Origin of the sequence: Caulobacter sp. FWC26 (genome assembly GCF_002742645.2) — a bacterium.
Lineage (GTDB): Bacteria > Pseudomonadota > Alphaproteobacteria > Caulobacterales > Caulobacteraceae > Caulobacter.
In genome coordinates, this window is the sequence record NZ_CP033875.1 from 227,414 (window position 1) to 451,717 (window position 224,304).

At 66.9% G+C, this 224,304-nt stretch carries 212 protein-coding genes, 1 tRNA gene, 13 pseudogenes and 2 riboswitches (2 of these 228 only partly in view); of the genes and pseudogenes, 130 read left to right on the plus strand and 96 right to left on the minus strand.

The window, feature by feature from the left end; genetic code table 11:
- The 3 genes from CSW63_RS02700 to CSW63_RS02710 form a co-directional block, all read left to right on the plus strand.
- Positions 1-528, plus strand: partial view of a sensor histidine kinase gene (locus tag CSW63_RS02700; protein ID WP_062096099.1) — the final stretch only. The gene continues 1,179 nt to the left of window position 1, outside the view; the window shows 528 of its 1,707 coding nt (coding positions 1,180-1,707); its start codon lies beyond the left edge, outside the window; it ends in the stop codon at positions 526-528.
- Between the two features lie 90 nt (positions 529-618).
- Complete coding sequence (locus tag CSW63_RS02705; protein WP_062096098.1) at positions 619-759, plus strand: entericidin A/B family lipoprotein; 141 nt, start codon at positions 619-621, stop codon at positions 757-759.
- A gap of 164 nt (positions 760-923) precedes the next feature.
- Positions 924-2,048: a hypothetical protein gene (locus tag CSW63_RS02710; protein ID WP_062096096.1), complete on the plus strand. Its 1,125-nt coding sequence runs from the start codon at positions 924-926 to the stop codon at positions 2,046-2,048.
- Here the strand turns inward: CSW63_RS02710 and CSW63_RS02715 are convergent.
- The 3 genes from CSW63_RS02715 to chpT all read right to left on the minus strand — a co-directional run bounded on the left by CSW63_RS02715 (position 2,006) and on the right by chpT (position 3,968).
- On the minus strand, positions 2,006-2,839 hold the full coding sequence (locus tag CSW63_RS02715; protein WP_062096093.1) for a protein-glutamate O-methyltransferase CheR: 834 nt from the start codon (positions 2,837-2,839) through the stop codon (positions 2,006-2,008). The two genes, CSW63_RS02710 and CSW63_RS02715, sit on opposite strands and share 43 nt — an antisense overlap.
- The gene (locus CSW63_RS02720; RefSeq protein ID WP_168193586.1) at positions 2,836-3,213 is read right to left on the minus strand and encodes a response regulator; all 378 of its coding nucleotides are present in this window, start codon (positions 3,211-3,213) and stop codon (positions 2,836-2,838) included. Before CSW63_RS02720 ends, CSW63_RS02715 begins: the two co-directional genes overlap by 4 nt.
- Positions 3,214-3,290: 77 nt before the next feature.
- Entirely contained in the window at positions 3,291-3,968 is a 678-nt protein-coding gene (gene chpT, locus CSW63_RS02725) for a histidine phosphotransferase ChpT (RefSeq protein WP_062096088.1), read from the minus strand.
- A 141-nt stretch (positions 3,969-4,109) separates the two neighbouring features.
- On the opposite strand from chpT, the gene CSW63_RS02730 reads away from it, so the two are divergent.
- Together CSW63_RS02730 and cysQ are read left to right on the plus strand one after the other, a co-directional pair.
- Positions 4,110-4,301, plus strand: a complete 192-nt coding sequence (locus tag CSW63_RS02730; protein ID WP_024265963.1) for a DUF3553 domain-containing protein — start codon at positions 4,110-4,112, stop codon at positions 4,299-4,301.
- Positions 4,298-5,095: a 3'(2'),5'-bisphosphate nucleotidase CysQ gene (gene cysQ / locus CSW63_RS02735; RefSeq protein WP_099502886.1), complete on the plus strand. Its 798-nt coding sequence runs from the start codon at positions 4,298-4,300 to the stop codon at positions 5,093-5,095. The genes CSW63_RS02730 and cysQ overlap by 4 nt, the downstream gene beginning before the upstream one ends.
- A 3-nt stretch (positions 5,096-5,098) precedes the next feature.
- Here the strand turns inward: cysQ and CSW63_RS02740 are convergent, their stop codons facing one another.
- The gene (locus CSW63_RS02740) at positions 5,099-5,971 is read right to left on the minus strand and encodes a DMT family transporter (protein ID WP_062096084.1); all 873 of its coding nucleotides are present in this window, start codon (positions 5,969-5,971) and stop codon (positions 5,099-5,101) included.
- A 111-nt stretch (positions 5,972-6,082) separates the two neighbouring features.
- On the opposite strand from CSW63_RS02740, the gene mmcB reads away from it, so the two are divergent.
- Positions 6,083-6,541, plus strand: coding sequence for a DNA repair putative endonuclease MmcB (gene mmcB, locus CSW63_RS02745; RefSeq protein WP_062096082.1), 459 nt, complete (start codon positions 6,083-6,085; stop codon positions 6,539-6,541).
- A 33-nt stretch (positions 6,542-6,574) separates the two neighbouring features.
- Here mmcB and CSW63_RS02750 read toward each other — a convergent pair whose 3' ends face one another.
- Both CSW63_RS02750 and recQ read right to left on the minus strand, forming a co-directional pair.
- Positions 6,575-6,892, minus strand: coding sequence for a hypothetical protein (locus CSW63_RS02750; protein WP_062096080.1), 318 nt, complete (start codon positions 6,890-6,892; stop codon positions 6,575-6,577).
- A 46-nt stretch (positions 6,893-6,938) separates the two neighbouring features.
- On the minus strand, positions 6,939-8,786 hold the full coding sequence (gene recQ / locus CSW63_RS02755; protein WP_062096078.1) for a DNA helicase RecQ: 1,848 nt from the start codon (positions 8,784-8,786) through the stop codon (positions 6,939-6,941).
- 101 nt (positions 8,787-8,887) lie between these two features.
- On the opposite strand from recQ, the gene CSW63_RS02760 reads away from it, so the two are divergent.
- From CSW63_RS02760 to CSW63_RS02775, 4 genes are all read left to right on the plus strand, one after another.
- Entirely contained in the window at positions 8,888-9,187 is a 300-nt protein-coding gene (locus CSW63_RS02760) for a metalloregulator ArsR/SmtB family transcription factor (protein ID WP_062096076.1), read from the plus strand.
- On the plus strand, positions 9,184-9,894 hold the full coding sequence (locus CSW63_RS02765) for an SdpI family protein (RefSeq protein ID WP_062096074.1): 711 nt from the start codon (positions 9,184-9,186) through the stop codon (positions 9,892-9,894). Before CSW63_RS02760 ends, CSW63_RS02765 begins: the two co-directional genes overlap by 4 nt.
- A 111-nt stretch (positions 9,895-10,005) precedes the next feature.
- Positions 10,006-12,897: a DNA polymerase I gene (gene polA / locus CSW63_RS02770; protein ID WP_168193587.1), complete on the plus strand. Its 2,892-nt coding sequence runs from the start codon at positions 10,006-10,008 to the stop codon at positions 12,895-12,897.
- A gap of 170 nt (positions 12,898-13,067) precedes the next feature.
- Entirely contained in the window at positions 13,068-15,008 is a 1,941-nt protein-coding gene (locus tag CSW63_RS02775; protein ID WP_062096072.1) for a methyl-accepting chemotaxis protein, read from the plus strand.
- Between the two features lie 62 nt (positions 15,009-15,070).
- Here the strand turns inward: CSW63_RS02775 and CSW63_RS23290 are convergent, their stop codons facing one another.
- Together CSW63_RS23290 and CSW63_RS02780 are read right to left on the minus strand one after the other, a co-directional pair.
- Positions 15,071-15,208: a hypothetical protein gene (locus tag CSW63_RS23290; protein WP_168193588.1), complete on the minus strand. Its 138-nt coding sequence runs from the start codon at positions 15,206-15,208 to the stop codon at positions 15,071-15,073.
- A 206-nt stretch (positions 15,209-15,414) separates the two neighbouring features.
- Positions 15,415-16,602 carry an acetyl-CoA C-acyltransferase gene (locus CSW63_RS02780; protein ID WP_062096071.1) on the minus strand — a complete coding sequence of 396 codons (1,188 nt, stop codon included), beginning with the start codon at positions 16,600-16,602 and terminating at the stop codon, positions 15,415-15,417.
- Positions 16,603-16,869: 267 nt separating this feature from the next.
- Here CSW63_RS02780 and CSW63_RS02785 point away from each other — a divergent pair, with 267 nt between their 5' ends.
- Together CSW63_RS02785 and CSW63_RS02790 are read left to right on the plus strand one after the other, a co-directional pair.
- Positions 16,870-19,272 carry a TonB-dependent receptor gene (locus CSW63_RS02785; RefSeq protein ID WP_062096070.1) on the plus strand — a complete coding sequence of 801 codons (2,403 nt, stop codon included), beginning with the start codon at positions 16,870-16,872 and terminating at the stop codon, positions 19,270-19,272.
- A gap of 122 nt (positions 19,273-19,394) precedes the next feature.
- The gene (locus CSW63_RS02790) at positions 19,395-21,152 is read left to right on the plus strand and encodes an amidohydrolase family protein (protein WP_062096069.1); all 1,758 of its coding nucleotides are present in this window, start codon (positions 19,395-19,397) and stop codon (positions 21,150-21,152) included.
- A gap of 3 nt (positions 21,153-21,155) precedes the next feature.
- On the opposite strand, the gene CSW63_RS02795 is transcribed toward CSW63_RS02790, so the two are convergent.
- From CSW63_RS02795 to CSW63_RS02820, 6 genes are all read right to left on the minus strand, one after another.
- Positions 21,156-21,587, minus strand: a complete 432-nt coding sequence (locus CSW63_RS02795) for a DUF1330 domain-containing protein (protein WP_062096068.1) — start codon at positions 21,585-21,587, stop codon at positions 21,156-21,158.
- A gap of 25 nt (positions 21,588-21,612) precedes the next feature.
- Positions 21,613-22,407 (minus strand): type II CAAX endopeptidase family protein, encoded by a 795-nt coding sequence (locus CSW63_RS02800; RefSeq protein ID WP_062096065.1) that lies wholly within the window; start codon positions 22,405-22,407, stop codon positions 21,613-21,615.
- Between the two features lies 1 nt (position 22,408).
- Positions 22,409-23,110 carry a TPM domain-containing protein gene (locus CSW63_RS02805; RefSeq protein ID WP_137803507.1) on the minus strand — a complete coding sequence of 234 codons (702 nt, stop codon included), beginning with the start codon at positions 23,108-23,110 and terminating at the stop codon, positions 22,409-22,411.
- A 1-nt stretch (position 23,111) separates the two neighbouring features.
- Entirely contained in the window at positions 23,112-23,993 is an 882-nt protein-coding gene (locus CSW63_RS02810; RefSeq protein ID WP_099502880.1) for a YgcG family protein, read from the minus strand.
- A 10-nt stretch (positions 23,994-24,003) separates the two neighbouring features.
- Entirely contained in the window at positions 24,004-24,654 is a 651-nt protein-coding gene (locus tag CSW63_RS02815; RefSeq protein WP_062094886.1) for a LemA family protein, read from the minus strand.
- A 127-nt stretch (positions 24,655-24,781) separates the two neighbouring features.
- Positions 24,782-26,089 (minus strand): acyl-CoA dehydrogenase family protein, encoded by a 1,308-nt coding sequence (locus CSW63_RS02820; protein WP_082749402.1) that lies wholly within the window; start codon positions 26,087-26,089, stop codon positions 24,782-24,784.
- Between the two features lie 134 nt (positions 26,090-26,223).
- Between CSW63_RS02820 and CSW63_RS02825 the strand changes: the two genes are divergently transcribed.
- The 11 genes from CSW63_RS02825 (at position 26,224) to sugE (ending at position 34,380) form a co-directional block, all read left to right on the plus strand.
- Positions 26,224-26,640 carry a hypothetical protein gene (locus CSW63_RS02825; RefSeq protein WP_082749407.1) on the plus strand — a complete coding sequence of 139 codons (417 nt, stop codon included), beginning with the start codon at positions 26,224-26,226 and terminating at the stop codon, positions 26,638-26,640.
- 246 nt (positions 26,641-26,886) lie between these two features.
- The gene (locus CSW63_RS02830; RefSeq protein WP_062094889.1) at positions 26,887-27,210 is read left to right on the plus strand and encodes a hypothetical protein; all 324 of its coding nucleotides are present in this window, start codon (positions 26,887-26,889) and stop codon (positions 27,208-27,210) included.
- Between the two features lie 153 nt (positions 27,211-27,363).
- On the plus strand, positions 27,364-27,603 hold the full coding sequence (locus CSW63_RS02835; RefSeq protein ID WP_062094893.1) for a hypothetical protein: 240 nt from the start codon (positions 27,364-27,366) through the stop codon (positions 27,601-27,603).
- Between the two features lie 192 nt (positions 27,604-27,795).
- Positions 27,796-28,350 carry a F0F1 ATP synthase subunit delta gene (locus CSW63_RS02840; RefSeq protein ID WP_082749403.1) on the plus strand — a complete coding sequence of 185 codons (555 nt, stop codon included), beginning with the start codon at positions 27,796-27,798 and terminating at the stop codon, positions 28,348-28,350.
- Between the two features lie 49 nt (positions 28,351-28,399).
- The gene (atpA, locus tag CSW63_RS02845) at positions 28,400-29,932 is read left to right on the plus strand and encodes a F0F1 ATP synthase subunit alpha (RefSeq protein WP_062094896.1); all 1,533 of its coding nucleotides are present in this window, start codon (positions 28,400-28,402) and stop codon (positions 29,930-29,932) included.
- Between the two features lie 34 nt (positions 29,933-29,966).
- Entirely contained in the window at positions 29,967-30,842 is an 876-nt protein-coding gene (locus CSW63_RS02850) for a F0F1 ATP synthase subunit gamma (RefSeq protein WP_062094897.1), read from the plus strand.
- Positions 30,843-30,889: 47 nt separating this feature from the next.
- The gene (atpD, locus tag CSW63_RS02855) at positions 30,890-32,509 is read left to right on the plus strand and encodes a F0F1 ATP synthase subunit beta (RefSeq protein WP_062094898.1); all 1,620 of its coding nucleotides are present in this window, start codon (positions 30,890-30,892) and stop codon (positions 32,507-32,509) included.
- Entirely contained in the window at positions 32,509-32,760 is a 252-nt protein-coding gene (locus CSW63_RS02860) for a hypothetical protein (protein WP_010921275.1), read from the plus strand. The genes atpD and CSW63_RS02860 overlap by 1 nt, the downstream gene beginning before the upstream one ends.
- On the plus strand, positions 32,760-33,020 hold the full coding sequence (locus CSW63_RS02865) for an ATP synthase F1 subunit epsilon (protein WP_062094900.1): 261 nt from the start codon (positions 32,760-32,762) through the stop codon (positions 33,018-33,020). Before CSW63_RS02860 ends, CSW63_RS02865 begins: the two co-directional genes overlap by 1 nt.
- A gap of 211 nt (positions 33,021-33,231) precedes the next feature.
- Complete coding sequence (locus CSW63_RS02870; RefSeq protein WP_082749404.1) at positions 33,232-33,945, plus strand: hypothetical protein; 714 nt, start codon at positions 33,232-33,234, stop codon at positions 33,943-33,945.
- 114 nt (positions 33,946-34,059) lie between these two features.
- On the plus strand, positions 34,060-34,380 hold the full coding sequence (sugE, locus tag CSW63_RS02875; RefSeq protein WP_062094904.1) for a quaternary ammonium compound efflux SMR transporter SugE: 321 nt from the start codon (positions 34,060-34,062) through the stop codon (positions 34,378-34,380).
- Between the two features lie 9 nt (positions 34,381-34,389).
- Here the strand turns inward: sugE and CSW63_RS02880 are convergent, their stop codons facing one another.
- From CSW63_RS02880 to CSW63_RS02895, 4 genes are read right to left on the minus strand one after another with little or no spacing between them, the layout of a single operon-like run.
- Entirely contained in the window at positions 34,390-35,139 is a 750-nt protein-coding gene (locus tag CSW63_RS02880) for an alpha/beta fold hydrolase (RefSeq protein WP_062094905.1), read from the minus strand.
- A gap of 51 nt (positions 35,140-35,190) precedes the next feature.
- Positions 35,191-36,543 (minus strand): alpha/beta hydrolase, encoded by a 1,353-nt coding sequence (locus tag CSW63_RS02885; protein ID WP_099502878.1) that lies wholly within the window; start codon positions 36,541-36,543, stop codon positions 35,191-35,193.
- A gap of 30 nt (positions 36,544-36,573) precedes the next feature.
- Entirely contained in the window at positions 36,574-37,062 is a 489-nt protein-coding gene (locus CSW63_RS02890) for an RNA pyrophosphohydrolase (protein ID WP_062094909.1), read from the minus strand.
- Positions 37,063-37,084: 22 nt separating this feature from the next.
- The gene (locus CSW63_RS02895) at positions 37,085-38,269 is read right to left on the minus strand and encodes a divergent polysaccharide deacetylase family protein (protein WP_062094910.1); all 1,185 of its coding nucleotides are present in this window, start codon (positions 38,267-38,269) and stop codon (positions 37,085-37,087) included.
- Between the two features lie 195 nt (positions 38,270-38,464).
- Positions 38,465-38,554: riboswitch (glycine riboswitch) on the plus strand.
- Positions 38,555-38,926: 372 nt separating this feature from the next.
- On the opposite strand from CSW63_RS02895, the gene CSW63_RS02900 reads away from it, so the two are divergent.
- Complete coding sequence (locus CSW63_RS02900; RefSeq protein WP_062094912.1) at positions 38,927-41,329, plus strand: TonB-dependent receptor; 2,403 nt, start codon at positions 38,927-38,929, stop codon at positions 41,327-41,329.
- Positions 41,330-41,411: 82 nt separating this feature from the next.
- Here the strand turns inward: CSW63_RS02900 and CSW63_RS02905 are convergent, their stop codons facing one another.
- The 6 genes from CSW63_RS02905 to CSW63_RS02930 all read right to left on the minus strand — a co-directional run bounded on the left by CSW63_RS02905 (position 41,412) and on the right by CSW63_RS02930 (position 47,015).
- Complete coding sequence (locus CSW63_RS02905) at positions 41,412-42,806, minus strand: S41 family peptidase (protein WP_062094914.1); 1,395 nt, start codon at positions 42,804-42,806, stop codon at positions 41,412-41,414.
- Between the two features lie 113 nt (positions 42,807-42,919).
- The gene (locus tag CSW63_RS02910; RefSeq protein ID WP_062094916.1) at positions 42,920-43,975 is read right to left on the minus strand and encodes a murein hydrolase activator EnvC; all 1,056 of its coding nucleotides are present in this window, start codon (positions 43,973-43,975) and stop codon (positions 42,920-42,922) included.
- Positions 43,976-43,991: 16 nt separating this feature from the next.
- The gene (rlmH, locus tag CSW63_RS02915; protein WP_062094918.1) at positions 43,992-44,456 is read right to left on the minus strand and encodes a 23S rRNA (pseudouridine(1915)-N(3))-methyltransferase RlmH; all 465 of its coding nucleotides are present in this window, start codon (positions 44,454-44,456) and stop codon (positions 43,992-43,994) included.
- A 116-nt stretch (positions 44,457-44,572) separates the two neighbouring features.
- Positions 44,573-45,004 carry a ribosome silencing factor gene (gene rsfS, locus CSW63_RS02920; protein ID WP_168193729.1) on the minus strand — a complete coding sequence of 144 codons (432 nt, stop codon included), beginning with the start codon at positions 45,002-45,004 and terminating at the stop codon, positions 44,573-44,575.
- 120 nt (positions 45,005-45,124) lie between these two features.
- Positions 45,125-45,775, minus strand: coding sequence for a nicotinate-nucleotide adenylyltransferase (locus CSW63_RS02925; RefSeq protein ID WP_062094920.1), 651 nt, complete (start codon positions 45,773-45,775; stop codon positions 45,125-45,127).
- Positions 45,741-47,015: a glutamate-5-semialdehyde dehydrogenase gene (locus tag CSW63_RS02930; RefSeq protein WP_062094921.1), complete on the minus strand. Its 1,275-nt coding sequence runs from the start codon at positions 47,013-47,015 to the stop codon at positions 45,741-45,743. The genes CSW63_RS02925 and CSW63_RS02930 overlap by 35 nt, the downstream gene beginning before the upstream one ends.
- Positions 47,016-47,192: 177 nt before the next feature.
- Here CSW63_RS02930 and CSW63_RS02935 point away from each other — a divergent pair, with 177 nt between their 5' ends.
- Positions 47,193-47,408 carry a DUF4287 domain-containing protein gene (locus CSW63_RS02935; protein ID WP_062094923.1) on the plus strand — a complete coding sequence of 72 codons (216 nt, stop codon included), beginning with the start codon at positions 47,193-47,195 and terminating at the stop codon, positions 47,406-47,408.
- A 4-nt stretch (positions 47,409-47,412) separates the two neighbouring features.
- Here the strand turns inward: CSW63_RS02935 and CSW63_RS02940 are convergent, their stop codons facing one another.
- From CSW63_RS02940 to CSW63_RS02960, 5 genes are all read right to left on the minus strand, one after another.
- Positions 47,413-47,676 carry a hypothetical protein gene (locus CSW63_RS02940; RefSeq protein WP_062094925.1) on the minus strand — a complete coding sequence of 88 codons (264 nt, stop codon included), beginning with the start codon at positions 47,674-47,676 and terminating at the stop codon, positions 47,413-47,415.
- Positions 47,677-47,786: 110 nt separating this feature from the next.
- Positions 47,787-48,731, minus strand: a complete 945-nt coding sequence (locus CSW63_RS02945; protein ID WP_127846927.1) for a DUF6624 domain-containing protein — start codon at positions 48,729-48,731, stop codon at positions 47,787-47,789.
- A gap of 74 nt (positions 48,732-48,805) precedes the next feature.
- Positions 48,806-49,645, minus strand: a complete 840-nt coding sequence (locus tag CSW63_RS02950) for an aldo/keto reductase (protein ID WP_062094928.1) — start codon at positions 49,643-49,645, stop codon at positions 48,806-48,808.
- Positions 49,646-49,665: 20 nt separating this feature from the next.
- A complete protein-coding gene (locus CSW63_RS02955; protein ID WP_062094930.1) occupies positions 49,666-50,322 on the minus strand; it encodes a Pr6Pr family membrane protein in 657 nt (218 codons plus the stop codon).
- Positions 50,319-50,681 (minus strand): MmcQ/YjbR family DNA-binding protein, encoded by a 363-nt coding sequence (locus CSW63_RS02960; RefSeq protein ID WP_062094932.1) that lies wholly within the window; start codon positions 50,679-50,681, stop codon positions 50,319-50,321. Before CSW63_RS02960 ends, CSW63_RS02955 begins: the two co-directional genes overlap by 4 nt.
- Before the next feature lie 29 nt (positions 50,682-50,710).
- Here CSW63_RS02960 and CSW63_RS02965 point away from each other — a divergent pair, with 29 nt between their 5' ends.
- Positions 50,711-51,571: an NAD(P)-dependent oxidoreductase gene (locus CSW63_RS02965; RefSeq protein ID WP_062094934.1), complete on the plus strand. Its 861-nt coding sequence runs from the start codon at positions 50,711-50,713 to the stop codon at positions 51,569-51,571.
- Positions 51,572-51,592: 21 nt separating this feature from the next.
- Here the strand turns inward: CSW63_RS02965 and CSW63_RS02970 are convergent, their stop codons facing one another.
- The 4 genes from CSW63_RS02970 to ubiA form a co-directional block, all read right to left on the minus strand.
- Complete coding sequence (locus CSW63_RS02970) at positions 51,593-51,946, minus strand: VOC family protein (RefSeq protein WP_062095006.1); 354 nt, start codon at positions 51,944-51,946, stop codon at positions 51,593-51,595.
- Positions 51,947-51,989: 43 nt separating this feature from the next.
- Positions 51,990-52,649 (minus strand): methyltransferase, encoded by a 660-nt coding sequence (locus tag CSW63_RS02975; protein ID WP_062094936.1) that lies wholly within the window; start codon positions 52,647-52,649, stop codon positions 51,990-51,992.
- A gap of 25 nt (positions 52,650-52,674) precedes the next feature.
- The gene (locus CSW63_RS02980; RefSeq protein WP_062094938.1) at positions 52,675-53,622 is read right to left on the minus strand and encodes a fatty acid desaturase family protein; all 948 of its coding nucleotides are present in this window, start codon (positions 53,620-53,622) and stop codon (positions 52,675-52,677) included.
- 202 nt (positions 53,623-53,824) lie between these two features.
- Positions 53,825-54,754, minus strand: a complete 930-nt coding sequence (gene ubiA, locus CSW63_RS02985) for a 4-hydroxybenzoate octaprenyltransferase (RefSeq protein ID WP_062094940.1) — start codon at positions 54,752-54,754, stop codon at positions 53,825-53,827.
- Positions 54,755-54,885: 131 nt separating this feature from the next.
- Between ubiA and CSW63_RS02990 the strand changes: the two genes are divergently transcribed.
- Genes CSW63_RS02990 through CSW63_RS03000 form a run of 3 tightly spaced genes read left to right on the plus strand, consistent with a single transcriptional unit; the run spans position 54,886 to position 57,277 of the window.
- Positions 54,886-55,131 (plus strand): hypothetical protein, encoded by a 246-nt coding sequence (locus tag CSW63_RS02990; protein WP_062094942.1) that lies wholly within the window; start codon positions 54,886-54,888, stop codon positions 55,129-55,131.
- Between the two features lie 38 nt (positions 55,132-55,169).
- Entirely contained in the window at positions 55,170-55,451 is a 282-nt protein-coding gene (locus CSW63_RS02995; protein WP_062094944.1) for a DUF454 family protein, read from the plus strand.
- 32 nt (positions 55,452-55,483) lie between these two features.
- Positions 55,484-57,277, plus strand: coding sequence for an ABC transporter ATP-binding protein (locus CSW63_RS03000; protein ID WP_062094946.1), 1,794 nt, complete (start codon positions 55,484-55,486; stop codon positions 57,275-57,277).
- Here CSW63_RS03000 and CSW63_RS03005 read toward each other — a convergent pair.
- Positions 57,258-59,006 (minus strand): DUF4153 domain-containing protein, encoded by a 1,749-nt coding sequence (locus CSW63_RS03005; protein ID WP_062094952.1) that lies wholly within the window; start codon positions 59,004-59,006, stop codon positions 57,258-57,260. The genes CSW63_RS03000 and CSW63_RS03005 overlap by 20 nt on opposite strands.
- 100 nt (positions 59,007-59,106) lie before the next feature.
- Here CSW63_RS03005 and CSW63_RS03010 point away from each other — a divergent pair.
- The 3 genes and pseudogenes from CSW63_RS03010 to CSW63_RS24070 form a co-directional block, all read left to right on the plus strand.
- Positions 59,107-60,605: pseudogene (locus CSW63_RS03010) on the plus strand (S10 family peptidase).
- 66 nt (positions 60,606-60,671) lie between these two features.
- Positions 60,672-61,058, plus strand: a complete 387-nt coding sequence (locus CSW63_RS03015) for an iron chaperone (RefSeq protein ID WP_062094955.1) — start codon at positions 60,672-60,674, stop codon at positions 61,056-61,058.
- Positions 61,058-61,170 (plus strand): annotated as a pseudogene (locus CSW63_RS24070) (hypothetical protein); the annotation flags it as partial. The gene CSW63_RS03015 and the pseudogene CSW63_RS24070, both read left to right, overlap by 1 nt.
- A 20-nt stretch (positions 61,171-61,190) precedes the next feature.
- On the opposite strand, the gene ppk2 reads toward CSW63_RS24070, so the two are convergent.
- Positions 61,191-61,952: a polyphosphate kinase 2 gene (ppk2, locus tag CSW63_RS03020; RefSeq protein WP_062094958.1), complete on the minus strand. Its 762-nt coding sequence runs from the start codon at positions 61,950-61,952 to the stop codon at positions 61,191-61,193.
- A 46-nt stretch (positions 61,953-61,998) separates the two neighbouring features.
- Here ppk2 and CSW63_RS03025 point away from each other — a divergent pair, with 46 nt between their 5' ends.
- Entirely contained in the window at positions 61,999-62,715 is a 717-nt protein-coding gene (locus CSW63_RS03025) for a 16S rRNA (uracil(1498)-N(3))-methyltransferase (protein ID WP_062094960.1), read from the plus strand.
- Between the two features lie 141 nt (positions 62,716-62,856).
- Positions 62,857-64,218, plus strand: coding sequence for a glutamate--cysteine ligase (locus CSW63_RS03030; RefSeq protein WP_062094962.1), 1,362 nt, complete (start codon positions 62,857-62,859; stop codon positions 64,216-64,218).
- Positions 64,219-64,455: 237 nt separating this feature from the next.
- On the opposite strand, the gene CSW63_RS23635 is transcribed toward CSW63_RS03030, so the two are convergent.
- Entirely contained in the window at positions 64,456-64,752 is a 297-nt protein-coding gene (locus CSW63_RS23635; RefSeq protein ID WP_246842042.1) for a DUF427 domain-containing protein, read from the minus strand.
- An 85-nt stretch (positions 64,753-64,837) separates the two neighbouring features.
- Here CSW63_RS23635 and CSW63_RS24075 point away from each other — a divergent pair.
- From CSW63_RS24075 to CSW63_RS03045, 3 genes and pseudogenes are all read left to right on the plus strand, one after another.
- Positions 64,838-64,964: pseudogene (locus CSW63_RS24075) on the plus strand (hypothetical protein); the annotation flags it as partial.
- Between the two features lie 3 nt (positions 64,965-64,967).
- Positions 64,968-66,848, plus strand: a complete 1,881-nt coding sequence (locus tag CSW63_RS03040; protein WP_062094966.1) for a peptide MFS transporter — start codon at positions 64,968-64,970, stop codon at positions 66,846-66,848.
- Positions 66,849-67,121: 273 nt separating this feature from the next.
- Positions 67,122-67,619 (plus strand): GNAT family N-acetyltransferase, encoded by a 498-nt coding sequence (locus CSW63_RS03045; RefSeq protein WP_062094968.1) that lies wholly within the window; start codon positions 67,122-67,124, stop codon positions 67,617-67,619.
- Between the two features lie 14 nt (positions 67,620-67,633).
- On the opposite strand, the gene tldD is transcribed toward CSW63_RS03045, so the two are convergent.
- The 4 genes from tldD to CSW63_RS03065 are packed head-to-tail and all read right to left on the minus strand — an operon-like array spanning position 67,634 to position 70,819.
- Complete coding sequence (tldD, locus tag CSW63_RS03050) at positions 67,634-69,070, minus strand: metalloprotease TldD (protein WP_062094970.1); 1,437 nt, start codon at positions 69,068-69,070, stop codon at positions 67,634-67,636.
- 57 nt (positions 69,071-69,127) lie between these two features.
- Positions 69,128-69,919: a GIN domain-containing protein gene (locus tag CSW63_RS03055; protein WP_082749406.1), complete on the minus strand. Its 792-nt coding sequence runs from the start codon at positions 69,917-69,919 to the stop codon at positions 69,128-69,130.
- Between the two features lie 10 nt (positions 69,920-69,929).
- On the minus strand, positions 69,930-70,496 hold the full coding sequence (locus tag CSW63_RS03060; RefSeq protein ID WP_062094974.1) for a DUF1700 domain-containing protein: 567 nt from the start codon (positions 70,494-70,496) through the stop codon (positions 69,930-69,932).
- Entirely contained in the window at positions 70,493-70,819 is a 327-nt protein-coding gene (locus CSW63_RS03065; RefSeq protein ID WP_062094976.1) for a PadR family transcriptional regulator, read from the minus strand. Before CSW63_RS03065 ends, CSW63_RS03060 begins: the two co-directional genes overlap by 4 nt.
- 374 nt (positions 70,820-71,193) lie before the next feature.
- Between CSW63_RS03065 and coxB the strand changes: the two genes are divergently transcribed.
- The 12 genes from coxB (at position 71,194) to CSW63_RS03125 (ending at position 82,797) form a co-directional block, all read left to right on the plus strand.
- Entirely contained in the window at positions 71,194-72,111 is a 918-nt protein-coding gene (gene coxB, locus CSW63_RS03070; RefSeq protein ID WP_062094978.1) for a cytochrome c oxidase subunit II, read from the plus strand.
- A 26-nt stretch (positions 72,112-72,137) separates the two neighbouring features.
- Positions 72,138-73,796 (plus strand): cytochrome c oxidase subunit I, encoded by a 1,659-nt coding sequence (gene ctaD, locus CSW63_RS03075; RefSeq protein WP_062094980.1) that lies wholly within the window; start codon positions 72,138-72,140, stop codon positions 73,794-73,796.
- A gap of 106 nt (positions 73,797-73,902) precedes the next feature.
- Positions 73,903-74,922, plus strand: coding sequence for a heme o synthase (locus tag CSW63_RS03080; protein ID WP_062094982.1), 1,020 nt, complete (start codon positions 73,903-73,905; stop codon positions 74,920-74,922).
- On the plus strand, positions 74,919-75,080 hold the full coding sequence (locus CSW63_RS03085; RefSeq protein WP_062094983.1) for a hypothetical protein: 162 nt from the start codon (positions 74,919-74,921) through the stop codon (positions 75,078-75,080). The genes CSW63_RS03080 and CSW63_RS03085 overlap by 4 nt, the downstream gene beginning before the upstream one ends.
- Positions 75,058-75,708: a cytochrome c oxidase assembly protein gene (locus CSW63_RS03090; RefSeq protein WP_062094985.1), complete on the plus strand. Its 651-nt coding sequence runs from the start codon at positions 75,058-75,060 to the stop codon at positions 75,706-75,708. The genes CSW63_RS03085 and CSW63_RS03090 overlap by 23 nt, the downstream gene beginning before the upstream one ends.
- A gap of 70 nt (positions 75,709-75,778) precedes the next feature.
- On the plus strand, positions 75,779-76,651 hold the full coding sequence (locus CSW63_RS03095) for a cytochrome c oxidase subunit 3 (protein WP_062094986.1): 873 nt from the start codon (positions 75,779-75,781) through the stop codon (positions 76,649-76,651).
- A gap of 69 nt (positions 76,652-76,720) precedes the next feature.
- Entirely contained in the window at positions 76,721-77,083 is a 363-nt protein-coding gene (locus CSW63_RS03100; RefSeq protein WP_062094988.1) for a DUF983 domain-containing protein, read from the plus strand.
- A complete protein-coding gene (locus CSW63_RS03105) occupies positions 77,076-77,762 on the plus strand; it encodes an SURF1 family protein (protein ID WP_062094989.1) in 687 nt (228 codons plus the stop codon). Before CSW63_RS03100 ends, CSW63_RS03105 begins: the two co-directional genes overlap by 8 nt.
- Positions 77,762-79,159 carry a threonine synthase gene (thrC, locus tag CSW63_RS03110; protein WP_062094991.1) on the plus strand — a complete coding sequence of 466 codons (1,398 nt, stop codon included), beginning with the start codon at positions 77,762-77,764 and terminating at the stop codon, positions 79,157-79,159. Before CSW63_RS03105 ends, thrC begins: the two co-directional genes overlap by 1 nt.
- A gap of 46 nt (positions 79,160-79,205) precedes the next feature.
- Entirely contained in the window at positions 79,206-80,477 is a 1,272-nt protein-coding gene (locus CSW63_RS03115; RefSeq protein WP_062094993.1) for a pitrilysin family protein, read from the plus strand.
- Positions 80,478-80,517: 40 nt separating this feature from the next.
- Entirely contained in the window at positions 80,518-81,096 is a 579-nt protein-coding gene (locus CSW63_RS03120) for a GNAT family N-acetyltransferase (protein ID WP_062094995.1), read from the plus strand.
- Between the two features lie 33 nt (positions 81,097-81,129).
- Entirely contained in the window at positions 81,130-82,797 is a 1,668-nt protein-coding gene (locus CSW63_RS03125; protein ID WP_062094997.1) for a bifunctional diguanylate cyclase/phosphodiesterase, read from the plus strand.
- Here CSW63_RS03125 and CSW63_RS03130 read toward each other — a convergent pair.
- Positions 82,794-83,381, minus strand: coding sequence for a YqgE/AlgH family protein (locus CSW63_RS03130; RefSeq protein ID WP_062094999.1), 588 nt, complete (start codon positions 83,379-83,381; stop codon positions 82,794-82,796). The genes CSW63_RS03125 and CSW63_RS03130 overlap by 4 nt on opposite strands.
- A gap of 126 nt (positions 83,382-83,507) precedes the next feature.
- Here CSW63_RS03130 and CSW63_RS03135 point away from each other — a divergent pair, with 126 nt between their 5' ends.
- Positions 83,508-83,990, plus strand: coding sequence for a peroxiredoxin (locus CSW63_RS03135; protein WP_062095001.1), 483 nt, complete (start codon positions 83,508-83,510; stop codon positions 83,988-83,990).
- Positions 83,991-84,023: 33 nt separating this feature from the next.
- Here CSW63_RS03135 and CSW63_RS03140 read toward each other — a convergent pair whose 3' ends face one another.
- Positions 84,024-84,467: a MarR family winged helix-turn-helix transcriptional regulator gene (locus tag CSW63_RS03140; RefSeq protein WP_062095003.1), complete on the minus strand. Its 444-nt coding sequence runs from the start codon at positions 84,465-84,467 to the stop codon at positions 84,024-84,026.
- A 125-nt stretch (positions 84,468-84,592) separates the two neighbouring features.
- Here CSW63_RS03140 and CSW63_RS03145 point away from each other — a divergent pair, with 125 nt between their 5' ends.
- The gene (locus CSW63_RS03145) at positions 84,593-85,573 is read left to right on the plus strand and encodes an alpha/beta fold hydrolase (RefSeq protein ID WP_099503930.1); all 981 of its coding nucleotides are present in this window, start codon (positions 84,593-84,595) and stop codon (positions 85,571-85,573) included.
- Here the strand turns inward: CSW63_RS03145 and CSW63_RS24080 are convergent.
- Both CSW63_RS24080 and CSW63_RS03150 read right to left on the minus strand, forming a co-directional pair.
- Positions 85,563-85,689: pseudogene (locus CSW63_RS24080) on the minus strand (hypothetical protein); the annotation flags it as partial. The gene CSW63_RS03145 and the pseudogene CSW63_RS24080 sit on opposite strands and share 11 nt — an antisense overlap.
- A 21-nt stretch (positions 85,690-85,710) precedes the next feature.
- A pseudogene (locus tag CSW63_RS03150) lies at positions 85,711-87,523 on the minus strand (acyl-CoA dehydrogenase).
- 142 nt (positions 87,524-87,665) lie between these two features.
- Between CSW63_RS03150 and CSW63_RS03155 the strand changes: the two are divergent.
- The 4 genes from CSW63_RS03155 to CSW63_RS03170 are packed head-to-tail and all read left to right on the plus strand — an operon-like array spanning position 87,666 to position 91,981.
- Positions 87,666-88,313 (plus strand): YceI family protein, encoded by a 648-nt coding sequence (locus CSW63_RS03155; protein ID WP_062099203.1) that lies wholly within the window; start codon positions 87,666-87,668, stop codon positions 88,311-88,313.
- A gap of 31 nt (positions 88,314-88,344) precedes the next feature.
- Positions 88,345-89,640 carry a YceI family protein gene (locus CSW63_RS03160; protein WP_062099201.1) on the plus strand — a complete coding sequence of 432 codons (1,296 nt, stop codon included), beginning with the start codon at positions 88,345-88,347 and terminating at the stop codon, positions 89,638-89,640.
- Entirely contained in the window at positions 89,571-90,548 is a 978-nt protein-coding gene (locus CSW63_RS03165; RefSeq protein ID WP_062099199.1) for an L-threonylcarbamoyladenylate synthase, read from the plus strand. Before CSW63_RS03160 ends, CSW63_RS03165 begins: the two co-directional genes overlap by 70 nt.
- A 23-nt stretch (positions 90,549-90,571) precedes the next feature.
- Positions 90,572-91,981, plus strand: a complete 1,410-nt coding sequence (locus tag CSW63_RS03170; RefSeq protein WP_062099197.1) for an FAD-binding oxidoreductase — start codon at positions 90,572-90,574, stop codon at positions 91,979-91,981.
- Here CSW63_RS03170 and CSW63_RS03175 read toward each other — a convergent pair.
- From CSW63_RS03175 to CSW63_RS03185, 3 genes are read right to left on the minus strand one after another with little or no spacing between them, the layout of a single operon-like run.
- The gene (locus CSW63_RS03175) at positions 91,978-92,286 is read right to left on the minus strand and encodes a hypothetical protein (RefSeq protein ID WP_099502876.1); all 309 of its coding nucleotides are present in this window, start codon (positions 92,284-92,286) and stop codon (positions 91,978-91,980) included. The two genes, CSW63_RS03170 and CSW63_RS03175, sit on opposite strands and share 4 nt — an antisense overlap.
- Before the next feature lie 43 nt (positions 92,287-92,329).
- The gene (locus CSW63_RS03180; protein WP_062093281.1) at positions 92,330-92,626 is read right to left on the minus strand and encodes a transcriptional regulator; all 297 of its coding nucleotides are present in this window, start codon (positions 92,624-92,626) and stop codon (positions 92,330-92,332) included.
- Positions 92,623-93,075 (minus strand): hypothetical protein, encoded by a 453-nt coding sequence (locus tag CSW63_RS03185; RefSeq protein WP_062093283.1) that lies wholly within the window; start codon positions 93,073-93,075, stop codon positions 92,623-92,625. Before CSW63_RS03185 ends, CSW63_RS03180 begins: the two co-directional genes overlap by 4 nt.
- A 135-nt stretch (positions 93,076-93,210) precedes the next feature.
- Between CSW63_RS03185 and yaaA the strand changes: the two genes are divergently transcribed.
- The 6 genes from yaaA to rnhA all read left to right on the plus strand — a co-directional run bounded on the left by yaaA (position 93,211) and on the right by rnhA (position 97,945).
- Positions 93,211-93,978: a peroxide stress protein YaaA gene (gene yaaA, locus CSW63_RS03190; RefSeq protein ID WP_062093280.1), complete on the plus strand. Its 768-nt coding sequence runs from the start codon at positions 93,211-93,213 to the stop codon at positions 93,976-93,978.
- A 100-nt stretch (positions 93,979-94,078) separates the two neighbouring features.
- Entirely contained in the window at positions 94,079-94,876 is a 798-nt protein-coding gene (locus tag CSW63_RS03195; RefSeq protein ID WP_062093279.1) for a 3-hydroxybutyrate dehydrogenase, read from the plus strand.
- 77 nt (positions 94,877-94,953) lie between these two features.
- Positions 94,954-96,015 (plus strand): patatin-like phospholipase family protein, encoded by a 1,062-nt coding sequence (locus CSW63_RS03200; RefSeq protein WP_062093278.1) that lies wholly within the window; start codon positions 94,954-94,956, stop codon positions 96,013-96,015.
- Positions 96,016-96,023: 8 nt separating this feature from the next.
- The gene (locus tag CSW63_RS03205) at positions 96,024-96,458 is read left to right on the plus strand and encodes an NUDIX hydrolase (RefSeq protein ID WP_062093277.1); all 435 of its coding nucleotides are present in this window, start codon (positions 96,024-96,026) and stop codon (positions 96,456-96,458) included.
- 87 nt (positions 96,459-96,545) lie between these two features.
- Complete coding sequence (gene thrB / locus CSW63_RS03210) at positions 96,546-97,499, plus strand: homoserine kinase (RefSeq protein ID WP_062093276.1); 954 nt, start codon at positions 96,546-96,548, stop codon at positions 97,497-97,499.
- Positions 97,496-97,945 carry a ribonuclease HI gene (rnhA, locus tag CSW63_RS03215; RefSeq protein ID WP_062093275.1) on the plus strand — a complete coding sequence of 150 codons (450 nt, stop codon included), beginning with the start codon at positions 97,496-97,498 and terminating at the stop codon, positions 97,943-97,945. Before thrB ends, rnhA begins: the two co-directional genes overlap by 4 nt.
- Here rnhA and CSW63_RS03220 read toward each other — a convergent pair.
- Positions 97,942-98,355 (minus strand): rhodanese-like domain-containing protein, encoded by a 414-nt coding sequence (locus tag CSW63_RS03220; RefSeq protein WP_168193589.1) that lies wholly within the window; start codon positions 98,353-98,355, stop codon positions 97,942-97,944. The genes rnhA and CSW63_RS03220 overlap by 4 nt on opposite strands.
- An 87-nt stretch (positions 98,356-98,442) precedes the next feature.
- Here CSW63_RS03220 and ftrA point away from each other — a divergent pair, with 87 nt between their 5' ends.
- Complete coding sequence (gene ftrA / locus CSW63_RS03225) at positions 98,443-99,402, plus strand: transcriptional regulator FtrA (RefSeq protein ID WP_082749408.1); 960 nt, start codon at positions 98,443-98,445, stop codon at positions 99,400-99,402.
- Here ftrA and CSW63_RS03230 read toward each other — a convergent pair.
- Positions 99,399-99,845: a helix-turn-helix domain-containing protein gene (locus CSW63_RS03230; protein ID WP_062095008.1), complete on the minus strand. Its 447-nt coding sequence runs from the start codon at positions 99,843-99,845 to the stop codon at positions 99,399-99,401. The two genes, ftrA and CSW63_RS03230, sit on opposite strands and share 4 nt — an antisense overlap.
- A gap of 78 nt (positions 99,846-99,923) precedes the next feature.
- Between CSW63_RS03230 and CSW63_RS03240 the strand changes: the two genes are divergently transcribed.
- Together CSW63_RS03240 and CSW63_RS03245 are read left to right on the plus strand one after the other, a co-directional pair.
- The gene (locus CSW63_RS03240) at positions 99,924-100,778 is read left to right on the plus strand and encodes an SDR family oxidoreductase (protein WP_099502872.1); all 855 of its coding nucleotides are present in this window, start codon (positions 99,924-99,926) and stop codon (positions 100,776-100,778) included.
- Positions 100,779-100,864: 86 nt separating this feature from the next.
- Positions 100,865-101,317: a recombinase family protein gene (locus tag CSW63_RS03245; RefSeq protein WP_082749565.1), complete on the plus strand. Its 453-nt coding sequence runs from the start codon at positions 100,865-100,867 to the stop codon at positions 101,315-101,317.
- A 150-nt stretch (positions 101,318-101,467) separates the two neighbouring features.
- Here the strand turns inward: CSW63_RS03245 and CSW63_RS03250 are convergent, their stop codons facing one another.
- The 5 genes from CSW63_RS03250 to CSW63_RS03270 all read right to left on the minus strand — a co-directional run bounded on the left by CSW63_RS03250 (position 101,468) and on the right by CSW63_RS03270 (position 105,179).
- A complete protein-coding gene (locus tag CSW63_RS03250) occupies positions 101,468-102,229 on the minus strand; it encodes an ABC transporter permease (RefSeq protein ID WP_062097159.1) in 762 nt (253 codons plus the stop codon).
- Complete coding sequence (locus tag CSW63_RS03255; protein WP_062097161.1) at positions 102,226-103,152, minus strand: ABC transporter ATP-binding protein; 927 nt, start codon at positions 103,150-103,152, stop codon at positions 102,226-102,228. Before CSW63_RS03255 ends, CSW63_RS03250 begins: the two co-directional genes overlap by 4 nt.
- A 122-nt stretch (positions 103,153-103,274) precedes the next feature.
- Complete coding sequence (locus CSW63_RS03260; RefSeq protein WP_062097163.1) at positions 103,275-103,736, minus strand: NfeD family protein; 462 nt, start codon at positions 103,734-103,736, stop codon at positions 103,275-103,277.
- Positions 103,737-103,740: 4 nt separating this feature from the next.
- Positions 103,741-104,715 carry an SPFH domain-containing protein gene (locus CSW63_RS03265; RefSeq protein ID WP_062097165.1) on the minus strand — a complete coding sequence of 325 codons (975 nt, stop codon included), beginning with the start codon at positions 104,713-104,715 and terminating at the stop codon, positions 103,741-103,743.
- A 35-nt stretch (positions 104,716-104,750) separates the two neighbouring features.
- Positions 104,751-105,179, minus strand: coding sequence for a TIGR02301 family protein (locus CSW63_RS03270; protein ID WP_062097167.1), 429 nt, complete (start codon positions 105,177-105,179; stop codon positions 104,751-104,753).
- 161 nt (positions 105,180-105,340) lie between these two features.
- On the opposite strand from CSW63_RS03270, the gene CSW63_RS03275 reads away from it, so the two are divergent.
- On the plus strand, positions 105,341-105,568 hold the full coding sequence (locus CSW63_RS03275) for a hypothetical protein (protein ID WP_082749573.1): 228 nt from the start codon (positions 105,341-105,343) through the stop codon (positions 105,566-105,568).
- Here the strand turns inward: CSW63_RS03275 and CSW63_RS03280 are convergent.
- Positions 105,565-106,104 (minus strand): hypothetical protein, encoded by a 540-nt coding sequence (locus CSW63_RS03280; protein ID WP_062097171.1) that lies wholly within the window; start codon positions 106,102-106,104, stop codon positions 105,565-105,567. The genes CSW63_RS03275 and CSW63_RS03280 overlap by 4 nt on opposite strands.
- A gap of 112 nt (positions 106,105-106,216) precedes the next feature.
- On the opposite strand from CSW63_RS03280, the gene CSW63_RS03285 reads away from it, so the two are divergent.
- Complete coding sequence (locus tag CSW63_RS03285) at positions 106,217-106,969, plus strand: Crp/Fnr family transcriptional regulator (protein ID WP_062097173.1); 753 nt, start codon at positions 106,217-106,219, stop codon at positions 106,967-106,969.
- Here the strand turns inward: CSW63_RS03285 and CSW63_RS03290 are convergent.
- Together CSW63_RS03290 and CSW63_RS03295 are read right to left on the minus strand one after the other, a co-directional pair.
- The gene (locus CSW63_RS03290) at positions 106,966-107,931 is read right to left on the minus strand and encodes a nitronate monooxygenase family protein (protein WP_062097175.1); all 966 of its coding nucleotides are present in this window, start codon (positions 107,929-107,931) and stop codon (positions 106,966-106,968) included. The genes CSW63_RS03285 and CSW63_RS03290 overlap by 4 nt on opposite strands.
- A gap of 68 nt (positions 107,932-107,999) precedes the next feature.
- Positions 108,000-108,653 (minus strand): glutathione S-transferase family protein, encoded by a 654-nt coding sequence (locus tag CSW63_RS03295; protein WP_099502870.1) that lies wholly within the window; start codon positions 108,651-108,653, stop codon positions 108,000-108,002.
- A gap of 85 nt (positions 108,654-108,738) precedes the next feature.
- Between CSW63_RS03295 and CSW63_RS03300 the strand changes: the two genes are divergently transcribed.
- Complete coding sequence (locus CSW63_RS03300; protein WP_062097216.1) at positions 108,739-109,245, plus strand: helix-turn-helix domain-containing protein; 507 nt, start codon at positions 108,739-108,741, stop codon at positions 109,243-109,245.
- A 7-nt stretch (positions 109,246-109,252) separates the two neighbouring features.
- On the opposite strand, the pseudogene CSW63_RS23645 reads toward CSW63_RS03300, so the two are convergent.
- From CSW63_RS23645 to ispH, 4 genes and pseudogenes are all read right to left on the minus strand, one after another.
- Positions 109,253-109,475: pseudogene (locus tag CSW63_RS23645) on the minus strand (hypothetical protein).
- A gap of 238 nt (positions 109,476-109,713) precedes the next feature.
- Positions 109,714-110,496, minus strand: coding sequence for an SDR family NAD(P)-dependent oxidoreductase (locus tag CSW63_RS03310; protein WP_062097179.1), 783 nt, complete (start codon positions 110,494-110,496; stop codon positions 109,714-109,716).
- A gap of 64 nt (positions 110,497-110,560) precedes the next feature.
- Positions 110,561-111,328 (minus strand): site-2 protease family protein, encoded by a 768-nt coding sequence (locus CSW63_RS03315; RefSeq protein WP_062097181.1) that lies wholly within the window; start codon positions 111,326-111,328, stop codon positions 110,561-110,563.
- An 89-nt stretch (positions 111,329-111,417) separates the two neighbouring features.
- Positions 111,418-112,377 (minus strand): 4-hydroxy-3-methylbut-2-enyl diphosphate reductase, encoded by a 960-nt coding sequence (gene ispH / locus CSW63_RS03320; protein WP_062097183.1) that lies wholly within the window; start codon positions 112,375-112,377, stop codon positions 111,418-111,420.
- A 141-nt stretch (positions 112,378-112,518) separates the two neighbouring features.
- Here ispH and CSW63_RS03325 point away from each other — a divergent pair, with 141 nt between their 5' ends.
- Positions 112,519-113,226 (plus strand): Tat pathway signal sequence domain protein, encoded by a 708-nt coding sequence (locus CSW63_RS03325; protein WP_082749569.1) that lies wholly within the window; start codon positions 112,519-112,521, stop codon positions 113,224-113,226.
- On the plus strand, positions 113,223-115,025 hold the full coding sequence (gene argS / locus CSW63_RS03330) for an arginine--tRNA ligase (RefSeq protein WP_062097185.1): 1,803 nt from the start codon (positions 113,223-113,225) through the stop codon (positions 115,023-115,025). The genes CSW63_RS03325 and argS overlap by 4 nt, the downstream gene beginning before the upstream one ends.
- Before the next feature lie 3 nt (positions 115,026-115,028).
- Here the strand turns inward: argS and CSW63_RS03335 are convergent, their stop codons facing one another.
- On the minus strand, positions 115,029-116,822 hold the full coding sequence (locus CSW63_RS03335) for a methyl-accepting chemotaxis protein (protein ID WP_062097186.1): 1,794 nt from the start codon (positions 116,820-116,822) through the stop codon (positions 115,029-115,031).
- Between the two features lie 201 nt (positions 116,823-117,023).
- On the opposite strand from CSW63_RS03335, the pseudogene CSW63_RS03340 reads away from it, so the two are divergent.
- The 7 genes and pseudogenes from CSW63_RS03340 to CSW63_RS03370 all read left to right on the plus strand — a co-directional run bounded on the left by CSW63_RS03340 (position 117,024) and on the right by CSW63_RS03370 (position 125,289).
- Positions 117,024-119,524: pseudogene (locus tag CSW63_RS03340) on the plus strand (zinc-dependent metalloprotease).
- A gap of 48 nt (positions 119,525-119,572) precedes the next feature.
- A riboswitch (glycine riboswitch) is annotated at positions 119,573-119,663 on the plus strand.
- A gap of 151 nt (positions 119,664-119,814) precedes the next feature.
- Positions 119,815-120,942 (plus strand): glycine cleavage system aminomethyltransferase GcvT, encoded by a 1,128-nt coding sequence (gene gcvT / locus CSW63_RS03345; RefSeq protein WP_082749571.1) that lies wholly within the window; start codon positions 119,815-119,817, stop codon positions 120,940-120,942.
- Positions 120,943-120,961: 19 nt separating this feature from the next.
- Complete coding sequence (gene gcvH / locus CSW63_RS03350) at positions 120,962-121,327, plus strand: glycine cleavage system protein GcvH (protein WP_062097190.1); 366 nt, start codon at positions 120,962-120,964, stop codon at positions 121,325-121,327.
- Positions 121,328-121,370: 43 nt separating this feature from the next.
- Positions 121,371-122,717: an aminomethyl-transferring glycine dehydrogenase subunit GcvPA gene (gene gcvPA, locus CSW63_RS03355; protein WP_062097192.1), complete on the plus strand. Its 1,347-nt coding sequence runs from the start codon at positions 121,371-121,373 to the stop codon at positions 122,715-122,717.
- Positions 122,714-124,294, plus strand: coding sequence for an aminomethyl-transferring glycine dehydrogenase subunit GcvPB (gene gcvPB, locus CSW63_RS03360; protein WP_062097194.1), 1,581 nt, complete (start codon positions 122,714-122,716; stop codon positions 124,292-124,294). Before gcvPA ends, gcvPB begins: the two co-directional genes overlap by 4 nt.
- 132 nt (positions 124,295-124,426) lie before the next feature.
- Complete coding sequence (locus CSW63_RS03365) at positions 124,427-124,846, plus strand: hypothetical protein (RefSeq protein ID WP_062097196.1); 420 nt, start codon at positions 124,427-124,429, stop codon at positions 124,844-124,846.
- Positions 124,843-125,289 (plus strand): hypothetical protein, encoded by a 447-nt coding sequence (locus CSW63_RS03370; protein ID WP_062097198.1) that lies wholly within the window; start codon positions 124,843-124,845, stop codon positions 125,287-125,289. The genes CSW63_RS03365 and CSW63_RS03370 overlap by 4 nt, the downstream gene beginning before the upstream one ends.
- Positions 125,290-125,328: 39 nt before the next feature.
- On the opposite strand, the pseudogene CSW63_RS03375 reads toward CSW63_RS03370, so the two are convergent.
- Positions 125,329-127,010 (minus strand): annotated as a pseudogene (locus CSW63_RS03375) (methyl-accepting chemotaxis protein).
- Between the two features lie 383 nt (positions 127,011-127,393).
- Here CSW63_RS03375 and CSW63_RS03380 point away from each other — a divergent pair.
- Entirely contained in the window at positions 127,394-127,858 is a 465-nt protein-coding gene (locus tag CSW63_RS03380) for a hypothetical protein (RefSeq protein WP_062097200.1), read from the plus strand.
- On the plus strand, positions 127,756-128,535 hold the full coding sequence (locus tag CSW63_RS03385) for an HTTM domain-containing protein (RefSeq protein WP_168193591.1): 780 nt from the start codon (positions 127,756-127,758) through the stop codon (positions 128,533-128,535). Before CSW63_RS03380 ends, CSW63_RS03385 begins: the two co-directional genes overlap by 103 nt.
- Here the strand turns inward: CSW63_RS03385 and CSW63_RS03390 are convergent.
- Both CSW63_RS03390 and CSW63_RS03395 read right to left on the minus strand, forming a co-directional pair.
- On the minus strand, positions 128,532-129,623 hold the full coding sequence (locus CSW63_RS03390) for a glycosyltransferase family 1 protein (protein WP_062097204.1): 1,092 nt from the start codon (positions 129,621-129,623) through the stop codon (positions 128,532-128,534). The two genes, CSW63_RS03385 and CSW63_RS03390, sit on opposite strands and share 4 nt — an antisense overlap.
- Complete coding sequence (locus tag CSW63_RS03395; protein ID WP_062097206.1) at positions 129,623-130,447, minus strand: UDP-2,3-diacylglucosamine diphosphatase; 825 nt, start codon at positions 130,445-130,447, stop codon at positions 129,623-129,625. The genes CSW63_RS03390 and CSW63_RS03395 overlap by 1 nt, the downstream gene beginning before the upstream one ends.
- A gap of 263 nt (positions 130,448-130,710) precedes the next feature.
- On the opposite strand from CSW63_RS03395, the gene CSW63_RS03400 reads away from it, so the two are divergent.
- Positions 130,711-131,340, plus strand: a complete 630-nt coding sequence (locus CSW63_RS03400; protein ID WP_062097208.1) for a TetR/AcrR family transcriptional regulator — start codon at positions 130,711-130,713, stop codon at positions 131,338-131,340.
- 296 nt (positions 131,341-131,636) lie between these two features.
- On the opposite strand, the gene CSW63_RS03405 is transcribed toward CSW63_RS03400, so the two are convergent.
- On the minus strand, positions 131,637-131,861 hold the full coding sequence (locus CSW63_RS03405; RefSeq protein ID WP_062097214.1) for a hypothetical protein: 225 nt from the start codon (positions 131,859-131,861) through the stop codon (positions 131,637-131,639).
- 224 nt (positions 131,862-132,085) lie between these two features.
- Between CSW63_RS03405 and CSW63_RS03410 the strand changes: the two are divergent.
- Positions 132,086-132,303 (plus strand): annotated as a pseudogene (locus CSW63_RS03410) (hypothetical protein).
- Here CSW63_RS03410 and CSW63_RS24085 read toward each other — a convergent pair.
- Positions 132,282-132,387: pseudogene (locus CSW63_RS24085) on the minus strand (hypothetical protein); the annotation flags it as partial. The pseudogenes CSW63_RS03410 and CSW63_RS24085 overlap by 22 nt on opposite strands.
- A gap of 122 nt (positions 132,388-132,509) precedes the next feature.
- Positions 132,510-132,977, minus strand: a complete 468-nt coding sequence (locus CSW63_RS03415) for an Lrp/AsnC family transcriptional regulator (protein ID WP_062095157.1) — start codon at positions 132,975-132,977, stop codon at positions 132,510-132,512.
- 124 nt (positions 132,978-133,101) lie between these two features.
- On the opposite strand from CSW63_RS03415, the gene CSW63_RS23300 reads away from it, so the two are divergent.
- The 5 genes from CSW63_RS23300 (at position 133,102) to CSW63_RS03435 (ending at position 139,040) form a co-directional block, all read left to right on the plus strand.
- A complete protein-coding gene (locus tag CSW63_RS23300) occupies positions 133,102-133,362 on the plus strand; it encodes a DUF6356 family protein (protein ID WP_062095113.1) in 261 nt (86 codons plus the stop codon).
- Positions 133,359-134,360 (plus strand): putative sulfate exporter family transporter, encoded by a 1,002-nt coding sequence (locus tag CSW63_RS03420; RefSeq protein WP_062095115.1) that lies wholly within the window; start codon positions 133,359-133,361, stop codon positions 134,358-134,360. Before CSW63_RS23300 ends, CSW63_RS03420 begins: the two co-directional genes overlap by 4 nt.
- Before the next feature lie 152 nt (positions 134,361-134,512).
- The gene (locus CSW63_RS03425; RefSeq protein ID WP_168193730.1) at positions 134,513-135,964 is read left to right on the plus strand and encodes an amino acid permease; all 1,452 of its coding nucleotides are present in this window, start codon (positions 134,513-134,515) and stop codon (positions 135,962-135,964) included.
- Positions 135,965-136,076: 112 nt separating this feature from the next.
- Positions 136,077-137,225 carry an acyl-CoA dehydrogenase family protein gene (locus CSW63_RS03430; protein ID WP_062095119.1) on the plus strand — a complete coding sequence of 383 codons (1,149 nt, stop codon included), beginning with the start codon at positions 136,077-136,079 and terminating at the stop codon, positions 137,223-137,225.
- Between the two features lie 210 nt (positions 137,226-137,435).
- Entirely contained in the window at positions 137,436-139,040 is a 1,605-nt protein-coding gene (locus CSW63_RS03435) for a globin-coupled sensor protein (RefSeq protein WP_062095121.1), read from the plus strand.
- A 158-nt stretch (positions 139,041-139,198) separates the two neighbouring features.
- On the opposite strand, the gene CSW63_RS03440 is transcribed toward CSW63_RS03435, so the two are convergent.
- Positions 139,199-139,510: a hypothetical protein gene (locus tag CSW63_RS03440; RefSeq protein WP_062095123.1), complete on the minus strand. Its 312-nt coding sequence runs from the start codon at positions 139,508-139,510 to the stop codon at positions 139,199-139,201.
- 343 nt (positions 139,511-139,853) lie between these two features.
- On the opposite strand from CSW63_RS03440, the gene CSW63_RS03445 reads away from it, so the two are divergent.
- The 13 genes from CSW63_RS03445 to CSW63_RS03505 all read left to right on the plus strand — a co-directional run bounded on the left by CSW63_RS03445 (position 139,854) and on the right by CSW63_RS03505 (position 152,881).
- Positions 139,854-141,827 (plus strand): methyl-accepting chemotaxis protein, encoded by a 1,974-nt coding sequence (locus CSW63_RS03445; protein ID WP_062095125.1) that lies wholly within the window; start codon positions 139,854-139,856, stop codon positions 141,825-141,827.
- Positions 141,828-142,115, plus strand: a complete 288-nt coding sequence (locus CSW63_RS03450) for an STAS domain-containing protein (RefSeq protein WP_062095127.1) — start codon at positions 141,828-141,830, stop codon at positions 142,113-142,115.
- Positions 142,112-142,477 carry a response regulator gene (locus tag CSW63_RS03455; RefSeq protein WP_062095129.1) on the plus strand — a complete coding sequence of 122 codons (366 nt, stop codon included), beginning with the start codon at positions 142,112-142,114 and terminating at the stop codon, positions 142,475-142,477. Before CSW63_RS03450 ends, CSW63_RS03455 begins: the two co-directional genes overlap by 4 nt.
- A gap of 67 nt (positions 142,478-142,544) precedes the next feature.
- Positions 142,545-144,797 carry a chemotaxis protein CheA gene (locus tag CSW63_RS03460; protein WP_062095131.1) on the plus strand — a complete coding sequence of 751 codons (2,253 nt, stop codon included), beginning with the start codon at positions 142,545-142,547 and terminating at the stop codon, positions 144,795-144,797.
- 3 nt (positions 144,798-144,800) lie between these two features.
- On the plus strand, positions 144,801-145,268 hold the full coding sequence (locus tag CSW63_RS03465; RefSeq protein ID WP_062095133.1) for a chemotaxis protein CheW: 468 nt from the start codon (positions 144,801-144,803) through the stop codon (positions 145,266-145,268).
- On the plus strand, positions 145,268-146,149 hold the full coding sequence (locus CSW63_RS03470) for a protein-glutamate O-methyltransferase CheR (RefSeq protein WP_062095135.1): 882 nt from the start codon (positions 145,268-145,270) through the stop codon (positions 146,147-146,149). Before CSW63_RS03465 ends, CSW63_RS03470 begins: the two co-directional genes overlap by 1 nt.
- The gene (locus tag CSW63_RS03475; RefSeq protein ID WP_062095137.1) at positions 146,149-147,183 is read left to right on the plus strand and encodes a chemotaxis response regulator protein-glutamate methylesterase; all 1,035 of its coding nucleotides are present in this window, start codon (positions 146,149-146,151) and stop codon (positions 147,181-147,183) included. The genes CSW63_RS03470 and CSW63_RS03475 overlap by 1 nt, the downstream gene beginning before the upstream one ends.
- A 3-nt stretch (positions 147,184-147,186) precedes the next feature.
- Positions 147,187-147,576 carry a response regulator gene (locus tag CSW63_RS03480; protein ID WP_010918325.1) on the plus strand — a complete coding sequence of 130 codons (390 nt, stop codon included), beginning with the start codon at positions 147,187-147,189 and terminating at the stop codon, positions 147,574-147,576.
- Complete coding sequence (locus CSW63_RS03485; protein ID WP_062095139.1) at positions 147,573-148,136, plus strand: chemotaxis protein CheD; 564 nt, start codon at positions 147,573-147,575, stop codon at positions 148,134-148,136. Before CSW63_RS03480 ends, CSW63_RS03485 begins: the two co-directional genes overlap by 4 nt.
- A 3-nt stretch (positions 148,137-148,139) precedes the next feature.
- On the plus strand, positions 148,140-148,523 hold the full coding sequence (locus CSW63_RS03490; RefSeq protein WP_062095141.1) for a hypothetical protein: 384 nt from the start codon (positions 148,140-148,142) through the stop codon (positions 148,521-148,523).
- Between the two features lie 6 nt (positions 148,524-148,529).
- The gene (locus tag CSW63_RS03495) at positions 148,530-149,132 is read left to right on the plus strand and encodes a response regulator (RefSeq protein ID WP_062095143.1); all 603 of its coding nucleotides are present in this window, start codon (positions 148,530-148,532) and stop codon (positions 149,130-149,132) included.
- Positions 149,129-149,599 carry a hypothetical protein gene (locus tag CSW63_RS03500; protein WP_062095145.1) on the plus strand — a complete coding sequence of 157 codons (471 nt, stop codon included), beginning with the start codon at positions 149,129-149,131 and terminating at the stop codon, positions 149,597-149,599. The genes CSW63_RS03495 and CSW63_RS03500 overlap by 4 nt, the downstream gene beginning before the upstream one ends.
- A gap of 267 nt (positions 149,600-149,866) precedes the next feature.
- A complete protein-coding gene (locus tag CSW63_RS03505; RefSeq protein ID WP_062095147.1) occupies positions 149,867-152,881 on the plus strand; it encodes a TonB-dependent receptor in 3,015 nt (1,004 codons plus the stop codon).
- Between the two features lie 81 nt (positions 152,882-152,962).
- On the opposite strand, the gene nagA is transcribed toward CSW63_RS03505, so the two are convergent.
- From nagA to CSW63_RS03525, 4 genes are read right to left on the minus strand one after another with little or no spacing between them, the layout of a single operon-like run.
- Positions 152,963-154,099 (minus strand): N-acetylglucosamine-6-phosphate deacetylase, encoded by a 1,137-nt coding sequence (gene nagA / locus CSW63_RS03510; RefSeq protein WP_062095149.1) that lies wholly within the window; start codon positions 154,097-154,099, stop codon positions 152,963-152,965.
- Positions 154,099-155,175, minus strand: a complete 1,077-nt coding sequence (locus tag CSW63_RS03515) for an SIS domain-containing protein (RefSeq protein WP_082749415.1) — start codon at positions 155,173-155,175, stop codon at positions 154,099-154,101. The genes nagA and CSW63_RS03515 overlap by 1 nt, the downstream gene beginning before the upstream one ends.
- A 28-nt stretch (positions 155,176-155,203) precedes the next feature.
- Positions 155,204-155,947, minus strand: a complete 744-nt coding sequence (locus CSW63_RS03520) for a GntR family transcriptional regulator (protein WP_062095151.1) — start codon at positions 155,945-155,947, stop codon at positions 155,204-155,206.
- Between the two features lie 55 nt (positions 155,948-156,002).
- Positions 156,003-156,071 carry a hypothetical protein gene (locus CSW63_RS03525; protein WP_127847007.1) on the minus strand — a complete coding sequence of 23 codons (69 nt, stop codon included), beginning with the start codon at positions 156,069-156,071 and terminating at the stop codon, positions 156,003-156,005.
- Between the two features lie 123 nt (positions 156,072-156,194).
- On the opposite strand from CSW63_RS03525, the gene CSW63_RS03530 reads away from it, so the two are divergent.
- The 4 genes from CSW63_RS03530 (at position 156,195) to nagE (ending at position 165,673) form a co-directional block, all read left to right on the plus strand.
- Positions 156,195-158,864, plus strand: coding sequence for a TonB-dependent receptor (locus tag CSW63_RS03530; protein WP_062095153.1), 2,670 nt, complete (start codon positions 156,195-156,197; stop codon positions 158,862-158,864).
- Positions 158,865-159,020: 156 nt separating this feature from the next.
- Positions 159,021-161,291 carry a beta-N-acetylhexosaminidase gene (locus CSW63_RS03535; protein ID WP_062095155.1) on the plus strand — a complete coding sequence of 757 codons (2,271 nt, stop codon included), beginning with the start codon at positions 159,021-159,023 and terminating at the stop codon, positions 161,289-161,291.
- A 16-nt stretch (positions 161,292-161,307) separates the two neighbouring features.
- On the plus strand, positions 161,308-163,863 hold the full coding sequence (gene ptsP / locus CSW63_RS03540) for a phosphoenolpyruvate--protein phosphotransferase (protein ID WP_099502868.1): 2,556 nt from the start codon (positions 161,308-161,310) through the stop codon (positions 163,861-163,863).
- 4 nt (positions 163,864-163,867) lie between these two features.
- A complete protein-coding gene (gene nagE, locus CSW63_RS03545) occupies positions 163,868-165,673 on the plus strand; it encodes an N-acetylglucosamine-specific PTS transporter subunit IIBC (protein ID WP_099502865.1) in 1,806 nt (601 codons plus the stop codon).
- Between the two features lie 5 nt (positions 165,674-165,678).
- Here the strand turns inward: nagE and virB11 are convergent, their stop codons facing one another.
- The 8 genes and pseudogenes from virB11 to CSW63_RS03585 form a co-directional block, all read right to left on the minus strand.
- Complete coding sequence (gene virB11 / locus CSW63_RS03550) at positions 165,679-166,650, minus strand: P-type DNA transfer ATPase VirB11 (protein ID WP_062099864.1); 972 nt, start codon at positions 166,648-166,650, stop codon at positions 165,679-165,681.
- A pseudogene (gene virB10 / locus CSW63_RS03555) lies at positions 166,647-167,800 on the minus strand (type IV secretion system protein VirB10). Before virB10 ends, virB11 begins: the two are co-directional and overlap by 4 nt.
- A 12-nt stretch (positions 167,801-167,812) precedes the next feature.
- A complete protein-coding gene (locus CSW63_RS03560) occupies positions 167,813-168,568 on the minus strand; it encodes a TrbG/VirB9 family P-type conjugative transfer protein (protein ID WP_099502863.1) in 756 nt (251 codons plus the stop codon).
- Positions 168,565-169,725, minus strand: coding sequence for a type IV secretion system protein (locus tag CSW63_RS03565; protein ID WP_062094438.1), 1,161 nt, complete (start codon positions 169,723-169,725; stop codon positions 168,565-168,567). Before CSW63_RS03565 ends, CSW63_RS03560 begins: the two co-directional genes overlap by 4 nt.
- Positions 169,725-172,109, minus strand: coding sequence for a VirB4 family type IV secretion/conjugal transfer ATPase (locus CSW63_RS03570; protein WP_062094441.1), 2,385 nt, complete (start codon positions 172,107-172,109; stop codon positions 169,725-169,727). The genes CSW63_RS03565 and CSW63_RS03570 overlap by 1 nt, the downstream gene beginning before the upstream one ends.
- Positions 172,106-172,390, minus strand: coding sequence for a type IV secretion system protein VirB3 (locus tag CSW63_RS03575; protein WP_062094442.1), 285 nt, complete (start codon positions 172,388-172,390; stop codon positions 172,106-172,108). Before CSW63_RS03575 ends, CSW63_RS03570 begins: the two co-directional genes overlap by 4 nt.
- Entirely contained in the window at positions 172,387-172,701 is a 315-nt protein-coding gene (locus CSW63_RS03580) for a TrbC/VirB2 family protein (protein ID WP_062094444.1), read from the minus strand. The genes CSW63_RS03575 and CSW63_RS03580 overlap by 4 nt, the downstream gene beginning before the upstream one ends.
- 13 nt (positions 172,702-172,714) lie before the next feature.
- Complete coding sequence (locus CSW63_RS03585) at positions 172,715-173,278, minus strand: lytic transglycosylase domain-containing protein (protein ID WP_082749384.1); 564 nt, start codon at positions 173,276-173,278, stop codon at positions 172,715-172,717.
- A gap of 359 nt (positions 173,279-173,637) precedes the next feature.
- Here CSW63_RS03585 and CSW63_RS03590 point away from each other — a divergent pair, with 359 nt between their 5' ends.
- Together CSW63_RS03590 and CSW63_RS03595 are read left to right on the plus strand one after the other, a co-directional pair.
- Positions 173,638-175,413, plus strand: coding sequence for a DUF1800 family protein (locus tag CSW63_RS03590; RefSeq protein WP_062094446.1), 1,776 nt, complete (start codon positions 173,638-173,640; stop codon positions 175,411-175,413).
- A gap of 10 nt (positions 175,414-175,423) precedes the next feature.
- Positions 175,424-176,995, plus strand: coding sequence for a DUF1501 domain-containing protein (locus CSW63_RS03595; protein WP_062094447.1), 1,572 nt, complete (start codon positions 175,424-175,426; stop codon positions 176,993-176,995).
- A gap of 68 nt (positions 176,996-177,063) precedes the next feature.
- Here CSW63_RS03595 and CSW63_RS03600 read toward each other — a convergent pair.
- Positions 177,064-177,137, minus strand: a tRNA-Cys gene (locus CSW63_RS03600).
- 252 nt (positions 177,138-177,389) lie between these two features.
- Here CSW63_RS03600 and CSW63_RS03605 point away from each other — a divergent pair.
- The 6 genes from CSW63_RS03605 (at position 177,390) to CSW63_RS03630 (ending at position 182,665) form a co-directional block, all read left to right on the plus strand.
- Positions 177,390-178,697: a UDP-glucose/GDP-mannose dehydrogenase family protein gene (locus CSW63_RS03605; protein ID WP_062094448.1), complete on the plus strand. Its 1,308-nt coding sequence runs from the start codon at positions 177,390-177,392 to the stop codon at positions 178,695-178,697.
- Positions 178,698-178,699: 2 nt separating this feature from the next.
- A complete protein-coding gene (locus CSW63_RS03610; protein ID WP_062094449.1) occupies positions 178,700-179,683 on the plus strand; it encodes an NAD-dependent epimerase/dehydratase family protein in 984 nt (327 codons plus the stop codon).
- A gap of 227 nt (positions 179,684-179,910) precedes the next feature.
- Entirely contained in the window at positions 179,911-180,594 is a 684-nt protein-coding gene (locus CSW63_RS03615; RefSeq protein WP_062094450.1) for an OmpW family outer membrane protein, read from the plus strand.
- Positions 180,558-181,274, plus strand: a complete 717-nt coding sequence (locus tag CSW63_RS03620; protein WP_062094452.1) for a DUF2490 domain-containing protein — start codon at positions 180,558-180,560, stop codon at positions 181,272-181,274. The genes CSW63_RS03615 and CSW63_RS03620 overlap by 37 nt, the downstream gene beginning before the upstream one ends.
- Before the next feature lie 16 nt (positions 181,275-181,290).
- Positions 181,291-181,911, plus strand: a complete 621-nt coding sequence (locus tag CSW63_RS03625; protein ID WP_127846929.1) for a hypothetical protein — start codon at positions 181,291-181,293, stop codon at positions 181,909-181,911.
- A 190-nt stretch (positions 181,912-182,101) separates the two neighbouring features.
- A complete protein-coding gene (locus CSW63_RS03630; RefSeq protein ID WP_062094456.1) occupies positions 182,102-182,665 on the plus strand; it encodes a hypothetical protein in 564 nt (187 codons plus the stop codon).
- A gap of 79 nt (positions 182,666-182,744) precedes the next feature.
- Here CSW63_RS03630 and CSW63_RS03635 read toward each other — a convergent pair.
- The 8 genes and pseudogenes from CSW63_RS03635 to CSW63_RS03675 all read right to left on the minus strand — a co-directional run bounded on the left by CSW63_RS03635 (position 182,745) and on the right by CSW63_RS03675 (position 195,055).
- A pseudogene (locus tag CSW63_RS03635) lies at positions 182,745-183,473 on the minus strand (response regulator transcription factor).
- Positions 183,474-185,105, minus strand: a complete 1,632-nt coding sequence (locus tag CSW63_RS03640) for a cell wall metabolism sensor histidine kinase WalK (protein WP_168193731.1) — start codon at positions 185,103-185,105, stop codon at positions 183,474-183,476. It lies immediately after the preceding pseudogene.
- Positions 185,106-185,189: 84 nt separating this feature from the next.
- Positions 185,190-185,888 (minus strand): response regulator, encoded by a 699-nt coding sequence (locus tag CSW63_RS03645; RefSeq protein WP_062094460.1) that lies wholly within the window; start codon positions 185,886-185,888, stop codon positions 185,190-185,192.
- 7 nt (positions 185,889-185,895) lie between these two features.
- Positions 185,896-188,592, minus strand: coding sequence for a sensor histidine kinase KdpD (locus tag CSW63_RS03650; protein ID WP_062094462.1), 2,697 nt, complete (start codon positions 188,590-188,592; stop codon positions 185,896-185,898).
- Complete coding sequence (gene kdpC, locus CSW63_RS03655) at positions 188,592-189,170, minus strand: potassium-transporting ATPase subunit KdpC (RefSeq protein ID WP_062094463.1); 579 nt, start codon at positions 189,168-189,170, stop codon at positions 188,592-188,594. The genes CSW63_RS03650 and kdpC overlap by 1 nt, the downstream gene beginning before the upstream one ends.
- Positions 189,171-189,197: 27 nt before the next feature.
- Positions 189,198-191,258 (minus strand): potassium-transporting ATPase subunit KdpB, encoded by a 2,061-nt coding sequence (kdpB, locus tag CSW63_RS03660; RefSeq protein ID WP_062094464.1) that lies wholly within the window; start codon positions 191,256-191,258, stop codon positions 189,198-189,200.
- An 11-nt stretch (positions 191,259-191,269) separates the two neighbouring features.
- A complete protein-coding gene (kdpA, locus tag CSW63_RS03665; RefSeq protein WP_062094465.1) occupies positions 191,270-192,982 on the minus strand; it encodes a potassium-transporting ATPase subunit KdpA in 1,713 nt (570 codons plus the stop codon).
- 1,425 nt (positions 192,983-194,407) lie between these two features.
- Positions 194,408-195,055 (minus strand): TetR/AcrR family transcriptional regulator, encoded by a 648-nt coding sequence (locus CSW63_RS03675; RefSeq protein ID WP_062094467.1) that lies wholly within the window; start codon positions 195,053-195,055, stop codon positions 194,408-194,410.
- 75 nt (positions 195,056-195,130) lie between these two features.
- On the opposite strand from CSW63_RS03675, the gene CSW63_RS03680 reads away from it, so the two are divergent.
- Both CSW63_RS03680 and CSW63_RS03685 read left to right on the plus strand, forming a co-directional pair.
- On the plus strand, positions 195,131-196,792 hold the full coding sequence (locus CSW63_RS03680; RefSeq protein ID WP_062094468.1) for an acetolactate synthase large subunit: 1,662 nt from the start codon (positions 195,131-195,133) through the stop codon (positions 196,790-196,792).
- Between the two features lie 23 nt (positions 196,793-196,815).
- The gene (locus CSW63_RS03685; RefSeq protein WP_062094470.1) at positions 196,816-198,417 is read left to right on the plus strand and encodes an FAD-dependent oxidoreductase; all 1,602 of its coding nucleotides are present in this window, start codon (positions 196,816-196,818) and stop codon (positions 198,415-198,417) included.
- 166 nt (positions 198,418-198,583) lie between these two features.
- Here the strand turns inward: CSW63_RS03685 and CSW63_RS03690 are convergent, their stop codons facing one another.
- Entirely contained in the window at positions 198,584-199,690 is a 1,107-nt protein-coding gene (locus tag CSW63_RS03690) for a ferritin-like domain-containing protein (RefSeq protein ID WP_062094471.1), read from the minus strand.
- A 476-nt stretch (positions 199,691-200,166) separates the two neighbouring features.
- On the opposite strand from CSW63_RS03690, the gene CSW63_RS03695 reads away from it, so the two are divergent.
- The 7 genes and pseudogenes from CSW63_RS03695 (at position 200,167) to CSW63_RS03725 (ending at position 204,652) form a co-directional block, all read left to right on the plus strand.
- On the plus strand, positions 200,167-200,580 hold the full coding sequence (locus CSW63_RS03695) for a hypothetical protein (RefSeq protein ID WP_127846930.1): 414 nt from the start codon (positions 200,167-200,169) through the stop codon (positions 200,578-200,580).
- Positions 200,581-200,583: 3 nt separating this feature from the next.
- A complete protein-coding gene (gene moaA, locus CSW63_RS03700; protein ID WP_062094475.1) occupies positions 200,584-201,615 on the plus strand; it encodes a GTP 3',8-cyclase MoaA in 1,032 nt (343 codons plus the stop codon).
- Positions 201,616-201,630: 15 nt separating this feature from the next.
- On the plus strand, positions 201,631-201,870 hold the full coding sequence (locus CSW63_RS03705; RefSeq protein WP_062094477.1) for a MoaD/ThiS family protein: 240 nt from the start codon (positions 201,631-201,633) through the stop codon (positions 201,868-201,870).
- Positions 201,867-202,313: pseudogene (locus tag CSW63_RS03710) on the plus strand (molybdenum cofactor biosynthesis protein MoaE); the annotation flags it as partial. The gene CSW63_RS03705 and the pseudogene CSW63_RS03710, both read left to right, overlap by 4 nt.
- A 27-nt stretch (positions 202,314-202,340) precedes the next feature.
- Positions 202,341-202,844 carry a cyclic pyranopterin monophosphate synthase MoaC gene (gene moaC / locus CSW63_RS03715; RefSeq protein ID WP_255357744.1) on the plus strand — a complete coding sequence of 168 codons (504 nt, stop codon included), beginning with the start codon at positions 202,341-202,343 and terminating at the stop codon, positions 202,842-202,844.
- 87 nt (positions 202,845-202,931) lie between these two features.
- A complete protein-coding gene (gene moaB, locus CSW63_RS03720; protein WP_062094479.1) occupies positions 202,932-203,468 on the plus strand; it encodes a molybdenum cofactor biosynthesis protein B in 537 nt (178 codons plus the stop codon).
- On the plus strand, positions 203,465-204,652 hold the full coding sequence (locus CSW63_RS03725; protein WP_082749386.1) for a molybdopterin molybdotransferase MoeA: 1,188 nt from the start codon (positions 203,465-203,467) through the stop codon (positions 204,650-204,652). Before moaB ends, CSW63_RS03725 begins: the two co-directional genes overlap by 4 nt.
- 321 nt (positions 204,653-204,973) lie before the next feature.
- On the opposite strand, the gene CSW63_RS03730 is transcribed toward CSW63_RS03725, so the two are convergent.
- Positions 204,974-205,720, minus strand: a complete 747-nt coding sequence (locus CSW63_RS03730) for a cyclic nucleotide-binding domain-containing protein (protein ID WP_062094481.1) — start codon at positions 205,718-205,720, stop codon at positions 204,974-204,976.
- 278 nt (positions 205,721-205,998) lie between these two features.
- Here CSW63_RS03730 and CSW63_RS23305 point away from each other — a divergent pair, with 278 nt between their 5' ends.
- Genes CSW63_RS23305 through CSW63_RS03765 form a run of 8 tightly spaced genes read left to right on the plus strand, consistent with a single transcriptional unit; the run spans position 205,999 to position 217,229 of the window.
- The gene (locus CSW63_RS23305; protein WP_062094483.1) at positions 205,999-207,351 is read left to right on the plus strand and encodes a nitrate/nitrite transporter; all 1,353 of its coding nucleotides are present in this window, start codon (positions 205,999-206,001) and stop codon (positions 207,349-207,351) included.
- 17 nt (positions 207,352-207,368) lie between these two features.
- Positions 207,369-208,805 carry a NarK family nitrate/nitrite MFS transporter gene (locus tag CSW63_RS23310; RefSeq protein ID WP_168193592.1) on the plus strand — a complete coding sequence of 479 codons (1,437 nt, stop codon included), beginning with the start codon at positions 207,369-207,371 and terminating at the stop codon, positions 208,803-208,805.
- The gene (locus tag CSW63_RS03740) at positions 208,802-212,530 is read left to right on the plus strand and encodes a nitrate reductase subunit alpha (protein WP_099502859.1); all 3,729 of its coding nucleotides are present in this window, start codon (positions 208,802-208,804) and stop codon (positions 212,528-212,530) included. The genes CSW63_RS23310 and CSW63_RS03740 overlap by 4 nt, the downstream gene beginning before the upstream one ends.
- Positions 212,527-214,050 (plus strand): nitrate reductase subunit beta, encoded by a 1,524-nt coding sequence (gene narH, locus CSW63_RS03745; protein WP_062094490.1) that lies wholly within the window; start codon positions 212,527-212,529, stop codon positions 214,048-214,050. The genes CSW63_RS03740 and narH overlap by 4 nt, the downstream gene beginning before the upstream one ends.
- A 2-nt stretch (positions 214,051-214,052) precedes the next feature.
- Complete coding sequence (gene narJ / locus CSW63_RS03750) at positions 214,053-214,736, plus strand: nitrate reductase molybdenum cofactor assembly chaperone (RefSeq protein WP_062094492.1); 684 nt, start codon at positions 214,053-214,055, stop codon at positions 214,734-214,736.
- A gap of 15 nt (positions 214,737-214,751) precedes the next feature.
- Positions 214,752-215,522: a respiratory nitrate reductase subunit gamma gene (gene narI, locus CSW63_RS03755; protein WP_062094494.1), complete on the plus strand. Its 771-nt coding sequence runs from the start codon at positions 214,752-214,754 to the stop codon at positions 215,520-215,522.
- A 1-nt stretch (position 215,523) separates the two neighbouring features.
- Positions 215,524-216,630, plus strand: a complete 1,107-nt coding sequence (locus CSW63_RS03760) for a peptidylprolyl isomerase (RefSeq protein WP_062094496.1) — start codon at positions 215,524-215,526, stop codon at positions 216,628-216,630.
- A gap of 8 nt (positions 216,631-216,638) precedes the next feature.
- Positions 216,639-217,229: a molybdenum cofactor guanylyltransferase gene (locus CSW63_RS03765; protein WP_062094498.1), complete on the plus strand. Its 591-nt coding sequence runs from the start codon at positions 216,639-216,641 to the stop codon at positions 217,227-217,229.
- Positions 217,230-217,285: 56 nt separating this feature from the next.
- Here CSW63_RS03765 and CSW63_RS03770 read toward each other — a convergent pair whose 3' ends face one another.
- A complete protein-coding gene (locus CSW63_RS03770; RefSeq protein WP_082749387.1) occupies positions 217,286-217,984 on the minus strand; it encodes a superoxide dismutase in 699 nt (232 codons plus the stop codon).
- A 337-nt stretch (positions 217,985-218,321) separates the two neighbouring features.
- Here CSW63_RS03770 and CSW63_RS03775 point away from each other — a divergent pair, with 337 nt between their 5' ends.
- The 3 genes from CSW63_RS03775 to CSW63_RS03785 are packed head-to-tail and all read left to right on the plus strand — an operon-like array spanning position 218,322 to position 220,961.
- Entirely contained in the window at positions 218,322-220,076 is a 1,755-nt protein-coding gene (locus tag CSW63_RS03775) for a ribonucleoside triphosphate reductase (protein WP_062094499.1), read from the plus strand.
- 32 nt (positions 220,077-220,108) lie between these two features.
- Positions 220,109-220,285, plus strand: coding sequence for an anaerobic ribonucleoside-triphosphate reductase (gene nrdD, locus CSW63_RS03780; protein ID WP_062094500.1), 177 nt, complete (start codon positions 220,109-220,111; stop codon positions 220,283-220,285).
- Positions 220,272-220,961 carry an anaerobic ribonucleoside-triphosphate reductase activating protein gene (locus CSW63_RS03785; RefSeq protein ID WP_062094502.1) on the plus strand — a complete coding sequence of 230 codons (690 nt, stop codon included), beginning with the start codon at positions 220,272-220,274 and terminating at the stop codon, positions 220,959-220,961. Before nrdD ends, CSW63_RS03785 begins: the two co-directional genes overlap by 14 nt.
- Positions 220,962-221,032: 71 nt before the next feature.
- Here the strand turns inward: CSW63_RS03785 and CSW63_RS03790 are convergent, their stop codons facing one another.
- The 3 genes from CSW63_RS03790 to CSW63_RS03800 form a co-directional block, all read right to left on the minus strand.
- On the minus strand, positions 221,033-222,199 hold the full coding sequence (locus CSW63_RS03790; RefSeq protein ID WP_062094503.1) for an NnrS family protein: 1,167 nt from the start codon (positions 222,197-222,199) through the stop codon (positions 221,033-221,035).
- Between the two features lie 108 nt (positions 222,200-222,307).
- Positions 222,308-223,477 carry an acyl-CoA dehydrogenase family protein gene (locus CSW63_RS03795; RefSeq protein ID WP_062094505.1) on the minus strand — a complete coding sequence of 390 codons (1,170 nt, stop codon included), beginning with the start codon at positions 223,475-223,477 and terminating at the stop codon, positions 222,308-222,310.
- A 223-nt stretch (positions 223,478-223,700) separates the two neighbouring features.
- On the minus strand, positions 223,701-224,304 hold the 3' portion of the coding sequence (locus tag CSW63_RS03800; RefSeq protein WP_062094507.1) for a Crp/Fnr family transcriptional regulator. The gene runs 92 nt beyond the window's last position; only the last 604 of its 696 coding nucleotides appear in the window; its start codon lies beyond the right edge, outside the window; its stop codon occupies positions 223,701-223,703.

Here is a 224,304-nt window from a genome sequence, read left to right on the forward strand (position 1 = left end):
CCTGCGGCCAAGGCGGCGATGAACGACACGCGCCAGCGGATCACCGCGCTCGCGCAGATCTACCGCGCGCTCTACCAGGGGCCGGACCTCAAGCGGGTGGACCTGCGGCCGTTCCTCGAGGAACTCACCGCCCAACTTCTCGCCAACGACATGGGCGGGTTCGGCGGCGCGGGCGCACTGGTGCGGACCGAGGTTCACGCCGATCCGCTGGTCATCGATCCCGACCGTCTGGCGCCGATCGCGCTGTTCGCCGTCGAGGCCATCACCAACGCCCAGAAGCACGCCTTCGGGCCTGGGGGCGGGACGCTGGTCGTGGGCTTCCACGTTCGCGGCGACGAGGCCGAGCTGTCGATCAGCGACGACGGCCCGGGCGCGGCCGACAGCCTCGGCGGCGGGGTGGGACGCACGCTCATGACCGCCTTCGCCCGCCAGCTGCGCGGCGCGGTGGCGTTCGAAACCCGTGAGCCGCGCGGCCTCACCGTCCGCCTGACCTTTCCGACCCCACAGGCGGTGAACGCGGTGGTCTGAGGCGGAACCGAGCTTCGCCGCTGGCGTTCTACATGGGCAACGGTTCATACGTCCCGCGGCCTGCGGCCCGGACGAACAGCGGAGAATAGCATGCGTAAACTGGTGATCCTCGCCGCCCTGGCCGCTTCGCTTTCGGTGGCGGCCTGCAACACCGTCGAAGGCGCCGGAAAGGACGTCTCGTCGGCCGGCAAGGCCGTGACGGACACGGCGCGCGACGTGAAGAGCAACTAGGCTTAGCGCTGCGCCTTCCAAGAAGGGCTCGCCGGACATCGGCGAGCCCTTTTTTGTGTCCAGATGTGACCTTACGTGTCGTCGATGCAATCTTGGGTGGCGATCACGATATAGGGTTGAAAAGATGTAAGGCGAAGCTTCCCCATTCTGGGGATTTCAACGGCTTGCCCACGTCCGACGACATTACCGTCTTCATCCACAGCGGCTGGCGCTGCTCCAGCACTTATGTCTGGCATCGCTTCCGCGCGCTGGCCGGGGTGCGGGCGTATTACGAGCCCTGGCACGAGCAGTTGGCGCGCGTCACCGCCGCCACGATCCGCGCGGAAACCCCAAGCAATAGCGGCCTGCGCCATCCGGGCGGGGACACGCCCTACTTGCGAGAGTTCGAGGTTGTTCTTGATCCCTCCGGCGGCGTGCGAGGCTTCGATCCGGGTTTCGCCCTGGACCGCTTCTGGATCGAGCCCGGCGCCAGCGATCTTGAACAGCAGGTCTATGTCGCGGGCCTGGTGGCCGCCGCGCGGGAACGGAACGAGATTCCGGTGCTGGCCTGCTGTCGAACCCTGGGCCGTGCAGGGTGGCTGAAGCGGCGCTTTGGCGGGTTCCACATCGTGCTGATCCGCGACCCGGTTCAGCAGTGGCTGTCGTTCTATTCGTTGCGTCGCCGCCCGCGCCCGACCTATTTCGAGCTCTGTCACTATGTCCTGCTGTCGGAAATGTCCGGCTGCGCGGACGTCTCCCGCGTGCTTCTGGGCGCCGGGTTTGAAGGCGGCGCGCCCTTGGCCGATCGGATCGCGACAGTCCGCGCCCGGCTCAAACGCGCGCCCGCCAGCATTTCCTTTCAGGCGTTCCTGGCGGTGTGGCTGCGGTCCTACCTGAAGGCGCTGCCGCACGCCGATCTGGTCGTCGATGTCGACCGCCTGGCCCGCGACCAGACCTACGCCCGCGAGGTCGAGGCGACGATCGAGGCGGGCTGCGGATTGCGCCCGGACTTCTCCGACTGCCGCGCCCCGCCGCCCCACGGCAGCCATCCGCCGGTGGCGTGGCGCAAGGCTGTGCGGACCGTGGTCGATCTGATGGACCTGCGGCAGGCGATCATCGGCCCGGAGGCCCCGCCCATCCTGTTTCGCAAACTGGCGCCGGCGCTCGCGGCGCTGACGCCCGGGGCCGCTGGCCGACCGGCGAAACTGCGTGAAGCCTTGGGCGGCCTCGTGGGCGGCGCCTGGCTGGCGCGCGCCCCGGGAAGAGCCTATGCGGCGGCCGCCGCCCGAATGGACGGGTCACGCAGATAGATGCCGCGACCGCCAGGCGCCGGGGTCAGCAGTTCGTCGATCTCCGAGGCGTCGTCCTCGGGGTCCAGCACCAGGACGCCGTCCTCGGGCAGCAGCGCCGCCAACGCACGGGCCACCTTGCCGCGCAGCGAGGCCTCCATGCCGCCCAGAACGTTGCGCAGCAGGATCACATCGAACCGCCCCATGGCTGACAGATCAGCCAGCAGGTTGATCCGCTTCCAGCGCACCATCTGGCGGATCCGGGGTGAGATCACCCAGGTGTCGTCCTGGTTCTCGAAATACTTGAGCAGCAGTCGGATCGGCAGGCCGCGCTGGACCTCGAACTGGGTGTAGATGCCGGCCTGCGCCTTCTCGAGGCTGCGTTCGGAGAGGTCCGAGCCGAAGAATTCGAAGCGCGCGCCCGGAACCAGGCCTTGGGCCTCGGCGGCGGCGATGGCCATCGAATAGACTTCCTGCCCGGTCGCGCAGGCCGCGCTCCAGATCCTGATCGGCGTCTCGCGACGGCGTTGCGATAGCGCGGGCAGGACCTGGTCGCGAAGCTGGGCGAAGGTCTCGCGCCCGCGGAAGAACCGGGTTTCGCTGCGGCAAAGCGCTTCGACGACCGCCCAGATCAAGCGCTCCTCACGCTTGCTCCGCAACGCCGCGATCAGCGCGTCGATCGAGTCATAGCTCTCCCGTCGCGCCAGGGGCGCCAGGCGGCTCTCGATCAGATAGGGCTTCTCGGTCTCGATGCGCGCGCCGGCGCGGGCGCGGCCGAGGGCCGCCAGCAGGTCCATGTCCTCGGGCGTCACAGCAGGCCCGCCTCGGCGAACTTCGCCTCGATGATGTCGCCGTCGAAAGGCTTCATGATGTACTCGTCCGCGCCCGCCTCCAGGGCCGCGCGGATGTGGTCGGGGCTGTTCTCGACCGTGCAGAATATGACCTTGGGCGCCGCGCCGCCCGGCTCGGCTCGCAGCTGGCGCAGAAAGTCGATGCCGTTCATGACCGGCATGTTCCAGTCGAGCAGCACCGCGTCGGGCATGGCCGCGCGGCACCACGCCAGGGCCTCCATGCCATCGGCGGCCTCGGCGATCTCGAAGCCGATGTCCTCAAGGACTCGGCGGGCGACCTTACGGATCACCCGGCTGTCGTCGACCACCAGACAGGTCTTCACGGCGCGCTCCAATCCAGGCGGGCACCATGCGCAGCCGCTGGTTAAGGAGCGGTTTGCTAAAACCCGGATCGGGCGCGCGATCTTGTGAGCTAGGCGGGAACCCAGGCGGCGATCGAGGCGCGCTCCTCGGCGATCTCGACGGCGATCTGACCGCCGGCCGCCCGCACCAGCGCGTTCAGATAGGCGGCCTGCACCCACGGACCGCCCAGACCCTCGGCCAGGGGCTCGCCCTTGAGACCGGCCAGAACTTCGGGGCGCAGCCGCGCGCGCGGCCCCTTGGCGTCGGCGATGATCGAGAAGCGACCGTCGGCGGCCACGCCCTTGACGGTGGCGACGCCGCCGGCCGGCAGGGCGCTGGCGGCGATCTGGGCGATGTTCAGCACTGCGCGCGACGAGGGCTTGTTCATCGCCTGCGGCTCGATCTGCCACTCCAGGGTGGGGCGGACATGGGCGAAGACGCCTTGCGCCAGCTTCTCGAGCTCGCGTGAGTCGAAGTTTTCCGCCGAAGCCGAGGCGCCGAACGCCACCCGCGTGAACTGCAGCAGGTCCGCCAGCTTGCGGGCCGACGAGGCGATCAGGTTCATGGCGTCGTCGCGCATGTCCTGGGCTGAAGGGTCGTCCAGCAGGTCGAGGCCCGAGACGATGGCGCTGGCCGGACTGATGAAGTCGTGACACAGGCGCGCGGCCAGCATGGCGGCGAAGTCGGGGCCCTGGACATCCAGTTCGGGCGACGCGGGGGCGGTGGTCTCGGTGACAGTCTCGGTCATAGCGGCGGACTTTGCCGTGATTTGAGCCTTTCGCAAACCACGCGCCGGCGCCGCGCGACTATCACCGTTTCGAGAAAATAACGCGCCCGTTTGGCCGGTCGCGCATTTCATCGCGCGCGGACAGGCCCTATGGAAGCGGCCGTGATCGATCCGTTCCTAGAGCCCGGCGTGCTCGTGCGCCATCCTGGCCAGCCCGACTGGGGCCTAGGGCAGGTGCAGTCCGTGATCGGACATCGCGTCACGGTGAATTTCGAAGAGGCCGGCAAGCAGACCATCGACGCCACGCGGGTGCGTCTGGTCTTTGTCGGCGACGACCCTCGGGGGCAGGCATGAGCGACGACAAGCCGACGGTTCAGGATCTGGCGGACTGGGGCCGCGTGCTGGCCAAGATCACCGAGGAGGCGGCGGTGGTGATCCTGCCGTTCTGGCGGACGGAGCTGGCCGTCGCCCAGAAAGCCGACGAGAGCCCGGTGACCGAGGCCGACCGCGCCGGTGAGCGCCTGATTCTGGAACGCCTAGCGACGCTCTATCCCGATATCCCGGTGATCTCGGAGGAAGACGCCAGCGAGTTCGGCACGCCCGAGGCGATCGGTCCGCGCTTCTTTCTGGTCGACCCCGTGGACGGCACCAAGGCCTTCGTCCGCGGCGATCCGAACTTCACGGTCAATATCGGCCTGATCGAGCATGGCGTTCCGGTCGCGGGCGCGGTCTGTGCGCCGGCCACCGGAGAAGTGTGGTTCACCACGGCCGAAGGCGCGGCCAAGCGCGCCGGTCCGGACGCGGCCGTGACGCCGATCCATGTCAGGCCCTGGCCGACCGGCCAGGCGCTCGGCCTGATCAGCCACACGATGCGTGAGGAGAAGGCGACGGAGCTGGCGGCCGAGTACGGCTTTGACCTGCGCACGCCGATGGACAGCTCGATCAAGATGTGCCGGATCGCCGAGGGCTCGGCCGACATCTATCCGCGTCACGGCCCGACCTCGGAGTGGGATACGGCCGCCGGCCATGCGGTGCTGGTCGCTGCGGGCGGCGCGTTCACCCAGCCCGACGGTTCTCCCTTCCTCTATGGCAAGGCGGACCAGAGCTTCCGCAATGGCTGGTTCGTCGCGCGCGGCGGACAGCGCTGAGCTTTAGGGAACGTCTTCGCTGACCGCCTCGGCGGGCGTGGTGAGGATCGTTCCGGCCGAGGCTGCGACGATGGCGGCGATCGCCAGCCACTGGGTCAGGACCAGCCGCTCGTGCAGGATCGCCAGACCCGCCAGGGCCCCGGCCGCGGGCTCCAGGCTGAGCAGGACGCCGAAACTGCGCTTGGGGATGCCGCGCAGGGCGATCATCTCCAGTGAATAGGGGATGGCGCTCGACAGCACCGCCACCACGAGCCCAAGGGCGGCGATCTTCGGGTCAAACAGCGTCGCCCCGGCTGAGGCCAGGCCAACGGGCGCAACGATCAGGGCGGCGGTGGTCATGCCGAGCGCCACCGAGCGTCCGGCGTGCAGATGTCCCGTCCGCTTGCCGAGGATGATGTAAAGCGCCCACATCACCGCTGCGGCGCAGGCATAAGCGACGCCCACGGGATCGAGCGGCTTGGCGCCGGGATTGATCGGCAGCAGCAGGCCGAGCCCCAGGATCGCGAGGGCGATCCAGACAAGGTGAATCAGGCGACGCGAATACGCGATCGCCAGGACCAGAGGTCCGATGAACTCGATGGCGATGGCCAAGCCCAGCGGAATGGTGCGAATGGCCATGTAGAAGCACAGGTTCATCGCGCCCATCACCGCGCCGTACATCGCCACCTTGCCCAGATCGGCGCCGGAAATCGGGTGGCGCCAGGGCCGCCAGACGACCAGCAGGATCAGGGCCGAAAAGCCGACGCGATAGGCGGTGACGCCCTGGGCGCCGACCAGCGGGAACAGGGTCTTGGCGAACGAGGTCCCCACACAAAGCGTGATGATGGCGGCCAGGAGCGCCGCATAGGGCAGGATGGGAGCGCGGGGGCCGGACATAGCCCGTCTTTAGGGGGAGGGCGCTTGAAACGCCAGATGGCGGACGCTTAGGCGCCGCTTGGCCGAGCGGCGACTTGATCCGCGAACAAAGCTGGAACATGATCGCGCGCGATGGACGTGATCATCGAACTGGCGACTTCCCGCCCCGAAACCACGCTGGCCGTGACGCGCGGCGCGGCGCGGCTGCTTGTCGACCTGGGCTATGCGCCCCTCGCCGAGGTGACCTTGCCCAACGGGCGACGCGCTGACCTCATGGCTCTTGGACCCAAGGGCGACGTGTTGATCGTCGAGGTGAAGTCGGGGCTGGATGACTTCCGTGTCGATCGGAAGTGGGGCGAGTACGCACCTTTCTGCGACGCGTTCTATTTCGCGGTCGCGCCCAGCTTCCCGGAAGGAATCCTGCCCGAAGAGCCCGGCCTCGTGGTGGCCGACGGCTTTGGCGGGGCGGTGGTGCGCGAGGCGCCCTTGGCCCCGCTGGCGCCCGCGCGGCGCAAGGCCTTGACGCTGGCGTTCGGGCGCTTGGCCGCCTGGCGGGCGGCCGGCGTGAACGCCGAGCGTCTCAGTCTTTAAGCCCGGGCGAAGACCGCCGCCACGCGCTGGCTCTTAGTGTCGGTTGCGCGAGATCAGGAAGCCCAGGCCCAGGCCGATCGCGAAGGCGCCCAGCGCCACGCCCATCGGATGGTCTTCGGCGACATGGTGGGCGACCTTGGCCTTCTCGCTCGTCCAGGCCGCGCCGGCGCGGGCCTTTTCGGTGGCGAAGGTGCGGGTCTGCTGGGCGACTTCGGTCGCGGTTTCGCGAGCGGCCTTCACGGCGTCCAGCGCGGCCTCCTTGGCCCGCTTGGTCTTTTCGGCGGCGGTCTTGGCGGCGCCGTCGGCGACGTTGCTGAGGTCGGACGGGGTGAAGCTGCTGATGTCGGTCATGGGGGAGGTTCCTCGGCTAGAGCCATGGAAACTCGCCGCGCGCCGATTAGTTCTCTCGAACCACCTTCAAAACCGCCTCGCCATAGCGATCGAGCTTGCCCTGGCCCACGCCGCCCGCTTTTCCCAGCGTCGCCAGGGTGGTCGGGCGCGCCGCCGCAATCTCGGCCAGCGTGGCGTCATGGAAGATCACATAGGGGGGCACGTGCTGCAGTTGGGCCTGCTCCTTGCGCCAGGACCGCAGGGCCTCGAACAGCAATTGGTTCTCGGGCGGAATGGTCAGGGCGCGACCCTCGCGACGCTTGCGCACGCCCCCGCCCGCGCGACCGCCGCTGTCGGGCGCGTCGGTCATCTGGCGCAGCGCGACCTTGCGCTCGTTGCGATAGACCTGCCGCACGCCCTCAACATCGCCCAGGCCCACCAGCGGCCGACCGTCATTGGGATCCTCGCGGAGCAGCCCCTCGAAGATCAGGGTGTCGAAGAGATCGCGCCAGGTCGGCTGGCTAAACTCGCGCCCGATGCCGAAGGTCGGCAACTGCGCTTCCTGAGGGGTGACGTCCTTGGTCTTGCCCATCAGGTGCTCGATCACCCGGCCACGTCCCAGCCGCCCGCCCAGGCGATGCACGGCCGACAGCGCCTTCTGGGCGGCCTGCGTGGCGTCGATCCCGGTCGGCGGCGAGACGCAGATGTCGCAGACCCCGCAGCGACCCACGCCCTCTTCGCCGAAATAGCGACGCACGGCGGCGGCGCGGCAGGTGACGCCCTCCAGCATGGCGTAGAACTGGCGCAGCTTGCGCGACTGCACCTGCTTGACCTCGTCGGGCGCCTCGCGGGTCTCGATCCGGCGACCGGCCCAGGCCATGTCGGCCGAGCCGTAGAGGGTGATGCCCTCGGCGGGCTGACCGTCGCGTCCGGCGCGGCCGACCTCCTGCCAGTAGGCCTCGATGGCGGCCGGCGGATCGGCGTGGATCACATAGCGCACGTCGGGCTTGTCGACGCCCATGCCGAACGCGATCGTGGCGACCATCACTGCGGCGTCGGCCTCAAGGAAGTCCTCCAGTCGGCGGGCGCGGACGGCCTTGTCGAGACCCGCGTGATAGGCGAGAGCCGGGACGCCTTCCGCATTGAGCCGCTCGGCCAGCTTTTCCGTCCCGTCGCGCGAGCCGGCGTAGATGACGCCCGATCGGCCGGGGCGCTCCAGGACGAGTTCGACGACCCGATCGTGGCCCTTGCCGCGCTTCCGCTCGGCGCTGAGCGCCAGTTCCGGACGGGCGAAGCTGTCGACGAACTCGGCCGCGCCCTGAAGGCGTAGCTCCGCGCGGATGTCGTCACGGGTGCGGGCGTCGGCGGTGGCGGTGACAGCCAGACGCGGCACGTCGGGAAACAGCTCCGCCAGCCGGCCAAGCATCCGGTATTCGGGCCGGAAATCGTGACCCCACTGGCTAACGCAGTGGGCTTCGTCGACGGCGATCAGGGCCAGCGGCGTGCGCGCCAGGCGATCCAGCATCCAGGGCTGCATCAGGCCTTCGGGCGACAGATAGAGCAGGTCAACCTCGCCGGCGTCGATGCGCCGCCAGATGTCGGACCGCTCGTCCAGCGAGATGTTGCTGTCCAACCGCTCGGCCGCCACGCCCGCCTGGCGCAGACCTTGGACCTGGTCGGCCATCAGAGCGATCAACGGCGAGATGACCAGACCCAGGCCCGGCCGGATCAGCGACGGAATCTGGTAGCACAGGCTCTTGCCGCCGCCTGTCGGCAGCACCGCCATGGCGCTGTGGCCGGTCAGCAGCTCGTGGATGACCCCGGCCTGCAAGCCCCGGAAGTCGGCGTGACCAAACGTACGGCGCAGGACGTCGCGCGCGCGCTCGAGCTCGGGGGATTCGGGAGGGACGTACACGGGCGCTCTTATGGCGCTCGCCCGGCGCCCCGCCAAGTCGGCATCTGAGGAACCTCGATTTCGATTGACTTAGTCAATTAGCTAATTCACTAACTCCTGCTATGAACGAGGTCTTCAAGGCGCTGTCACACCCTGCCCGCCGCCGAATGGTCGCCATGTTGCGTGACGGTCCGTTGGCGTCCGGCGACATCGCGTCACGCTTCGACATGGCTTGGCCCACCGTCACCGCGCATCTTGCTGCGCTGAAGGCGGCGGGCTTGGTCGAGACCGAGAAGGAGGGGGCCTCCGTTCGCTATCGCCTGGTGATCTCGGCGGTGGAGGAGGCCCTGGCCTTCATGATGGACCTGATGGGAACCGGCGAAGGTTCGACCGCGCCGGAGACTGAGGAGAACAAGGCATGACGAGCAACAGCGACAGGCGCGAAACCGGGACAGGCTTTGGTCTGATGGACCTGGCCACGATTGTCACCGTGGCGGGAATCCTTGCTGCGGCCGCCATGGTCTGGCGCGCTGGGCCAGAGGGGCCTTTGCCAATGCACTTCAATGCTGCAGGCCAAGTCGACCGATGGGGCGACCGCTTGGACATGGCTATCGTTATCGCGACCATGGGCGTCGTGGCGAGCGCCATCTCCATCTTCTGTGCGGTGATGGAGCGGCAAGTCCGCGATCCGGCCGCAGAGCGGTTCACCTACCGGCTCGGCCGCATTGTCGGCCTGGCGGCGCCGGCGCTTGTCGCCCTGCTGATGACGGCGATGACGTTCGGCAAACTCGGCGGGGGCAGCGCGGGTGATGGCCCGTTCCTGCGCATGATGATGGGCGGCATAGCCCTGCTGCTGCTGGGCATGGGCGCGTTTCTGGGTCGGGCCAAGCCTAATCCGGTCGTGGGCGTGCGCACCTATTGGTCGCTTCGCAGCCGCCTGGCCTGGGACAAGTCCAACCGTCTGGCTGGGCGCTTGTTTTCCCTGATCGGCGTTGTCGGCCTACTTGCCACGCCGTTCGCGCCGCTGCCTTGGGGCTTCCACAGCATGATGATCGCCGTGATCGTCGCGGGCTTGGCCTCGGCCGTCGAAAGCTGGCGCGTCTGGCGCACCGATCCCGAGCGCGCCTGACCCTGGGGACGAGCGTTCACCGCGATCAAATCGTCCGATCTCCCCAGGCGTTACGGGCGCGGGCTCGCCGGAGGGTTCCCGACGCACGCCGCGCCCCCTATGTTGCCGGCCATGACCGACGCCGCCGCGCCCCCGCTTCCGAACGCTTCCGAACTGACCCAGGACGGCCCGGCCGTCCGGCTCTTCCTGGTCGACGGCTCGGCCTATCTGTTCCGCGCCTATCACGCCCTGCCGCCCCTGACGCGCAAGAGCGACGGCCTGCCGGTGGGCGCGGTGCAGGGCTTCTGCAACATGCTGTGGAAGTTGCTACGCGACATGCAGGGTGACACGCCCACCCACTTGGCGGTGATCTGGGACCATTCGGAAAAGACGTTCCGCAACACCCTCTACGACCAGTACAAGGCTCACCGTCCGCCCCCGCCTGAGGACCTGATCCCGCAGTTTCCGCTGGTGCGCGAAGCGACGCTGGCCTTCGGCGTCCCGGCCATCGAGCTGCCGGGCTACGAGGCCGACGACCTGATCGCCGCCTACGCCTGCAAGGCCCGCGAGGTCGGGGGCGAGGCGATCATCGTCTCGTCCGACAAGGACCTGATGCAGCTCGTCGGCGATGGGGTGTCGATGTACGACCCGATGAAGGGCGTGCGCATCGAGCGCGAGCAGGTGTTCGAGAAATTCGGCGTCTATCCTGAGAAGGTCGTCGACGTTCAGGCTCTGTGCGGCGACAGCGTCGACAACGTGCCGGGCGCGCCGGGCATCGGGATCAAGACCGCCGCCCAGCTGATCACCGAATATGGCGACCTCGACACGCTCTTGGCCCGCGCGGGCGAGATCAAGCAGCCCAAGCGCCGCGAGACCCTGATCAACTTCGCCGACCAGATCCGCCTGTCACGGGCCCTGGTCAAGCTGGACTGCGACACGCCGCTGCCCCAGCCCCTCGATGAGCTGAAAGTGCGCGAGCCCGACAAGGAGGCCCTGGCGGCTTTCCTCGAGCAGATGGAGTTCCGCTCTCTGGCCCGCCGGGTCGGCGACGGCTCGGCCGCCGCGACGCCCGGCACGCTCGATCGCCCCGCAGCGCCGCCCAAGGCCCCGGTGGTCAGCGTCTCTTACATGGGCGCGGCCGCCCGCGCGGCGGCGCACCCGGTCGAGCCGGTCAAGATCGACCACGCCGCTTACGCCTGTGTTCGCGACCTTGAGACCCTCAAGGCCTGGGTCGACAAGGCCACGGCCAAGGGTATCGTCGCCTTCGACACCGAGACCGACGCGCTGTCGTCGGCGACGGCGGGGCTCTGCGGCGTGTCGCTGGCGATTGCGCCGGGCGAGGCCTGTTACATCCCGATCAGCCACTGCGAAAAGGCCGACGGCCTGGCCTTCGAGGCCCCTGCCGACATTGAGCAGATCCCGCTGGCCGACGTCATCGCCACCCTTAAGCCGCTGCTGGAGGACCCGGCGGTGCTGAAGGTGGCGCAGAACGCCAAGTACGACATCGCGGTGTTGGCGCGACACGGGATCCAGGTCGCGCCGATCGAGGACACCATGCTGATCAGCTATGTGCTGGAGGCGGGTCTGCACGGTCACGGCATGGACGAGCTGTCCGAGCTGCATCTCGGGCACAAGCCGATCCCGTTCAAGCAGGTGGCCGGCAGCGGCAAGGGCCAGATCAGCTTCAAGCACGTGGCCCTGCCCGAGGCGACCGCCTATGCGGCCGAGGACGCCGACGTCACCCTGCGGCTCTACAACCATCTGAAACCGCAGCTGGCGCGGGCGAGCCTGTCGACCGTCTACGAGACGCTGGAGCGTCCGATGCCGGCGGTGTTGGCGATGATGGAGAACAACGGCGTCCGCGTGGACCCCGAAGCGCTGCGCCTTCTATCCAACGAGTTTTCGCTGCGGATGGCGCAGTTCGAGGCGCGCGCCCAGGAGCTGGTCGGTCGCCCCTTTAACCTCGGTAGCCCCAAGCAGATCGGCGACGTGCTGTTCGGCGAGATGCAGATGAAGGGCGGCAAGAAGACCGCCACCGGCCAGTGGTCGACCGACAGCGACGTGCTCGAAAGCCTGGCCCTGGAACATGAACTGCCCCGCGTCCTGCTGGACTGGCGGCAGCTCTCCAAGCTCAAGGGCACCTATACCGAGAACCTGATCGCGGCGATCGCGCCGTCGACGGGCCGGGTCCACACCTCCTACGCCCTGGCCGCGACGACGACGGGGCGTCTGTCCTCGTCCGACCCCAACCTGCAGAACATCCCGGTCCGCACCGAGGAGGGCCGCAAGATCCGCAAGGCGTTCGTGGCGTCACCGGGCAACGTGCTGATCAGCGCCGACTACAGCCAGATCGAACTGCGCCTTCTGGCCCACATCGGCGACATCCCGCAGCTGAAGAAGGCTTTCCAGGAAGGCCTCGACATCCACGCCATGACGGCCTCGGAGATGTTCGATACGCCGATCGAGGGCATGGATCCGATGATCCGTCGCCGGGCCAAGGCGATTAATTTCGGCATCGTCTACGGCATCAGCGCGTTCGGCCTGGCCAACCAGCTCGGCATCGGCCAGAGCGAGGCCGGGGCCTATATCAAGACCTATTTCGAACGCTTCCCGGGCATCCAGGCCTATATGGACGCCACCAAGGCGTTCGTGCGCGAACACGGCTATGTCACAACGATCTTCGGCCGGAAGATCAACATTCCCGACATCGAGGCCAAGTCGGCCGCGCACCGCCAGTTCGCCGAGCGCGCGGCGATCAACGCGCCGATCCAGGGCGCGGCCGCCGACGTGATGCGCCGGGCGATGATCCGCATGCCCGCCGCTTTGGAACGCGAAGGCCTGGCGACGCGGATGCTGCTGCAGGTGCACGACGAACTGGTGTTCGAAGCGCCCGAGGCCGAGGCCGAGCGCGCCTGCGCCGTCATCCGGGCCGTCATGGAGAGGGCCGCCGAGCCGGCCGTGGCCCTGTCGGTCCCCCTTACGGTTGAGGCGCGGGCCGCTGGCAACTGGGAGGAGGCGCACTGACCAAAAAAGTGGCGAAAACGTCGGATATGCGACATCTCGCCACGCCACGGTTAAGGGGTCGGAAACAGGTTCGGGCGGACTCGTCTGGGTGAGGTTCGCCGATCCGGCCATGCTGAAAATATCAGCGATATCCGAGATTTGGCGGCCGCGCACTAGACCTGGAGCTGGCCGTGTCCTTTGGCGACCTGAAGATCTCGCACAAACTGATGGCGGTGTTCGCCGTTATGCTCGCCACGATCATGCTCATGGGTGTGGCGCTCTATGCCAATAATGTGAGCTTCACCAACTCGGTGCATCGCACCGAGCGCGCCTATGAAATGGTCCGCGCCGCTGACCAGGCCGCCTTCCGTCTGACCCGCCAGGAGAATTCGCTGCGCGGCTTCCTGCTGTCCGGCGATCCCTATTACGTCAAGCGTCTGGAAGAGGCCCACAAGCCCAAGTTCATGAAGGCGTTGGACGACATGCGAGCCCTGGCGGCGGGCGACCCGCAGGACCTGGCGCGCATCGCCGCTGTCGAGGCCGCCTACGCCAACTATCGCAAGATGGCCATTGAGCCGGGCGAGGCCCTGGGCGCCGATCCCGCCACGCGTCCCCAGGCGGTCGAACTGGTGCGCAATGACGGCGTCGCCGACAAGGCGGTCGAGCCGGTCGAGAACGCCATCGAGGCGATCACCAAGAACGCCGAAGAAAAGCTCGCGGCTGAAGCGACCGCTCAGAAGAAGGCCTATGCGCAGGCCAGCCTGACCCTGGCGATTGGCATCCTGATCACCGCCGCCATCGCCGTCGCTGGTGGGCTGCTGCTGACCGGCGCCATCGCCAAGCCGGTGACGGCCATGACCAGCGCCATGCGCCGTCTGGCCTCTGGCGACCACAGCGTCGAGGTGCCGGCGCGAGGCCGCAAGGACGAGATCGGCGAAATGGCCGCCGCCGTGGCCTACTTCAAGGATTCAGAGGCTGAGAAGGTGCGTATCGAGGCCGCCGCCGTCGAGCAACGGCGCGCCGCCGACCAAGAGCGCGCCGCCAACGAGGCCGAAAAGGCCGAGGTCGCCCGTCACGACGCCATCGCCATCTCGGCGTTGAACGAAGGTCTGGATCGTCTGGCGTCGGGTGACCTGACGCACCGTATCACCACGCCCTTCGCGCCCAAGACCGAGAGTCTGAAGACCAATTTCAACGCCGCCGCCGACCGGATGCAGCAGGCGATCCAGGCGATTGGGGTGGCGACGAACGGGGTGAACAGCGGCTCGGACGAGATCGCTCAAGCCTCCGACAACCTGTCGCGTCGCACAGAGCAGCAGGCCGCCAGCCTCGAAGAGACCGCCGCGGCGCTAGACGAGATCACCGCGACGGTGCGCAAGACCGCCTCGGGGGCTAAGGAAGCTTCTCAGGTGGTGGCCGTTGCGCGCGCCGACGCCGAGAAGTCGGGTCAGATCGTCAGCCAGGCCGTGTCGGCGATGACCGAGATCGAGACGTCGTCGAACCAGGTCAGCCAGATCATCGGGGTGATCGACGAGATCGCGTTCCAGACCAATCTGTTGGCCCTGAACGCCGGCGTCGAGGCCGCGCGGGCGGGCGAGGCCGGACGTGGCTTCGCGGTGGTCGCTCAGGAAGTGCGGGCTCTGGCCCAACGCTCGGCCGACGCGGCCAAGGAGATCAAGACCCTGATCTCGACCTCGACTCAGCAGGTCGAGACGGGGGTCAATCTGGTCGGCCAGACGGGCGAGGCGCTGAATCGCATCGTCGCCCAGGTCGCCTCGATCGACGCCCTGGTGAAGGAGATCTCAGCCTCCGCCAGCGAGCAGGCCACCGGCTTGAACGAGGTCAACACGGCCGTGAACCAGATGGACCAGGTGGTTCAGCAGAACGCCGCCATGGTCGAGGAGGCCACGGCCGCGACGCACTCGTTGAAGAACGAGGCCAAGTCGTTGGCCGAAATGGTGGCGCGCTTCCGCGTGGCGGAAGGCGTGGCTATCGCCGCGCAAAGCGCGCCGCGCGTCAGCTACCGCCCGCCGGTCGAAGCGCCGGCGCCGGTCGCCCGCCCATCGCCCGTGGCGCGGCCAAGCCGAGGCTCGGCGGCGGTGGCCGTCCGTGAGGACTGGGAAGAATTCTGATCGCGTCTGCGATCGCACCGTCAGAGGCTCCCGGCCCGCCGGGAGCCTCTGACGGTGCGATTCTAGCCCTTGTTGAGGGCGATCGTCTGGAACGACGACTGGGTCGGCTGCGGCTTGGGGCTCGCGCCCGGCGTCGGCAGGGCGAAGCCGATCGCGGCGGCGATCAAGAGGGCTATGGCGAGGAAGGCCTTGCTGGCCATGGTCGTGTCTCTGGTCTGCGTCGTGAAGCGACAATCGCTGACGCCCACGGCGCACAGATGGCCCCGCCCGCGCTGGTTTCAAGCCGTTCGCCGCGCGGCGCTCTTGACCTGATCCAACAAGAAAGGCCGGAAACCGCCTCGACGGTTCCCGGCCTTCTTCATTCAAGGACCTTCAGCGCGGACGGGAAACCATCCGCGCTTTGAAATCAGAAGATTTCGAACAGGCCCGCCGCTCCCATGCCGCCGCCGATGCACATGGTCACCACGCCCAGCTTGGCCTTGCGGCGCTTGCCTTCCAGCAGGAGGTGGCCGGCGCAGCGGGCGCCGGTCATGCCGAAGGGGTGGCCGATGGCGATCGAGCCGCCGTTGACGTTGTACTTCTCCGGATCGATGCCCAGGCGGTCGCGGCTGTAGAGGCACTGGCTGGCGAAGGCTTCGTTCAGCTCCCACAGGTCGATGTCGTCGACCTTCAGGCCGTGGCGCTCCAGGAGACGCGGCACGGCGAAGACCGGACCGATGCCCATCTCGTCGGGCTCACAACCGGCCACGGCGAAGCCGCGGAACGCGCCCAGCGGCTCGAGGCCGCGACGGGCGGCTTCCTTGGCTTCCATGACCACCACGGCGGCGGCGCCGTCCGACAGTTGGCTGGCGTTGCCGGCGGTGACGAAGTTGCCCGGGCCCTTGACCGGCTCCAGCTTGGCCAGGCCTTCCAGCGTGGTGTCGGCGCGATTGCACTCGTCCTTGCTGACCACGTAGTCGACCAGGCTCTCTTCCTTGGTCTCCTTGTTGACCACCTTCATCTTGGTGGCCATCGGCACGATCTCGTCGTCGAACAGGCCGGCGGCCTGGGCGGCGGCGATGCGTTGCTGGCTGCGCAGGGCGTATTCGTCCTGATACTCGCGGCTGACATTGTAGCGCTTGGCCACGATGTCGGCGGTGTCGATCATCGCCATCCATAGCGCCGGATGGGTCTTCAGCAGCTTTTCTTCGGTGATGTGGTAGCGGTTCATGTGGCCGCTGGCGTTGACCAGGGAGATCGACTCCACGCCGCCGCCGATGGCGACTTCCGCGCCGTCGTTGCGGACGTAGTTGGCCGCCGTGGCGATCGCTTGCAGGCCCGACGAGCAGAAGCGGTTGACCGTCTGGCCCGAGGTGGTGATCGGCAGGCCGGCCCACATGGCCGCGTTGCGCGCGACGTTCATGCCGGTGGCGCCTTCGGGGCCGCCGCAGCCCAGGACCACGTCCTCGACTTCCGCGCCGTCCAGCTTGGCGCGAGCGACCGCGTGCTGGATCGCGTGGCCGGCCATCGCCGCGCCATGGGTGTTGTTGAAGCCGCCGCGGACCGACTTGGCCAGACCGGTGCGGGCGTAGGAAACAATGACCGCTTCGCGCATAGAGGCGCACTCCCCGTTAAACGTTAGTTTGAATTGGCGGCCACCCTAGACCGTCTCGTTGCGGTGCGAAAGATCACGTGCGCGTAAAGGGAAAGCCGCCCCGCCCCGGGGTCATGGCGTGGCTTTGTGATCACAGTTTTGATCGCCTCTAACGCCCTGATTCTAAAAGCCTTCGTTTCAGATTGACTTTCGTCAGGGCGGAGATGAACGCTGCCGTTGCGTCGGGAGCCCGTCTCCAAGAACGCGAAAAACATTAGGGAGGTAATCATGACCATCGTGTCGTCGCGCCGTCGTGCGCGCGCGCTGCTGGGCGCCAGCGCGCTTTCTACGCTTCTGGGCGCGGGCCTTATGGCGCTGCCGTCGATCGCCGCCGCGCAGCAGGCCGATCAGAACGCCATCGAGGAAGTGATCGTCACCGCGACCAAGCGCGATGCGACGATCCAGGACATCCCCTTCTCGATCAACGCCCAGACCGAGAAGGACATCCAGCGTTCGGGCGCGGTGACGCTGGAAGACCTGTCGCGCAACGTGGCCGGCCTGACGATCCAGAACCTTGGCCCGGGGCAGAGCCAGGTTTCGGTGCGCGGCGTGTCGGCCGGCCAGGTCGTCCGCGACCAGCCGGGCGTCAAGGAGCAGGTCGGCGTCTATCTCGACGAGTCGGTGATTTCGCTGTCGCTGTTCACGCCCGATATCGACCTGTTCGACCTGAACCGCGTCGAAACCCTGCGCGGCCCGCAGGGCACGCTGTTCGGCTCGGGCTCGGTGGGCGGCACGATCCGCTACATCACCAACCAGCCCAAGCTGGATGTCTCGGAGGGTACCTTCGAGGCTAACGCCAACCTGGTTGGCGGCAACGCGTTCGGCGGCCATGTGAAGGGCGCGGTGAACATCCCGATCTCCGACAAGATCGCCATGCGCGCCGTCGGTTACCTGACCCAGTACGGCGGCTTCATCGACGCCCTCAAGGAGGGCGGCAAGGTCGACAAGAACGTCAATGACGGCACCCGTCGCGGCGGCCGCCTGTCGTTCTACATCGAGCCGAACGAGCAGGTGAACTTCACGCCGCGTATCGTCTATCAGGAGATCCGCGCCGGCGGCTTCAACCGCCAGGAAACCTTCAACCTATTCGCCAACAACAACACCACCACCCGGCCGAAGATCCAGCTGGGCGAGCGCGAGCAGTACCTGCTGCTGGACGAGAGCTTCGCCGACAACACGCTGCTGGCGGACATGACCGCCAACTTCAAGTTCAACGCCGCCACCCTGACCAGCGTCACCAGCTTCATCAGCCGGGACATCACCGTCAGCCGCGACGCCAGCGCCCTGACGGGCAGCGTCTCGGTGGATCTGGGCTTCCCCGCCGCCGCCGTGCTGCTGCCCTCCAACCTGCGCGACACCACCGATCTGGAGCAGTTCACCCAGGAGCTTCGCCTGGCCTCGACCGGCGACGGCCCCCTGCAGTGGGTGATCGGCGGCTTCTATTCGAAGGTCGACCGCGTCTACAACCAGCGTCTGCCGACGCCGGGCTATGACGTCGCGACCGACGCCAAGCTGGGCGCGGGCACCTCGGCCGCCGTCGCCAACGGCTTTGGCAAGGACTCGCCCTACAACGCCTACCTGCCCTACGACATCAAGCAGAAGGCCGTGTTCGGCGAGTTGACCTACACGACCGGCAAGCTGACCGCGACGGCGGGCGGCCGCTATTACGACTTCAGTGAAACGCGGCAGTTCAAGTCCGGCGGCCTGTTCGCCAACGGCGACAACCGCACCGACAAGACCTCGTCCGATGGCTTCACGCCGCGCTTCCTGCTCAGCTACGAGGCCAGCGACACGGTTACCTTCAACGCTCAGGCCTCGAAGGGTTTCCGCCTGGGTGGGGTGAACGACCCGCTGAACCTGCCGCTGTGCTCGGCGCAGGACAAAGCGATCTTCGGCGGCTACCAGAGCTATGACGACGAGACGCTGTGGAACTACGAAGGCGGCGTGAAGTCGCGGTTCGGGCGCGTCACCCTGAACGCGGCGGCCTTCTACACCGACATCAAGAACCTGCAGACCACCCTGGACGCCGGCTCGTGCTCGTCGCGCGTGGTGTTCAACGTGCCCAAGGCCCACACCAAGGGCGTCGAGGCCGAGCTGACCGCGCGTTTGGCCAACGGTCTCGACATCGGCCTGTCGGGCAGCCTGCTGGAAGCTGAGTTCGACTCCACCGTGAAGGATGGCACGGGCGCGGTGATCGGCGGCATCCGCGACGGCAACCGTCTGCCGTCGGTGCCGAAGTTCCAGGTGTCGTTCGATGTCACCTACAGCAAGGAAGTCCGGCCGGGCGTCAACGGCTACCTGAAGGCTTCGCTGCAGCACGTCGGCAACCGCTTCACCCAGGCCAGTGACCAAGAGAACAACCCGCGCTCGTTCGTCTCGGGTCTCGCCTTCGGCGGCGCCACAGGCACGGTCCCGACGGTCGTCAATCTCCAGCTGCCCAGCTACGAGATCGTCAATCTTAGCGCCGGCCTGGAGATGCCGGACGGCGTCGACATGACGTTCTACGTCAACAACCTGTTCGACGAGAACGCGCTGCTGTCGTTCGACCGCGAACGCGGCGGGCGCGCCCGCCTCGGCTACGCCGTGGGGCAACCGCGCACCATGGGCGTGACGGTCCGCAAGTCGTTCTAGGGGTAGACACCTTTTACGGAACGGGGATGGGGCGGTTGCTACGGCGACCGCCCTTTTTCTTGACGCCTCCGCCCTGCGGGGTTCACGCTGGTGAACAACGATAAGATAAGCGGAGGGCGACCATGGCCAAGCACGCCTACGATCTGGTCCTGCGGGGCGGGATGGTCTTCGACGGCGCGGGCGGACCGGGCTTCCAAGCCGATGTCGGCGTACGGGACGGCGTCATCGTCGCGGTCGGCAAGGGTCTCGCGGCCGGGGTCGAGGAGATCGACGCCCGAGGGCGGATTGTCACCCCGGGCTTCGTCGACATCCACACCCACTACGATGGCCAGGCGACCTGCAGCGGCCAGCTGGGTCCTAGCTCCGGTCACGGCGTGACCACGGTGGTGATGGGCAATTGCGGGGTCGGCTTCGCCCCGTGCCGGCCGGAGGATCACGACCGCCTGATCCGCCTGATGGAAGGCGTCGAGGACATCCCCTTTCCCGTGCTGACCGAGGGCCTGCCCTGGGCCTGGGAGAGCTTTCCCGACTATCTCGACTTCCTGGCCGGCCGCGCCTTCGACGTGGATGTCGGCGCCCAGCTGCCGCACGCGGCCTTGCGGGTCTATGTGATGGGCGAGCGGGGCGCGAACCGCGAACCGGCGACCGACGCCGACATCGCCGCCATGGCCGCGATCGCCAGGTGCGCGGTCGAGGCCGGGGCCCTGGGTTTCTCGACCTCGCGCACCCTCAATCACCGCACCAGCGACGGCCAACCGACCCCGACCCTGACCGCAGGCGAGGACGAGCTGACGGGGATTGCGCTCGGCTTGGCGGCCGCCGGCAAGGGCGTGTTGCAGGTGGTCTCAGACTTCATCGACGGCCCCGCCGAGCTGGCCATGCTGCGCCGGATCGTCGAGCGATCCAGACGGCCGCTGTCGTTCTCCCTGGTCCAGAGCCCCAAGGCCCCGGAAGGCTGGCGCGGCCTCCTCGCCGGCGTCGCCGCCGCCGTCGACGCGGGCCTGCCGATGAAGGCGCAGGTGTGCGGCCGTCCGGTCGGGGTGCTGTTCGGCCTGGAGCTCACGCTCAACCCGTTCAGCCAGAACCCGGTCTTCGCCGAACTGAAGGACCGCCCCTTGGCGGACAAGGTCGCGGCCCTGTCCGATCCGGCGTTCCGGGCGCGCCTACTGGCACACGACGGCGACGCCAAGGGCCCCTTCGCCGGCAGCGCGCTGCGGGCCTGGGACAATCTCTTTCCGATGGGCGGCGACGCTCCCGACTACGAGCCGACGGCGGACAAGACCGTGGCCGCGATCGCCGCGCGCGAGCGGCGCGATCCGGCCGCCGTCGCGCTGGACGCCATGCTGGCGCAGGGCGGGCAAGGCATGCTGTACCATCCGTTCCTGAACTACGCGGACGGCTCGCTGGAGCCCAGCTTCGCCATGCTGACCCATCGCGACACCGTGCCGGGCTTGTCCGACGGCGGGGCGCATGTCGGCATGATCTGCGACGGCAGCTTCCCGACCAGCAACCTGATCCACTGGACACGCGATCGGACCCGGGGGCCAAGGATCCCGCTGGAGACGATGATCGCCCGCCAGACCCGCGACACCGCCAAGGCCGTTGGGCTGCTTGACCGGGGCCTGATCGCGCCGGGCTATCGCGCCGATCTGAATGTCATCGACTACGACGGCTTGAGGCTGGAAGCGCCGCGCGTGGCCTACGACCTCCCGGCGGGCGGGCGTCGCCTGACCCAGCGCGCGGATGGCTATGTCGCCACGATCGTCGCTGGCGTCGTCACCCAGCGCGACGGCGAGCCGACCGGCGCCTTGCCGGGCCGCCTGGTGCGCGGCGGCCAGGCCGCGCCGCAGGGCGATGTCCAGCCGTTGGCGGCCGAGTAGGCGCTACTCGCCGAAACCCTTGCCGGGCGCGAAGGGCGAAAAGCGGATCAGCCGCGAGTCTTCCACCGCCGCCTGGCGGTGCTTGACGTGCTCGCGGTACTCGGGGTTCGTGACCATCGCCAGGAAGGCGCTGGCATTCGGGTACTCGGCGATGAAGGCCAGGTCCCACCGCTCGTCGCTGGGACCGGTCAGCACGACCTCGGGACTGCCCGCCCAGACCTGCCGCCCGCCCAACCCTTCGAAGATCGGGCCGGAGGTGCGGCCGTATTCACGATAGGCGTCCAGGCCAGTCATGTCCTTGCCGTGATTAGGATGATCGGCCGGATAGTCGGCCAGCGGCTTCAGCCGGATCAGGTTCAGCATGTGGATTGGCGTATCGCGCGGCAGGGCCTTGAAGGCGTCGAACTGCGCGCGGGTCGGGTCGATGTTGGACATGGCGGTCCTCCTCAAAGTGGGCGCGTCAGGCGCGCTCTTGGTCTTTCGGCATGGGAGGCCAGAAGTGGAACAAGGCCAAGCTGAATATCGCCAGCGCCACGGCTTCGGCGGGTCGTGTGGCCCAGGCTCCTGTCGCGCCCATGGCGTTGATTACCGCATGAGGGATGAGGCCCGCGACAAGAAGGCTGCCTCGGCCATGGACGTGCAGCCAGGTCATCAGCACCGAGAGCGCGATCGTTCCCAAGGCGTACCAGCCGATATCGGTCAGAGGCGTCAGCACGATGTCGGAGAATAGAAACGCCGGCACGTGCCAAAGCGTCCAGACAAGGCCCAAGATCGTCCCCGCCGCCAGCGGCGGCCAACGCTCCAAAAGGCGAGGCAAGGCATAGCCGCGCCAGCCGAACTCTTCACCCAGCGGACCGGCGTTCGTGATGACCTGGGCGGTAGTCAGCAGCAGCAGGGGCGTGGCGATCAGCACGGCGGCGGGCTTCACCGGCCAAGTCGTGGGCATGGCGAGACACAGCGCGAGGGCAAGGGTCGGTAGGACAAGAACGGCGACCGCCATCGTTAGGGCCGTTCCAGGCAGCAGCCTGCGGAGTAGGTCGAGCAGACCAGCGCGGCCCTGCTCGGCGAGCGTCAGGCCAAGACCCACGAGGCTGGGGGCGCAAGCGGCGACCAAATAGGCAGGGGATCCGTAGACGAAGGGCCCCAGCAAGGCGTTCAGCGGTTTGGGGAACAAGAGCCAGAGTCCACCGACGCCCCAGGTGATCGCGAAGGTGAGGACGAAGAACAGTCCAAGATGACGCCCCCCGCCCGTCACCTCACCGCCTCGGCAGGATCGTCAGGCCGTCGGAGAGTTCGTTGCGGTCGTCTCCGCGCGGGGGGACGTGGGCGGCGAGGATCGCGCCGGTGCGGGCGACGGCGGCTACGAAGCCGTCGGCGACCTTGCCGCGCTTGAGGCCCGCCACGAGATCGGCGACCACCTCGTCCCAGACCGCATTGGGCGCGGCCTTGTAGATGCCTTCGTCGGCGATCACCTCGACCCGGTGCTCGGCCAGGGCCGCGAAGATCAGCACGCCGGTGCGGTCGCGAGTGACGTGCAGGCCGTGGCTGAGGAACTGCTCCATCGCCGCGCGCTTGACGCGGGCGGTCTTCAGCGCGCCCGGGGTCAGCGCGCGCCGGACCGGCGGGATCGACACCAGCAGGGCGGCGACGACGAACACCACCAGCTGCAGCACGATATAGGTCGACAGCGCCGACAGGATCGCGCCGTCCTGGGCCGCGTGATGGCCGACGCTCCAGCCGCCGAACAGGCGGGTCAGCATCTCCGGACGAAAGCCCGCCAGCAGCGCTGCAGCCGGTAGGACGAGGGCGCTGGCGGCCGCCCAGACAAGCGGCGTCTCGCGATAGTCCGAAACCTCTGGCGCCAGGACGCAGAAGATCTCGCCCGCAGTGGTTTTCTCAGCCTCTGCTACGGCTTGGGCGATGCGGTCGAGATCGTTGGGGGTCATGTGCCTGGCCATCTCACCACCGTCCCGAACTGCCGCCGCCGCCGAACGAGCCGCCGCCGCCGGAGAAGCCGCCCCCGCCGCCGCCCCAGTCACCGCCGCCGCCGCCGCCGCCGCCGCGCCCGCTGCTGGTCAGCACGTTGAGGATGATCCAGGGCAGGGCTGAGCCCAGCCCGCCGCGTCGGCTGCGGAACAGGCTGGAAAACACGAAGATCACGAACAGGAAGATCAGCAGCCCGACGATGGCCGAGCCTCGCGCCTCGTGGCGTTCGGGACGCGCGGCGTCCGCCACCCGGGCCTGGGCCTCTTCAGGCGGCAGGCCCAGCTGCTCGACCAACGCATCGGTTCCAGCGACCACGCCGCCCGAGATGTCGCCGTTGCGGAACTTGGGCAGGATGGCCGACTGGATGATCACGCTGGACAGGGCGTCGGTCAGCACCGGCTCCAGGCCATAGCCGACCTCGATCCGCACCTGACGGTCATTGGGCGCGACCAGCAGGATCGCCCCGTCTTCTTTGTCCTTGTCGCCAATCCCCCAGGTCCGGCCGAGCTTGTAGCCGTAGTCCTCGATCGGATAGCCCTGCAGGCTGCCGACCGTGGCCACCACCAGCTGATGTCCGGTGCGGGCCTCCAGCGCCTCGAGCTTGTCCGAGAGGTCGCGCTCGACATCCGGCGACAGCACCTGCGCGTCGTCGACCACGCGGCCGGACAGCGGCGGGAACTTCGGGTCCGCCAGGGCGGGCAGGGCGAATAGCACGGCCGCGAGCATCAAGAGCAACATCCTCACCCGTGAAACGGGGGAGGTGGCGCGGCGCGTGTTCACGCCGCGCCGGAAGGGGCGCAAGCGGCGGTGTGACGCCCCCTCCCCCGTTTTACGGGGGAGGATGAAAGCGGTCATGGCCACAGGCCTACTGAATTTTCGGCGGCGTCGCCGTCGGCGGGCTGGAGAAGTCCACCGTCGGCGCGCTCTGGGCGGCGGCGGTGGCCTGGAACAGCTGGGCCGGCTTCTGGTCGCTGTAGAGCGTCTTAGCCCAGAACACGCTGGGGAAGGTCCGCAGGGTGGTGTTGTACTTCTGGGCGGTCTCGTTGTAGTCGCGCCGCGCGATCGCGATGCGGTTCTCGGTGCCTTCCAGCTGGCTCTGCAGGGCCATGAAGTTCTGGTTCGACTTCAGGTCGGGATACTGCTCCTGGATCACCATCAGGCGGCCCAGCACGCCCGACAGCTGGTCCTGGGCGGCGGCGAACTTCTGGAACTGGGCAGGGTCGGTGATGGTCGAGGCGTCGACCTTGACCTGGGTGGCGCTGGCGCGGGCCTCGGTGACGGCGGTCAGCACGTCCTTTTCCTGGGCCGCATAGCCCTTCACCGTCGCAACCAGGTTCGGGATCAGGTCGGCGCGGCGCTGGTACTGGTTCTGCACCTCGGCCCAGGCGGTCTTGGTCGCCTCGTCCTGGGTGGGGATCTTGTTGATCCCGCAGCCCGCCAGGGTGGCGGGGATGGCGACGACCAAGGCGACGCGCGCGGCGTTACGGACGAGACGGCTGTTCAAGGATCCCTCCACCAAACCCGGTGAGCCCGCCCGCCTCGAATGAGGCGGACCCGCAGGCTCGTCCGGCGATATGCGAACATGTACGCCGCATACCGCCGTTAGATAGCGCGTCCATTGATACACGTCAGGGCCGCGAAGGTTAAACCTTATCCATCTCCGCGAACGTCTGCTTGCGCGGACCCATGTAGCCGAACAGCCAGGCGGCGACCTTGCGCATCTGGATCTCCTCGCTGCCCTCGGTGATCCGGTAGCGGCGGTGGTGGCGGTAGATGTGCTCGAACGGCTTGTGGCGCGAATAGCCGATGCCGCCGTGGATCTGCATCGCACGGTCGGCGGCTTCGCAGCACAGGCGGTTGGCCCAATAGTTACACATCGAGACCTTGTCGGAGAGGCGCTTTTCGACCTCGGGCTTGGACATCTGGTCCATTTCCCACGCCGTCTTGCGGATCAGCAGTCGCAGCATTTCGGCCTGGGTGGAAAGCTCGACGATCGGGAACTGGATGGCCTGGTTCTCCGACAGCGCCTTGCCGAACGGCTTGCGGGCGCGCGCGTACTTGATGCTCTCTTCTATGCAGTAGACCGCCGCGCCCAGACTGGAGGCGGCCTGGCGGATGCGATTCTCGTGCACGAAGTGCTGGGCCAGGGCCAGGCCCCCGCCCTCCGGGCCGAACATCGCGCTGTCGGGAACCCAGACGTCGGTGAAGCTGACGCGCGGGTGGTCGGTCGGCATGTTGAAGGTCCAGAGGTATTCCTCGATCTTCACGCCCGGCGCATGGGCCGGAACCAGGAAGGCGGTGATGCCCCGAGCGTCGCCGTCCTGACCGCTGGTGCGGGCGAACAGGCAGCAGTGCGTGGCCGCGTGCATCCCGGTGGTCCACATTTTCTCGCCGTCGATCCGCCAGCCAGCCTGGCCATGACGCTCTTCGCGGACCGCCTGGGTCTCCATATGGGTCGCGTCCGAGCCATGGTCGGGCTCAGTCAGGCCGAAGGTCGGCCGGAAGGCGCCGCGATCCAGCATGTCTTCGATCAGGTGCTGCTGGTCAGGTCGGCCGAAGTCGCGGATCATCAGCACGAACGGATTGTTGCCGACGATCGAGTGCTCGTTCTGCAGGTCGTTGAAGAGGCCAAGGCCCTTGCTGGCCAGGTGCTCGCGGATCACCGCCATGCCCAGGTTCGTGCCATCCTTGCCGCCATAGGCTTTCGGCAGGGCGTAGCGATAGTGCCCCGCCTGGTCGGCCAGCTTGCGGGCCTGGCCCAGCAGCGCCTCCCATTCGTGGCGCGGCAGGCCGCCGGCGTCCCAGTCGGTGCGGGCCCATTCCCGGCGGTGGTCGAAGAAGCGCTCGTTGTCGTCGCGCGCCTGAAGCGGGGCGATCTCCTTCTCGATGAAGGCGTCGAGCTCTTCGAGATAGGCCGAAAGTTCCGGTGACAGTCGGAAGTCCATGGTCAAGCCTCCCTGCGCGCATTGTTCTCTTTATGCTGGAGACTAAAGCGCGGGCGGCCGCTCCGGCCAATCGTGCCCCTGCGGAACGGGCTTTAACGGCTCTTTGACCAGCGCCGCCTTATACCGGTCGCATGATCACCATGGCTGCCTTCGCGATCCTTGGCGCCGCGCTCGGACTGTTCGTCCGGCCGCGCGTTCTGGGCGTGATCCTGCCCGTGCTGTTGGCCGCCATCGTCGAGGGCGCCGTGCTTTGGATGATCGGGGTCATGGAGAAGCAGCCAAACCGCGAGCTGCTGATCGACCGCCTGCAAGCGATCTTCGGCGAAGGCTGGGTCGGGGCGATCGGACCCGTGGCCGCCGCCTTTATCGGCGCGATCATGGCCGCCCTGATGAGCGCCTTCACCGATCCCGCCGGCCCGGGGCCCGTCGTGACCGCCGACGGCATCCAGCGTCGCGCCGGAAAGAACGGTCGCTACGCCCGCGCCAAGGGCATGGTCGAGGACCGCGCCATCCACGCCCAGGCCGAGAGCCGGATCGACCAGATCCTGGGGCTTTAGCCCTCGTCTTTTTCGCGCTCGTTTCGCCGAGTCCGTCGAGAAATCCGTGTTTCTCGAAAATGCGACGCGCAAGCGAAATTGCTCTTGCGCAATTTCTTATCACTGATATCTAAGCGATGCTTAGTTCGGACCCGAAGCACCGGTGGGGATACCGGCGCCATCATCCCCGGGGTCGAGCGGCCAGTACCTGCGTTTTCACCGATCCTCGATCTGACCGCAACTTCCCCAAAGCCGGAGGGCTTTCCGATGAAGCTCCGTTCGCTGGCGGCTGTCGCCGCCCTGTCTGTTTCCATGTTCGCCGGTTCGGCCTTCGCCGATGGTCGCATCGCCGCCGCGTTGGACGCGCCGGTCGCGGCGAAGACCAAGGTCGTCGCCGGCGGCGCGGTCTTCGTCTGCGAGGGCGCCGAGTGCGTCTCGGCCCAAGCGCCTTCGCGGGCCCTCACTGCGGCCGCCTGCAAGGCGCTCGCCAAGGAAGTGGGCCGCGTCTCGGCCTTCGGCGGCGACACCAAGTCGCTGGACGCCGACGACCTGACCCGCTGCAACGCCTCGGCCAAGGTCGCGGCTAAGTAAGAACACCTATCGCTTTACCCTAGTACCCAGACGCGTTGCGGGCCGCCGTTTCTCCGGCCCGGTCTGGCTGTTTCCTCGAGCATTCGCCTTAACGGGGCGGCGGAACGTTCCGCCGCCTCTTTTCTTTTTCGGCTACAGGACTAGTTGAAGGCCATGGACATCAGCCTCGCCGCCCAACTGGAATCCGTTCTGCGCAAGGCCGCAGGCGAAGAAACGTCGCTGACCTCGATGACCGTCGACTATGGCGCAAGCGATGTCGGAGACGACCTGGAGAGCAAGAGTTGGGTCGAGCGCGCCACCAAGAGTCTGGTTTTCGTCCAGGCCGAACTGCGCCGCGCGGACGGCGGCTTGGCCGCCTCGGCCTCGGCGATATTCCGTCGCGCCGGGAACTGACGATCCGCTTGGTTGCGCCCCGTTGGTTGCGACTGCGAAAGGCCCGTGTTATCAGGCGCGCGGCTTCGGACGGGACGGCGCGGCAGCGCCGACCGTCCATGTGCTTTTTTCAAGCGCGTTCAAGCCTTTAAGTCGCGATGAGGGTTAAACTTCTTGTCGGCGGCGATTTGCAACGCACCGGGCGGATACCAAGTGGCGGACGAAACCAAGGCGACGGATGCGGGTCAGCGCTATGCGCAGTCCCTCTTCGAACTGACGATCGAGAACGGCAATCTGGCCAAGGTCGAGGCCGACCTGAAGAGCCTGAAGGCGATGATCGCTGACAGCGCCGACCTGCGCCGCCTGATCGCCAGCCCGGCTTTCTCGGCCGAGGACAAGGGTAAAGGTCTCGTCGCCGTGGCCGTGAAGGCCCGGTTTGACATGCTGACCACGAAGTTCCTGGGCCTGGTGGCCGCCAACGGCCGCACCGGCGACCTCCTGGGCGCCATCTCGGCCTTCGTCGAGCTGTCGGCCAAGCACCGCGGCGTGGTGACGGCGGAAGTCGTCTCGGCCGCCGCCCTGTCGCCGACCCAGCTGAAGGGCGTGCAAGCGGCCCTGGCCGAGGCCCTCGGCAAGACCCCCGAAGTTTCCACGCGCGTCGATCCGTCCCTGTTGGGCGGTCTGAAGGTGCGCGTTGGTTCGCGTCTCTTCGACGCTTCGCTCCGTTCGAAGCTCGATTCCCTGAAATTCGCCCTGAAGCGCGCCTGAGCGTATAAGCGCGCCGTAAAAAATTAGATCGCAGAGAGCCCAGAAGACCATGGACATCCGCGCCGCCGAAATCTCGGCCATCCTCAAGTCGCAGATCGCCAACTTCGGCGAAGAGGCCGCCGTCTCGGACGTCGGCCAGGTGCTGTCCGTCGGTGACGGCATCGCCCGCATCTACGGCCTGGACAACGTCCAAGCCGGTGAAATGCTGGAGTTCCCGAAAGCCGGCGTGAAGGGCATGGCCCTGAACCTCGAGCGCGACAACGTCGGCGCCGTGATCTTCGGTCAGGACCAGGAAATCAAGGAAGGCGACGAAGTCCGTCGCCTCGGCGAGATCGTGGACGTGCCGGTCGGCCGTGGCCTGCTGGGCCGCGTCGTCAACCCGCTGGGCGAGCCGATCGACGGCAAGGGTCCGATCCAGTACACCGAGCGTCGCCGCGTCGACGTGAAGGCTCCGGGCATCATTCCGCGCAAGTCGGTGCACGAGCCGGTGCAAACCGGCCTGAAGTCGATCGACACCCTGATCCCGGTCGGCCGTGGCCAGCGCGAGCTGATCATCGGTGACCGTCAGACCGGCAAGACCGCCGTCGCCATCGACACCATCCTGAACCAGAAGGCCGTGAACGCCGGCAAGGACGAGAGCGCCAAGCTCTACTGCGTCTATGTCGCCATCGGCCAGAAGCGCTCGACCGTCGCCCAGATCGTCAAGACCCTGGAAGAGCACGGCGCCCTGGAATACACGACCGTCGTCGTGGCCTCGGCCTCGGAGCCGGCCCCGCTGCAGTACCTGGCCCCGTTCGCCGGCTGCGCCATGGGCGAGTGGTTCCGCGACAACGGCCTGCACGGCCTGATCATCTATGACGATCTGTCCAAGCAGGCCGTCGCCTACCGTCAGATGTCGCTGCTGCTGCGCCGCCCGCCAGGCCGTGAAGCCTATCCGGGCGACGTGTTCTACCTGCACTCCCGTCTGCTGGAGCGCGCCGCGAAGCTGAACGAAGACAACGGTTCGGGCTCGCTGACGGCGCTGCCGATCATCGAAACCCAGGCCAACGACGTGTCGGCCTACATCCCGACCAACGTGATCTCGATCACCGACGGCCAGATCTTCCTGGAAACCGACCTGTTCTACCAAGGCATCCGCCCGGCCGTGAACGTCGGCATCTCGGTGTCGCGCGTCGGTTCGTCGGCCCAGATCAAGGCGATGAAGCAAGTCGCCGGCCCGATTAAGGGCGAGTTGGCCCAGTACCGTGAAATGGCCGCCTTCGCGAAGTTCGGCTCGGACCTCGACGCCTCGACCCAGAAGATGCTGGCCCGCGGCGAGCGCCTGACCGAGCTGCTGAAGCAGCCGCAATACGCGCCGCTGTCGGTCGAAGAGCAGGTCTGCGTGATCTACGCCGGCACCCGCGGTTACCTCGACGGCATCCCGACCTCGTCGGTGCGTCGCTTCGAGAGCGAGTTCCTGGCCCGTCTGCACAGCCAGCACGCCGACCTTCTGGAAGGCATCCGCACCAAGAAGGCGCTCGACAAGGATCTGGAGAACACGCTGAAGAGCGCGCTCGACAGCTTCTCGTCGACCTTCGCCTAAGCCCCTCGGAACCGCTCGGAGAGAGTAGCGCCGAATGGCCAGCTTGAAGGAAATGCGCAATCGGATCTCGAGCGTCAAAGCGACGCAAAAGATCACGAAAGCGATGCAGATGGTGGCGGCGGCCAAGCTGCGCCGGAGCCAGGACGCGGCTGAAGCCGCCCGTCCTTACGCCCGGCGTCTTGCCAGCGTCATCGCCAACCTCGCCGCCGGCGTCTCCGGCGACGGCGCCCCGAAGCTCCTGGCCGGCACAGGCCGTGACGATCGCCACCTGGTGGTTGTCGCTGCGGCCGATCGCGGCCTGGCGGGCGGCTTCACCTCGTCGATCGTTCGCGCCGCGCGCGCCCACATCGACGGGCTGATCGCCCAGGGCAAGGATGTCCGCGTGATCTGCGTCGGCAAGAAGGTCACGGCTCAACTGGCCAAGCCCTATGCCGGCTGTATCGTCGACACCTTCGACCTGTCGTCCTACCGCCAGCTGACGCTGGCCGTGGCGCAGCCGATCGCCGATCTGATCACCCGCGAATACGAGGCGGGGGAGACCGATGTGGTCACCCTGTTCTACAGCCGCTTCAAGTCGGTGGTGCAGCAGATCCCGACGGGCCTGCAGTTGATCCCGGCCATGGTCGAGGGCGCCGAAGCGGCCTCGGGCCCGGCTGCGGTCTATGAGTACGAGCCCTCGGAAGAGGCCATTCTCGAGACCCTGCTGCCGCGCAACCTGACGGTCCAGATCCTCTCGGCCCTGCTGGACAACATGGCCGGCTTCTACGCCAGCCAGATGACCGCCATGGACAACGCCACGCGCAACGCCGGCGACATGATCAAGCGCTACACCCTCGAGTACAACCGTTCCCGCCAGGCCCAGATCACCAAGGAGCTGATCGAGATCATCTCCGGCGCCGAAGCCGTCTGATCTAGCCTAACGACACAAGCACGCAGAGACCGAAAGACCGCAACGCCATGGCCAAGACCCCCGCTGAAAAGCCGGCGACCGCCGCCAAGAAGCCCGCCGCCGCCAAGGCCGCCGCTGCTCCGAAGGCCGCCGCCGCCAAGGCTCCCGCCGCCGCCGCCAAGGCTCCGGCCGCCAAGAAGCCGGCCGCGCCGAAGGCCGCCGCGCCCAAGGCTCCGGCCACCAACCTGGACGGCGCCACCGGCCGTCTCGTCCAGATCATCGGCGCCGTCGTCGACATCGAGTTCGACGGCGCTCTGCCGGCGATCCTGAACGCCGTCGAGACCGTCAACGAGGCCACTGGCCAGCGCCTGGTGTTCGAAGTCGCCCAGCATCTGGGCCAGAACACCGTCCGCGCCATCGCCATGGACGCCACCGAGGGTCTGGTCCGTGGTCAGGCCGTGCGCGACACCGGCGAGCCGATCCGCGTTCCGGTCGGTCCGGGCACGCTGGGCCGCATCATGAACGTGATCGGCGAGCCGATCGACGAGCAGGGCCCGATCCGTTCGGACATCAGCCGCACGATCCACCGTGACGCCCCGTCCTTCGCCGAGCAGACCAACACCGCTGAAGTGCTGGTCACGGGCATCAAGGTCATCGACCTGATGTGCCCCTACACCAAGGGCGGCAAGATCGGCCTGTTCGGCGGCGCCGGCGTCGGCAAGACCGTGACGATGCAGGAACTGATCAACAACATCGCCAAGGCTTACGGCGGTTACTCGGTTCTGGCCGGCGTGGGCGAACGCACCCGCGAAGGCAACGACCTCTATCACGAGATGATCGAGTCGAACGTGAACGTCGACCCGAAGGCCAACAACGGCTCGACCGAAGGCTCGCGCTGCGCCCTCGTTTACGGCCAGATGAACGAACCCCCGGGCGCCCGCGCCCGCGTGGCCCTGACCGGCCTGTCGATCGCGGAATACTTCCGTGACGAAGAAGGCAAGGACGTGCTGCTGTTCGTCGACAACATCTTCCGCTTCACCCAAGCCGGCGCCGAAGTGTCGGCTCTGCTGGGCCGCATCCCCTCGGCCGTGGGCTACCAGCCCACCCTGGCCACCGAGATGGGCAACCTGCAGGAGCGCATCACCTCGACGAACAAGGGCTCGATCACCTCGGTGCAGGCCATCTACGTCCCCGCCGACGACCTGACCGACCCGGCTCCGGCCACCTCGTTCGCCCACTTGGACGCCACCACCGTTCTGTCGCGTGACATCGCGGCCCAGGCCATCTTCCCGGCCGTGGACCCGCTGGACTCGACCTCGCGGATCATGGACCCTCTGGTCATCGGCGAAGAGCACTACACGGTGGCTCGTCGCGTCCAGGAAGTCCTGCAGCAGTACAAGGCCCTGAAGGACATCATCGCCATCCTGGGCATGGACGAGCTGTCGGAAGAGGACAAGCTGATCGTGGCCCGCGCCCGCAAGATCCAGCGCTTCCTGTCCCAGCCGTTCCACGTCGCCGAGCAGTTCACCAACACGCCGGGCGCCTTCGTCCAGCTGAAGGACACGATCCGCTCGTTCAAGGGCATCGTCGACGGCGAGTACGACCACCTGCCGGAAGGCGCCTTCTACATGGTCGGTCCGATCGAAGAAGCCGTGGCCAAGGCCGAAAAGATGGCGGCTGAAGCCTAATGACCGAAGACGCGGACCTGGCCAATTTCTGCTGCGATGAGCTGGCCGAAGCGGTGTCTCCGGACGCCAACGCCGGCTTGATCGAGCACGACAGCGGCCTGATCCTGCTGAATCTCGGCGAGCGGGAAGAAGAGGGCGAGACCGGCGTGGTGCTGGCGACGATCCGCTTCTGCCCGTTCTGCGGAACCGAGATCCAGACCGATGAAGACATCGAGGCCGCCCTGGGCGGCGTCGAGGAGACGTTCAACTGATGGCCAAGCTGCACTTCTCTCTGGTCGCCCCCGAGCGCGAACTGTTCTCGGGCGAGGTGGACATGGTCCAGGCTCCCGGCGCCGAAGGCGACTTCGGCGTGCTGGCCAACCACGCCCCGTTCATGACCACCCTGCGTGAAGGCAAGGTGACCGTGAAGGACGGCGCGACCACCAAGGTGTTCGATATCCAGGGCGGTTTCGCCGACGTTGGGCCGGAAGGTCTGACGATCCTGGCGGAACACGCGGTCGAGGCTCTCTGATCGCCCGACTCAGCGATCACGCTGTTATTGTTTCGATGCGCCCTCGGTCCCCCGGATCGAGGGCGTTTTCGCGCTAGAAGCGATACGGCGTCGCGCGGCGGGAGATAAAATTACACCTGTGGCCCAATCTTGGTCTTAATCCGTGCCCATAAGGGTTGCGAGGGACCGTCCGTCGGTTTTAATGCCGACCTCTCGTCTTGTTGGGGATACCTTGCCTATGCGCCTTGCGCTCGTCAGCCTGATCGCCCTCGGCGCGGTCGCTTCCACCGCCGCCGCTCAGGATCAAACCACCGCGCCGGCTCCGGCCGCTGCGCCCGCTCAGGCTCCTGCCGCCCAGGCGGCGCCCACCGATCAAGCCGCTCCGGCCGCTCCCGCTGACCAGGCCGCGCCGCCCGTCGCCGCGCCCGCCGCGCCCGCCGCCGACGCCTATGTCGCCCCCGTGCGCGGTCCGCGCACTACCGACCCCTTCACCGTCCGCCTGCTCGACGTGCTGGACCGCATCTGCAAGCCGCAGGTCTCCGGCGGCGATTTCGCGCAGCTGGTCAAGGACTACGGCTTCAAGAAGAAGAAGGAGCAGTGGGTCCTGGCGCTCGAGAAGCCCTTCAACATCACCCTGGATAACCCGGGTTCGAACAAGAACGTCTGCACCGTCACCATCGACTATTCGCAGGCCCCCGAGCAGGCTCAAGAGCTGGCCAATGGCCTGCACGATTGGGCGACGTGGGAAAACAGCCCGCAGCTGCGTCTGATCCGCAACGACCAGACCGTCGGCAGCGACTATCGCCGCTTCACCGTGTCGTGGGACGACGCCTGGGCCGGCGGCCGCGCGGGTCTGGTCTATATGCGCCTGAAGAAGCTGGACGAGACCTCGGTCGGCAAGAACTTCGAACGGGCTCAAATCCTGTACAGCACGACCAGCCGCTAAGGCCGGTTGCCGCTCCTGCCAGGCGGTCCTATCTAGAAAAGGCGCGGGGACGACCCCGCGCCTTTTTGCTTTGTCCGGGGACGACCCCGCCTTTTTGGACAGAAAGGGCTCGTCGTGGCCTGGATTATTCTCTTCATCGCCGGCCTTTTCGAAGTGGGCTGGGCCGTGGGCCTGAAGTTCACCGAGGGTTTCACGCGGCCGATCCCGATCGTGCTGACGGCGATCAGTCTGGTGCTGTCGATGGGGCTTCTGGGCTGGGCGGTGAAGAGCCTGCCGCTGGGCACCGCCTATGCGGTGTGGACCGGGATCGGGGCGGTCGGTACGGCTATCGTCGGGATCGTGGTGTTCAAGGAGCCGGCCACCGCCGCCCGGCTGGTCTGCTTTGGCCTGATTGTCGCCGGGATCCTCGGACTGAAACTGTTCAGTCCACAGTAGCCCGCAAGCTCAGGCGGCCACGCGCCCTTCGGCGGCGATGAAGTCGAGGCACCGCGACGCCACCGCCTCCCAACCCGGTTCGCCCGGTAGCCAGTGGCTCATTTCGGCGAAGACCTCGACCTGGCCGCCTAGGCGCGCGGCCGTCTGGCGAACCGTGGCCGGCGGATGGATCACATCCTTGCCCCCCGCGATGGCCAGCACCGGACAGGCCGGGGCGCGCACATTGGTGGTCATGAACGGGTCCAGCCACCAGTTCAGTGTCTCCCACAGGGCGCGGCCGCTTTCGGCTGTCATTCGCGCGAAGATCGCCTTGCGGTCGGCGCGTTCCAGGCGGTCGACGCTGTAGCGGCGCACCACGCCATAGTCCGGGGCGATGGCCTGCATCCAGTAGGGACCCAGGGCGTAGAGGCTGACCGCAGAAACAGCCTCTTCCAGGCTGGCGCCCGAAACACCCCAGGGCGCGGATGGCGCCAGCAGGATCAGCTTGGAGACGGGCGCGCGCGCCGCCGCCATCTGGACGACCAGGCCGCCCATCGAGTGACCGATCAGAATCGGCGGGGCTTCGCAGGTTTCTATGAGCCGGCTGATCTGGCGGGCATAGTCGGACATCGAGACACCGGCGGCGCTGCTGACGCCGTCGTGGCCGATCAGGTCGGGCGTCAACACGCGATGCCCCGCCGCCTCGAACGGCGCGCGGAACCCATCGAACGTCCACCCGCCGCAGAAGGCGCCGTGGACCATGATCACCGGTGCGCGCATGAACGCCCCTAATCCCCCGCCGACGACACTGCCGGCGGGGTCAGCCTACACTTACTTCTTGGCTTTGGGCGAGGATTTGGCCGGCGCCTTTGTCGCAGGCGCCTTGGCGGCCTTCGGCGCGGCAGGGGCCTTGGCGGCCGGAGCGGCCTTGGCCGCAGCCTTGACCGCCGGCTTCGGGGCCGCCGCCTTGGGAGCGGCGGCCTTCTTCGCCGCCGGCGCCTTTTCGGCCGCAGGCTTGGCCGCCGCCTTCGGCTTGGCTTCGGGCTTGGGCTTTGCGGCGGCAGCGGGCTTGGCCGGGGCCTTGGCGGGAGCCTTAGCCGGCGCTTTGGCCTTGGTCGGGGCCTTGGCGGCAGGCTCGGCGGCCGGCGCCGCCTTGGCTTTCGGCGCGGCCGTCTTGGCGGCGGGAGCCTTGGCCGGGGGCTTGGGCTTGGCTTCGGCCTTCGGCTTGGCCGCAGCCTTCGGCGCAGCGGCCTTCTTCGCGGCCGGGGCGGGGGCGGGCTCAGCGGCCTTTACGGGCTCGGGCGGCGGGGCGGCGGCCTCTACAGGCGCCGGCTCGGGCGTCTTGGCTGGTTCAGGGGCCGGTTCGGGCGCGGCCTTGGGAGCCGGTGCGGCCGGTGCGGCAGGCGTCTGGTTCTTGCCCCGCAGCCAGGCGATCACGTCATCGAGGATCTTCATCGTGTTCGGCTCGTCTATGAGATAGTGGGCGTTGTTGGGATAGATCTTGATATCGGCGCTGGCGTACTTGCGGCCGATCCGCTGGACGTCGTCCAGCGGCGTGGTGCGGTCCAGCGCTCCTGCCAGCACGAGGATCGGAACCGTCACCTTAGCGGCGTCAACGTGCGCGGCCTTGTTCGGATCCTTGTCCGGCCAGGCCAGATCGGCCAGCACCTGGCCGCTGTCATGCACCATGGTGGCGTAGAGGGCGTCGTGACGGCTGGCCGGCACCGCGTTCATCACGCCGAACTTGAAGCCCGGCTTCCACATCTTGCCCGCCTTGGTCTCGGGCTTGGGCTGCAGGGCCATGTTCAGGAAGGTGAAGACGGGGGAGAGCTTCGGCTTGCCGCGCGCGTCCGCCGGCGAGGCGGGGGCGAACAGAACCAGCGCCGAGGCGTGGCCGGCCTCCGCGATCTTCTGGGCGATCAGGCCGCCCATTGAGTGGCCAAAGACCAGCGGCTTCTTGCCCGTCTCCTTGGCCAGGGTCTGGGCCAGGGCGCTCATCTCGGCGACGTAGTCGGCCAGGGTCAGGCCCGCCAGGCCCGCGCGCGGGCCGTCGACCGTCCGCACGGCCGAGCGAATGGTCGGCGCTTCGACGCGATAGCCCTCGGCCTTCAGTCGCTCGGCGACCGGTCCCCAGACGTCGCCCGCGCAGCCGTAGCCGTGAATCAACAGAACCGTGTCCGCCATCCAACTCTCCCCTTCGCGGCGGCGGACAGCTCAGGCCCCGCCCGCGAACCCCTGGAACGCGGCGACCACCGCTTCGTAGACTCCGCGCTTGAAGGGTACGATCAGTTCGGGCGTTTCGTCGAGCCTGCCCCATCGCCAGGCGTCGAACTCGATGTGTTCGTCTGCTTCCAGATCGATTTCCGACTCCTCGCCGACAAAGCGATAGGCGAACCAGACCTGTTTCTGGCCCCGCCAGCCGCGCGTGTGCTTCGGATTGGCCAGAACCTCGGGCGGGAAGTCGTAGGTGATCCAGCCCTGAGTGCGGCCCAGAAGCTCCACTGAGGTAACGCCCGTTTCCTCGGCGAGTTCGCGGCGGGCTGCGGCTTCCAGGTCCTCGCCGTCGTCCACGCCGCCTTGCGGAAACTGCCAGTTATAGGGCGGGGCCTGCCGATGACGGCGACCCAGCCACACGCGACCGTCCGGATGGAACAGGACGACGCCGACGTTCGGGCGGTGTTGGGGATGGTCAAGCTCGGTCATGCCGAGGCTTATCTCAGGGCGCTCAACGCTGCGCCAGGGCCGATGCGGGAGCTAGCTGAATCCCTCGCGCCTGCAGGCCGGCCGCCCAGGCGCGAACCTGGCTGATGGTCACCGGATAGGCGAAGCCCGAGCCCAGCGACTGTCCCCGCGCCGCCGCGCCGTTCTCCAGGGCGCGCAACTGGGCGTCGATGGCGCTGGCTGAGAGCTCGTCGTCGATCACCCGGTCGGCCGAGGCGCGCGGGATCGGACCCGCGCGGCGCGCGGCCAGGCCATCGTCGATGAAGGCCAAGCCCCGCGCCTTCAAGACGCCATTGAAGGTGTTCATCGCCTGGTCGTTGTCGACGAAGCGCGCGCCCAGATAGTTGGAAAGGCCAAAATAGCCGGTGGCGCGCGACATCAGCCACTCCAGCTTGCGGACGGTGTCTTCGGGCCGGTTCGCGGCGATCAGGGTGTAGGGCCCCGGATCGTTGGCCGGATAGTCGGCCGGCTCCATCGGCGTCTCCAGCAGCACCTCGTGGCCGTGCGCGCGGGCCAGGTCGATCCAGCCTTGCAGGCCCTCGGCGTAGGGCGCGAAGGAAAGGGTGATCTCGCCCGGCAGGGTTTCGATCGCGGCGCGGGTGGTCTGGGCGTTCAGGCCCAGACCGCCGATGACGACCGACACCTTGGGCCGGCCGTTCGGCGTGAACGGGCGGGCATAGGCCTCGGCGGCCGTTCGGCCGTCTGCGGCGATGATCGGCAAGGGGGCTCCGCCCGGACCAGGCGCGGTCAGGCCGGCGATCGGCGCCTGCGGCAGGCCGGGGCCTTGCGGGATCGCAGGCGTGTTCTCCAGGCCCTCGGCGGCGGGGGGCTCGCCCTCGGCCTGCGCCATCAGGAGGCCAAAAGGCTTGGCCGAAAGACCCAGTTCGCCCGGGACCAGGCTGGCCTCGTGCGCGGGGTCGCCGCCTAGCGCTTCGCGCCAGCCTTCCGGAGCGTTCTTAGTGGCGCCGATCTTGGTCAGCTCCAGCCGAATCACCGGCGAGCCTGCGTGCGGATCGCTGGTGATCAGGACCAGCGTCGCCAGCGAGGAGAGAAACAGAAGCGCCGCGCCGCTGGCGCTGATGTAGGGGTTGCGGACCGCCGCCATGAACTTGGCGCGCAGGTCGTTGGGCGCGCCCGAAACGGGCGCGGCGGCGGCGTAGGCGGGCTTTCGTGAGAACGAGACGGCCATGACGCCCTGATCCTAGGGGCAAGCTTCGAAGATATGGTTAACGAGATGTGTCCGGCCGCGATCCGGGGCGCGACGCGGCGACGCGGGCGCCACTGAAATCAGCGTTTTCTGCAACGGACACAGGCGCACGATGGAATGTGTCGGAAAGTCGTCCCTGGGCGGATTGACGATGTACGCGCCGACTTTGTTCCCTGAAGGCCTCTCGCGGGAGAGACCGGGCCCCGGCCCGGCGCTGAAGGCGAAACCGCCCCGGAAACGCTCAAGCAAAAGGACCGCGCGAGGCGTTGAACGCTGGAAAGCAGGGCGCTTGCCGCTCTCGCCGAAGGAGCAAGGTGCGTCGACCGCAGCGTCGGCCGCCGAATCTCTCAGGCGCCAAGGACAGCGGGGGCAGAAGGCGTGTCGTTTCCGACCCGTCCAAGCCCCTGTGTGTGATCGCGGAAGACTAACCTCAAAAGCACACCAAATGACGCTTTCAAACGCGATCGCCCGATGGCTTTCGCGCTGCTTCTGTTCGATATACTTCAGTAAAACTGGCTATGACTGAAAATCAAACAGATGTTGTGCAAGGTTTTGACGCTGAGATTTAGTTGATACTATTTCCATGCTTGAGGGTTTACCTGGATTTTCCCCCTTGTGACGCTGAGCGGGTCAACATGATTGGGGATAGTCATGACCTCTCGCAAACCCACGCGCGACGCCGTCCGGCTCAAGGCGCTTCTTCTCGCGGCTTCCTTGTTGGGCGGTGCGACCAGCGCCTACGCCCAGCAGTCGGAGAAGCCCGCCGAACTGGAAACCGTCGTGGTGACCGGCAAGCGTCTGTCTGAGGCCAGCGTCGCCATCGGCACGGATCACGCGACGGCGACCGTTTCGATCACGCGCGAGGCCCTGCTGTCGGCCCCGGCCGGCATCACCGGCTTGAAGATGCTGGAGAGCCTGCCGGGCTTCAACGTCCAGGCCAACGATGCGCTGGGCATGTACGAGTTCGGCAACTCGGTGTCGGTGCGGGCCTTCAACTTCCAGCAGATCGGCTTCTTGCTCGACAACATCCCGATGGGGCGCAGCGATCAGTTCGGCGGCAGCCCGATCTATCGCTATGTCGACAACGAGAATCTGCTGCGGGTGACCGCTTCCGCCGGCGCGGGCGATGTCGCCCTGCCCAGCTATGCGTCGCTGGGTCCGATCGTCGACTACTTCACCCAGGCGCCGTCCGAAGAGGCCGGGGGCGCGATCAGCCAGACCTTCGGCAGCGACGACCTGCGCCGCACCTTCCTGCGGCTCGAGATGGGCAAGGTGGGGCCGCTCTCGGGCTATGTCAGCGGATCTTGGATCAAGGGCGACCTGTGGCGCGGCCCGGGCACGATCGACCGCAAGCATTACGAGGGCAAGCTGAAGTACGACCTCCCCAACGGCGGGGACATCACCTTCCAGACCGTCCACAACGACTATTTCGACTATGACAGCCCGTCGATCACCAAGGCGCAGTACGCCGGGACGGCCGGTGACGTCTTCGGGCGGAAGGGCCGTTATTTCGCCTATCTGGGCGTGGTGCCGACCTCGGTTCCGTTCGGAACGCCGCTGTCGATCCCGACGGGCAGCCTGCCCGAGGCTGCGGCCGGCGTGCCGTACTCCAACGCCAATTACGCCCAGTACTACAAGTTCGCGATCAATAAGCGGAAGGACCACCTGTATGGCCTGACGCTGAACACGCCGATCACCGACAATCTCGACCTGACCACGACGGCCTATTACGAAGACAAGGGCGGGTACGGGGTGTCGCCGGAGGCCTACGCCACCTCACTGGCCAGCCATAACGCCGAGCGCCTGATCGTGCCGGGCCTGTTCGCGCCCAAAGGCATCCAGTACGGCCTGTCGGGCATCGACGGGATCCGCCAGGGCGTAACCGCCAAGCTGGCCTGGCATGTCGGCTTCAATAAGATCGAGGCCGGCGTCTGGCTGGAGAACGACGACTATCATCGTACCCAGAACCGCTACAACGTCGAGAACGGCAACCCGGACGGCAAGCCGCTCTTCAACGAGCGCGTCCACGCCCAGCGTGACTATAAATCCCTACGGGAGACCACGCAGTTCTTCCTGAAGGACACCCTGACGCTGATGGATTCCAAGCTGAAGCTGGAACTTGGCTTCAAGGCGACTGACATCGATTACAAGATCTCGGGCTATCGCAATCCGAACGACTATATCAACAGCCGCCGCCCGCTGCTGAAGGACAACTGGAAGGACAGCTTCCTGCCCCAGGTGGGCGCGGTCTACAGCGTGACCGGCCGCGACCAGATCTTCGCCTCGTACTCGGAGAACATGGCCCTGCCGCGCGGCGCGGACGACATCTTCTCGGCCGCCAGCCCGACCGTCGCGGGGCCCGACCCCGAGACCTCGACCAACTGGGAGCTTGGCTATCGCGCCAACCACAAGACGTTCAACGCCTCGATCGTGGCCTATCAGACCGAGTTCAAGAACCGGCTCCAATCCTTCGCCTCGCCAGTGCCAGGCGGTGGCGGGATCACCGAGACCTTCTTCCAGAACGTCGGGGCGGTGAAGGCCAAGGGCGTCGAGTTCAGCGGCCAGTGGAAGCCCGAACTCCTTGCCGGCAAGGCGTACTTCAACGCCAACGTCTCCTACAACAGCGCCAAGTTCCAGGATGACGTCCTGAACTACCGCGCCAGCACCACGGCGGCGGCCACGACCCTGGCCATCGCCGGCAAGAAGGTGCCGGACTTCCCCGACTGGGTGATCCAGGGCGGTGTCACGGTCGAACCGTTCGACGGCCTGTTGATGAACGTCTCGGCCCGCCACCTGGAAAGCCGCTTCACAAACTTCATCAACAGCGAAAGCGTCGGCGGCTACACCATCGTCAACGCCTACATCGACATCGGCGACGGCTTCTCGGCCGGGCCGTTCAGCCAGATCAAGGCGCGGGTCAACATCGATAACCTGTTCGACAAGGACTATCTGGGCACCATCAACACGACGGTGAACACCGCCGCCAGCTTCCGTCCGGCGCCGCCCAGAACGGTGCAGTTCACGATCTCTGCTGACTTCTAGAATCCATCGCTGAGACAAAGAAAAACGCCGCCCCGGAAGCTCTGGGGCGGCGTTGATCGTTCAGGGCGCGGAGCCTGGCCGTTTACTTGGTCTCGGTCACCGGCGTCTTGCCGCCCGCCGCGGCGGCGGCCTTGGCCGTCACTTCGGCGACCTTGGCGGCGGGCTTGGGAAGCTTTGGCGTGTTGGCGACGCCCCCGGCCTGCAGCACGGCGATGGCGCGTTGCAGCTGGAAGTCGCCCTTCTTGTCGTCGAAGCCCGTTGGCGGCGCCTCGGCCGGCGTATGGGCGCCGACGCGCGCCTTGCCCTCGTCGGCGTTGAGCGCGTTCTTGAAGCTGGCTTCGCTGAACCAGACGCGATTGGCGATGTCCTGGGCCTGGTCGCGGGTCTGGGCGACTTCGAGATCTGGCGCGATGCCGGTCTTCTGGATCGAGCGGCCCGACGGGGTGAAGTACTTGGCCGTGGTCAGTTTCAGGGCGCCGTCGGCCCCGCCGCGCAGCGGGATCACGGTCTGCACCGAACCCTTGCCAAAGCTGGTCAGGCCGACCAGTTCGGCCCGCTTACGGTCCTGCAGCGCGCCCGCCACGATCTCCGCCGCCGAGGCCGAGCCCTGGTTGATCAGCACCACCATCGGCAGGCCGTTCAGCATGTCGCCGCCGCGCGCGTTGTAGCGCTGGATATTGCGGGCGTCGCGGCCGCGCTGGCTGACCACCTCGCCACCGTCCAGGAACACATCGGCCACGCCGACCGCCTGGTCGAGCAGGCCGCCCGGATTGTTGCGAAGATCCAGGATCAGGCCCTTCATCTTCGGGTTCTTGGTCTTCAGCTCGTTGATCGAGGCCACGAGCGCGTCGGTGGCCTTCTCGTTGAAGCCCGGCAAGCGGACATAGCCGTAGTCGCCTTCCATGCGGGCGATGGCGGCCTTGGGCTTGATGACTTCGCGGATCAGCTTGACGTCGAAGGGGTCGGTCTTGTCACGAGCGATCGTCAGGGTGACGGCCTCGCCGGCCGTGCCGCGCATCTGCTTGACGGCTTCATTCACCGTCAGGCCCAGCACGCTCTGGCCGTTGACGGCGGTGATGTAGTCGCCGGCCTGGATGCCCGCGCGCGACGCCGGGGTGCCGTCCATCGGCGAGATCACCTTGACCACGCCCTCTTCGCTGGTGACCTCCAGGCCCAGCCCGCCGTACTCGCCGCGGGTGGTGTCCTGCATGTCTTCATAGGCGTCGGGCGCCAGGTAGCCGGAGTGCGGGTCCAGGCTGGTCAGCATGCCGTCCAGGGCCGCCTCGATCAGCTTCTTGTCGTCGACCTCGGTGACATACTGGTCCTCGACGGTGCCCAGCACGTCGCCGAACAGCTCCAGCATCTTGTAGGTCTTAGCCTTGGGGGCGTTGTTCGCCTGGGCGATGGGGCTGATGTAGGCCATCGTTCCCGCGCCGAGGACGAAGGCCGAAACGCCGATGATCAGGTACTTGCGCATAAAGGCCCGGAAGGCTCCCTAGCGGCGCGCGGCGCCGCAACCCGTGTTTAGTCCCGACCAACCCTGTCAGTGACCGGAGGTATAATTACGGCCACAATTACTGAAAAAGTCGACTATCGCGACTCCTGTTTCAGCCAGCGCTCCGGATCGGCCGGCGCGCCGTTTTCCCGCACTTCCATATAGAGTTCCGGTTCGGAAGATGCATGGTCGGGCATCTTTCCGATGGGCGCGCCGGCCGCGACAGATTGTCCGGGTGCGGCGGTGACCTGGTCCAGGCCCGCCAGCACCACATGATAGGCGCCTTGGGCGCGCAGGATCAGCACTGCTCCCCAGCCGTTCAGCGCGCCGGCGTATTCGACGACCCCGGCGACCGGCGCGGCGATGGTCGCGCCCTTTTCGGGACGCAGCGTCAGGCCCGGCGACTTGCCGCCCACCGGCATTTCCTGTCCGAACCGGCGAACGATCGCCGCTTCGACGGGCGGCCGCAGCTTGAGCGGCCCGCTGGGCTCCACGCGGCCCAGCCCGTCGGTCAGCGCCCCGAGGGTCTTCAGTTCATTGGCCTGGGTCAGCGCCTCCTGGGCGTAGGCGCGTTCGAGCTCGGTCTTTTCGATGATGAGGCGCTCGATCTCGCCCTTGCGGTCGGCGACCACGCTTTCAGCGGTGAACAGTTCGGCCGACGCGGCCGCCGCCTCGCGACGCAAGGTTCCGATCGCCGTCGCCTGGCGGCCATAGGCGTCGGCGCGGGCCTTCAGATCCGGCGTCATGGCGCGGATCAGGATCGCCGCGCGCACCGCGTCGCGAGCGTCGCCGGGCGAGACGAGCAGGGCCGGCGGCGGATCGCGGCGGAACAGTTGCAGGGCGGAGAGGAGCAGCGACAGCCGCTGACGGTTGCGGCCCAGATCGGCCAGGATCGCCTTCTCCCGGGCGTTCAGCGCCTCCAGCCGGTCGCGCTTGGCGTCCACGTCGACGCCGGCGGCGATGCGGGCGTGGTCCAGGCGATCGAGCTCGGCGCGGAGGTCCTGGATCTCGCGGCGGATGTCGGCCGCATGCTGGCGGTCCTTGGCGCGTTGGGCCTCGAAGGCGGTGTCCGCGCGCTGCCAGCCGACCACGACCGTGGGAACGGTGAGGATCAGGGCGCAGACGGCGAGGGCGAGTCGCGAGCGGGACATCGCCGGAACTCTTGCCTCAATCGCGGTGATAGGGCGAGCCCGACAGGATGGTGGCGGCGCGATAGATCTGTTCGGCCAACATGGCGCGGGCCAGGGCGTGCGGCCAGGTCTGGACGCCAAAGGCCATGGTCTCGTTGGCGGCCGCCAGGATCGAAGGGTCAAGACCGTCGGCTCCACCGATCAGGAACACCACCCGGCGGTTTCCGTCATCGCGGAGTCGGGCCAGATGATCGGCGAAGGCGCGGCTTTTCCAGGCCTTGCCGTGCTCGTCGCACGCCACGACATAGGCGCCCTCCAGATGCGGGCGCAGCACCTCGGCCTCGGCGGCCTTGCCCGGCTTCTTGGCCTCGACCTCGAGAATGTCGACAGGGCCCAGGGCCAGGGCGCGGCCTGACGCGGTGGCGCGGGACGCATAGTCCAGAGCCAGTTGCGCCTCGACCATGCGGCCAAGCTTTCCAACGGTGAGGATGGTGATTTTCATCAAGGCAAGCGTGGCAGCCGAAGGTGGAAGCCGGTTTCGGCGCCCGCCACGCGCCAAGCAAAAGAGCAAGCTCAAGGCCGCCATCTCTTCTGGAGACAGCGGCCGAGCTCAAGAGATCAGTTCGCCGCCGTGCGGTGCGGGGCGTCGACCGCCCAGATCTTCTCGATGTTGTAGAAGCTGCGCACTTCGGGACGGAACAGGTGGACCACGACGTCACCGGCGTCGATCAGCACCCAGTCGCAATGCGGCAGGCCTTCAACCCGCGCCTTGCCGAAGCCGTTTTCCTTCAGGGCGCGCAGGATGTGGTCCGCCAGAGCGCCGACGTGACGGTGCGAACGGCCCGACGCCACGATCAGGCTGTCGGCGACCGAACTCTTGTCCGTCAGGTCGATGTGGACGATGTCCTGGGCCTTGTCGTCGTCAAGGCGGTCGAGGATGAGGCGCTCCAGCGCCTTCACGTCGAGAACCGGACTCAGGCCCGGGGATTCAGTCGAGGACTCGGCGCCGGCCGGGCCTTCGTGCGCACTTTGCGCGGGGTCGCTACGCAGCGGATTGCTCCTTATGGGGTCGCTGTGGATCGTCCTCATAGCATGGAATTGGGCGAAACGTGAGGGGGTGATGGCGGAACGGTGATTCGCAAGCCTTCAGCGGCGCACGCACAACGCGGCTCAACCCTTCTGCCGCGCCCGTAGCGCCGTCGAGGAGGCGAAGTTCAGCGGGCCCGTCAGATAGACCCAGGCCGGCGATTTGGCGTCCGGCAGCTTGGCGGCGGCGCTGGCGGGCCATCGGGCGAACGCGAAGCGGCGGGCGGCCGGCGAGGTTCGGGCCTTCAGCGCGATCCACGGGCGCGAGATCACCGCCACCGGCACTTCGCGCATGATCTGCGTCCAGCCCCGCCAGCGGTGGAAGGTGGCCAGGCTGTCGGCGCCCATGATCCAGACGAACTTCACGCCGGGGTAGCGGGCGCGCAGAACGCGCAGGGTGTCGATCGTGTACTGCGAGCCCAGTCGCGTCTCGGCGTCCGAGACGATCATCCCCGCCCCGCGCGCCCAGCGGCGGGCGTTGGCCATGCGCTCGGACAAGGGGCGGGTCTCGTGCGACGGCTTTAGCGGGTTCTGCGGCGACACCAGCCAGATCACGCGATCCAGCTCGAGACGACGCATGGCCGTCTCGGCCACGTGGGCGTGGCCCTCGTGCGCCGGATTGAAGCTGCCGCCGAACAGCCCGACACGCATCCCGGGCTCCAGGTGGAACCCCAGGCGCTGGGCGTTGGGCCGACCGGCCTCAGGGACGAGTCTGGCCGGTCCCGCGAACCACATATTTGAACGTCGTCAGTTGCTCGGCCCCAACCGGACCGCGGGCGTGAAGCTTGTCGGTGGCGATGCCGATCTCGGCCCCGAACCCGAATTCGCCGCCGTCGGCGAACTGGGTCGAGGCGTTGACCAGCACGATGGCGCTGTCGACCTCGGCGATGAAGGCCTCGGCCGCCGTCGGATCCTCGGTGATGATCGCGTCGGTGTGGCCTGAGCCGTAGGAGGCGATGTGCTGGGCCGCGCCGGCCACGCCGTCGACCACGGCGACGGCCAGGATCGGGGCCAGATACTCGGTGGTCCAGTCCTCGACGGTCGCCTTCTTCATGGTCGGCTCGATGGCGCGGGCGGCGGCGTCGCCGCGCAGCTCGCAACCGGCCTTGATCAGCGCGTCGGCGATCGGCGGCAGCAGCTTTTCGGCGGCGGCCTTGTCGATGAGCAGGGTCTCGGCCGAGCCGCAGACCGAAACGCGGCGCAACTTGGCGTTCACCACCACCTCGACGGCCTTCTTCAGGTCGGCGGCGGCGTGCACGAAGACGTGGTTCAGGCCTTCCAGGTGGCCCAACACCGGAGCGCGGGCCTCGGCCTGGACGCGGGCCACCAGGCTCTTGCCGCCGCGGGGGATGATGAGGTCGACGGTCTTGTCGAGCCCGGCCAGGATCATGCCGACGGCGGCCCGATCAGGCGTCTTCACCGCCTGGACGGCGGCGGCGGGGAGACCCGAGCTCTTCAGGCCGCGCTCGATGGCGGCGTGAATGGCCAGGTTGGAGTGGATGCACTCCGAGCCGCCGCGCAGGATCACCGCATTGCCCGAGCGCACGCACAGCGCCGCGGCGTCGGCGGTCACGTTGGGGCGGCTCTCGTAGATCATGGCGATGACGCCGATGGGGGTGCGCACGCGGGCGATGTCCAGGCCGTTGGGCCGGGTCCAGCGCGAGATGGCCACGCCGACCGGATCGGGAATGGCGGCCACGGCCTCGACTCCGGCGGCCACGCCCTCCAGGCGGGCGGCGTCCAGAGCCAGGCGGTCCAGCATCGGGCCCGAGACGCCATTGGCCTGCGCGCGCGCCAGATCCTTGGCGTTGGCGGCCAGGATCACGTCAGCGTCTTCGCGGATGGCGGCGGCCATGGCTTGGATGGCGGCGGTGCGCTGCTCTGGCGTGGCGAGACGAAGCGCGCGCGCGCCCTCGCGGGCCGTCCGGCCCATCCCCGCCATGATCGCCTGCAAGCTGGCGCCCGCGTCGTCCATCTCGTCCCCGTCCTGAAGGTTATGCTCAGGTTGAGCCTTACCTAAGCCCTTTCCGGAGCGGATGAAACCGGGTTCGTCTGAAAACGGAGGGAGTTTTGGTGACAGTCGGGGCCTGGCCATTGCCGACGGCGAGCGGCCGACGCATCAAGGGTTGGCTAGAACTGAGAGGCGCTTCTCATGTCCGACAACAAGGTGAAGGGCCCGGCGTCCTACTTACCGTCAATCGAGAAGACCTACGGCCAGCCGATCGCCCACTGGCAGAAGATCGTGCGCGACGCCTATCCGGCCAAGCACATGGATCTCGTCGCCGTGCTGAAGAGCGCATACGGTCTTGGCCACGGCCACGCCAATGCGATCGTAGCCTACACCTTGGCCGAGGACGGTCTGAAATAGCCGCCTATTTCGCGTAGACGACCCGGCACTCGCCCTCGACCGTGGTGTAGCGGCCGTTGGCGGCGTCGACGAACGAGATGCGGCCGCCTTCGTCATATTCGACCTTGCCGGTCGAGCGGCCGGCGAAGGTCTGGGTCCCGTACGACCAGCAGACGATGTCGGCCGGCTTGTCGCTCCACGTCGCCGCGCGCCGGGCTTGCTTGCTCTCGGTGCAGGCCGACAAAGCCGGAAGGGACAGGACGGCGAGAGCGACGACGAAGAGGCGCATGGGAATCCTTGGTGGTGGCTTGGTCGGCGATACCGCGAGGGTCTCCCGGTCGCGCGTTCTGAGAGCTTAGCATCGGCGCGGGCGAGGACCAGCGGTTCGCTGATCACGGCCTAGTCCTTCTGACAAGGCCCAAACCGGGCGTAGTAGGCTTCCAGCGTCTCCAGGCCCATGGCTGCGCGGCGAGCCTCCAGGCCTTGAGGATCCGCCACGGCAGGATGGGGTTCGCGTTGGCCGGCCCGACAGCGCGCTTGCGTCGCGTAAAGCTGGTTACGGCCCTCATTGGCCGCGAGGCGGTCATACAGGTAGGCGTAGTTGCGCTTGCTGGTCTCGTTCTGGTCCTTGAGGCGGGTCAGCAGGGCCAAGGCCTCGCGCTGGAAGACGGGATCATGGTCGGCGTGCTGGACCATCAGCCACGCGGCCCTGTCGGCGTCCGGGCCCTCTGCGGAGAGGGTGAACCAGCCGTTGGACCGGATCTCCGACTTCAGCCACTCGGCGTTGTCGCGCGCGATGACGCAGTAGCGATGCTTCGAGCGCAGAGCGATCCGTCGCTCCACCCCCGGCGCGCCATCTCCGGGCGCGGAGACGCTCAGGCCGGCCTGGTCGACCGCGACGCGCTCGATCACGGCGCGGGCGCGCGGCGTTCGCGCGGTTTGAGCCTGCTCCACGAAGGCCTGAACATTGCGGCTGACATAGCGGCCATCGATCTGCTCGCCGGCCAGGGCCTTGGCGCGCAGAGCCGCGCTGTCTTGCTCGAGCTGAGCGGCGGCCTCACGGTCGGCGCGCCAAGCGGCGGCGGAGTCGGCTTCCGCTGCGCTCTCGAGACCCAGAACGATCTCGAAGTCAGCCTCGGTGCGACAACCCTTGGCCTCGTCGTCTGCGATGATCGAAGCGGCCAGAGCCCGGACCTCCGCTGGGGTGCGGACCGCGCGAAGGCTCCAGTAGTCGAAAGTCCGTGCGGCCGCAGCGTCAGCGCGCAGCGCTGTGAGCGGCAACGGCGCCTGGAGGGCGCTGGCCAGCGCAAAGGCGACGACCACAGGTCCTGTTCCGAACGCCATCGCCAGCTCCGCCCCAAGGTCACTCAATTCGAGATTGTTCTCGAGGCGAGCGTCGCGTCAAGTTGAACGCGTGGTCACTCCGCGTCCCACTGGTACGCCTTGTCCAGCCAGTCGCCGAGCCGGCCGTCGGGACGGGCCAGGGCGTGAATGCGGGTCATCTCTTCTGCCGAAAGTTCAAAGTCGAGCACGTCGAAGTTCTCGGCGATCCGCGCCGGATTGCTGGTGCGCGGGATCGCGATGATGCCCTGCTGGATGATCCAGCGCAGGGTGACCTGGCCGGGCGTCTTGCCGTGGGCGCGGCCGATCTCGATCAGCACCGGGTCCTGGGCGACCTTGCCTTGGGCCAGCGGCGACCAGGCGGTGATCGAGACGCCCAGCTGGTCGGCCTTGGCCTTCAGGGTCTTTAGCGACAGATAGGGGTGGTACTCGACCTGGTCGGTGGCGATCGGCGCCTCCGACAGCCTGGCGGCTTCCTCCAGCTGGGCGGACGGGAAGTTCGACAGGCCGATCGCGCGGGTCCAGCCCTTGGCGCGGACCTCGTTCAGGGCTTTCAGGGTTTCGGCCAGCGGGACCTCGGGTTTCGGCCAATGCAGCAGCAGGAGGTCGACGTGGTCGACGCCCAGCTTCTCCAGGCTCTTTTCGGCCGAGCGCTGCAGATCGCCGTCGGCGAACTTGTCGATCCAGACCTTGGTGGTCAGGAAGATTTCGTCGCGCTTGACGCCGCTATTCTTGATCGCCGCGCCGACATCGCGCTCGTTGCCGTAGATCTGGGCGGTGTCGATGTGGCGGTACCCGATCTCCAGGGCCTTCTCGACCAGCGGGACAGCGGTCCCGTTCTCCAGCTGCCAGGTGCCAAAGCCCAGGGCGGGCATCAGGACATCGCCCGAGCGGACGGCGGGAACGAGCTTGGACATCGAAAACTCCGGAAAGAACGTCAGGCGGATATGGGCGCTGCGGCGCTGGGCGCCAACCGGGTTCGAACGCGCAGCAGGGCGATGAAGATCAAGGCGACCAACGCGAAGGCCACGCTCATCTCCACCATGGTCAGCAGCACCTTGGGGTAGCCGCGCTTGGCGACGTTCATGAACGGGTACGGATACCAGTTTGTCAGCGCGCCGTGGACCAGGGTCCAGACCCCGAAGAGGGCCGGGAAGGCCATGGCCTTGGCCGCCACGATCCAGCGCGTGGGGCCCTGGCCGCCGCGCATGGCCACGTCCAGCAGGAAGGCGATCGGGGTGATCGTGTGCAGGATCGTGTCGGAGACCTTGCGCAGCCCCTGCGGGTCCCACTGCCACGCCAGCATGGTGTGATAGACGACCGCGGTGATCGCCAGATAGGTCGCGATCGCCGCGCGCGGCCCGCTGCGCTCGGCCCAGGCGGCGAAGGCGCTGCGCGGCGCGGCCAGGGGTGCGGTCAGGGCGGCCGCAGCGAGCATGTTCGTCAGGATCGTGAAGTAGCTGAAGAACTCGACCGACTTCACCGCCGCCGACACCAGGGTCTCGTCATAGACCATCAGCCCGTACTGCAGGGTGGGGCCAAGGCAGGCGATCAGCGCGATCAGGATGCGCCAAAGGGCGAGCGGGCCTTTCATGGAGTCTCCGTCGGGTGGGTTTCGTCCCAGGCCTTGAGCACCGTCTTGGGCGCGGTGGCGCGCCACTGGCGCATCACCAGCCGCTCGACCGTGCCGGGATGGGCGCCCGCCAGGCGGACCAGGATGTAAGGATAATTCCGGAAGTGGTCGGTGAAGTGGAAGACGTCGGGCTCGGCCTCGACCAGCATGTCACGTTCGTCGAACGGCACGGCCGGACAGACCAGGCTCTCGCCGTCTTCGAAGAGGCGGGTCAGGAACTTGCCGTGCGCCTTCAGGCAGGGCCGGCCATAGGCCGTTCCATCCGCGACGCCTGGCAGCCGGAACGCAAAGGCGCGCACCTCGTCATAGGTCATGGGCAACCCCTCCCACGCGGGACTATAGGTGGCGAATGGACGCTGAGAACACCCTGAAGACGCCGGTGCTGGTGCTGGGCGCGACCAGCCTGATTGGGCGCCATCTGATGGCCCGTCTGAAAGAGGAAGGTCTCGACCCGATCGCCTTCAGCCGCCGCCCGCCGCCGGGCGACGCCTGCTGGGTCGGCGGCGACCTGAAGGACCCGGACCTCGCCGAGCGCCTGCCGGTAGCCACCACGGTGTTCTCCCTGTCGCCGATCTGGCTCCTGCCGTCCGCCTTGCGGGCGTTGGAGGCGCGCGGCATGGCGCGTCTGATCGCCTTCTCTTCGACCAGCCGGTTCACCAAGACCGACTCGCCGGTCGCGGCCGAACGCGCGGTGGCGGCGGCGCTGGCCGAGGCGGAACAGGCGATCGAGGCTTGGTGCGCGGCCAACGGGGTCGCCTGGACGATCCTGCGGCCCACCCTGATCTATGACGAGGGCCACGACGAGAACGTCAGTCGCATCGCCCGGCTGGTGCGGCGCTTTCATGTGATGCCGCTGTCGGGCGCAGGGGAGGGGCTGCGCCAGCCGGTCCATGCCGAAGACCTCGCCGCCGGGGCTCTGGCCGCTGCCCATGCGCCGGCCGCACAGAATCGAACCTACAACCTCGTCGGCGGCGAGACGGTCAGCTACCGCGTGATGGTCGACCGCGTGTTCGAGGGCTTGGGCAAGACGCCCCGCACCCTGCCGATGCCGACCTGGCTGTTTGGCCTGCTCATGCGCCTGGCCAAGCCGTTCTATCCCGGCGCCACGACGGCCATGGGGACCCGCATGGGCCAGGACCTGACCTTCGATTCGTCGGACGCGGCGCGGGACTTTGGCTGGAGCCCCCGCCGGTTCCATCCGCGCTTTTAGCCCCGCTGACCATGCGCGAGCCTACTCGACCCCCGTCGCGCTCCAGACGCCCAGCTCGTTGCCCGACGGGTCGGTGAAGTGAAAGCGACGCCCGCCCGGGAAGCTGAAGATCGGCGCGGTGATAACCCCGCCCGCAGCCGTGACCTTGTCGAGCATCGCCTCCAGGTCGTGGGCGTAGAGGATGACCAGCGGCCGGTCGCTGGACCCTTCCTGCGGCCTGGCGAAACCGCCATCGGTCCCCTGGCCCTCAAAGGCGACATAGTCGGGACCGTAGTCGGCGAAGCTCCAGCCGAAGGCGCCGGAATAGAACGCCTTGGTCGCCGGCAGATCGCCGCCGGGCCACTCGATGTAGTCGATCTTGCCGTCTTCGCGCATGGTGGCCTCCACCCGATTGTTCCTGAATTGTTCTAGTTCGCCGTCAGGGCAGAGTCCAGACGCTGGTGCGCTTGACGGCCATGTCCTCTAGCTCGCGGGTGGTCTCAACCTGGTACTCGGCTAGCTTCACCAGGTCGTCCTTGCGGAAGTAGGTGCGGCCCGGATCGCCGATCAGCACCGTCGAGCCCTGGGCGCGGCCGCGCCGCAACCAGTCCATCACCGCCTCGGCCATCGGCTTCTCGTAGCAGATGTCGCCGGCCAGCAGGACCTGCGCTTCCGGCGGCGGACCGCCAAGCAGATTGGCCTCGGTGAAGGCGACGGCGACGCCGTTGGCTTCGGCGTTCAGGGTGACGGCCGCCTCGCAGAAGACGTCGATGTCGTTGGCCAGCACGCTCGCGGCGCCGGCCTTCATCGCCGCGATGGCCACCAGGCCCGAGCCCGTGGCGAAGTCGAAGACGGTCTTGCCGGCCACGGTTTGGGGATGGTCGAGGATGTAGCGCGCCAGGGCCTGACCGCCGGCCCAGGCGAAGGCCCAGAAGGGCGGCGGCAGGCCGATCTCTTCGAGAGCCTCCTCGGTCAACTTCCACAGCGGGGTAACCTCGTCGGCCAGGTGCAGCGCCAGTTCGGGCGCATGTGGCGGCGACAGAAGCTGGGTGTTCTGGCGAATGAAGGCGCGGCGGCCCTCAAGGGTCTGGACGATCATGGGCGGGGTTAGAGCACGCCGCGCGTCAGGCGGCGACCGCCGGTTTGCTCGATGCGGCCTTCAATACGCTCAGATACCCTGGCGCGGTCAGCATGCCCTGGTTCAGGCCCTTCTTCTCCAGCACCCGGTGCGCCAACGGCAGGTTCCAGCAAGGGGTGTGCATGAACATGTGATGTTCGGCGTGGAAGTTGACGTAGTAGGGCGCAATCAGGGCGCGCTCGATCCAGTTGGCGTTCGTGGTGCGGGCGTGGCGGAACGGGTCGGGCTCGTCCTTGGCCACCAGGGCGTGCTCAGCGATGTTGCGCAGGCGCGTGACCAGCGGAAACCAGGTGGCCATGGGCACGATCCACAGCGCCAGCCACGCCCACCATAGGCCCATGGCCGAGAGCGCGACCAGGATGCCGAGATTCCACAGCAGGAACGGCGTTTGCCGCGCAATCTCGCCGGCGAAGATCGCGCCCTTGGGCGCATCGCCTTTCATCTTTCCGAGCAAAGGCCCGAAGCGCTGCTTGAAGAAGGTCTGGCCGGTCAGATCGCGGATCATCTTGCGGCGCAGCGAGCGCCGCGTGGTCGGGAAGGGCGCTGACAGGACCAGATCAGGATCCTCGGCCTGCTGGGCATATTTGTGATGGCTGAGGTGATAGGGGCGATAGCTGGCCAGCGAGGCGCCCACCGGCGCGGCGCACAGCCACTCGCCGATCCAGTCATTGACCTTGAGTTTGGGATGCAGCCCGCCGTGCGCGGCCTCGTGCATCAGGATCGCAAGGCCCAGCTGCCGCGCGCCGATCAACATGACGGCGAGGACGTAGGTGAGCGGGTTGGGGAACGCCACGAACAGCGCCCCGGCGGCGATGATCACGCCCCAGGCGTGGGCCACCATCCAGACGCCCCGCCAGGACGAGCGCGCGGAAATCCGCGTCCATTCCTCGGACGTGAACAGGTCCTGCGGTTTGACGCGTGGAGCGACGGCCATGGAACGATCATCGCACAGTCCGCCTGCGCTCGACAGCGTGACCTTGCGTCACCAGTTGGAGCCGCCCCAGACGCCATTTGGTGTGTCATCCCGGAAGCCTCGCAGAGGCTATCCGGGACCCAGGGGCGAGCGGCAATGCGGCGGCCCCTGGGTCCCGGCTCTGCGCGCTTCGCGCTTGGCCGGGATGACAAGGGGTTTGAGGCTAGAAGCTCACCCCGGGCTTCCACAGCCCGGCCGCCAGGCCTGCGAACACCAGCAACCCCGCCAGCGCGTTCGACTTGAAGAGCTTCAGCGCGCCGGGACCGTCTTCGATGCGCACGGCGGCGGCTTGGCGCGACAGGTGCAGGGCGAACAGCGCCGCCAGCGGCAGGAACAGCGGTCCTATGTCGCCGACCCAGCCGGCCAACACCAGCAGGATAAAGCTCACGAGATAGAAGCCGGCGACGCCCGCCTGGACGTGCTGGCCAAGCCGACGGGTCGAGGACTTGATCCCCGCCAGGGCGTCGTCCTCGATGTCCTGGATGGCGTAGATCGTGTCGTAGCCCAGGGTCCAGAAGATCCCCGAGGCGTAGAGCAGGGCGGCGGACCACGACAGGTGGCCGGTGGCGGCGGCGTAGCCCAAAAGGGCGCCCCAGTTGAAGGTCAGGCCCAGCCACGCCTGCGGCCACCAGGTGATCCGCTTCATGAAAGGATAGGCGGCCACGAGGGCGAGCGACAGCACGCCCAGCAGAATCGCGGTCCATCCCAGGCAAATCAGGATCAGGAAACTGACCAGGCAGCAGCCGACGACGAACAGCCAGGCCTGCTTGACGGTGATCAGCCCCGCCGGGATCGGGCGCATGGCGGTGCGGGCCACCTGGGCGTCGAAGTCGCGGTCGACGATGTCGTTGAAGGCGCAGCCGGCCGCCCGCATCAGGGCCGCGCCGACGAAGACCGCCAGCAGCAGCAGCGGATTGGGCCAGCGGCCCTGCTCGGCGGCGGCCAGGGCGATGCCCTGCCAGCCGGGGAGCATCAGGAGCCAGATCCCGACCGGCCGGTCGAAGCGGCCCAGCTTCAGCCAGGAGCGCAGGCGCTCGGGCGCGTGGCGGTCGACCCAGTTGGTGGCGGTGGCGTCGGGCAGGATGGTGCTCATGCGGCGAGGCTTAACCCGCAATCCGCGCGCTCGTCCTATAGAGAAGATCGATCCACACGAGAAAAATGATCAGTTGGATTTATTTTCCGGTGGCGACCATGTGTCTTTGACCAAAAGGACAGGAGACCGCCATGACCACCGCCGCAATCCGCCTCTCGGGCTGGAGCCTTCTGGTCGCCGGCGTTGGCGCGGGCGTTGTTCTGCCGCATCCGGTCACGACGGCGCTGTGGACGCTGTCCGCCAAACTGTTCGGCCGCGTGGGCGACCAGGGCATGGTCCGCCGTCTCACGGCGGCGACCAAGTTTGGTCCGCGCATTCGCGAAAGGCTCAGCCGATCCTCGCCGCGCCGCTTCAGCAGGGCGCTGGAAGCGTTCTGAGGCTTTCGGCCGCGTCGCAAACGCTCTAGCGTCTGCGAATGGATCGCAAACCCGTCCGCAAACCGCGCCGCAGCCTGACCCGGGCTGAGCGCTGGGTGCTGGATGGTCTGGGCGGCGCGCTGCTGGCCACCGGCGCGGTCGGCGCGGTGGTGCCGGGCATGCCGACCACGGTCTTCTGGATCGGCGCGGTGCTGTGCTTCCTGAAGACCCGTCCCCACGCCGTGCGCCCCATGCTGCGCGCGCCGGTGGTGGGGCCCGCGATCCGCTGGTTCCTGCGCTGGCGGCCGTTCGGCGGCGGGCGAAAGCGTGGGCGGGGCTGACGAGCGGCCGGGAAAGCCCTATCTCCCGCGCCATGACCGATATGCTCGAGGACGAAGACGAGACCGGCGCCCGGAAGCGCGCGCTGTCCAATCGCCAGGTGCTGGGCTTCGTCGCCCGGTTCTGGAAGCGGCGGCCGGTGCTGTTTGGCCTGGGCGTCGGCCTGACCCTGGTGGCCGTGGCCTTTGACCTGGCGCTGCCCTACGCCTCTGGCCACCTCGTGGACACGGTCGCCACCAAGCCGCGCGGCGATGCGCAAGCGTGGTCGGCGCTGGCGATCTTTGTCGGCGTCTATTTCGCCTTCGCGGTGGTGCGCAACATCGCTCACCGGTTCTGGATCCCGCTGGCGGCCCGGAACATGGAGGAGATGACCAACGAGAGCTTCGCCAAGGTGCAGGCGTTCTCGTCGGACTGGCACGCCGACAGCTTCGCCGGCGCGACCGTGCGCAAGCTGACCCGCGCCATGTGGGGCTATGACAGTGTCACCGACGCGGTGACCATCTGGCTGGGGCCGGGGGTCATCGTGCTGATCGGTCTCTCCATCGCCATGCTGGTGCGGCAGCCGCTGGCGGGCGTGATCTCGCTGGTCGTGGTGGCGGCCTACCTGACGGTGAACCTCGTCATTACCGAGCGCTATGTGCGGCCCAGCAACCTGAAGTCCAACGCGCTGGACTCCAAGATCGGTGGGGCCCTGGCCGATGCGGTGACCTCCAACCCGACGGTGAAGAGCTTCGGCGCCGAGACGCGCGAGGCCGAGCGTCTGGCCAAGGTCACGGCGCAGTGGCGCGACGCGGTGATGATCACCTGGAACCGCTTCACCGACGTGTGGCTGGGCCAGAACCTGCTGCTCGTGGTGCTGCAGGCCGGCCTGACCGGGGCCATGGTCTGGGGCTGGGCGCAGGGTACGGCCACGCCTGGCGACGTCGCCTTCGCCATCACCGCCTTCATGCTGATGAGCGGCTATCTGCGCAATCTCGGCGAGAACATCCGCATGCTGCAAAAGGGCCTGGACGATACCGAGGACGTCGCGGCCTGGACCCGCCTTGCGCCGCAGATCGCCGACGATCCGAACGCGCCCGACTTCCAGCCGGGACCTGGCGCGATCGAATTCAGGGACGTGACCTTCCGCTACAAGGCGGCCGGCGCGCCGCTGTACGACCGGTTCAGCCTGAAGATCGCCCCCGGCGAGCGGGTGGCGCTGGTCGGGCCGACGGGCTCAGGCAAATCGACCTTCGTCAAGCTGATCCAGCGTCTGCATGACCTGCAGGACGGGGCGGTGGTCATCGACGGCCAGGACGTCTCGAAGGTGAAGCAGGCCAGCCTGCGCCGCGCCATCGCGGTGGTGCCGCAGGACCCGGCGCTGTTCCACCGGACGCTGTTTGAGAACATCGCCTACGGCAAGCCGGACGCCACCCGCGAGGAGGTCGAGGACGCCGCCATCAAGGCCCGCGCCCACGAGTTCATTCTGCGCCTGCCCAAGGGCTACGATACCCTGGTCGGCGAGCGGGGCGTCAAGCTGTCGGGCGGCGAGCGCCAGCGGGTGGCCATCGCCCGCGCCTTCCTGGCCGACGCGCCGATCCTCGTCTTGGACGAGGCGACCTCGTCGCTGGACGTCGAGACCGAAGGCCACGTCCAGGCCGCCGCCGAGGCGCTGATGGAAGGCCGCACCACGATCGTCATCGCCCACCGCCTGTCGACGGTGCGCGGCGCCGACCGGATCCTGGTGTTCCAGGGCGGCCGCGTCGTCGAGGAAGGCCGCCACGCCGAACTGACGGCGAAGGGCGGGGTCTACGCCCGGCTGAACGCGATCAGCGCGGGGGTGGTTTGACGCTGACCTCGCAATCCTTGCTGGCCGGCTGGAGCGCTAGGCGTCGGCCGTCCAGGATCAGATCGCGACGCGCGACGGGCTCGCTCAGGCTCGGCGGCCCGGCCTTCATCCAGGCCTCCAGGTCGTAGCTCTCGCAGCCCACCGTCGCCACTGAGGTGAGCCGCCAGGTCTGATCCGCGCCTTCAGCGAAGACCTTCAAGCGATCGCCCTCGGCCAGCAGGACCTCGTCCTTGCCGTCGGCGTCGACGTCGGTGACCAGCGCCGGGCACTGCATGGCCGTGAAGGTGCAGTTCGAGCCCGAGGGCTTGGACCAGTCCTGCGTGACGAAGCTCTGGGGCAAAGCCTTGCCCGCCGGATAGACGGCCATAGCCTTGAAGTTCGGCCGAGCCTCTTCCGCCGCGACGCGCCTTTCCGTGCTGGCGGCGGCTTCCCGGGCCCGCTTGGCGATCTCACCGTTGGGATCCGTCTTGAGGCGGTCCAGAGCGTCACGACCATAGCGCCCCGCGTCAAACCGCAGGAACTGGAAGTCGAACTTGTCCGCAGCCACCTTGCCGGTCTCCAGGCGCTTGACCTGGCTCGCCACCGACAGTCGCGCCGGGTCGGCGATCGGGGTGAAGAGGGCGATCAACAGCAGGACGCAAACCGCCGCCATCAGCGGATTGGTCCGCTCCAGCGGTTTCATCCAGGGGCCAGGCTTCACGGCGGCGAGCGCGTAGCCGATCGTGAAGCCTATGGCGACCAGCAGGAAGACGCCAGCGAACACCCGCTCGGGCGTCAGGCCATACTGGTCGATCCGCAGCCATAGCGCATAGCCGGCCAGGATCACGATCGGGATCAGCAACAGGCCCGCGATCCGCGCCGCGAGGCGGGGGATCAGGTGAGGCGGCTCGTCGCCGTCCTGATAGGCGGCGTTGATCAGCAGGATCAGGGCGGCGGCGGCGGCCAGCAGCAGGGCGGTGGCGGCCTTGGTGCCCCACAGCGGCGCAAGACCCGTGAAGGGCAGGGTGGCCAGGAACCCGCCGCCGATCAGCACCATCAGCGGCAAGAGCCAGGTGAGCAGGGTCAGGCCCACGGTCAGGGCGCCACGCACTAGGCCCGCGCGCGCCTCGGTCAGCTGTACGGCCATGTGGACGGCGGCGGCGAACATCAGGCCGGTGGCCGGGAAGGCGAAGGCGGTTTCCCCGATCAGCTTACCGATGGCCGAGATCCCGATCAGCTTGAACAGCGCGGCGGCCAGGAACAGCAGCAGCCAGAAGGCGCCGGTGAAGGCCAGGGACAGCACCAGCCGCACGCCGTTGGTCCAGGTCAGGTCGAAATAGGCGGGATAGGGCGCGACGGCCTTGCCGGCCGCGTCGGCGGGCTGGACCAGATGGTGGGCGATGAACAGCATGGCGGCCGTCGCCAGGAACAGCGGCGGCGACAGCGGGCTGACGCCGATCCGGTCAGGCGCGGCCCCGACCCAGGCGGCGTGGACGGCCAGGATCGCCGTGACGGCGGTGGCCACGGCGCTCCAGATCAGCAGGTTCCGCCGACGCATGGCCGACAGCGCCGCCAGGGGCAGCAGCGGGACCATCAGCACGCAGACCAGCAGCGGCGCGTACAGCATCGGCTGCGTCGCGGGCCAGGCCTTCGACTCGTCGGCCTTTTGCAGCAGGAAGAGCGCCACGCCCTGGGCCAGACCGATGGCCAGGCGCAGAATAGCGGCGTCGCGCGATCGCGTGGCGTCCATGACAAGGTCCTCCCGTGCGCGGCCACACCACCACGTTGGCGCAAGGTTGTGAAGCCGCGCGCCTTGGCCTAGCAATTTCGCCCTCAGTGGAGGGGTATCGATGAAACAGTCTTTCCGAGCGGGCTTGCTGGCCCTGGTCGCCGTCGCCGCGCTGTCGGGTCCGGTCGCGTTCGCGCAGGACAAGGCGGGCGACAAGCCCGCCGCCGAGAAGTCGGGCTTGGACCTGCCGGCGTTTCCCGCCGAGAAGTCGGTCAAGCAGACCACGGTGCTGGCCGGCAAGACTCTGGCCTACACCGCCACGGTCGGCGCCCTTCCCGTGCGCGACGAGAAGGGCAAGAAGATCGCCGAGGTGGTCTATACCGCCTACACTCTGGACGGGCCACGCGACCCCAAGCGTCCGATCACCTTCGCTTTCAACGGCGGTCCTGGCGCGGCCAGCGTCTATCTGAACTTCGCCCTGGGCCCCAAGCGGGTGCAGTTCGGCGCCGAGGGCGACAGCCCTTCTGACTTCAGCAAGCTGGATGACAACCCGGCCTCGTGGCTGGATTTCACCGACCTGGTGTTCATCGATCCGGTCGGCACCGGCTTCTCGCGGTCGCTGGTCAATGAGGAAGAGACCAAGAAGCGCTTCTATGGGGTCAAGCAGGACATCGACTACCTGTCGCGGATCGTCTTCGACTACCTGGTCAAGACCGATCGCCTGACCTCGCCCAAGTACCTGGTCGGCGAAAGCTATGCGGCTTCCGCGGGCCGCGGTTGGCCTACACGCTGCAGACGGATCTTGGCGTGGCGGTGAAGGGCGTCGTGCTGGTGTCCCCGCTGCTGACCAGCGCCGGCCGCGTCTCGCAGGAAATCTCGCCGCTCCCGGCCATGTGGACCCTGCCGTCGATCGCGGCGGCCAAGCTGGAGCGCGACGGCAAGCTGACGCCCGAGAGCATCAAGGCCGTCGAGGACTACACGCGCGGCGAATACATGGTCGACCTGATGAAGGGCTCCGATCCCGCCGCGCTGGACCGCCTGACGACCAAGGTCTCGGCGATGACGGGGCTTGATCCGGCCTATGTCCGCCGCGCGGGCGGTCGTCTGGAGACCCAATCGTTCCTGCGCGAAGTGTTCCGCGACAAGGGGCGCCTCGGCAGCCGCTATGACAGCAACGTCACCTCGCTGGATCCTTTCCCCAACGCGCCCGAGCAGGAGGTCAACGATCCGATCCTCGACGCGATCATTGCGCCGACGACCAGCGCCGTCGTCGACTTCACCACCCGCGTGGTCGGCTGGAAGCCGGAAGGCCGCTACGATGCGCTATCCGACGTGGTGAACCGCAACTGGGATCGCGGTCGCGGCCCCGATACGGAGTCGGTCTCTGACCTTCGCAAGATCGTCTCGGTCGATCCCAAGCTGAAGGTGCTGATCGTCCACGGCTACAACGACCTGTCGTGCCCGTTCTTCGCCTCGCGCCTGATCGTCGACGCCATGCCGGCCACGGCCAATGGCCGCGTGACCCTGTCCAACTATGCCGGCGGCCACATGTTCTACAGCCGTCCGGACAGCGGCGCGGCGTTCCGCAAGGACGTCATGGCGCTGTACGGCGCGAAATAGTCGAGGCGTGGTGTCGGCGGGGGCGCTTCTGGAACGTCCTTTGCTCAATCGATCGAGGACCATCCGATGATGAAGCCGCCCGCCGCGTCCGTTGACGACTATCTGGCCAAGCTGCCCGCCGACCGGCGGGCGGCGTTGGAGACCCTCCGCAGCCAGATCCGGGCGGCGGCCCCAGAGGCGATCGAGGCGATCAGCTATGGCCTGCCGACCTTCAAGCTGAACGGCAATCTCGTCCACTTCGGCGCGGCGGCCAAGCACTGCGCCTTCTATCCCGGCGCGGTGATGGACGTGTTCGCCGAGCGTCTGGCCGGCTTCGAGACCGCCAAGGGCACGATCCGCTTCCAGCCGGAAGCGCCGCTGCCGCCGGCGTTGGTCGCGGACATTGTCCGCCATTGTGTGGTGCGGAACGCGCAGGTCGTGGCCGAGCGGAAGGCTAGGAAGAGGAAGGCTTAGACGCCCCCTCCGTCACGCGGCTGCGCCGCGCGCCACCTCCCCCGCAAGCGGGGCAGGAGGATGCCGCTTCTTCCTCACCCGCATCGCGGGGGAGGTGGCGCGGCGCCGATAGGCGACGTGACGGAGGGGGCGCTACCGCGCCAGTCTTCCGTCCTCCAGCGCCGCCGGCTCGAACGGGAAGATCACGTCCGGATCGGGCTTGGCCACGCCCTTCACGACCTTCTTGTCGCCCGCCGCATGCAGCAGCCAGCGGATGACGTTCAGCCGCGCGGCCTTCTTGTGGTCGGCGCGGACGCAGATCCAGGGCGCGACATCGCTGTGGGTTCGCATCAGCATGTCGTCGCGGGCGGCGGTGTAGTCGTCCCACTTCTCCTCGGCGACCTTGTCGAGATCGCTGGTCTTGAAGGCCTTCAACGGGTCTTCGCGACGGGCCTTCAGGCGCTTGGCCTGCTCGTCGCGGCTGATGTCCAGCCAGAACTTCACATAGCGCAGCCCGTTCTCGACCAGCATCCGCTCGAAGGCCGGCACGTCGCGCAGGAACTGCTCCTGCTGCTGCGGCGTCGAGAACCCCATCACCCGTTCAACGCCGGCGCGGTTGTACCAGGAGCGATTGAACAGCACCGTCTCGCCGCAGGCGGGCAGCCAGTCGACATAACGCTGGAAGTACCATTCGCTGCGTTCTCGGTCGGTGGGCTTGGGAAGGGCCACGACGGTGGTGGCCCGTCGCGAAAGGTGCTCGGTGATCCGGGCGATCACGCCGTCCTTGCCGGCGGCGTCGCGCCCTTCGAACACGACCAGGATCTTGTCGCCGGTCTCGATCGCCTTTTTCTGCAAGGCGATCAGCGCCAGCTGCAGCTGGACGAGTTCGGTTTCATAGTCTTCGGACTTGCTCATCTGGCGAGCCTACCCCCGAGCGTGCTGGTTAGGCTAGAAGGACGCCATGATCCGTCTCTTCGTTCCCAACGATCTGTCCGCTGGCGCGGGCGTCGTCCCGACCGTCGACCAGTCGCGCTATCTGACTTCGGTGATGCGCTTGTCCATCGGCGCGGAACTTCTGCTGTTCAACGGCCGCGACGGCGAGTGGCGCGCCACCATCGTCGAGGCCACCAAGCGCGGTTGCCTGCTGAAGGCCGAGGAACAGACGCGGCCGATGGCGCTGGGTCCCGACCTTGATCTGATCGTCGCCATGGTCAAGCGCGGCCGCGTCGAGACGATCGTCGAAAAGGCCGCCGAGCTGGGCGCGCGCCGGGTGCGCCTGACGATCACCCGGCGGACGAATGTCGATTTCGTCAAGCTGGGTCGCCTGGACGCCATCGCCATGGAGGCCGCCGAGCAGACTGGTCGCCTGGACGTGCCCGAGGTCGCCGACCCCGAGAAATTGGACAAGATTCTCGACAGCTGGGATCCGGCGCGTCGCCTGGTGTTCTGCGACGAGGGCGGCGACGCGCGGCCGATGATCGAGGCCTTGGCGGGAACCGGTGATCCGGCCGCCATTCTGATCGGACCCGAAGGCGGCTTTGCGCCAGAGGAGCGCGAGCGTCTGCGCGGGCTTTCCTTCGTCACGCCGGTGTCGCTTGGGCCACGCATCCTGCGCGCCGACACGGCGGCCATTTCGGCCATGACCCTGTGGCAGGCCGCCGCCGGGGATTGGCGCTAGGACGCAGATAAGCTCAAGGTCGCCCCTTGAGGTTCGCAAAGAAAACGCCCAACTGGGCGTGACCGAGTAGTATCGCCGTCGGCGGAGAGCATGGGCCCTCTCCTCCCGCAGCACCGCAAACCCTGGGGAGGGACGGCTCGCATGGCCGACACCGCTAGCGTCCAGGAGCGTCAACTGACGCTCGACGATCTGACCGCGTACTTCGCCAAGGGCTGCAAGCCCAAGGAGGCCTTCCGCGTAGGGGCCGAGCACGAGAAGTTCGGCTTCTATCTGGGCTCGCACGAGCCGGTTCCCTACGAGGGCGACAAGGGCGTCCACGCCCTGCTGACCGGCCTGCAGCGCTTCGGCTGGACGCCGGTCATGGAAGGCGAGGTCATCATTGGCCTGGAGCGAAACGGGGCCAATGTCAGCCTCGAGCCGGGCGGTCAGTTCGAGCTTTCGGGCGCGCCGCTCTCGACCATGCACGAGATCTGCGAGGAGACCGGCCAGCACCTGGACGAGGTCAAGACCGTCGCCGACGAACTGGGCCTGGGCTTCACCGGTCTGGGCTTCTCGCCGAAGTGGACCCGCGCCGAGGTCCCCGTGATGCCCAAGGGGCGTTACGTGATCATGCGCAACTACATGCCCAAGGTCGGTAATCTGGGTCTCGACATGATGCTGCGCACCTGCACGGTGCAGGCCAATCTCGACTTCTCCAGCGAAGCCGACATGGTCGCCAAGTTCCGGATGAGTCTGGCGCTGCAACCGATCGCCACGGCCCTGTTCGCCAACTCTCCGTTCACGGAAGGCAAGCCCAACGGCTTCCTCTCCGCCCGCGCCAATGTGTGGACCGACACCGATCCGAACCGCACGGGCCTGCTGGACTTCGTGTTCGAGGACGGCTTCGATTTCGAGCGCTACGCCCGCTACGCGCTGGACGTGCCGATGTATTTCGTCAAGCGCGGCGACAAGTACATCGACGTGGCCGGCCGGTCCTTCCGCGATTTCATCGAAGGCAAGCTGCCCGAGTTGCCGGGCGAGATCGCCACGATGAAGGACTTCGCCGACCATACCACGACGGCTTTCCCCGAAGTGCGGCTGAAGACCTATCTGGAGATGCGCGGCGCCGACGCCGGGCCGTGGAGCCGCCTCTGCGCCCTGCCCGCCTTGTGGACCGGCGTCTTCTACGATGACGCTGCGCTCGCGGCGGCCTGGGACCTTTGCAAGGACTGGACGATCGAGGACCGCGAAGGCCTGCGCCGCGATGTGCCCAAGCTCGGCCTCAAGGCCAAGGTCGCGGGTCGCACGGCCCAGGATGTCGCCAAGGACTTCGTGGCCATCGCGAGATCGGGTCTGAAGAACCGCGCCCTGCTGAACGGCGGCTTCCTCGACGAGACGATCTATCTGGGCGAACTGGAACAGATCGCCGAGAGCGGGATCACCCCGGCCGAGAAGTTGCTGTCGCTGTACAACGGCGCCTGGGGCGGCGACATCGACCGCGTGTTCACCGACTGCGCGTACTAGGCGGCCCCTAAGGCGCGCCGATATCCCGGTACGGTTGGTCGACCTCGCGTTCCTCGCGGTCGGGATCCGGCGAGGCGACATTCGGGGGCCAGTGTTCAGCCTGGCTGGTTCCGGACCCGCTGTCAGTGTGCCGGATCACCTCGCCAACATCCAAGGCCTGGGTCTGGGCCGGCGTAAGGTCGCCGAGCTGAAACTCGACGTGCTCAGGGTAGAAGGCCAGGCGTCCGGCGATCTGGATCAGGGCGGGGGCGGGGCCTCATAGGACCACACCGCATCCTCGATGATCTGGCGATCTCGATAGATCGTGAAATAGGTGGCCTGGCCCTTGTACGGACAGTGCGTGCTCTTGTCGGTCGGCCGCAGGAACGCCATTCGCACGTCGTCGCGCGGGAAATAATAGACCGGCGGGTAGTGAGCTTCCTGAAGGATCAGGGCGTCATCGCTGTCGGCGATCTCGTGGCCCTCGAAGAGCACCCGGACCACGCCGGGCGCGCGGGTGAGGGCGATGGGGTGACTTTCGTCCAGGGTCGTCATGATCGGGGGCTCGCGTTCGGTTTTCGGTATGCGCCCTTAACGCACGAGACAGCGGCCAAGCTTCCCGCTTCGAAAGGCCCTGACGGCCCCCACGCAAGCCGTTGCTTGTGAAACGGTCTCACGCGTGGTCTTCTCGCCGCCAAATTGGGGCCGGCGGGGATGATTTGACCATGGGGGGTCCGTTCCCGCCTCTCGTTACGATTCAAGGCTAGCGTATGAACATCGTTATCGCCGTGGGTATTCTGGTCACGCTCGTGACCGGCATCCCGGTCCTTGTCCAATTGCTGAAAGGCCATCCGCGCGGCCTGATCATCTGTTTCCTGGCCGAGATGTGGGAGCGCTTCTCCTACTACGGCATGCGCGCCATCCTGATCTTCTATCTGACCCAGCATTTCCTGTTCGATCCCAAGGCTGCGTCGGGCCACTACGGGTCCTACACCGCGCTGGTTTATCTGGTGCCGCTGATCGGCGGCTTCCTGGCCGACAAGTGGCTGGGCACCCGCAAGGCCGTCGCGTTCGGCGCCGTGCTGCTGGTCGCCGGCCACCTGGCCATGGCGATCGAGGGCAAGCCGGCTGTCCAGACCCTGACCTATCAGGGGGCGACCTACGAATTCCAGGCCGAGGGCCGGGGCCAGAATCGCGAGGCCAAGCTGGTGGTCGACGGCAAGGCCTATGAGGTCGCCGCCACCAAGGTCGGCGATTTCGAGATCAAGGGTCTGCCCGCCAATGCGCCGCTGCCGGCCGTGCTGCCCAAGGCGGACTACAAGCTGGACGTGACCGGTCGCGACCCGCTGTACCTGAACATCTTCTGGTTCTCGCTGTCGCTGATCATCCTGGGCGTCGGCTTCCTGAAGCCGAACATCTCGACCATCGTCGGCCAGCTCTATCCGCAGGGCGACCCGCGTCGCGATCCAGGCTTTACCCTCTACTACTACGGCATCAATCTGGGCTCGTTCTGGGCCTCGATCCTGTGTGGTCTGTTGGGCGTCAATGTCGGCTGGTGGGCGGGCTTTGGCCTGGCCGGCGTCGGCATGCTGGCCGGCTTCATCGTCTTCGTGCTGGGCAAGCCCTGGCTGGACGGCAAGGCCGAGCCGCCGGAGCCCAAGGTGCTGAAGGAAAAGGTCGCCGGCCCGATCAATCGCGAACTGGCCATCTACGCCCTTTCGCTGGTGGGCCTGGTCGGGATCTTCTTCCTGGTGCAGTTCAACGCCATCGTCGGCGTCGCCCTGAACATCGGCATCCTGGCTTCGCTGGCCTATATCGGCTGGTTCATGTTCACCAAGTGCGCCAAGGAAGAGCGCGAGCGCCTCGCGCTGGCGGTGTTCCTGATCTTCGGCGCGGTGGTGTTCTGGACCCTGTTCGAGCAGGCCGGTTCGTCGCTGAGCCTGTTCGCCGCCACCAATGTTCAGCTGGACCTCGTCCGCGAGCCCGTCCGCCTGTTCGGCGGCGCGGTGACGCTGGCGACGCCCGAGCAACTGGCCAAGGCGGGCATCGATGCGGCATCGACCTTCTGGGTGAACACCAGCTTCAACGCCCCGCAGACCCAGGCGCTGAACGCCGGCTGGATCCTGATCTTCGCGCCCGTGTTCGCGGCGATCTGGACCTTCCTCGGGGCGCGCGGCAAGGACCCGAACCCGGTCATCAAGTTCGGCCTGGCTCTGATCCAGGTCGGCGCCGGCTTCCTGCTGCTGCAGTGGGGCTCCACCTTCGCGGACGGCGCCTTCAAGCTGCCGCTGATTTTCCTGGTGCTGATGTACATGCTGCACACCACCGGCGAGCTGTGCATGTCGCCGGTCGGCCTGTCGCAGATGACCAAGCTGTCGCCCGCCTCGGTGGTGTCGTTCATGATGGCCGTCTGGTTCATGGCTGTGGCCATCGCCCAGTGGGTCGGCGGCAAGATCGCGGGCCTGGCGGCGACCGAGACGGTCGGCGGTCAGGTGCTCGATCCCGGCGCGGCCCTCGCTGCATCGTTGAAGGTCTTCAACGTCATCGGCCTGGTGTCGGTGGTGATCGGGATCGGCTTCCTGCTGCTTTCGCCGGTCCTCAAGAAGTGGTCGCATGGCGCCGACGACGTCGACCGCGCGAAGACAGCCTAAGGAAAGAAGGGCCCCGGCGAGGATCCGGGGCCCTTCGCGGAGGCGTGGAGGGGGCCACGCCTCACCTTCGGGTGGGACGGTCCTCGCGGTGGCTCAAACCGTGGGGACCGCTTCCGCTCCCAACCCGAACGATCTCGGCTCATTCGCCCTGACCTCGACCGTGCCTCTCGGGCCGGCGCGAGGAAAGTTACAAGCCCGACAGGTGGATTAAACCTTTGCAAGGTGGCGCGGAGCGGCGGCGGCTCGCTCTGAACCCGATGTGCAGGAGAGGCCGTGAGGCGAGTTTCGACACCCCTGGCGATCGCCGATCTCGCGGCGCCCGACGGCGCGGCCCTGCTGGCGCTGAACAACGCCCATGCCATCGAATTGTCGTGGCTCGAGCCTGAACGATTGGCGCATCTGGTCGGGCAGGCGTTCCTGGCGCGGCGTGTCGGCGCGGCCGACGCCCTGCTGCTGACTTTCGACCAGGACGCCGATTACGACAGCCCCAACTTCCTGTGGTTTCGCGCGCGCTATCCGAGGTTCGTCTATGTCGACCGCGTCGTCGTCGCCGACAGCGCACGGGGCCGGGGGCTGGCGAAGGCGCTGTACGACGACCTCTTCGCGGCGGCCAGGAGCGCCGGGCACGAGCGGATCGTCTGCGAGGTCAATTCCGACCCGCCCAATCCCGCGTCGGACGCCTTCCACGCCGCGCTTGGCTTCGTTCCGGTGGGGACGGCCGAGATCCAAGGCGGCAAGAAGACCGTGACCTATCTGGAGCGGCGGCTGTAGGGCGCAGAAGCGCCCTAAACCGCCGTCCCGCCGACGGTCAGGCCGGTGATCTTCAGCGACGGCTGGCCCACGCCCACGGGAACGCCTTGGCCGGACTTGCCGCAGACGCCGATGCCGGGGTCGAAGTCGAAGTCGTTGCCGATCATCGTCACGCGGGTGAGGGCGCTGGGGCCGTCGCCGATCAGCGTCGCGCCCTTGACCGGGGCGGTGATCTTGCCGTCCTCGACGAGGTAGGCCTCGGTGCATTGGAAGACAAACTTGCCGTTGGTGATGTCGACCTGGCCGCCGCCGAAATTGGCGCAGTAGAGACCGCGCTTCAGCGAGGCGATCATCTCTTGCGGATCATGGTCACCCGCCAGCATGCCGGTGTTGGTCATGCGCGGCATCGGCATGTGGGCGTAGGACTGACGGCGGCCGTTGCCGGTGGCCTTCATGCCCATCAGGCGCGCGCTCATCCGGTCGTGCATGTAGCCGACGAGAATGCCGTCCTCGATCAGGATGGTGCGCTCGGTGGGCGTGCCTTCGTCGTCGACGGTCAGCGAGCCGCGGCGGCCGGGGATAGAGCCGTCGTCGAAGACGGTGACGCCGGGGGCGGCCACGCGCTCGCCGATGCGACCGGAGAAGGCGCTGATGCCCTTGCGGTTGAAGTCGCCTTCCAGGCCGTGGCCGACGGCCTCGTGCAGCAGCACGCCGTTCCAGCCCGGACCCAGCACCACGTCCATCTCGCCGGCGGGGCAGGCGACGGCGTCGAGGTTGACCAGCGCCATGCGCAGGGCCTCGTCGACCTGGTCCTGCCACTTGTCGGGGCTGATCCAGGCGGCGAAACCGGCGCGGCCGCCGGCGCCGGACGAGCCGCTCTCGCGACGGCCGTCCTTCTCGACGGTGACCTGGACATTGACCCGCACCAGCGGGCGGACGTCGCGGATCAACCGGCCGTCGGCGCGCAGGATCTCGACGACCCGGCGCTCGCCGGCCATCGAGGCCATGACCTGCACGACGCGCGGATCGCGGGCGCGGGCGAAGGCGTCGATTTCCTGGAGGAGGGCGACCTTGTCGGAGAAGTCCGGCGCGCTGACCGGATTGTCCTCGCCATAGAGCTTTTCGTTGGTGGCGCGCGGACCTTCCGCCGACACCCCGGCGTGGCCGCGCTTGGCGAGGCTGGCGCTGTCGGCCGCGCGGCGGATGGCCGCCTCGCTGATCTCGGCGGCGTGGGCGTAGCCGGCCGTCTCGCCGGCCACCACGCGCAGGCCGAAACCCTCGCCCGAATCGTAGGAGGCGCTCTTGAGGCGTCCGTCGTCGAAGACGAAGGCCTCGCTCTCGGAGCGTTCGAGGAACAGTTCGCCGTCGTCGGCGCCGGTCAGGGCCTCGCCCAGGATCGAGCGGGCGCGGTCGGGATCGACACCGGCGGCGTCGAGGATCGAAAGGGAAGAGGCGGGGATCGGAGCGTTCATGGACCTACAGGTAGGCCTTCCGAGCGCGTCCGTCACCCCGCCCCTTTTGTCGCGGTCTTATTGGTAGTCGTGCTGCACTTTGCCCGAGCCGCTGGTGCTTGCGGTGAGACTGCTCGGCTGCGCTTGAAGGCTTACATCGCCACTGCCTGAAAGCGCGATCGTCACGACGTTTTTCGCTGTCACCACGGCGTTGCCGCTCCCCGCGATCATCAGGTCGGCGTTCATGACGGCCAGGTCTTCCAACTGGGCTTCGCCCGATCCGTTCGCGGCCAGGGACAGGGCCGCGACCTTGCCCTCTGCGGTGATATCTCCACTGCCATTGATCGCGAGATCTAGGGCCGGCTGGTCGAAGTCCCGAATCTCCAGATCACCGGACCCATCCAGCTTGAAATGACGAACGTTCGGTGCGGTGACGATGATCCGCGTCCGGTCGGCGTCGCTGTGAACGCGGATGCCATTGCGGTCGATGGTCAAGCTGTCGGCGTAAAGGTCGCTATCTCCGTCCGCCAGGCTGATCCGGCCTTTATCGACCCGCAGGCGATCTAGGATCGCTGCAGGGCCGCTGACCTCGATGCGGGCGACGGGGCCCTGGACGTAGGTGACGTCGATCGGCAGATCGACAATCAGAGAATCGCCGGTCCAGGGCAGTTGCCGCGAGACGGTCGGTGAAGGTCTATTGCCGGCTAAGCCCAGATGGCGGCTTTGGCTCCGGCCTTCTTTGTGGGTTTCGAACGGAATGGTCCAGCCGTCTTTCATGATTACGGGGCCGGCCAGGGCGGCGACGCCGGCGACGCTGCCGAGCATCAGTACGAAGCTGGCCCCGCCTATAATGAGCGCATTACGGATCATGACGGCCCCCTCAGCCTTGATTGTTGATGGCCGGCTTCAGCAGCCGGAAGTGCAGACGGCCGTACCAGACCACCGCGTTGAACAGGCCAACCGTGGCGATAGTCAGCAGCGAGCCCAGGAAGGTTGCGCCGGCCATCAGGGCCACGCCGGCCAGGAGGGCGGTCAGGGGGCCGCCCGGAGGCGCCGACAGCGGCCCCATGGCGAAGACAAAGCCGCCCGAGACGAACAACGTCACCACGGCCACGAGGAAGCCGAACAGCGTAGCCAGCACGCCCATCAGCAGGGGCAGGAGGAACATCACGTCGATGGCCCCCAGGCCGATCAGGGCGATGATTGCGGCCATGGCGTTGGACGGGCTCTTCTTTTCCTCCCACTGCTTCAGACCGGCCTCGGCGCGCAGCTCGCGGGCCAGGCGGTCGGGATCGCCTAGCGCGGCGGCGACCTCGGCCTCGGTGCGGCCGGCGGCTTGGGCGTCGGCGAAGTGGGCCTCGTGATCGGCGACGATGTCGGCGATCGTGGTGGCCGGCAGGCCCGACAGGCCGCGGCGCAGACGGGTGATGAACTCGGCGCGGGTCATGCGGCGGCCCCCACGATGTCGTTCACCGCATTGGCGAACGCGGTCCATTCGGCCTTCTGCTGCTCCAGGCTTTGACGCCCGGCGGCGGTGAGGCGGTAGTATTTGCGCGGCGGGCCGCTCTGGCTTTCCACCAGATAGGTCTCGACCAGGCCATCCGACTGCATGCGGCGCATCAGCGGATAGATCGTCCCTTCCCCCATATCGATGTCCTTCGTGAGCCTGCTGGCGATCTCGTAGGCGTAGCTGTCGGCGTGCGAGAGCAGGGCCAGCACACAGAGCGCCAGCACGCCTTTCTTCAGTTGGATTTCAATTGTTTCCGGCACGGCGTCCTTGCCTCCGTTGATGCTCTCTTCTACCGCCAGGTACTGAGTATCGCAAGGTACCTATCTATGAACGATACGTAATGATCCGGACGCCGGATTCGGGGGTTTCTGAGAGGGATTCGCGACTGGACCCCCTCGCGGCGGGGATAAGCGGCCAATCCCATGCTCAGCGCGTGGGCTCTGGCGCTTGGCAAGGGCTGGCGATGCGCGTATGCAGCCTCCGGACCGACAATCGGAGGGGCTGGGCGTCGACGCGCGACTCATTTTGAGCAAAGTCGATTGCGCGGCATCTTATCGAGAGTCGTAATGTGCATGTCGGCGCGGCGTGGGCCTTGATCAGGCTCAAATCGCCGCCGAAACGGGCCGTGAGGGATATGAAGGCGCAATTTTCGGGGATTCGGCGGATCATGACGGGCGCGTCCGCCCTCGCCGCTGCGATGATGTTCGCGGGCCATACGCTCGCTGAAGATCTGATGGGTCAGCCGACGCCGGGGGCCATCGACCTCCAGCCGGCCGCGTCGGAGCTGAAGCACCACGCGATCCAGTTCCACAACCTGGTGCTGATGCCGATCATCACGGCCATCACTCTGCTGGTGCTGGGCCTGCTGGTCTGGATCATCGTTCGCTACAACAAGAAGGCGAACCCGGTCCCGGCCAAGTTCAGCCACAACACCACGATCGAAGTGATCTGGACGGTTGTGCCGGTCCTGATCCTGATGGTCATCGCCATCTTCTCGTTCCGTCTGCTGTTCCACTACAACGACATGCCCAAGCCGGCCCTGACCGTGAAGGCCACGGGCTATCAGTGGTACTGGGGCTACGAGTACCCGGATCAGAAGATCAGCGAGATCATCTCGCTGCCGCTGACCAAGGAGCAGGCCGACGCCAAGAAGGTTCCGTACCTGCTGGCCGCCGACAATGCGATGGTCGTCCCGGTGAACCAGGTCGTCCGCGTGCAGGTCACCGGCGCCGACGTGATCCACGCCTTCGCCCTGCCGGCCTTCGGTCTGAAGACCGACGCCATCCCGGGCCGCCTGAACGAAACCTGGTTCAAGGCCGAGCGCACCGGCGTGTTCTACGGCCAATGCTCGGAGCTGTGCGGCGTCGACCACGCCAACATGCCGATCGAGATCAAGGTCGTGACCCAAGCCGAGTTCGACGCGTGGGTGAAGTCCAAGACCGCCCCGCCCGCGCCCGCGGCCGCCCCGGCTGACGCCGCCGCGACCCCCGCCTCGGCTCCGGCCGCTCCCGCTTCCGCTCCGGCCGCGGCTCCCGCCGCGCCGGCGGCCTAAGAATACGATCGTAGGATAGACGTCAGATGGCTTCCGCCGCAGACACTCACGACCACGCCCACGACGACGACCACAAGCCGCCGTTCATCGCGCGCTGGTTCTTCTCGACGAACCACAAGGACATCGGCACGCTGTACATCCTGTTCGCCATCATGGCGGGCATCGTTGGCGGCGCTCTCTCGGGCCTGATCCGCTGGGAGCTCATGGAGCCGGGCATTCAGGTGTTCTCCGACACCGGCATGCTGGCCCAGATGGGCATCTTCAAGGGCAAGCACGGCTATAACGCCGTCGTCACCGCCCACGCCCTGATCATGATCTTCTTCATGGTCATGCCGGCGATGATCGGCGGGTTCGGCAACTGGTTCGTTCCGATCATGATCGGCGCGCCGGACATGGCCTTCCCGCGGATGAACAACATCTCGTTCTGGCTGCTGGTCGCCGCCTGGGTCCTGCTGGTCCTGTCGATGTTCGTCGACGGCGGTCCGGGCCACGGCTTCGGTGGCGGTTGGACGATCTATCCGCCCCTGTCGACCATCGGTCACAAGGGTCCGGCCATGGACCTGGCGATCCTGTCGCTCCACCTGGCCGGCGCCTCGTCGATCCTGGGCGCGATCAACTTCATCACCACGATCTTCAACATGCGCGCGCCGGGCATGACCCTGCACCGCATGCCGCTGTTCGCCTGGTCGGTGCTGATCACCGCCTTCCTGCTGCTGCTGTCGCTGCCCGTCCTGGCCGGCGCCATCACCATGCTGCTGACCGACCGTAACTTCGGCACCCACTTCTTCGACCCGGCCGCTGGCGGCGACCCCGTCATGTTCCAGCACCTGTTCTGGTTCTTCGGTCACCCGGAAGTGTACATCCTGATCCTGCCCGGGTTCGGCATCATCAGCCACATCGTCTCGACCTTCTCCAAGAAGCCGGTCTTCGGCTACCTGGCGATGGCCTACGCGATGGTCGCCATCGGCTTCGTCGGCTTCGTCGTGTGGGCGCACCACATGTACACGGTCGGCATGAGCATCAACCTGCGCGCCTACTTCGTGGCCGCAACGATGATCATCGCCGTCCCGACCGGCGTGAAGATCTTCAGCTGGATCGCCACGATGTGGGGCGGCTCGATCAGTTTCAAGACGCCCATGCTGTGGGCGATCGGCTTCATCTTCCTGTTCACGGTCGGCGGCGTCACCGGCGTCGTCCTGTCGAACGCCGGCATCGACTACAGCCTGCACGACACCTACTACGTGGTGGCGCACTTCCACTACGTGCTGTCGCTGGGCGCCGTGTTCGCCATCTTCGCGGGCTTCTACTACTGGTTCGAGAAGATGTGGGGCGTGAAGTACAACGAGTTCCTCGGCGCGCTGCACTTCTGGATCATGTTCGTCGGCGTGAACCTGATCTTCTTCCCGCAGCACTTCCTGGGCCTGCAAGGCATGCCGCGTCGCTATGTCGACTATCCGGACGCCTTCACGCTGTGGAACTACGTGTCGTCGGTCGGCTACATGATCACCGTTGTCGCCGTGGGCGTGTTCATGCTGGTCCTGATCGAAGCGGCGATCCGTCGCCGCAAGGCCGAGGCCAACCCGTGGGGCGAAGGCGCCACCACGCTGGAATGGACCCTGTCCTCGCCGCCGCCGTTCCACCAGTTCAGCGAACCGCCGGTGATCAAGGCCGACGACCACCACTAAGGTGAGCGTCGTCCGGAACCGGACCTAAAAAAGGGGGGCGCGGGCGGGATCCTTAAGGGTCCGGGCCGCGCCCCTCTCCTGTTCAAGACCTGTATGTTTTGGATCGATGTCAAAGACAGCCGCCATGACGTCTGACAGCGCCGAGATGAACCCGATCCGGGATTCGTCCGAAACCGCCCGTTGGCAGGACTATTTCCAGCTGATGAAGCCGCGCGTCATGTCGCTGGTGGTCTTCACCGGCCTGACCGGGCTGCTGGCCGCGCGCGCGCCGATCCATCCCGTCCTCGCCGCCATCGCCGTGCTGTGCATCGCCGTGGGCGCGGGCGCCTCGGGCGCGCTGAACATGTGGTACGACGCCGATATCGATCAGAAGATGCGCCGCACGCGCGGCCGCCCGGTGCCAGCCGGCAAGGTCAAGGGCGAGGAGGCCGCCTCGCTGGGCGTGGTCCTGTCGCTGCTGTCGGTGATGTTCCTGGGCTTTGCAGTGAACTGGCTGGCCGCCGGCCTGCTGGCCTTCACCATCGTCTTCTACGCCGTCGTCTATACCATGTGGCTCAAGCGCTGGACGGCGCAGAACATCGTCATCGGCGGCCTCGCCGGCGCCCTGCCGCCTGCGATCGGCTGGGCGGCCGCCACCGGTTCTGCGCCGCTGAACGCCTGGCTGATGGTCGCCATCATCTTTTTCTGGACGCCGCCGCACTTCTGGGCGCTGTCGCTGTACGTGACCACCGACTACGCCAAGGCCGGCGTGCCGATGCTGCCGGTCGTGAAGGGCGCGCGTGAGACGCGCAAGCAGATCCTGCTCTACAGCCTGCTCCTGATCCCGATCTGCCTGTCGCCGGTGCTGACGGGCCTGGGCGGTCCGATCTATCTGGCCGTCGCCGGTCTGGGCGGAATCGTCTTTCTGCTGCTGGCCTGGCGGGTGTTCGCCAGCAAGGCCGGCGACGCCGCCGATCCCCGCGCGGCCGATCGCGCCCTCTATGACGTGACGGAGGACGAAAAGGCCGCCGGCGCCAAGGCGGCGCGCAATCTGTTCGCCTTCTCGATCCTCTATCTTTTCGCCCTGTTCGCGGCCCTGCTGGGCGAGGCCGTGACCGGCGTGCATCCCCTGGAGCTCCTGAAGTGAATCAACCGGTCGAAACCGACGCGGCGCGACAGGCCGCCAAGAAGGCCCGCGACGGGCGCAACCTAGCCCTTGCCCTGGGCCTCGTCGCTTTCGTCGTGCTCGTGTTCGTTGTCACCCTCGTGAGGCTAGGCGGAAATGTCGCACACCCCCACGTCTAAAGACGATCTCACCCCGCAGCAGCAGGTCGCCCGTCGCAACAAGAAGGTTGCGATGATCTGCGTGGCGACCTTCGTCGGCATGATTGGCGCGGCCTATGCCGCCGTGCCGCTCTACAAGCTGTTCTGCCAGGTCACCGGCTTCGACGGCACTGTCCGGAAAGCTGAAGCAGCCCCCTCGCGAATCCTGGATCGCAAGATCACGGTCCGTTTCGACGCCAACATCCGCGAGCTGCCCTGGAAGTTCCAGGCGCTGCAGCCCAAGCAGGACATCCGCATCGGCGACACGGGCCTGGCCTTCTTCAAGGTCACCAACCCGTCCGACAAGCCGATCACCGGCCGCGCGCTCTACAACGTGGTGCCCGAGCAGGCCGGCCCGTACTTCCAGAAGCTCGAATGCTTCTGCTTCACCAGCCAGACGATCCAGCCTGGGCAGACCGTGGAATTCCCGGTCGTCTACTTCGTGGATCCCCAATATGCGGACGACCCCGAGACGAAGGGAAAGCCTGAGATCACCCTCAGCTACACTTTCTTCCCGGCGGTCGACGAGGGTAAGAAAGGCCAAGTCGCTGCGGTGACGACGCCTCGTATCGTGGAACCCCTTGGCGGCGCACCGTCGAGAGGTCTATAGCGTTCACAACGATCACGGCGCGGGGGGAACCGCCGACCGTGCTCAGAGGGATATAAGGGTTAGCAGCAACATGGCCGGCGCCGTCAAACACGACTACCACATCCTTCCGCCCAGCCCCTGGCCCTTCGTGGGCTCCGCCGCCGCGACGGTCATGGCCATTGGCCTGATCGGTTGGGTCAAGGGCGGCGTGCTGGGCATCGACAAGGGCAACTGGGCCATTTTCGCCGCCGGCCTCGCGGGCGTGCTCTACACGATGTTCGGCTGGTGGGCCGATGTCGCCAAGGAAGCCAAGGCCGGCGACCACACCCCGGTGGTCTCGATCGGCCTGCGCTATGGCATGATCCTGTTCATCGCCTCGGAAGTGATGTTCTTCGTGGCGTGGTTCTGGATGTTCTTCGAGATGGCGCTGTTCCACGAGCACCGCACGCTCTCGACCATCGAGGAAGTCCGCACCGCCTGGGCCGCCTGGCCGCCGGCCGGCGTCGAGACCGTCTCGCCCTGGCACCTGCCGCTGATCAACACCCTGACGCTGCTGCTGTCGGGCACCACGGTCACCTGGGCGCACCACGCGCTGCAGGTCGGCGATCGCAAGGGCGCCAAGTGGGGCCTGATCCTGACCATCCTGCTGGGCTGCCTGTTCACCGCCATCCAGGTCTACGAATACGCTCACATCAACCACGAGCAGCTGTTCTACTCGGAAGCCGCCGCCAACTCGGGCCTCTATGGTTCGACCTTCTTCCTGGCCACGGGCTTCCACGGCTTCCACGTGTTCGTCGGCACGCTGTTCCTGATCGTCTGCCTGGTCCGTCTGCTGAACGGCGCCTTCACGCCCAAGCAGCACTTCGGCTTTGAAGCGGCCGCCTGGTACTGGCACTTCGTCGACGTGGTCTGGCTGTTCCTGTTCGCGTTCATCTACGTGATCTTCGGGGCCTCGGCCCACTAAGATCGAGAGATCCAAGGGGCCCGGAACGCCAACCAGCGTTCCGGGCCTTTTTCGTTTCGGGAGGTCCGCGTGACCAAGAACAACCCCTACGCCGCCGGTGCGCGCGGCCTCTGCCCCCACTGCGGCGAGGGCTATCTGTTCGACGGCTTTCTCAAGGTCGCGCCGCGCTGCGAGGCCTGCGGTTTCGATCTCGGCAAGTACGAGACCGGCGACGGCGCGGCGACGTTCGTGATCCTGATCGCCGGCGCCATCTGCGCCTTTGGCGCCTTGTTCTCGATGTTCGCCTGGAACTGGCCCGTTTGGGTGTCGCTGGTCATCTGGCTACCGGCCGTCGTGGTCATCAGCCTTGGCCTGATGCGTCCGGCCAAGGGCCTGATGGTCGCCGCTCAGATCGCCCAGAAGGCTTCGGAGGCCGGGCGCGACCATGTCTGAGGCCCCCGTCGCCCGATCGCGCTTTCCCGCCGGCCTGACGATCGCCACGGCGATCTCGTTCGCGATCCTGTGCGGCCTGGGAACCTGGCAGTTGCAGCGCCTCCATTGGAAGGAGGGCGTCCTGGCGCGGCTCGAGGCGCTGAAGACCGCCCCAGCCATGCCGCTGGTGCAGGTCTTGACCGCCAAGACGCGGCCCGAGGACCTGGCCTGGACCCGCGTCAGCATCGACTGCGGCGACGTCGCCGGCGAGCCCCTGCCGCTGGTCTATGGCGTTCGCGACGGCGATGTCGTCTGGCGCGCCCAGGCGCCGTGCGCCGTCCTCGCCGGACCCTACAACATGATCCTGGTGGATCGCGGCGTGGTCGGCAGCCTGACCGGCCAGGTCGCGCCGGCGCCCCGCGCCTTCGACGCCCCTCGCCGCGTGGTGGGCGTGCTAAGCCCGATCCAGCAGCTGGGCGGCGACCGCGCCAAGGTCCTGCAGCGTTTCGCCGATCGCAAGCCCGCCCCGCTGGTCCTGATGGTCGAACAGGAAACGCCGGCCCCTAGCGGAATCACGCCGGCGCCGCTGCCGGCAGAAATTTCCAATCGACACCTTGAATACGCTCTTACGTGGTTCGGTCTTGCCGTAACCCTGCTGTTTATCTATGCCGCCATGCTCTGGCGGAGACTGAGACCCTGATGCGCTACGTTTCGACCCGCGGCCAGTCCGCGCCCATCGGCTTCCTCGACGCTGTCCTGGCCGGTCTTGCCCCGGACGGCGGCCTGTATGTGCCCGCCGAGTGGCCCAGCTTCACGGCCAAGGAGATCGCGGCTTTCGCCGGCAAGCCTTACGCCGAGGTCGCCGCGGCCGTGGTCGGCAAGTTCGTCGGTGACGATATCCCGGCCGAGGACCTCCTTCAGATGTGCGAGGAGGCCTACGCCACCTTCGCCCACACCGCTGTGGTTCCGGTCAAGCAGCTGACGCCCAACCGCTACCTGCTGGAGCTGTTCCACGGCCCGACGCTGGCGTTCAAAGACGTTGCAATGCAGCTCCTGGGCCGCCTGTACGACTATGTGCTTGAGCGCCAGTCGCGGAAGATGACCATCATCTGCGCCACCTCGGGCGACACCGGCGGCGCGGCCGTCGAGGCTTTCCGGGGGCGCAAGAACGCCCGCATCGTTGCGCTCTTCCCCGAGGGCCGCATCAGCGAGGTGCAGCGCCGGTTCATGACCACGGCCGTCGACGCCAACGTCGCCTGCATCTCGGTGCTGGGCTCGTTCGACGACTGCCAGGCGATCGTCAAACAGGCCTTCCAGGACGACCAGTTCCGCCACGCGGTGGACCTCTCGGGCGTCAACTCGATCAACTGGGCGCGGATCGCCGCCCAGAGCGTCTATTACTTCACCGCCGCCGTCGCCCTGGGTGCGCCGGCGCGGGAGGTTGCGTTCGTGGTGCCGACCGGCAACTTCGGCGACGCCTACGCCGCCTTCGTAGCCAAGACGCTGGGTCTGCCGATCCATTCGGTGACCGCCGCCACCAACAGCAACGACATCCTGGCCCGCGCTTTCGAGGACGGCCGCTATTCGCGCGGCGCGGTGGCCGCGACCCAGAGCCCGGCCATGGACATTCAGGTCGCCTCGAACTTCGAGCGCCTCTATTTCGAAGCCGTCCGCCGCGACGGGGTCGAGACCGGTCGCGCCTTCCGCGCCTTCGCGGACACCGGCCTTCTGGACATTCCGCCCGCCGCCCACGCCTGGATGCGCGAGCTCTTCCGCGGCGCGGCCGTCAGCGAGGCTGACACCGCCAAGACCATGCTCTCGACCCTGAACGAGACGGGTGAGGTGGTCGATCCGCACACGGCCGTGGGCCTGGCTGCGGCCCAGGGCGTCCGGATCGATCCGTCGATTCCCGTCGTGGTGCTGTCGACCGCCCATCCGGCCAAGTTCCCCGAAGCGGTGCAGGCCGCCACGGGCCTGTTGCCCTCGACCCCGCGCGCCACGCCCGACCTTTCCAAAAAACCGGAAAAGTTCGAGCGTCTGCCGGCCGACGGGTCGTCGGTGAAGGCTTTCGTGCGGACCTTCGCAGCGAACAGTTGAGCCAAAGCTGGCGTTCAAGGGCGCGAAGACCTAGATAGCGCCCCTCATGACCGCTTCCTTGCGCACCCTGAAGAACGGCGTCCGCGTCGTCTGCGATCCGATGCCCGGCCTCGAAACCCTCGCCCTGTCCGTCGTGGCCGGGCGTGGCGCGGCCTATGAGGACCCGGCCCGATCGGGATGGTCGCACCTGCTGGAGCACATGGTCTTCAAGGGCGCGGGTTCGCGGTCAGCCCGCGACATCGTCGAAGTCATCGAGAATCAGGGCGGTTCGATCAACGCCGCCACCGGCTATGAGCGCACCAGCTTCCAGGTCCGCGCGTTGAAGGGTGGCCTGGATCTGGGGATGGACGTGATCGCCGACCTCGTGCGTCGGCCCACGCTCGATGGGGCCGATCTGGCCCGCGAGAAGCAGGTCGTGGCCCAGGAGATCGCCGAGGCCGCCGACGCGCCCGATGATTACGTCTTCGACCTGATTCAGCGCGCCAGCTGGGGCGACCATCCGGTGGGGCGTCCGATTCTCGGATCCGACGAGACGGTCAACGCAGCGACCGTCGAAGCGCTGTCGGACTGGCGCGCCGACCTCTATGCCGCTGATCGCCTGGTGATCGCCGCGACGGGCGCGGTGGAGGAGGGCGAGCTGATGGCCGCCGCCGAGCGGGCGTTTGGCGATCTTCCGGCCACGCCGGGCGCTTCGGTTCCGTCGCCCGCCGCCTTTGTCGGCGGACCACTGGCCGAGGCGCGCAAGCTCGAACAGGCGCATCTGGTGTTCATGCTGCCGGCCTGCGGCGCCCGCGAAGACGACTATTTCGCCTTGCGGATCTTCGCCGAATGCCTGGGCGGCGGGATGTCGTCGCGGCTGTTTCAGGAGGCGCGTGAGAAGCGCGGCCTCGCCTACAATATCGACGCCTACGCCGACACCTATGCCGACCATGGCGCTCTGGGAATCTACGCGGGTTGCGCCGCAGGGGATGCCGTCGAGACGGCCAAGGTCTGCGCCGACGAGCTTTTGAAGCTGGCGGATCGGATCGAAGAGGCCGAACTGGCCCGCGCCAAGGCGCAGCTGAAGGCGCACATGTTCATGGCCCGAGAGCAGCCGCTGTCGCGCGCCGAGCAAGGCGCGGGGCAGGTGCTGCTGTTTGGCCGGCTCTACCCGCCCGCCGAGTTGGCGCGAGAGGTCGACGCCGTGACCCCGGCCGATGTCGCGCGGCTGGGGCGACGGCTGGTGTCGGCGGGGCGCGCTGCGACGGCGGTCCTTGGCGCCAAGTCGGCGCTGAAGGCCGGCGAGGCTTTCGACAAGGCATTGTTCTCGGCCGCCTGACGGTCGAAGGTGCGCCCGTGATCCCGTCAGAGTTTCGCCCGTGTCCGCCCTTCTACCGTTCTTGAAGCCTCGCCAGCGCCTGCGGTTGCGAGGGCGCGCGGTCCATCTCCGGCCCCCCACACCACGCGACTACAAGGCTTGGGCGTCCCTGCGCGCCCAATCTCGCGCCTTCCTGGAGCCTTGGGAGCCGACCTGGCCTGAACACGACCTTGGCCGCGCGGCCTTCCGGGCGCGGCTGGGCGCCTATGCTCGCGAAATGGAGCTCGGCGAGGCCTATGCGTTCTTCATCTTCCGCAGCGATGACGACGCCCTGCTGGGCGCGATCCGTCTTTTCCACGTGCGGCGTGGTGTCGCCCTGACCGGGACCATCGGCTATTGGCTGGGTGAGCCGTTCGCGCGGCGGGGCTACATGAAGGACGCGGTGGAAACCCTGATCCGCTTCGCCTTTGACGGCCTTGGCCTTCACCGCCTGGAGGCCGCATGCATGCCGGAAAACCACGCTTCGGCCGCGCTACTCGCGAAATGCGGGTTTTCTGAAGAGGGATACGCTCCGGCTTATTTGAAAATTAACGGCGCTTGGCGAGATCATCGTCTGTTCGGCTTGGTGGCGTCCGAGTAGCGCCCCGCTTGGGCCGATCTAGTTGGGACGAGCATGTCTTTTCGGACGGGCGAGCGACGGATCTGGGACACGACGGCCACGCTTGAGGCGTTAGGCGCGGCCGATGTCGCCCTGTGGATCTGGGAGCCCGAATCCGACCGCCTGCGCCTGAACGGCGCAACGCGCGCGCTGGGCCTCGGACCCCTGGCCCCCGAATGCTCGTCCGCCGCCTTTCGCGCCCTGGCCCTGCCGCAGGATCGCGCCCAGGCCGAGGAGGTGCTGAAGTCCCGCGAACCGGGCAGCGAGGTCATCGCGCGGTTCCGGGTGCGTGGCGGGGAGACCTGCCTTTGGCGGGGCGTCTGGCTGGAAGAGGGTGTCCGCGCCGCCGGCGTCGTCGCCCCTGAAACCAAATTCTCGGCCTCTGAGCGCTGCGAGCTGACGGGCCTTCTGGACCGCCGCAGCTTCATCGCCCGCGCGCGTGAACGCCTGTCGCGGGACGGGACCCACCAATTGGTTGTGGCCGACTTGGATCGGTTACGTCGCCTCAACGAGGCTCTGGGTCACGAGCGCGCGGACCTGGTTCTGGCGGCCCTCGGCTCGCGGCTCGCGGCGGCCTTCCCCGCTCAGGCGATTCTTGGGCGTATCGGCGAGGACGAGTTCGCGGTTCTGTGCGAACCGCGCGGCTATGAGCCGGCTGAAGTGCTGCGCGGCGCGCTGGAGCAGCCTCTGCGCGTCGCCGGCTTTGACATCCACCCGACCCTGTCGATCGGCGCGGTCACGGCCGAGGGCGGGCTCGACGCGCCGGACGCCGCCGAGCTGATCCGTCGCGCCGAACTGGCGGTCGAGGCCGCCGCCGCCGCCGGTCGCGGGGGCGCAGCCGCCTATGGCCGCTCGATGGAAACGGACGGGCTGTCGCGGCTGGCGTTGGAGGCCGACCTGCGGGGCGCGATCGGTCGGGGCGAGATCATGCCCTACTTCCAGCCGATCGTTCGCCTGTCGACCGGCGCCCTTTCAGGCTTCGAGGCCCTGGCCCGTTGGATCCACCCGCGTCGCGGCATGCTGCCGCCGGATGAGTTCCTGCCGCTGATCGAAGAGATGGGTCTGATGAGCGAGCTGGGCGCGCACATGATGCACGCCGCCGCCCGGCAACTGTCGACCTGGCGCGCCGCCCACCCGGCGATGGGAAACCTGACCGTCAGCGTCAACCTGTCGACCGGCGAGATCGACCGCCCGGGCCTTGTCGCCGACGTGGCCGAAACCTTGCGCGTCAACCGCCTGCCGCGCGGCGCCCTGAAGCTGGAAGTCACCGAAAGCGACATCATGCGCGATCCCGAACGGGCCGCGGTGATCCTGAAGACCTTGCGCGACGCCGGCGCGGGCCTGGCGCTGGACGACTTCGGCACCGGCTTCTCGTCGCTGTCTTACCTGACGCGCCTGCCGTTCGACACGCTGAAGGTCGACCGCTACTTCGTCCGCACCATGGGCACCAACGCCGGATCGGCCAAGATCGTGCGCTCGGTCGTCAAGCTTGGCCAGGACCTGGATCTTGAAGTCGTCGCCGAAGGCGTCGAGAACGCCGAAATGGCCCACGCGCTGCAGGCCCTTGGCTGCGACTACGGCCAGGGCTTCGGCTACGCGCCCGCCCTGTCGCCGCAGGAGGCCGAGGTCTATCTGAACGAAGCCTATGTCGACGGCGCCGCGCCGGTGAAGGCGAGGGGCTAGGCCCTTCCTGCCGTCGCCGACAGGTGGTCGGCCGTGATCCCGAGCTTCGCCAGGGCCCGGGTCCACTTGTGTTCGTGGTCCTCGTCGAACAGCAGCCCCTCGTCGGCGTCACAGATCAGCCAGACATTGTCGCGCAGCTCCTGCTCCAGCTGTCCGGGGCCCCAGCCGGCGTAGCCGAGGGCCAGCAGCGACTTGCGCGGGCGCTTCATGGCGCTGGCCATGGCGTCCAGCGCATCGCGGGTGGCGGTCAGGGCCACGCCGTCGGCCACAGCCAGGGTCGAATCCGGCGAGTTGAAATCGTCGGTATGCAGCACGAAGCCGCGTTCACGTTCTAGTGGGCCGCCCAGAAGGACGAGGTCGCTGGGCGCTTGTATCTCGGACCGCACGCCGAGCCGCTCGAGCAACTCGAACACCGTCAGCCCTTCGACCGGACGATTGACCGCGAGGCCCATCGCCGCCTCTTCGTCATGGGCGCATAGATACAGCACCGTGCGCTCGAACCGCGGATCCTCGATGCCGGGCATGGCGACGAGCAGCCTGCCGATCAGGAACTCACCGTCATCATCGTCGATTAAGCTAGCCATGCACGAAGCATTGGCTTTCGGTGTGACGGTTTCAAGTCGAACACGCCAACAAAGCGTGCTTGGCGACCGCCGCGTCGGGGTCTATTCGAGTCCCCTCAATTCATCCCCACAAGAGGAAATAGGCCCATGGCGATCAAGGTTGGCGACACGCTGCCTGCGGCGACTTTCATGACCAGCACGGCCGAAGGGCCCGCGCCGATCACCACCGATGACATCTTCAAGGGAAAGACGGTCGCCCTGTTCGCGGTGCCCGGCGCCTTCACCCCGACCTGTTCGGCCAAGCACCTGCCGGGCTTCAAGGAAAAGTCCGAGGAACTGAAGGCCAAGGGCGTCGACTCGATCGTCTGCGTCTCGGTTAACGATGTCTTCGTGATGAAGGCTTGGGGCAAGGACCAAGGCATCGACGGCGAGGTCCTGCTGATCGCCGACGGCAACGGCGACTTCACCAAGGCCATCGGCCTGGATTTCGACGGCAGCAAGTTCGGCATGGGCCCGCGCTCGCAGCGCTACTCGCTGGTCGCCAAGGACGGCGTCGTCACCCAGTTGCATGTCGAGGACGCCGGCCAGTTCAAGGTCTCGTCGGCCGAGTACCTGCTGGAACAGCTTTAAGCGTCATGGGCGCGGCGGTCTCCGCCGCGCCCTTCAGTCTCGCACGATCGCAGCGTGCAGCGCCTGGATCCGCTGGTTCAACGCGCCTAGGTCCTCGCCGTCCATGCCGGACCGCTCCAGCAGAGCCTTGTTCAGGCATCCCGACTGGCCCAACAGGGCCCGTCCCGCTTCCGTCATCGTCACCTCGACCTTGCGCTCGTCCTCGAGCCCGCGCCGCCGCATGACTAGGCCGGCGGCTTCCAGGCGCTTGACCAGCGGCGTTACGGTGCTGGACTCAAGGTCCAGCCGCGCCGCGATCGCGCCGATGGTGGCGCCATCGCTTTCGCCCAGCGCATTCAGCACAAGATACTGCGGATAGGTCAGGCCCATCGCGTCCAGCAGGGGCTTGTAGGCCCGGGTGATCGCCATGCTGGTGGCGTAGAGGGTGAAGCAGATCTGCTGATCCAGAGGATGCGGGGGCGGCGTCTTGGTCGTCATGAATCTTTCTTATCACAAAAAAGGATATCGCAGCAAATAAAATGCTGGACACGCGTTCGAGGTTCGCGTAGCTCTAAATTGTTCTCGCGATAAACGTTATTGCGAGCAAGAAATGAGGGATGATCATGAGCCAGTCGAACCAAGCTTCCCGCCGGGGCGTGATGACCGCCGGCTTCGGTCTCGCCGCCGCCGCCGCCTCGCTGGGCGCTTCCGCCCAAGCAGCGACCCCTGCGAAAAAGCCCGTCGCCTCGCCCCACGCGACCAACCGCGCCGAAAGCGGTTTCGTCACCACCAAGGACGGCGTCCAAATCTTCTACAAGGACTGGGGCCCCAAGAGCGCCCAGCCGATCGTGTTCCACCACGGCTGGCCCCTGTCGTCGGACGACTGGGACGCGCAGATGATGTTCTTCCTGCTGAAGGGCTATCGCGTCATCGCTCATGACCGCCGCGGCCACGGTCGCTCGACCCAGACCGACAGCGGCAACGAGATGGACACCTACGCCGCCGACGTCATCGCCCTGACCGACCATCTGGACCTGAAAAACGCCTTCCACGTCGGCCATTCGACCGGCGGCGGCGAGGCCATCCATTACGCAGCCCGCGCCAAGCCCGGTCGCGTGGCCAAGGTCGTGCTGGTCGGCGCGGTGCCGCCGATCATGCTGAAGACCCCGGCCAATCCCGGCGGCCTGCCGATGGAAGTCTTTGACGGCTTCCGCGCGGCTCTGCTGGCCAACCGCGCTCAGTTCTTCCGCGACATCCCCGAGGGCCCGTTCTTCGGCTTCAACCGTCCGGGCGCCAAGGTCAGCCAGGGCCAGATCGACAACTGGTGGCGCCAGGGGATGATGGGCGGGGCCAAGGCCCACTACGACTGTATCAAGGCCTTCTCGGAAACCGACTTCACCGACGATCTCAAGGCGGTCGATATCCCGGTCCTGATCATGCACGGCGAGGACGACCAGATCGTCCCGATCGCCGACAGCGCCCACCTGGCCATCAAGCTGGTCAAGAAGGGCGTGTTGAAGACCTATCCGGGCCTGCCCCACGGCATGGCCACCACCCATCCGGAGATCATCAACAAGGACCTCCTGGCCTTCTTCAAGGCCTAGGGGGCGACTTTCCTGATCGTGTCATCCCGGGCGGCGTAGCCGACCCGGGACCCAGGGGGCGGCGCACAGACGCTTCCCCCTGGGTCGCGGCTCTCCGCTTTGCTACGGCCGGGATGACGCGGCTTTGAGTATTGGTTCTACGCTCCCAGAACCTCGGGCGTCATCGCAGCAAGATCCGCCGCCCCCAGCATGACTCCGGCGGCCGCGCCGGGCGCTTGCGCCAGCACCGATTCGGCGAACACCCGAGCCAGGGCGCGCTTGCTCTCGGCCCAGGCCTTGTCCGCCTCGCCCGAGGCCGCCAAGGCGCCCTTGGCCAGCATCCAGCCGCCGACCGTATCACCCAGCAGCTTCTGATAGGCCGTGGCGCCCGAAAGCGCGTCCGGCATCGCCTTGGCGCGGCGTTCGATCAGCCAGGCCGTGGCCGCGGCGGCGGCGTCGAGGGCCGCCTCCAGGCGCAGACCCACGCTCTTCAGGTCCGAAGCCTTGAGCGCGTCGATCGTGTCGCGGATGTCGTCCATCAGATCGCCGATGGCCTGACCCTCGCCCAGCATCAGCTTGCGGCCCACCAGATCGATCGCCTGGATGCCGTTGGTGCCTTCGTAGATCGGGGCGATGCGGGCGTCGCGATAGTGCTGGGCCGCGCCGGTCTCCTCGATGAAGCCCATGCCGCCGTGGATCTGCACGCCCTGCGAGGCGACGGTGACGCCGATGTCGGTCGACCAGGCCTTGGCGATGGGGGTCAGAAGTTCTTCGCGTAGCTTGGCCGCGGTGCGGGTCGCCTCGTCCGAGGCGGCGCGGGCCAGGTCGGCGGCGACGGCGGTCGACAGGCAGATGCCGCGCGCGGCCTCGATATGGGCCTTCATCAGCACCAGCGTGCGGCGCACGTCCGGGTGGTCGAACAGGCGCGCGGGATAGGCGCCGGTCCAGGCCGAGCGGCCCTGGGCGCGGTCCTGGCTGAACGCCAGCGCCTGTTGATAAGCGCGCTCGGCGATGGCCACGCCTTGGGTCCCGACCTGCAGGCGCGCGGCGTTCATCATCACGAACATGTTGGGCAGGCCTTGGCCCAGGCCGCCGATCAGTTCGGCCTTGGCGCCCTCGAACAGCATCACGCAGGTGGGCGAGCCATGGATGCCCAGTTTGTGCTCCAGGCCGCCGACGCGCAGGGCGTTGGCCTCGCCCAGCTTGCCGTCGTCGCCGACCAGCACCTTGGGCGCCAGGAACAGCGAGATGCCCTTCACGCCGGGCGGGGCGTCGGGCGTACGGGCCAGGACCAGGTGGACAATATTGTCGGCCGCGTCGTGATCGCCCCAGGTGATGTAGATCTTCTGGCCGGTGATCCGCCAGCCGCCGTCGCCGTCGGGCGTCGCCATGGTCGTGAGGGCGGCCAAGTCAGAGCCGGCCTGGGGCTCGGTGAGGTTCATGGTGCCGGTCCACTCGCCCGACACCAGCTTGCCCAGGTACTTGGCCTTCTGTTCGGGCGAACCGCACAGCTCCAGCGCTTCGATCGCGCCCAGGCTCAGCATCGGGCAGAGACCGAAGGCCATGTTGGCGGCCTGGATCATTTCGAGGACGGCGACCTCGAGAGTTTTCGGCAGGCCCTGGCCGCCGTGAGCGACGGGCGCGGCCAGGCTCGTCCAGCCGCCCTGCGCGAACTGCTGGTAGGCGTCGGCGAAGCCGGGCGCCGTGCGCACCACGCCGTTCTCCAGCTTGGCCCCGACCAGGTCGCCTTGTCGGTTCAGCGGGGCCAGGATGTCGCTGGCGAACGCGCCGGCCGCCTCAAGAACGGCTGCGACCGTGTCTGCGTCCGCCTCAGGAAAGGCGTCGGTGAGACGCTCGAAACCCGCCACATGGCGCAACGAGAAGGCAAGATCGCGGACGGGCGCGCGGAAAGTCATTGGGAGAAACTCCAGATCACGCCTTGTCTTTAAGCGCGGCGCCGAAGGTCGCCAAGCGCTCGGCGCCTCACCGATAGATATCACGCTGGTGCGTTATCACGCGCTCGTGAACACGATGCCCTTCAAAGCCGTGCTGGAGTACCTAGATCGGGAAATTGCAACTAGCGCTGTTTTAATTCTCCCTGGAGCGCCTCCCGATGTCCCGTCACTTCTCCCTGTCCAAGGTCGCCTATGGCGCCGTCGCCGTCGCCTTGCTGACGGCTCCCGCCGCCCTGGCTGCGCCGGGCGTTAGCTCGACCAAGCCCGCCGACCTGCCGGCCGGCCGCTATGTGCTCGACAAGACCCATGCCTCGGTCGTGGGCAAGATCAAGCACATGGGCTTCTCGAACTACCAGTTCCGCTTCACTAAGGTCGACGCCGAGTTCACCTATGATCCGAAGGCTCCGCAGGACGCCAAGATCACGGTGACCATCGATCCGGCTTCGATCGACACCTCGACCGGCGCCGACGCGTTTGGCCTGAAGTTCAACAAGGAGCTGGCCGGCGACGGCTGGCTGGAGGCCAATAAGTATCCGACCGCCACCTTCGTCTCGACCAAGGTCGAGCCGGGCGCGGGCCAGACCGGCAAGGTCTATGGCGACTTCACCCTGCATGGCGTGACCAAGCCGATCGTGCTGGACGTCACCTTCAACGGCGTGGGCTCGGGCTTCGCGCCGGGCAGCGTCAAGACGGGTTTCTCGGCCGTGACCTCTATCAAACGCTCGGAGTTCGGCGTCAGCAAATATGTGCCGCTGGTCGGCGACGAGGTCGCGTTGAGCATCGAAGTCGAGTTCGACAAGAAGTAAGCTTGGCCTAACAGGGATCTGGGAGAGTCGCATGGCCGAGAACCGGACACGCTACACGACGGTGGCGATCGCGCTGCATTGGCTGATCGCCGCGGCCATCATCTTCCAGATCATCCTGGGCTGGCGGGCGGGGGACGGGCCCAAGGGGCCCGCGACCTTCGCCATGATGCAGCTGCACAAGTCGATCGGGATCACCATCCTGCTGCTCAGCTTGGCGCGTCTGGGCTGGCGGCTGGTCAATCCGGCGCCGCCGGCTCCGGCGGGTCAGCCCCGCTGGGAGCAGATCGCCTCCAAGGTGGTGCATATCGGCTTCTACGTCGTCATGATCGGCCTGCCGTTGACGGGCTGGATCCTGGTATCGACTAGCCGGACGAACCTGCCGACGATCCTGTTCGGCGCGATACCCTGGCCGCACCTGCCGCTGTTACCGGATTTGGCGGCCGGTCCCAAGCACCTGTGGCACGAGATCGGCGAGATCGGTCACGGGGTGCTGGTTAAGACCACCTACCTGTTGCTGCTGCTGCACCTGGGCGCGGTGGCCAAGCACCAGATTCTCGACAAGGACGCAGTGTTCCAGAACATGGCGCCCGGCGCCAGACCCGGCTGGAAGGAGCCGCGCCTGTGGCTGGCCGCGGCCGGCTTCGCCGCCGTGGTCGCCGCTGGCTATCTCTACATGCCTAACACCGCGCCGTCGGCGCCGCCACCTGCGCCGGTGGAGCCCGTTTCGGCGGCCCAGCCCGCAGCCGCGCCCGCGTCGACTGCGGCGTCGCCTGCGGCCCCGGCCGCCACGTCGGAAGCGGCCGTTACGCCGCCCGCCGATGACCTCAAGGATCCCGTCGCCTGGACTGTCCAGAAGGGCGCCGCCCTCGGCTTTACCGCCACCTGGTCAGGCGCGTCTATTGAGGGCCGCTTCCAGCGCTGGACCGCTGACATCCAGTTCTCGCCCGAGGCGCTGGACCGCTCAAAGGTCACGGTCGGCGTCGACCTGGCCTCGGCCGAGACTGGCGACGCCCAGCGCGACGCCAGCCTGACCGGCGAGGACTTCCTGGACACCGCCGACCATCCCAAGGCCGTCTTCACGGCGACCAAATTCCGCAAGACCGGTGAGGGGCGCTATGTCGCCGACGGCAATCTCGATCTACGCGGCGTGAAAAAGCCGCTCAGCCTGCCGTTCTCCCTAAAGATCGACGGCGACACGGCGACCGCCAGCGGTGTAACCAGCCTGGACCGGACGACGTTCGGCGTGGGACAGGGTGAATGGGCTTCGACGGACGAGATCGCGGCGCAGGTGAAGGTGAGCTTCAAGCTGACCGCCAAGCGGAAATAGCGGCCGCCGCCGAGGCGCTGCGCGCCGGCGGCCTGGTGATCCTGCCCACCGAGACCGTCTATGGCCTGGGCGCGAACGCCGCTGACCCCACCGCCGTGGCCGCGATCTTCGAGGCCAAGGGGCGGCCGCGCTTCAACCCCCTGATCGCCCATGTCGCCGATCTGGAGACCGCCGCGCGGATCGCCGCCTTCGATGACCGCGCCTTTGCGCTGGCGCGGGAATTCTGGCCCGGTCCCCTGACCATCGTGGCGCCGATCCGCGACGCCGAGGCCGTCTGCGACCTGGCCCGAGCGGGCCTCGACACAGTGGCGATCCGCGTGCCGGGGCATCCTCTTTCGCGCGCTGTGCTCGCCGCCTTTGGCGGGGCCGTCGTCGCGCCGTCGGCCAATCGCTCGGGACGCCCCAGCCCCACCACCTATGCCGACGCCATGGCCGAGACCGGCGACAAGGCTGCGTCCAGCCTGGACGGCGGGCCCTGCGCCGTCGGACTGGAATCGACGGTCGTCTCGGTGCTGGACGGCGAGGTGCGGCTTCTGCGGCCCGGCGCGGTCACGCGCGTGCAGTTGCAACAGGTCATCGGCCGACTGGCCGAGGCGCAGGACGACGCCAAGCGCTCGCCGGGGCGGCTGGCCCTGCATTACGCGCCTGACGCGCCCGTGCGGATCAACGCCAGGACGCCCGAAGCGAGCGAGGCCTATCTGGCCTTTGGTCCCTGGTCCGAAAGCTCGCGCGTCTTCAACCTCAGTCCGACCGGGGATCTCGCCGAGGCCGCCGCCAATCTGTTCGCGTTCCTGCGCGCCGCCGACCGCATCCGACCGTCGGCGATCGCGGTGGCGCCAATCCCGGAGGAGGGGCTGGGCGAGGCGATCAACGACCGCCTGCGGCGCGCGGCGGGCTATGTCGGTTAGCTCCAGAGGCCTATGATCGCATCATGACCAAGCCCGTCCCCGCCGATGTCGTGTCCCGCCTGAAAGCCGTGCTCGGTGAGGGCGGCTGGAGCCAGGATCCGGATGTGATCGCGCCCAGGCTCGTGGAGTGGCGCGGTCGTTGGCGCGGCGAGACGCCGCTTCTGGTCACGCCCCGCTCGACGGCCGAGGTCGCCGCAGTGGTCGCGATCTGCGCGGCTGACGGCGTAGCGATCACCCCGCAGGGCGGCAACACCGGCCTCGTGGCGGGCCAGATTCCGCAAGGCGAGATCCTGCTGTCGACCCAGAAGCTGACGGCGGTCCGCGACGTTGATCCGATCGACGACGCGATGGTGCTGGAGGCCGGCGTCACTCTTTATGAAGCCCATCAGCAGGCGGCCAAGGTTGGTCGGCGTTTCACCGTCGGCGTGGCCTCGGAGGGATCCTGCACGATCGGCGGGCTGATCTCGACCAACGCCGGCGGCACGGCCGTCCTGCGTTACGGCATGATGCGCGAGCAGGTCCTTGGCATCGAGGCGGTGCTGCCCAACGGTGAGATCTGGAACGGCCTCAAGCGGCTGCGCAAGGACAACACCGGCTATGACCTCAAGCAGCTGTTGATCGGCGCCGAGGGCACGCTGGGGATCGTCACCGCCGCAAGCCTGAAGCTGCACGCGCCGCTGGCCTCACGCGCCGTGGCGATCGTGGGCCTGGCCTCGCCGGCCGACGCCATCCAGCTTCTGGCGCGGGCCAAGGACGAAACGGGCGGGGCGGTCGAGGCCTTCGAGCTGATGGGCCGTCTCGGCTTTGAGCTGACCGTCCGCAATGTGCCAGGCCTGCGCGATCCGCTGCCCGAGGCGCACCCCTGGTACGTGCTCATCGAGATCGCCAGCGGTGAACCGGGCGCGGCCGAGGCGGCGCTGGAGCGTCTGTTGGCCGGGGCCCTGGAGCAGGGCCTGATCGCCGACGCGGCGGTGGCGCAAACCCAGACGCAGATGAAGGCGTTCTGGCACATCCGCGAAGGCCACTCCGCCGGCCAGAAGCCGGAAGGAACCGTCTGGAAGCACGATGTCTCGGTGCCGGTCTCGAAGATCCCCGACTTCATCGGCCAGGCCAATGCGGCGATCGAGAAGGCTTTCCCGGGAACCCGGATCGTCGCCTTCGGCCATGTCGGCGACGGCAATGTCCACTACGACGTCCTGCAGCCCGTCGACGGCGACGGCGACGCCCACGAGGCCCAGCGGGAAGCTGGGGCCAAGATCATCCACGACATCACCGCCGGCTTCAGCGGCTCGATCAGCGCCGAGCATGGCCTGGGCGCGATGAAGACGGGCGAGGCGCTGACCTATAAGGACCCCATCGAGGTCGCGGCTCTGCGGGCGATCCGGGGGGCGCTGGACCCGAAGCGGATCATGAACCCCAGGGTTCTCTTCTAGGCGGCTGGCGTGGCTTGCGCCCGCCTGCGGGCGCGCAGCCACAGAGCCAGCATGACCAGGAACGCGCCGCCGGGGATCGTCGACCGATGGAAGCCCGGCTGCGTCCCGGGGATCAGATTGATCGCCAGGGGAATAAAGCCCCACCGCCCGCTCGCCTGCTCCATCCAGAACGCGCCCACCCCGATGAAGCACGCCACCGCCCAAAGGGGGCGGAACTTCAGCGTCCTGTCGCGAAGCACGAAGAACAGGGCGGCAAACACCGGAATCGGCCAGGCGAGGGCTGCGGCGAGGCCAAGGGTGTTCATGCCCGGCTGGATAGCCTCGCCGCTCCTCGAGGTCGAGGCGTTGTTACGCCTCGGGCACGCCCGCCATCATCGCCTTCAACGCGGCGAGGTGGCCCTTCAACGCCTTGCGCCCTTCGCCGGACAGCGACAGCCAGGTCCGCTGCCGGCCGTCGGAGGCGGCCTTCTTGACCCGGACATAGCCGGCCTCTTCCAGGGTCTTCACATGCTTGCTGAGCACCGACTCCGAGACGTCCAGCGCCTCGCGGACGGTGGCGAAATCGATGGTGTCCACCGCCGCCAGCATGCAGCACATCTGCAGGCGGTTTGGGGCGTGGATCACCGGATCAAGCGCTGCGCTCACAAGCGCCCCCCATCGCGCAGATCGGCGCGGAAGGCGGCCTCCCAGACAAAGCCGCCGATCGTCACGATCACCGCGATCAGGCCCGCGAACACGAAGGGGGCCAGCGTCTCCTTGCGCGTGTGGAACAGCCAGGCGGACAGCAGCATCAGGCCGGTGGTGATCGTCGCCAGTCCCACGGCCACCCAACGCGTCCGTCCAGCACGATAGCCGCTGACCCACAGGCCGGTGCGCTTGATGTAGGCGCGGACCAGCAGCACCAAGCCGGCGATGAACACCGCGTAGTAGGCCAGCATCCCCGGCACGGGCGCGGCCTGGACCGCGCAAAGACCGCCCATCAGCAGTCCCAGGGCGGGGTGGTACCAGGCCGGCGCTCTGACGCGCTTGGTCAAATCGGCGTTTGCGGCCTCAAGTTCGGCCAGCATCCGCAGGGCGTCTTCGTCTCGGGTCACGGCGACCTCCTCGCTTTCCAATGCGGAAAGTCATAGCGGATGACTTTCCATTATGGCAAGTCAAAACTTTCCACGTCGGAAAGTGATTATCCTCCGCCCTAGCGCTTGGCGCTGTAAGCCTCTATCTCCCCGGCCATGTTGATGGTCATCTCGCCTGCCAAGTCGCTGGACTTCACCGCGCCCCAGACGGTGCTGCCGCTCACGACGCCTGAGCTGAAGCCGCAGATCGCCGAGCTGGCCAAGGTCACGCGCAAGCTGACGGCGGCGGATCTGAAACGGCTGATGCACATCTCCGACGCCCTGGCCACGTTGAACCGCGAGCGGTTCCAGGCCTTCGACCCCGAGGTCGAGGACGGCCTGCAAGCCGTCATCGCCTTCAACGGCGACGTCTATGCGGGCCTGAACGCGCGCGAGCTGGATCGTCCGGCCCTGGAGTGGGCGCAGGATCACTTGCGGATCCTGTCGGGCCTGTATGGCGTGCTGCGCCCCTTCGATGCTCTGCAGCCGTATCGCCTGGAGATGGGCACGCGCCTGAAGACCAAGAAGGGCGCGAACCTCTACGACTTCTGGGGCGAGACGATCTCCAAGACGCTCAACCAGGCGGCCGAGGGGCACGCTGACCCGACCCTGGTGAACCTGGCCAGCCAGGAGTATTTCGGCGCGGTCGACGCCAAGGCGCTGAAGCTGCGCGTCGTCACTTGCCACTTTAAGGAAGAGAAGGGCGGCGAGCTGCGCGTGCTGGGCTTCTTCGCCAAGAAGGCGCGGGGGCGGATGGCGCGGTACGTCATCGACAATCGGATCGATCAGGCCGAGGGCCTGAAAGGCTTTGACCTGGACGGCTATCGCTTCCAGCCGTCGCTTTCCACCGATGCGGACTGGGTTTTCGCTCGCCCGCAGCCCTGAATTCATCTATCGATGAATTTATAAGCGCTCGCCCTTCGCAAGGGCGAGCTATATGCTGCACCGCAACACGCGATAGGGCAGCACTTCAGGGAGCGCGCGCATGGCCGTCGATTTCGGTTTGCAGGGGCAGGTCGCCATCGTTACCGGCTCGACCAGCGGCATCGGCCACGCCATGGCCGACGCGCTCGCCGCCCAGGGCTGCAACATCGTCATGAACGGTCTGGGCGAGATGAACGCCATCGAGCGCGCCCGCGCCGAGATGGCCGAGACGCACGGTGTGGAGGTGCTTTATCACGGTGCCGACATGACGAAGCCGATCGAGATCGCCGACATGGTCCGCGCGGCCAAGGCCGAGTTCGGCGAACTGGACATCCTGGTCAATAACGCCGGCGTCCAGCATGTGGCCCCGGTCGAGGATTTCCCGGACGACAAGTGGGACCTGATCATCGCCATCAACCTCTCCTCGGCCTTCCACGCCACCAAGGCGGCGGTGCCGATCATGAAGGAGCAGGGACGGGGTCGCATCGTCAACGTCGCCTCGGCGCACGGCCTGGTCGCCTCGCCGTTCAAGGCCGCCTATGTCGCGGCCAAGCACGGGATCATGGGCCTGACCAAGACGGTCGCCCTCGAGGTCGCCCAGCACGGCGTCACCTGCAACGCCATCTGCCCGGGCTTCGTAAAGACCCCCCTGGTCGAGGCCCAGATCGCCGACCAGGCCAAGGCGCGCGGCATCTCCGAAGAAGCCGTGATGAAGGACGTGATCCTGGCCAGCCAGCCGACCAAGCAGTTCGTCACCTTCGACCAACTGAACGGCATGTTGCTGTATCTGGTCTCGGATCTTGGCGCGTCGGCGAACGGCGCGGCCTATCAGGTGGACGGCGGCTGGGTCGCCCAATAGGCCAAGCCACACTTTCGCCTGTCGCCGGGGGCAGGAAGCGCTACTGATCGGAAGGGCTTGGTCCTTCGGGAGGTCGCATGCCGATTCCGCCGTTCAAGAAGAAGCCTTCGGGCCCCAAGGGCCTCAGCATCGCCTTGCAAGGCGGTGGCGCGCATGGCGCCTTCGAGTGGGGCGTGCTGGACCGCCTGCTCGAGGAAGACGGGCTTGAGATTCGCGCGGTCACCGCCGCCTCGGCCGGCGCGATGAACGCGGTCTGTCTGGCCCAGGGCCTGATCGACGATGGCCGGTCGGGGGCGCGGACGCGGCTGGAATCGTTCTGGCGGAACGTAAACCGGGCCGGCGGCCGCAACGTCTTCGGGGACACCAGCATCTGGACCAATGCGTTCGGCGGCGGGGTCGATTGGCTGAAGAATACGCCGGGTTGGCGGATGGCCGAGACCATCGCCCTGTCGTTCAGCCCCTATGAGTTCAACCCGTTCAACCTCAATCCCCTGCATGACGTGCTGGAGGGTGAGATCACCTTCAGCCGGATCCGGGGCGAAAGCCCGATCAAGCTCTACATCTCGGCCACCCAGATCCGGACCAGCAAGTCGAAGGTCTTCCGCGAGACCGAGCTGACCTCGCGCCACATCATGGCCAGCGCTTGCCTGCCGCAACTGTTCCAGGCGGTGGAGATCGACGGCGAGCCCTACTGGGACGGTGGCTTCTTGGCCAATCCGCCGCTGTGGCCGCTGTTTTACGACGACACGCCCGACGACATCCTGATCGTCACGCTCAACCCGTTCGTCCGCGAGGAGACGCCCAAGTCTCCGGGCGAGATCATGGACCGGCTGAACGAGATCACCTTCAACGCGTCCCTGGCCTCTGAACTGCGGGCCATCGGCTTCGTCCAGAAGCTGTTGGACGAAGGCCTCCTGAAGGACAACGCCCGGGGGCGCTACCGCCGGATGCTGGTCCACGCCATTACCGCCGACAAGCCGCTGGCGGACTTGTCCCTGTCGACCAAGTTCAACACCGAATGGAGCTTCCTGACGGATCTGAAAGAGCGGGGCCGGGCGGCGACGGAAGCTTGGCTGGCGGATTGCGGCGATTGCGTCGGCGAGAAGTCCAGCGTCGATCTCAAGGTCGGTTTCCCCTAAGCTAGGGCATGAGCCATCCCGTTCCCACTGTCGGCGTCGTCTGTCTTCGGGGCGAAGAGGTCTTGCTGATCAAGCGCGGCACGCCGCCCAGGCTTGGGCAATGGAGCGTGCCCGGCGGCAGGCTCGAATGGGGCGAGACTCTGCAAGGCGCGGCGCTGCGCGAACTCAAGGAAGAGACCGGCGTCGACGCCGACCTGTTGGGGCTGATCGACGTGATCGACGGGGTTTTTCCCGCCAGACCCTCTCTTGACGGGAAACCCGGCGAGATCACCCGACACTATGTGCTGATCGACTACGCCGCCCGCTGGACCGGCGGCCAGCCCATGGCCGGCGACGACGCGGCCGAAGCGCGGTTTGTCTCCCGCGAAGAGGCGATGGCCCTGGTCGAGTGGGAAGAGACCCGACGCGTGATCGCCGAGGCGTTCGAGCGGTTTGGGGGATAGGGTCCGTTGAGCAGGGTTCGCACCATACCCTGACGCCTTCTCGTCAAGCCTCTTGACCGCCAGCGCCCCGTCCCGCATCCCGGCGGCATGGCCGTCTATACCGACATCACCGACCAAGAACTCGAAGCCTTTCTCGGAGGCTATGACCTCGGCGCGCCGCTGGCGTTCAAGGGCATCGCCGAGGGCGTGGAGAACTCCAACTTCCTGCTGGAGACGGAGAAGGGGCGCTACATCCTGACCGTCTACGAGCGGCGGGTGAAGGCCGACGACCTGCCGTATTTCCTCAACATGCTGACCTGGCTGGCCGACAAGGGCTATCCCAGCGCGCGGCCGATCCCGACCCGCGCGGGTGCGACGCTGTCGAGCCTGCGCGGCAAGCCCGCCGCCATCGTCGAGTTCCTTCCGGGTCTTTCGGTGCGCAAGCCCACCGCCGCCCACTGCCGCGAGGCGGGCGAGGGCCTGGCCTGGCTGCACCTGGCCGGCGAGGGCTATCCCGGCCGCCGCGCCAATGACCTTGGCCAAGCCGCCTGGTCGCCGCTGTTCGCCAAGCACCGCAAGGCCGCCGAGGATCTCAAGCCGGGTCTATCGGCCACGATCGACCAGGACCTGGCGCAACTGGCCCTGATGTGGCCGCGAAACCTGCCGACCGGCGTGATCCACGCTGACTATTTTCCGGACAACGTCTTCTTCCGCACCGACGGCAAGTTCGCTGCGGCGATCGACTTCTACTTCGCCTGCGACGACGCCTATGCCTACGACGTGGCCGTGACGCTGAACGCCTGGTGCTTCGAGGCCGACGGCAGCTTCAACATCACCGCGGCCAAGGCCCTGCTGAACGGCTATGAGCGCCGGCGGCCGTTGAGCCCGGCCGAAAAGGAAGCCCTGCCGATCCTGGCGCGCGGCGCGGCGATGCGGTTCTTCCTGACCCGCCTGGCCGACTGGGGCTCGACCCCCGCCGGGGCGCTGGTCCGGCCCAAGGACCCTCTGGAGTACGAGCGCAAGCTGGCCGTTCACCGCGAGGGCCTCGTGCTGTTCGCATGACGCCGAAGGTCACGATCTACACCGACGGCGCTTGCAAGGGTAATCCGGGCCCGGGCGGCTGGGGCGCCATCCTGTTCTATGGCGACAAGAAGAAGGAAATCTGCGGCGGCGAGCCGGGGACGACCAACAACCGCATGGAGCTGATGGCCGCCATCCAGGCGCTGGAGCTCTTGAACCGCCCCTGCGTGGTCGAGTTGCACACCGACAGCCAGTACGTGATGAAGGGCGTCACCGAATGGATCCGGGGCTGGAAGGCGCGCGGCTGGAAGACGGCCGACAAGAGCCCGGTCAAGAACGACGACCTCTGGAAGCGTCTCGACGCCGCCCGCGCCCGGCACGACGTCGACTGGCGCTGGGTAAAGGGCCACGCCGGCCACCCGCTCAACGAACGGGCCGACCAGCTGGCCAATGAAGGCCTGCGAGAGGCCAATCCGCGCGTGATCTAGAGGCGGCCGGCCTCGGGTCCTTCGGCGAACGGCAGCCCCTCGTCCGCCCAGCCGGTGATGCCGCCGATCATCAGCTTCACCGGTCGTCCGAGGGCCGCCAGCTTTAGCGCCGCGCGATCGGCGCCGTTGCAGTGCGGCCCGGCGCAGTAGACGACGAACAGGGTTTCGGGCGGCCAGACGGCCATGCGCTCGGCGGTGATTTCGGCGTGGCGCAGGTGCAAGGCTCCGGGCACGTGCCGACGAGCATAGGCCTGCGGCGAGCCCACCACATGCAGCAGGACGAAGTCCACCTCGTTCGCCTGCATCGCGGCCGCGACGTCGGCGCAGTCGGTCTCCAGCGAGAGGCGCGCGGCGAAGTGGGCGGCGGCGACGGGCGACGCGGCGGCGGAGATCTCGGATACAAAGCTCATGATGGCCTCCATTTACGAACGCCACCACACTTGCCGTGGTCCAGACTTCCGCGTTAGTTGGCAAGATCGACATTGACCGTAAAGATCATGCCAAACGCCTCGCCGCTGGTCGTGGCCCTCGCCTATGACGGCCTTTGCACCTTCGAGTTCGGCGTGGTGGTCGAGCTGTTCGGCCTGCCTCGGCCCGAGATGGGTGAGGGCTGGTACCGCTTCGCCACCGCCGCCGTGGAGCCGGGCGAGCTGCGCGGTCTCGGCGGCGTGCGGATCGCCGCGGACGGCGGCCTTGAGCTGCTGTCGCGGGCCAGCGTCATCGTCGCGCCGGGCTGGCGCGGCGCGGAGCATCCCGTCCCGCCGGCCTTGATCGACGCGTTGATCGCCGCCCACGCGCGTGGCGCCCGGCTGATGTCGATCTGCTCGGGCGTCTTCGTGCTGGCGGCCACGGACCTGCTGGATGGCCGGCGCGCGACGACCCACTGGCGCTATGCTGAGACGTTACGGATGCGCTATCCGGCGATCGAGGTCCTGCCTGACGTGCTCTATGTCGACGAGGGCGAGCTGCTGACCTCGGCCGGCAGCGCGGCGGGCCTGGACCTCGGGCTGCACCTGATCCGCCGGGACTTTGGGCCGGAGGCCGCTAACAGCGTCGCCCGCCGGCTGGTGATCCCGCCGCATCGCGACGGGGGCCAGGCGCAGTTCATCGACCGGCCCGTGCCGGTCGCGCACGAGGCCTCGCGCCTGTCGCCGGTTCTGGACCGGATGCGCGCCGATCTCGCCGGCGATCACACCATCAAGGCCCTGGCCACGGTGGCGGGCATGAGCCAGCGCACCTTCCTGCGCCGGTTCGAGGCCGCGACAGGCCAAACACCAGCCCGCTGGCTGCTGGCCGAGCGGCTGGCCCGCGCCCGCGACTTGCTGGAGACATCCTCCGTCGGCGTCGATCATGTCGCCGAGGCGGTGGGGCTGGGCGCGCCGGCCCTGCGCCATCACTTCCGGCGGCAATTCTCGACCACGCCCGGCGCATACCGGGCGCGTTTCGCGAGAGGCTAGCCCACAGACTCCGGCGTGTAGGTCTCGAGGTGCTCGGGGGGCCAGTTGGGCAGGATCCGGTCAAGGTTGACCTCGATCCAGTCGGCCAGGCCCCGGACCCGCTCGGCGACCTCCAGACCCAGCGGCGTCAGGCTGTACTCGACATGGGGTGGCACGACTTCGAAGGCCTCGCGGCGCACGAAGCCGTCGCTCTCAAGCAGTTTTAGGGTCTGTGCCAGCATCCGCTCGCTGACGCCGCCGATCTGGCGCTTGAGCTGGCTGAACCGCAGCGTGCGGCTCTCCAGCGCGATCAGCACCAGAACGCCCCATCGGCTGGTGACGTGGTTGAGCACCTCGCGCGAAGGGCAGGCGGCGACCATCAGGTCCGCCTGCAACACTCCATCGGCCAGCAGTTGGGACAGCGGGCGACGCGGCGTCTCCGAAGGAAGGTCATTCAGTTTCATGCTTACCTTTATGTGCGTACTTACGAAAAATAAGCAATGCGCCTAGGTGATGCTTGTCCGCTAAAAAGGAGCAGGAACATGACGATCATCGCCGTCACCGGCGCCACCGGCCAACTGGGCCGCCTGGTCATCGAGCAGTTGAAGACCCGCGCGCCGGCCGAGTCCCTCGTCGCCCTGGTCCGCGACCCGGCCAAGGCGGCCGACCTGGGCGTCGAGGTCCGCGCCGCCGATTACGACCAGCCCGCGACCTTGGTCGCCGCCCTCGCGGGGGTCGACGTCCTGCTGCTGATCTCCAGCGACGCGATCGGCCAGCGGGTGGCGCAGCACCGCAACGTGATCGAGGCCGCCAAGGCGACCGGCGTGAAGCGGATCGCCTACACCAGCATCCTGAGGGCCGACGACACACCGATCGGCCTGGGCGTGGAACACCGCGCCACCGAAGCGATGATCCGCGAGTCCGGGCTTGCCTACACCCTGCTGCGCAACGGCTGGTACCTGGAGAATTATGCCGGCGCGATCGTCGGCGCGCTGCACGCCGGCGCTTTCGTCGGCAGCGCGGATCAGGGCCGCATCTCCGCCGCCGCCCGGGCCGACTATGCTGACGCTGCGGCGATCGTACTGACCAGCGACGGGCACGAGGGTCAGACCTACGAACTGGCGGGCGACGAGGCCTTCACCATGGCCGAGCTCGCCGCCGAGACCTCGCGCCAGACGGGGCGGGACCTGCCCTACAACAATCTGCCGGAAGACGCCTACGCCGAGGTTCTGAAGAGCATCGGCCTGCCCCCGCCCGTGGCCGCCATGCTCGCCCAGTCCGACGTCGGCGCGGCCCAGGGCGCGCTGTTCAACGCAGATCGGCGGCTCTCGCGTCTGATCGGACGCCCGACCACGCCCTGGCCCGCGTTCGTGGCCGGAGTTTTGGAGTCTCAATAGGCGGCTCGCCACGATCGCCCACGAAGTCTGTGGGCGATCGTGGTTTTCCCCTCGCCAGTGCGCGGCGCGTCTGCGAGTCAGCCGGGATGAAAATCGTCGGCTACTACCGCGTCCCGCCCGCGCCGGGGGTGTTCTTCAGCCCGGCCCAGGAGGAACGACTTCTGCTGCTGGGGTGCGAGCAGGTGTTCAGCGACCGCTGCCTGGCCTCTGGCGTCGTGCGGCCGGGGCTGGAGCGGGCCGTCGAGGCGCTGGAGCCGAGCGGCGTCCTGGCCGCCCTCAGCCTGCACGCCCTGGGCGGAGATCTGGTCGCGGTGATGGACATCGTGCTGAAGCTCCGCGCGCGCGGCCTGCACCTGCTTGTCCAGCAGCCCCCCATCGACACCCGCGCCGATCCCGGCTTCTTCGAGGCCTGCCTGGCCCTGGCCGCCTTCAACGGCGAACGCGCCATGGTTCGCCGCGCCGAAACCGCCCTCGTCGCCAAGGGCGCCAGGGCGGGCGGCATGAAGGGGTTGAAGGCGGTCGAGGACAAAACCGAGTAGCCCTCGTTTTCGTGTCATCCCGGCCGCAGCGAAGCGGAGCGCCGGGACCCAGGGGGTGAGGGACCACCCTGCGCGCCGCCCGTGGGGCCCGGATCGACCCTGCGGGCCGTCCGGGATGACACGGGGATGGTCGGGCTCTGGGACAGACCTTTAAACCTTCAGCCGATATCCGGTCCGGAAGATCCACCAGACCGCGCCAAGGCACGCCGCCAGGAACACGCCCGTCATGCCCAGGCTGATCCCGACGCCGACATCCGACTGGCCGTAGAAGGCCCACCGGAAGCCACTGATCAGATAGACCACCGGGTTGAACAGGGTGATCTTCTGCCAGATCTCGGGCAGCATCTTGATCGAGTAGAAGCTGCCGCCCAGGAAAGTCAGCGGCGTGACGATCAGGAGCGGCACGATCTGCAGCTTCTGGAAGTCGTCGGCCCAGACCCCGATGATGAAGCCGAACAGGCTGAAGGTGACCGAGGTCAGCACCAGGAACAGCAGCATCACGAACGGGTGGGCGATCTCGAACGGCACGAAGATCCGCGCGGTGGCCAGGATCAGCAAGCCGAGGCAGATCGACTTGGTCGCCGCCGCGCCGACATAGCCGGCCACCGTCTCGTACCAGGCCACCGGCGCCGACAGGAGCTCGTAGATCGTGCCCGCCCACTTGGGCATGTAGATGCCGAACGAGGCGTTGGAGATGCTTTCGCTCAGCAGCGACAGCATGATCAGGCCCGGCACGATGAACGCGCCGTAGCTGATCCCGTCGATGGCCTGCATTCGCGAGCCGATCGCCGAGCCGAAGACCACGAAATAGAGGCTGGTCGACAGCACCGGCGAGATGACGCTCTGGGCCAGGGTGCGGAACCACCGCGCCATCTCGAACCTGTAGATGGCCTTGATCGCGTAGAGGTTCATTGCGGGGCCCTCACCAGGCTGACGAAGATGTCTTCCAGCGAGCTCTGGTCGGTCTTCAGGTCCTTGAACTCGACGCCCTGCTCAGAGAGGCGTCCCAGCAGCTCGGCGATGCCCGTGTCCTCGGCCTGGGCGTCAAACGTATAGACGAGGTCGGCGCCCTCATTGGCCAGGCTGAGCGAGGCGTCGGCCAGGGCGGCGGGCAGGGCGGACAGCGGCTCCTTCAGGTGCACGGTCAGCTGCTTCTTGCCCAGCTTGCGCATCAGGACGGTCTTGTCCTCGACAAGGATGATCTCGCCCTTGTTGATCACCCCGATCCGGTCGGCCATCTCCTCGGCCTCCTCGATATAGTGGGTGGTCAGGATGATCGTGACGCCGCTCTCACGCAGCTTGCGGACCATCTCCCACATGTCGCGCCGCAGCTCGACGTCGACGCCGGCCGTCGGCTCGTCCAGGAACAGGATGGTCGGCTCATGGCTCAGCGCCTTGGCGATCATCACCCGGCGCTTCATGCCGCCCGACAGCGCCATGATCTTGCTGTCCTTCTTGTCCCAGAGCGACAGGTCGCGAAGGATCTTCTCGATCAGGGCGTCGTTGCGCGGCTTGCCGAACAGTCCGCGCGAGAAGCTGACCGTGGCCCACACCGTCTCGAAGGCGTCGGTGTGCAGCTCCTGCGGCACGAGGCCGATCTTGGTGCGGGCGGCGCGATAGTCGCGCACCACGTCGTGGCCGTCGGCCAGGATCACGCCCTGGCTTGGATTGACGATGCCGCAGATAATGCTGATCAGGGTGGTCTTGCCCGCCCCGTTCGGCCCCAGGAGCGCGAAGATTTCGCCCTGCCGAATGTCGAGATCGATCCGCTTGAGGGCCTGATGGCCCGACGCATAGGTCTTGGTCAGACCCTGTACCGAAATGATGGATGTCACGCCTTACCCCTCCACGCGCGGCGATGCAGCGCCGCGCGGCCCCTTGGCCGCCCATGACGGCCTAGATGGTGTCCCGCCGCGCGAAGTACAGGGCCGCGCGCCGCGAACTGTCAGCAGAGCGCTCAGGCCGGGATCTTGCGCACCTTCAGGATCGCGCCGGCCACTGCGACGACCACGACCTCCTGGCTGATCGCGGGGATCGCTTCGTCGGTCTCGGCCGCCCAGTCCTTGCCGTCGATGAAGACGCGGCCACGCCCTTGCTCGAACGTCGACAGGACCTGGCCGCGCTGGCCGACCAGACGCTGCATGGGGTCGTTGAGGTCCGGTCCCGTGGCGTCCAGCACCGGCCGCAGATAGCGCTTGGCCAGGAAGGTCGACGCGATCGCCAGGGCCGCGAAAAGGCCCAGCTCGATGACGAAGCTCATCGGCAGAAGTTGAGCGACGATCCCGACGACGAAGGCGCTGGCGGCTGACCACAGCAGCCACCCCGTGCCTGTGGCCACCTCGACGGCCAGGAAGGCGGCCGCCACGGCCAGCCAGAGCCAGAAGGGATGCAGCGCGTGGAAGCCGGCGATCGCGTCCATCCGCCTACTCCCCGCGCTTGCCGCCGACCGGGGCGCTGGTCGCGCCGCGCGGGGGCGGTGTCGGGCGCGACGTGTCGGCACCCAGCGACTTGATCAGTTCGCCCACGCCCGCGACCGTGCCGGTCAGGCCGGCGAAGTCGGCAGGGACGATCACGGTCTTCTGCTGCGGGCTCTTGGCCAGCTCGGCGAAGGCCTCGACGTACTTTTGGGCGACGAAATAGTTGATGGCGTTGACGTCGCCCTTGGCGATGGCTTCGGAGACGAAGGCGGTCGCCTTCGCCTCGGCCTCGGCCTCCCGTTCACGGGCCTCGGCGTCGCGGAACGCGGCCTCACGGCGCCCTTCGGCCTGCAGGATCGCCGACTGTTTCTGACCTTCGGCGCGCGCGATCTGGGCCTGCTTCTCGCCTTCGGCCTCGGTGATCACGGCACGCCGCTCGCGCTCGGCCTTCATCTGGCGGGCCATGGCGTTGGTGATGTCGGCGGGCGGCGTCAGGTCCTTGATCTCGATCCGCGCGACCTTGACGCCCCACGGGCCGGTGGCGTGGTCGATGGTGGACAGAAGGCGCGTGTTGATCGCGTCCCGCTGGCTGAGCACCTCGTCCAGCTCCATCGCGCCGACCACCGTACGCAGGTTCGTCTGCGCAAGCTGGGTGATGGCGTACATCAGATTGTCGACCCGATAGGCGGCGGCCGCGGCGTCCATGACCTGGATGAAGACGATGGCGTCGACCTTCACCGACACGTTGTCCTTGGTGATGACCTCTTGCTGGGGCACGTCCAGGACCTGCTCCATCATGTTGACCTTGCGGCCCACCGTCTCGAAGAACGGCGTCAGGATCGAGATGCCGGGCTTGAGCGTGCGGGTGTAGCGGCCAAAGCGCTCGACCGTGAACTCGCGCCCCTGCGGCACGATCTTGATCGCGCTGAACAGGAGGACGAAGGCGAAGACCAGAAAAACCAGTACGACGATGCCGCTCAAGACGGTCGCTCCTCCAACTTGAAGTTGGGTGGAGGTTAGCGCGCTCGGGCCTCGTCCGCCATGAAATCCGGTGACGCTGCGGCGCGGTGAACCTCGCGCATGGCCTGGGAAAGCTTCTGGGCCAGGGCCTGGCCTTTGTGCGCCACCGCCCGCTCGGCCTTCCGGCTGGCCTCGTCGCACAGCGGGTACTCGCTGCGACGCGAGGCGAAGCCGGTATTGAACCGTTCGCGCATCTGGGCGTCGAAGGCCTGGTCGGCCTGTTCCACCTCGGTCAGCCGCACCATCCGCGAGCGCCAGTACTGGTCGCCCTCTCCCTGGCAGGCCTGGCGCAGGGCGTGGCTCTCGCCCAGGGCATAGGCCAGATCGAGCAGACGCTGACGGTCTTCGGGCGGCCTTTCCTGGGCCAGGACCGGACCGGCGAGCAGGCTCGCCAACAGAACGCCGATGAGAAGCGGTCGCGACATGAGCCCGTTATCGCCAACTCCTGGGCCGCTGTCACGACCACGCCGCCCAGCGGGCGAGCGGACACGCCGCCGGTTGTCGGCCAAACCTCGCCACGAGAAGGAAAAACGCTCGCCCGATAAAGGCCTTGCGATCGCCACGGTTCGGACTTTCCCTATGGGCGCTGCAAGGAGGTCTGATCATGACTGAGGTGCATTACGGCGTGGTGCGCGTTGGCGACCATTGGGCGATCGTTGGTGAAAACCTTCGGTTCGGCGCTTATGAGACGCGAAGCCAGGCTCAGGCGGCTGTCCGGCGCCTGGCGGAGTTCCCGGCGGGCGTCGGCCTGCCGGTGTTGCTGCATGAGCAGGAAGACGACTGGGTTTTTCCAGGTCCGACACTTCTCAGCTAAGCGGTCTCGGCCTCGTCGGGCGCGTAGAGCAGCGGCTTGATGAACCGCCAGACCTGCAAGGCCGAGGCGATCGCGCCGACGATGGAGGCGACGATCTGGAACGCCTGCCACACCAGGCTGATCAGAGTGTCTTCGCCCAGCATGGCGGCGAGCGGATAGATCAGGTTGCTGACCGCGATCCGGAATTCCGCATAGACGCTGGAATATTCGACAGACGCGCCCGCGACCGCGGCGGTGACCACCACCGCCAGCACCGGCGCCCACAGCAACGGCAGCAGCAGCAGGAGGGCGAGCGCGGTGATCAGCGACTTGGTCGACAGGCCGATGTCCTTGACCAAGGTGACGCCCACGCCGGCGATCACCGCCAGCGCCAATAGCGCCAGAGCCACTGGCAGCACCAGGTCGGCGGAGGCCGCCAAGGGCGCGCCGACGCCAAAGACCAGAACGGCCATCGCCAGAAGCACGCCGACGAACCCGCCCAGCCACAGCGCCCCGTACTGGCTGAGCCGCCGCCGCAGATGCTTTCGCGCGATCATCGTCTTCTCCCCCGCGTCCGCTGGAGCGTGCTTCGGAAGAGTCTCGTCGTCCACGGGAAACTAAGCTGGGCGTGGCGCGCTACATACAGGCCAAGCTTCAGGGGAGGTCCCGATGACCGCCATTACCCGCATTGTCCGCGCCGCCGAGGGCGGGACGCCGCCTTTTTCCGCCAATCGTCTGCTCGCGGCTCTACGCCCCGACGCCTTGTCGGCGCTCGCGCCGCATTTGACCTCCGTTGAGTTGGCGAGCGACGACTTGCTGTTCGATGTCGGCGACGATGTTGAAACCACCTACCTGCCTTGCGGCCCGACTCAGGTGTCGCTGCTGGTGGTCTCTCCCGATGGACAGGAGATCGAGGCCGCCAGCGTCGGCCTGGAAGGCGCGATCGGCGGCGTGGTCAGCGCCGGCTACAAGCCCGCCTATGGCCGCGCGGTGGTGCGGACGCCGGGTCAGGCCTTCAGCCTGCCGACCGCGCGGCTTGAGGAGGTGAAGACGCGGGTTCCCGCCGTCGGTGATCTGTTCGATCGCTATGCCGACGTGATGATCGCCCAGATGATGCAGTTGGTCGCGTGCAACGCGCTGCACCCGATCGAGCAGCGAGCCTGCCGCTGGCTGCTGTTCGCCCATGACCGCTCAGGCGAAGAGCCGATCCGCCTGACGCAGGAGACTTTGGCTCAGATGCTGGGCGTCCAGCGCACAACGATCAGCGCGGTGGCGCGGACCCTGCAGGACGCCGGGATCATCCATATCGGCCGCGGCCGGGTGGAGGTATTGGACCGGCCTGCGCTCGAAAAGCGGGCGTGCGACTGCCACGACGCCGTCGAGGCCCATTTCCATCGCCTGTTGCCGAAGGTCGAGCTTTAGGTCCTGAAGGACGAGGCCCTGGCCAGCGCCGCCTCGGCCTCGGCCATCAGCTGCGTCACGATCTCGCCGGCCGGCAGGATCTCGCGCACGCCGCCGGCGCTCTGGCCCATGGCGAAGCACGACTTGTCGGCGTCCAGCCCGTCGATCTGTCCGCCGATGCCGCCCATGGCGCCGTTGCGGATCGAGACCATGGCCTGCTGCGGGAAAGGCTGGATGTCCCCTGGGCGGGACTCCCAGTCGTCGACATAGGGGTTCTTCTTCACCCGCATGGGCTTGCCGGAGTAGCAGCGGGTGCGGACGGTGTCCTCATCGGCCGCCTCGACCACCGCCTGACGATAGAGATCGCCAGCGTGCGCCTCGTGCGAGGCGATGAACCGGGTGCCCATCCAGACGCCTTGCGCGCCGAGCGCCAGCGCCGCCGCCAACCCCCGTCCGTCGTGCAGGCCGCCGGCGGCGACCACCGGAATCTTGACCGCCTCGACCGCCTGGGCCACCAGCGGCAGGGTGCCGACAAGGCCGGTGTGGCCCCCGCCTTCGCCGCCCTGGCAGATGACTGCGTCGCAGCCGGCGGCTTCCGCCTTGACCGCGTGCTTCACCGCCCCGCAGACGACCATCACCTTCAGCCCCGCTGTCTTGAGACGCTCGATGATCGGCATGGGCACGCCAAGGCCCGCGACGAACGACGAGGCACCCTCCTCGATGATGACCTCGACGCTGGCCGTCAGCGCATCGGGCGTGGCGGCCAGCAGGTCGACGCCGAACGGCTTGTCGGTCAGGCTTTTGACCTCGCGCATCTGGGCGCGGATGAACTCCGGACTGGTGCCGGCCATGCCCAGCACGCCGTAGCCGCCGGCGTTCGAAACGGCGGCGGCCAGCGGGGCGTAGGACACCCCGCCCATGCCGGCCAGCAGGATCGGATGCTCGATTTCCAGCAGATCGCAGAGCGGCGTGCGCAGGCCCATGGTCGTTCCTCCCCGTATTTCCGGAGAGGATCGGGGCGGGATCGCGGCCTCACAAGCCTGCCGCGAGGTCAGTCGCGGTCGGGCGCGCCCAGCGGGAAGTAATGCCGATAGGGGCGCCCCTCCTCGACGCAGCGGCTGATCGAGGGTCTGGCCAATAGCCGCGCGCGATAGGCGCGCACCTTCGGGAACGCCTCGCCGATCGGCCGCACCCAGTCGGCGTAGAACAGCGAGGCGGCCGCTGCGCAGTCCGCCATCGTGAAATCCTCGCCCGCCGCCCAGGGGGCGGCGAGATGCTCTTCCAGCCACTGATAGGCGGTGTCGAGCGCCACCGCCGCTTCGGCCATCGCCTCCTTACGGCCGCCACCGGGCCGAAGGGACTCGAACACCGGGACCTGCATCGGCGTCATCACGTAGTTGTCGAAGAACCGATCCAGAAAACGCACCTTCAGCGCCGCCTTGGGGGCGTCCGGCAGCAGCTTGACCGGACCGGGGTGAAAAAGCTGCAGGTGCTCGATGATGATGCTGGACTCCACCACCGTGACGCCATCGTCGACGACCACCGGAAAACGGCCCAGCGGCCAGAGCGCCTGACGCTCCTCCATGGCGGCGGGGTCCTCGGGTCCCAGCAGGCGATAGGTGAAGTGCACGGCGTTCTCATAGAACGCGATCTGCACCTTCTGGCAGTAGGACGAGAACGGATGGGCGTAGAGCGACAGGGTCACAGGCGGTCTCAATCTGGTTGCATTTTGCAATCAGTTGCCATCTAGCCATACCGATCCTACATCGCAAGCAGTTTTGGACGCGACGATGTCGAACACCCTGCGGTCGGGCTGCCCGATCAACCTGACGCTGGAAGTGCTGGGCGACCGCTGGAGCCTGATCGTCCTGCGCGACGTGATGTTCGGCGGCCGTCGCCACTATCGCGAGCTCTTGAGCCGGTCGGAGGAAGGGATCGCCTCGAACGTTCTGGCCGACCGGCTCAAGCGCCTGGTGGCCAACGGGCTGCTGTCGCGGGTCGATGACCCAAGCCACAAGCAGAAGGCGGTCTACAGCCTCACCGAACCGTCTATCCAGCTGGTGCCGCTGATGGCGCAGATGGGAGCCTGGGGGCGGCGGCATACGCCGACCACGCCGCTGCTGGCGATCCGCGCCGAGCTCCTGGAGGCGGGCGGGCCTGAGATGTGGGCCGCGTTCATGGACGAACTGCGGGCGATCCATCTGGGCGCGCCCACGCCCACGCCGACTCGACGCGTCAGCGCGGAACTACAGGCGGCGTACGAGCGGGTGCTGGCCGAAACTTCAGCCGGGTCTTGAGCGAGCTCTAATCGCGGCGGACCAACTCGGCTTCCAGGTCCGCGCCATGCGTCCAGAAGCAGGCCATCATGCCGGTAAAGGCCAAGGCCAGCATCATCAGGAAGCCGCGCGGCGGCGCCAGGCTGACAACGTCTTGGGGCGTCATCTCTCTCGTTTCCTCGTCGGCGCCCGGATCTTCTCGTCCAGGCTACCGTGGAAGGAAGCTTCACACCGACGGGCCGCCCGCGCAAGCCCCTGTTTTCAATAGCTTTTCACTGGACCCCAGAGTCCAATAAACACTGATCCTGACCATCGCCAGGTAAACAACGAAAATTCCTCGTCATCCCGGAAGCCTCGGAGAGGGTCTACGGAACACAGGGGCGACCGCACTGCGCCGGCTCCTGGGTCCCGGCTCTACGCTTCGCTTCGGCCGGGATGACGCGTGTATTTTGCCCGCAGCGCGTTCGATCCGCTCACTGAACGCCCGCCCTAGAAGATCGAGTAACCGCCATCGATCACCAGGGTCGTGCCCGAGTGATAGCTGGAGGCGTCCGAGGCCAGATAGACGGCCATGCCGCCGAAGTCCTCGGGCTCGCCCCAGCGGCGGGCCGGCACGCGCGGGATGACCTTCTCGGCGAAGGCCGAGTTGGCCTGGGCGCCGGCGGTCATGTCGGTGGCGATCCAGCCGGGCAGGATGGCGTTGGCGCGCACGCCATAGCGGGCGTGCTCGACGGCGACCGACTTGATCATAGAGATCACCGCGCCCTTGGTGGCGGCGTAGGCCTCATTGCGGGCCGCGCCCTCGATGGCCGCCAGCGAGGCGACGCCCACCAACGAGCCGCCCGGATCGCCGGCCTTGGCGCGCTCGACCATGTGGCGGCAGGCCTCGCGCAGGGTGAAGAACACCCCGTCCAGATTGACCGCCAGCACCTTGCGATAGACCTCGGTGCTCATGTCGACGAACGAGGGCGAGCCATAGCCGACACCGGCGTTGGCGAAGACGCTGTCGACCCGGCCCATGGCGGCGACGGCCTCTTCCATGCCTTCGCGGACCTGGGCTTCGTCCGAGACGTCGACCGTCTGCGCCTTCACCCGCACGCCCAGGGCGGTCAGGGTCTGCTCGGCGGCCAAGTTGCGCTCTGGGTTGGAGCCCCAGATGACGATGTCGGCGCCGGCCTGCGCCATGGCCTTGGCCATGCCAAGCCCGATGCCCCGGTTGCCGCCAGTGACCAGGGCGACCTTTCCCGACAGGTTGAACGGCGCATAGGCCATGGCTAACCCTCCCTCATTCTTCTTGAAACGCTTGTTTGAAGGAGAAGGGGTCGGGAGCCGAAGGTCAAGAGCCCCAGAAGTGGAAGGTTCTCCAGCCGTCGCCGATCGCGGGGCGTGAGACCCCCAAAAGGTCGGTGATCGTCAGGGCGGCGCCGAAGATGAACGTGCTGACGCCGGGAGCCCAAAAGATCAGGGCGAACAGGATCAGAAAGCCGACCCGCTCGACCTTGACCATGCGCGCCTGCAAGCCCTCGGGCAGGAATGGGCGGATGACGCCGTAGCCGTCCAGGCCCGGGACGGGCAGGAGGTTCAAGACGAGCGCGCTGGCCTGCAGCATGGCCAGCAGCGACAGGGCGTTGAACAGCGGCGGGCTGGCGGCCGCCAGCGGCAAGCTCACGGCGATGACGACCAGCACCACCAGCGTCCCCAGCGGTCCGGCCAGCGAGGCCAGCGACCGCCAACCGCGCGAGCGCATCAGGTCCTCGCGCAGATAAACGGCCCCGCCGGGAAAGCCGATGCCGCCCAGGGCCAGGGCGACCAGCGGGATGATGATCGTCGTGAAGAGGTCGGAGTATTTCAGTGGGTCGAGGGTCAGATAACCCTTCTCGACGATCGTCGTGTCGCCGGCCTTGTAGGCGATGAAGGCGTGTCCGAACTCGTGGATCCCGACGCTCAGCACCCAGGCGGCGGCCACGAAAGCGAAGGTTAGGACGCCCAGCGGCTCGATTCCGCTGGCCACCGCCCACCCGAGGCCCAGACAGGCGGCGATCAGGATCAAGGCGTTGGGACTGATCGGCGCGCGGGGCGGGGCGGGGGCTTCGAGGATGGTCATGGCCAAGATGTCGGAGACCTGGGCCGGGAGCGCAAGCGCAGTGTTGCTTCGCGATCGGACCGCAGCCGAGGCGAGGACAGACGCTCCTCCTAAGCCGTCAACAGCCTCGGCAGCTTGAAGGTGATCGTCTCGCGCGCCTCCACCAGCTCCTCGACGGTGGTGTCGAAGCGGGCCGAGATCGCGTCGATGACGCCCTGCACCAGGTCTTCGGGCGCCGAGGCGCCGGCGGTCAGGCCCACGCGCGAGACGCCGTCGAACCAGGTCCAGTCGAGGCCGCTGGCGTCGTCGATCAGATGGGCGTCGCGCGCGCCGGCCTTCAGGCCCACCTCCTTGAGGCGCACCGAGTTGGACGAGTTCTTCGAGCCGACCACCAGGATCAGTTCCGACCGCTCGGCCAGATGTTTGACCGCATCCTGGCGGTTGGTGGTGGCGTAGCAGATGTCTTCCTTGTGCGGGGCGGCGATGCCAGGGAAGCGCTCGCGCAGCAAAGCCACCATGTCCGCTGTGTCGTCGACCGACAGGGTGGTCTGGGTCAGGAAGGCGACGTTGGCGGCGTCCTTGGGCTCCCAGGCCGCAGCGTCGTTGATGTCTTCGATCAGGGTGACCGCGCCTTCGGGCAGCTGGCCCATGGTGCCGATGACTTCCGGATGGCCGGCGTGGCCGATCAGTACGATCTCGCGGCCGGCGTCATAGTGCTTCTGGGCCTCGACATGGACCTTGGAGACCAGCGGGCAGGTGGCGTCCAGATAGATCATCTGGCGGGCCTTGGCCTCGGCCGGCACCGACTTGGGCACGCCGTGGGCCGAGAACACGACCGGGCGATCGTCGGGCGCTTCTTCCAGCTCCTCGATGAACACCGCGCCCAGGGCCTTGAGGCGGTCGACCACATGGCGGTTATGGACGATCTCGTGCCGCACATAGACCGGCGCGCCGAACTTCTCGACGGCGCGCTCGACGATCTGGATGGCGCGATCGACGCCGGCGCAGAAGCCGCGCGGGCTGGCCAGCACCAGGGAGATCGGGCGGCGGATCGGGGTCTGGGCGTTCATGGCGTGGAAACTAGCGTCTCGAACGTCGGTTCGCCAGGAGTCTGCGTCGTTGCGACGTCACGCATATGCCTTTATCAGGCTGCATGACGCGGGCGGGGCGCTGTGGCCCCGCTTGGCTCTTGTGTCCGGAATCGACGTTTCATGCGCCGCACCTTCACCCTCGCCCTCAGCGCCCTGATGGCTGTTTCGATCGCCGCGACCACGGCGACGGCCGTCCACGCCCAGTCGCGCGGCGACCAGGGCGGCGGCGAGGATGACGGGGCCAAGAAGCGCAAGCGCGACGAGGAATGGAACCAGCCCAAGGCGCCGCTGCCGCAGCTGCGCAACGCCGGTCCGTGCCCGTATGTGAAGGTGCTGTACGACGCCAGCCGCTATGTCGAGTTCAAGGACGGCAAGGAGTCGGCCTCGCAGGCCGGCTTCACCGGCGAGATCCAGAGCCTGACCTCTGGCTGCGCCTACCGGGGCGACGAGCCGATCAAGATCCGCGTCGAGGCGTTGTTCCAGTTCGGCCGTGGCCCGCAGGCCGTCGGCGACAAGCACGTCTATCGCTACTGGGTGGCGGTGACCGAGCGCAACCAGTCGGTCATCGCCAAGGAATACTTCGATCTGCCCGTCAGTTTCGCCTCGGGTCAGGACCGCGTCTATGCGCGCGAGACGCTCGAGCAGATCACCATCCCCCGCGCTGACGGCAAGGTTAGCGGCAGCAATTTCGAGGTCCTGCTGGGCTTCGACGTGACGCCGGAAATGGCCGCCTTCAATCGCGACGGCAAGCGCTTCCGGGTCAATGCCGGCCAAACGGCTCCGGCAACGCAGCCCCAGACCCAACCAGGGACGACCACCAAGCAATGAACGATTTGAAGCGGTCCTTGAGCGAGGCGGCCGCGGCCGCTTTCCAGGCCGCCGGACTGCCTCCCGAGTTCGGACGCGTCACGGCTTCCGACCGACCAGACCTGGCCGATTTCCAGTGCAACGGCGCCCTCGCCGCCGCCAAGAGCGCCAAGCGCAATCCGCGCGAAATCGCCGTGCAGGTCGTCGAGATCCTGAAGGGCGACCCGCGCCTGGCTTCGGTGGAGATCGCTGGCGTCGGCTTCATCAACATGCGTGTCAGCGACGAGGCCCTCTCGGCCCGTGCGCGTGAGATCGCCGCCGATGAGCGCACCGGCGCCCATCTGCTTGAGACGCCGCGCCGCGTGCTGATCGACTACGCTGGTCCCAATGTCGCCAAGCCGATGCACGTGGGCCATCTGCGCGCCTCGATCATCGGCGAGTCGATCAAGCGCCTTTACCGCTTCCGGGGCGACGATGTGGTGGGCGACGCCCACTTCGGCGACTGGGGCTTCCAGATGGGCCTGTTGATCAGCGCCATCATGGACGAGGACCCGTTCATCAACGCCTTGATGGAAAAGCTGCCGGAGGCCCCGCGCGGCTTCTCGTCGGCCGACGAGGCCAAGGTGATGGCCGAGTTCGAAAAGCGCATCACCCTGGCCGACCTCGACCGCATCTATCCCGCCGCTTCGGTGCGCCAGAAGGAAGATCCGGCCTTCAAGGAGCGCGCCCGCAAGGCGACGGCCGAATTGCAGAACGGCCGCTTTGGCTATCGGCTGCTGTGGCGCCACTTCGTCAATGTCAGCCGCGTGGCCCTGGAGCGTGAGTTCCATGCGCTGGGCGTCGACTTCGACCTGTGGAAGGGCGAGAGCGACGTCAACGACCTGATCGAGCCGATGGTGCTGCAACTGGAGGCCAAGGGCCTGCTGGTCGAGGACCAGGGCGCGCGCATCGTCCGGGTCGCCCGCGAGACCGACAAGCGCGACGTGCCGCCGCTGCTGGTGGTGTCGTCGGAAGGCTCGGCCATGTACGGCACGACCGATCTGGCCACGATCCTGGATCGTCGAAAGTCGTTCGACCCGCACCTGATCCTCTACTGCGTGGACCAACGCCAGGCCGATCACTTCGAGACGGTGTTCCGGGCCGCCTATCTGGCCGGCTACGCCGAAGAGGGCGCGCTGGAGCATATCGGTTTCGGCACCATGAACGGCGCCGACGGCAAGCCGTTCAAGACCCGCGCCGGCGGCGTTCTGAAGCTCCACGACCTGATCGAGATGGCCCGCGAGAAGGCCCGCGAGCGCCTGCGCGAAGCGGGGCTGGGCGCGGAGCTGACCGAAGAGCAGTTCGAGGACACGGCCCACAAGGTCGGCGTCGCGGCGCTGAAGTTCGCCGATCTGCAGAACTTCCGCGGCACCTCCTACGTCTTCGATCTCGACCGCTTCACCAGCTTCGAGGGCAAGACCGGTCCGTACCTGCTGTACCAGTCGGTGCGCATCAAGAGCGTGCTGCGCCGCGCCGCCGAGAACGGCGCCGTGGCCGGTCGCATCGAGATCCACGAGCCGGCCGAACGGGATCTGGCCATGCTGCTGGACGCGTTCGAGGGCGCGCTGCAAGAGGCCTATGACAAGAAGGCCCCGAACTTCGTCGCCGAACACGCCTATAAGCTGGCCCAGTCGTTCTCGAAGTTCTACGCGGCTTGCCCGATCATGAGCGCCGACACCGAAACCCTTCGCGCCTCGCGCCTGACCCTGGCCGAGACCACCCTGCGCCAGCTGGAACTGGCGCTGGAGCTGCTGGGCATCGAAGCGCCGGATCGGATGTAAGGATCAAGCGGCCATGGTGCGCGCGCCAGCCTCGATCTGGAAGCGCTCCATCAGCTGAGCGAGCTGCCGGGCCTCGTTGGTGAGGCTGTGGCTGGCGGCCGTGGTCTCTTCGACCATGGCGGCGTTCTGCTGGGTCACATGATCCATCTGGCCCACCGCTGAATTGACTTCGCCAAGGCCGGTGGCTTGGTCGTGGGCTGCTTGGGCTATGCCCTCCACGAGGGTCTGGATCTTGCCGAATTGCGCGACGACGCCGGTGAGTTCGCCGCCGACACGGCCGACCAGCTCGACGCCGTTCTCGACACTGCGGCTGGCCTCCTCGACCAGGGTCTTGATCTCCTTGGCCGCGTCGGCCGAGCGCTGGGCCAGGGCCCGCACCTCCATGGCCACGACGGCGAAACCGCGCCCGGCCTCGCCCGCACGCGCGGCCTCGACCCCGGCGTTGAGCGCCAGAAGGTTGGTCTGGAAGGCGATCTCGTCGACCACAGTAATGATCTGGCCGATCTTGCGCGACGAAGCGTCGATGCGCTCCATCGCGACGCCGGCCTCGCTTGCGACGGCGCTGGAGGCGCCGATTAGCTCGCGGCTCAGCGCGACCTCGTTGAAGGCGGTGCGCGCGTTGATCGCGGTGGTCTTGATCGTGGCCGTCACCTCGTCCAGCGCGGCGGCGGTCTGCTCCAGACCGGCCGCTTGCTGTTCGGTGCGCCGGGCGAGGTCATCGGCCGCCACGGTGATCTGCCGCGCGCCGCCGCCGACGGCGCTGGCGCTGGAGACGACCTGGTGGATGGTGTCCCGGAGGGTGGTGATCGAGTCGTTGAAGTTGCGCCGCAGGCGTTCGAACTCCTCGGGGAAGGCGGCGTCGATCCGTTGTGAGAGGTCGCCATGGGCCAGACGGCGCAAGCCTTCGTCGAGCGCGTCGACCACGAACGAGCGGCGTCCCCGGGCCTCGGCTTCGGCCGCCGCGTAAGCCTCCTCGCGGGCCGCCGCATAGCGGGCCTTTTCCTGCTGAACGGCCTGGCGACGTTCGATCGCGGCGGCGCGGAACACCGAAACGGCCGCCGCCATGTCGCCAACTTCGTCCTTGCGCTCGCGCATCGGCGGTTCTTGCGAGTAGTCCCCCTCTGCGAGCCGGCCCATGTAGGCGGTCATGCGCGCCAGCGGATCGATAATCCGTTTCCGCAGGGCGCCGACGCCCAGAAGGATCATCCCGAGCATCCCGATCGCCACCACGCCCAGGCCCGCAAACACGGAGAGGGAGGCGGCCTCTGCCTCATGGGCGGCGGTGGTCACCATCGCCCGCGCCTTCGCCGTCAATTCGTCCACGCCAACGCGGTGCCGACAATAGTGACCGTCCAACTTGGCCGCGGCCATGTTGACCGCGATCACGTCCCCCGATTTCAGGGCCGGCGCGTAGGTCTGGTCCAAATCGCGCCAGAACGCGCGACCATGCTGGTCCAGCCGTTCGAGCGAAGCCTTGGCGTCCTCGGGAATGTCCGACTTGCGCCAGTAGGCGACGCGCGTCTCATAGTCGGCGCGGAGCATGGCCAGTTTAGCCAAGGTGGCTTCGGCGGCGCTGGGATCCTGGCTGCCCTGTTCGACCACCAGCATGCTCTCCACCAGATAGGCTGGCGGCGGCAGGATGTCGGCGACGAGGTCAAAGGCTGCGGCTTGGCGATTGGCGATCGGCCCGCCCACCCGCAGATGCAGCAGGCCGAACGTCGCTGCAGCGATGGCGATCGTCATGCCGACCATCAGCGCGACGGTCAGGAGTTTCAGGAACGCATTGAGGCGCAGCATTTGAACCATGAGCTGGAGGTTGAATGGCCAAGCTTGAACTGCGCTGGAACGATGGTCGGCCAAAGGTAAACGTGATCGTAACCCGGTCTGCGACAGATTGTCCGGGCGTTCGGACGCCCGCAAAACGGGTGCCTGGAGTTGTGGATTGATTTCCCCCTAGCCGAGAGGACAGTCTGGGCCGAGTGAAGGCGCGAGGGGGTCATGGGGAAGACGTTTTTGAAGTCGCTGATGGCGGGCGCCTGCGCCTTGGCCATGGCCGGTCCGGTGGTCGCGGCCGACGGGGCCCCCGCCAAGCCCGGCGACAAGTTCGCCCAAGCCACTGCAGGGCTCGAACGCAAAGATGGCCTGGTTCCGGTGTTCGTTGACAGGAAGGACGGCCGGATCCTGCTGCTGCTGCCCAAGCCCGGCGCGGACGGGATCGCGGGGCGCTATCTCTATCAGACCTATCTGCGCGCGGGTCTTGGCTCCAACCCCACGGGCCTGGACCGTTCAGCGCCCGGCGACACCCAGATCATCGCCTTCCGCAAGGTGGGCGGCAAGGTCGTGGCCCAGTTCGAGAACTGGGGCTTCTCGGCCGCGCGGGGTTCAGCCGACGAGCGCCAGGCGGTGGCCGACTCGTTCCCGATCTCCACCGTCTGGTCGAACGCGGTGGCGGCTGAAGGGCCGGATGGCGGCCTCCTGGTGGATGTCACCTCGTTCCTGACCCGCGACGCCCAAGGGGTCGCCAGGACGCTCAAGCGCAGCCGCCAGGGCGATTTCCGCCTCCATGACGGCCTATCCTACGCCGACGCCGGCGCGGTGAACACCTTCCCACAGAACATCGAGCTCGAGGCCGTTCAGACCTTCGTCGGCGATGAGCCTGGGGCGGAGGTGCGCGGTATTGTTCCCGATCCGCGCAACGTCACGCTCGTCCTGCACCACTCCTTCGTCGCCCTGCCCGAGCCCGGCTATCAACCGCGCCAGAACGATCCGCGCGTGGGCGTGATCGATCACACCGTGGCCGACTATTCCGCGCCGCTGAACGAGCCGATCGTGCATCGCCTCGTCCATCGTTTTCGGCTGGAGAAGACCGACCCGACCGCCGCGCGCTCGCCGGTCAAGAAGCCCATCGTGTTCTACATCGATCGCGCCGCGCCCGAGCCGGTCCGCTCGGCCCTGATGGACGGCGCGCGCTGGTGGGCCCAGGCCTTTGAGGCGGCGGGCTTCATCGACGCCTTCAAGGTCGAGGTCCTGCCACAGGGGGTCAGCCCGCTGGACGCGCGCTACAGCGTCGTCAACTGGGTGCACCGCCAGACGCGTGGCTGGTCTTACGGCCATGCGGTGGTCGATCCGCGCACCGGCGAGATCGTCAAGGGCGACGTGCTGCTGGGCTCGCAGCGCATTCGCCAGGATCGCCTGATCTTCGAGGGCCTGGCCGGCTCCGACGCCACCGGCAAGGGCGGTCCCAACGATCCTATCGAGATCTCCCTGGCCCGCCTGCGCCAACTGGCCACCCACGAGATCGGCCACTCGATCGGTCTGCAGCACAACTTCGCCGCTAGCACCTATGGCGGCCGCGCCTCGGTGATGGACTATCCAGCGCCGAAGATCGCGCTGAAGGACGGCAAGCTCGACTTCACCGACGCCTATGGCCGGGGCGTCGGCGATTGGGACAAGTTCGCCATTGACTGGCTGTACGGTCCCGCCCCGACCGGCGTCGACGAGAAGGCCTGGCTGAAGGCCAAGGCCGACAGGAGCCAGGCCGCCGGTCTGCGCTATGTGTCGGACGAGGATGCGCGCAGCGCCGACACGGCCCATCCGCTGGGCGCGGTCTGGGACAACGGCGGCGATCCGGTCGCCGAGCTTGATCACCTGATGGCCGTGCGCAAGGTCGCGCTGGACCGCTTCGGTCTTGCCAACCTGCCCAAGAGCGCCTCGGTCGCCGACCTGCGGCGCGTCATCGTGCCGATCTATATCTTCCATCGCTACCAGATCGACGCGACCGCCAAGCTGGTCGGTGGGATCGACTTCACCTACGGCGCCGAGGGCGACGGCCATGAGGCCAGCAAGGTCGTGCCGGCCGACCGTCAGGCCGCCGCCGTCGACGCCCTTTTGCGGACCCTGTCGCCGGGCGCCCTCGACCTGAATGACAAGGCGCTGGACGTGCTGACCTCGGGCCAGTCGCAGGGGAACGACAAGGCCTACGACATCGAGACCTTCGGCCAGGGGCCGGTCTTCGACCTGCCCGCCGCGTCCGAGGTGGCGGCCGACCTTGTTTGGAGCGCGCTGTTCGCGCCCGCCCGCCTCAACCGCCTGGTCGAGGCCAAGCGCCGCGATCCTGGCCAGCTCGGGCTCGACGGCGTGATGGACAAGGCGCTGGCCGCTGTCGCCTTCGACGGCAAGGCCACGGGACGCCAGGCCGAGCTGGCGCGGCGTGTCCGGCAGCGCCTGGTGGTCAGCCTGGCCCAGACCCTGAACGACAAGACCCTCGCGCCCACGGCCGCCGCGGTGATCCGCGCGCGCCTCGCCGACTGGGGCAAGGGTCTGGCCAAGGCGGGCGGCGACAGCGCTGACCGGGCCCAGGCGCGGCTCCTGGCCGGCATCGTCGCCGACGAGACCGGCGGACGCCTTGCGGCCCTGGTCGAGGGCGGCAAGGCCAAGGTCGAGGTCCCCCCGGCCCCCCGATCGGCGAGACGGACTGGTTCGGGGATCTCGTTCCGTGATGGGGCAGGCCGTGCTTGACTCGCACGGCCGCCTCCCGCATGACCCCAACGACCCTCGCGGGAGACATCGGGATTCGCTCCCGAGGCCGAAGGCGCAACCGCCCCGGAAACGCTCAGGCAAAAGGACCGCGCGGGTTTAGGAACGCTGGAAAGCAGCCTCTCCACCGGAGAGGCTCGCCGAAGGAGCAAGGCCAAACCCGTCCGGCAGAGGGGCGAGGCCGGAATCTCTCAGGCTCAAGGGACAGCGGGGGCGACTTGCCGGCGTGAGCCGGTCCCGTCGCCGACCCCGCTTGGAGCCCCGCCGCGTGTCCGACCAAGATTTGAAGAAGACCCCGCTCTACGACGCCCATGTGGCGGCCGGCGCCCGCATGGTGCCGTTCGCGGGCTATTCCATGCCGGTGCAGTACAAGGACGGGGTTCTGAAGGAGCACCTGTGGACGCGCGAGCACGCCGGCCTGTTCGACGTCTCGCACATGGGTCAGGCCCGCATCCGCGGTGAGAACCCCGCCAAGAGCTTCGAGAAGGTCGTCTCGGCCGACTACCAGGGCCTCAAAGCCGGTAAGCAGCGCTATGGCGTGCTGCTGAACGCCGAGGGCGGCATCGTTGACGACCTGATGACCGCGCGTCCCGATGACGACGGCCTGTTCGTCGTGGTCAACGGCGCCTGCAAGGACAACGACTACGCCATCATCGCCCGTGAACTGACGGGCGAGGCCACCGTGACCCGCCTGGAAGACCGCGCGCTGCTGGCGCTGCAAGGTCCCGAGGCCGCCGCCGTGCTGGCCGCCCATGTGCCCGAAGCGGCTGAGATGGTGTTCATGGACGCTCGCGCCCTGACCGCCTTCGGCGTCGACGCGGTCATCTCGCGTTCGGGCTATACCGGCGAGGACGGCTACGAGATCTCGGTCCCGGCCGAGGCCGCCGAGCGCGTCTGGAACACCCTGCTGGCCAACGAGCGCGTCAAGCCGATTGGCCTCGGCGCCCGCGACAGCCTTCGCCTGGAAGCGGGCCTGCCGCTCTATGGCCACGACCTGGACGAGACCGTCTCGCCGATCGAGGCGGGCCTGAACTTCGCCGTCGGCAAGTCGCGCCGCGAGGCCGGCGACTACCTCGGCGCGGCCCGCATCGCCAAGGAACTGGCCGGCGAGCTGTCGCGAGTCCGTGTGAACCTCAAGGTGCTGGAAGGCGCGCCGGCCCGCGAAGGCGCCGAGATCGCCGACGAAGCAGGCAATGTCATCGGCAAGGTGACCAGCGGCGGCTTCGCGCCCAGCCTCGGCTACCCGATCGCCATCGGTTTCGCCCCGCCGGCCTATGCGGCGGTGGGCACGAAGCTCAAGGTCATCGTCCGGGGCAAGCCGGCCGCCGCCGAGGTGGTGGCGAGCCCCTTCGTTCCGAACCGTTACGTCCGCAAACTCTAAACTCAGGGGACTCACCCAGATGCGTTTCACCAAGGATCACGAGTGGGTCATCGTCGAAGGCGACGTGGCCACCGTTGGCATCACCGCCTACGCCGCCGAGCAGCTGGGCGACGTGGTGTTCGTCGAGACCCCTGAAGCGGGCAAGGTCGTCAAGCAGGGCGAAGGCCTGGCCGTCGTCGAGAGCGTCAAGGCCGCTTCGGACGTCTACGCCCCGGTGTCGGGTGAGGTGATCGAGGGCAACGGCGAACTGGCCGACGCGCCGGAGACCGTCAACGCCCTGCCGGAAAGCGGCGGCTGGTTCGCCAAGATCAAGCTGTCGAACCCGGCCGAGGTCGACGCCCTGATGGATCGCGACGCCTACGAAGCCTTCCTCGCCACGCTGTAACCAGGACCCCTTCCCCCGAGGGGGAAGGGAGCAGGACAAGAACATGCGCTACCTCCCCCTGACCCCCGAAGACCGCGTCGAGATGCTCGGCGCGATCGGCGTCAAGTCGATCGACGACCTCTTTGTCGACGTGCCGGCCTCGGCCCGTCGCGACGCGCCGGTCGACCTGCCGCACCATGCCGGCGAGCTGGATGTCGAACGCGAGATGGCGGGCCTGGCCCGTCGCAATCGCGCGGCGGGGGAGGGGCCGTTCTTCTGCGGCGCCGGCGCCTATCGCCACCATGTGCCGGCCACGGTCGACCACATCATCCAGCGGTCGGAGTTCCTGACCAGCTACACGCCGTACCAGCCGGAAATCGCCCAGGGGACACTGCAGGTCCTGTTCGAGTTCCAGACCCAGGTCGCGGCCCTGACCGGCATGGAAGTGGCCAACGCCTCGCTCTATGACGGCTCGACCGGCGCGGCCGAGGCCGTGATGATGGCCCAGCGCGTCACCCGCAGGAACAAAGCGGTGATGTCGGGCGGCCTGCACCCGCACTATCTCGGCGCGATCGAGACCCTGGCCCACGCCGCCGGCGTCACCACCCAGGCCCTGCCGGCCGCCGTCGACGCCGAGGACGCGGTGATCGCCGCCATCGACGCCGACACCGCTTGCGTCGTCGTCCAGACCCCGAACGTGTTCGGCACGGTCACCGACGTGACCAAGATCGCCGAGGCGGCCCACGCCGCCGGCGCGCTGCTGATCGTGGTCACCACCGAAGCGGTCTCGTACGGGCTGCTGAAGTCGCCGGGCGAAATGGGCGCTGACATCGCCGTGGCCGAGGGCCAGTCGATCGGCAACGGCCTGAACTTCGGCGGTCCCTATGTCGGCCTCTTCGCCTGCAAGGAAAAGTTCGTCCGCCAGATGCCGGGCCGCCTGTGCGGCGAGACCGTCGACGCCGACGGCAAGCGCGGCTTCGTGCTGACGCTGTCGACCCGCGAGCAGCACATCCGCCGCGACAAGGCCACCTCGAATATCTGCACCAACAGCGGCCTGTGCGCCCTGGCGTTCTCGATCCACATGAGCCTGCTGGGCGAGACGGGCCTGCGCCAACTGGCGTCGGTCAACCACCAGAAGGCCCTGGCCCTGCGCGACGCGCTGAAGGCCGTACCGGGCGTCGAGGTCCTCACGCCGCGCTTCTTCAACGAGTTCGCCATCAAGGTTCCGGGCAAGGCCGCCGAGGTCGTCGAGACTCTCGCAGGTCACGGCATCATCGCCGGGGTGCCGTTCTCGCGCCTCGACGCCAAGGCCGGCCTGGACGACGTGCTGCTGGTCGCCGCCACCGAGACCACGCTCGATATCGACATCAATGTTTTCGCCAAGGCCCTGACCAAGGTGTTCGCCCAATGAGCATGAACAATGTCGGCCGCCCCACGCGTCCCGAAGCCGCTAATGACGCCGTTGTCGGCCATGAAACCCTGACGGGCGCGCGCGGCCTGCTGCAGGACGAGGCCCTGATCTTCGAACTGGACGGCTGGAACAAGACCGGGGTCGACCTGCCGCCCGTCACCGCCGCGCCGTCCAGCGATCTGGCCGGCCTGCTGCGGTCCGAGCCGATCGGCCTGCCGGGCCTGTCCGAGCCGGAAGCCGTCCGCCACTACGTGCGCCTGTCCCAGAAGAACCACGCCATCGATCTGGCGCTGTATCCGCTGGGCTCGTGCACGATGAAGCACAACCCACGCCTGAACGAGAAAATGGCGCGCCTGCCCGGCTTCTCCGACATCCACCCGCTGCAGCCGACCTCGACGGTGCAGGGCGCGCTTGAGCTGATGGATCGCCTGGCCCACTGGCTGAAGACCCTGACCGGAATGCCCGCCGTCGCCCTGACGCCGAAGGCTGGCGCCCATGGCGAGCTGTGCGGTCTTCTGGCCATTCGCGCCGCCCACGAGGCGGCCGGCAACGGCCACCGCAAGACGGTGCTGGCCCCGACCAGCGCCCACGGCACCAACCCGGCCACGGCGGCCTTCGTCGGCTACACGGTCGTCGAAATCGCTCAGACCGAGGATGGCCGTGTCGACCTGGCCGACCTGGAGTCCAAGCTCGGCGACCACGTGGCCGCCATCATGGTCACCAACCCCAACACCTGCGGCCTGTTCGAGCGCGACGTCGTCGAGATCGCTCGCCTGACGCACGCGGCGGGCGCGTACTTCTACTGTGACGGCGCCAACTTCAACGCCATCGTCGGCCGGGTGCGTCCGGGCGACCTGGGCGTCGACGCCATGCACATCAACCTGCACAAGACCTTCTCCACGCCGCACGGCGGCGGTGGTCCGGGCGCAGGTCCGGTGGTGCTGTCGGAGGCGCTGGCCCCGTTCGCGCCGACGCCCTGGCTGACCCATGGAGACAACGGCTTCGAGCTGGCCGAGCACGCCGGCGACGACGACGCCAAGACGGCCTTTGGCCGGATGAGCGCCTTCCACGGGCAGATGGGCATGTATGTCCGCGCCTACGCCTACATGCTCAGCCACGGGGCCGATGGCCTGCGGCAGGTGGCCGAGGACGCCGTCCTCAACGCCAACTACGTCAAGGCGCAGCTGAAGGACGTGATGAGCCCGGCCTTCCCCGAGGGGCCGTGCATGCACGAGGCTCTGTTCGACGACGCCTGGCTCGAAGGGACCGGGGTGACCACGCTCGACTTCGCCAAGGCGATGATCGACGAGGGCTTCCACCCGATGACCATGTACTTCCCGCTGGTCGTCCACGGCGCAATGCTGATCGAGCCGACCGAGACCGAGAGCAAGCAGGAGCTGGACCGCTTCATCGTCGCCCTGCGCGCCCTCGCGGGCGCCGCCAAGGCCGGAGACGTCGAGCGGTTCAAGGGTGCACCCTTCCACGCGCCGCTCCGGCGCCTGGATGAGACTCAAGCCGCCCGCAAGCCCCGGCTGAGGTGGAAACCTGTGGCCGCGGCGCCACTAGCGGCTGAATAGCATTTTCCATACCCCCCTTGCGACCAGAGGGCGCCTTTACGGCGCCCTTATCCCTCCACATATCGGGGAGGCGCATCGGGGCTGACTGGTTTTTTCAGGGAGCAGGCGAAGCGCAAGCCCGTTTGACCTCCCATGACCGCTTTTGCTTTCGCCATGCCGCGCGCCCGCCGCACCGCCGATGACCTCGCCCGCGAGCTCGTCGCGCGCTTCTTGCGCGTGTCGTTGGTCGCTCTTGGCCTGGTGTTTATCGCCGGCGGCGCCCTGATCGCGCCGCTGCCCGGTCCCATGGGCCTGCCGCTGACGGTCATCGGCCTGATGTTGGTGCTGCGCAACTCGTTCAAGGCGCGCAAGCAGTTCGTCCGTTTCCAGCACGCGCACCCCAAGCTGGTCTTTCCGATCCGTCGCCTGCTGCGCCGCGAGCCCGAGGTCGTGCTGGTGGCCTGGCAGCAGGCGCTGCGCATCGAGCGCATCGTCATGCCGCGCAAGTGGCGCGTGGGCGTCCGTTGGCGAAAGTCGTTGAAGCGGCGCGCCCGCCAGCGCGCGGACCGGTGACCGCGAGCGCCCCAGCCTTGGACGGCATCAAGCACAGGGTCCGTCGCCGCGCGCGGCTAGCCCTGCTGCTCCGCGAATCGGCGGCCCGGGCCTTCCGCTGGACGGCCATCGGCTTCGGGGCCCTCGTGATCCTGGCCGGGGCCATCCTTACGCCGCTGCCGGGACACCTGGGTCTGCCGCTGCTGGTCATCGGCCTGATGATCGTGCTGCGCTACTCGTTCCAGGCCCGCAAACAGTTCATCCGCTGGCAGCGCCGGCATCCCAAGCTGGTCTTCCCGATCCGCCGATTGATGCGTCGCGAGCCGGAGGTGCTGCTGGTGGTCTGGCAACAGATGTTGCGGACCGAGAAGCTGATCCTGCGCAAGGCCCGCTGGCGGATGCTGAAGAAGACCCGCAAGCGCGTGCGGCACTACGTGGCGCGCAGGACCGCCCAGGCCGGTTAGCAAACGCTCTGGCCAAGGCGGCGCCTCGCCGTGGCCCGCCTAGGCGGCGTGTCGAGACTGGCGATCGACGCGCGTCGTGACGTTGAAGCGGGCGATCAAGCGGTCGAGTTCACTGGCCTCCTGGCGCAGGTTCGACGCCGCCGCCGTCGCTTCCTCGACCATGGCGGCGTTCTGTTGCGTCACCTGATCCATCTGGTTGACCGCCACATTGACCTCACCCAGGCTGTGGCCTGTTCGCGCGAGGACTGCGCGATCTCGCTGATCAGCGTGTCGATCTCGCTGACCTTGCTGACGATCGTACGCAGCGCCTGGCCGGTGTCGCCCACCAGTTTCACGCCGCGCTCCACCTGAGCCGAGCTGTTGGCGATCAACACCTTGATCTCCTTCGCGGCGTCGGCCGAGCGTTGGGCCAAGGCGCGGACTTCCTGGGCCACCACGGCGAAGCCTCGGCCCGCTTCCCCCGCACGGGCGGCCTCGGCGCCGGCGTTCAAGGCTAACAGGTTGGTCTGGAAGGCGATCTCGTCGATAACCCCGATGATCTGGCTGATCTGGTTCGAGCTCGACTCGATGCCGTCCATTGCCGCAACCGCCTCTCCGACGATCTCGCCGGACTTGGCCGCGTCGATCCGCGCCCCCGAGGCCGCGGCAGACGCGCGTCTGGCGCCGTCGGCGCTTCGCGCGACCGTGGCGGTGATCTGATCCAGAGCCGCAGCGGTTTCCTCCAGGCTGGCGGCCTGCTGCTCGGTGCGGCGCGACAGGTTGTCCGAAGCAGCCGAAATCTCGTTGGCGCCGGTGGTGACGTTCCGGGTCGCTGCGGCGACCGTTCCGATGGCTTCGTCCAGCGCCGCAACGGCGCCGTTAAAATCGTCCCGGACGTTCGCGAATTGAGCGTCGATCTGGCCGGACATCCGGTAGCTCAGATCGTTCTCGGCCAGCCGTGACAGGGCCTTGGCGATCTGATTGACCGCATCCACACGGCCGGTCACGTCGGTGGCGAACTTGACGACCTTGGCCACGCGGCCCTTGGAGTCGAACACCGGGTTGTAGGAGGCCTGGATCCAGATCTCCTTGCCGCCCTTGCCGATCCGCTTGAACTCCTCGGCCACGAACTCGCCGGCGTTCAATGCGCGCCAGAACGCCGTGTAGGCGCCAGAACGGGCATAGTCGGGCTCGACGAACAAGCTGTGATGCTTGCCCTTGATCTCCGTCAGCGAGTAACCGACGGCGTTCAGGAAGTTTTCGTTGGCGTTCAGGATGACGCCATCGGTGGTGAACTCGATGGTGGCCTGCACACGCTCAACGGCGTTGAGCTTGGCCAGCCGCTCGGCTTCCGCCTCTTTCTGGGCGGTGATGTCTGTCGCCACCTTGAGGACCTTGGTCACCTGGCCGGCGGCGTTCTTGACGGGATTGTAGGACGCCTGAATCCAGACCTCACGGCCTCCCTTGCCCAAGCGCAGATACTCCCGCGCGTCGAACTGCCCACGCGCCAGTTGCGCCCAGAACTCACGATAGGCCTGGCTGGCGGCGTATTCGGGATCGACAAACAGGCTGTGGTGCTTGCCGACGATCTCCCGCTCCTCATAGCCCAGGGCCTTACAGAAGTTGGCGTTGGCCGTCAGGATCACGCCTTTGATGTCGAACTCGATCATCGCGAGCGACTTGTCGAGCGCGTCGATCTTATGAGCAGCGTCGCCAGAGAAGCCATTCAGAAAGCTGATCATTCGGCACTGCCCATTCGTCCATGGAGGGTTTTCACGCTTCGAATAACATGGGTCTCCATGGTGAATTTCTGGTAAAAATGACCGTAGTTAACTGCAACCTCGAGGAGGTAATTCACTCGAATTGAGTACAGTTATTTAGCTGTGGAAGCGACTTGAGTGCCATTATCAGCAGAAGTCGAGACAATATCTTAAATTCATCCATAAGTTTAGCGAGCTGTATAGGTTATATCTTGGGTCGCAGCTCGCCCCTTTGGTTTCTTTGTGGTGCAAGTTTCGGAGTGCGCAGCGCATTTGGCGCCCGCGATCCAGCGCTATAGCCTGGTCGTGAAAGGATCTTCCCATGTTCTGTCGAGCCGCCTGTATCAGCGCTCTGCCGATAATCGATGCCGACTGACCTTCGGGCCCTTGTCGCGCCGCTGAAGCTGCTGGCTCCGGCGTTGGTTCCGTCCTGGAACTTCTTCGACGTGATCGCGCCTGCGCCGCGCGTCGAGTACGCCCTGCTGGCTTCGCCCGGCGACGCGAGCGGAACTTGGCGGGTGTTTCGGCCACGGCCTGAGCGCGTGTCGCTGGCGCGGATGGCGCGCCGGCTGTTGTGGAACCCGCGCTGGAACCAGAGCCTGTTCGTCATGAGCTGCGCCGAGCGGCTGGCCGAGGATCGCACGCCCGAGCATAGCGAGGCTGAGCTCTTCAAGCGCATCGCCGCCGATCTGGCCGCAGAGCCCGCAGACCCGGCCCGTCCCTGGCTGTGCTTTCGTCTCGTGTTCGTACATCGCGAGGGCGAAACCCTGACCGAGGAGGTGATGGTCCAGCCCGCCCCACGGCGGCTGGCGGAGATCGACATCCGATGAGCCTCGAGCTGGCGCGTCGCCTCGTCGAGATCCTGCTGGCCCTGGCGCTGATCCAGCAGAGCGTGGAGCATCTGCGCGGGTTCCGAGACGAGCGGATCCTGTTCTCCGCGCGGATCGTCCTGGCGATCCTGGTGCTGGCCGGCGTCGCGGGCCCCTGGCCGCTGGTCGGGCTGGCCGGACTGTCGCTGCTGATCCTCCACCGCTTCCAGGGGCCCTATAACGGCGGTAGCGACCGCATGGGGCTCTTGATCCTGTGGAGCCTGACGCTGTCGAGCTTGGCGCCGACGCCGATGCTGGCCGAGCTGGCCTTCGGCTATCTGGGCGCGCAACTGACCCTGTCCTATTTCATCTCGGGCTGGGTGAAGGTGGTGAACCCGGACTGGCGCTCGGGGCGGGCGCTGCGGGATGTGTTCCAGTTCTCGGCCTATCCGGTCGCCGAAAGCCTGCGCGGGTTCGCCCATCGGCCGCGTCTGCTGCGCGCGATGTCGTGGGCCGTGATGGGCTTCGAGCTCGTGTTTCCGTTGACCCTGCTGTGGCCGCCGGCCTTGGCGGCGGGCTTGGTCGTGGCCGGGACGTTCCACCTGGCCAACGCGTGCCTGTTCGGGCTCAACCGCTTCTTCTGGACGTGGCTGAGCGCCTATCCGGCCATCCTGTGGCTGCAGGGACGTGTCTTTTAGGCGGCCGTCTTCTTGCGCAGGCGGGCCAGACGCCGCAGCCGTCGCCAGAAGCGGGTCTTTTCCGGCTCGGGATAGGGCTGCAGGTTGCGGAAGAACTCCTCGGCGCAGGCGCGCCACGAGAACCGCTCGGCGAACTTGCGGACCACGGTGCGGTCCAGGTCCAGGCACGCCAGGCACGCCTCGCGCAGGCCTTCGGTCTGGCCGGGCGCGAGGACGCCGGCGTTGGAGCCGGGGATGATGTCCACCGGACCCGGAGCCGAGAACGCCGCCACCGGCACGCCGGCGGCCATGGCTTCCAGGATGACAAGGCCGAAGGTGTCGGTCAGCGAGGGGAAGCAGAACACGTCGGCGCAGCCGAAATAGCGGCCCAGCTCGTCGCCGAACTTGGCGCCCAGGAACTTCACCTCGGGATACTTCTCGGCCAGCTCTTCGCGCTGGGGGCCGTCGCCGATGACGACCTTGGTGCCCGGCAAGTCAAGGCTGGCGAAGGCCTCGATGTTCTTCTCCACGGCCACGCGGCCGACATTGAGGAAGATCGGCCGGGCCAGGCCCTCGAACAGGTCCGGCTCATCCGGCTGGCGGGGCTTGAAGATGTCGGTGTCCACGCCGCGCGACCACGGCGAGAGGTTGCGGAAGCCGTGCTTGGCCAGCTCGTCGCGCATGGTGGGCGTGGCCACCATCAGGCGACCCGACGGCTTGTGGAACCAGCGCATGTAGGTGTAGCCGGCCGCCAGCGGCAGCGGCAGGCGGGCCGAGACATATTCAGGGAACTTGGTGTGGTAGCTGGTCGTGAACGGCAGCTTCCACTCCAGACAGATCCGCCGCGCGGCCAGGCCGATCGGTCCCTCGGTGGCGATGTGGATCGCCTCGGGCTCGAACAGCTTGAAGCGCTCCTGCACCGGCTCATAGGCGCCGATGGCCAGCTTGATCTCGGGATAGGTCGGCAGCGGGAAGGTCGGGAACTGGTCGGGGCTGACCACGTCGACGATGTGGCCCATCGCGCGCAGCTCCTCGACCACGCGGGTCAGAGTCCGCACCACCCCGTTGACCTGGGGCTCCCACGCATCGGTCGCAAGCAGAATTCGCATCAGGCGGCGGCCGGCTCCGGCAGCGGCTCATCCGAGGGGGCGGCGGGCGCGCGGTCGATCACCGACCACGAGCGCATCTTGGCCCATTCGAGAATTTCCAGGCGCCCGTCCGCGTGCTCGGCCAGGGCCGTGCAGCTTTCCACCCAGTCGCCGTCATTGACGTAGTGGATGCCGTCGATGTCGCGCATCTCGGCCTTGTGGATGTGACCACAGATCACACCGTCCACCCCGCGACGTCGGGCCTCGTCGGCCACGGCGGCCTCGAAGTTCTCGATGAACTGCAACGCGTTCTTCACCTTGACCTTCAGATAGGCCGAGAAACTCCAGTATCCGAATCCCAGGCGGCGCCGCAGGCGATTCACCAAGGTGTTCAGCATGAGGATGGTTCTATAGGACCAATCCCCGAGGAAGGCGAGCCACTTGGCGTGTTGCACAACGCCGTCGAATTCGTCGCCGTGCACCACCAGGTAGCGCTTGCCGGCCGCCGTCTCGTGGATCATGTCGCGCGCCACCACCACGCCGCCGAAGTGGACGCCGCAGAACTCGCGCACCCGATCGTCGTGGTTGCCGGGCACATAGATCACCTCGGTGCCCTTGCGGGCCATGCGCAGGATCTTCTGGACCACGTCGTTGTGCGCCTGGGGCCAGTGCCAGCCGCCGCGCAGCTTCCAGCCGTCGATGATGTCGCCCACCAGATAGAGCTTGTCGCACTCGATGTGACGGATGAAGTCCAGCAAGAGCTCGGCCTGACAGCCGCGTGTGCCCAGGTGCAGGTCGCTGATGAACACGGCGCGGTAGTGGCGGACGGCGACGTGGGCGCTCATGGTCGAATCCCCCTCGCGGCCGCTGCAGATCGCTCCGTCCCCGGATCGGCGCGATGGCGGCCAGTGGGTGGCGATTAAGCCGATTGCATGTCGCTTTGATGAAGCTCGTCCGATCGTGCGCCGCGGCAGGCCTCCCCTACGTAAGCCTGGAAAACACGCAGTTTCGACCTAAATGTCAAAAACCTGACCCGCGCCCGAAGCCTTTCACTGCAAGGGCCCGCTGGCCTGTTGCGGTGCAGCATGGTGCGCACTAGATCAACCGCATGGACGCCGCCCGCCTCGCCAAGGACACCCGCAAGTCGCAGAAGACGCGCGCGCGGATTCTCGACCGGGCGATGCATCTGTTCGCCGAGATCGGCTATCACGCGGCCACCAACCCGGCCATCGCCGACGCTGCGGGCCTGACGCGCGGGGCGATGCTCTATCACTTCCCCACCCGCGAGGCCCTGGTCGAGGCCGCCGTGGCTCATATCCAGGCCGAGCGCTCGGCCCTGTTCCGCGCCGCCGCCGACAGCCTGCCGCCTGGCGCCGACGTCACCGAGCACGCGATCGACAGCTATTGGGATCTGCTGCACAGCGTGCCCTTCACCGCCTTCGCCGAGCTGGAGGCCGCTGGCCGCACCGACCCGGCCATCCATGCTCTGCTGGCGCCCGCTCAGGCCGAGTTCGACCGCGCCCAGGCCGGCGACCATTTCCTGAAGATTCTTCATGCCGGCGCCGGTCCCCGCTTCCAGGCCAGCCGAGACCTCGCCCGCTTCATGCTGGAGGGCCTGGCCCGCACCACCCTGACCTACGACAAGGACGGCCGGAAGGAGCGCCTGCTAGCGGTGATCAAGCGCGCCACGCACATGCTGAACCGCAAGGGCGACATACAGGATCTATGGCCGGAGTAGGGGGCTCCGGGCAGGCGATGAGACCGGGAAGGTCGGGCTTCTGGGGGGGGCGTTAGACGCTGCTCACGACCCTGGTCGGATATTTCAACGAACGACCTCCTCGGCGAATGCCGGGGCCCAGATTCATCTGGGGCGGCTGGGGATGATGCGACGTCACGCGGCGCTTATCGGACAGCGACTGGCGGGTTCGATCTGGATCCCGGCATTCGCCGGGAAGGTCGGGTTTCTGGAGGGGTGTTAGGCGCTGCTCACCACCCATCACAGACCTTCGATCCGTCCGCTTTTGGCAGCGATCGCTAACCCGTGCGCTTGGCCGTCCAGGGCTTGAACAGGGCGATCCACAGCGCCAGCACCGCGACATAGGAGATGAGCTGCGCCGACGGGGAGATCGGGCCGAGGCTGCCGTGCAGCGCGGCGATCAGCGTCACCCAGAGCGGAATCGCGTTGGCGACACAGGCCAGCCAGGCCGAAAGGCTCTGGCCGTGATCGACGGGCGCGGCGGCGGCGCTAGGCTTGGACATCGTCTCCCGCTCCGGACGTGAAACCGAGCGTCACCCAACCGCGCGGGCCCGCGCCGATCAAACCAGTTCCGCTGAGGCGGGCGATAGCGCGGCTGAACGACCGTGGCCCTCGACGGGGATCGAGGACGCCCAATCCCCGTCATCGGCGGCGCCAGAGTCCATGAAATCAGAGGCTTGCGATTTTTCAGCGCCGCTGAATCATCCGCGTTGAAATCACCCTCACAATGCTTCCACCTCGTCGCGAGGAAGGGGCGCATGGCCAGCGACCATTTGCGGCGGCGGGGGGCGGTCGAGCGGGGACAGGTTCGAGGGGGATACTCGGACGGTCCGGGGATCTGGTTGCTGGCCAGACCCGCCCGCCGTCGGCGTGGTCGAGGGAAAGGGTTCGTCCCTCTTCGATCGCCGGGCGATGCCGGAAACGGAAGCGCCCGGGTCCCGGTAAGGCCCGAACAGGGCCACCTTCCCGGGACGCTGGCGGACAACGGCTGCGCGGAGCGTCGGGCTTCGTCGAAACGGTATTTATCAATCAACTCCGGACGGATGTCCGGCGCTCCGCATCCCTTTCTAGACCTTCAGCGGCGAGCCGCGTGAAGTGGCGGCGGCGCGCCCAAATCCTCCCCAGTTGGGAGAGGATTGTCTAGCGCCCCCTCACGTCGGCGCGATCGGCAGGGCGGTGGTGAACTTGATCTGCTCCATGGCGAAGCTGGACGAGACGTCGGTCAGCGGGGCGGTGGCGATCAGCCGTTTGTAGAAGCGGTCATAGGCGGCGATGTCCTTGACCACGACCTTGAGGAGATAGTCGACATCACCGCTCATCCGGTAGAACTCGACCACCTCGGGCAGGGCGCTGGCGCCGGTGGCGAACTGGTTCAGCCAGCCCTCGTCGTGGTGGCCGGTCTTGACGGCGACGAAGACGGTCAGGCCCAGGTCGAGGGCCTCGCGGTCCAAGAGGGCGACGCGGGCGGTGATGACCCCGGCGTCCTGCAGGCGGCGCACCCGCTTCCAGCAGGGGGTCTGGCTCAGACCCACCCGCTCAGCCAGCTCGGCGATGGGGACGGTGGCGTCCTCCTGCAGGATAGCCAGCAGGCGACGGTCAATTTGATCGAGATCAATCATCTCGAAGTCCACCCTCAGAGAGAATTTTATTCTCCGTATCGCGGAAATGGTAACCTTTCAAACAATGTCTTTCTCCGAATCCACGGCATCCTAGAACGCCTCGGTTTCAGCCAGCGGGGCTCCCATGGACCTGTCGTTCACGCGTCATCCCAAATCGGTCGGCGAGACCTATGGCCAGCACATGGGCGTGGCCTGGAGCTTTGGCTTCACCCTGCTGGGCGCGGGCCTGGCCTGCATCATCCACGGCATCCTGCCGTTCGCCTTCGAGCGCACTGGCAGCCAGACCGTGCGCCGCCTGCACGAGCGTCTGAGCAACCGTTGCGCCAAGGCCGACGCCCACTTCGCCGCCGCCGCCTCGATGAACGGCGAAACCGTCCGCGGATGACCGCCGCGGCCCTGCGCCTGAACGCCGTCCGCATCGGGCCGGGCCTCTTGGCCGGGCTCCTGATGGCGGTGCTGGCCAAGCTGCTGTCTCAGAGCCTCCACGCTCCCGCGCCTCTGCTCGCGGTGGCGCTGGGCATGATGCTGGGCGCTCTGGGCCTGCAGGGACAACTGGGCGCGGGCCTTGATCTCTTCGCCAAGCCGGGCCTGCGGTTGGGCGTGGCCATGATGGGCGCCCAGATCAGTTGGACGGAGTTCGCCGCCCTGGGCGGTCCGGCCGTGCTGGCCAGCGGCGCGGTGGTGCTGGGCGGCCTCGGGATCGGGGCTCTGGCCGGCGCGGCCCTGGGTCTGCCGTTGGCCGAGGCGCTGATCGCGGCGGCCGCGTGCTCGATCTGCGGAGCCTCGGCGGCGCTGGCCGCCTCGCAAGCCGCCCCGTCCAGCCCCGAGAACCAGCGCACGACGGCGCTGGTCATCGTCGGGGTCAACCTGCTCTCGACCGTGGCCATGCTGGCCTATCCGCCGGTCGCCAACGCCCTGGGCCTGACGGCGCACCAGGCCGGGGTGTTCTTCGGCCTGTCGATCCACGACGTCGCGCAAGTCGCTGGGGCGGGCGCCTCGGTGTCGCCGGAGGTGGCCGGGACAGCGGCGCTGGCCAAGCTGTCGCGGATCCTTTGGCTGGGCCCTGCCGTGGTGTTGATCGGCCTGATGCTGACCCGCACCTCGGAAGGCGGCCGCGTCTCGGGTCTGCAAGCCCCGCCGCTGTTCGTCTGGGGTTTCGCGGCCCTGGCCGCAGCCCGGGGCCTCAATCTGATCCCGCCGTCTCTGGTGTCGGTCCTCGCGGCTTGCTCCAGCTTCCTGCTGCTGGCCGGGGTCGGGGCCATCTCGGCCAAGCTCGGCCCCAAGGCCCTGCTCGAGGTCAAGCCGCGCCTGGCGATCCTGCTGGTGACGCTCACGGTGGCCGTGGCGATCCTTGCCTACGCCCTGACGAGGATTTTCTTCTAAAGACAAGCCTTGGCTGAGAACGAAAGCCGCTCCATGGTCCGCATTGAGAGCCTGTCCGCTTCGGATCTCGATCCGAAGCGGTTAAACAGGCTCGCTACAATTTGCAGAGCATGGCGGACGCCGAAACCGCTGACACTTTCGGCTGCCATGCTCTGGTCGGAGGGACCCGAAAAGTGAGCTTCTGGACGCGCCGCAAGGCCATCGACACCATCACCGCCGGTCATGCGGACAGCCATCAACTGAAGAAGACTCTGAGCTGGCCGCACCTGGTGGCTCTGGGCGTCGGGGCTATCGTCGGCACCGGCATCTACACCCTGACCGGCGTCGGGGCGGGCCTGGCCGGGCCGGGCGTGATCCTGTCCTTCCTGATCGCCGGCGCCGTCTGCGCCTGCGCGGCCCTCTGCTACGCCGAACTGTCGACGATGATCCCGGCCTCGGGCAGCGCCTACACCTACAGCTATGCGGCGATGGGGGAGCCGGTCGCCTGGTTCGTCGGCTGGAGCCTGATCCTAGAATACACCCTGGTCTGCGCGGCGGTCGCCGTCGGCTGGTCGGCGCACGCGCACGGCCTCTTCAAGATGATCGGCTTCCCCGACGCCCTGCTGGCGGGTCCTCACCAGGGCGGGCTGATCAACCTGCCGGCCGTGTTCATCTCCATGGCGGTTGCCGGACTCCTGGCGCTCGGCACCCGTGAGAGCGCCACGGTCAACATGGTGCTGGTCTTCGTGAAGATCATCGCCCTGATCGTCTTCGTCGTGCTGTGCCTGCCAGCGTTCAACATCGCTCACTTCACGCCGTTCATGCCCAACGGTTTCCAGGCCCACGTGCCGGAAGGCGCGGCCGGCGACGCGGCCAAGATCGGCGTGATGGCCGCCGCCAGCCTGATCTTTTTCGCCTTCTACGGCTTCGACGCGGTGTCGACCGCCGCTGAAGAGACCAAGAATCCCAAGCGCGACCTGACCATTGGCATCGTCGGCTCGATGGCCGCCTGCACCGCGATCTACATGATCGTCGCCGCCGTCTCGATCGGCGCCTCGCGCACCGAGATCTTCTCCAAGAGCGAGGCCCCGCTGGTCTTCATCCTGGAGAGCCTGAACCACGGCAGGATCGCCCAGCTGGTCGCCCTGGCCGCCGTCGTGGCGCTGCCGACCGTGATCCTGGCCTTCATGTACGGCCAGAGCCGGATCTTCTTCGTTATGGCGCGCGATGGCCTGCTGCCCCGCGCGCTGTCGAAGGTGAACGCCAAGACCGGCACCCCGGTGATGATGACCCTGCTGACCGGCGTGCTGTCGGCGGTGCTGTCGGGCCTGCTGTCGCTGAAGGACATCGCCGAGCTGGCCAACGCCGGTACGCTGTGGGCCTTCATCGCCGTCGGCGCCTCGGTGATCCTGCTGCGGTTGCGCGAGCCGAACCGGCCTCGGGTGTTCTCGACGCCGTTCTGGCAGGTCGTGGCGCCGGCCGGCATCCTGGGCTGCCTCTATCTGTTCGTCAGCCTGCCGGCCAAGACCCAGCTCTACTTCCTCTACGCCCACCTGATCGGGGCGGTGATCTATCTGGCCTACGGCATGCGCAAGAGCGTGCTGGCCCAGCAGGAACGGGCGTAAGGGAAGGCTTCCATTCTCGAGGACCATCGCTACAGTTCCCGGCAAAACAAGCGTTTGACGCCACCCCTCGCGGCCTCCGCGAGGGACCAGGGAATTTCGGGAGACGAAGCGTATGGCCCTCGATCTGGAAACTCGTGAACAGCTGATCGACACGGTCGCCCGCTTCGTGGCCGAGCGCCTGCGTCCGATCGAGGCCCAGGTGGCCGAGAACGACGCCGTTCCGGACGATGTGATCGAGGAGATGAAGGGTCTTGGGCTCTTCGGCCTGACGATCCCGGAAGAGTTTGGCGGGCTTGGCCTGACCATGGAGGAAGAGGCGCTGGTGGCCATTGAGCTGGGCCGCGCCTCGCCGGCCTTCCGCTCGGTTTTCGGCACCAATGTCGGGATCGGCAGCCAGGGCCTCGTGATGTTCGGCAACGCCGAGCAGAAGGCCAAGTGGCTGCCGGGGATCGCCTCGGGCGAGGTGATCACCTCGTTCGCCCTGACTGAACCAGAGGCCGGTTCCGACAGCGCTGCGGTGCAGACCCGCGCCACGCTGGACGGCGACCACTACATCCTGAACGGCTCCAAGCGCTACATCACCAACGCTGGCAAGGCCTCGCTGTTCACGGTGATGGCGCGCACTAACCCCGAGGCCAAGGGCGGGGCTGGGGTCTCGGCCTTCCTGGTCCCGCGCGACCTGCCGGGCCTCACGGTCGGCAAGCCCGAGAAGAAGATGGGCCAGCAAGGCGCTCATATCCACGACGTGACCTTCGACAATGTCCGCGTGCCAGCTTGGAACCGTCTGGGCGCGGAAGGTGAGGGCTTCAAGGTCGCCATGCAGGTGCTGGACCGCGGCCGACTGCACATCGCCGCCGTCTGCGTGGGCGTGGCCGAGCGCCTGATCGCCGACTGCGTGGCCTACGCTTCCGAGCGCAAGCAGTTCGGCCAGCCGATCGCCAGCTTCCAGCTGATCCAGGCCATGATCGCCGACAGCAAGACCGAGGCGCTGGCGGCCAAGGCGCTGGTGTTGGAGACCGCTCGGAAGCGCGACGCCGGGGTCAACGTCACCCTCGAAGCCGCCTCGTCGAAACTGTTCGCCTCGGAGATGGTGGGTCGCGTGGCGGACAGGGCGGTGCAGGTGTTCGGCGGCGCCGGCTATGTCGCCGACTACGGGATCGAGCGGCTTTATCGCGACGTGCGGATCTTCCGCATCTACGAAGGCACCAGCCAAGTCCAGCAACTGATCATTGCGCGTGAGACTCTGAAGCGCGGCGGGTGAGTGCGACGAGCGGTCGCATCAGCGGCTGAGTGGGCCTAGGCTGTCGATAATCCGCGCCTTTCCGAGCGTGGGCCTGACGGCTTGAGGCGTGCAATCGGTTGCAACTCTGGGGTCTGTGCGGCGAGGTGTCGCGCTCCTGGCGAGAACATTTAATGCCTGATTAAGGATCAGGGCAGAGACTTCCTCTACGTGAAAACGACGGGGACGGCCATGAGCCAGGACTATGCGATCGGTGAACGCACGGCGTTCATGGGCATCGATGACAAGGCACGATCGGCGCTCCGCGATCTCCGTCCGGTCATCCGGGCCGAGATCGGCAAAGCGCTGGCGAGCTTCTATGGCAAGGTCCGGACCACCCCGGAGACGCGCGCGTTCTTCAGCGACGAGCGCCACATGGACGCGGCCAGCGCCCGTCAGCAGACGCACTGGAGCGTGATCGCCGAGGGGGACTTCAGCGACGACTATGTGCGGGCGGTTCGCGCGATTGGCCAGACCCACGCGCGGATCGGCCTGGAGCCGCGATGGTACATCGGCGGTTACGCCGTGGTCGGAGACCATCTCGTCCGGGCCGTGATCGACTCCATGTGGCCCAAGGGGCTGCTGGCCAAGGGCGACTCTCGTCAGGCCGGCGAGGCGGTCGCGGCGTTGATGAAGGCGATCTTCCTGGACATGGATTTCGCGATCTCGATCTATCTGGAAACCCTGGATAACGAACGAAAGCGGCTCGAGGCGGAGCAGCAAGCGGCTCAGGCGCGGCAAGAGCAGGTCGTCACCCTGCTGGCCCGAGCGCTTGATCGTCTGGCCTCAGGCGATCTGCTGGCCCGCCTGGATGGCGACGTTTGTAGCGAGTTCCGGAAATTGAAGGACGACTTCAACCACGCCGTGGAGCTGCTGGACCAGGCCATGTGCGGCGTGGGCGGCGCTACGGAAGGCATCCGCTCCAGCACCGAGGAGATCAGCGTCGCGGCCGACGATCTTTCGCGGCGCACAGAACAGCAAGCCGCCAGCCTGGAACAGACCGCTGCGGCCCTGGACCAAATCACCGCCACCGTCCGCCGCTCGGCCGCCGGCGCCAAGCAGGCGCAGGACGTCGTCGCGGGCGCCAAGACCGACGCCGAGCGCTCGGGCGCCGTCGTCAGCCAAGCCGTGGCGGCGATGGGCGAGATCGAAACGAGTTCACGGGAGATCGGCAACATCATCGGCGTGATCGATGAGATCGCATTCCAGACCAATCTCCTGGCCTTGAACGCGGGGGTCGAAGCCGCCCGAGCCGGTGAGGCGGGCAAGGGCTTCGCTGTCGTCGCCCAGGAGGTTCGAGCGCTGGCTCAGCGCTCGGCCGAAGCCGCCAAGGAAATCAAGGCCCTGATCAACACCTCCACCAAGCAGGTCGAGGCCGGGGTCAACCTGGTGGGGCAGACCGGCGAGGCGCTGCGCGGCATTGTCTCGAAGGTGGCGGAGATCGACGAACTGATCGCCCAGATTTCCGTTTCAGCCCAGGAACAGGCCGGCGGTCTTCACGAGGTCAATACGGCCGTGAACCAGATGGATCAGGTAACTCAGCAGAACGCGGCCATGGTGGAGCAGACGACGGCCGCGACCCACTCGCTCAAAAGTCAGACTGGAGAATTGGTCCGCCAGGTCGAAAGTTTCCGAACTTCCGCCGTCCGTCGCTCGGAACCGAAGCCAACCACGCGCATCGCGCCGGCGCCTGTGGCGAGTCCGCCGCCTCGCCCCACGATGCGCCCCGGATCCGCCGCTCCCCCTTCGCGCAGCTCAGCCGCCGTTGCGCTCAAGGAAGAGTGGCGGGAGTTCTAGGGTTCGGGCCGCCGGGGCAGGACCATCAAGGGCGCGGCGTTTTGACGCGGGTGATCTCCGTCGGCAGCCGTCCGGAGCCTTTTGAGTAAGCGCTAGAAAGCAGAACGCCCCCGTCGACCAAGTCGACGGGGGCGCTTTGTGTTCCTTCGGAAGGACGCTTACGCGCCGCCGGGGAAGCGGAACGGAACCTTCACTGTGCCGGTCTTGGCGCCCATCGGCAGCTTTTCGGCGATGCACATGGCGGCCTTGTCGAAGCCCTTGCCCGCAGCGCTGTTGTCCACGACCTTGCAGTCCGAAAGCTTGCCGCCGTCGGCGTTGCACTCAAGCATGACTTGCGCGGCGTCGCGCGTATTGGCGAACTGCTGCAGGCAACGGCTCATTTGATCTTCAAAACCACCGGCGGCCGAGGCGGCCTGGGCGACGAAAAAGCTGCCAGCGATTCCCGCGGCAATAGCGATCGGATATTTCATCCCGCTGCTCCTAGTAATAAATTCACGTCCCATGGACGATGCGCCAACCGGACGCAGGAGCAATCTCGCAGGTGCGAGTTAAGATATCCTGAGTAGCACGGCAATATTCAATATTTACTTTCGGCTAACCATGATCACCACGTGCGGGATTCTCGATCCAGACCGGGCGCTTTATAGAATCCGCGCGTTCAGGGCTGCGACTAAATGACCATTCAGCCCAGAACCGACCGGAAAGCGCCGCCTTCCCTTAACCAAGTCAGAGTCTGTTAGGACTCTATCGGGATTATTCCACTTCAGTTTGGCGATCCGTGGGCACGGAGCGCTGGTTGGAGGGGACCTCGCGATGAAACGGATACGTCTCGTCGATCTACCGTTGATCATCAAGATCGGCTTCGCGCCGGCGTTCGCGCTGTTGATGCTGGCTCTGATGGCCGGCGGCGCCATCATGGTTCAGAAAAGCCAGTCGGCTGCTCTGAAGCAGGTCGTGGAAAGCGACATGCGGCAGAACTTGGAAATCCAGCGGATTTCCAAGCGCATTTCGAACATCAACGGCGAACTGTTCGTCGTGATGACCCACAAGGCCGGCAATATCGACGTCGATAAGAACGATGCGCGTATGGCCGCCGTTCTCGCCGAGACCGATGCGGTCAAGAAGGATCTGGTCGCGCTGAAGAGCAAGCTGCCGGCCGCCGAGCAGCCGAAGATCGCCGAGTTGATCAAGTCGCTTGAGGAATGCCGCAGCGCGATCGACACCGTCAGCGGGATGATCGGCGTCGATTTCAACATGGCGGCCGGATTCATCGCGCCGTTCGAGGAACAATACGCCAAGATGACCGGTCAGCTGGACCAGGTCGTCGCCGCCGCCAATCAGCGCATCGAGACCGAGACCGCCAAGCGTCAGGCCCAAGCCACCGCCGCTATGAGCGTCACCGTGGTGATGTCGCTGCTGACCCTGGGCGCGGTCGGCGCGCTGGCGTTCCTGACCGTGATGACGACCCGCAAGTCGATCAACGACATCGCCGCCGCCACCGACAAGCTTTCCAAGGGCGACAATGCCATCGACTTGGAGAAGATGACGCGCGGTGACGAGCTGGGCGCCATCGTCACCGCTCTGAAGGTCTTCCGCGACAACCAGCTGCACCTTGAGCAGCTTCGCGCCGAGCAGGAGAAGTCAGCGGCCCTCACGGCCGATGAACGTCGCGCCAAGGAAGCCGCCGCCGCCGCCGCCGCCAAGGAAGCGTCTCTGGTGGTGTCCAACCTGGCCGAGGGTCTGGAAAAGCTGGCCTCGGGCGATCTGACCTTCCGGGTCACCGCCGATTTCCCCGGCGACTACCGCAAGCTGAAGGACGACTTCAACGCCGCCATGGGCTCGCTGCAGGAGACGATGAAGGTCATCGCCGCCTCGACCGACGGCCTGCGCACCGGCGCCGACGAGATCGCCCACGCTTCCGACGACCTGTCGCGCCGTACCGAACAACAGGCCGCCAGCCTGGAAGAAACCGCCGCCGCGCTGGACGAACTGACCGCCACGGTGCGCCGCACCGCCGCCGGCGCTCGTCAGGCCTCAGACGTCGTCTCGACCACCCGTGGCGAAGCGACGCATAGCGGCCAAGTCGTACACCAGGCAGTCTCGGCCATGGGCGAGATCGAGAACTCGTCCAAGCAGATCAGCCAAATCATCGGGGTCATCGACGAGATCGCCTTCCAGACCAACCTCCTGGCGTTGAACGCCGGCGTCGAGGCCGCCCGAGCGGGCGAGGCGGGCCGCGGCTTCGCTGTCGTCGCGCAGGAAGTTCGCGCCCTGGCTCAGCGCTCGGCCGAGGCGGCCAAGGAAATCAAGACGCTGATCTCCAGCTCCACGCAACAGGTCAGCCAAGGGGTGAGCCTGGTTGGTCAGACAGGCGAGGCGCTGCAGCGCATCGTAGCGAAGGTCGGAGAGATCGACGCCCTGGTCACCGAGATCGCGGCTTCGGCTGCGGAGCAGGCCACGGGCCTGAACGAAGTGAACACCGCCGTGAACCAGATGGACCAGGTCACGCAGCAGAACGCCGCCATGGTCGAGCAGTCGACCGCCGCGACCCACTCGCTGAAGGGTGAGACCGCCGAGCTGGTGCGACTGATGGCTCGCTTCCAGGTGGGGGGCGGTTCGTCGGCCTACGCCCGTCCGGTCGCCGCCGACACGGCCCAACACGCCCCGGCGCGCAATCCGGTCGCCGAGCAGCAGGCGCGCCTGAACACCTTCGCCCGCCCGGGCCGGAGCAGTGGTTCGGCGGCCGTCGCACAAGCACCCGCGACCGACGGGTGGGAGGAGTTCTAAATGGCCGCCGCAATCGCGCTGCCCGAAAATCTGGACCTAAAGGCGGCCGGGCCGCTGAAGGCCGCTCTGCTGGAACGTCGCGGCGCGGCGATCACGGTCGAGGCCGATCAGGTTCGCCGACTTGGCGGGCTTTGCCTGCAAGTGCTTCTGGCCGCCCGCAAGGCCTGGGATCAGGACGGTCAATCCTTCTGCATTAAGGGGCCTTCCGAGGCCTTTGTCGAAACCACCCGTCTGTTTGGCGCCGCAGGGGCGCTCCTTTCGGCGGAATTCCAAGGAGCTGAATCGTGACGCGTACGATTCTCACGGTCGATGATTCCCGGACGATGCGGGACATGCTGCGCATGGCCCTCGCCGGCGCGGGCTTCAACGTGGTCGAAGCGGTGGACGGCGAGCATGGTCTCGAAGTCCTGTCCGCTCATCGACCCGATGTGATCATCACGGACATCAACATGCCGAAGCTGGACGGCTTCGGCTTCATCGAGGCGGTGCGCGTTGACGACGATTACCGCGCGATCCCGATCCTGGTGCTGACCACCGAAAGCGATCCGGCCAAGAAGCAGCGGGCTCGTGAAGCCGGCGCGACGGGTTGGATCGTCAAGCCGTTCAACCCGGAAAAGCTGGTCGACGCCATCCGACGCGTCGCCGCCTGATCCAGGTCACGGACCAGTACGCCGTTTTTGATTACCCGTTGCTAGACGCGAATTAGGACTCACGGGAATGGACGAGCTAGAGGCCATCAAGGTCACCTTCTTTCAGGAGTGCGAGGAACTGCTCGCCGACCTCGAAGGCGGTCTCCTGGCCATGGAAGAAGGCGCGGGCGACCTAGAGACGGTCAACGCCGTGTTCCGCGCCGTCCATTCGATCAAGGGCGGCGCCGGGGCCTTCGGCCTCGAGCCGCTGGTGCGTTTCGCCCACGTGTTCGAGACTCTGCTGGACGCCGTCCGCGGCGGGTCGGTGCCGAACACGGTCGAACTGGCCGCCGTGCTTCTTCGCGCTTCCGACATCCTGGCCGACCACGTCAGCGCCGCGCGCGGCCTTGGCGACGTCGACATGGCCGCCTCCGCCGCCATGGCCGCCGAACTGGCGCAGTGGACTGATCCGAACGCAGCGCCGGCGGCCCCTGCGCCCGTCGCTGCTGCGGTTCCTGTCGAGGAAGCCGCGCCCATCGTCATCGGCGCCGATGACGATGCGATGGAAGAAGACGACCTCGGTTTCGTCTTCGTTCCGCAGACGATCACGGTCGAAGCCCAGGCGGCCGACGCCGAGTTGATCCCGTCGAACGTCTGGACGGTGTCGATCCGTCCGAAGTCCGACCTTTATCGCAAGGCGAACGAGACCGCGCTGCTCCTGCGCGAACTGAACCGCCTTGGCCCGATCAAGGCCACGCTGGACGACAGCGCGTTGCCGGCTCTGGAGAACCTCGACCCTGAGGCCGCCTTTGTCACCTGGAGCGTCCGCCTCGAGACCGAACAGGACGAGAGCGCCATCCGCGAGGTCTTCGAGTTCGTCGATGGCGACTGCGATCTCGAGATCACCCGGGGCGAGGCCTCTGTCGAAGCAGCGGTCGCCGCCCTGATCACCACGACCGAGCCCGTGGCCGCCGTCGAGCCGCCCGCTCCGGCGCCGGTCGAGGTCGCCGCGCCGGTCGCTGAAGCGCCGCCGGTTGAAGCCGCGCCGGTTGTCGAGGCCGCCAAGGCCGCCGCCGTCGCCCCGCCGCCGCAAAAGGCGACCCCCGTCGAGGTGCCGGGTCCCGGCCAATCGGTGATCCGCGTTGACCCCGAGCGCATCGATCGCCTGATCGATCTCGTCGGCGAACTGGTCATCAACCAAGCCATGCTGGCGCAACGCGTCGGCGAATATGGCATCGCTCCTTCCTCCAACCTGGCCATGGGTCTCGACGAGCTGGAACAGCTGACGCGCGAGATCCAGGACAGCGTAATGGCCATCCGCGCTCAGCCGGTGAAGTCGGTGTTCCAGCGCATGCCGCGCCTGGTTCGCGAAGTCGCCAACATGACGGGCAAGCATGCCCGCCTGGTGATGGACGGCGAGAACACCGAAGTCGACAAGACGGTCATCGAGCGTCTGTCCGACCCGATCACGCACATGCTGCGCAACGCCATCGACCACGGGCTGGAAAGCCCCGAGGAGCGCAAGGCGGCCGGCAAGAACCCCGAAGGCGTCGTGCGCCTGGCGGCTCTGCACCGCAGCGGTCGGATCGTCATCGAGGTTTCCGACGACGGCAAGGGCATCAACCGCGAGCGCGTCTTCGGCATCGCCGTCAAGAAGGGCCTGATCGCGCCCGATCTGCAGCTGACCGACGAAGAGATCGACAACCTGATCTTCCTGCCGGGCTTCTCGACCGCCGAAAAGATTTCGGACGTGTCGGGCCGTGGCGTTGGCATGGACGTGGTCAAGCGCTCCGTTCAGGCCCTGGGCGGCCGAATCTCGATCTCGTCGCGTCCGGGCCAAGGTTCGACCTTCACCCTCAGCCTGCCGCTGACCCTGGCCGTCCTGGACGGCATGGTGGTCGACGTCGCCGGCGAGACCCTGGTCGTTCCGCTGGCCGCGATCGTGGAAAGCCTGCGTCCCAAGCCGGAAGAGGTCCGTCCGCTGGGTCCGGTGGGTTCAGTGCTGGCTGTCCGCGACAGCTTCGTGCCGCTGATCGATGTGGGCTTGACCTTGGGCTACCGCGAGGAAAGCCCGCATCCGACCGACGGGGTGGTTCTTCTGGTCGAGGGCGAGGACGGTTCGCGCGCCGCCCTGGTGGCCGACGCCATCCATGGCCAGCGCCAGGTGGTCATCAAGTCGCTGGAACAGAACTATCAGCAGGTCGAGGGCGTGGCCGCCGCGACGATCCTGGGCGATGGCCGCGTGGCCCTTATCCTGGACGTCGACGCCACTATCAACCTGCGCCGTCGCGAGGGGGGCGCGCCGCGTCCCACCGAGCCCAGCCTGATCGCAGCGGAGTAAGTCATGACCGATCATGCCACCGCCACCAGCGCTGATCGCCGCGAACTGATCTCCTTCCGCGTGGGCGAGCAGGAGTACTGCGTCGACATCATGGCCGTGCGCGAAATCCGGGGTTGGAGCCCCGCGACCACGCTGCCGCAGTCACCCAGCTACATGCGCGGGGTTATCAACCTGCGCGGCGCGGTGCTGCCCATCATGGACTTGGCGTGCCGCCTGGGCATGCCGGTGATCGAGCCGACCGTCCGCAGCGTGTTCATCGTGGTCAAGGCCGGCGATCGCACGGTGGGTCTGCTGGTCGACGCGGTGTCCGACATCCTGTCGATTAACGACGATATGATCCAACCGACCCCCGACGTCGCCTGCGACGCCGTCCGCAGTTTCGTCCGAGGGATCATCTCGGTCGAGGGACGCATGATCAGCGAAATCTCGCTCGATCGGATCTTGCCTGAACGGGAGGCCCTGGCCGCCTGATGTCTTCTGTCTCCGCGCCTATTTCGGACCGCCGCGAAGCCATCGTCGATGGCGAGTTCGCGTTCACGTCCCAAGACTTCAAGCGCATCGCCGCGCTGCTCTACGATCTGGCCGGCATCAGCCTTCCGGACAGCAAGGCGACCTTGGTCTATTCGCGTCTGGCCAAGCGCCTGCGCTCCCTGGGCATGCGCTCCTTCAACGAATACTGCGCGTTCGTCGCCAGCGAAAAGGGGCACGACGAAAGCCAGGAAATGCTCCGGGCGCTGACCACCAACGTCACGCGCTTCTTCCGCGAACCGCACCATTTCGACGACCTGCGCGCCAATGTTCTCGAGCCCATGGCCGATCAGGTTCGCGCGGGCCGCCGTTTGCGTCTTTGGTCGGCCGCCAGCTCGTCGGGGCAGGAGCCCTACTCGATCGCGTTCACGGTGCTGTCGGTTTGGCCGAACGCCGCCGATCTCGACATCCGGATTCTGGGCACGGATATCGACACCAACGTGCTCGCGACCGGACGCGCCGCCGTCTACGACGAGTCCCTGCTGGAGGGCATTCCGGCGGCCGCGCGCGGTCAGTATTTCGAACGCGACGCCAGCGATCGCCGGAGCTGGCGTGTCTGCGAGGCCGCCCGAAGCCTGGTCGCGTTCCGCGAACTAAATCTCAACGGTCCGTCCTGGCCAATGAAAGGCCCGTTCGACGCCATCTTCTGTCGGAATGTCGTGATCTATTTTGATGAACCCACTCAGGAGCGCGTCTGGAACCGGTTCGCGCCGCTCGTCGCCCCCGGCGGTCGCCTCTATGTCGGTCACTCCGAACGGGTCGGTACGTCCGTGACCGCGTTCGAGAGCTGCGGCCTGACCGCCTATCGGAAGGTGGGGCGCTAATGGCCAAGATTCGCGTTCTCGTCGTCGATGACTCCGCCACGATGCGGAGCCTGATTTCGGCGGCCCTCAATCGTGACCCGGATATCGAGGTGGTCGGCGGCGCCGGCGACCCGTTCGAGGCGCGGGGCATGATCAAGGCCCTGAACCCCGATGTCGTCACGCTGGACATCGAGATGCCGAACATGAACGGCATCGACTTCCTCGAGAAGATCATGCGCCTGCGGCCCATGCCGGTCGTCATGGTCTCGACCTTGACCCAGGCCGGCGCCGAGATGACGCTGCGAGCCTTGGAACTGGGCGCCGTGGACTGCGTGGGCAAGCCCGCCGACGCTACCGGCACTCAGGAAGCGCTGGCCGAGATCGTCGCCAAAGTGAAGATCGCGGCGCGCGCCTCGGTTCGCACCAACGCCGGCGCCGCGCCCAGCGCGGCCGCGCCGCGCCGCAAGGACTTCATGCCCTCGGGCGACATCGTGGCGATCGGCTCGTCGACCGGCGGGGTGGAAGCTCTGCTGACGATCCTGCAGCTGTTCCCTGAGACCTGCCCGCCCACCGTCATCACCCAACACATGCCGGCGACCTTCACCGCCAGCTTCGCCGCACGCCTGGACCGCTCGAGCGGCGCCAAGGTGCAGGAAGCCACCGATGGCGCGCTGCTGGAGCCCGGCAAGGTGTATGTCGCACCAGGCGGCGCCACACACCTCGAGGTCGTTCGCTCGGCCGGCCTGCGGTGCCGTCTTGTCGCGGGCGATCCGGTGAGCGGTCACCGGCCTTCGGTGGACGTTCTGTTCAACTCGGTGGCCAACGCGGTCGGCGACAAGGCGGTCGGGGTCATCCTGACCGGCATGGGCCGCGACGGCGCGCAGGGTCTCCTGAGCATGCGCAAGGCCGGCGCAAAGACGCTGGGCCAGGACGAAGCAAGCTGCGTCGTCTACGGCATGCCCCGTTCCGCTTTCGAAATTGGCGCCGTGGAGAAGCAGGTCAGCCTGTCCTCCATGGGCCAGTCCATCCTCGATTTGGCCTCCGCGAGGCGATAGACCATGCCGCAAGCTAGCACCATCTCCGTACTCGTGGTCGATGACCAGCTCACCATGCGGGCTCTGATCCGCAATGCGCTGCAGCAGATCGGCTTCAAGGACATCCGTGAGGCTCCCGATGGCGAGGAGGCTCTCAAGAACCTTCTGGCCAAGCCGGCGAACCTCGTCATCTCGGACTTCAACATGCCGAAGATGGATGGTCTGGCGTTGCTGCGGGCCGTTCGCTCGCACCCGCCAATCCGCCAGACCGCGTTCGTCATGCTGACGGGCCGCGCCGACCGCGAGCTGGTGCAGCGCGCCGTGCAGTTCGGCGTCAACAATTACTGCGTCAAACCCTTCACCGTCCAAGGGCTGAAGGAAAAGATCGAGCAAGTGTTCGGGCAGCTCACATGACGTCATTCCATCACGACGACCCGGAACGGGCGATCAAGGTTCACGTGACGCAAGGTGAGAGCCATGTGTCGACCGACCCCAACGTGGTGATGACCACGGTGCTGGGCTCCTGCATCGCCGCCTGCATCCGCGATCCGCAGAGCGGTGTCGGGGGCATGAACCACTTCCTGTTGCCCGACTCTGGCGATGGCCGGCGCGACGGCGACGCCGTGCGTTACGGCGCCTATGCGATGGAAGTGCTGATCAACGACCTCCTGAAGCGCGGCGCGCGTCGCGAGCGTCTTGAGGCGAAGATCTTTGGCGGCGCCAAGCTGTTCGATGGCCTGTCGGACGTGGGCGCCAGCAACGCGGCTTTCGCCGAGCGCTTTCTGCGCGACGAAGGCATCCCGATCGTGTCGTCCAGCACGGGCGGCGTCTCCGCCCGCCGAGTCGAGTTCTGGCCGGCTTCGGGCCGTGTCCGTCAGCGCCTCGTCGCCGTCGATAACGCGCCGCAGGACGTCCGCCGCCCGACTCCTCCGCCGATGCCAGCGGTGGCGAGCGGCGACGTGGATCTGTTCTAGTTCATGGCCGTATCGCCGCTTCAGACCGACACGACCGTTCCGCCGGAAGAGCATCTTTTGGTTGGCGAGTTGTCGCGTCGTCTGGCGGCGGAATTGGCGTCGGCCGCCGCCATCTGCCAGGACTGCGAGCATCTCGTCGGCGACTTGGCCGACGGCGGCGCGGCCTTGCCCAGCTTGACCAGGCTGCAGGCTCTGGACGAGCTCAGCCAACGCCTGCACGGGCTTTCCGCCGTGCTGCAGCGCATTGGTCAGCATGCTTCCGGCGAATGGAGCCTGTCGATCGAGCCGTTGCTGGAAGGCCTGGGGTTGTCCGATCTGGTCGTGCGGCTGCGGGCCAGCGAGCAGGCGGCCTGGGAAGCCGAGGCCGGCGAGTTGGATTTTTTCTAGGCGCCGATGACAGACGCCCTTCTTCCCTCGACCCGGATCAATCTCGAACGGGCGACGGTGCTTGTGCTGGACGATAACGGCCCATCGCTGGATATTCTGTCCCAGGTGGTGTCCGGCTTCGGCGTCAAGCAATTGCACCGCGCCGAGAGCGTCGCCGACGCCCAAGGCCTGATCAGGACCAAGACCTTCGATCTGGTGATCAGCGACGTTCAGATGCCTGTCACCGACGGCATCGAGTTCATTGAGTGGCTGCGACGCGAGGGTGGCGAAACCAACCGCTTCATCCCGGTCATCCTGGTGACTGGCCACACGCGGACCTCCCAGATCTTCAAGATCCGCGATGCAGGCGCCAACTATGTGGTGGCCAAGCCGATCACGCCGAAGGTTCTGCTGGAGCGGATCTTCTGGGTCGCGCGCGAGGACCGCGCGTTCATTGAGTGCGACACGTTCGTTGGTCCCGACCGTCGCTTCAAGCATATGGGCCCGCCACCGGGGACGGATGGCCGGCGCAAGGACGACCTTCCGGCGGAGGTGGGCGAGGCGCAGACGCCCAACCTGTCCGATGATGAGATCAGCAACATGATGCGCCCAGCGAAGGTGCAGATATGACCGTCCGCAAGTTCCGCCCCCCGAACCGCCTGGCCAAGATGATCAAGGAGCGTGGGGGAATCCTCGCCCAGGACGCCATCGCTGCGGCGGAGGCCGGTGTCGAATCGCTGCGCGAAGCCTCGATCGCTGCGCTGGACTCGACGTTGGCCGAGATCGAGGCGCGATTTGGCAAGGACGCGGAGGGACGGGCCTCGGAGTCGTTCGAGAGCCTTTACGTCCTTGCCTCGCGCATCATCGATGTCAGCGCCTTTGTCGACGGCACCGGCCTGGATCGCGCGGCGATGTCGTTGTGCGGCCTCGCGGACAACTGCGCCGAGGCGGGTGCATGGCGCTGGGACGCGGTTGATGTCCATCTCAACGCGTTGAAGCTTCTGCGCAGCGTGGGCGCGAGCTTGCCCGCCGCGCAACGCGATTCGATGCTTCAGGGTCTCTACCAGGTCAGCCATTTCCGCCCGGACGAGGGCTGAGCGCTCGCGTCTCACGAGTCATTGTGTCGGAAACGCAACGGCGTTCGCAGTCTCTTGGCTTGTGACAGCATTGTGGCCTTGTCGGTTGGCTCTGCCTTTGTTAGCAGTCTGATACCGGTGTCAAAAACCTAGATCTGTTTCTGACACCGGTGGCAAAAAGCGAAGACTGCAAGGCCTGAGCCGATTTCGTGGGAAGGACGCGAGATCGAGACGAAGGCCAAGGCGGCGGCGACGTCGTCGTCCAATGGTCGAACGGGAGGAGGTTCTATGTCCAAGAATACCAAGGGACGCGTGCGCGCCCTGCAATACGGCGTCTCGGGCGGCGCCCTGGCGCTGGCGATGGCCTTCGCTGGCGCGGCGAGCGCGCAGACCGCTCCGGCCGCCGCGGCGGATGATCAGGTCGAAGCCGTCGTCGTCACCGGTTTCCGCGCCTCTCTGGCCAACGCCCTGGACGTCAAGCGTCGTGAAAACGACCTCGTCGACGTCATCAAGGCGCAAGACATCGCCGACTTCCCCGATCTGAACCTCGCCGAGTCGCTGCAGCGCGTGCCGGGCGTCTCGATCGACCGTGACGGCGGCGAAGGTCGCACCATCACCGTCCGCGGCCTGGGTCCCGACTTCACCGTCGTGCGTCTGAACGGCCTGGAAGCCCTGGCCACGACGGGCGGCAAGGACGGTTCGGGCGGCGCCAACCGTGGCCGTCAATTCGACTTCTCGATCTTCGCCTCCGAACTGTTCAACAGCGTCACCGTCCGCAAGTCGACCTCAGCGATGAACGAGGAAGGCTCGCTGGGCGCGATCGTCGACCTGCAGGCCGCCCGTCCGTTCGACTTCAGCAAGTTCACGATGAGCGCCAGCGCCAAGGTGGGCTGGAACGATCTCTCGCGGAAGAGCGACCCGCGCTACACCTTCCTGATCAGCAACCGCTGGGACACCGGCATTGGCGAAATCGGCGCGCTGTTGTCAGTCGCCTACGCCACCCGTGCTCAGCGTGAAGAGGGGTCCTCGACCGGCCGCTGGGAAAACCCGTCGGTCCGCTTCAACTCCTCGACGGCCTTCCCCTGCACGGGCGCGGCCTACAACCCGGTTAGCGGCCCGGCCCTGACCTGCGCCCAGATCGGCACGGTCACGGGCGGCACCAACCCGACCGTCACGGCCGCCTCGGGCACCGCCAACAATCTCTGGCACCCGCGGATCCCGCGCTACGGCCGTCTGGACTACGATCAAGAGCGTCTGGGTGTGACCGGCTCGCTGCAATGGCGCCCGAACGACCGCTCGACCCTGACCTTCGACGCGATGCTGGCCAAGTTCCAGAACAATCGCGACGAGACCTATCTGGAAATCATCTCGTTCAGCCGCAGCGGCGCGGGCCTGCCGCAGACCGACGTCGTGAACTTCACGGCCGACGGCAAGGGCACTCTGATCAAGGGCACCTTCGATGACGTCGATGTCCGCACCGAGTACCGCCACGACACGCTGAAGACCGAGTTCAATCAGTTCGCCCTGACCTATGACACCAAGTTCGGTGAAGGCGGCAACCTGAAGCTCGGCTACGGCCAGTCGCGCTCGATCCAGGACAACCCGGAACAGACGACGTTCTCCTTCGAGCGCTACGACAGCGACAACTACAGCTACGACTACTCGGCCAACGACAAGCTGCCGAACTTCAACTACGGCTTTGATCCGACGAACCCGGCCAACTACGTCTACAGCGCCAGCAACGCTCTGGGCGACGCTTCGCTGCTGCGCATGCGTCCGAGCAAGGCGGTCAATACGTTCAAGACCTTCTTCGCTGACGTCGACTACCAGATCCTCGATGGCTTCAAGCTGCGCTATGGTGCGAAGTACAAAGAGTACGGCTTCAGCTCGTGGGAGAAGCGGCTGAACTCCCGCGTTCTCGCCGGCAACTCCGCGACGACGTTCACCAACGAAGCCGCCTTCGGCCTTCCGCCCGGCGTCACCGTTGCAGACGTGTCGCGTGTGATTACCGGTTTTGGTCGCGGCCTGGACATTCCTGCGGGCGTGCCGACATCGTGGCTGGCTCCCGACCTCGACAAGCTGCGCCAGAAGCTGGGTTACGACTGCAACTGCGTGAACGCCAACGGCGACTTCCGTCTCAGCGTCCTGAACCAGTTGGGCGCGATGCGGGCGATCACCGAAAAGGACACTGCGCTCTATATCCAGGGCGATTTCGACTACGATGTCTTCAACATTCCGGTGCGCGGCAACTTCGGCGTTCGCTACGTCAAGACCGAGCAGGAAGCGACTGGCCACTACAGCACCGGCAACACGACGCAGACCGTCACGACGCTGGGCGGCACGTTCAGCCAGCGCGTGCCGATCGATGCGGTGCAGACGGTCAAGCGTCAGTACACCAATACCCTGCCGTCGCTGAACATCTCGGCGCAACCACTCGAGAACTTCTTCGTCCGCTTCGCGGCCGCCAAGGTGATGACGCGTCCGCAACTGCCGAACCTGTCGCCGGGCTACAGCGCGATCAGCCAGTCGGCCCAAACCGTCACTCGCGGTAATCCGGACCTCAACCCGATGCTGTCCAATAACCTGGACCTGAGCTTCGAGTGGTACCCGGACAAGGAGACGCTGTTCTCGGTCGGCTTCTTCCAAAAGGACATCAAGTCCTACATCCAGACTTCGTCGGTCGCTGTGCCGTGGGCCGAAACCCAGTTGCCCGACAGTCTGCTGTCGAACGGCAATGCGCCCGACACGCTGTTCACGGTGACGACCCAGATCAACACCCCTGGCGGCAAGCTGAAGGGTTACGAAATCTCGCTGCAGCGTCCGTTCTCGTTCCTGCCGGCGCCGTTCGACGGCTTCGGCGGCATCGTGAACTACACGCACGTGCAGAGCGACATCCAGTACGTGATCGCCAACCCGGTCTATTCGGGGACCCCGCGCGTCCTGGTCACGCCAGCCGTGATGCTGACCCAGCCGCTGGTGAACCTGTCGCCCGACGCCTACAACGCGACGCTCTACTACGAGAAGAGCAACTTCAAGGCGCGCGTCTCGGCCTCGTATCGTGACCCGTACCTGATCCAGGTGGCCCCGTCGGCGACCAACAACAACGATGTCCGCATCAAGGAAAAGACGCTGAACATCGACAGCCAGATCAGCTACGCCTTCAAGAACTTCACAGTCACGTTGGAAATGATCAACCTGACCGATGAAAAGGACAGCAAGGTCGACGACTCGACCCGCATGATCTCGGAAGAGTACGTGCACTACGGCCGTCAGTACTATCTGGGCGTGAAGTGGAAGTTCTAAGCTTCCACGGCTCTGAAGGCTAAATAAGAAAAGGGCGCAGACCTCACGGTCAGCGCCCTTTTTTGTGCCGGGTGGAGCGAGTCAGGCCTCGAAGCCGTCGATCCAGGTCGAGACGACCTCCAGGCGATCATCCAGCAGGCAAAGGTCGGCCGCGTAGCCCGACGCGATACGTCCACGCCGCTGGCCGAGGCCCAAGAAGGTCGCCGGGGCTTGGCTGGCCATCATCACCGCCTGCTCAAGCGTCAGTCCAAGCAGGCTGATCGCGTTGCGAACGGCCGTGATCATGTCCAGGTCCGATCCGGCGAGCGTGCCGTGGTCGTCGACGCAGACGCCGTCGACGACGCGGATCGCGCGGCCCTGAAGGTTGAAGCGCTTGTCGGCCATCCCCACGGTCGGCATGGCGTCGGTCACCAGCATGAAGCGGTCCAGCGGCCGCGTGCGCAGCGCGATCTTCAGTGTCACCGGGTCCACGTGACGGCCATCGACGATGATCCCGCACCAGGCCTCCTGGCTCTCCAGCGCCGCCCCGACGGCGCCGGGCTCGCGGCTGGTGAGGGGAGACATGGCGTTGAACAGGTGGGTGAAGCCTGCAAGACCCTGATCCAAGGCCTGCCTCATGGTCGGGTAAAGCGCATTGGTATGGCCCGCCGCGACGACCACGCCCGCATCCGTCAGTCGTCGGATCATGTCGGGTGTCGTGCGCTCAGGCGCGAGGGTCACCAGGGTGGCGCCAAGCTTCAGAGACGACAACAGCGCTAGAGCATCTTCGTCGATCAGCCGGAACTTGTCGGCGTCGTGGATGCCCTTGCGCTTCGGATTCAGGAACGGGCCTTCGATGTGAAGACCTAGGACGCCAGGCACGCCGCGCGCGATGGCCTCTTCTGTCGCCCGCATCGCTTGATCGACAACGGCGAGGTCGTCGCTGATGAGCGTGGGTAGAAAGCCTGTCGTGCCGAAGCGCCGGTGCGCCGCCCCGATCGCCGAGATGGCTTCGACGGTCGGCGCATCGTTGAAGAGGACGCCGCCACCTCCGTTGACCTGGGTATCTATGAAGCCAGGAACCAGCACGCCGCCCTCAAGGTCGCGATGCTGGGCGTTCGTGGGGATCTCACGCGACGCGACGATCCCCGCGATGACCCCGTTCTCGACCAGGACGGCCTTGCCTTCGACGACGCCAGCTTCCGTCAGGATGCGGCCATTGACCAGAGCTGCCAGCATCAGACGGTTTCGGTCACCTTGTTGAGATGGGGAGGGCTGTCGGGATTGTAGCCGCGTGCGACCGACAGCGCATTGGCCATGCGGTAGAAACTCTGGATCATCAGGATTGGCTCAAGCACTGGATGGCTGGACAGAGCCGGCAGAACGCCTGCGCTCGGTTCACCGGAGCCCGCCAGCAGGACCTCTGCGCCTCGCGCGCGGAGGTCAGCGGCCATGGCGTCGACACTGGCGCGGCTTTCGTCGTTCTGAGCGAAAACCAGGGCGGGGAAGCCATCCTTCACCAGGGCCATGGGGCCATGCAGAACCTCGGCCGCGCTGAAGGCTTCGGCATGAAGGCCGCAGGTCTCCTTGAACTTCAGCGCCGCCTCCAGCGCCACGCCGAAGCCGACGCCGCGACCGAGAACATAGAGGTTGCAGGCCGTCTGTAGTCGCTCGACGGCGACAGACCAGTCGAGCGCCCAGGCCTCGGCGAGTTGGCGCGGAAGCCCGTCAAGCGCCGAGGCGAGCTCGGCGTCCGCCGTCCACGCCGCAATCAACTGAGTCACCGCGACGAGGGCGGCGATGTAGGACTTGGTCGCTGCGACACTGAGCTCGGGACCGGCGTGCAGGGGGATCACCGCGTCGGCCAGCTCCGCCAGGGGCGAATCCTCAACATTGACCAGCGCTACGGCGTAGGCGCCCGCCGCCTTGGCGGACCTGACGGCGGCTAGCAGGTCAGGGCTCTTTCCCGATTGTGAGATCGCCAGGACCAGCGCGCCGTCCAGGTTGGGCGAGGCGTCATAAACCGAACTGACCGAGAGCCCGGCCGACGAGGTCAAAACCCCCGCCCTGGTCTCGATCAGATAGCGGGCGAAGGTGGCGGCATGGTCGCTGCTGCCGCGCGCACAGGTGACGACGACGCGGGGCGGCTTGGCGCGCAGGCGCTGGGCCAGGACCTCGATCCGGGCCCTGTTCGCGGTCAACTGACGAGCGGCGACCGAGGCGGCCTCGCCCGCCTCGTGGAACATGCGGGTGGACTCGGGCGACAGTCCCGTGGGCGCGGGGGTCTCAGGACGGGTCAAGGCAGTCGCCTCCAAGCTCTACTCCTCGGTCTTCTGGTCGTACTCAGGACAGGGCGTTCAGTTCCGCGACGAAGTCGTAGGCGTCGCCGCGGTAGTACGATTGGGTGACCTCGACCGCTCGCCCATCCTTGAGAAAGCCGCGGCGTTCGATCAGCAGGCCGGCGTCCTTGACGGGCACGCCCAGAAGGTCGGCCTGCTCGGCCTGGAACAGCACCGCGCGAAGTCGCTGCAGCGCGCGCACCGGGCGATGGCCGGTGGCTTCAAGCGCCTCGTACAGCGAGGTGCCGACAGCGTCCGTGGAGGGCAGGGCGAACGCCGCGATCGTCGTATACTCCACGGCCATCGGCGCACCGTCGGCATAGCGGATCCGGGCGAAGCGATAGACCGGCGTTCCGGGCGAGAGGCCCAGCGTCAGGGACTCTTCCGGCGTGACCTGTCCCTCGCCGCGACTGATCCACTCGCTGCGAGGCACGCGGCCGCGCGAGATCATGTCTTCGGTGAACGATGACAGCTTAGAGAAGCTCTTTTCGACCCGCGCGGCGACGAAGGTGCCGGCGCCCTGGCGGCGGGTCAGCAAGCCCTCGCTGACCAGGCCGTCCAGCGCCTTACGCACCGTGATGCGCGAGATGCTGAACTCCTCGGCCAAGTCACGCTCGGCGGGCAACGCGTCGTCGGGGGCCAGGACCTTTTTCTGGATCGCGTCCCGGAGCGCGCGCTGGAGCTGCCGGTACAAGGGCGCATGATCGTCGGCGGCGTTCAGGCGGCCAATTCGCTCGGCAAACGTCATTGCATCCCCCTTCCTTGCTCAAGCTCTCTGCGGTCTCGGCGGTGTAGAACCATTCTCATACCAATAACAACTTGGTCTGCAATTGGTTTCTTTTTGGCCTTGTCATTCGAGAAATTTCCGTCACAGTCGCGTTCCGAGGCCTGAGAAGTATCACTTTCTGCGGAGCCTCCCAGAAAATTGGTATCACATTGGAATTGGATTTCTGATCCAGGTCCGGTGGGCCCGGCATAATGGGGAGAAGCCGAGTATGAAGACTATCCGTAAATCCGTCCTGGCGGCGTCCGCCAGCGTGATCGTGGTGATGATCGCCGCGCCGGCGATGGCGCAGAGCAGCGGCAATCAGGTGGAAGAGGTGGTCGTCACCGGCATCCGCGCCTCGCTGCTGCAGTCTATAGAGTCCAAGCGCAAGGCCGACGCCATCGTCGACGTCGTGACTGCGGAGGACGTTGGCAAGTTCCCGAGCACGAACGTCGCTGAAGCGCTGACGATCGTTCCGGGCGTCACGGTTGATCGCGCTTTTGGTCAAGGTGAGAAGGTCAGCATCCTGGGCACCGACCCGGCGCTGAATCGCACCTTGCTCAACGGCCAGACCGTCGCTTCGGCAGACTGGTTCATCCTCGACTCTCCGGGCCGCACCTTCAACTACGCCCTGCTTGCGCCGCAGATCGTCGGCAAGGTCGACGTCTACAAGTCGCCTGAAGCGCGCATCGACGAAGGCAGCATCGGCGGCACGGTCATCGTCAACACCCGCAAGCCGCTGGACCTGAAGTCGGGCACGATCGCCGGCGCGGTGAGCTATCTCTATACGGATCGCTCCAAGAAGGGCGATCTGCAGGGTTCGTTGCTGGCCAGCTGGAAGAACGCCGACAGCACCTTCGGCGCGAGCTTCTCGGTGCAGCGCGCCGAAGACCAGCTGCGTCGCGACGGCGTCGAGACCTACGGCACGATCGCGGCCAATCAGTGGGCCGGCGGCAACCCGGACAATCCGGTCGACTCCCGCACCAAGGGCTGCGTCGGCTCGTGCGCCAGCACCCTGACGGCGAACCTCAATGCGCGTAGCCCGAACGCTTTTGGCGCTTCGTACTTCGAGCAGGGCCGCACGCGCACGACCTACACGACATCGCTGCAGTACAAGCCGAATGACCAGCTCTCGCTGGAGTTCAACTGGCTGAAGGTCGACGCCGACTACGACAACACCAACCAGTCGATGTACGCCTTCCAGGGCAACACCTGGAACAGCCTCGGCGCCCTGACGGGGTTGACCGTCAACAACGGCGTCGTCTCCAAGGCTTCGTTCAACAATGCGCTCAGCGTGCTCGACGTGCAGTACCGCGAGGCCTCGCTGAAGTCCGACACCTTCCACCTGAAGGGCGGCTACAAGGGCGACGGCTGGGACCTGAACGGCGAGGTCGGCAAGTCGAGCGCCGACGGCGGCACCAAGCGTCAGGTGTTCCTCGAGTTCCTGAACTGGGCCAGCTACACCGTCGACATCAGCGGCGCGCCAAAGAGCCCGGGCAGCCTGACCTACACCACCAATGTGATGGGCAACCCGGCCGCTTTCGCAACTGATCCGGGCTGGAGCGGCAACCTCGTCAGCAAGCCCACCTCGGATGAGGAAAAGTACGCCCAGTTCGACTTCGGCAAGGACTTCGACGGCGTCATCCAACGTGTGCAGGTCGGCTACAAGCGTCGTGAACACCAGACCGGCCAGCGGTATGCCGGCATCGCCATCACCGGCGTCGCCGCTCCCGCCTCGTCCTTCAATCCCTCGACCGTGCCGAGCAACTATCTGAAGGGCTTCGACGGCGTCGGGACCCAGATGCAGAACCGCTTCCGCATCGACGGCAATTCGATGGTGTCTTATGTCCAGAGCGGCAAGTGGCTGGCGGCGGGCGCGACCATGCCCCAGCCGTCGATCTTCGCCGCCGCCGAGTTCACGGCCGGCAACTGGAACATCCAGGAAGATATCGACGCCCTTTACGCCCAGGCCAACTTCAAGGCCGACAACGTGCGCGGTAACTTCGGCGTCCGCTACGTGAAGACCTCGGTCGACAGCGCCGGCTACGTCTGTAAGCCGGGCGCGCCTTGCAACAAGGCCGCTGACTGGACCTGGCAGTCGACCAAGAAGAGCTACGACAACGTCCTGCCCAGCGTGAACATCATCGTCGACGCCCGCGAGGACCTCGTGCTTCGCTTCGCGGCGGCGCAGGTGATCGCGCGTCCGAACTATTCGGACATGACCAACTACTTCTGGCTGTCCGACGGCATCCTGACGGGCGGCGGCGGCAACCCGGCGCTGGAGCCCTATAAGTCGAGCAACTTCAACGCCTCGGCCGAGTGGTACTTCCAGCCTCAGGCGATCCTATCGGCCGAGGTGTTCTACAAGGACATCTCCAACTACATCCTGCAGCGGACTCAGCCGGAATCGTACTTCAACCAGTCGCAAGGCAAGGTCACGACCTATCAGATCAGCCGTCCGTTCAACGCGGGTTCGGCTGAGGTGAAGGGTCTGGCGCTGGCCTATCAGCAGACCTTCGGCATGGGCTTTGGTCTCCTGGCCAACTACACCTACGCCGACGCCTCGGGCCAGTCGGGCGCGCCGCTGCCCTACAGCTCGAAGAACCAGGTCAATCTCAGCCCCTTCTACGAGAACGGTCCGTTCTCGGCCCGGGCCACCTTCACCTGGCGCTCGAAGTACTTCACCGGCGTCGATCGCGGCGACGACATGTTCGTCAAGGCCTCGAAGACGCTGGACGCCACCGTGGGCTACGCCGTGACCAAGAACATCACGATGTCGGTCTCGGGCCAGAACTTGCTGGACAGCGAGTACTACGCCTACGCCAACACCACGGCCCTGCCGCGCGGCGTCTACCGCACGGGCCGTAAGCTGCAAGCTACGCTGAACGTCGCGTTTTAAGGCGTTCAGCGACCGGAGGCTTCGGCGCCGTCGAAGCCTCCAATGTTTGCGCATTGATCCAACCCCTCCTGACTGCAAGCATGGAGCTGGGGCGGGGCGACCCGGTCGTCCCGCCCGCTTTTTGCCGGCCGTCCAAGACCTTCCCTGCGAGGCTGCGTGATCTTGACCCCGCTCCGCATCGCCGCCGTTTCGGCGTTCGCGCTGACCGCGCTTGCGACCGGTGCCTTCGCCGAAAGCCTCACGATCACGCCGGCGCCCGCCATGGTCGTTCGCACCGAAGGAACCTTTACCGTGTCGCCGGCCATCCGCATCCACGTCGCCAAGGGTGATGGCGAGGCCAGGGGCGTGGCTGTCCAACTGGCCGACCTCATTCAGCGCTCACGAGGTTTCCGCCCTGGGGTCGTCGAGGGGCCGGCGAGCGGGCGCGCGATCGTCCTGACGCGCGAGGGGCCTGCGGGCGAGGCCTACAAGCTCGACATCGGTCCAGAGGGAATAACCATCGCCGCCGCCAAGCGCGCCGGCCTGTTCTACGGCGCGATGTCGCTCTGGCAGTTGGTCACTCCGGACGAGACCAAGGGGCCTGTCGCGCTTCCCGCCGCCGCCATCGAGGATGCGCCGCGCTTCGCCTGGCGCGGCCTGATGGTCGACAGCGCCCGCCACTACCAGTCGCTCGACACGCTGAAGGCGGTGATCGACGCGATGGCCGCCCATAAGCTGAATACCTTCCACTGGCATCTGGTCGACGATCAGGGCTGGCGGCTGGAGATCAGGAAGTATCCGAAGCTGACAGACATCGCGGCTTGGCGGCGCGATCCTGGCGCGGCGGTGAACTATCCCAGGTACGGCGGCTTCTACACCCAGGATCAAGCCCGGGAGCTGGTCGCCTACGCCGCTGCGCGCAATATCACCATCGTCCCCGAGATCGAGACCCCGGGCCACGCCCTGGCGCCGATCGTCGCCTATCCGCAGCTGGGAACCGCGCCACCGGACGCTAGCAAGATGGGTGACTGGGGGATTTTCCCCTGGCTCTACAACACCGACGACGCCACCTTCGCCTTCCTCGACGATGTGCTGAACGAGGTGATGGACATCTTCCCGTCGACGTTCATCCACATCGGCGGCGACGAGGCGATCAAGGACCAGTGGAAGGCCAGCCCGAAGATCCAGGCCAAGATCAAGGAACTGGAGCTCAAGGACGAACACGCGCTGCAAAGCTGGTTCATCCAGCGGGTCGGCAAGACGCTGGAGGAGCGTGGCCGTCGCCTGATCGGCTGGGACGAGATCCTCGAGGGCGGCCTGGCGCCCAACGCCACGGTCATGTCCTGGCGCGGGATCGACGGCGCGATCGCCGCCGCCAAACAGGGCCATGACACGGTGCTGTCGCCGCATCCGGTGCTCTATTTCGACAACCGCCAGAGCGCCTCGGCCGAGGAGCCCACAGGACGCGGCCACATCTCCAGCCTGAAGGATGTCTACGCTTTCGACCCCGCGCCGGCGCAGCTGACGCCGGACGAGCGCCGGCACATCCTCGGCGTCCAGGCCAATGTCTGGACCGAGCACATGCAGACCGACCAGCGCATGCTGCTGATGGCCTTCCCGCGCGCTGTGGCGCTGGCCGAGCGCGCGTGGTCGTCGGAAGCCAACGCCAGCTGGAGCGATTTCGCCAAGCGCCTTCCCGCCGAGATGGCGCGGCTGAAGATCCTGGGCGTAGCCGCCAATCCGGTTCCCTTCGAGCCCCAGCCGGCGCTTTCGGAGGGCGAGGGCGGTAAGACGCGTGTGGCGTTGTCGACGGGCCTCGGCGTGGGTCAGATCCGCTACACCACCGATGGCAAGGCGCCGACAGCGACGTCTTTGACCTATGCCGCCCCCCTCGAACTGCCCACCGGCGCGGTGCTGAAGGCGCGGACCTTCGTCGAAGGCCAATCCCTGGGCCGTGAGCGGTCGTGGACGGTTTCGGCGGATCTTCTCCAAACGCGAACGAGCGGTCAGCTCAAGCTCTGCACTCAGCAAGTGCCGCTGACCATGATCGACGATGCGCCAGCCGCGCTCGACAAGCGTCCGATGATGATGGTCGACATTTTCAATCCCTGCTGGATCTGGGAAGGCGCGCGGCTCGACAAGGGCGCGGTGCTCAGCGCCCGCGTCACCCAGATTCCGTTCAACTTCCAGGTCGGCAAGGATCGCGACAAGATCCCGCTGCGTCCGCCCGCTACGACCGGTGGCGAACTGGAAGTGCGTTTGGGTTGCTCTGGCGAGCGCATCGCCGCCATCCCGCTGGGCGACGTCGCGCGCAATCCCGGTCTCTCGACCATCGCCGGCCGTCTGCCTGCGCGAGCGGAGAAAGCCGATCTCTGCCTGACCTTTACGTCCAAGACCCTCGATCCCTTCTGGGTGATCGAGCGTGTCACCCTCAAGCCCGCGCCCTAGTTTCGAGGAAGCGTAGATCGTGTCGAACCTCGTCCTCACCGCGCCCCTGAAGGGCTGGGTCTCGTCGCTGGAAGAGGCGCCGGATGCGGTGTTCGCGGAGCGGATGCTGGGCGATGGGCTGGCGATTGATCCGCTGGACTCGGTGCTGCACGCGCCGTGCGACGGGGTGGTGGTGTCGGTGCACCGGGCGAGGCACGCGGTGACGCTGCGGGCGGACAACGGCGCTGAGATCCTGATGCATATCGGCCTGGAGACCGTGGCGCTGAACGGCGAGGGCTTCGAGGTCCTGGTGCGGGAAGGCCAGGCGGTGAAGGCGGGCGAGCCGCTGATCGGCTTTGACCTTGACCTGCTGGCGCAACGGGCGCGCAGCCTGATCACTCCGGTGGTGATCACCAACGGTGAGGCGTTCAAGATCGTCCGCCGCGACCAGGACCGCGAGATCGGGGTCGGCGGGTTCCTGATGGCGCTGTCGCCGATCGAGGGGCGCGCCACCCCCACCGCCGCCCCGACCGCCACGGGCGACGAGATCGCCCGCGAGATCCTCGTGCCCCTGGTCCATGGGATCCATGCTCGCCCCGCCGCCCGCATCGCCGAGGCCGCGCGAGCGTTCGCGGCGGAGATCACGATTGTCCTTGGCGAGCGTCGCGCCAACGCCAGGAGCCCGGTGGGCCTGATGGCGCTGGCGATCCGGCATGGAGACGCCATCACGCTCCTGGCCGCAGGCGCGGACGCCCCGGCGGCGGTGGCGGCCCTGGCCGAGCTGATCGAAGGCGGCATGGGGGAAGGCGCCCCGGAGGCCGCCAGGACCCAGGCTTCGCCCATCCCTCCATCCATCCCGCCCGCCCCGACCGAACCGTCCCAACCGTTGGACCTGCCGCGCGACGGCGTGCTCAAGGGCGTCCTGGCCGCGCCGGGCTTGGCGATTGGCAAGGCCGTGCGCCTGGCCAGCGCCGATATCGTCGTGCGCGAGGCCGGCGAGGGCCTGGCCCAGGAAGAGGCGGCGCTGACGACGGCGCTGGAGCGCGTCCGCGTCCGCATCGGCAAGGCCGCCGAGACCGGCGACAAGGCCCGCAAGGCGATCCTGGCCGCGCACCTGGCCTTCCTGGACGATCCTGAACTGGTCGCCGGCGCGCGCCGCGCGATCGCGGCGGGCAAGAGCGCGGGCTTTGGCTGGCGAGAGGCGGTCGGCGGCTATGTCGAGGCCCTCAGAGCCCTGGGCGATCGCCGCCTGGCCGAGCGGGTCGACGACCTGATCGATCTCGAACGCCAGGTGCTGCGCGCCCTGAGCGGCGAGGAGGAGACTGGCGCGGCGCTGGCCCCCGGCTCGATCCTGCTGGCCGACGAGCTGTTGCCTTCGCAACTGATGGGCGCGGACCCCGGCGTCGTCGCCGGCTTGGCCACCGCGCGCGGCGGGCCGACCTCGCACGTGGCCATCCTGGCTGCGGCGATGGGGGTTCCGGCGCTGGTGGCCCTGGGCGGGGCCCTGTCGAGGGTCAAGGACGGGGCGACCCTGATCCTGGACGCCGACGCCGCGACCCTGCGCGTGGCCCCTGACGCCAAGGCCCTGGAAGCGGCCCAGACGGCCCTGGCCCAGCGCCAGGAACGCAAGGCCGCCGCCAAGGCCGCTGCTCACGAACCGGCGGTGACGCTGGACGGGGTCCGCATCGAGGTGTTCGCCAACACCGGCTCGCTCGCCGACGCCCAGGCCGCCGTGGCCAACGGGGCCGAGGGCTGCGGCCTCCTGCGCACCGAGTTCCTGTTCCTGGATCGCGAGACCCCGCCCGACGAGGACGAGCAGGCCCGCCAGTACCAGGCCATCGCCTCGGCCCTGGACGGCCGTCCCCTGATCATCCGCACCCTGGATGTCGGCGGCGACAAGGCCGCGCCCTATCTGCCGATCCCAGCCGAGGAGAACCCGGCGCTGGGCCTGCGCGGGGTGCGGGTCAGCCTGTGGCGGCCGCACCTTCTGAAGGCCCAGCTGCGCGCCATCCTGCGGGTCCAGCCGCAAGGTCAGTGCAAGATCATGGTCCCGATGGTGGCCAGCCTCGATGAGCTGCGGGCGGTCCGCACGATGCTGGAGGAGGCCAAGCGTGAGCTGGGGATCACCGAGCCGGTGGCGCTCGGCGTGATGATCGAGACCCCGGCCGCGGCCGTCACCGCCGACCTGCTGGCCGCCGAGGCCGACTTCCTGTCGATCGGCACCAATGACCTGACCCAGTACGTGCTGGCCATGGACCGCGGCAATCCCGAGCTCGCCGCCGGGGTCGACGCCCTGCATCCGGCGGTGCTGCGGATGATCGACCAGACCTGCCGGGGCGCGGCCCAGCACCGGCGCTGGGTCGGGGTCTGCGGCGGCCTGGCCTCGGACCTGGACGCCACCCCGCTGCTGCTGGGGCTGGGGGTCACCGAGCTGTCGGCCACGGCGTCCATCGCGCCGGAGGTGAAGGCCAGGGTGAGGGGTCTGTCGCTGGAGGCCTGCCGGGCCCTGGCGGCGCAGGCCCTGACGCAGACCTCCCCCGAGGCGGTGCGCGCGCTGGTCCAAAACCCTTTGAACGCGTCCCGGGGAGCCTGAGCCGATGAAGTCTCCGCTCGAAGTCCTGCAGCCGCTTGGCCGGGCCCTGATGCTGCCGATCGCGGTGCTGCCGGTGGCCGCGCTGCTGCTTCGCATCGGCCAGCCGGACCTCTTGGGCGCGCCCGCGCTCGCGGCGATGACTCACGGCGTGTCGTTGACGGTGGCCAACACCTTCGGCGCGGCCGGCGGGGCGATCTTCGGCAGCCTTGGCCTGATCTTCGCCATCGGCGTGGCGGTGGGCCTGGCGCGCGAGAACCATGGGGCCGCGGGCCTCGCGGGCGTGGTCTGCTACGTCATCGCCACCAAGGGCGTCGAGGTCTTGATGGTCGCCCCGCCCGAGGTGGCGGCCAAGGCCGTCGAGGGGGCCAAGGATCTGGCGGTGGCCGCCTGGAAGGCCAAGGAGATCGGCAAGCTGTCGATCCCGGTGGGCATCCTGTCGGGCGTGATCAGCGGGTGGCTCTATAACCGCTACAGCACCATCAAGCTGCCGGAATATCTGGCCTTCTTCGGCGGGCGGCGGTTCGTGCCGATCGTGGCGGGCCTGGCCGGCGTGGTCCTGGCCCTGCTGTTCGGCGCGTTCTGGAGCACGCTGGAGGCCGGCGTCGATGGCCTGAGCGGCCTGGTCACCGCGTCGGGCAACCTGGGCCTCGTCGTCTATGGCCTGCTCAACCGCCTGCTGATCGTCACGGGCCTGCACCACATCCTCAACAACGTGGTCTGGTTCATCCTGGGCGACTTCAACGGCGTCACCGGCGACCTCAACCGCTTCGCCGCCGGCGACAAGACGGCCGGGGCGTTCATGAGCGGGTTCTTCCCGGTGATGATGTTCGGCTTGCCGGCCGCGTGCCTGGCCATGCTGCACACTGCGCGGCCCGAGCGCCGCAAGGCGGTGGCGGGGATGCTGGGGTCGCTGGCCCTGACCTCGTTCCTGACCGGCGTGACCGAGCCGATCGAGTTTACGTTCATGTTCCTGGCGCCGGCGCTCTATGCGATCCACGCCCTGCTGACGGGCTTGTCGATGGCCCTGATGAACATCCTCGACGTCAAGCTGGGCTTTGGGTTCTCGGCGGGCCTGTTCGACTATGTGCTGAACTTCAACAAGGCCACGCACCCGTTGCTGCTGATCCCGGTGGGGCTGGTCTATGGCGCGATCTATTACGGCGTCTTCCGGTTCGCGATCGTCCGGTTCGACCTGAAGACCCCCGGGCGCGAGGACGAAGCGGGCCCTTCCATCGAGACCGTCACCACCGGGGGCGGACGCGGGGCCGACTTCCTGGTCGCCCTGGGCGGCGCGGCCAATCTCGTCAGCGTCGACGCCTGCACCACCCGCCTGCGCCTGATCGTCAACGACCAGGGCCAGGTCGACGAGCCCGCCCTCAAGGCGCTGGGCGCGCGCGGGGTGGTCAAGCCCTCCGACAAGGCCCTGCAGGTGGTGCTGGGCCCCATCGCCGACACCGTGGCCGGCGAGATCCGGGCCGCCATCGCCACCGGCGGGGCAGGCCCATCGCCCACAACAGCGGCAAGGCTCGCGGCCCCGGCGGCTCCTGCTGCGTCTCCATCGCCCTCCGAGGCCGACAGGAGCAAGGCTGAACGTCTGGTCCAGGCGCTCGGCGGCCCAGGCAACCTCCGCGACGTCGCCGCCGTCTCCAGCCGCCTGCGCATCGTCGTCCTCGACCCCGCAAACATCGACCAACCCGCCGTCCACGCCGCCGGCGTGCGCGGGGTGACGCGGGTCGCGGAAGACACCCTGCACCTCATCATCGGCCCGGAAGCCGAGCGGATCGCATGCGCGATGCGCGATCTCGCCTGACCGTCCTACCGTGACAGCATTTCGACCGCAGTCACCTTGCGAGCGCCTTCAACCCGGTTGAGTTGGACGACGACGTCCACGACCTGCCGCACGTAATTCCGGACGGTGTCCCACCCCAGGTCCACGCCCGCCAGGAGCGAGAGCAGCGCGATCTGGTCGAGCGCGCCTTGAGGGCTGTCGGCATGGACGGTGGTGATGGAACCGGGATGGCCGGTATTGACCGCGCGGAGGAAGGCGAAGGCTTCCCGTCCGCGCAGTTCTCCCAGCAGGATCCGATCCGGCCGCATGCGCAGACTGGCCTGAAGAAGATCCTCCGCATCCACCTGGGCTTCGCCCGTCTCGCTTCGCGCGGCGATCAGGCCGACGGCGTTCTCGTGCCGGAGCTGAATTTCGGGCGCGTCCTCGATTAGAACCAGACGCTCGTGCGGCGGGATCTCCTTGACCAAGGCGTTCAGCAGCGTGGTCTTGCCCGAGGAGGTGCCGCCCGACAGGACGATCGTCTTGCGCGCCTTCACCGCCGCGCGCAGGAAGCCCTCAATGTCGCCGTTGTCCAGGCGGACTCTCAGCGCTGCGTCCCCGTCGGTTCGCCCTGCGTCAGCGGGCGTCGCGAGCGTTCCCGAAACCGCCAAGTCACTGAGGCTGAGATCGCTGAGCGTGTGCTTGCGGATGGCCAGGGCCAGATCACCGCGCGTGGCCGGAGGCGCGATGATCTGCACCCGAGCTCCGTCGGGCAGGCTGGCGCTAAGCAGCGGCTGCTCGCGACTGACGCCTTGGTGGCTGGCGGCGGCGATCTGACGGGCCAGACGCTGGAGCGCTTGATCGCTCAGTTCGGGCGCGGCCACGCGCGAGGTCGCGCCACCGGTCGTCTCGATCCAGACTTCGCCTGGCCGGTTCACCCAGATGTCCGTGACGTCTGGTCGATCCAACCAGTCACGCAGCGGCGCCAGATAGGCGGCCAGATAGACGCCCGTGCTCATCGCGCCTTCTGAACCACGCCGGAAAAGTCGAGGTCGCGGGCGACGAAAACACGGATGGGCGCGCCCTGAGCGACGCTGATCGTCGTGGGGATGTCGATCTCCCGCTGCAAGGCGATGGAGGCGATGTTCGAGGCTTGTTGCGGCGAGCCGATGATGATGGCGGTGTTGTCGCCGCCTCGGCCGTTGTTGGACGCCGCGTTCAGCCCGGCGTTCAACACCGACAGCAGGATCGAAGCGCCAAATCGTCGGAAGAAGTGCGTGTTGGTCTCGCCATCAAGGCCGCCACGGCCAAGGCGGTCGGCGCCGGGCGAGCCGATGTCGATCGACACGCCCTGCGGCGTCAGGACCCGGGACCAGACGATGAAGGCCCGGGTCTGACCGGCCGCGACGCCGCTCTTGTATTGTCCGATCAGTTTGGACCCGCGCGGGATCAGCACCGTCGATCCGTCGAATCCCCGCACGTCGCGGCTGACCACGGCGCGCACGAAACCCGGCAGGTCGGAATTGATCGCCGTCTCCAGGATCGCGGGGATCACCGTGCCCTGGGGCGCGACGAGGCTCGCGTCAGCAAGGCGGGTGGCGCGGGCCGCGTCGGCGTTGTTGCCGGCGACCTTTTCGGCGAAGCGTTCCTCGGCCGACATCTTGTTGTCTTCGCTGGCCGGACGAGCCGTCGCACGGGCTGGCGAGGCCTCAGCGGCTGTCTGCATGGCGGCGACCGTCTCCCCAGCCGCCGGGGCGGGGCGGCCGTCGAGATCGACCACCATGGCCGGGGCGCGCAGCCGGTTTGTCGTGTCCAGGACCGCTGTGTCGTCCCCCGGCGCAGCGGGCGTTTCCTGCAGGCCGATCGGGGGGGCAGGCCTTGCTGCATGGTGCCGCTGTCGGCCACGGCGATGGGGGGCATGCTCGGCGCCGGCGTCGACGGCGTCACGGCGACGGCTGGGGTCGCCGTCTGGGTAGGCGGCCGTCCGGCCGCCTCACGCGCCTGACTGAGCGAAGAATAGACCACCATGCCCAAGATGATGATCCCCACGATCCCAAGCGCCAGGCCCCACGGCGATTGCGGGCGACCGACGGCGGTGGGGCCATAGCCCAGCGACCGCAGGACGGGGCTGTCGAGATCCGGGTCGGAGGGGGACGAAGGCGCGGTCATGGTCCGAAGCTCCTAGCGCGTCTTGCGGGGCGACAGTGTGGTGGCGGTGACGGCTTCGCGATAGCCGTCGTTGACGATGCGCGTCACCTGATCGCCCCGACGCAGGACGAAGGCCCCCGCGAGGCGATCGACGATCAGAAAGCCGTCGCGCTGGGCGATATTGACGACCGCCTCCTTGTTGTCGGGGTCCACGGCGAAGATGGCCGGGTAGTCGACGCCCGCAGGGAAGACGAAGTAGGTCGAGACGCCGTCGTCAAAGACCCGTTCGGGCAGTCCAAGCGCTGATCCGCTGAAGCTGTAGGCCTTGTTGACCTCGCGCGGCGGCTCCGGCGGGGGCGGCGGCGCCGGGGGCGGGGCAAGTATGGCCCGGGCGGGGGGCGGATAGTCGAAACGCAGCGAGAAGACCGGTTGGCGCGCGCGCGTGCTCGCCGCCGCGCGAAGGTCGAAATTATAGCTGCGCAGATTGGTGACCACGGTCATGTTGGTCGGCGCGGCGCGCTCGTTGGGCTTGACGAACAGCACCCGCGCGCGGCGGTTGGGCGTGATCTGCCAGCCTAGGCTGTCGCCGATCGCCACGTTCTCGATCCGCTCGTCTTCGCCAAAGAACAGCGTGACGACATAGCCGAGGGTCGCGTCCAGCCGCACCACCTGGTCAGGCACGTAGCGCACGATCCGGACCCGTTGGTCCGTCACGGCCTGAGCTTCCAGGGGCGGGGCGGCCAGGACGAGCGCCGCCAGGACGCCGAGGAGGGCGCGCGTCCGGGTCATCGGGGGCCTCCGGTCAGGTTGCGATAGTGATCCATGAAGGCCCCGCGCCGATGAGGGGTTTCGCGCGCCTCGGCGCGGGGGAGCGCGGTCACCGCGCGTAGCGCGCTGGCGACCGTAGGCGTCGGAAGGCCCGACATAGCGGTATCGGACGATCGGCTCGCGATGCTCGCCGTCGTCTGCAGGCTTTGGGCCAGGCGATCAGGCCGCGACAAGGCCGTCGGCGCGGAGGGAGACGACCGCTCCAGGCGGGTCGTGCGCTCACTGCGCCTGGTTTTGCCGCCAGGCTGGGAGCCGCCGGCGATCACAGCGGCGCCGACGGTCAGGGCCGCCTGAGCGGCGGCGAAGATGAAGATGACCGCCGAGACCATCACCGCCGCTTGGGTGTCCGGCGCTCCTGCCAGACGCCCCTGCGCCAGGCGCACGAGAAGCGGATCTACAATCACGAGCAGCAGGGTGGTCGCCGACCAGCAGAGCATGGGGATGAACGCCGCCGCGAGCAGCGCGCGAAGCCAGCCCTCGAAGAGGCCGCGCGTGGCGTCGAACATCACCAGGGCGATGAAGACCGGGCCGGTTGCGGACAACACACCTACGGCGATGATCGCGATGGCCATGACGCCCGCCGTGCTCATGAACAACGCCGTCTGGGCCTTCCAGAGCGCCTGAGCGGCCGCCGCTTCGCCGCCCCGTAGAACTTCAGGATTGGGCCCGGCCAGTTTGCCCAGCGCCGAAGCGCTCCTGGCCAGTTCGTCGTAGGTCACCTGCAATCCGCCCAGCGGATCGGAGACCAGCGCCGCGCCATTCGCGGCGGCGGGCGCGCCGATCGTCTGCGCCAGCTCGAGCGGCGCCTTCATGGTCACGTCGAAGACCAGCGTCTGGAACGTATTCCAGTTCAGCGCCAGCGACAGCACCACGCCGATCTTCAGGGCGATCAGAGGCGCGTCGGTCAGGCGCGTTGCGCCGACGCCCAGCAACATCCGATAGCCCAGCAGGGCGATGTAGATCGTCAGCAGCAGGGTCAAGGCGGTCGGGAAAACCGACTGCGGGCCGTTCAGCGCCTCATAGCCGCTCTGCGCGTACACTCGCGTATGACAGTCGATCGTCGACAGGACGCCACGGATGACGCCAGCGGTTGGCGGTGGAGCGGGGCAGACGTCCATCAGCGACGCTCGCTCGGGGGGGAGACGTAAAGCGGCAGCCAAGCCGCTGGATCATCGCCGACCTGGGCGCGGACCTGGTCGAGCTTTCGGACACGACGTTCGTTGCCGGCCAGCACCATCAGCACGTCGTCCAGGCCCGTCAGGTCCAGGCGGGCGACCGCGCTGTGATCGGCCTGTTTGACCAGGAAACAGCGGCTGGTGTCGGGCAGCGCGCGGACAAGGTCGAACTCATGCGGCGTCAGCCCGAAGCCATCGATATAGTCGGCGGGGCGAGCCTTGGGGTTCGGCAGAAAGATCTGTGTAGCGGCCTGTTCAACGATCGCCGAGGCGATCCGGCTTTCCAGCGCGTCCGACGCGCTCTGGGTGCAGAAGCCCACGACGCCGTTCCGCTTGCGGAGGGTCTTTTCCCAATCCTTCAGCCGCTGGGTGAAGACCGGGTCGTCCAGCGCCTTCCAGCCCTCGTCGACCACGATGATCGTCGGCCGACCGTCCAGCGCCTGCTCGATCCGATGGAAGAGATACATCATCGCCGGGGTCCGGGTGACCGGCGTGTCGAGGATCCGGGTCATATCGAAGCCGAAGGCGCGCTCGTCGAGACGCACTCGGTCTTGGGCATTGTCGAACAGCCAGGCGTGTTCGCCGCCTTCGCACCACGGGCGCAGCCGCGCGGCCAGGTCTCCGGCGCGAGGACGTCGGGCTCCGACGAACAGCTCTCTCAGGAAGGTGAGGCGCCGGTTATGGGGGGGCTGGTCAAAATTGGCGTCGACCGCGTCGGCGATCATCGCCAGATCTTCGGCCTCAAGACGTTCGGCGCCGCCCAGAAGCTGCGCAAGCCAGTCGGCGACGAAGGCGCGGTTGGCCGGAGTGTTGTCCATCAGCAACGGATTGAGCCCGGAGGGCTCACCCGGCCGTAGGACATCGTAGCGCCCGCCGATGGCCCGAACGAAGGGTTCGGCGCCGCGATCCTTGTCGAAATAGACGATCTGGGGATCGAAACGCCTGGCTTGGGCCAGAAGGAAAGTCAGCAGGACGGTCTTGCCCGCCCCGCTCGGGCCGATCACTGTGAAATTGCCGAGATCCCCATTGTGGAAGTTGAAGTGGTAGGGGCCGTGGGCGGTGGTCTCCAGCAGGCTGACCGGAGGTCCCCACGGACCGCCTTCGGCTCTTCCTGGCGAATGATTGTGGAGCGACGCGAAGGCCGCGAAGTTGCTCGCCGAGATCATCGCCTTGCGGGCGATGAACTTGAAATTGCCGGGGAACTGCGCCCAGAAGGCTGGTTCCAGGTTCACGTCCTCGCGGACGGCGACCGCGCCGGCCTCATTGAACGCCGACTGCAGGTCGGCGACACTGGCGTCCAGTTCGGCAAGGCTATCGGCCCTGACCAGCACACTCATGTGGTGCTCGCCGAACACCGCTCGGCCGGCTCCGACCTCGTCGCGCGCTGCGGCCAGGTCATCCCTAAGGGAAAAGGCGTCGTCCTCGGCGGCCCGTAATCGCCGCAGGGCCAGGCCCATGCGATCCAGAGCGGCCTGCCGGTCAAGGAAGGAAAAGCTTTCCGCGACCACCATCTCGGCGGGCAGGCGGAAGACGGCGTCGAACATCCCGGGCGCGGAGCGCGCCGGATAGTCCTTCAGCGACACGATCGCGCCGAAGCGTCGACCGCGCTTGGCTCCCGCCCCGATCTCCAAGGCGTCCAGGCCGAAGGTGAGGCGGCGATCACCCAAGGCCTGACCGATATCGCCCGTTGGCGTGGCCATGACGCTTTTTTCGCCGTTCAGCATCTCGGAGAGGAAGGCGCAGGGTTCCGAGCGCTCCACGCCGCGAACGCGTTGCTTGGAGAGGGCGCGCGCGCCGTAGGTGGCCAGACCTGATTCCAGGCTCTCGCGCAGGCTGTGCAGGCGCCGCAGATCCTGGGCCTCGGCGGCGGCGCCGGAGGGCGCGGCGCGCGCCAGGCGGTCAAGCCAGCCGACCTTGCCTTGAGCAGGGCGGCTGACCAGCGTCAGGTAGAGCGCGTTGACGAATAGTCGCCGACCGTCCAGGCGCTCGCGCCAGGCTTGATCCAGAGCCTGACTGAACGGATCACTGTCGACCGGCTCGGCCTTCGGCGCGACCTGCCGCCGGATCAGGTGGTGGTAGATCGAGACCCGGGAGCTTGCGGCGCTGCGCAGCAGGATCTCGCGCATCTGCTTCCGATAGGTCAGTTCCTGATCGTCGGCGGTCTCGAACGGTAGGCCTTCCAGCTGGATCACCTGCAGCAGCAGGCCGTCGCGGGTTCGCAAGGTCAGGTCATCGACATGCTGCGCGTAGGGCAGGCGATCGCCGATGCTCGCCTCGCGCGGGGCTAGGCGCGATCCAAGGTCCAGGCTGAGAAAGCGCGCGGTCATGGTCGGTAGGAGTTGGCCTGCCAGAAGCCGCGATTACGGATATTCGGGCAACGGCTCACCTTGGTGATCCAGAGGTCGAAGAAGCGCGGCTCGTTCAGGCAGCCCAGATAGCCGACCACGTGAACGGCCGGGGCGATCAGCAGGGCCCAGAAGGATTTGCTGATCAGGAAGGCCTCGACGGTCACAATCAGGTTGAAGACTGCGTAGCTGTAGGTGACGCCCGCCACCATCTGAGGACGGGTGAGCGCCCCGAACACCGGATCGGACCCGAGAGCGCTCATTGCACCCCCGCAGCCACGCTACGGATTCCGGCCACGATGGCCGCCGCGCCGAACACGATGAAGGCGCCGACGATCACGGTGACGCCACGTCGCCAGTCGATGCGACCGGTCAGCATCATCAGACCGACGATGGCCACGGCGATGACGGCGGCGGTCGTCGCCAGATTGCCAAGCAGCGTTCCTTGCATCCATTGCAGCGCCGCCAGCAGCGGACCCGATCCTGCCGGGTCGGCCTGCACGGATTGGGCATGAGCCGGCGCGGCCAGGCCGGCGAGCGCCAAAGCGGAGATGAGGCGGCGAGTCTGGGTCAAGAAAACGCTCCGATCAGGGCTTTGGGCGCGGCGCGACGGCTTCGGCCATCTGTTCGAGAATAGCGGCGACATAGGCCTGTGTTTCGCGGAAGGGGGGCGTCCCGCCATGACGATCCACCGCGCCCATGCCGGCGTTATAGGCGGCCAAGGCCTTGATGACGTCGCCGTCGTAGCGGGCGAGCAGTGTTTTCAAGTAACGGGCTCCGCCGTCGATATTCGCGGCAGGATCGGTGGGATCCACTGACAGGTCCTTCGCCGTGCCCGGCATCAGTTGCATGACTCCGACGGCGCCCTTGATCGATCGCGCCTTGGGGTTCAGTCCGGACTCTCGCCGCGCGACGGCGGTAAGGAGGTCGGGGCTGAGGCTTGAGCGCTGGGCCGAGGACTCGAGAAGTCGCCTAATGGGCGCCGTTGTAGGGCGGGGGCGGCTCGGAGGAGTCGCGGGCGCCGCCGTCAAGGGATGCGCGACGCCATCGCCCAGAAACTGCGCCGGGCCATCATGACGACGCACCACGCCCTGGTCGTCGATCTCAAGCACCTGAGCGCTGGCCTGGGCGGCGAACAGCGTCGCCGTCATGGCCAAGCCCCCGGCCCAAGCCCGGCTGGATCGAACCGCAGTGCTCACCAAACCCCCACTCTTGTCACGCCCACGAGTATCACGCGCTTCCGGCGCGCTGCACAAGCGTCGCTGTCCCACGCGCTAGGCCATCGACTCCGTCGCGATCCGACGGATAATTCACAAAAGCGCGACGGATTCTTTTCGGCCCATCGTTCTAGACTTCATCTTCGGCTCGGACTTGCTCTTCGCGGGTGCGACCGAGAGTCGCGCTACGGATGCGAACTATCGGTTAAAAGGCAGTTTTGATTACACGTTAAGAAATTCGTCGCTCGCATCGGTTGGAGTGATCCGGCAGGCGGCATTCGGGGGAGGGCCTTATGGCCACGGGCGCGTCCAACAGTGCGACTTCGGCAGCGGTCATCGCTGCGACGGCGGCGGCGGCGGCCGTAGCCGTCCTTGCCGCGGGCAGCGGCGGCGTCTTGAACGGCGCGGAGGCCGGTGATCCGACGCCGGCTGATCTGCAGGCCGCGAGACTGCTCAACCTCGCGACGTTTGGCGCGACGGCGGACGCCGTGGCCGAGGCCCGAGGTCTGACGCCGGCGGCCTGGGTCAAGAGCCAGGCCGAGACGAAGTTCAGCGCCACTCACTTCATCGACTGGTATGTGCGGCGCGACACCGAGATCAACACCGCCGACTCCAAGAAGAAGGCGAGAGCCAGTTTCGGTCAGTTTCAGGAGGCGTTCTGGGCTGCAGCTTTGGCCGGACCCGAACAGCTTCGCACGCGGATGGCCTTCGCTCTGTCAGAGATCTGCGTGGTGTCGTTCCAAGGCTCGACCGTCACGGCGCGCATGGGCGCGGCCTATTTCGACATGCTGCGCGTCCGCGCGATGGGCTCCTATCGCGACCTGATCGAAGCCGTTTCGCTCTCGCCCGCCATGGGCATGTATCTGAACATCATCGGCAACATCCAGGCCGATACCGACAAGACCCGGCGCCCCGACGAAAACTACGCCCGCGAGATCATGCAGCTGATGTCCATCGGGCTCTATCAGCTCAATATGGACGGTTCGGCCAAGCTGGACGCCCAGGGCGCACCTATCCCGACCTATGGGCAGGACGACATCGCCGGCTTGGCCAAGATCTTCACAGGCTGGGGTTTCTGGTCGGCCAAGCCGTCCAGTTCGACCTTCGCGACGCCGCGCGACACTGACGCCGACATCAAGCCGCTGATGGCCTACACGGCCTATCACTCGCAATTGTCCAAGACCTTCTTGGGCGTGACCTTTCCGGCCTATAGCGCCTGGACGCCGCCGACGGGGACCGCCAAGAGCGTGGGCGCCTACCAGGTGGCCGGACTGAAGTTCGCGCTCGATACGCTGGCCAACCACCCTAACGCCGCGCCGTTCATCGCGCGACGGCTGATCCAGCGTTTCGTCAAGAGCAACCCCAGCCCCGCCTATATCGAGCGCGTCGCCAAGGTGTTTGTCGACGACGGAACCAAGACGCGCGGCAACCTCACGGCGGTAATCGCTGCCGTTCTGTCCGACGCGGAAGCGTGGTCGAGCAGCTTCGGCGACTTCGACGGCAAGCTGCGCGAGCCGACCTTGCGGCTTTCGGCCTTCCTGCGAGCGTTTTCCGCCTCGTCTGTCTCCAAGAACTATCTCGCGCCTTACGACTTCGCCCCAGCCTCCGCGTTCAACCAGGCGCCGCTGATGGCGCCGTCGGTCTTCAACTTCTGGATGCCGGACTTTGCGCCCCTAGGCGGCGCGATCGCCAAGGCCAACAAGGTCGCGCCCGAATTCCAGGGCGTGGACGTTTTGACGACCGCCAGCTACGCCAACAAGATCCTCAGCAACGTCCAGAACCAGAACTGGGGCAACAAGGACGTCGCCACGACCTACGCCAAGGAACTGGCCCTGATCGACGCCAAGGGTCTGGTCGACGCCAAGCGTTTGACGCGACGGCTCAACATGCTGCTGTTCGGCGGCCAGATGGGCGACAAGCTGGCCAAGCGGATCATCGACGTCGTCAACTCGACGACGACCACGATCGCCAAGCCGACGGCCGACCAACTCGCCGCGCTCAACCTCAACCGCGTTCGGAACGCCGTGGCCCTGGCCATGGTGTCGACCGACTTCCTGATCCAGCGCTGAAGGGGCCGATATGACGCGCCATCAAAAGCCCAGCCGCCGCGACGCCCTGAAGGGTCTGGTCGGCTTTGGGGCCGCCGCGCCGCTGGTCCTGAACCTGTCGACCGTGGGCGCCGCCGCCGCCGCCGAGAATCCGACCGACTACAAGGCCATCGTCTGCCTTTTCCTCGTCGGGGGAAATGACGCGAACAATCTGCTGCTCGCTACAGACGATGCGAGCTGGCAACGCTATTGGACCGCGCGGTTCCGCGGCGCCACGCCGATCGCCTTGATGCCGCCCGGAACGGCGCCGACGCCGATCGGGTCCATCAACACCGTCTCCAACCGACGGGTCACGGCCAGCAACTTCCCGGAGTATTGGGGCGGGGTGCGGGCGATCACGCCAAAGACGCCTCAGAAGATTCCTGGCGCCGCGGCCAACGCGCCGGCGCGGACCTTCGCCCTACATCCGCTGATGCCCAACATGCAGAACGCCTTCAACGCCGGGCGGCTGGCGGCGTTGGCCAATGTCGGCACGCTCCTGGCGCCCTTGACCAAGGCTCAGTACCAGAAGCCGACCACCGGCGTTCAGATCCCGCCGCGTCTGTTCTCGCACAACGACCAGCAGCAAACCTGGCAGACCGGCCAGGTCGGCTACAGCGCGCTAGGCTATGGCGGGCAGATGGGCGATGTCTTTGCTGTTTCGAGCAGCGCGTCGAGCATCAACTTCACCGCCTTCACCACCGCGGGCCTGACGGGTTTCCCGATTGGTGCGCAGGTCAAGCCCTACCGCATCTCGGTCACCGCGAGCGGTGGCAGTGGGGTGCAGGTTGATCTGCTTCAGAAGACCGGTTCCTACAACAACTCATCGACGTTCCTGTCGGCGCTTTCGGCGACGCTCCTGGGGAATGACGCCGACGGAAACCTGCTCGGACAGGCCTACGCCGACGCCATGACGACGTCCAACACCACGGCCACAACATTCACAAAGGCTTTGGCCAGCTCGCCCGTCAGCGCGCCGCCGGCGTTTACAAATCCGATGACCGGCGCGACGGCGTCCAATAACCTAGCTGACCAGTTCCGAGCCGTGGCGCAGACCATCGTCGCCAATGGAACCCTGGGGCCGAAGCGGCAGGTCTTTTTCGTCCAGATCGGTTCGTTTGACACGCACGATGGTCAGAACGACCGGCAGGGCCTGCTCTTGGCGCAGGTGGACCACGCTTTGGCCTATTTCGACGCCGAAATGGTCGCGCGTGGCTACGGTGACGCCGTGACAACATTTACGGCTTCGGACTTCAGCCGCACCTTCACCACCAATGGTGATGGTACGGATCACGCGTGGGGCGCGCACCACCTGATACTCGGCGGCGCGGTGAAGGGCGGAGATATTTACGGCCAGTTTCCTACGGTCGGCATTGATGACACGGCCACTGGCTTCAACAATCCGGACATGGCCGGCACCGCGCTGATCCCTACGACGTCCGTCGATCAGTACATGGCCACACTGGCCAAGTGGTTCGGCGTTCCGCCTGCCAGCCTTGCGAAGATCTTCCCGAGATTGTCGGCCTTCGCGACGCCGGATCTCGGCTTTATGAAGTCTGCTTGATCCCCCGCCTCAGGGCGGGCTCAAGGCGGGTCAGGCGGTTGCGATCGCCCTTGGCCGAGGTCTGAAGGTGGAGGCCCGGGCCGGAATCGAACCGGCGTGCACGGATTTGCAGTCCGCTGCGTCACCACTCCGCCACCGGGCCATCCGGATGTCGACGCAATCACGTCGGCGGGGGAGGGGGTTCGATACAGGAGCGCTCGCGGGGCCGCAACCGGCAAATCGATGACCGGGCCGACAGACGCAGCCGGCAAAGGACGTGCGTCGCTAGCGACGGCTTTAACAAGCGCGCCTTTGCGCCAAAGGCCAACATTCGGCTGGATTACCCCGCTAGGTCAGGCTAGGGCGCACATCAGCAACGTCCCGATCTCGGGGCGAGCGCTCTCGTGAGGGACAAATGCGCGTAGCGATGATTGGGACCGGCTATGTGGGCCTGGTGTCTGGGGCGTGCTTCGCCGACTTCGGCCACGTCGTGACATGCATCGACAAGGATCCCAGCAAGATCGAACGGCTCGAGCGGGGCGAAATTCCAATCTTCGAACCTGGGCTGGATGATCTGGTCGCCCGCAACGTGCGCGAAGGACGGTTGTTCTTCACCTTGGACGGCGCCCAGGCGATCAGGGAGGCCGAAGCGGTGTTCATCGCGGTGGGCACGCCGACGCGCCGCGGCGACGGGCACGCCGATCTCAGCTACGTCTACGCGGCGGCCGAGGAGATCGCCGGGCTGATCGACGGGTTCACCGTGGTGGTGACCAAGTCGACCGTGCCGGTGGGCACCGGGGACGAGGTCGAGGCTATCATTCGCAAGACCAATCCCAACGCTCAGTTCGCGGTGGTGTCGAATCCCGAGTTCCTGCGCGAGGGCGCCGCGATCGAGGACTTCAAGCGTCCGGATCGCGTGGTCGTGGGCACCGACGACGAGCGCGGCCAGGCGGTGATGCGCGATCTCTACCGGCCGCTTTCCCTGAACGAGACCCCGATCGTGTTCACGGGGCGGCGCACCAGTGAGCTGATCAAGTACGCGGCCAATGCGTTCCTGGCGATGAAGATCACCTTCATCAACGAAATGGCCGACCTCTGCGAGAAGGTCGGCGCCGATGTTCAGCAAGTGGCCAAGGGTATCGGCTTGGACAAGCGCATCGGTGCGAAGTTCCTCAACGCCGGTCCGGGCTATGGCGGCAGCTGCTTCCCGAAGGACACGATCGCGCTCGTGAAGACGGCTCAGGATTTCGGCGCGCCCACGCGGCTGATCGAGACCACGGTGCAGATCAACGACGACCGCAAGAAGGCGATGGCCGGCAAGATCGCCAGGGCCATGCAGCTCGACGACCTGACGGGCCGTACGATCGGCGTGCTGGGCCTGACCTTCAAGCCCAACACCGACGACATGCGAGACGCGCCAAGCCTGGACATCATTCCGGCCCTGCAGGCCTTGGGCGCTAAGGTTCAGGCGTTCGATCCCGAAGGCGCCCGGGAAGCCGCGCACATGCTCAAGGACATCGACTTCAAGGCCGGCGCCTATGAGGCCGCCGAGGGCGCCGATGCGCTGGTGATCCTAACCGAGTGGGATCAGTTCAGGGCCCTCGACCTGGATCGTCTGAAGCTGCTGATGCGGTCGCCGACGGTCGTGGACCTTCGCAATGTCTACAAGCCGGCTGAAATGGTCCGTCACGGCTTCACCTACGCCTCCATCGGGCGCGGCTGAGCGTGACCAAGGGCCCGATCATCGTCACAGGCGCGGCCGGCTTCGTGGGCTACCACGTGGCCGAGCGGCTGCTGCTGCGTGGTGAGCGCGTGATCGGGGTTGATGTGTTCAACGCCTACTATGATCCTGCGCTCAAGGAGGCGCGCGTCGCGCGGCTGATGGGGCGGGACGGCTTCGAGATGGTCCGCCTGGACATCGCCGAGCATCAGGCGTTCTCGGAGCTGATGGCGGCGTCCGGCGCCCGGCGCGTGGTCCATCTGGCCGCCCAGGCTGGAGTCCGCTACTCGATCGACAACCCCTTCGCCTACGAGCGCAGCAACCTGGCCGGTCATTTGTCGGTGCTCGAAGCCTGTCGCCACGCGGGCGTCGAGCATCTGGTCTATGCCAGTTCGTCCAGCGTCTATGGCGATCGGCCGCTGAATGGAGACGGCTTCAAGGAGAGCGATCCGGCCGAGAGCCCCGTGTCGCTGTACGCCGCCACCAAGCGTTCCTGTGAATTGCTGAGCCAGAGCTACGCCAAGCTGTATGGCTTTCCCCAATCCGGTCTGCGGTTCTTTACCGTCTATGGGCCATGGGGGCGACCGGACATGGCCTATTTCGGCTTCACCGAGAAAATGCTGCGAGGCGAGGCGATCGAGGTCTATGGCGGCGGCGAGATGGCCCGCGACTTTACCTATATCGACGATATCGTCGACGGGGTGCTGGGCGTGCTCGATCATCCTCCCGCTCCCGGCGGCCATGAGATCTATAACATTGGCGACAATGATCCCGTCGGCCTGATGGATATGATCACAACCCTGGAGGCGGCTCTGGGCGTGCAGGCCGAAAAGGTCTTCAAGCCGATGCAGCCTGGCGACGTCACCGCCACCTTCGCCAATATCGATAAGCTGAACGCGCTCTGCGGTTACAAGCCCAAGATCAAACTGGCGGAGGGGCTGGCGAAGTTCGTGGCCTGGCGTCGCAGCTTCGATCTTTCGGGCGCTTAAGCCTCTTCGGATCACCTGCCGCTGTTCCTCGCGGCCGGGGCATCAAGGGTTTTTCGATCGGATCGGCGGGCTCCGGCGCCGCTTTGGCGCGTCGGGGGCGCTCGCGCCATCGGTCGCCGTAAAGAGACGCTGTAATCCGCCGTTCATCCCGCAGACAGCCGGGGTTCACGGCTGCTCCCTAGCTCTTGTCCTGTGGGCGAAGGCCCGTTCCCCGAGGACAGGAATTGATGAGCAAGCAAGGGACATTCGTCGCGGTCGCCGCATCGGTATTGGCTATGACCGCAGTCGCTGGAAGCGCCCAGGCGGCTGAACGTGGCCAGATCCAGATCAAGGCTCTGGCCACGCACGTGGCGGTTGACGGCGCGATCACCAAGGTCAAGGTCGATCAGTTGCGCCTGCCCGCCGGTTCGGACACCCGCGCTAAGGACGCCTGGGTTCCGACCGTCGCGGTCGAGTATTTCTTTTCGCCGCGGGTCTCGGTCGAGACGATTTGCTGCGTGACGCAGCATGACGTGCGGGGCGCCGGCGCGCTGAAGGGCGCGACCCTGGTCGACAACGCCGAGGTCATCCCGGCCACGGTCACGCTGAAGTATCACCTGCCGATGACAGGAGGCGTGAAGCCCTATGTCGGCGCCGGTCCGGCTTACTTCCTGGTGTTCGGCGAGGGTGTCGGCGCCAACGCCAAGGCTCTGGGCGCCACCAAGGTTGGCCTCTCGAGCGAACTGGGGGCGGCTCTCCAGGCCGGCGTCGATATCCCGCTCGCTAACAAGGCGATGGGCCTGAGCATCGATGTGAAGCGCTACTTCGTGGACACGACGGCCCGGTTCCATGCGGGCGACCGGCTGGTGCTGGAAACCGAGCACGAGCTGAATCCCTGGGTGGCCAGCGCGGGGCTGACATGGCGCTTCTGATCGCCGGCCGCAGCGGCCTAGGCTTGGCGGTGGCGAGCCTTGCGCTCGCCGCCGCTGGAGCCGCGTGGGCGACCGACACGGATACCCAGGCCTGGTCGGTTGTCCAGGCCTCTGGCGCCCTGAGCGACAAGATGACTCTGACCGTCGACGGACAGGCGCGTTTCAGCGATGACGCCAGCCGTTTGGGACAGGTCATCTTCCGTCCCTCGCTTGGCTGGCGACTGGACACCACGACCACCGTGTCGGCGGGTTACGCCTATGTCCGCTCGACGCCCAAGGGGCGGTCGACGACCCACGAGCATCGCGGCTGGCAGCAGTTGTCCTACCGCCTGGCGGGAGACGGCAAGGGCGTCACCCTGACGGGGCGCACACGTCTGGAACAGCGCTGGGTCGAAGATCGCGACGGGACGGGCTGGCGGATGCGCCAGCAGGTTCGCTTCACCACGCCTTTGAAGGACGGTGTCCGAGCCGTCGCATGGACAGAGGCGTTTGTCGGCCTCAACCAGACCCGTTGGGGACAGCGTGACGGCCTGCACCTTTGGCGCAGCTTCGCGGGCGTCTCCGTTCCGATCAGTAAGGCGGTCACGCTGGAGCCGGGTTACCTGCACCAGCGCGCCTACCGCACCGGCCCAGACCAGGTGACCCACGCCGCCGCCGTCTGGATCAATCTGCAATTCTAATGAAAGGAGCCACATCGTGAGAAGCTTGGCAGTCCCCTTCGGCGCCGCCGCGTCGGCCGCGCTTTGCGTCGCTGGCCCGGCCCAGGCCTCGGTCGGCCACAAGCCCCTTCACGCCGCGCTCGTGAAGATGACGCCCGAGACGATCGCCGAGCGCATCGAGGTGCGCGATGATCCGCTCGAGGACCACGTGCTGTTCAGCTCCAAACCAGTCTTCCGCAAGGGGGGCTTCAGCCACGGCGTGGCCGTGCGCGATGGCTTCATCAAGGCCGCCAAGTCGCGGGATGGCGCGGGCGTCTCCTGGCGGGTCACCTACGACCTGACCTATTACGGCGCGCGTCTGGATGTGACCCAGATTCATGTACGGGGTTCTGACGGACTTCTGAAGCTCGCGCCGACGACCGTGCGGCGCTGGAGCGAAGAATGCGGCGAGGTGCTCGTCACCTGCGGTCGACACATGACGGTGGAGTTCGAAGTGCCCGAGACGGTCATCCGCGCCGTCGCGGCGACCTACCGGCCGGGCGACCGCATGCCTTGGAGCGTGCGCTTGAAGGATGACCAGGGCGAGGGTCTGACCGTGGGCTTGGCGCCCGTCGAGGTCGCTGGATTGGTGAGCGCCGTCGACCGCTGGAAACGTTAGCGGGGTTTCCGCCTCGGGCAGTACAGTTGCTGAACTGTTCGAAAGCCGCGCCCTAGAGGCGCGGCTTTCTGCGTCTTTGCGGGACAGTTGTTCTGTAATCCGGCGTTCATCCGCGCGACAGTTCAGGTTCACTTGCCCCTTCTATCCCTGAGGACACGGCGTTCGACGCCGCACAGATCAGGAGAAGATAATGAACCCTCGCTCTCTAATCGCCGCCGGCGCGCTCCTTGCGGCGGTCGCGACCGCTCCGGCCGCCTGGGCGAGCACGACCTACACGGGCGCTCTGACGGAAGCCGAAGTGCTGGCCGCTCAAAAGGCCTGGGGCGAGGCGCTGGTCGCCATCGCTCGCGAACATGAGACCGGCGGCCACGCCAAGGCCAAGGCGCTGGCGAGCACCGTGCTCGACAAGGCCTACGGTTACAACCTGGGGCCGGTGCTGTTCAAGCCGACCCTGACCGTGGCGCCGCAGACCTTCCGCACCACCAAGGACGGCGCCCTGGCCTACTTCGTCGGCGGTGATCCGAACTATCCGAACGACAAGGGCTTTGCGCTGCAAGGCTGGCGTTCGGTGGAGATCAAGAACGCCGCCGTCCAGATCCATGGCGACACCGCCAGCACCACCGGCAACGTCATGATGACTGACAAGAACGGCAAGGTGACGACGGTGGACAAGACCTGGACCTTCAAGAAGACCGACGACGGCGCGATCCGCATCGTCGCCCACCATTCGTCGCTGCCTTACGCCGCGAAGTAGATCCCCACCCCCTCTTTGAATCCCCTTGTCTTCGCCCGCGCGGTCCCTCTGCCGCGCGGGCGTCTTTTTTCCGAGAGCGTCAGGCGCTGAGGGGCGCGCGAGCCGGATCGGGTTCCAGTCTGTATCCGAGGCCGCGCACCGTGGTGATGAAGGACGATGCGTTCGGCGGGTCGATCTTGGCGCGGAGCCGGCGGACATAGACGTCGACCACGTTCGTCAGCGGGTCTTCGTCGACGCCCCAGACATTCGACAGGATGCGCTCGCGGCTCAGCACGCGGCCCGGTGAGGACAGGAACAGCTCGAGCAACGCCAACTCACGGGCGGTCAGCACGATCTCTTCGCCGTCCCGCTAGACGCGCATCGTCGACCGGTCGAGCTCGACGGCGCCCACCCTGATCTTCTTGGCGGTCGGCGCGCGCTGCTCCCGCGACCGTCGAAGCAAGGCTTCGATCCGCGCCAGCAATTCCTCGAAGGAGAACGGCTTGACGAGGTAGTCGTCGGCTCCGGTTCGCAGGCCTGTCACCCGGTCGTCAACCGCCCCCAGGGCGGTGAGCATCAGCACGGGCGTCATGACGCCGGCGGCGCGAAGGGTCTGGCACACCTCCATGCCCGTCATCTTGGGCAGCATGAGGTCCAGCAGGATGACGCCGCTCTGATCAAGCTCGCGCAGCATGGCGTCGAGATCCCGGGCGGCTTCCAGGCCGGTGATCCCGTCCCGGGCGACCCGAACCTTGTAGCCCTCGGCCTTCAGCCCGCGCTCAAGGAAGTCGGATACGCGCGCATCGTCCTCTACGACCAAGATGTGCATCTAGAGGACTCCTTCGGACGGCGCCGGTTCAGTCTTGGGTAGGGTCAGGATCGCCCTGACGCCTCGGTTCGTCTCGCTTTCCAGCCGCAAGGCGCCGCCTTGGCGTTCGGTAAGGGCCTTGGCGATGGGCAGGCCCAGACCGGTCCCATCGGCGCGGTGGGCGCGCGCGGCGGCCGACCGGTAGCCGCGTTCGAAGACATGCGCCAGATCAGGTGGTGCGATGCCGATGCCGTGATCCTTGATCTCCAGCCGCCAGATCTCCGGCGTGGCCGCATCGGATCCGGCCACAATCTCGACCGCACCGCCGGGATGCGAATAGCGTATGGCGTTGTCGATCAGCAGAGCCATCACCTGCTGCAGCCGTTGACCGTCGGCAGCGACGCGAGCCGGGGCGTCCTCTATGGCGACCTGGAGTTCCACCTCGCGCACGTGGGCGATGGGCGACAGCGTCGCGATGGCTTCTTCGAGGGCTTGGCGCGGGTCAACCTCGGTCAGGTTCAAATGCAGGATCTCGGCGTCGCTGCGAGCCATCATCAGGAGGTCCTCGATCAACGCGCCCATCTGGCCGGAGGCCTGGGTGATACGCTGGAGGGCGTCGCGATAGTCGTCCAACGATTTGCGGCCGCGAAGCGCCACTTCGGCCTCGCCGCGAATAGCGGTCATCGGCGTGCGCAGCTCATGGCTGATGTCGCCGAGCAACTGACGCCGTCGAGCCTCGACCTGACGCAGTTCACCGAGCGCGGCCTCCAGTTCCTTGGTCCGAGTGGCGACCTGGACCTCCAGGCCTGCGCGTAGTTCGGCCTCTTGCTCCCGTCGCGCCGAGAGTTCGGCGGCCATGCGGTTGATGCTGACGCCCAGGCGCGAGAACTCCAGAAAGCCGCCCTCCGGCATCCGGTGGTCCAGACGCCCCTGCTCGAACGCGCGCGCGCCTTCGGACATCGCCGACAGAGGGCGGCGTAGCGCACGCGTGAAGTAGAAGGCGAGAACGATCGCCATCAGGCCAAGGGTTCCCGCGGCGGACCAGCTCAGGACCTTCACCCGCATGAGGTAAAGGTCAGCGACCTGGCGGGTTCGCTTTAGGATATCGGCCTCGGTCCGGATCCGCTCATTCAGCATTTCCCGCAAGTCGCGACCTGCGCCCTTGTCGAAGACGGACTCGATCGCCGCCCATGCCGTCAGGGCGTCTTGGGTCGGGCCTCGTCGGTTGATATCGGCGATTGGCTCGCGCAGCGCCACGACGCTTTGAGACAAGAGCTTTAGGGCGTCGTCGCGCTGAGCGCTTTCGCCGGACTGGATGCCCATGGCCCGATCCATCTGCTCAGCCCGCGCGCTGAGGTCCTGCAGGCGTACGATGGCGTCAGACATACGCAGGCGGAGCATTTCGCCGTCACCCGGCGCGTGCGGCGCCCCCATCAGGGCGCGCAGGGACCAGGCGCGCAAGCGCTGCTTGGTGGCTGAAAGCTCCCAGAACGTACTTTGCAGATCACCGGCCACACGCCCCCGAAGGACTTGGTCCTCGGCTCGGTTGGCGATCCAGGCCGCGAGACCGCCTTGCGCGAGCGCCAGGGCCGCCATCAATGCAAAGGCCACCGTCAGGCGGGCTGAAAATGGTCGCTGCACCCAGATCTCCATAAATAAAGCGGCCATTGTAGAGATAGGCGCAAGCGCCGTCCTTGCCAGCATGGCCTCAATGGCGCGCCGCCGGAGCAAATGGCGCTACTGGGCCAAACCCTGGAGGCGGTAGCCCACCCCGGGCTCGGTCAGGATCAATCCAGGGTGCGCCGGGTCGTCTTCAAGCTTCTGCCGGAGCTGCCCGACGAACACTCTCAGATACTGGGTGTCATGCGCGTGCGCAGCGCCCCACACACCAACCAGGAGCTCCTTGTGGGTCAGCACTTTGCCGGGCGATAGGGCCAAGCGCGCCAGGAGTTCGAAAGCCTTGGGCGACAGCTTTACGGCCCCGCCGGCCTTGGTCACCAAACGCAGGTCCAGATCGATAACGACATCTCCGAAGGTGAGCGGACCCGTGCTCCTCTTCGGCGTCGCCGACTGGCGCAGCGCCACGCGCAGCCGCGCCAACAGTTCGCCGACGCCGAAAGGCTTTTCGACATAGTCGTTGGCGCCGCGATCCAGGGCCTCGATCTTCTCGACCTCGCGGTCGCGGGCCGAAAGGATCAGGATCGGCCCCTGGTAGAACGCTCTGGCCTTTTCGAGGACGTCCTTGCCGTCCATGTCGGGCAGGCCAAGATCCAGCACGACGGCGTCGGGCGACCACAGGGCGATGCCGCGCAGGCCCTCCTGGCCGCTGTCGGCGCGCAGGGGTTCGTAGCCAGCCGCGTCCAGAGCAGGGCCCAGGAAGCGGTGGATCTGCGGCTCGTCGTCTATGACGAGGATGCGGTGGCGAAGCGCGCTCATGCGGGTGTCATAGCAGGTGATGCGGCGTCGCGACGGCCTTGGGCAAGCTGATCAGGATCCGCGTGCCCTTCCCGTCGTGGATGGGGCTGGCGGCGGCGATCCGTCCGCCCAACGCATCGATGAAGCCCTTGGCGATCGAAAGGCCCAGGCCCGCGCCTTGAGTGCGGTCGCTGGGCTCCTCCATGCGGCGGAATTTGTCGAACACCCGCTCCAGTTCCGATGTGGGTATGCCGCGTCCTTCGTCCTCGATGCTGATCACGACGTTGCCGCGATCCTCATAGGCGGCCATTTCGATGCGCGCCTCAGACGGACTATAGGCGATGGCGTTTTCGAGGACATTGACCACTACCTGCTCCAGCAGGCTCGCATCGGCTTGGACCAGGGACAGCTCCCGAGGAAAATCCCGGGCGAGCGCCCGCCCGCCCAGGCGGCGCGACACCCGATCGGCGGCGGTGTTCAGCACGTCGCGGACGTCTAGCCAGTCGGTCCGCAGTCGCAGAGCGCCGCCTTCGATGCGCGTCATGTCGAGCAGGTTTGCGACGTAGCGGTTCAGTCGTTCGGCCTCCTCGCGAATGCTGACGATCAGGTCCTCGCGCACCGGCCTGGCCAGCTTGTCCCCGTAGTCGATCAGGGTCGTCGAAGCGCCCAGCACCGTCGACAGCGGCGTTCGCAGATCGTGGCTGACCGAGTTCATCAGGGCCGAGCGGAAGCGGTCGGCGCGGCGCAGGGTTTCGGCCTCGACAGCCTCGGCCGCGAGCTGCGAGCGCTCCAGCGCGACGGCCCCCTGTTCCAGCAGCGCCAGCACAAGGCGCTCCTGGTCCGGCCCCAACGGCGCGCCGCCCGCGGCCAGGCCGGCGACGCCCGTGCGGGCGCGGACGCCGTCCAGCGGCCAGAACGTCCATCGGGCCTGGGGCAGGGTCCCGGTTCCGAAGCCGGCGGCTTCGCCCTTTTCCCAAGCCCATCGTGCGGCCGCCATCTGCCCGGCGTCCAAGGTGGCGAGTTCGGGCGAGCCGTGGGTGACTGCAATTTCATCCCCTTCAGGCAGAAGCACGACGGCGCGTGCGCCGGCGGCGGCTGAAACCTGTTCCACCAGAGCCTTGGCGACGGCGTCGCGGCCGCTGGCGGCGGAGAACGTCCGGCTGGCGGCGAGCAGGGTGGTGACGGCGGCGGCGCGGCGTTGCGATCCCAGCGCCTGTTCGCGCACTCGGCCGGCGAGCCCGCCCGAGGCCAGGGCCACCGCCCAGAACACGACCAGGGTGATGAAGTCCGTGGGCGCGCCGACGGCGAGACTGTAGCGCGGTTCGAGGAACAGATAGTTGTAGACGAGGAACGCCACGGTCGCCGCCGCCAGTGCGGGGCGCAGGCCGTGCAAGACGCCCGCCGCCAGGACGGCCGCCAGGAAGATCATCCCGAGATCGACACGATCGAACGCCACGTCCAGACCCCAGGCCGCCAGGGTGGCGACCGCGATGAACAGGGCTCCGACCGCATAGCCGCGCCAACGATCGGGCCGGGGCGGCTCAGGTGCGGGCGACCTCCGCTCGGGCGCGGCCTCGGTGACGACGTGAACCGCCACGCCGCGGGCTTCGCGGAGCAGGGCGTTGGCCAAGGAGCGCCCCAGAAGCTCGCGCCAGCGGCTCTCGATCGCCTTGCCGATGACGATCTGGGTGACGTTGTGGCGCCGCGCATAGGCCATCACCGTCTCGACGATGTCGCCGCCGCTGAGGGCGATGGTCGCGCCGCCCAATTGCTCGGCCAGGCGGTAGGCCTCGCGGAGGCGCGCCGCGTCGCCATCCTTGGCCAGCGGCCGATCGGTCCGCTCCACGTGGGTGACGGTCCATGGCGCGTCCATCATCATGTCCGACAATCGCCGGCCGGCCCGCACCAGGGTGGCCGCCATCGCATCGCCGCTGACCAGGACGAGGATCCGCTCGCCCGCCGCCCAGGGCCCTTCGACGCCCTTCTCGCGCATGGTGGCGACCAGCTGGTCGTCGACGGTCTGGGCCGCGCGACGAAGCGCCAGCTCGCGCAGGGCGGTGAGGTTCTCGACCTTGAAGAAGTTGTCCGAGGCCAGGCGCGCGGTCTCGGGCACATAGACCTTGCCGGCGGCCATCCGCTCGCGCAGTTCGTCGGGCGTGATGTCCACCAGCTCGATAGCGTCGGCGCGGGAGAGGGCGCTGTCGGGCACCGTCTCACGCTGGCGCACGCCGGTGATGCGCTGGACGACGTCGACCAGACTCTCAAGGTGCTGGACGTTCAGCGTTGTCCAGACATCGACGCCGGCTGCCAGCAACTCCTCCACGTCCTGCCAGCGCTTGGGATGCCGCGAGCCAATCGCGTTGGAGTGGGCGTACTCGTCGACCAGCAGGATCTTCGGCTTGCGCGTCAGGGCCGCGTCGATGTCGAACTCCATCTGGACACGGCCGCGGTGCTCGATCGGCTTCCGGGGCAGGACCTCCATGCCGCGCAGCAGGCTTTCGGTCTCGCGGCGGCCATGGGTCTCGACGACGCCGATCAGGACGTCCGCGCCTTCGGCCTTCCGGCGGCGCGCGGCGCGCAGCATTTCATAGGTCTTGCCCGCGCCGGGCGCCATGCCCAGAAACACCTTGAGGCGCCCCCGGCGCGCCTTGTTGGCGGCGGCCAGGAGCGCCTCGGGGTCGGGGCGCCCGGGTTCTTTTTGAGAGGAGCGTTCGTCAGCCGGCACTAGCCGCCTTTCGTGAAGCGGGCGTCGAGCGCCCGGTTGAGGGCCAGTACGTTGACGCTAGGCTGACCGATGAAGCCCAGTAGCGGCTGCTGAACCTGGGCGTCGATCAGCGCCGTGATCTGGCTTTCCGTAACCCCGCGCGCCTTGGCGACGCGGGGCGCCTGGAAGCGGGCATTGGCCGGCGAGATGTCCGGATCAAGACCTGAGGCCGAGGTGGTGACCGCGTCTGCCGGGATGACCGCGCCGGGGTTCTCGGCCCGCAAAGCGGCGGCGTCGCCTTTTTCCCGCGCGATCAGCTTGTCGTTCAGCGGGCCCATGTTGGAGCCGCTGGAGGCCGTGGCGTCGTAGCCGTTCCCCGCCGCCGAGGGGCGGCCGTGGAAGTATTCGGGCTTGGCGAAGGCCTGGCCGATCAAGGCCGAGCCGATGACCTGGCCGTTTGCGTCGCGGACGAGGCTGCCATTGGCCTGGACCGGAAAGGCCGCCTGGGCGACGCCCGTGACGGCCAGCGGATAGGCCAGGCCCAGCAGGGCGGTGAACAGGCCCATCGAAACCAGGGCCGGACGAAGATGCGAAAGCATGACGGATGAGTCTCCGATGGCTCGTGTTTACGCCAGACCCAGGGCCGAGACCACGAGGTCGATCAGCTTGATGCCGACGAACGGGGCGATCAGGCCGCCAAGGCCATAGAGGGTCAGGTTGCGCGACAGCAGCTTGCCGGCGCCGACGGCGCGGTATTTCACGCCCTTCAGGGCCAGCGGGATCAGGGCGACGATCACCAGGGCGTTGAAGATCACCGCCGACAGGATGGCGCTCTGCGGGCTGTGCAGCTTCATCACGTTCAGCGCCCCCAGGGCCGGCAACGAGACCACGAACATCGCCGGGATGATGGCGAAGTACTTGGCCACGTCGTTGGCGATCGAGAAGGTCGTCAGGGCGCCGCGGGTGATCAGCATCTGCTTGCCGACCTCGACGATCTCGATGACCTTGGTCGGGTCGCTGTCGAGGTCGACCATGTTGCCGGCCTCGCGGGCGGCCTGGGCGCCGGTCTGCATAGCGACGCCGACATCGGCCTGGGCGAGGGCGGGGGCGTCGTTGGCGCCGTCGCCGCACATGGCCACCAGGCGGCCCTTGCCCTGTTCCTCGCGGATCAGCCGCAGCTTGTCCTCGGGCGTGGCTTCGGCCAGGAAGTCGTCGACGCCTGCCTCGGAGGCGATGGCGGCGGCGGTCACAGGGTTGTCGCCGGTGATCATTACCGTGCGAAGGCCCATGCGGCGAAGGTCCGCGAACCGCTCCTTCACCCCAGGCTTCACCACATCCTTCAAGTGGATGACGCCGACCAGGACGCCGTCTTCGCTGACCGCCAGCGGCGTGCCGCCCGAGCGGGCGATGCGATCCACGGCGGCCGTCAGTTCGGCCGGAATGCTTTTGGGCTCCAGCGCCAGGGAACGGTAGACGGCGTCCACAGCGCCCTTGCGCCAGGAGTGGCCGTCGTGGTCCAGGCCCGACTGGCGTGTCTGGGCGGTGAACGGGATCGAGGTCGCGCCCTCGGGCGGCTCCACCGTCAGGCCGGCGTTGCGGGCCAGTTCGACGATCGAGCGGCCTTCCGGGGTCTCGTCGGCCAGCGAGCCCATCAAGGCCGCCCTCATGGCCGCTTCGGGACGCACGCCGGGCGCGGGGATCACTTCGGTCGCCATGCGGTTGCCGAAGGTGATGGTGCCAGTCTTGTCGAGCAGCAGGGTGTCGACGTCGCCCGCCGCCTCGACAGCGCGGCCCGAGGTCGCCAGGACATTGACCTTTAGCAGGCGGTCCATGCCAGCGATGCCGACGGCGCTGAGCAGCCCGCCGATGGTCGTGGGGATCAGCGTGATGAACAGCGCACCCAGCACCAGCGGGTCCAAAGCGACGCCCGAGAACTTGCCCAGGCCCAGCAGGGTCACGACCGCGATCAGGAAGATCAGGGTCAGGCCCGCCAACAGGACGGCCAGGGCGATCTCGTTCGGCGTCTTGCGACGGTCGGCGCCCTCTACCATGGCGATCATTCGGTCAAGGAAGGTCGAGCCCGCCTCCGCCGTCACCCGCACCTTGATCCAGTCGGAGACCACCGTGGTGCCGCCGGTCACGGCTGAGCGGTCGCCGCCGCTTTCGCGAATGACTGGAGCGCTTTCGCCGGTGATAGCCGCTTCGTTGACGCTGGCCATGCCCTCGATGATCTCGCCATCGGTCGGGATGACCTCGCCGGCCTCGACCAGGATCACCTCGCCCACGCCCAGCTTGTGGGCGGGGGTGGGAATCCAGGTCCCGGTGTTGGGATCGACGATGAGCTTGGCCTTTGTCGTCACGCGGGTGGCGCGCAGGCTGTCGGCCGCCGCCTTGCCGCGCCCCTCGGCGACGCTCTCTGCGAGGTTGGCGAACAGCACCGTGGCCCATAGCCAGACGGCGATCTGGATGGCGAAGCCCGCCGCCTGGTGGGTCGCCACCGCCGCGACCGCCGAGACGGTCGACAGCAGGGCCACCAGCCAGGTGGCGAAGATCACCGGGTTGCCGGTCAGCTTGCGCGGATCGAGCTTGAGGAAGGCGTCCTTGGCCGCGCGGGCCAGGACGGGGCCGGAGAGGCCGCCGGCGAGGGGGCGTCGACCCTGATCGGCGTGGATATCGATCGAACTCATGGGATCACCACTCAGCGGAGGGCCGCGACCGCGCCGAGCGCTTGGAAGTGCTCGACGATCGGTCCCAGCGCCATCGCGGGGAAGAACTGCAGGCCGCCCAGGATCAGGATCACCCCGATCAAGAGGCCGATGAAGAGACCGCCGTCGGTCGGCAGGGTGCCGGCCGTGGGGGCGAGCTTGGGCTTGGCGACCAGGCTGCCGGCGATGGCCAGGACGGCGACGATCGGCAGGAAGCGGCCCAGCGCCATGGCGATCCCCAGCGTCACGTTCCACCAGGGCGCGTTGGCGGTCAGGCCGGCGAAGGCCGAGCCGTTGTTGGCCGTGCCCGAGACATAGGCGTAGAGGATCTCCGAAAGGCCGTGCGGGCCGCTGTGCATCAGGCCCTTCAGCGCCTCCGGCAGGACGGCGGCGATCCCTGAGAAGCCCAGCATGGACAGCGGGATGATCACCACCGCCAGGATCGAGAACTGGATCTCGCGCGCCTCGACCTTCTTGCCCAGGTATTCGGGGGTGCGGCCGACCATCAGGCCGGCGACGAACACCGACAGCAGGGCCATGACGACCATGATGGCGACGCCCGAGCCGATGCCGCCAGGCAGGATCTCGCCCAACTGCATCAGGAACATGGCGATCCCGCCACCCAGGGGCATCAGGCTGGAGTGCATGCCGTTGACCGAGCCGTTAGACGCCCCGGTGGTCATGGCGACCCAGGCGGCCGTGGCGGGCGCGCCGAAGCGGACCTCCTTGCCTTCCATGTTCACGCTCGTGTCGACCTTGGCCGCGACCTGGGCGGGCGGGGCTTGGGTTTCGGTCGCGTAGACACCCGCCGCGCCGGCGAACAGCAGCACGAAGGCGGCGATCACCAGGGCGCGGACGTCCTTCTTGGCCATCACGGTGCGGCCAAAGGCGAAGAACGCCGCCCACCCAAGAGTATTGATCGAGACGGCCGTGATCAGGTTGGTCAGGGGAGTGGGGTTCTCGAACGGGTGGGCCGAGTTGGCGTTGAAGATACCGCCGCCATTGATCCCCAGCATCTTGATCGCCTCCTGCGAGGCCACGGCGTAGAGCGAGATTTTTTGCTCGGCCCCTTCCAGCGTATGGGCGGTGACGCCGGCGGCCAGGGTCTGCGGCAAGCCCAGGGTGACGAGTAGGACCGCGACCACGAAGGCCAGCGGCAGCAGCAGATAGAGCGTGGTGCGGATCAGGTCGGCCCAGAAGTTGCCGACGCCTTCGCCGCGATTGGCGACAAACGCCCGCGCCAGGGCCGCCGCCACGGTCGCGCCGGTGGCGGCCGAGACGAAGTTCTGGACCGTCAGCACCAGCATCTGGCTGAGCGTCGACATCGTGCTTTCGCCCGCGTAGCTCTGCCAGTTGGTGTTGGTGACGAAGCTGAAGGCGGTGTTGAACGCCAAATGGCCCGAAAGACCCGGGAAGCCCTGCGGGTTCAGCGGCAGCACGCCCTGCAGGCGCAGCACCGCATAGACGAAGGCAAAGCCGATCAGGTTGAAAGCCAGCAGGGCCATGGCGTAGGCGTGCCAGCTCTGGCTCTTCTTGGGATCAACACCGCAGGCCTTATAGAACAGGCCTTCAACGGGATGCATCACGGGGTCTAGGAAAGTCTTCTCCCCGTTCCAGACGCGGGAAAGAAGAACGCCCAGCGGCCAGCCGATGGCGACCGCCAGGCTCAGGGTCAGGGCGATCTCCGCCCATCCTTGCCATGTCATGGGAAAGGGTCCGTCAGAACTTGTCGGGCCGCAGCATCGCCGCGACCATGTAGCCGGCGACCACGATCGCGCCGGCGCCCCACAGGATGTTCACGAGCATCGTCAGACGCGCCTCAGCGCGGCGACGAACGCGCCGAACAGGGCGAACAGGCCAAGCGCCAGCGCCCCATAGAGAAGATCAGCCATCACGGCCTCCTTGGATGTCGGAGGCTAAGGACGACGGACGCGCATAAAGGCGCCATGCGGAAGCGGCGAATGCGCGTAAAGACGGCGTAAAGAGACCCGTGCGCTCGATCTGCCCGCGTTTTATCTGCACCGCTGTAGGGCGGCCCTGAAGCTGGGCCGTCTCGTCCCAAACATCGTTCCCCAAGTGCGATGTGGAACGCGACGGATCGCATCGAACGCACTGGAATACGATCTCGCGATTTCCCCTTACGCAACGGGGACTTGCGGAACTTCAGCTGGACTTGCGGAGATAGGTGGCTGGCGGAGAGGGTGGATGCTCGAGGTTCGCAATTAGTTCAGTGAAATCATATTCATGTCAAAAATGAAGATTTTTTTGTTCCACAAATCGTCCCCCAAAGCTCCTCAAAATGAGCTCCGCTTGGGCGTCCACCGATGAGGTCCAGCTTGGGGGCGTGGTCGATGCCGAGCGTCAAACGCCTATGTCATTGGCACGGCGTTTGGAGGCTCGCGGGTCTGTGTCGTCAGTCTGCTCGGCCGTACATACAGGTCAGCCGCAGCCAATCGCCGTCACCTCCGGCGCTCTGTGCTGATGGGGGTCTACACAGGAACCCGGCCGGGCGTTTCGCCCAAGGTCCTGTGGCATGAAAGCCCCGCCCGGGCCTGGGTTGACCTGGAGGCGGGGATGATCTGGCGGCGAGGCAAGGCTGAACGCTAGCACGCCACCAAGCGGCGGCCCGTGGTGCGCTTGCCAGCGCCGTTGCTCGGCCACATGCGGCGGTGGAAAGCGCATGATGATCGGATCGCCGCGCTGCAGGACGAGGGAGATCACGCAGCCACAAGGCGTAGGCTCCAGCCCGGTCAGCGTGTCCGCACCGTTCTGCATCATGGCGGGTGTTCGATCCATGGACGGATACGAACCGGGTTCGAGGGGCTGGTTCGTGACGCGGAACTGGACGGAGAAATCACGCCGCACTGGATGCGGCACACCTGCGTCACCTGGCTGATGGAAGCAGGCGTCAGCTCTTGGGACGCCTCCGCTCACAGCGGGATGAGCCCGGCGATGATCTAAAAGCACTATGGGCAGCGCGACGCGCTCTGCGCCAGGACGGGTGGGGCCTGCGGGGTTGGACGCTCCGCTCCGCCGACAGCTTTGGGGAGGGCGTCTCAAGCACGTTGAGGTTTCTGCGTTGAGGCTTGGATCGGCGCCTCCGGCAGGCCTTGAGCCTTAGAGACTACCCTCTAGCCTCGATCGGTTTGGGCCGGCGGCCGAGCGCGTAGGAGCGCCAGCTGCTCTGCGGCCAGCCGTCGGAGGCTGCAGGGGGGCATGTCCGCAGCCTGTTCGAGGCGATCGCCGATCAGGGCCGCAGTCAGGGCGTGGCTCGTAAGGTTCAGCACGATCGGGCCCGCGCCGGCGGCGTGGTGGTCGGTTCCAGGCGGCTCGCCTTCGCGCAGGGCGCGGACGCTGTCGGCGACGACGTCCAGGATTGGCGTCAGTCCGCCGCCGCCGCTAGCGGCAAGCCAGCCCAGCAGCTTGCCAAGACCGCTGCTGCTGAATGCGTCGAAGAACATGTCGACAATTGCCTCAGCGCCGATCTCGCCGCTTCGCATTTCCAGAACCGCCGCATGGGCCTCTCGCGCTAGCCGACGGGCCGAGGCTTCGACGAGCGCGGCGTGCAGGGCGGCGCTTGTTCCAAAATGATGAGTGACATTGCCATGCGTCATGCCCAGGCGCTGGGCGACTCCCTTCAGCGTCACCGCGCCAGGGCCTTGCTCGAACAGCAGCGCGCGCGCCGCCTCGAGCAGCATTTCCCGCGCCGCCTCGGAGGTTCGGCGGGTGCGCTTCTGCGACGGTTGCTTGCTATTGTCATTGATGATAGTAGTGACCATATCGTCACTCTAGGTCGCAACCGGCCAAATCTGAAGTCGGGGGCCCCGCAGCCGGGACGACGGAGGACGCACGTCATGCCCAACGGTGCTCAGGCGCTGATGAAGACCCTGGTTCAGGGCGGGGTCGAGGTCTGCTTCACCAATCCCGGCACTTCGGAAATGCACTTCGTGGCCGCGCTGGATTCAGCTCCGCAGATGCGCGCGGTGTTGTGCCTGTTCGAGGGCGTGGCGACCGGCGCGGCCGATGGCTATGGGCGGATGGCCGGCAAGCCTGCGGCGACCCTTCTCCATCTGGGGTGTGGTCTCGGCAACGGCTTGGCCAACCTGCATAACGCCCGCAAGGGCAAGGTTCCTGTGCTCAACATCGTCGGCGACCACGCAACCTCGCACGTCCCCTACGACGCCCAACTTCAGTCCGACATCGAGACTGTCGCCCGCAACGTCTCGCCCCAATTCGTGCGCACAAGCCAGTCCACCCAAGCGCTGTGTCGCGACGCGGCTCAGGCCCTGGCTGTCGCCAAGGGGCCTCCAGGCCAGGTCGCCACGCTGATCCTGCCGGCCGATGTGTCCTGGGGCGAAGGGGGGACGCCCGAGCCCCCGTCGGCGACAGCCGCGCCAAGCTGCGCGCACGATGATCAGGTCAAGGCCCTTGCTGCGTCGATCCGCACTGGCGGTCGGACCGCAATGCTGCTGGGTGGAAGCGGTCTGCGTGAAGAAGCCCTATGGATCGCCGCGCGGATCGCCGCCCACAGCGGGGTCAAGCTTCTCGCCGAAACCTTCCCCACGCGCCTAGAACGTGGGGCTGGTCTGCCCGCTGTCGAGCGGATCGCCTATCTGGCGGAGATGGCCGCTGTTCAATTGAAGGGGGTCGAGCGGCTGATCCTCGTCGACACCAAAGCGCCTGTCTCATTCTTCGCCTATCCGGGCAGGAGGAGCGATCTGACACCGGAGGGCTGCGCCGTGGAGACGCTGGCGGCCCCTGACCAAGATGCGGTCGGCAGCCTGAAAAAGCTCGCGATTGCGCTGGGCGCCGACAATGTTCAGGCCCCGTCCGCGCCCGCCCTGCGGCCGCCGGCCCCGCGCGGGCGCAGGCTCACGGCCGAAAAGGTCTGTAAGGCGGTTGGCCAGCTGCTGCCCCAAGACGCCATCCTGATTGATGAAGCCATCACCTCGGGTCTGATGCTGGCGCACTACACAGCCGGCGCCCCGCGCCATGACCTTCTGACCCTGACGGGCGGAGCGATCGGACAAGGCCTGCCCAACGCGATCGGCGCGGCCATCGCCTGTCCCGAGCGGCCGGTGCTGGCGCTGATTGGCGACGGCAGCTCGATGTACACGATCCAGGCGCTTTGGACGCTGGCCCGCGAGGGCCTCAACGTCACGGCGGTGATCTTCAACAACGCCGCCTACTCGGTGCTCAATGTCGAGCTGGAGCGGGTCGGCGCCGAGCGGATCGGTCCTAAGGCGCGCGCGCAGCTGGACCTGGGCGGGGCGGGCCTTGATTTCGCGAAGATCGCCGAGGGGATGGGGGTGACGGCGGTCCGCGTCGAGGAGACGGACGCGTTTTGTCGCGCGCTGGCTCAGGCGTTGGCGACGCCGGGGCCTCACCTGATCGATGCGGTCGTGCCACCGGCCCTTGGCGGGCTGAAGCGCAAGCTGCTGCCGCATGTGCTGGGCGCGCTCGACAAGATGCCGTCCCCCTTGGCCTCGGCGGTCAAGCGCAAGCTGGCGCCCTGAGCGCCTTATGGAGCGCCCGAACCATGGCGATCACCCATCAGGCCGATGTACTTGTCGCCGGCGGCGGCGTGGCCGGTCTTGTCACTGCGCTCGAGTGTTTGCGACAGGGACGCTCGGTCATTGTAGTCGACAAGGATACGCCTGAGCGTCTTGGGGGTCTTGGGCTCTGGGCGTTCGGGGGCATGGCTCTGGTCGGTACGCCGCTTCAGGCGCGGCTGGGCATCCGCGACACCCCCGAGATTGCCCTGCGCGATTGGCTGCGGTTTGGCGAACTGGGCGCGGACGATCACTGGCCACGCGCCTGGGCGCAACACTACGCCGAGCGTTCCCGGCCCGAGGTTTATGACTGGCTTCGCGCCGAGGGCGTACGGTTCATGCCGACAGTCAACTGGGTTGAGCGCGGCGTTTATGGCGAAGGCAACGCCCTGCCGCGCTATCACATCGTCTGGGGGACCGCCCGCCACATGACCCGCGTGCTGATCGCGGCGATGCGCGCGGCCGATCCCGGGGGGAGGCTCACGGTGCTGCATCGCACCCGCATCGAGGCGTTGGACAACTTTGGCGGAGCGCTATCGGGCGCCTTGGCGATCAATGAGGAGACCGGCGCGCAGAGCCTGATCAAGGCGCCGATGGTGGTTCTGGCGATGGGAGGCCTTAACGGCGACGCGCGGCAGGTCCGTGCGAACTGGACCAAGGACCGCCCCATGCCCAGCGCGATGTTGAATGGCGCGCACCCCTTCTCGGACGGGCGGCTGCATCAGGAGGCCGTCGGGCGAGTGGACGCCCGCATCACCCACGCCGGAGAGATGTGGAACTATGCGGCGGGCTTTCCCCACCCCCAGCCCCATTTCCCTGGCCATGGCCTGTCGGTCATCCCCTGCAAGTCGGCGCTGTGGCTCGATTACAGGGGCGTGCGGATCGGACCTGAGCCCCTGGTGACGGGGTTTGACACCCATGCGCTCTGCCAGCGGGTCGCCGCTCAACCCAGACCCTACACCTGGCACCTGCTGAATTGGCGGATCGCGATCAAGGAACTGGCGATCTCGGGCGCCGAGCACAACGCATCTATTCGTGATCGCCAGATGTTCTCCTTCTTGCGTGAGACGCTGTTTGGCAATTCGGGGCTGGTTCGGCGGCTCCAGCGCGACAGCCCACACGTTCTGGCGGACGCCACGCTTGCGGGTCTGGCGGCCAAGATGAACGCCTTGACCGGAACCGACGACATCAAGCCCGAGGTCCTCCAGGCCAGCGCCGACGCCTACGACGCCAATTTCGTCGGGGGAACCCGGCTGCAGAACGACGACCAGATCCGCCGGATCGTCCATGCTCGGCAGTGGCCATCGGATCGGCTTCGCACCTGTCGGCCAGCGCCCCTGCAGCGGCGCGACGCGGGTCCGTTTATCGCGATTCAGATGCAGTTGGTCACGCGAAAGAGCCTGGGCGGCCTGCAAACGGATCTGCAGAGTCGGGTGCTCGATGCGAGGGGTGCTCCGATCTCTGGCCTGTTCTGTGTGGGGGAGGCCGCAGGGTTCGGCGGCGGCGGGGCCGCAGGCAAGCGCTCCTTGGAAGGCTCCTTCCTGCCTGGCTGCATCCTGACCGCGCGGGCGGCCGCGCGGGCGATGTGACCCTTTGTCGATGCGTTGGCCTTGAGAGTTTCAGGCGCAAGGTCCACCGTCCCCCGCGACCGTGAGGGCCGCAAGGGACGGGCTGAAATTGATACACTGGGAGCGCGATCGAGCGGTTTGACCGCTCGCGCGCGAATCTAACGCGCCATAAGTTCAACCCTTGCGTCTATTCCGCCGCCAGGACGGCCTTGGTCGGGAGCGGCCGCTCCAAGGTGGCCCAGTCGATGAGGCCGTCATGGGTGGCGTCCTCCCACTTGAGCACGCCGAGCGCCTCGAACTTGGATCGCACCGCCTCGGTCAGCAGGCCCACGCGCTTCAGGTTGGGGATCATCCGCTCGAACAGGAAGTCTCGGAACGCCTGGCCGACAGCGCCGCCGACCTGGATCGCCTTGGCTTCCTCGGCCGTGAAGCCGAACTCCTCGGCGACGTCCGTTGAGAACAGGCGCTCGCGCATGATCACGCACGCCTCATAGGCGAACTGGGCGCGGTCTTCGATTTCCTGTGGCGGCAGCGCCTTGATCCAGTCCTCCAGATAGTTGACGCCGAACGCCACGTGACGACCCTCGTCGCGCATGACCAGCTCGACGATCTGGCGGATCAGAGGGTCGCGAGCGGTCATGGCCATCGACTGGAAGGCGGCCAGAGCGAGGCCCTCGATCAGGATCTGCATGCCGACGAACTTCAGGTCCCAGCGCGGATCCGACAGCACCTTGTCCAGCAGGGCCTTCAGGTTCGGGTTGATCGGATAGACCAGCTTGCAACGCTCACGCAGATAGCGGTTGAACACTTCGACGTGGCGCGCCTCGTCGAAGGTCTGCGACGCGGCGTAGAGCTTGGCGTCATAGGTCGGCGCGCACGAGACCAACTGACTGGCCACCATGAGCGCACCCTGCTCGCCGTGTAGGAACTGAGACAAGGTTTGGGCGTGGCTGCGCCAGGCAAAGTCCATCTTCTGCGCTTCACTAAGCGCTTCATACTTGGGATGGCCCACGAACGCGTTGAGCTGCGGGTCGGACGGCGGCTGGCTCAGCGGGTAGGGCGCATCCCAGTCGACATCCAGGCTGGCGTCCCAATTGAACCGCTTGCCCAGCTCATAGAGCTTGCGGATCTTGGCGTTGGCCGCCTCGTAGTCCCAGTTGTACGAGCCGACCAGCGGGGTGTTGAAGATCTCGCGGATCACCTCGACATCGTCACCGGTCAGCTTGCCGGCCAGCTCTTCACTTTCGAATTGGCGGATCGCCGTCGGCGCCCGCTCCACAACGGTCACATGCATGTTTTCCTCCCTGCGAGCCCGCGTCTCAAGGCGCGGCTCTCCGTCACCACTATAAAGATGACGCAGGCGTCATCTTTGACGCCGCTCAACTTACCGTCAGGCGCGTGTAGGTGAGGGCGCGGTCCTGATCCGTGCGCGGTTGACCCAACTCAAAGCGTCGGCGTTGCGCCTCGACTACGGTCTTTGACTGTTACGGCGATCTGGCCGCACCGCCCATGGGAGTTGATCTTGCCGGGCTCAGGGTTTCAGCGACGCTGCGTGGGCTGGCGCACAGGCATTCAGAACTGGGCGCGCTCGTGATCGCGTCCGATCCTGAGGGCCGAATCGCAGGCGCTGTGCTGACCATGGGCCTGGTGGCGATCAGCCTTTGGTTGTCGCAGCGCTTGGCGCCGAGGTCAGAGCCAGGCGGAACCCTTGCGGGCGTCGCGGCCGTCCCCCGCTGGGTGGGTTGGCTTGGCCCCGCGAGCGCGGGCCTGATGGTGGGCTTTGGGATTGCGGTTGGACTGACCGCCCTGGCGCCTGATCGACAATTGGCGGCGGCCGTGATGATCATTCTGGGCGGCTTGGTCGGGTGGCTGGCGAATCCAGACCGATTGTGGTCGCTGCGGGTGACCTGGCGCCTCGAAGGACTTGAAGGTGCGGGTCAGATTTTCGCTTCTGTCCTGCGAGGGCCGCGCGAAGTGATCACTTGGCCCGAGTTGACGTGTATAGGCGGTTTGGATGGCGGAGTTTGGTTCGTTGAAGCCGTCGATGGGCGGCGTGTCTATTGGAGCGATCTGCATGAGGGGCGTGAACGCCTCCTCTCGGCGATCCAACTTCGACGGCCGGATTTGTTCGGACCTGCGGTCGGCGCCTTTGGTGGGCGGACGCGGGTCAGTGGTAATGATTGACCCATGACCCCTTTTGACGCCTCGATCGCCTCGACGACGCCGCGCTCACGCCTCAGCGACGGCCTGGGGCGCACGGTTACCTATCTGCGGGTGTCGATCACCGACCGCTGTGATCTGCGCTGCCACTATTGCATGGCCGAGCACATGACCTTCCTGCCCAAGGCGCAGGTCCTGCAGTTGGAGGAGCTCGACCGCCTGGCTTCAACCTTCGTCCGGCTGGGCGTGCGCAAGCTTCGCCTGACCGGGGGGGAGCCCCTGGTCCGAAAGGGCATGATGGACCTGGTCGTAGCCCTATCGCGCCACCTGCGGACCGGCGCCTTGGACGAGCTCACCCTGACCACCAACGGCACCCAGTTGGCGCGTTTCGCCCAGGCCCTGGCGCGCCATGGCGTGCGACGGGTCAATGTCTCGCTCGACACCCTCAAGCCGGCGCTGTTTAGGACCCTGACCCGAGGCGGCGACCTGGCCCAGGTCCTGGAGGGCATTGATGCGGCCAAGGCCGCCGGCATCGCCGTTAAGATCAACACCGTCGCGCTGAAGCGCGACAACGCCGCCGAACTTCCCGAACTGATCCAGTGGGCGCATAGCCGCGGTCATGACCTGACCCTCATCGAAACCATGCCGCTGGGCGAGATCGAGCAGGACCGCACCGATCAGTTCCTGTCCCTGAAGACCGTGCGCCAGGAGTTGGCATCGTTCTGGACGCTGGAGGATCTGGCCCATGCCACAGGCGGGCCGGCGCGCTATGCGCGGGTGGCCGAGACCGGCGGGCGGCTTGGTTTCATCACTCCGCTGAGCCACAATTTCTGCGAGGCCTGCAATCGCGTGCGCCTGACCTGTACGGGCACGCTCCACACCTGTCTTGGTCATGAAGACGCGACCGATCTGCGCGCATTGTTGCGCGCGGGGGCGTCGGACCGTGACCTGGAGATGGCGATCCGGGCGGCTCTGGACACCAAGCCGCGCGGACACGACTTCGACATCGCCAGGCGTCGTCCCGCGGTCGCGCGCCACATGTCGACAACGGGCGGCTGAACAAGGGATCGACCCATGGCCAGAGTATTGCTGTTTGGACGCTTGGCCGATCAGGCCGGGTGGCGCGAACGTTTGATCGCCGCCGATGATCTGGGCGCGCTGCGTGCGGCCTTGGCCGGGGAGGACCCGCGCCTGGGCGAAGCCTTGGTCGCCCCTGGGGTGCAGGTGGCGGTGGACAAGGCGCTGGTGCGCGGGGAGGCCCGACTGAACGCCCAGACCGAGGTGGCCTTCCTGCCGCCCATGAGCGGCGGATGAGGGTGGCCCTGAGCGCGGCGCGGCTCGACCCCGGCGCGTTGATGGAGAGGTTCTGCGCGGGGCGCGTCGATATGGGCGCGGCGGTCAGTTTCGTGGGACTGGCGCGGGCCGAAGGCGGCGCGGCGCTGGCCCTTGAGCTGGAGGCCTATCCCGGCTTCACCGAGCAGGCGATCACGGCCTTCGTGAGCGAGACGATCACGCGCTTTGGGCTTGATGACGTCTTGGTGGTCCACCGGACCGGCCGGATCGCGCCCGGCGAGGCTGTGGTGTTTGTCGCCGCCGGCGCGGCCCACCGACGCGCGGCCTTCGAGGCCTGTGACTGCTTGATGGACTACTTGAAAAGTCGCGCGCCGTTTTGGAAGAAGGAGCATGGGCCAACGGGCGCACGCTGGGTCGAGCCGACCCACCAGGACCGGCGTGACGCTGAGCGCTGGGACCGCGACGTCGCTGTCCACCCGCCGTCGGATGGGCTGCGCTTGACCCACATCGACGATCAGGGACGCGCGCGGATGGTCGATGTCTCCGATAAGTCTGCGACTGTTCGCGAAGCGATCGCTGGCGGGTTTGTACGCATGAGTCCGCAGACCTTGGCGCTGGCGGTGTCGGGCTCTGGCCGCAAAGGCGATGTCCGCACGGTCGCCGAGTTGGCCGGGGTGATGGCGGCCAAGAAGACTTCGGACCTCATCCCGCTGTGCCATCCCTTGGCGCTGTCGCAGGTTGAGGTGTCGGTCGAGCCGGCCGACGGCGGGCTCTGCATCACGGCGCGGGCCAAGACCTCCGGTCCCACGGGCGTGGAGATGGAAGCTCTGACAGCGGCGTCGATCGCCTGTCTCACCGTCTATGATATGCTCAAGGCTGCGGAGAAGGGCATGGTCATCGAGGCCGTTCGTCTGCTGCGAAAGACCGGGGGCAAGTCGGGCGACTGGAGGGCCCTGGCCAACGTTCAGTCTGCTGCGGATCGACCTGGCGATTGATCTTCCGCAAGGGGAAGGATGAGACCGTCGGCTAACCCAGCCGCGTGATCACGCCTTGCTTGCAAGGCCCAGCCCAAGAGGTTCTTTATGCCCGGCGTCGACCCCAATCTCACCTTTCATCCGTTGGGCGTCGCGGTGTTGACGATCTCTGACACCCGCACGTCCGAAACCGATACCTCCGGGGCCCTGCTGGTCGAGCGGCTGACCCAGGCCGGGCACAGCCTGGTCGATCGGGCGATCGTCACGGACGATGTTCAGGCGATCCGCCGGCGCGTTCTGGACTGGGCGGCCGACCCGCGAATCGAAATCATCCTGACCACCGGCGGAACCGGATTTTCCCCGCGTGACGTCACGCCGGAGGCCATTCGCCCGCTCTTTAGCCGGGAGATGGAGGGGTTCTCGGTGGTCTTTCACCAGGTCAGCTTCGGCACAGTCGGCGTCTCGACACTTCAGTCGCGCGCTTTCGCCGGTCAGATCGGCGACACCTTCGTCTTTTCGGTGCCCGGCTCGACCGGGGCTTGCCGCGACGCCTGGGACGGGGTCCTGGTCCAGGAACTCGACAGTCGCTTTCGCCCCTGTTCCATAGCCGGCAATCTGCCGAGGCTGCGGGGCGTCTGTCCGTGATCCGCTACGCAGAGGCGCTGAATCGCCTGGTCGCTGAGGCCAAGCCCCTGGCGATGGAGGTCGTTGGTCTTGCGAACGCCGATGGCCGCAGATTGGCCAAGCCTGTGATCGCGGCGCGAGACGCGCCGATCGTGGCGGTGTCGGCGATGGACGGCTTTGCGGTTCGCGACAGCGACCTGGATGCTGGGGCCAGATCTTTGCCGATCGTTGGCGCGGCCTATGCGGGCCGAGGCTTGCGAGACGCCCTGCCGGCGGGCGCCTGTGCGAGGGTTTTTACGGGTGCGCCTGTTCCGCAGGGCGCGGACCGGGTCGTGCTTCAGGAGGACGTCGTCGTCGACGACGGACGGGCTCGTCTGCCGGAGTCTATCGGCGCCAAGCGTCACATCCGGCCAGCGGGCTGCGATTTCCAGGCTGGTCAGACGTTGTTGGCGGCCGGACTGAGGCTGAACGCGCAACGGCTGGTCGCCGCCGCCGCCGCTGACTTTTCCGAGGTGACGGTTTGGCGTCGCCCCCGCGTGGCGCTCCTGGCCACGGGTGATGAACTGGCTGATCCGGGCAAGGCCGGCGCAGACTGCGACAAGATCAGCGAGAGCGTCACCTTTGGTGTCGCCGCACTGATCACGGCCTTTGGCGGCGAGGTGGTGTCTCGACACTGCGCGCCCGATCACCTTCCCACGCTGCAAGCGATGGCGGCCGATCTTGCGGACTTAGCGGACCTTGTCGTCGTGATCGGCGGTGCGTCTGTCGGCGAGCGCGACTACGCCCGAACGATCTTCGCCGGCGAGAGCTTCCGGATGATCTTCGCCGGCGTGGCGATCCGGCCGGGCAAACCGGTTTGGGCCGGGCGGGCGGGGGATCGCTGGATCTTTGGCCTACCGGGCAATCCAACCTCGGCCTTGGTCACCGCCCGGATCCTGCTGGCGCCCCTCATCACCGCCTTGGCCGGAGGCGCTGCGTGCGAGGCCCTGGACTGGCGTTCCGCGCCTTCGGTGCGCGCCTTGGACGCCGGTGGACCGCGCGAGAGCTTCGTGCGCGCCCGCAGGGCGGGGGAGGGCGTTGAGTCCTTGGCCGATCAAGATTCGGCCTCTCAGTGGGCCCTTGCCAACGCCGACACCTTGATCCGCCGTCCTGCGCATAGTCCGCAGGTTGAGGCCGGAGCGCTTGTAGAGTGCCTCTCCTTCTAGAGCATTTTTCGAGCGAAGTGGCTCCGGTTCGCGTAAAGAAAAATGCGCTAAAACAAAAGATTAGAGCTCACGGCCTGACGCAGTCAGGTCGGGAAAGGCTCTAGGCCAGCTGGCTGGGTCGCTTGGGTCTTAGACATCGATCAAGTGACGGCGGCCAATCGATCAAGGCGCGAGGGTCTGCGTTGCGCCAAGCTAGCAGGGTCTATTGAGGCGACGTCTCACTCTCTGTTCGTGGCCTTGAAGATGAGCGCGCTGAACCTCGCCAGCGCTTGCCCAACGCGGGTGGGCGCTGGCTTCTCTCTCTACGGCGTCCGCAGGGGCTCAGGCCGCCGGGCGGTTCTGCGCGCTGTTTTCGGCGCTGCAAGGCGCCACAGCCTCATCGATCAGCCGATCTGGGCGGGCCAGCCGATTGAGTTTGGCGTTGGGACGGATGGTGATCTGGGGACCGTTTACGATGACCCCGTAGCCCGCAAGCGTCGCGAAGGCCCGTGACAGATTTTCCGCCGACATGTTGAGCAGACCGGCGATCGTGCCCTTCTTGTGGGACAGTTCAAAGGTCGGAGCGCCGCCCTGGCGCGCCTGCTCGGCGAAAAGGTAGTTGGCCAAGCGCTCTGCGCCGACCCTGAGCTTCTGGCTCTTGGTTCCCCGCACAAGTCCGCGGTAGTCGGCCGACAAGGCGTGGGCGACCGCTCGGGCGAAGGCCGGATCGTTCGCAAACGCCTGCCGTATCTGTTCGGCGGGCAGCATCGCCAGGCGCGATCGGTGAACGGTTCTGGCCGACGTCAAGGCGTCGGCGTCCAGGACGACCGCCGGCAAGATGAAGGTGGCGTTAGGGCGCAGGACCGTCAATGTCGCTTCCCGGTCCTTCCAGGTTCCGCTTACGGCGACCTCTCCGTCCATCAGAATATAGAGATAGTCGACGGGCTCGCCCTGGGCGACCAGGGTGGTTTCCTCCGGAAAGGTCTGCACCAAGGCGCTGCGGCAGAGCATGGCCAGGGTGTCAGTGTCAGCTTGCGCCAGCAGCGGGTGGCGACCAAGGCGCTCAGTATCGCGGCCGATCAGGGACATGGGCTCTCTCCAAACCCGGCGAGTTTGGAGTGATTTCAGAGCGCTGCGTTGACTTCGCGCAAGGCGACGCTTGGCGGCGAAAGCGTGCGGCCCCAGCGATCGCTCAAGGGCTTTGCCCCGGCGCCGAAGTGTTCAATCCAAGGATCGCGGAGGGCGGCTCGACAAACCAAGCTTAATGCGTCCATTTTGACTTTGCTCAATGGCGCGGTCGACCGCGACAGGCACGACCCGTTCGAAGGCCACGTGACGGGCGTGGCCATGACTTGAGGTACACCCGCATGCAAGGCGGCCCTCTGGAAAAGAACGCGCCGGGCGCCGGGATGGCGCTGAGCCTGAGCACGATTTCGTTCACCGCGTGTTTTGCGGTCTGGACCATCTTCTCGATCATTGGCGTGCAGATCAAAAAAGATCTGGGCCTGACTGAGGCGCAGTTTGGCCTGCTGGCCGGTGCGCCGATTCTCACCGGCTCGCTGATCCGGGTCGGGCTTGGGGTGTGGGCCGATCGCGTCGGCGGACGCCGCTTGAGCCTAGGCTTGATGCTCAGCGCGGCGGCCGCGACGCTATTGCTGACCAGGGCCCAGACCTATCCGCAGTTTCTGTTGGGCGCGCTCGGCGTTGGGGTCGCGGGCGGGGTGTTCGCCGTCGGCGTCGCCTATGTCTCCAAGTTCTTCCCCAAGTCCCGTCAGGGCACGGCGCTGGGCGTGTTCGGCGCGGGCAATGTCGGCTCTGCGGTGACCAAGCTTCTCGCGCCAATGGTGATGCTGGCGTTCGGCTGGAAGGCGGTCGCCGAGGTCTGGGCGCTGGCCCTGGCGGTGATCGCCGTCGTCAGCTTCCTGCTCACACGGGATGAGCCAGGTCTGGCTGAACGCCGCGTGGCTGCGCAAACCAACACCTTGGCCAAGCCGGCCAGCTCGCCGCTGCTCAAGCTGCAGGTCTGGCGGTTCGCACTCTACTATTTCTTCGTTTTCGGCGCGTTCGTAGCCCTGGCGCTTTGGCTGCCGCACTATCTGGTCGGGGTCTATGGTCTCGACATCCGGGTGGCTGGCCTGCTGGCGGCGGCCTACTCCATTCCGGGGTCTGTGTTCCGGGTGGTCGGCGGCTGGCTGTCTGACAAGATCGGCGCCCGGCGGGTGATGTACATCACCTTCGGGGTGAGCGTGATCTGCACCTTCATCCTGTCCTATCCGCCCACCCAGTATGTGATCGAGGGCGTGCGCGGCCCGATCAGCTTCCGCCTGGCGCTGGGCCTTGTTCCGTTCGTGGTGCTGCTGTTTGTGCTGGGCTTCGCCATGAGCCTGGGCAAGGCGGCCGTCTACAAGCACATCCCCGTCTACTATCCCGACAGCATCGGCGCGGTCGGCGGTCTGGTCGGCATGGTCGGCGGCGTCGGCGGCTTTGTTCTGCCGATCGTGTTCGGCGCGCTCAACGATCTGACCGGCGTGTGGACCAGCTGCTTCATGCTGCTGTTCGTGCTGGTCGCCACGGCCTTGGCCTGGATGCACCTGGCGGTTCGCCGCATGGAGCGGGCCCGTACGCCTCAACTGTCCAACCTGCCGGAGCTGCCGGAGATGGAGGCCCTCCATCCCGCGCCCAGCGCCTTGACTGCGGTGATCCGCGGCCAGAACCCCTAAGAAGAGTGAACCGTCCCATGGACAGATCGTCCCTCTCGAATAGCGCCGGTCAGCGCGTTCTGGTCGACTGGCGGCCCGAAGACGAAGTCTTTTGGGCTGAGCGCGGCCAGGCCGTGGCGCAGCGCAATCTTTGGATCTCGGTGCCTAACCTCTTCCTGGCCTTCGCGGTCTGGATGGTTTGGTCGATGGTCGTGGCCAAGCTGAAACTGGTGGGGTTCAAGTTCACCACCGAGCAGCTCTTCTGGCTGACGGCCCTGCCGGCCCTGTCGGGCGCGACCTTGCGGATCTTCTACAGCTTCATCGTGCCGGTTTTCGGCGGCCGGCTGTGGACCACACTCTCAACCCTGTCACTGCTGGTCCCCGCGATCGGTATTGGCCTGGCGGTGCAGGATCCGACCACGCCCTACTGGGTGTTTGTCGCCCTGTCCCTGGCCTGCGGGCTGGGCGGCGGCAACTTTGCGTCGTCGATGTCGAACATCTCGTTCTTCTTCCCCAAGCGCGCCAAGGGCAACGCCCTGGCGATCAATGCCGGGATTGGCAATCTGGGCGTCAGCGCTATGCAGCTCCTGGTTCCGCTGGTGATCACGGTCGGTGGCGTGCTGCCGTTCCTGGGCGGTCCCCAGACCGTCAGCCAAGCGGGGGGCGCAACCGAGCTTTGGCTGCAGAACGCCGCCTATGTCTGGGTCCCATTCATCGTGGCCGCCGCTCTGATGGCGTGGTTTGGCATGAACGACATCGCCGACGCCAAGGCCTCGTTCAGCGAGCAGTCGGTGGTCTTCAAGCGCATGCACAACTGGCTGATGTGCTGGCTGTACCTGGGGACCTTTGGCTCCTTCATCGGGTTTTCGGCCGCCTTTCCGCTGCTGATGAAGACCCTGTTTCCGGACGTGAACGCCCTGCAGTTGGCTTTTCTGGGGCCGTTGGTGGGCGCGGTCGCCCGGGCCATGACGGGCTGGGTGGCCGACAAGTTCGGGGGCGAGCGGGTGACCCACTGGGTGTTCCTGGCCCTGGGGGCGGGCGTAGCCATCGTGCTCCACGGCGTGGGCGCCTTCGGCGCGGCCGCATCCTTCCCGGTGTTCTTCGGCGGCTTCCTGTGGCTGTTCTTCTGGACGGGCGTGGGCAACGCCTCGACCTTCCAGATGATCCCGGCCATCGTGCGCGGCGATCTGGCCAAGCGAATGGCCGGCGCGCCCGTCGCCCAACGCCTTAAGGCCTCGGAGATGGAGGCCGCGGCGATCGTGGGCTTCTCCTCGGCGATCGGCGCCTTCGGCGGCTTCTTTATCCCCAAGGCGTTCGGTGACTCGCTCAAGGCCACCGGCGGTCCGCAGACCGCGCTCTACATCTTCCTGGGCTTCTACTTCATCTGCCTGATCGTCAACTGGGTGTTCTACGCACGCCCCGGCTCGATCCTGCGTCCCCTCGTCGCCAATCAAACCGCGGAGCGTGCGGCATGAGCCATACCCTTGATCGTCTCGCCTTCTTCACCCGCAAGACCGAGCTGTTCTCGGACGGCCATGGTGTCACCAATGACGAGGACCGCGCCTGGGAGGAGGCCTATCGCTCGCGCTGGCGCCACGACAAGGTCGTGCGCTCCACCCACGGCGTGAACTGCACGGGCTCCTGTTCGTGGAAGATCTATGTCAAGGGCGGCATCGTCACCTGGGAAACCCAGCAGACCGACTATCCGCGCACGCGACCTGAGCTGCCCAATCACGAGCCGCGCGGCTGCGCGCGCGGCGCCAGCTATAGCTGGTATCTCTACTCGGCCAACCGGGTGAAGTACCCCCTGATCCGCGGCCGGCTTCTCAAGCTCTGGCGTGAGGCGCGGGCCACGCGCTCGCCGGTGGCGGCCTGGGCCGCCATTCAGAACGATCCCGCCGCGCGTGAGAGCTACACGCGCATGCGTGGTTCGGGCGGCTTTGTGCGGGCGACGTGGGACGAGGCGACCGAGATTGTCGCCGCCGCCAACGCTCACACGGTCAAGCGCTGGGGCCCGGACCGGGTGTTCGGGTTCTCGCCGATCCCGGCCATGTCTATGGTCTCCTACGCCGCCGGCGCGCGCTATCTGCAGCTGCTGGGCGGGGTTTGCGGTTCGTTCTACGACTGGTACTGCGACCTGCCGCCATCCTCGCCCCAGACCTGGGGCGAGCAGACGGACGTGGCTGAAAGCGCCGACTGGTACAATTCCGGCTTCCTGCTCCTGTGGGGCTCGAACGTGCCGCAGACGCGCACCCCCGACGCCCACTTCTATACCGAGGCGCGCTATCGCGGCGCCAAGTCGGTGGTGATCTGCCCCGACTATTCGGAAGCCTCGAAGTTCTCCGACCTTTGGTTGCCGGTGAAGCAGGGCACGGACGCGGCCCTGGCCATGGCCTTTGGCCACGTCATCCTGAAGGAATACCACATTGACCGTCAGGTGCCCTATTTCCAGGACTACCTGCGTCGCTACAGCGACCTGCCGATGCTGGTGAAGTTGGTCCCGCAGGGCGACGGCTACGCGCCCGACCGCCTGCTGCGGGCGGCCGACTTCGACGGTGCGCTGGACGAGACGAACAATCCCGACTGGAAGACGGTCGCCATCGACGAAGTCAGCGGCGAGATCATCGCGCCGTCGGGCTCGATCGGCTTCCGCTGGGGCGAAGACGGCAAGTGGAACCTGCAAGAGAAGGACGGCCGTGGTCGTGACACCAAGCTGCGCCTAGGCCTGAAAGGCGTTCACGACGAGGTCGCGCCGGTCCGCTTCCCCTATTTTGGCAATGTCGCGCCGCAAGGCTTCGACGCCACCGACCATCCTGATGTGCTGACCCGCAACGTTCCCGCGCGGCGTCTGAAGCTCCAGGACGGCGAGGCGCTGGTTGCCTGCGTCTATGATCTGTTCCTGGCCAACTACGGCGTTGATCAGGGCTTTGGCGGCGACCACATGCCCGCCTCCTACGATGATCCCCAGCCCTATTCGCCGGCCTGGGCCGAGGCGGTGACCAGCGTGCCGCGCGATCAGATCATCGCCGTGGCGCGCGGCTTCGCGACCAACGCCGAAAAGACCAATGGGCGCTCGATGGTGATCATCGGCGCGGCGATGAACCATTGGTTCCACATGGACATGAACTATCGCGGCGTCATCAACATGCTGGTGATGTGCGGCTGCGTGGGTCAGTCGGGCGGCGGCTGGTCTCACTATGTCGGCCAGGAAAAGCTGCGCCCTCAAACCGGCTGGGCGCCGTTGGCCTTCGGTCTGGACTGGATCCGTCCGCCACGGCAGCAGAACTCCACCTCGTTCTTCTACGCCCACACCGACCAATGGCGCTACGAGACCCTTTCGACCAAGGAGATCCTGTCTCCGACCGCGCCCGAAGGGGCCTGGGACGGGGCGTTGATCGACTTCAACGTACGCGCCGAGCGCATGGGCTGGCTGCCCTCGGCGCCCGCCCTGAAGACCAACTCGCTGGAGATCGCCAAGGCCGCCGCGGCTGCGGGCCGGGATCCGGTCGCCTACACGGTCGAGGCGATGAAGTCTCGTGAGCTGGAAATGTCGTGCATGGATCCCGACGATCCAGCCAACTGGCCGCGTAACATGTTCGTCTGGCGCTCCAACCTATTGGGATCGTCCGGCAAGGGGCACGAGTATTTCTTGAAACACCTGCTGGGCGCCGAGCACGGCGTTCAGGGCAAGGACCTTGGCGAGGCCGGCCAAGAAAAGCCCAAGGACGTGGTCTGGAGAGACCAGGCTCCGGAAGGAAAGCTTGACCTTCTGGTGACGCTGGACTTCCGGATGAGCACCACGGCGGTCTATTCCGACATCGTGCTGCCGACCGCCACCTGGTATGAGAAGAACGACCTCAACACCTCTGACATGCACCCGTTCATCCACCCGCTGTCAGCGGCCGTGGACCCGGCCTGGGAAGCCAAGTCAGACTGGGAAATCTTCAAGGCGATCGCCAAGACCTTCTCGGAGGTCGCCCCTGAAGTGCTGGGCGTCGAAAAAGACGTGGTCCTGACGCCGATCCAGCACGACAGCGCCGCCGAGATGGCCCAGGCCTATGGTCCGCAGGACTGGTACCTGGGTGAATGCGAGGCGATCCCAGGCAAGACCATGCCGCAGATCAGCGTGGTCGAGCGCGACTATCCCAACCTCTACGCTCGCTTCACCTCGCTGGGTCCGTTGATGGGCCGTGTGGGCAACGGCGGCAAGGGCCTGGCCTGGAAGACGCAGCACGAGGTCGATCTGCTGGGTGGTCTCAACGGCGTTGTCGCCGAGGGGCCGGCCAAGGGCCTGCCGCGGATCGAAACCGACATCGACGCCTGTGAGACCATCCTGACCTTGGCGCCGGAGACCAACGGTGAGGTTGCGGTCAAGGCCTGGGCGTCTTTGTCGGCCCAGACCGGCCTTAATCACACTCGCCTGGCGCTGCCCAAGGAGGATGAGAAGATCCGCTTCCGTGATCTTCTGGCTCAACCGCGCAAGATCATCTCCTCACCGATCTGGTCAGGGCTGGAGAGCGAGCACGTCTGCTACAACGCCGGCTACACCAATGTTCACGAACTGATCCCTTGGCGAACCCTGACAGGGCGTCAGCAGCTCTATCAGGACCATCCGTGGATGCGGGCGTTCGGTGAGGCCCTGTGCGTCTATCGTCCGCCGGTCGATCTGAAGACCACCTGGGTCAAGGGTCACAAGCCCAACGGCCAGACCGAGATCGTCCTGAACTTCATCACCCCGCACCAGAAATGGGGCATCCACTCGACCTATTCCGACAACCTGCTGATGCTGACCCTCAATCGCGGCGGTCCGGTGGTCTGGATCTCGGAGATCGACGCCAAGCGCGCCGGCATCCAGGACAACGACTGGATCGAGGTGTTCAACGCCAACGGCGCACTGACGGCGCGAGCGGTGGTGTCCCAGCGGATCCGCGAAGGCACCACCTTCATGTATCACGCTCAGGAAAAGATCGTGAACACGCCCGGATCGCAGATCACCGGCAAGCGCGGGGGGATCCACAACTCGGTCACCCGCGTGGTGCTCAAGCCCACCCACATGATCGGCGGCTACGCGCAGCTGGCCTACGGGTTCAACTACTACGGGACGGTCGGCTCGAACCGCGATGAGTTCGTGGTCGTGCGCAAGATGACCAAGGTCGATTGGCTGGATACGCCCCGGGCTCAGACGGAGGCCGCTCAATGAAAATTCGCGCTCAGATCGGCATGGTCCTGAACCTGGACAAGTGCATCGGCTGCCACACCTGTTCGGTGACGTGCAAGAACGTCTGGACCAATCGCGACGGCGTTGAATACGCTTGGTTCAACAACGTCGAGACCAAGCCTGGGATCGGCTTCCCCAAGGACTGGGAGAACCAGAAGCGCTGGAATGGCGGCTGGCGGCGCAAGGCCAATGGCAAGATCGAGCCCAAGATGGGCGCCAAATGGCGCATCCTGGCCAAGATCTTCGCCAATCCGGACCTGCCCGAGATCGACGACTACTACGAGCCGTTCGATTTCGACTACGCGCACCTGCAGAACGCCCCGGAAATGAAGGCGTTTCCGACCGCTCGCCCGCGCTCGAAGATTACGGGCGAACGGATGGAGAAGATCGAGTGGGGCCCCAACTGGGAGGAAATCCTGGGCGGGGAGTTCTCCAAGCGCTCGGTCGACTACAACTTCGAAGGGGTCGAGAAGGAGATCTACGGCGCCTTCGAAAACACCTTCATGATGTATCTGCCGCGCCTGTGCGAGCACTGCCTCAATCCTGCCTGCGTGGCGGTCTGCCCCTCTGGCGCGATCTACAAGCGCGAGGAGGACGGTGTGGTCCTGATCGATCAGGACAAGTGCCGCGGCTGGCGCATGTGCGTCTCGGCCTGTCCCTACAAGAAAATCTACTACAACTGGGAATCGGGAAAGTCCGAGAAGTGCACCTTCTGCTATCCCCGTATCGAGGTGGGGCTGCCGACGGTCTGTTCGGAAACCTGCGTTGGTCGTATCCGCTACCTTGGGGTCATGCTCTATGACGCCGACCGGATCGGCGCAGCCGCTGCTGCGGCCGACGAGAAAGACCTCTACCAGGCGCAACTGGACGTCTTCCTGGACCCCAATGACCCGAAGGTGATCGCACAGGCTCGCGCCGACGGCGTGCCGGAAGCTTGGCTTGAGGCGGCCCGTCACAGCCCGGTCTATAAGATGGCGGTCGATTGGAAGGTCGCCTTCCCGTTGCACCCCGAATACCGCACCCTGCCGATGGTCTGGTACGTCCCGCCGTTGTCGCCGATCCAACATGCGGCGGCCGTCGGCGCTCTTGAGACCGATGGCGACATGCCGGACGTCTCCAGCCTGCGGATCCCCGTTCGCTATCTGGCCAACATGCTCACGGCCGGCGACGAGGCTCCCGTTCGCCTGGGCCTTGAGCGGATGCTGGCCATGCGGGCCTACATGCGCGCACGCAGCATCGACGGGCGGATCGACCACGGATTGGCTGAGCGGGTGGGGATGTCATCGACCCAGATCGAAGACATGTACCGCTACATGGCCATCGCCAACTACGAGGACCGCTTCGTCATTCCCACCACCCATCGCGAATGGGCGGAGGACACCTACGAGATGCGCGGCGACTGTGGCTTCACCTTCGGCAACGGCTGCTCTGGCGGTCGCACGGAGGTGGGCCTGTTCGGCTCCAATGCGCGCTCGCCCGCCAAGCCGACGATGGAGGTTTAGTCATGGGTTTGACCTATCGCGCCCTGGGCCTTCTGCTCACCTATCCGTCCGACGAGCTGCGGGCCGGCCTGCCCGAGATCGAAGCTGCGCTTCTGGCTGATCCGGCCTTGCCTGGGCCGATCGGCAAGGCGCTGTCGCGTCTTGTCGCCACGGTGGCGGCGGGCGATCTCCTTGACCGGCAAGAAGAGTATGTCTGGCTGTTCGACCGGACCCGGTCGCTGTCGCTGAACCTCTATGAGCATGTTCACGGCGAAAGCCGTGACCGGGGCCAGGCGATGGCCGCCTTGTTGGAGCTCTACCGCCAGCATGGCCTGGAACTGTCGGCGAACGAGCTTCCGGACTACCTGCCTGCGTTCCTGGATTTCCTCAGCAGCCTGCCCGACGAGAAGGCCGCCTCGCTACTGGCCGAGGCCCTGCATGTTCTGGCCGCGATCGGTGAGCGTCTCCATAAGCGCGGCAGTCCCTATCGCGCGGTGTTTGGAGCCCTGACGGCCCTGGCCGGACAGGTTCCCGACGCGGCGGCCCTAGCCGCCTTGCTGGATGAGCCGGACGATGATCCGGCCGACTTGGCCGCACTCGACAAGCAATGGGCCGAGACCGCCGTCACCTTCGGGCCGGGCGAAGCGGGATGTCCCAAGGTCGCGATGGCGGCCATGAACCCGTCGTCGCCTGCGGCGACGGCCTAGAGGGGGGAGAAGATCATGAACCTCAATCAGGCTCTTTTTGGCGTCTATCCCTATATCGCCCTGTCGGTGCTGGCGATCGGCTCGGTCGTCCGGTTTGATCGCGAGCAGTACACGTGGCGCTCAGGCTCCTCGCAACTGTTGCGCCGCCGGCAACTGATGCTGGGCTCGGTGCTATTCCACCTGGGCGTCTTGATGATTTTCGCGGGACACGTTGTTGGTCTGCTGACGCCGATCTGGATTTTCGACGCTCTGGGCGTGCCTCACTCGGCCAAGCAGATGCTGGCGATCGTGGCCGGTGGGATCGCTGGTGTGCTGGGGCTTTGCGGCGGTCTTGTCCTGCTGCATCGGCGACTGACCGATCCGCGCATTCGCAAGACCTCCAGCTTCAGCGACATCGCCATCCTGGTCCTGCTCGTGGCGCAGCTTTGCCTGGGCCTGGCCACAATCCCGACGTCGCTCGAACATCGGGACGGTCATGAGATGGTCAAGTTCATGTCTTGGGCTCAGGGCGTCTTTACGTTCCAGCCCGGCGTCGCAGATCACGTGGCCGATGTAGGCCTTGTGTTCAAAGCCCACCTGGTCCTGGGCATGACGATCCTTCTGGTGTTCCCGTTCACCCGTCTGGTGCACATGCTGTCGGCGCCGATCTGGTTCTTGGGCCGAAGGGGCTGGCAACTGGTGCGCACCCGCCGGCTGGGCCCTTGGACCCGGAAGACCGCCCGCTCGGCGCGGACGCCGGTTCAAGCGGTCTACCCCCGCAACACCCCGCAGATCAGGAAGGACTGACATGCGTTATCAGGTCGTTGGCGGGGTCCAAATCCCAGAAGCGCTGATCGCGCGCGAGGCGCAAAACCATCCGTCCGAGGCCGGAGGGCAAGCGTGGGCCGAAGCGGCGAACGCCTTGGCGGTGCGGGCGCTTCTCCTGCACCGGGCTGCGGCCCTGAACTTGAGCCCCGAGCCGGAGTTCGACGAACAGGGGAGAGAAGAGACCCCCGAGGAGGCGCTGGTCCGGGCGGTCCTCGATCAGGAGGTGGTCGCCTCTTCGCCGACGCCGGAAGAGTGCCGCAGGCTCTATGAGGCGCAAAATCACCGCTTCATGAGCCCAAGCCTAGTCGAGGCGTCGCATATTCTGGTGGCGGCGGCGGGCGATCAGCCCGACGATCTGGATGCGGCGGAAGCCCTGGCCAGGGGGCTGATCCACGAGTTGAAGACCGCGCCGCAACGGTTCTCGGACTTGGCCAGAGCCCACTCGGCGTGCCCATCGGCGGCGGCGGGCGGGTCGCTGGGACAACTGACGGAAGGCGACCTCGTCGCAGAGGTCGAACAGGCCCTGGCGCGCCTCGACCCTGGGCAGGTCGCGGCGGATCCCGTTCGCTCGCGGTTTGGTTGGCATGTCCTGCGCCTGGATCGCCGTGCGCCCGGGCAGCCCCTACCGTTCGAGCGGGTCGAGCCGGAGATCAGGCTCAATCTTGAGGGGCGGGCCTGGTCGGCGGCGGCGGCGCGATATGTGGCGGATCTGGCGGCGCAGGCCCGACAGGGCGGCCTGCTGAGCGTCGAAGAAAACACCCCAGCGCCCCAGGTGTTGTCGCTTGGCGCGCTGATCAGCGACGCCAATACAGTCAAGGGCCTTGAGGCTTGGCTTGAGGCCGCAGATCCGGCTCTGCTTGACCGGTCGCGCGCTGCGGCCGCCGAGGCGGGGCTGGACCTCACCGACTGGGTGTTGCGTCAGGCTGACACGTTTGTCCGCGAAGCCGACGATGAGGCCTGGACGCGCTTGATCTCGGCCGCGCAAGGTTCGGAAGATCCGGCCTTGGCGGGGCTGGGCGCGATCCTCAAGCGAACGCTTGTGGCCGAGCCTCGGCGGTTCACGCTGGTTCAACGCCGCGGCGGATAGGGGAGCCCATGGGACCGGTCGTCGTTCTCGCGGGAGGTCAGGGCGCGCGCCTTGGCGGCGACAAGCCCGCCCGGTGGCTCGGCGGACGGCCCTTGGTCGATTGGGCGCTTGATCGGGCCCGTCACTATGGCGGGCCGGTTGCGATCAGCGTGCGGCGGACCGGACAAGTGGCCATGTCCGATGGGTTGGAATTGCTCGACTCACCTGATCTTGAAGGGCCGCTGGCCGGGTTGGCGGCGGCGCTCGCCTTCGCGCGCGACCTGGCGGCGGCGCATGTCCTGACCCTACCCTGCGACATGCCTTGGCTGCCCGACGACCTAGCCGAGCGCCTGTCGGCGACGTTGGCCGACACCGCTGCGGCCGTGGCCTTCCCCGCGATCGCGGGCGAATCCCAAGCGGTCTGTGGCCTCTGGCGGGCAAGCTGCCTTGATCGATTGGACGCCTATGTCGCCACTGGCCGTCGATCCTTGAAGGGCTTTGGCCAGTTTGTCGGCGCAGTCGACGTCGCGTGGCGCGATGATCACGCCGACCGCTTCGTCAACATCAACCGCCTTGAAGAGCTGCAAGCGGCCGAGCGTCGGATTTCAGGCCTTGGCTGAGACCAACTACGGCCCCCAAAGCGCGGCGAGCGATGGCGCCAGACGACTGGGAAGCGCTACGCGACAGTCGCTCGCCAAAAGGCCGCGTTGGCGTGCTTCCATGAGACCGCCTTCATGAAGGCGTCGACATAGGCCCCCGCCTTGGCGCCGTAGTCCATGTGATAGGCGTGCTCGTACATGTCGAGCGCGAGCAGCGGGGCGCCGTCGGCCAGGAGCATGGTGTGGTCGGCGGCCCAGGTGTTCACCAGTCGCCCGTCCCGTCGACTCCAGGTCAACAGCACCCATCCAGACCCGCCGCCAAGCGCCTTACCCATGGCGGAGAACTCCGCCGCCCAACGATCATAGCTGCCAAAGTCGCGCTCAAGGGCCTGCGCCAGGGTGGGGCTCGCCCGCTCCGCCGGAGCCAGGCCAGCGAAGTAGACTTCATGAAGCACCATCGAGTTCCACGCGATGAGTTCTTCACGTTTGAGCCCGTTTACACGATAGCCGGGCGCGCTCGTCAGATCGAGTGAGGCCAATTCCGCCGCGATCGCCGCTAACCTATTCACGGCGCCGGTGTAGTTATTGTCGTAGTGGCTACGTAGTAATTTTTCGGACAGGCCGGGAACGGCCGCCGGATCGAAAGGCATCGGCGCCGGCGCGGGTTTGAAGCGCACCGTCGACGCGGCGTTGACGGGCGTGGCCACAAGCGCGCCTGCGCCAAGAAGGACGCCGGCGCCAAGGAGTGCGCGACGATCTGCAGTGATATTGGACATGCGTCACTTCCATTGGTCAGGCGACAACGGCGCTCGCCCTCAAGCGGCGGCGCAAGGTCGTTGTTCGATACACTAATCATGTCTTGCCCCCGCCGCCATGCAGGTGGCGTCCCAGAGTCGTGATCGGCCGCCACTTTCGGTGTCTCGGCCCAGGCGGGGTGATGAGCCCTGGCGACCGAGAGTCTTCGTGGCTCCGACCAGACCGGTCGCCTCGTTTTGGCCTTTGACGGCCATCAAGCGGCGAGGCGAACTCGCTCATTTTTGGCTGATGACACCAGATATAGTGTTTGCATGAAGCATTAATCCAACATGTGGTGTCGATATGAACGTTGCGACTATGGCGGACCATAGGGCCAAGACCTCAGAGCAACCGCCGGTCGCCGCGCGGGATTCGGTGTCGATCGAGGTCGGCGCGTCGATTGACGAATATCTCCATCGGCGCGACTGGCGCGTGAACGCCAACGCCAACCAGGGCTATTCCTTGGGCGGCTTGATCCTCAATGTCTCGGGCAAGGTGGTCGCCAACTACTGGCTGTCGGAGGTCTATCCGCCTGAGATCGGGCAAGCTCATCGGGCCGGTGATCTGCACATCCACGACCTGGATATGCTGGCGGGCTATTGCGCCGGCTGGTCGCTGCGCACCCTGCTGACCGAAGGTTTCAACGGCGTACCCGGGCGCGTGGAGTGTGGGCCAGCCAAGCATTTTTCAAGCGCCGTGGGCCAGGTGGTCAACTTCCTGGGCACGCTGCAGAACGAGTGGGCGGGCGCCCAGGCGTTCAGCTCGTTCGACACCTATATGGCGCCGTTCGTCCGCAAGGACGCCATGAGCTACGAGCAGGTGCGTCAGGGCGTTCAGGAGCTGATCTACAATCTCAACATTCCCTCGCGCTGGGGGACCCAGACCCCGTTCACCAACCTGACCTTCGACTGGATCTGCCCAGAAGACCTGCGCGAACAGACGCCGGTCATCGGCGGTGTGGACATGCCGTTCACCTATGGTGAACTGCAGGCCGAGATGGACATGATCAACCGCGCCTATATCGACGTGATGAGCCAGGGCGACGCCAAGGGGCGAGTGTTCACCTTCCCCATCCCCACCTACAACATCACCCCGGACTTTCCTTGGGAAAGCGAAAACGCCGAGCGATTGTTCGCGATGACGGCCAAGTACGGCTTGCCGTACTTCCAGAACTTCGTGAACTCCGAACTCAAGCCCAACATGATCCGGTCGATGTGCTGCCGGCTGCAGTTGGACCTTTCGGAGTTGCTCAAGCGCGGCAACGGGTTGTTTGGCAGCGCCGAGCAGACAGGCTCCTTGGGCGTCGTGACCGTCAACTGCGCGCGACTAGGCTATGTCCACCGCGGCGACGAAGCCGGACTGCTTGAGCGATTGGACGCCTTGCTGGACCTGGGGCGCGACAGCCTGGAAATCAAGCGCCGGGTGGTCCAGCAGCTGATGGATGAGGGGCTGTTCCCCTACACCGCGCGCTACCTGGGCACGCTGCGCAACCACTTCTCCACCCTGGGGGTGAACGGGCTCAACGAGATGATCCGCAACTTCACCGCCGGGACCGAGGACATCGCCACCCCGTGGGGCCGAGATTTCGCTCTGAGGGTGCTCGATCACGTGCGGGCGCGGATCGTGGCGTTCCAGGCCGAGACCGGTCACATGTACAATCTGGAAGCCACGCCGGCCGAGGGGGCGACCTATCGCTTCGCCAAGGAAGACAAGAAGCGTTTCGCCGACATTCTCCAGGCCGGGACGGCCCAGCAGCCTTACTACACCAACTCCTCGCAACTGCCGGTCGACTACACCGACGACCCCTTTGAGGCCTTGGCCCACCAGGAAGCGCTGCAGCGCAAATATACCGGCGGGACTGTCCTGCACCTCTATATGGGGTCGCGGCTGACCTCGACCGAGGCGTGCCGCAAGCTGGTGCGGCGGGCCCTGGAGGGTTTCCAGACGCCCTACATCACCATCACGCCGACCTTCTCGATCTGCCCCACACATGGCTACCTGGAAGGCGAGCATGAGTTCTGCCCGCGGTGCGACGAAGCCCTGCTGGCGCGCCGCGCCGTCCAGGCCGCCTGAATTTCCCCAACCAACCAAAAGAGGACTACGTCATGAGCCAGTTCGACACCACCCGCGCCGCCGCCCAGCTGCGTCCGGAAGACCGCCAGCGCTGCGAAGTGTGGACCCGGGTGATGGGCTATCACCGCCCTGTCAGCTCGTTCAACATCGGCAAGAAGGGCGAGCACGCCCAGCGCGTCAATTTCGTCGAGCCCCATGCCCGCGCCTAGACTCCGCGTCGGAGGTCTGGCCCGTCTATCGACCTGCGACTGGCCCGACCACCTGACGGCGACCGTCTTTCTGCAGGGATGCCCCTGGCGGTGCGGCTATTGTCACAACGCCCACCTGATCCCCGCCACGGCTGGCGAAGGTCCGCCATGGCCCGAGATCATGGCGTTCCTGGCCGGTCGTCGAGGGCTGCTGGACGGCGTGGTGTTTTCTGGCGGTGAACCGACTTTGCAATCCGAACTCGTCGGGGCGGTGCAGGCCGTGCGCGAACTGGGCTTCGCGGTCGGTCTCCATACGGCGGGTCCCTATCCCGAGCGCCTCAGCGCTGTGTTGCCGTTGCTCGATTGGGTCGGGTTCGACGTCAAGGCGCCGTTCGCTGGCTATGACGCGGTCACCGGCGTGGTCGGCAGCGGTGATCGGGCCGCCGAGAGCCTAAGGCGGCTCCTGGCCAGCGGCGTCGACTACGAGATCCGCACCACGGTGCATCCCGATTTGCTGGGCGCTGAGGATCTTGATCGCCTGGCCCGTCAACTGCAGGCCCTGGGTGTTCGACGCTATGTGACCCAAGCCTTTCGCGCCCAAGGGTGCGCCGATCCGGATCTGGCTGCGACGAAAGGCCCTTCTGCGGTTCTGTCGGCCGACCGCGCGGCCGCCTTCGCCCATCACGCCGCGCGGTAGCCGGGCTCTGTTCTAAACCCATTCAGAGCAGTCTTTGATCTGATCGCCCATCATGGTGGTCGCGCGCCGCTCTAAAGGCGTCGGCGCCACAGCAAGGGACCATAGGCCAGCGCGAACCCGCCATAGGCCAGGCTCCAGAACAGCGCGGCGGCGGCCCACAGCGGCGGCGCGTAGGCCGGCGTCAGCGCCGCGATGATCCGGGTCACCGCCGCCAAATTGATCGCGACAAAAAGAGCCACCGTCGTCCGGTCAGCCGTCAACGCCCGGCCGCAGTGACCCAGGCTGGCGCGGCTCATGACGGCCAGGCACGTGACGCCTACAGCGCCGGCCGTCAGGGCGTGAACGCCGGCCGGACCCGGCACGGTCTGGGGCCAGACGAGGCTAGCGCCGAGCAAGCCCAAGCCAAAGCCCAGCCAGGCGTGGCTAAGATGGAGAATAGATAGCAGGGGCTCGGTCAGAGTCTGCAGGCCGCACCAGCGGGTTAGCCGATAGAGACAGAGCGCGCCGGCGATCATCAGCGTCACGCCGACGGGTGGCGAGCGCGGCGCCAGGGTCCAGGCGACCATGGCTAGAGCGGTCGCGGTGAGGGCGAGCCGGTCGACGGTCGAAAACGTCTTGGGCAGGACCGCGGCCTTTCGCTGCCGAAGCCAGTTGGTCGTGAAGCTTGGTGTGATCCGTCCGCCGATCAGGGCAAGAAGAATGCTGGCGGCGGCCATGGCCAGCCGCGCGCCCAGGCCGCCAAGGCCAAGGGCGGCGTCGAGGTGGAAGGCGATGTTGGCCAGGGCGAGCAGGCTCGTCATCAGGCAGACGGGCAGGTTGCGCCAGTTACGGCCAGCGGTCACCTCGCGCCAGACTACTGCGGAGAACGTCAACAGGAACAGGCTGTCGACCAGCGGCGCGAGAACGCCGATCATCGGCTGTAGCAGCATGGCCGCACGACCAAGAAGCCATAGGGTCCAGAGCGCGCCCAGCGGCGCGCCGATCACCGGCATCCGTCCGGTCCAATTGGGTACGGCCGTGGTCAAGAACCCCGCGACGATCGCCGGCAGGAAGCCGAACAGCATCTCATGGACGTGCCAGTCGAGGCTTCCCACCACGCTAGGGCCGCCCATGAGACCCCAGATCCACAACGGCGTCGCCAGGGCCGACCAGGCCGCGCCGAAGAAGAAGAACGGCCGGAAGCCGTGGCTCAGGATCGCAGGACCGGTGTAGGCGCGGCGTTGTTGGGCTGTCGACATCACGTTCCTCGACGCAGAAGGCGCGCATCGTCTAACCGGCATGAGCGCGGCTATCCTTGAGCCGCGACAAGAACCACACCGTTGGCCTGAGGCAGCCGGCGACAGGGGCTAGGCCAGGCCCAGGCCTCGGGCGATCAGGTTCCGTTGGATCTCGCTGGTTCCCGAATAGATGGTGTTGGCGCGACTGGCCCAATACCGCGCGCTGGCCTCGCGACCCGCCGCCCCCACTCCCCGGTGACCATCCGGCGTTTCGGGCCATTGTCCGACGGCGCCGAACGGGCCGGCGGCTTCAAGGCCCAAGGCGGCGATGTCCTGGCGAAGTTCGCTACCCACCAGTTTGAGCATGGACGGGGCCAGATCGTCGCCGGCCCGTGGCTTTCCTCCCGGCAAGAGGCGCATTTCGAGCTGCTCGAAGGCTTCCAGGTCGATGGCGAGCCTTGCCAAACGGGGCGCGTGTTCGGGCGCGGTGGCGAGCGTGCGGACCTGTTGCAGCGCGCGTCGAACCGACGCTGCGGGGGTGTTGTTTGAGCGCGCCAACTGCATCAAGCGCTTGGCCATGCGCCAGCCTTCGCCTTCTGCGCCGACGCGCTGGTCGACCGGGACCGGCGTGTCGTCGAAAAATACGTGATTGAACTCATGTTCACCTCCCAGGCCGGGGATCGGGACCACGGTGACTCCGGGGCTGGCCATGTCGACGAGCAGGAAGGTCAAACCGTTGCGCCCGGCGTCGTTGGGTCCGGTTCGCGCCAGCATGAACATACGGTTGGCCAGATGAGCGCCCGTCGTCCAGATCTTCTGTCCGTTCAGGCGGTAGTGTTCGCCGGAGCGATAGGCTCGGCTCTGGATCGCCGCGAGATCCGAACCCGCTCCGGGCTCTGAGAAGCCTTGGCACCAGAGATCTTCGCCCGCGAGAATCGCAGGAAGGTAGCGTGCGCGCTGCGCCTGCGAGCCCTGTTCGATCAACAGCGGACCAAGACTACGGACGCCGGCGGCGAAGAGCAGAGGGGCGTCGTTGAGCACGCACTCCCGATCAAAGAGAAACCGCTGCAGGGCGTTCCAGCCCGCGCCGCCAAACGCTTGAGGCCAAGCGGGCGCGGCCCATCCGCGTGCGCGCAATCGGCGCTGCCAAACACGTCCTGCGTCGATATCGGAGAAGAGGCCCACGGTTCGACGGCCGGCAGCACGTAGGTCCTCAGTGAGCTGCTCGGCCAGAAACGCCCGAACCTCGCCCAGGAAAGCCTCGGGGCCGGGTGTTTGAAAGCCGCTGCGCGTCGACATGTCCGCCTCACTGGATGGTCGCGTCTTTGGACCGCAAGGCCTTTGAATCGCTTTGGATGGTTCCATCCCAAGCCAAAGGACCCCAGGGCGCGGGTTGCGCCACCGGCGTATGGAATGGGATCGACGGGACGGCGTCCTTGTCGCAACGCAAACCTTGACCCGAAAGGGACAAGTCATGTGGCGGGACGCGCCGTCGTTCCCGCTCAGCCGGTTAGACCCCGCTTCACATCGATCCGGCCAGGGTCGTCAAACGATCCAGATCGCAGATGACGATGCGGCGGCGTCCGCCGCCGATCAGGCCAGCCTCGTCCCAGGCGGCGAGCGTCCGGCTAACAGTATGAAGCGTCGAGCCCGCCATTTCCGCCAACTCCTGACGCGTGACGGGAAAATCGATCTCCAGGCCGCTGCTGGTCTTGCGCCCCGCATGGCCCGCCAGCCGGAGAAGAATGCGCGCGATCCGTCGCTCGACGCGTTCGCTCGACAGGTCGCTGACGCGCTCTTGAAGCTCAAACAAGCGTTGACCGGCCGTCGCCGCCGATCCCATGGCGATGGCCGGGTAGCGGGTCATCAGATCGCGCATGACGGTTACGGGCCAGTAGATCTCAAGACTTTCCACCACCGCGACCGCGTCGGCCGGAAACGGGCGTCCCATCAACGCCGCGACAGTGCCGTAGGTTTCTCCAGGACCGATGAAACGGATCACAGAGAGCGCGCCGTCGGCGCGCGCCTGGACGATCTTGACCCGCCCATCCAGAAGAGTGTGGCACGTAACGCCCGGATCACCCTGTCCAAAGACGATGCGGCCCGGCGCAAGCGCGCGGACCATG

Bases quoted from the DNA above. Each gene is read 5' to 3' on its own strand.
- CSW63_RS02850 (WP_062094897.1), top strand. From the start codon at position 29,967: ATGGCCAGCTTGAAGGAAATGCGCAATCGGATCTCGAGCGTCAAAGCG.
- CSW63_RS03560 (WP_099502863.1), bottom strand. From the start codon at position 168,568: ATGACCCGGACGCGCGCCCTCCTCGGCGTCCTGGCGGCGCTCGTCCTG.
- CSW63_RS03690 (WP_062094471.1), bottom strand. From the start codon at position 199,690: ATGCATGTGACCGTTGTGGAGCGGGCGCCGACGGCGATCCGCCAATTC.
- CSW63_RS03115 (WP_062094993.1), top strand. From the start codon at position 79,206: ATGACCGCTTCCTTGCGCACCCTGAAGAACGGCGTCCGCGTCGTCTGC.
- CSW63_RS02835 (WP_062094893.1), top strand. From the start codon at position 27,364: ATGGACATCAGCCTCGCCGCCCAACTGGAATCCGTTCTGCGCAAGGCC.
- CSW63_RS03095 (WP_062094986.1), top strand. From the start codon at position 75,779: ATGGCCGGCGCCGTCAAACACGACTACCACATCCTTCCGCCCAGCCCC.
- ppk2 (WP_062094958.1), bottom strand. From the start codon at position 61,952: ATGAGCAAGTCCGAAGACTATGAAACCGAACTCGTCCAGCTGCAGCTG.
- CSW63_RS03080 (WP_062094982.1), top strand. From the start codon at position 73,903: ATGTCAAAGACAGCCGCCATGACGTCTGACAGCGCCGAGATGAACCCG.
- CSW63_RS03695 (WP_127846930.1), top strand. From the start codon at position 200,167: ATGGTGGGCTTTGGGATTGCGGTTGGACTGACCGCCCTGGCGCCTGAT.
- CSW63_RS23305 (WP_062094483.1), top strand. From the start codon at position 205,999: ATGCAAGGCGGCCCTCTGGAAAAGAACGCGCCGGGCGCCGGGATGGCG.
- CSW63_RS03130 (WP_062094999.1), bottom strand. From the start codon at position 83,381: ATGGCTAGCTTAATCGACGATGATGACGGTGAGTTCCTGATCGGCAGG.
- CSW63_RS03505 (WP_062095147.1), top strand. From the start codon at position 149,867: ATGTCCAAGAATACCAAGGGACGCGTGCGCGCCCTGCAATACGGCGTC.
- CSW63_RS03520 (WP_062095151.1), bottom strand. From the start codon at position 155,947: ATGACGTTTGCCGAGCGAATTGGCCGCCTGAACGCCGCCGACGATCAT.
- CSW63_RS03365 (WP_062097196.1), top strand. From the start codon at position 124,427: ATGACCGCTTTTGCTTTCGCCATGCCGCGCGCCCGCCGCACCGCCGAT.
- CSW63_RS02810 (WP_099502880.1), bottom strand. From the start codon at position 23,993: ATGACCGCTTTCATCCTCCCCCGTAAAACGGGGGAGGGGGCGTCACAC.
- polA (WP_168193587.1), top strand. From the start codon at position 10,006: ATGACCGACGCCGCCGCGCCCCCGCTTCCGAACGCTTCCGAACTGACC.
- CSW63_RS02925 (WP_062094920.1), bottom strand. From the start codon at position 45,775: ATGTGGTTCGCGGGACCGGCCAGACTCGTCCCTGAGGCCGGTCGGCCC.
- CSW63_RS03390 (WP_062097204.1), bottom strand. From the start codon at position 129,623: ATGCGAATTCTGCTTGCGACCGATGCGTGGGAGCCCCAGGTCAACGGG.
- ftrA (WP_082749408.1), top strand. From the start codon at position 98,443: ATGCCAAACGCCTCGCCGCTGGTCGTGGCCCTCGCCTATGACGGCCTT.
- CSW63_RS02910 (WP_062094916.1), bottom strand. From the start codon at position 43,975: ATGTCCCGCTCGCGACTCGCCCTCGCCGTCTGCGCCCTGATCCTCACC.
- cysQ (WP_099502886.1), top strand. From the start codon at position 4,298: ATGAGCGACGACAAGCCGACGGTTCAGGATCTGGCGGACTGGGGCCGC.
- CSW63_RS02740 (WP_062096084.1), bottom strand. From the start codon at position 5,971: ATGTCCGGCCCCCGCGCTCCCATCCTGCCCTATGCGGCGCTCCTGGCC.
- CSW63_RS23290 (WP_168193588.1), bottom strand. From the start codon at position 15,208: ATGGCCAGCAAGGCCTTCCTCGCCATAGCCCTCTTGATCGCCGCCGCG.
- ubiA (WP_062094940.1), bottom strand. From the start codon at position 54,754: ATGAGCACCATCCTGCCCGACGCCACCGCCACCAACTGGGTCGACCGC.
- CSW63_RS03400 (WP_062097208.1), top strand. From the start codon at position 130,711: ATGGACGCCGCCCGCCTCGCCAAGGACACCCGCAAGTCGCAGAAGACG.
- CSW63_RS03790 (WP_062094503.1), bottom strand. From the start codon at position 222,199: ATGTCGACAGCCCAACAACGCCGCGCCTACACCGGTCCTGCGATCCTG.
- CSW63_RS03090 (WP_062094985.1), top strand. From the start codon at position 75,058: ATGTCGCACACCCCCACGTCTAAAGACGATCTCACCCCGCAGCAGCAG.
- CSW63_RS03160 (WP_062099201.1), top strand. From the start codon at position 88,345: ATGGCCGAGAACCGGACACGCTACACGACGGTGGCGATCGCGCTGCAT.
- CSW63_RS03040 (WP_062094966.1), top strand. From the start codon at position 64,968: ATGAACATCGTTATCGCCGTGGGTATTCTGGTCACGCTCGTGACCGGC.
- CSW63_RS03770 (WP_082749387.1), bottom strand. From the start codon at position 217,984: ATGTCCAATATCACTGCAGATCGTCGCGCACTCCTTGGCGCCGGCGTC.
- CSW63_RS03590 (WP_062094446.1), top strand. From the start codon at position 173,638: ATGGCCACGGGCGCGTCCAACAGTGCGACTTCGGCAGCGGTCATCGCT.
- CSW63_RS02975 (WP_062094936.1), bottom strand. From the start codon at position 52,649: ATGATCGTCCAGACCCTTGAGGGCCGCCGCGCCTTCATTCGCCAGAAC.
- CSW63_RS23300 (WP_062095113.1), top strand. From the start codon at position 133,102: ATGGACCTGTCGTTCACGCGTCATCCCAAATCGGTCGGCGAGACCTAT.
- CSW63_RS02790 (WP_062096069.1), top strand. From the start codon at position 19,395: ATGGCCAAGCACGCCTACGATCTGGTCCTGCGGGGCGGGATGGTCTTC.
- CSW63_RS03605 (WP_062094448.1), top strand. From the start codon at position 177,390: ATGCGCGTAGCGATGATTGGGACCGGCTATGTGGGCCTGGTGTCTGGG.
- CSW63_RS03015 (WP_062094955.1), top strand. From the start codon at position 60,672: ATGATGAAGCCGCCCGCCGCGTCCGTTGACGACTATCTGGCCAAGCTG.
- CSW63_RS02890 (WP_062094909.1), bottom strand. From the start codon at position 37,062: ATGACCGAGCTTGACCATCCCCAACACCGCCCGAACGTCGGCGTCGTC.
- CSW63_RS03570 (WP_062094441.1), bottom strand. From the start codon at position 172,109: ATGACCGCGCGCTTTCTCAGCCTGGACCTTGGATCGCGCCTAGCCCCG.
- CSW63_RS03060 (WP_062094974.1), bottom strand. From the start codon at position 70,496: ATGACCCGCGCCGAGTTCATCACCCGTCTGCGCCGCGGCCTGTCGGGC.
- CSW63_RS03030 (WP_062094962.1), top strand. From the start codon at position 62,857: ATGGCCGACACCGCTAGCGTCCAGGAGCGTCAACTGACGCTCGACGAT.
- narJ (WP_062094492.1), top strand. From the start codon at position 214,053: ATGGGTTTGACCTATCGCGCCCTGGGCCTTCTGCTCACCTATCCGTCC.
- CSW63_RS02895 (WP_062094910.1), bottom strand. From the start codon at position 38,269: ATGGCCGTCTCGTTCTCACGAAAGCCCGCCTACGCCGCCGCCGCGCCC.
- CSW63_RS03465 (WP_062095133.1), top strand. From the start codon at position 144,801: ATGACCGATCATGCCACCGCCACCAGCGCTGATCGCCGCGAACTGATC.
- CSW63_RS03445 (WP_062095125.1), top strand. From the start codon at position 139,854: ATGAAACGGATACGTCTCGTCGATCTACCGTTGATCATCAAGATCGGC.
- CSW63_RS03730 (WP_062094481.1), bottom strand. From the start codon at position 205,720: ATGTCCCTGATCGGCCGCGATACTGAGCGCCTTGGTCGCCACCCGCTG.
- CSW63_RS03615 (WP_062094450.1), top strand. From the start codon at position 179,911: ATGAGCAAGCAAGGGACATTCGTCGCGGTCGCCGCATCGGTATTGGCT.
- CSW63_RS03460 (WP_062095131.1), top strand. From the start codon at position 142,545: ATGGACGAGCTAGAGGCCATCAAGGTCACCTTCTTTCAGGAGTGCGAG.
- CSW63_RS02995 (WP_062094944.1), top strand. From the start codon at position 55,170: ATGGATCGCAAACCCGTCCGCAAACCGCGCCGCAGCCTGACCCGGGCT.
- CSW63_RS03245 (WP_082749565.1), top strand. From the start codon at position 100,865: ATGAAAATCGTCGGCTACTACCGCGTCCCGCCCGCGCCGGGGGTGTTC.
- nagE (WP_099502865.1), top strand. From the start codon at position 163,868: ATGAAGTCTCCGCTCGAAGTCCTGCAGCCGCTTGGCCGGGCCCTGATG.
- CSW63_RS03485 (WP_062095139.1), top strand. From the start codon at position 147,573: ATGACGTCATTCCATCACGACGACCCGGAACGGGCGATCAAGGTTCAC.
- CSW63_RS03775 (WP_062094499.1), top strand. From the start codon at position 218,322: ATGGCGGACCATAGGGCCAAGACCTCAGAGCAACCGCCGGTCGCCGCG.
- thrC (WP_062094991.1), top strand. From the start codon at position 77,762: ATGCGCTACGTTTCGACCCGCGGCCAGTCCGCGCCCATCGGCTTCCTC.
- CSW63_RS02965 (WP_062094934.1), top strand. From the start codon at position 50,711: ATGGACGCTGAGAACACCCTGAAGACGCCGGTGCTGGTGCTGGGCGCG.
- CSW63_RS02970 (WP_062095006.1), bottom strand. From the start codon at position 51,946: ATGCGCGAAGACGGCAAGATCGACTACATCGAGTGGCCCGGCGGCGAT.
- tldD (WP_062094970.1), bottom strand. From the start codon at position 69,070: ATGAACGCTCCGATCCCCGCCTCTTCCCTTTCGATCCTCGACGCCGCC.
- CSW63_RS03280 (WP_062097171.1), bottom strand. From the start codon at position 106,104: ATGATCGCGCGAAAGCATCTGCGGCGGCGGCTCAGCCAGTACGGGGCG.
- CSW63_RS03595 (WP_062094447.1), top strand. From the start codon at position 175,424: ATGACGCGCCATCAAAAGCCCAGCCGCCGCGACGCCCTGAAGGGTCTG.
- CSW63_RS03440 (WP_062095123.1), bottom strand. From the start codon at position 139,510: ATGAAATATCCGATCGCTATTGCCGCGGGAATCGCTGGCAGCTTTTTC.
- CSW63_RS03270 (WP_062097167.1), bottom strand. From the start codon at position 105,179: ATGTCGCGACCGCTTCTCATCGGCGTTCTGTTGGCGAGCCTGCTCGCC.
- atpA (WP_062094896.1), top strand. From the start codon at position 28,400: ATGGACATCCGCGCCGCCGAAATCTCGGCCATCCTCAAGTCGCAGATC.
- CSW63_RS03165 (WP_062099199.1), top strand. From the start codon at position 89,571: ATGGGCTTCGACGGACGAGATCGCGGCGCAGGTGAAGGTGAGCTTCAA.
- CSW63_RS02805 (WP_137803507.1), bottom strand. From the start codon at position 23,110: ATGGCCAGGCACATGACCCCCAACGATCTCGACCGCATCGCCCAAGCC.
- kdpC (WP_062094463.1), bottom strand. From the start codon at position 189,170: ATGCTTTCGCATCTTCGTCCGGCCCTGGTTTCGATGGGCCTGTTCACC.
- CSW63_RS02765 (WP_062096074.1), top strand. From the start codon at position 9,184: ATGACGAGCAACAGCGACAGGCGCGAAACCGGGACAGGCTTTGGTCTG.
- CSW63_RS03230 (WP_062095008.1), bottom strand. From the start codon at position 99,845: ATGAAACTGAATGACCTTCCTTCGGAGACGCCGCGTCGCCCGCTGTCC.
- CSW63_RS03405 (WP_062097214.1), bottom strand. From the start codon at position 131,861: ATGTCCAAGCCTAGCGCCGCCGCCGCGCCCGTCGATCACGGCCAGAGC.
- CSW63_RS02950 (WP_062094928.1), bottom strand. From the start codon at position 49,645: ATGTCCAAGCTCGTTCCCGCCGTCCGCTCGGGCGATGTCCTGATGCCC.
- CSW63_RS02860 (WP_010921275.1), top strand. From the start codon at position 32,509: ATGACCGAAGACGCGGACCTGGCCAATTTCTGCTGCGATGAGCTGGCC.
- CSW63_RS23310 (WP_168193592.1), top strand. From the start codon at position 207,369: ATGGACAGATCGTCCCTCTCGAATAGCGCCGGTCAGCGCGTTCTGGTC.
- CSW63_RS03055 (WP_082749406.1), bottom strand. From the start codon at position 69,919: ATGATCCGTAATGCGCTCATTATAGGCGGGGCCAGCTTCGTACTGATG.
- coxB (WP_062094978.1), top strand. From the start codon at position 71,194: ATGAAGGCGCAATTTTCGGGGATTCGGCGGATCATGACGGGCGCGTCC.
- CSW63_RS03630 (WP_062094456.1), top strand. From the start codon at position 182,102: ATGAACCCTCGCTCTCTAATCGCCGCCGGCGCGCTCCTTGCGGCGGTC.
- CSW63_RS03325 (WP_082749569.1), top strand. From the start codon at position 112,519: ATGCGCCGCACCTTCACCCTCGCCCTCAGCGCCCTGATGGCTGTTTCG.
- moaA (WP_062094475.1), top strand. From the start codon at position 200,584: ATGACCCCTTTTGACGCCTCGATCGCCTCGACGACGCCGCGCTCACGC.
- ispH (WP_062097183.1), bottom strand. From the start codon at position 112,377: ATGAACGCCCAGACCCCGATCCGCCGCCCGATCTCCCTGGTGCTGGCC.
- CSW63_RS02955 (WP_062094930.1), bottom strand. From the start codon at position 50,322: ATGAAAGGCCCGCTCGCCCTTTGGCGCATCCTGATCGCGCTGATCGCC.
- yaaA (WP_062093280.1), top strand. From the start codon at position 93,211: ATGTTGATGGTCATCTCGCCTGCCAAGTCGCTGGACTTCACCGCGCCC.
- CSW63_RS02865 (WP_062094900.1), top strand. From the start codon at position 32,760: ATGGCCAAGCTGCACTTCTCTCTGGTCGCCCCCGAGCGCGAACTGTTC.
- gcvPA (WP_062097192.1), top strand. From the start codon at position 121,371: ATGCGCTACCTCCCCCTGACCCCCGAAGACCGCGTCGAGATGCTCGGC.
- CSW63_RS03500 (WP_062095145.1), top strand. From the start codon at position 149,129: ATGACCGTCCGCAAGTTCCGCCCCCCGAACCGCCTGGCCAAGATGATC.
- CSW63_RS03420 (WP_062095115.1), top strand. From the start codon at position 133,359: ATGACCGCCGCGGCCCTGCGCCTGAACGCCGTCCGCATCGGGCCGGGC.
- CSW63_RS02905 (WP_062094914.1), bottom strand. From the start codon at position 42,806: ATGCGCAAGTACCTGATCATCGGCGTTTCGGCCTTCGTCCTCGGCGCG.
- CSW63_RS03480 (WP_010918325.1), top strand. From the start codon at position 147,187: ATGCCGCAAGCTAGCACCATCTCCGTACTCGTGGTCGATGACCAGCTC.
- CSW63_RS03565 (WP_062094438.1), bottom strand. From the start codon at position 169,725: ATGGACGTCTGCCCCGCTCCACCGCCAACCGCTGGCGTCATCCGTGGC.
- CSW63_RS02825 (WP_082749407.1), top strand. From the start codon at position 26,224: ATGGCTGCCTTCGCGATCCTTGGCGCCGCGCTCGGACTGTTCGTCCGG.
- rnhA (WP_062093275.1), top strand. From the start codon at position 97,496: ATGACGCCGAAGGTCACGATCTACACCGACGGCGCTTGCAAGGGTAAT.
- CSW63_RS02945 (WP_127846927.1), bottom strand. From the start codon at position 48,731: ATGGCGTTCGGAACAGGACCTGTGGTCGTCGCCTTTGCGCTGGCCAGC.
- nagA (WP_062095149.1), bottom strand. From the start codon at position 154,099: ATGCTGGCAGCTCTGGTCAATGGCCGCATCCTGACGGAAGCTGGCGTC.
- CSW63_RS02795 (WP_062096068.1), bottom strand. From the start codon at position 21,587: ATGTCCAACATCGACCCGACCCGCGCGCAGTTCGACGCCTTCAAGGCC.
- narI (WP_062094494.1), top strand. From the start codon at position 214,752: ATGAACCTCAATCAGGCTCTTTTTGGCGTCTATCCCTATATCGCCCTG.
- mmcB (WP_062096082.1), top strand. From the start codon at position 6,083: ATGGACGTGATCATCGAACTGGCGACTTCCCGCCCCGAAACCACGCTG.
- CSW63_RS02880 (WP_062094905.1), bottom strand. From the start codon at position 35,139: ATGCGCGCACCGGTGATCATGGTCCACGGCGCCTTCTGCGGCGGGTGG.
- ctaD (WP_062094980.1), top strand. From the start codon at position 72,138: ATGGCTTCCGCCGCAGACACTCACGACCACGCCCACGACGACGACCAC.
- CSW63_RS03685 (WP_062094470.1), top strand. From the start codon at position 196,816: ATGGCGATCACCCATCAGGCCGATGTACTTGTCGCCGGCGGCGGCGTG.
- CSW63_RS23635 (WP_246842042.1), bottom strand. From the start codon at position 64,752: ATGACGACCCTGGACGAAAGTCACCCCATCGCCCTCACCCGCGCGCCC.
- CSW63_RS03170 (WP_062099197.1), top strand. From the start codon at position 90,572: ATGACCAAGCCCGTCCCCGCCGATGTCGTGTCCCGCCTGAAAGCCGTG.
- CSW63_RS03005 (WP_062094952.1), bottom strand. From the start codon at position 59,006: ATGGACGCCACGCGATCGCGCGACGCCGCTATTCTGCGCCTGGCCATC.
- argS (WP_062097185.1), top strand. From the start codon at position 113,223: ATGAACGATTTGAAGCGGTCCTTGAGCGAGGCGGCCGCGGCCGCTTTC.
- CSW63_RS03195 (WP_062093279.1), top strand. From the start codon at position 94,079: ATGGCCGTCGATTTCGGTTTGCAGGGGCAGGTCGCCATCGTTACCGGC.
- CSW63_RS03105 (WP_062094989.1), top strand. From the start codon at position 77,076: ATGTCTGAGGCCCCCGTCGCCCGATCGCGCTTTCCCGCCGGCCTGACG.
- gcvH (WP_062097190.1), top strand. From the start codon at position 120,962: ATGCGTTTCACCAAGGATCACGAGTGGGTCATCGTCGAAGGCGACGTG.
- CSW63_RS02760 (WP_062096076.1), top strand. From the start codon at position 8,888: ATGAACGAGGTCTTCAAGGCGCTGTCACACCCTGCCCGCCGCCGAATG.
- CSW63_RS02750 (WP_062096080.1), bottom strand. From the start codon at position 6,892: ATGACCGACATCAGCAGCTTCACCCCGTCCGACCTCAGCAACGTCGCC.
- CSW63_RS03000 (WP_062094946.1), top strand. From the start codon at position 55,484: ATGACCGATATGCTCGAGGACGAAGACGAGACCGGCGCCCGGAAGCGC.
- CSW63_RS02885 (WP_099502878.1), bottom strand. From the start codon at position 36,543: ATGGCGGACACGGTTCTGTTGATTCACGGCTACGGCTGCGCGGGCGAC.
- CSW63_RS03250 (WP_062097159.1), bottom strand. From the start codon at position 102,229: ATGAACCTCTACGCGATCAAGGCCATCTACAGGTTCGAGATGGCGCGG.
- CSW63_RS03140 (WP_062095003.1), bottom strand. From the start codon at position 84,467: ATGACGACCAAGACGCCGCCCCCGCATCCTCTGGATCAGCAGATCTGC.
- CSW63_RS02990 (WP_062094942.1), top strand. From the start codon at position 54,886: ATGACCACCGCCGCAATCCGCCTCTCGGGCTGGAGCCTTCTGGTCGCC.
- CSW63_RS03220 (WP_168193589.1), bottom strand. From the start codon at position 98,355: ATGAGCTTTGTATCCGAGATCTCCGCCGCCGCGTCGCCCGTCGCCGCC.
- CSW63_RS03585 (WP_082749384.1), bottom strand. From the start codon at position 173,278: ATGACGGCGACGCTGTTCGCCGCCCAGGCCAGCGCTCAGGTGCTTGAG.
- CSW63_RS03675 (WP_062094467.1), bottom strand. From the start codon at position 195,055: ATGGTCACTACTATCATCAATGACAATAGCAAGCAACCGTCGCAGAAG.
- CSW63_RS03300 (WP_062097216.1), top strand. From the start codon at position 108,739: ATGTCGAACACCCTGCGGTCGGGCTGCCCGATCAACCTGACGCTGGAA.
- CSW63_RS03785 (WP_062094502.1), top strand. From the start codon at position 220,272: ATGCCCGCGCCTAGACTCCGCGTCGGAGGTCTGGCCCGTCTATCGACC.
- CSW63_RS03530 (WP_062095153.1), top strand. From the start codon at position 156,195: ATGAAGACTATCCGTAAATCCGTCCTGGCGGCGTCCGCCAGCGTGATC.
- CSW63_RS03175 (WP_099502876.1), bottom strand. From the start codon at position 92,286: ATGAACACCCTTGGCCTCGCCGCAGCCCTCGCCTGGCCGATTCCGGTG.
- nrdD (WP_062094500.1), top strand. From the start codon at position 220,109: ATGAGCCAGTTCGACACCACCCGCGCCGCCGCCCAGCTGCGTCCGGAA.
- CSW63_RS03705 (WP_062094477.1), top strand. From the start codon at position 201,631: ATGGCCAGAGTATTGCTGTTTGGACGCTTGGCCGATCAGGCCGGGTGG.
- CSW63_RS03795 (WP_062094505.1), bottom strand. From the start codon at position 223,477: ATGTCGACGCGCAGCGGCTTTCAAACACCCGGCCCCGAGGCTTTCCTG.
- kdpA (WP_062094465.1), bottom strand. From the start codon at position 192,982: ATGACATGGCAAGGATGGGCGGAGATCGCCCTGACCCTGAGCCTGGCG.
- CSW63_RS03285 (WP_062097173.1), top strand. From the start codon at position 106,217: ATGACCGCCATTACCCGCATTGTCCGCGCCGCCGAGGGCGGGACGCCG.
- CSW63_RS03205 (WP_062093277.1), top strand. From the start codon at position 96,024: ATGAGCCATCCCGTTCCCACTGTCGGCGTCGTCTGTCTTCGGGGCGAA.
- gcvPB (WP_062097194.1), top strand. From the start codon at position 122,714: ATGAGCATGAACAATGTCGGCCGCCCCACGCGTCCCGAAGCCGCTAAT.
- CSW63_RS02980 (WP_062094938.1), bottom strand. From the start codon at position 53,622: ATGGCCGTCGCTCCACGCGTCAAACCGCAGGACCTGTTCACGTCCGAG.
- kdpB (WP_062094464.1), bottom strand. From the start codon at position 191,258: ATGAGTTCGATCGATATCCACGCCGATCAGGGTCGACGCCCCCTCGCC.
- CSW63_RS03155 (WP_062099203.1), top strand. From the start codon at position 87,666: ATGTCCCGTCACTTCTCCCTGTCCAAGGTCGCCTATGGCGCCGTCGCC.
- CSW63_RS03145 (WP_099503930.1), top strand. From the start codon at position 84,593: ATGAGCCAGTCGAACCAAGCTTCCCGCCGGGGCGTGATGACCGCCGGC.
- CSW63_RS02940 (WP_062094925.1), bottom strand. From the start codon at position 47,676: ATGCGCCTCTTCGTCGTCGCTCTCGCCGTCCTGTCCCTTCCGGCTTTG.
- virB11 (WP_062099864.1), bottom strand. From the start codon at position 166,650: ATGAGCACGGGCGTCTATCTGGCCGCCTATCTGGCGCCGCTGCGTGAC.
- CSW63_RS03450 (WP_062095127.1), top strand. From the start codon at position 141,828: ATGGCCGCCGCAATCGCGCTGCCCGAAAATCTGGACCTAAAGGCGGCC.
- CSW63_RS03380 (WP_062097200.1), top strand. From the start codon at position 127,394: ATGCCGACTGACCTTCGGGCCCTTGTCGCGCCGCTGAAGCTGCTGGCT.
- rlmH (WP_062094918.1), bottom strand. From the start codon at position 44,456: ATGAAAATCACCATCCTCACCGTTGGAAAGCTTGGCCGCATGGTCGAG.
- CSW63_RS03435 (WP_062095121.1), top strand. From the start codon at position 137,436: ATGAGCCAGGACTATGCGATCGGTGAACGCACGGCGTTCATGGGCATC.
- CSW63_RS03200 (WP_062093278.1), top strand. From the start codon at position 94,954: ATGCCGATTCCGCCGTTCAAGAAGAAGCCTTCGGGCCCCAAGGGCCTC.
- CSW63_RS03640 (WP_168193731.1), bottom strand. From the start codon at position 185,105: ATGGAGATCTGGGTGCAGCGACCATTTTCAGCCCGCCTGACGGTGGCC.
- CSW63_RS03260 (WP_062097163.1), bottom strand. From the start codon at position 103,736: ATGGACGCGATCGCCGGCTTCCACGCGCTGCATCCCTTCTGGCTCTGG.
- CSW63_RS02785 (WP_062096070.1), top strand. From the start codon at position 16,870: ATGACCATCGTGTCGTCGCGCCGTCGTGCGCGCGCGCTGCTGGGCGCC.
- moaB (WP_062094479.1), top strand. From the start codon at position 202,932: ATGCCCGGCGTCGACCCCAATCTCACCTTTCATCCGTTGGGCGTCGCG.
- CSW63_RS03315 (WP_062097181.1), bottom strand. From the start codon at position 111,328: ATGACCATCCTCGAAGCCCCCGCCCCGCCCCGCGCGCCGATCAGTCCC.
- CSW63_RS03135 (WP_062095001.1), top strand. From the start codon at position 83,508: ATGGCGATCAAGGTTGGCGACACGCTGCCTGCGGCGACTTTCATGACC.
- CSW63_RS03765 (WP_062094498.1), top strand. From the start codon at position 216,639: ATGGGACCGGTCGTCGTTCTCGCGGGAGGTCAGGGCGCGCGCCTTGGC.
- CSW63_RS03760 (WP_062094496.1), top strand. From the start codon at position 215,524: ATGCGTTATCAGGTCGTTGGCGGGGTCCAAATCCCAGAAGCGCTGATC.
- CSW63_RS03335 (WP_062097186.1), bottom strand. From the start codon at position 116,822: ATGCTGCGCCTCAATGCGTTCCTGAAACTCCTGACCGTCGCGCTGATG.
- CSW63_RS03490 (WP_062095141.1), top strand. From the start codon at position 148,140: ATGGCCGTATCGCCGCTTCAGACCGACACGACCGTTCCGCCGGAAGAG.
- CSW63_RS03740 (WP_099502859.1), top strand. From the start codon at position 208,802: ATGAGCCATACCCTTGATCGTCTCGCCTTCTTCACCCGCAAGACCGAG.
- chpT (WP_062096088.1), bottom strand. From the start codon at position 3,968: ATGACCGAGACTGTCACCGAGACCACCGCCCCCGCGTCGCCCGAACTG.
- CSW63_RS03680 (WP_062094468.1), top strand. From the start codon at position 195,131: ATGCCCAACGGTGCTCAGGCGCTGATGAAGACCCTGGTTCAGGGCGGG.
- CSW63_RS03475 (WP_062095137.1), top strand. From the start codon at position 146,149: ATGGCCAAGATTCGCGTTCTCGTCGTCGATGACTCCGCCACGATGCGG.
- CSW63_RS03575 (WP_062094442.1), bottom strand. From the start codon at position 172,390: ATGAGCGCTCTCGGGTCCGATCCGGTGTTCGGGGCGCTCACCCGTCCT.
- CSW63_RS03240 (WP_099502872.1), top strand. From the start codon at position 99,924: ATGACGATCATCGCCGTCACCGGCGCCACCGGCCAACTGGGCCGCCTG.
- narH (WP_062094490.1), top strand. From the start codon at position 212,527: ATGAAAATTCGCGCTCAGATCGGCATGGTCCTGAACCTGGACAAGTGC.
- CSW63_RS03395 (WP_062097206.1), bottom strand. From the start codon at position 130,447: ATGAGCGCCCACGTCGCCGTCCGCCACTACCGCGCCGTGTTCATCAGC.
- CSW63_RS03430 (WP_062095119.1), top strand. From the start codon at position 136,077: ATGGCCCTCGATCTGGAAACTCGTGAACAGCTGATCGACACGGTCGCC.
- CSW63_RS03125 (WP_062094997.1), top strand. From the start codon at position 81,130: ATGTCTTTTCGGACGGGCGAGCGACGGATCTGGGACACGACGGCCACG.
- CSW63_RS02705 (WP_062096098.1), top strand. From the start codon at position 619: ATGCGTAAACTGGTGATCCTCGCCGCCCTGGCCGCTTCGCTTTCGGTG.
- CSW63_RS03290 (WP_062097175.1), bottom strand. From the start codon at position 107,931: ATGGGCCTGCGCACGCCGCTCTGCGATCTGCTGGAAATCGAGCATCCG.
- CSW63_RS03645 (WP_062094460.1), bottom strand. From the start codon at position 185,888: ATGAGCGCGCTTCGCCACCGCATCCTCGTCATAGACGACGAGCCGCAG.
- CSW63_RS03415 (WP_062095157.1), bottom strand. From the start codon at position 132,977: ATGATTGATCTCGATCAAATTGACCGTCGCCTGCTGGCTATCCTGCAG.
- CSW63_RS02930 (WP_062094921.1), bottom strand. From the start codon at position 47,015: ATGGACGACGCGGGCGCCAGCTTGCAGGCGATCATGGCGGGGATGGGC.
- atpD (WP_062094898.1), top strand. From the start codon at position 30,890: ATGGCCAAGACCCCCGCTGAAAAGCCGGCGACCGCCGCCAAGAAGCCC.
- CSW63_RS03025 (WP_062094960.1), top strand. From the start codon at position 61,999: ATGATCCGTCTCTTCGTTCCCAACGATCTGTCCGCTGGCGCGGGCGTC.
- CSW63_RS02830 (WP_062094889.1), top strand. From the start codon at position 26,887: ATGAAGCTCCGTTCGCTGGCGGCTGTCGCCGCCCTGTCTGTTTCCATG.
- CSW63_RS03310 (WP_062097179.1), bottom strand. From the start codon at position 110,496: ATGGCCTATGCGCCGTTCAACCTGTCGGGAAAGGTCGCCCTGGTCACT.
- CSW63_RS02935 (WP_062094923.1), top strand. From the start codon at position 47,193: ATGTCCGACAACAAGGTGAAGGGCCCGGCGTCCTACTTACCGTCAATC.
- thrB (WP_062093276.1), top strand. From the start codon at position 96,546: ATGGCCGTCTATACCGACATCACCGACCAAGAACTCGAAGCCTTTCTC.
- CSW63_RS02780 (WP_062096071.1), bottom strand. From the start codon at position 16,602: ATGCGCGAAGCGGTCATTGTTTCCTACGCCCGCACCGGTCTGGCCAAG.
- CSW63_RS03495 (WP_062095143.1), top strand. From the start codon at position 148,530: ATGACAGACGCCCTTCTTCCCTCGACCCGGATCAATCTCGAACGGGCG.
- CSW63_RS03470 (WP_062095135.1), top strand. From the start codon at position 145,268: ATGTCTTCTGTCTCCGCGCCTATTTCGGACCGCCGCGAAGCCATCGTC.